Source organism: Pseudomonas palmensis (assembly GCF_017848315.1).
Classification (GTDB): Bacteria; Pseudomonadota; Gammaproteobacteria; order Pseudomonadales; family Pseudomonadaceae; genus Aquipseudomonas; species Aquipseudomonas palmensis.
Map to the genome: position 1 here is coordinate 1 of NZ_JAFKEC010000004.1, position 206,122 is coordinate 206,122.

Consider the following 206,122-nt stretch of genomic DNA (forward strand, 5'->3'; position numbering starts at 1 on the left):
TTTATGGTCCGGGTCGGCGGCGGGGCTTTGCTGGAGCCGGCCTTGCCGGCGAAGGGACGCGCTACGGTACATCTTCATACACTGTTTTCGACCATCCGCCTGACACCGCTGGGCGTATACCTGCATGACAGTTATAATCAGCCGATTTTCCCCTCCGCCAAGACACTGAGCCCATGACTGAGTCCGTTCTTGACTACATGACCCGCCTGGGTCGCGCCGCCCGTGAGGCCGCGCGCGTGATTGCCCGCGCCAGCACCGCGCAGAAGAACCGCGCCCTGCACGCTGCCGCCAATGCCCTGGACGCCGCCCGCGCCGAGCTGGGTGCCGCCAACGAACTGGACCTGGCTGCCGGTCGCGCCAATGGTCTGGAGCCGGCCATGCTCGAGCGCCTGGCGCTGACCCCGGCCCGCATCGACGGCATGATCGTCGGCCTGCGCCAGGTGGCCAGCCTGCCGGACCCGGTCGGTGCCATCCGCGACATGAGCTATCGCCCCTCCGGCATCCAGGTCGGCAAGATGCGCGTACCGCTGGGCGTCATCGGCATCATCTACGAGTCGCGCCCCAACGTGACCATCGACGCTGCCAGCCTGTGCCTGAAGTCGGGCAACGCCACCATCCTGCGTGGCGGCTCCGAAGCCATTCATTCCAACCGTGCCATTGCCGCCTGCATCCAGCGCGGCCTGGCCGAGGCCGACCTGCCCGCGGCGGTGGTGCAGGTGGTCGAGGTCACCGACCGCGAGGCGGTGGGCGCGCTGATCAGCATGCCCGAGTACGTCGACGTGATCGTGCCCCGTGGCGGCAAGGGCCTGATCGAACGGGTCAGCCGCGACGCACGGGTGCCGGTGATCAAGCACCTGGACGGCATCTGCCACGTGTACGTGGCCGAGCACGCCGAGCTGGACAAGGCCCAACGCATCGCCTTCAACGCCAAGACCTATCGCTACGGCATCTGCGGCGCCATGGAAACCCTGCTGGTCGACCAGTCGGTCGCCGCGGCGTTCCTGCCGGCGATGGCCAGCCAGTTTCGCGACAAGGGCGTGGAGCTGCGGGGCTGCGAGCGCACCCGGCAGATCATCGAGGCACTGCCGGCCAGCGAAGACGACTGGAGCACCGAGTACCTGGCGGCGATTCTGTCGATTCGCGTGGTCGATGGCCTGGATGCGGCCATCGAGCACATCAACCACTATGGTTCGCACCATACCGATTCGATCGTCACCGAACACCAGGGTCAGGCCCGGCGCTTTACCGCCGAGGTCGACTCCTCGTCGGTGATGATCAACACCCCGACCTGCTTTGCCGACGGCTTCGAGTACGGCCTGGGGGCCGAGATCGGCATTTCCACCGACAAGCTGCATGCACGCGGCCCGGTCGGCCTGGAAGGGCTGACCTGCGAGAAGTACGTGGTGATCGGTGACGGCCAGCTGCGCGGTCAGGAGTCGTTCTGACCTTGGCCGAGCACAGCCCGCTCGCCGTTGCTGCCACGCCGTCGCCCGCCCGGCGCATCGGCGTGCTCGGCGGCACGTTCGATCCGGTGCACATCGGTCACCTGCGCAGTGCGCTGGAGGTGGCCGAGGTGCTGACGCTGGACGAACTGCGCCTGATGCCCAATGCGCGCCCGCCGCACCGCGACATCCCGCAGGTGTCGGCGCAGGATCGCCTGGCCATGGTCGAGCGCGCGGTCGAGGGCGTGCCCCTGCTGAGCGTCGATGCGCGTGAGCTGGCCCGGGACAAGCCGTCCTACACCATCGATACGCTGGAGCTGATGCGCGCCGAAATGGCCGCTGACGACCAGTTGTTCCTGCTGCTGGGCTGGGACGCATTCTGCGGCCTGCCGAGCTGGCATCGCTGGGAAGAGTTGTTGCAACACTGTCATATCCTGGTGCTTCAGCGCCCGGATGCCGACGTCGAGTCGCCGGATGCCCTGCGCAACCTGCTGGCCGCACGTTCGGTGAGTGACCCGCAAGCCCTGCAGGGGCCGGCCGGGCACATAGCATTCGTCTGGCAGACACCCTTGTCGGTGTCGGCCACGCAGATCCGACAGCTGCTGGCCAGCGGCAAGTCGGTGCGGTTTCTGGTGCCGGACGCAGTACTGGCCTATATCGATGCGCACGGCCTGTACCGTGTGCCGAACTGAGTGCGCCAACGGCGCCTCATACCTACGAGTTGAATGAGTTTTATATGAGCAAGCAAGAAATGATTAAAGGCGAAGAGCTGGTCAAGGTCGCGGTAGCTGCCCTTGAAGACGTCAAGGCCCAGGACGTCCTGGTCATCGACGTTCGCGACAAGCAGAGCATCACCGACTACATGATCATCGCCACCGGTACCTCCAACCGCCAGATCAGCGCGATGCTGGACAAGGTCCGCCAGATGGTCAAGGAGAAGGGCGTTCGTCCGCTGGGCGAAGAAGGCAAGGGCGACAGCGACTGGGTGCTGCTGGACCTGGACGACGTCATCGTGCACATGATGACCGCCTCGGCCCGTCAGTTCTACGACCTGGAGCGCCTGTGGAAAGGTGCCGAGCAGAGCCGTGCCGCCGATGGCAAGCACCACAGCCCGGAGCACACCCACGAGCACTTCGCCAAGCTCAACAAAGACCAGGAATAAGGTAGCCCCGTGCGTCTGCGTCTGATCGCGGTCGGCTCGCGCATGCCCAAATGGGTCGAGGACGGCTGGCATGAATATGCCAAGCGCCTGCCGTCGGAGCTGTCCCTGGAGCTGGTGGAGATACCGCTCAACACGCGCGGCAAGAATGCCGACGTTGCCCGCCTGATCCGTCAGGAGGGCGAGGCCATGCTGGCCAAGGTCCAGCCGGGCGAGCGTATCGTCACCCTCGAGGTGCACGGCAAGCCGTGGAGCACCGAACAGCTGGCGGTCGAACTGGACCGCTGGCGCCTCGACTCGCGTACCGTCAACTTCATGGTCGGCGGCCCCGAAGGGCTGGCGCCGGAAGTCTGTGCGCGGGCCGAGCAGCGCTGGTCGCTGTCGCCGCTGACCTTGCCGCACCCGTTGGTAAGGATACTGATCGGCGAACAGCTGTACCGCGCCTGGACCGTGTTGTCCGGGCACCCTTACCACAAATAGTCGTAAGCCTTTTCAATGTCGCAGCCGATTCGCCTCAAGGACCACGAGAAAGACGCCCGCCTGGTGCGTAGCCGCGTCGTGGTCGGCGCAGTCGCGATCGTGCTGCTGATTTGCGTGCTGATCGCCCGGCTGTACTACCTGCAGGTCATTCAGTACGACTACCACTCCACGCTGTCGGAGAACAACCGGGTGCATGTGCAGCCGATCCCGCCGACACGCGGGCTGATCTTCGACCGCAACGGGGTGATCGTCGCCGACAACCGGCCAAGCTTCAGCCTGACCATGACCCGCGAGCGTTCCGGTGACTGGCAGCAGGTACTCGATTCCATTGTCGAGGTGCTGGAGCTGACCGAGGACGACCGGGCACTGTTCGAAAAACGCATGCGCCAGGGGCGTCGGCCCTTCGAGCCGGTACCGATCCTGTTCGAGCTGACCGAAGAGCAGATCGCCCGGATAGCGGTGAACCAGTTCCGTCTGCCGGGTGTGGAGGTGGCGGCGCAGCTGGTACGCCATTACCCGCAGGGTGCGCACTTTGCGCATTCGGTCGGCTATGTGGGGCGCATCAACGAAAAAGAGCTCAAGTCCCTCGACCCGGTCAACTACAGTGGCACCCACCATATCGGCAAGACCGGTATCGAGCGCTTCTACGAAGCCGAGCTGCATGGCCAGGTCGGCTACGAAGAGGTCGAGACCAACGCCCGTGGCCGGGTGCTGCGGGTGCTCAAGCGTACCGATCCGATCCCCGGCAAGGACATCGTCCTGAGCCTGGACATCAAGCTGCAGGAAGCTGCCGAAGCGGCGCTGGGCGGTCGTCGTGGCGCGATCGTGGCGCTCGACCCGAACACAGGTGAAGTGCTGGCGATGGTCAGTCAGCCGAGCTTCGACCCCAACCCCTTCGTCACCGGCATCAGCTTCAAGGCCTATGCCGAGCTGCGCGACTCGATCGACCGCCCGCTGTTCAACCGCGTACTGCGCGGCCTGTACCCGCCGGGGTCGACGATCAAGCCGGCAGTGGCCATCGTCGGCCTGGACACCGGCGCGGTCACGGCCACCTCGCGGGTGTTCGACCCGGGCTACTACCAACTGCCCAACTATGACCACAAGTACCGCAACTGGAACCGCACCGGCGATGGCTGGGTCGACCTCGACACGGCGATCATGCGTTCCAACGACACCTATTTCTACGACCTGGCGCACAAGGTCGGCATCGACCGGCTTTCGGCCTACATGAACCGCTTCGGCATCGGCCAGAAGGTCGCGCTGGACATGTTCGAGGAATCCTCCGGGCTGATGCCGTCGCGTGACTGGAAGCGCGCGACCCGGCGCCAGGCGTGGTTCCCCGGCGAGACACTGATCCTCGGCATCGGCCAGGGCTACATGCAGGCCACGCCGCTGCAACTGGCCCAGGCCACCGCGCTGATCGCCAGCAAGGGCAAGTGGAACCGCCCGCACCTGGCCAAGACCGTCGAGGGCGTGCGGCCGGTGGACGAGAACCCGATGGAAGACATCGTGCTGCGTGACAAGGCCGACTGGAACAGGGTCACCCACGGCATGGAGATGGTGATGCACGGTGCCCGTGGTACCGCGCGCAAGGCCGCCATCGGCGCGCAGTACCGCATCGCCGGCAAGAGTGGTACCGCGCAGGTGGTCGCGATCAAGCAGGGCGAGAAGTATGACCGCAACAAGGTGCAGGAGCGTCACCGCGACCACGCCCTGTTCGTGTCCTTCGCCCCGGCCGAAAACCCGAAGATCGTGGTGTCGGTGATGGTCGAGAACGGCGAGTCCGGCTCCGGCGTGGCCGCCCCCGTGGTGCGCCAGGTGATGGACGCCTGGCTGCTCGACCAGAACGGTCGCCTCAAGCCTGAATACGCCAACCCCGCGGGCGCCCCGACCAATGTGTCGGTGACCACCCCGGCCGCCCCGCCAGCCAACCCTACAACCGCGCAGGAAACGGCCCGTGAAGAGTAATTTCGATCGCATGCTCTCCAGCGAGGACGTGATGCGCCGCCGCGCCAGCTTCCTGCAGCGCATCCACGTCGACGGCCCGCTGCTGGTGCTGCTGCTGACCCTGGCCGCCGGCAGCCTGTTCGTGCTGTATTCGGCCAGCGGCAAGAACTGGGACATGCTGCTCAAGCAGGCGTCCTCGTTCGGCCTGGGCCTGGTGTCGATGTTCGTCATCGCCCAGCTGGAGCCACGCTTCATGGCGCGCTGGGTGCCACTGGCGTACGTCGGCGGGGTGATCCTGCTGGTGGTGGTGGACGTGATGGGCCACAACGCCATGGGCGCCACGCGCTGGATCAACATCCCCGGGGTGATCCGCTTCCAGCCGTCGGAGTTCATGAAGATCATCATGCCGGCGACCATCGCCTGGTACCTGGCCAAGCGCACCCTGCCGCCGCACCTCAAGCACGTGATGATCAGCCTGATCCTGATCGGTGTGCCGTTCATTCTCATCGTGCGCCAGCCCGACCTGGGCACCGCGTTGCTGATCCTGGCCTCGGGCGCGTTCGTGCTGTTCATGGGCGGGCTGCGCTGGCGCTGGATCCTCAGCGTGCTGGCGGCGGCAGTGCCGGTGGCGGTGGCGATGTGGTTCTTCGTCATGCACGACTACCAGAAGCAGCGCGTGCTGACCTTCCTCGACCCGGAAAGCGACCCGTTGGGCACCGGCTGGAACATCATCCAGTCCAAGGCGGCGATCGGCTCGGGTGGGGTATTCGGCAAGGGTTGGCTGCTCGGCACCCAGTCGCACCTGGACTTTCTGCCCGAGAGCCACACCGACTTCATCATCGCCGTGCTCGGCGAGGAATTCGGCCTGGTGGGCATCTGCGCGCTGCTGCTGATCTACCTGCTGCTGATCGGTCGCGGCCTGGTGATCACGGCCCAGGCGCAGACGCTGTACGGCAAGCTGCTGGCCGGCAGCCTGACCATGACCTTCTTCGTATACGTGTTCGTCAATATCGGTATGGTGAGCGGCCTGTTGCCCGTGGTGGGCGTGCCGCTGCCCTTCATCAGCTATGGCGGAACTTCGCTCGTGACGCTGCTGTCAGCGTTTGGGGTTTTGATGTCGATCCACACGCACCGCAAATGGATCGCGCAGGTTTGAATAAGGTGAACAATTCAATGCAAGCAATGCGTGGCTGGGTGGCTCGCTGTGCCCCCTGGGTCGGGCTGTTGGGGCTGCTGGCCCCAGGTCAGCAGGCGAGTGCCGCCGATTATGACGGCTCGCCCCAGGTGGCCGAGTTCGTCGGCGAGATGACCCGCGACTACGGCTTTGCCGGCGAGCAACTGATGGCGGTGTTTCGCGAGGCGCAGCGCAAGCAGTCGATCCTGGATGCGATCTCGCGCCCGGCCGAGCGGGTCAAGCCGTGGAAGGAATACCGGCCGATGTTCATCACCGACGCGCGTATCGCCCGCGGTGTGGACTTCTGGCGCCAGCACGAGGCCACCCTGGCGCGCGCCGAAAAGGAATACGGCGTGCCTGCCCAGGTGATCGTGGCGATCATCGGCGTGGAGACCTTCTTTGGCCGCAACACCGGCAATTACCGGGTGATCGACGCGCTGTCGACCCTGGGCTTCGATTACCCGCCGCGGGCCGAGTTCTTCCGCAAGGAGCTGCGCGAGTTCCTGCTGCTGGCCCGCGAAGAGCAGGTCGACCCGCTGACCCTCAAGGGCTCGTACGCCGGCGCCATGGGCCTGCCGCAGTTCATGCCCAGCAGCTTTCGCGCCTATGCCGTGGACTTCGACGGCGACGGCCACATCAATATCTGGACCAACCCGGACGATGCCATCGGCAGCGTGGCCAGCTACTTCAAGCGCCATGGCTGGGTGGCCGGCGAGGGCGTGGTCAGCCGCGCCCAGGTGCGTGGCGAACGTGTCGACGAGGGCCTGAGCCCGGGTATCGAGGCGGTCAAGACCGTCGCGCAGTTGCGGGCACTGGGCTGGTCGAGTCATGATGCGCTGCGCGATGATCTGCCGGTCACCGCCTTCCGGCTCGAAGGCGACAACGGCCCGGAATACTGGCTGGGCCTGAAGAATTTCTACGCGATCACTCGCTACAACCGCAGCGTGATGTACGCCATGGCGGTACATCAACTCTCGGATCAGCTGGTCCAGGCAAGGGGCGCCAGGTAATGCGCGTACTGTTTACTGACACATCTCTCAAACTGATCGGTTGCGCGGCCCTGGGCCTGTTGCTGGTCAGCTGCTCCTCCAGCCGCCCGACGCCGCAAGGTGGCAGCAACGTGGTTCGCGCCAAGCCGGGCCTGGACATCAACCGGGCCCACAAGGACGGCGCGCCGTGGTGGGACGTGGATGTCTCGAAGATCCCCGACGCCACCCCAACGGTGCACACCGGCAACTACAAGGCCAACCCCTACACGGTGCTGGGCAAGACCTACTTCCCGATCCAGGACTCGCGCAACTACCGCGCCGAGGGCACGGCGTCGTGGTACGGCACCAAGTTCCACGGGCAGAACACCGCCAATGGCGAGGTGTACGACCTGTACGGCATGAGTGCGGCGCACAAGACCCTGCCACTGCCGGCCTACGTCAAGGTGACCAACCTGGACAACCAGCGCAGCGTGATCCTGCGGGTCAACGACCGTGGTCCGTTCTATTCGGACCGCATCATCGACCTGTCCTACGCCGCGGCCAAGAAGCTCGGCTACGCCGAAACCGGTACCGCCCGGGTGCGCGTCGAGGGCATCGACCCGCAGCAATGGTGGGCCCAGCGTGGTCAGCAGGCGCCGATGGTGCTCAACCAGCCCCAGGTGGCCCAGACCCAGCCGCTGCCGGCCAGTACCGGCACCGTCGAGCAATGGACCCCGCCGCCGCAGCAGCACGCCGCGGCCGTGGTGCCGGTGCAGGTTGCCAACAACGGCAGCGGGCCGGCCAGCAATGGTCTTTACTTGCAGGTCGGCGCGTTCGCCAACCCGGATGCGGCCGAACTGCTGCGCTCCAAGCTCAGCGGCATGGTCAGCGCGCCGGTGTTCATCAGTTCCATCGTGCGCAACCAGCAGACCCTGCACCGCGTGCGCCTGGGGCCGATCAACAGCCAGGGCGAGGCCCAGCAGATGCAGGACAGCGTGCGCCTGGCCAACCTGGGGCAACCCAAAGTCGTCACGGCAGACTGATCGGGGGGACTGATCGGTTTGTCATGCAGTCGGGCAGAGCAGCCATGTACAATGGCCGTTTTGCTCGCCAGGCCCAGCGCCTGGAATACGTTTTGCCCGCGAGGGCATGAGCCCAATAGCCATTTCGAGAGACGGATGAACATAACCAGCTTTGCCAAACGCCTTTGCCTGCTTGTACCGCTGATGATCGCTCCTGCCGCTTTCGCGGCAGAGCAGATGATGCCGTCGCCGCCGCAACTGGCAGCCAAGTCCTACGTGCTCATGGAAGCCTCCAGCGGCAACATCCTGGTCGAGAACAATGGCGACCAGCGCCTGCCTCCGGCGAGCCTGACCAAGCTGATGACCGCCTACATCGCCACCCTGGACATCCGTCGCGGGCAGATCGGCGAGAACGATCCGGTCACCGTCAGCGAAAACGCCTGGCGTACCGGCGGCTCGCGCATGTTCATCAAGGTCGGCACCCAGGTCAGCGTCAGCGACCTGCTGCACGGCATCATCATCCAGTCCGGCAACGACGCCAGCGTCGCCCTGGCCGAGCACATCGCCGGCAGTGAGGACGCCTTCGCCGACATGATGAACAAGACTGCCACCGACCTGGGCATGAGCAACAGCCACTTCATGAACCCCACCGGCCTGCCGAACCCCGAGCACTACTCCTCGGCGCACGACATGGCGGTGCTGGCACGGGCGATCATCCACGAGGATCCGGCGCACTACGCGATCTACTCGCAGAAGGAATTCTTCTGGAACAACATCAAGCAGCCCAACCGCAACCTGCTGCTGTGGCGCGACAAGACCGTCGACGGCCTGAAGACCGGCCACACCGACGAGGCGGGCTACTGCATGGTGTCCTCGGCAGTACGTGACGGCATGCGCCTGATCGCCGTGGTGTTCGGTACCAACAGCGAGCAATCGCGCGCTGCCGAAACCCAGAAGCTGCTGACCTACGGTTTCCGCTTCTTCGAGACCCAGACCTTCTACCAGAAGGGCACCGAACTGGCCCAGGCGCCGGTGTGGAAGGGCAAGACAGCCCAGGTCAAGGCAGGTCTTGCCGAAGACCTGAGCATGACTTTGCCTAAAGGCCAATTGAAGAAGCTGGCTGCAAGCATGACCATGAACCCGCAACTGACCGCGCCCATCGCCAAAGGTGACGTGATCGGTAAAGTGGAAGTCAAACTGGATGACAATGTGGTACACAGCGCCGACCTGATCGCGCTGGACGACGTGGAGGAAGGTGGTTTCCTGCGTCGTGCGTGGGATAGCATTCGGCTATTCTTCTACGGGCTGTTCAACTGATATCGTGACCTGCCATGCCCCCGCACACTCACGCGGGGGCATTGTTGTTGCCACGGCTTACGAGGCCGTTACTGCCATGACCGAACCAGACGTCAAGTCGCACAAGATCGAATTCCCCTGCGCCGATTACCCGATCAAGATAATCGGCGACACCGTGGTCCATTTCAGGGACACGGTGATCGAGATTCTCAAGAAATACGCCGAGGTCGACCTCAAGACCCTGGCCGAGCGCCAGAGCAAGGAAGGCAAGTACACCACGGTGCAGCTGCACATCATTGCCACCAGTGAAGACCAGTTGCAGAACATCAACAGTGCCCTGCGCGCGACCGGAATCGTGAAAATGGTGCTCTGATGTCGGCCAGCCTCGGCTTTCGCGACCTCGGCCTGCTGCCTTACACGGCCGTGCTCGAGGCCATGCGTCGGTTCACCGACCAGCGTGGCCCGGGCACGGCCGATGAAGTGTGGCTGGTTGAACACCCGCCGGTGTTCACCCAGGGCCAGGCCGGCAAGGCCGAGCACCTGCTGCTGCCGGGAGATATCCCGGTGGTGCAGACCGACCGCGGTGGCCAGGTGACCTACCATGGACCGGGTCAGCTAGTGGCCTACCTGTTGCTCGATGTACGCCGCCTGGGCTTTGGCGTGCGTGACCTGGTCAGCCGCATGGAGCGCTGCCTGATCGAGCTGCTGGGCAGTTATGGCGTCGAGGCGGCGGCCAAGCCCGACGCGCCTGGCGTCTACGTCGACGGGGCGAAGATCGCCTCCCTCGGCTTGCGCATTCGCAATGGCTGTTCTTTTCATGGCCTTGCCTTGAACGTGGACATGGACCTTGCGCCATTCCGCCGGATTAACCCCTGCGGGTATGCGGGGCTGGCCATGACCCAGCTGCGCGATCAGGCAGGCCCGATCGAACTCACCGAGGTAAGGGCAAGGCTGCGCGGGCAGCTGGTCAAGCACCTCGACTATGCTGAGCAGACGACCCTTGCGGGCGGAATCGACTGAATATGAATACTGTTGTGCAAGAACCGCAGCAAACCCTTATTCCCACTCAGGACGTCAGCGCGCGCCCGGCCCCACGGCCCAAGGTCGAAGCTGGCGTCAAGCTGCGTGGCGCCGAAAAGGTTGCACGTATCCCGGTCAAGATCATCCCGACCGAGGAACTGCCGAAAAAACCTGACTGGATCCGCGTGCGCATCCCGGTGTCGCCGGAAGTCGACCGCATCAAGCAGCTGCTGCGCAAGCACAAGCTGCACAGCGTGTGCGAAGAGGCTTCCTGCCCGAACCTGGGCGAGTGCTTCTCGGGTGGCACCGCCACCTTCATGATCATGGGTGACATCTGCACCCGTCGCTGCCCGTTCTGCGACGTCGGCCACGGCCGGCCCAAAGCGCTGGATGTCGACGAGCCGATGAACCTGGCCGTGGCCATCGCCGACCTGCGCCTGAAGTATGTGGTGATCACCTCGGTGGACCGCGACGACCTGCGTGACGGCGGTGCCCAGCACTTTGCCGACTGCCTGCGCGAGATCCGCAAGCTGTCGCCGGGCGTGCAGCTGGAAACCCTGGTGCCGGACTACCGCGGACGCATGGACGTGGCACTGGCGATCACGGCGCAAGAGCCGCCGGATGTGTTCAACCACAACCTGGAAACCGTGCCGCGCCTGTACAAGGCCGCGCGTCCGGGTTCGGACTACCAGTGGTCGCTGACCCTGCTGCAGAAGTTCAAGGAGCTGGTGCCGCACGTACCGACCAAGTCCGGCCTGATGCTGGGCCTGGGCGAGACCGACGAGGAAGTGATCGAGGTTATGCATCGCATGCGCGAGCACAACATCGACATGCTGACCCTGGGCCAGTACCTGCAGCCATCGCGCAGCCACTTGCCGGTGCAGCGCTTCGTGCACCCGGACACCTTCGCCTGGTTCGCCGAGGAAGGCTACAAGATGGGCTTCAAGAACGTCGCCTCGGGCCCGCTGGTGCGTTCGTCGTACCATGCCGACCAACAGGCGCACGAGGCCAAGATCAAGCTGTGACCGGCGTGTGACTGGCTGAAAAAAGGCCCCCGTACCAGCGATGGTACGGGGGCCTTTTTGTTGATGGCTTCACTGGCTTCTTCGCCGGCAAGGCCGGCTCCTACAGGCTGTGGGAGCCGGCCCTGCCGTCGCGCTGTCAGCGCTTGCGCAGGCTTTCCAGCAACTTGTGCGTCGGGTAGCCATCGGCCGGCCAGCCCTGCGCCTGCTGCGCACTGCGGATGGCCTTGCGCGTGTTGGCGCCGATGATCCCGTCTGCGGTGCCCGCGTCATAATTGTTGGCGCTGAGCAGTTGCTGCAGCTCGATCCGCTCGCTGCGGCTCAGCGGCAGGTCATCCTTTGGCCACGACCCGCGAATGAAGCCCGAGTTGTCGAAGCGTTCCGCCAGCAGGCTTACGGCCAGCGCATAGGACGACGAGTTGTTGTACTTGAGGATCGCGCGGAAATTGTCCAGCACCAGGAATGCCGGGCCACGGGCGCCCGCCGGCAGCAGCAGGGCGGCCGACAGCTGTTCGGTACCAGCCGGGGCACGGGCACCGGCTGGCAGGGTCACACCCAGTTGCTGCCACTCCGCCACGCTCTTGCGCAGGCTGCCATCGGCCAGCCAGTAGTCGAAGCTGCCTGGCACCTGGACTTCGAAGCCCCAGGGCTCGCCACGTTTCCAGCCGGAGCTTTGCAGGTAGTGCGCGGTGGAGGCCAGCGCATCGGCCGAGCTCTTCCAGATGTCGCGGCGACCGTCGCCGTCGAAGTCCACGGCGTGGGTGTTGTAGGTGGTCGGGATGAACTGGGTCTGGCCCATTGCGCCGGCCCACGAACCCAGCATGGCCTCGGGCTGGATATCGCCGTTCTGCAGGATCTGCAGGGCCGCGATCAGCTGCGCCTGGGCAAATGCCGGGCGGCGTCCTTCATAGGCCAGGGTGGCCAGGGAGCGGATCACCGACTTGCTGCCCTGGAACTGGCCGAAGTTGCTCTCCATGCCCCATACCGACACCAGTACGCTGCGGTCCACGCCATAGCGTTGCTCCAGCTGGCTGAGCAGGACGGCATGCTGGTCGAGCAGCTTCTTGCCGTTGCGAACGCGCAGGGGCGACAGCGCGCCCTCGAGGTATTCCCACACCGGCCGGGTGAATTCGGGTTGGCTGCGGTCGGCCTTGATCACGTCCATGTCGGGGGTGATGCCGATGAACGCGCGGTCGAAGGTGGCCGGGGTGATGCCGGCCTGCAGGGCCTGCTGACGAAAGCCGGCTTGCCATTGGGCAAAGGTCTGCAGGGGCTGGATTTCCGGGCTGGCGTCGGTGTTCGGGGTGGGCAGGGTGACCACCGGGGCAGGTTGCGCGGGAGCCAGGGGCAGGGTGTCGGCGACGGTAGGTTGCTCGGCACAGGCGACGAGCAGGATAAGGCTGGAAGCTGCGGTCAGCTGGCGAAGTTGCCGGCGACGGGAGGGGCATAAGGGCATGCATGGGTCCAGGTATTTCAGGTCAGGTGACGACCATATCATGCCTGTGGGTTTCTTGCTTTCATGCGGCCAAAAAGTGAGAAGCCTCCCAATCTCTCGATTGGAAGGCTTCGCGGCGGTAGCTGCCTTTGCCTTTGCCGGCGGGTTCCTGACGGCTGCGGAACAAGGGCTGGGCGATGATCGATTTGGCCTTGTTGGGCCGGTGCTTTGCGGGCTTTTTGCTCATGGCAGAGGTCCTGCTCAGATGGGTGTGGGCGCAATATAGGCGCTGAACCCCTCGCAGGCAAGGGCAGAGCCGGCATTGCCGGCGATGGGCTGCGCAGCGGCCCCCCAGAAGCTTCGGCGGTGCTGACCGTCAGTTGGGGGTTACTCGGCAGGCAATGCCAGCCGCTGCCCCGCCATCAACAGCGACAGCCGCGACAGGCTCACCCAGGGCGAGCCCTGGGCCTGGCCCTTTATCTGCGCATCGATGCGCTGGGCATCCTGCAGCAGCTGCGCCCAGCGTTGCGCCGAGTAACGCTGCAGGGCCTTGCTCATCAACGGCTTGCGCTTGTCCCACACTGGCGGGCGAGCCTGGCTGAACGCCTTGTCCAGCGGCACGCCCTGGGCGAACTGCTGGGCCAGGCCGGCCAGTACACGCAGCTCGCGCGCCAGTGCCCAGAGGATCACCGGTGGCTCGACCCCTTCGCCGCGCAGCCCCTCGAGCATGCGCAGTGCATGCGCGGCCTCGCCGTTGAGGATCGCATCGACCAGGCCAAACACGTCGAAACGTGCACTGTCGGCCACTGCTGCCTGCACGGTTTCCACGGTGATCGTGTTGCCGTCGGCCAGCAGCTTGAGCTTTTCGATCTCCTGCGCTGCGGCCAGCAGGTTGCCTTCGACCCGTGCGGCGATCAGCTCTACCGCATCACGCTGGGCCGAGAGCCCGGCCTGGGCCAGGCGCTGGTTGATCCATTGCGGCAGCTGTTGGGTGTCGACCGGCCAGATCTGCACGAACTGCACCTGCTGGCCTTCGATCAGGGCCTTGCCCCACTTGGTCTTCTGCGCGCTGCCATCAAGTTTGGGCAGACTGACCAGCAGCAGGGTGTCGTCGGCCGGGCGCGCACAGTATTCGATCAGTGCCGCCGCGCCCTTGTCGCCGGGCTTGCCCGATGGCAGGCGCAGCTCCAGCACACGCTTTTGCGCGAACAGCGACAGGCTGGCACCGGCCTGCAGCAGGGTGCCCCAGTCGAAGTTGGCATCGGCGCTGAACACCTGGCGTTCGTCGAACCCTTGCTGGCGAGCCGCCAGGCGCACCGCATCGGCGGCTTCCTGGCACAGCAACGGGTCGTCGCCACTGATCACGTAGACCGGTGCGAGGTTGCCTTGCAGGTGTTTGGGCAGTTGGGCAGGTGTGAGCTTCATAGGGCAGATAGACGGGGCGCCGAAGCGCCCCGTTCAGGCTCAGTTGGCCGGCAGTTCCAGCGGCGATTGCTGGGGGGTTGCATCCTGGGCACGACGTGCAGCTTCAAGCGCCTGGGCTTCGGCCTTGGCCCGCTCATCGGCCTGCTGTTGCAGGCTTTCGAGCTGCTCGGGGGTCAGTTGCTGCAGGCGCAGCACCATGCGCTGTACCAGCTCGCGACGAATCTCGTCACGGATCTGGCCGGCTTCCTGATCGGAACCGGTCAGGTTGTTGCTGTCGTGCACGTAGACCTTCTGCACTTCGATCTTGTCGTTCAGCAGGCTCAGGTTGTCCAGGCCCTTGATTTCGTAGCTAAGCTCGGTGGTCAGCTCGTACTCCACCGAACGGCCGGCGCCGGCATAGCTGGCCGCGCGCTGGTTTTCCTGTTCGTTGGTCAGGATCAGCTTGTACGGCGCACCTGTGTGCACGTTGACGCCGCTGGTTTGCAGTACCTGGCGCAGCTGGGTCACGGTTTCGCCATAGGCGTTGCGCGCGCTCAGGTCGATTTCCTTGAGGCTCAGCTCGGTGACACCGGTGCCGCGCAGCTGGAAACCGCAGGCGCTGAGCAGGACCGCCAGGCCCATCACCAGCAGATTGCGTTTGATCATCTTGTTGCTCCCTTGAACCTTGTAGGCGGTGCGGGCGCCATCAAGGCGCCCGTTGCTCTCAGTTGGCGACGATATTGACCAGCTTGCCAGGTACCACGATGACCTTGCGGATGCTCAGGCCTTCGGTGAAACGCAGCACGTTCTCGTTGCTGCGCGCGGCGGCCTCGATTTCTTCACGGCTGGCGCCGGCCGGCATTTCGATGTGCCCGCGCAGCTTGCCGTTGACCTGGATGACCAGTTCGAGGGTGTCCTGCACCAGCGCGCTTTCGTCGACCGCCGGCCAGCCGGCATCGATGATGGCCTGGGTGTGGCCCAGGCGCTGCCACAACTCGTGGCTGATGTGCGGGGTGATCGGCGCCAGTATCAGGGCCACGGTCTCCAGGCCTTCCTGGATCAGTGCGCGGTCCAGGTCGGTGGCTTGCGAGGCCTTTTCCAGCACGTTCATCAGGGTCATCACCTGGGCGATGGCGGTGTTGAACTTGTTGTGCTGGCCCACGTCGATGCTGGCCTGGCGGATCGCCGAATGGGTGGCACGGCGTACCAGCTTCTGTGCGTCGTTCAGGTTGCCCAGCTCCAGCTTGCCCGGCAGGCCCTGGCCAACGTGGGCCTGGGCCAGGCGCCAGACGCGGCGCAGGAAGCGGTTGGCACCCTCGACGCCGGAGTCGGACCATTCCAGGCTCATGTCGGGCGGCGAAGCGAACATCATGAACAGGCGGCAGGTGTCGGCACCGTAGGCTTCGATCATCGATTGCGGGTCGACGCCGTTGTTCTTGGACTTGGACATCTTCTCGGTGCCACCGATGATCACCGGCAGGCCGTCGGTCTTCAGGCGCGCACTGATGGCCTTGCCCTTGGCATCCAGCTCGACTTCGACGTCGGCCGGGTTGAACCAGTCCTGGCCGCCGTTGCTGGCGACACGGTAGTAGGTGTCGGCCACGACCATGCCCTGGGTCAGCAGGTTCTTGAACGGCTCGTTGGAGGTGACCAGCCCTTCGTCGCGCATCAGCTTGTGGAAGAAGCGTGCGTACAGCAGGTGCAGGATCGCGTGCTCGATACCGCCGATGTATTGATCGACCGGCAGCCAGTGGTTGGCCGCCTTAGGGTCGACCAGGCCCTGGTCGTAGTTGGGCGAGGCATAACGGGCGAAGTACCAGGACGACTCGACGAAGGTGTCCATGGTGTCGGTTTCGCGCTTGGCCGGCTTACCGCATTTCGGGCAGCTGCATTCGTAGAATTCAGGCAGGCGCGCCAGCGGCGAGCCGGCGCCGTCCGGAACCACGTTCTCCGGCAGGATGACCGGCAGTTGGTCTTCCGGCACCGGTACGTCGCCACAGGCGTCGCAATGGATGATCGGGATCGGGCAGCCCCAGTAGCGCTGGCGGCTGATGCCCCAGTCGCGCAGGCGGAACTGGGTGCGCGATTGGCCCAGGCCCTTGGTGATCAGGGCGGCTTCGATGGCATCGAAGGCGCCGGGGAAGTCCAGGCCGTCGAACGCGCCGGAGTTGATCAGCTGGCCGTGCTCGTTGTAGGCGGCCTGCCATTCGCTGCCCACTTGATCGCCGGCACTGGTGCGCACCACGGTCTTGATCGGCAGCTTGTACTTGGTGGCGAACTCGAAGTCGCGTTCGTCGTGGGCCGGTACGGCCATGACTGCGCCGTCGCCGTAGTGCATCAGCACGTAGTTGGCGACCCACACCGGGAGCTTCTCGCCGGTCAGCGGGTGCTCGACCAGCAGCGAAGTGGCCAGGCCCTTCTTCTCCTGGGTGGCGACGTCGGCTTCGGCAACGCTGCCGCTCTTGCACTCGTCGATGAACGCCTGCAGCTCAGGGTTGCCCTTGGCTGCGAGGGTCGCCAGCGGGTGCTCTGCGGCCACTGCCACGTAGGTGGCGCCCATCAGGGTGTCGGGGCGGGTGGTGAAGACTTTCAGCGTGCCCGCTTCGCCGATGCTGGCCTGGTCGTAGGGGAACTGCACTTCCATGCCGCGCGACTTGCCGATCCAGTTGCGCTGCATGGTCTTGACCTGTTCAGGCCAGCCCGGCAGCTCGTCGAGGCTTTCCAGCAGCTCGTCGGCGTAGGCGGTGATCTTGAAGTAGTACATCGGGATTTCGCGCTTTTCGATCAGCGCGCCGGAACGCCAGCCACGGCCGTCGATGACCTGCTCGTTGGCCAGTACGGTCTGGTCGGCCGGGTCCCAGTTCACGGTGCCGTTCTTGCGGTAGATCACGCCCTTTTCGAACAGGCGGGTGAACAGCCACTGCTCCCAGCGGTAGTAGTCCGGCTTGCAGGTGGTGATCTCGCGGGTCCAGTCGATCGCCAGGCCCAGGCTCTTGAGCTGGGTCTTCATGTAATCGATGTTTTCGTAGGTCCACTTGGCCGGTGCCACGTTGTTCTTCATCGCGGCGTTTTCCGCCGGCATGCCGAAGGCGTCCCAGCCCATTGGCTGCAGGACGTTCTTGCCGAGCATGCGCTGGTAGCGCGCGATCACGTCGCCGATGGTGTAGTTGCGCACGTGCCCCATGTGTAGCTTGCCGCTTGGGTAAGGGAACATCGACAGGCAGTAGTAGGTGTCCTTGCCTGGCTGTTCACTGACGTCAAAAGAGTGGTGCTCGTTCCAGTAAGACTGGGCGGCGGCTTCGATTTCGCGGGGCTGATAGAGTTCGTGCATGGCTACTTTGCGCTGAGAAATGGGAGACCTTATCCAGGCTGGTTCAAAACCGTTGTGCCCGGCAATCCGGTGTCAAGAGTGAACGCCGTAGCATACATGACCCCCGTCCATCGTGGGAAACCCTGATTGCACCGGATCGGCCGGCGTTCCGTTGGTCGCGGCAACGGGCTGGTTTTGGGAGTGCCGCTAAGCTGACGTGTGGGGGGAGATGAATCTTATCTTCAATGAGGTGAACGGATGGGAGAGTCGCAGCTGGAACCACTGAAGCCGGAGATTTACGAGCGGTTGCTCGATCGCCTGGGGCTTGCCCTGGATGTCGCCCGTACGGCCGCTCGATTGCGTGATGAAATGCCTGCCGAACTGGAACTGCGTGGCCTGAGCCGCGCCGAATTCGACGTGATCAGGGCCTATCTGGCGTCGTTGCCGGAGGGTGCGCCGGGTCGTGCCGAAGCGATGCAGCAAGCGCAGCCGCCGTCCAGGGCCAAGGTCGTCTGGCTCAAGCAGGCGGCGCGTTCCACCCACACGGCAAAGCCCGGAAAGCTGCACTGCAAATAGATAGGCAGTTGCCGGGCACAATCAGGCGCAGGCGGAGTGCGCCACTGGCACCATGATTCCCATTGATCGGCGCCTGGCGGCATTGTTGCCAGGCGCCGTTTGTCTGTAGCCTTGGGCATCCATGGAGGTGCCTGATGCCATTTCGCTATTTCATCAAACAACTGATTCTGCCGCCCGGCGTGCTGCTGTTGCTGCTGCTGGCAGCGTGGTGGCTGCGCCGGTCCTGGCCGCGTACCTCGCTGTTGTGTTTCATCGCCGGCCTGGGCGGGCTGTGGCTGATGAGCCTGCCGGTGGTGGTGGAGTTCGCGGCGCGCCAGCTGGAGCGTGTGCCGCCGCTTGCGCCGCAGCATTGGCAGGCGCTGGCCGGCCAGGCCGACGCGATCGTGGTGCTGGGCGCCGGGCGCGAGCGCGGTGATCCGGCCTGGGGTGGCGCCGACCAGCCCACCGGCGTGGCACTGGAGCGCATGCGCTACGCGGCGCAACTGGCCAAGGCCAGCGGCCTGCCGCTGTTGACCAGCGGTGGGCTGCACTACGGTACGCCGCCGAGCGAGGCGCGATTGATGGCCGATTCGTTGCAGCGCGATTTCGACGTGCCGGTACGCTGGCTCGAAGAGCAGAGCCGTACCACCTGGGAGAACGCCCAGATGAGCGCCGCGCTGCTGTTGCCGCAGGGGGTGAAGCGTGTGGTGGTGGTCACCCAGGCCTGGCACATGCCGCGCTCAGTGTGGAGTTTCGAACAGGCGGGGTTCGACGTGGTGGCGGCGCCGGTTGGCTATCTGGGGCATGCCTATGCACGCCCGTTCGGCGGCTGGATGCCCGAGAGCCGCGCCATGTGGCAGAGCGGCCAACTGCTCAACGAAGCAGTCGGCCTGCTGGGTTATCGCCTGTTCTACTAGACCGTCTTGGCAATGCGGCTGGCCAGCAGGGCCCAGCCGAACAGGCCCAGGCACAGGAGGGTCAGCGGCCAGGAGCGCCAGTGCAGGTAGGGCGTGAGTTTCTGCATCGGCACCACTTCACCGTAGAGGATGCCGCGTTCGAACTGCGGAATCTGCGCGGTGATCTTGCCGAACGGGTCGATCAGGCCGGTGACGCCGTTGTTGGTGGCGCGGATCATCCAGCGCCCGGCTTCCAGCGCGCGCATCTGCGCCATCTGCAGGTGCTGGATGGGGCCGATCGACTTGCCGAACCAGGTGTCGTTGCTGATGGTCAGCAGGATGTCGCTCTTGGCGGCAAGGCTGGCGGCCAGTTCCGGGTAGACCACTTCGTAGCAGATCATCGGCGCCAGGTGGTAGCCCTTGGCCTGCAGCATTGCCTGGTCTTCGGGGCCGCGGGCGAAGTCCGACATCGGCAGGTCGAAGAAGGCGATCAGGCCACGCAGCATGTCCTGCAGGGGCACGTACTCGCCAAAGGGCACCAGCTTCTGCTTGAGGTAGGTGCCGTCACCCTCGCCGACCACGGTGATGCCGTTGTAGTAGCGTCGCTGCTGGTGCACCACCTCACGTACCGGCACACCCGTGATCAGCGCCGAATGCCGGTCAGTGGCGAAGCTGCCCATCATGTCCAGGTAGCCCTGGGCCTGCTCCTTGAGCACCGGCACTGCGGTTTCGGGCCACACGATCAGGTCCACGGGCCGGGAACTGAAGCTCATGTCGCGGTACAGCGCCAGTTGCCGGTTGAGCTGCTCGGGGTCCCACTTCAGTTCCTGCTCGATGTTGCCCTGGATTGCCGCGACCTTCAGCGGCTCGCCCGAAGGCACGGTCCAGGCATGGCCCTTGAGCGCCAGGCCGATGATCCACGGGGCGAACAGCAGCAGCGCGCCGATGGCCATGAAGCCCTTGCGCTCGCGCAGGCGATGCAGGTTGCACAGCAGGGCGGCGGTCAGGGCCACGGTGAAGGACACCAGCCACATGCCGCCCAGCGGGGCCAGGCCCGCCAGCGGACCGTCCAGCTGACTGTAGCCGGCATAGAGCCACGGGAAACCGGTGAGAAACCAGCCGCGGAACGCCTCCTGGCCCACCCACAGGGCGGCAAAGCACAGGGCGTCGGCCAGCGGTGCTTCAGGGCGGCGCAGCCAGCGCGCCCACAGCCAGGCCGGCAGGGCGAAAAACCACGCGATGGCGGCGAAGAACAGCAGCATCAGGCCGCCGGCCAGCAGCGCCGAGGCGCCGCCGTAGTCGTGGATGCTGACGTAGATCCACCAGGTGCCAGCACCGAACAGGCCGAAGCCGTAGCACCAGCCGCGCCACAGCGCCTGGCGCGGGCTCAGCTCGCGCAGGCCGAGGTAGAACAGCGCCAGCGACAGCAGCGACAGCGACCAGATGTCGAATGGGGCCAGGCTCAGCGGGGTGAGGGCGCCGGCCGCCACGGCCAGCAGGTTACCGGGCCAGCCGGGGCGGGTGATCCAGCGCATGGTTGTCCTTAACGGGTGATGGGGGTCAGGCGCAGCAGGTGAATCCGGCGGCTGTCGGCATTGAGGATGCGAAAGCGGTACGGGCCGATCTCGGTGGTTTCGTTGCGCTTGGGCAGGTGGCCGAAGGCGCTCATGACCAGGCCGCCGACGGTGTCGAACTCGTCGTCGGAGAACTCGCTGTCGAAGAACGCATTGAAGTTCTCGATCGGCGTCAGGGCCTTGATCAGGAAGTCGCCGCTGGGCAGCGGCTTGATGTAGCTGTCTTCCTCGACGTCATGCTCGTCCTCGATGTCGCCGACGATCTGCTCCAGCACGTCCTCGATGGTCACCAGGCCCGCCACGCCGCCGTATTCGTCGATGACGATGGCCATGTGGTTGTGGTTGGCGCGAAACTCGCGCAGCAGCACGTTCAGGCGCTTGGACTCGGGCACGAAGGTGGCCGGGCGCAGCAGGTCCTTGATATTGAAGCTGTCGCCGTTCTCCTTGAGGATCAGCGGCAACAGGTCCTTGGCCAGCAATACGCCAAGCACGTCGTCGTGGCTCTCGCCGACCACCGGGTAGCGCGAATGCGCGGCGTCGATCACTGCCGGCAGGAACTCGCGCGGGGTCTGCGACGCCTTGATGCTGATCATCTGCGAGCGCGGCACCATGATGTCGCGCACCTGCAGGTCGGCGACCTGGATCGCACCTTCGACGATGGTCAGGGCCTCGCTGTCGAGCAGCTTGTTCTGGTGCGCTTCGCGCAGCAGCTCGAGGAGCTCCTGGCGGTTTTTCGGCTCATGGGCAAAAGCCTGGGTCAGTTTGCCCAGCCAGGACTTTTGCCCGTTGCTCGATCGATCTTCGCTCATGGCGGTTACTCGTGATCCTTGCAGATATCAGTGTGGGGTGCGTCGTGTTCGTCGTCGGCGTACGGGTCGGGGTGACCCAGTTCGGCAAGCAACGTTCGTTCCAGTGCTTCCATTTCCTCGGCCTCATCGTCGTCGATGTGGTCGTAGCCCAGCAGGTGCAGGCAACCGTGGATGACCAGGTGGGCCCAGTGGGCTTCGAGGGCTTTGCCCTGCTCGGCGGCCTCGCGCTCCACCACCGCCACGCAGATCACCAGGTCGCCCAGCAGCGGGATGTCGAGCAGGTCGTCGGGCACATCGGCCGGGAAGGACAGCACGTTGGTGGCGTAGTCCTTGTGCCGCCAGGTGTGGTTCAGCTCGCGACCTTCGGCTTCGTCGACCAGGCGGATGGTCAGTTCAGAATCGGCACTGCGCTGGCGCAGGGCCAGGGCGCACCATTGGCGGAACTGTTCTTCACTCGGGGCGCTTGCCTGGGTGGCCAGTTGCAGATCGAGCTCAAGCATCGTGCGGTTTGCCTTCGGTCGGGCCCGCCTGTGCATTCTCGAAGCGCTCGTAGGCTTCGACGATGCGCTGGACCAACGGGTGGCGCACAACGTCCTTGGGCTGGAAATGGGTGAAGCTGATGCCCGGCACGTCCTTGAGCACGCTGATGACGTGGGCCAGGCCCGACTTGGTGCCGCGCGGCAGGTCGACCTGGGTGATGTCACCGGTGATCACGGCAGTGGAACCGAAGCCGATACGGGTGAGGAACATCTTCATCTGCTCGACGGTGGTGTTCTGGCTCTCGTCGAGGATGATGAAGCTGTTGTTCAGGGTGCGGCCGCGCATGTAGGCCAGCGGAGCGATCTCGATCACCTGGCGTTCGATCAGCTTGGCCACGTGTTCGAAGCCGAGCATCTCGTACAGGGCGTCGTACAGCGGGCGCAGGTACGGGTCGATCTTCTGGGCCAGGTCGCCGGGCAGGAAGCCGAGCTTCTCACCGGCCTCGACTGCCGGGCGTACCAGCAAGATGCGACGTACCTGTTCACGCTCCAGCGCGTCGACCGCGCAGGCCACGGCCAGGTAGGTCTTGCCGGTACCGGCAGGGCCGATACCGAAGTTGATGTCGTTGCCGAGGATTTCCTTCACGTAGCGCTGCTGGTTGAGCCCGCGTGGGCGAATCATGCCCTTGCGCGTGCGCAGCGAAACGCTGACTTCGTTGACTGCCGGGTTCTCCAGCGCTTCAACGGCCGATTCCTGCAGGAACAGGTGGACCATTTCCGGGGACAGCTCGGTGGCCTTGGTCTCGCGGTAGAGACGGCGCAGCAGCTGCTCGGCAGAGGAGGTCAGTTTGGGTTCGCCGATCAGTTCGAACTGATTGCCGCGGTTGCGGATCTCGATGGCCAGGCGCTGTTCGATCAGGCGCAGGTGCTCGTCGAACTGCCCGCACAGGTTGGCGAAGCGATGAGCCTCGAAGGGCTCGAGGATGAAGCGATGAGGTTCTATGGGTGCGTTCAAGGTCGTTTTTAGCCGCCCTACGGCAATTTGGATGAATTCAAGGATAACCCCACCCGCGCTACGGTGAAAGCGCTGAAACGATCAAGGGTCGCCGGGCCGCTCGTCGGGCCCGGCGCAGGCCCTTATTGCACCAGCGAACCGAACAGCGAATGTGGTCGTGCATCGTCGATATGGATGTCGACGAACTGGCCGATCAGCGTGGGATTGTCGCAGCGGAAGTTGACGATACGGTTATTCTCCGTGCGCCCCTGCAACTGCCCCGGGTCGCGTCGCGAATAGTCGGTTACCAGGATGCGCTGCAGGGTGCCGACCATCTGTCGGCTGATCTCGAAGCCCTGGTGGTCCAGGCGGTGCTGCAGTGCAGCCAGGCGTTCCTTCTTCAGCGCCTCGGGGGTGTCGTCCGGCAGGTCGGAGGCCGGAGTGCCCGGACGCGGGCTGTAGATGAACGAGTAGGAGAAGTCGAAGCCGACCTCGGCCACCAGCTTCATGGTGTTCTCGAAGTCTTTCTCGGTTTCGCCGGGGAAGCCGATGATGAAGTCGGAACTGATGCAGATGCCCGGTACCGCCGCCTTGAGCTTGCGCAGCTTGGACTTGTACTCCAGCACCGTGTGCCCGCGCTTCATCGCCGCCAGCACACGGTCCGAGCCCGACTGCACCGGCAGGTGCAGGTGCTTGACCAGCTCCGGCACCTCGGCGTGCGCCTGGATCAGGCTGTCGGAGAACTCCAGCGGGTGCGAGGTGGTGTAGCGGATGCGGTCGATGCCGTCGACGGCCGCCACCACCCGGATCAGCTCGGCGAGATCGGCCACGCGACCGTCGTGGGTCTGGCCCCGATAGCCGTTGACGTTCTGGCCCAGCAGGGTGACTTCACGCACGCCGTTCTCGGCCAGGTGGATGATCTCGGCCAGCACGTCGTCGAACGGGCGGCTGACCTCTTCGCCGCGGGTATAGGGCACCACGCAGAAGGTACAGTACTTGCTGCAGCCTTCCATCACCGACACGTAGGCGGTGGGGCCGTCGATACGCGGTTCGGGCAGGTGGTCGAACTTCTCGATCTCGGGGAACGACACGTCGACTTGCGGCAGGCGCGTGGTGCGCGCCGCGTCGATCATCTCGGGCAGGCGGTGCAGGGTCTGCGGGCCGAACACCACGTCGACATAGGGCGCGCGCTTGCGGATCGAATCACCTTCCTGGCTGGCCACGCAACCGCCCACGGCGATCACCATGTCGGGCTTGGCGTCCTTGAGCTCGCGCCAGCGGCCGAGCTGGGAGTAGACGCGGTCCTGGGCCCGTTCGCGGATCGAGCAGGTGTTGAGCAGGATGACGTCGGCGTCTTCGGCCCGCTCGGTCACCTCCAGCGCTTGATGTTCACCCAGCAGGTCGACCATGCGCGAGCTGTCATACTCGTTCATCTGGCAGCCATGGGTTTCGATATAGAGCTTCTTGGCCATGCGTGATCATCAGGTGATTCAAAGAACCGCGCATTATAGGGCGCGTGGTCGAGGGTTCCTAGCGCTGTCGTTCGGGCGGCTATGTTATAGTTTGCGGCTTATTTCCCCCTGTGACTGTTCCAGCCCCCAATGACCAAACGCGAAGCTCCCATCTACAAAGTCATCTTTCTCAACCAGGGCCAGGTGTTCGAGATGTACGCCAAACAGATCTACCAGAGTGACCTGTGGGGTTTTCTGGAGATCGAGGAATTCGTGTTTGGCGAGCGCACTCAGGTCGTGGTCGACCCGAGCGAGGAGAAGCTCAAGGCTCAGTTCGAGGGTGTGGTGCGCAGCTTCGTGCCCATGCATTCGATCGTGCGCATCGACGAGGTCGAGCGCCTGGGCACGCCGAAGGTCAGTGAAGCCCGTGGCGTCAGCAACGTGATGCCGTTCCCGATGCCGATGCCCGAGAAGTAACGGCTGCGTTACGGAAGGGGTGCGAAGGGGGTGCGACCGTCGACGGTCTGCAGCTCCAGCAGGTACTTGCGAAAGATCTGGCCGAGTACCTGTGTGGCCATCTCCAGTTCGTCGCGCTGCATTTTTGCCGACACTTCGTCGGCCATGTCCAGCGCGTCTTCAGCGCCGTTCACCGCGGCCATCTTCAGCACGATATAGGCCTGCACGTTGTTGGCAGCGACGCCTTCGCCGCGAAAGAACATGCTGCCCAGGCGATATTGCGCTTCGGCGTGGCCTTGCAGCGAGGCCTGCTCGAAATAGTTGAGTGCCTTGTTCAGGTCTTGCGGGGCGTTCTTGCCGTCGTAATAGAACTCGCCCAGCTCGTACTGCGCCTGTGCGTCGCCGGACTGCGCGGCCTGCTGGCAGCTGGCCAGGGCCTGTTGCAGTTCGTCGGCAGGCGTATTGAGGGTGCAGCGGCCTGCTGCCGGGATCAGCAACGAGTTACCGCCTGCGGTGGCCAGCAGGGGCTGAAGTAGCAACAGGCAGCCCAGTGCGAGGGCGCGGCCGGCGCGGTTCATGGTGATCGACTTACCTCTGCAAAGCTGCGGCCAATGTGTCTGGTGGCACATTATGGGATAAGCAGCGCCCACCTTACAAAGTCTTTACTCGATTTTCTGCCGAGGGAGGAAGGCGGGGAGGCTTGCGGTGGCTGTTCTGGCGTCTTTGCCGGCCAGGCCGGCCCGTGCAGTTTGCATGAGATTGCATGCAACCTGCAGGGGCCGGCCTGGCCGGCGAAGCGGTTTCACAGCTTGGCGAAGGCCCGCTCGGCGGCATCCAGGGTGATCTTCAGCTCGGTCTCGCCGTGGGCGATGGAGGTGAAGCCGGCTTCGAATGCGCTCGGCGCCAGGTACACGCCGCCTTCGAGCATCAGGTGGAAGAAGCGCTTGAAGCGCTCGGCATCGCTGGCCATCACGTCGTCGAAGGTGACGATGTCGTCGGCGCCGCTGAAGTACAGGCCGAACATGCCACCGGCCTGGGTGGTGACGAACGGCACGCTGGCCGCATCGGCGCGCTGCTGCAGGCCATCGAGCAGGCGGCTGGTGAAGGCGCTCAGCTCGTCATGGAAGCCCGGACGGCTGATCAGCTTGAGGGTGGTCAGGCCCGCGGCCATGGCCAGCGGGTTGCCCGACAGGGTGCCGGCCTGGTACACCGGGCCCAGCGGCGCGATCTGTTCCATGATGTGGCGCTTGCCGCCGAAGCAGCCCACCGGCATGCCGCCACCGACGATCTTGCCGAAGGTCGACAGGTCCGGGGTCACCCCGTAGTGCGCCTGGGCGCCGCCCAGGGCCACGCGGAAACCGGTCATCACTTCGTCGAAGATCAGCACCACGCCGTGCTGGTCGCACAGGCTGCGCAGGCCTTCGAGGAAGCCCGGCGCCGGTGGCACGCAGTTCATGTTGCCGGCCACCGGCTCGACGATGATGCACGCCACGTCCTGGCCGACTTCACCGAGCATCTTCGCTACCGCGTCGATATCGTTGAACGGCAGGGTCAGGGTGTGCTTGGCGAACGCCGCCGGCACGCCGGCCGAGCTTGGTACGCCCTGGGTCAGCAGCCCGGAGCCGGCCTTGACCAGCAGGCTGTCGGAGTGGCCGTGGTAGCAGCCTTCGAACTTGATGATGCTGTCGCGACCGGTGAAGCCACGGGCCAGGCGGATCGCGCTCATGGTCGCTTCGGTGCCGGAGCTGACCATGCGCACCATTTCCATCGACGGCACGATCGAGCAGACCAGGTCGGCCATCTCGGTTTCCATCGCGGTCGGGGCACCATAGGACAGGCCGTGGGCCAGTTGCTTGCGCACCGACTCCAGCACGTCCGGGTGGCTGTGGCCGAGAATCATCGGGCCCCACGAGCCGACGTAGTCGACATAACGCTTGTCGTCTTCGTCAGTGACATAGGCGCCTTCGGCGTGCTTGAAGAACAGCGGCGTGCCGCCCACGCTCTTGAACGCACGCACGGGCGAGTTCACGCCACCGGGGATGTGCTTCTGGGCATTGGCAAACAGGGTTTCGGAACGAGACATGTCGGGCTCTCTCAGGCAGATGCGAACAGGGCGTTGAAGGCGCGGGCGCGGCGAGTGACCTCGGCCGTGCTGTCGGCGCCGAACAGGCCGTGAATCACCGCCAGCAGGTCGGCGCCATGGGCGACCAGCGGTGCGGCGTTGTCCAGGGTGATGCCGCCGATCACGGCAATCGGCAATTTGATGCGGCCACGGGCGTCCTCCAGCAGCTGCACGTTGCAGGCCGGGGCGCCGGGTTTGGTGACCGAGTTGAAGAAGCGGCCGAAGGCGACATAGTCGGCGCCTTCGCGGGCCGCCTGCTCGGCCAGGTCCAGCTGGGCGTGACAGGTGGAGCCGATGATCGCGCTGCGCCCCAGCAGGGTGCGCGCCGGGGTCAGCGGGCCGTCGGTCTGGCCCAGGTGCACGCCGACGTCCAGGCGCGCGGCCAGCTCGGCATCGTCATTGATGATCAGGCGGGTGTTGTAGCGCTCGCACAGGGCCTTGAGCGCTTCGGCCTCGCCCAGGCGACGTGCGTGGTCCTGGCTCTTGTCGCGGTATTGCAGCAGGGTCACGCCACCTTCGAGGGCCGCTTCGACGTAGGCAAGAAAGCGGCCAGCCAACAGTTGGCTGTCGGTGATGGCATACAAACCACGTAACTTCATCGTGCAGGCCTCGGGGCGGTCGGTCAGGAACAGAAATCCAGGGGCAGGCGGCGTGGCACGTACTGGCCCTGGCCGAGTTTTTCGGCGTCACGCAGGGTGCGCCAGGTGTAGTCCAGCGCCGAGCGTACCGCGCTGTGCAACTGTTCGCCCAGGGCCAGGCGTCCGGCCAGGGCGCTGGCCAGGGTGCAGCCCGAGCCATGGTAGTCGCCCGGCAGGCGCTGGCAGGTCCAGGTGTGGTGCTCGCCGTCGCGGCTGTACAGGCGGTTGTGAATTTCGTGTTCGTCGCCGTGGCCGCCGGTGATCAGCAGGTGCTTGACGAATGGCAGCAGTTTTTCGGCGCATTCATCGGCACTGCCTTCGGGCAGCTCGGCCAGGATGCGGGCCTCGGGCAGGTTGGGCGTGGCAATCGTGGCCAGCGGCAGCAGCCGTTCGCGCATGGCGTAGCCGACCTCGTCCTTGCCCAGGCGACCACCGCCACCGGCGCGCAGCACCGGGTCGCACACCAGCGGCAGGTGCGGGTGGGCGCTGAGCAGTTCGACGATGGTGTCGACCATGGCCAGCGAGCCAAGCATGCCAAGCTTCACCGCCGCGACGGTCGAGTCGGTCAGCACGGCATTGGCCTGGGCCAGCACCCACTCGCGGTCGAGCACGCGGAAGTCACTGACATTGACGGTATTCTGCACGGTCAGGGCGGTGACGGCCGGGGCGGCGTGACAACCTTGAGCGATCAGGGCTTCGATATCTGCCTGCAAGCCGGCGCCGCCACTGGGGTCGTGGCCGGAGAGACAGAGGACAACGGGGCGGGAGCTGTAGGTATTCATGGTGCGCGAGCTTACCACCAAACGCTTTTGGCGGGTCTTCCAGGCAGGTGGTGTTTTTGATCGACAGGTCAGATTGCATCTCTGATATAGGCTGAAAGCCGCGAGATAGAGCCTCTGAATTGAATTGAAACAACACCGCTGGAAGCGCCGGGAACCTATGCTAGAGTGCTCGCCAATCGATAACAGGTACTGTCGGATTTCGTCGCCTCAAACGGACAGGAGGCCAACGCGACGCGACTGCACATGCCACGCCGGGGCTGTATGCGTAATTTGCTGACTTTCTTGCTGTGCTGTTTGCCACTGTTGGCCAGCGCTGCCGATTTCGACGACACCACCCGGCAGTTGCCGCTGGGCCGCCTGATGCAGGTGTATGAAGACCCCGATGGCAGCGCCAGCATCGCCCAGGTGAGCTCGCCGGACTTCGCCAGCCGGTTCGAGCCGCACCAGGCCGACGTGCTCAACGCCGGCTATTCGACCTCGGTCTTCTGGATCAGGCTCGACCTGCGCTACACCGCCACGGCCCAGGCCGCGCCACGTCACTGGTTGCTGGAACTGGCCTACCCGCCACTCGATTACCTGGAGCTCTACCTGCCCGATGCCGCCGGGCACTACTACCTGGCGCAGCGCACCGGGGATGCCTTGCCCTACGCCAGCCGCCAGATCCGCCAGAACAACTACCTGTTCAATCTGCCGTTCGCCCCCGGCCAGGCGACCACTTTGTACCTGCGCCTGCACAGCGAGGGTTCGGTACAGGCGCCGCTGACGTTGTGGTCGAGCGATGCGTACCTGGAGGCGCAGCCCACGCGGCTGTATGTGCTGGGGCTGATCTACGGCGTGCTGCTGGGGATGCTGGTGTACAACCTGTTCATCTTCATCAGTGTGCGCGACAGGAGCTACCTCTACTACATCCTCTACATCGCCTCGTTCGGCCTGTACCAGGTCTCGGTCAATGGCGCCGGGGTGGCGTACTTCTGGCCGGACCACCCGTGGTGGGCCAACGCCGCCACCCCGTTGTTCATCGGCGCCGCGGGCCTGTTCGGTTGCCAGTTCGCGCGCAGTTTCCTGCAGATGGCCAGCCACAGCCGCGCCTTCGACCGCTTCCTGCAGGGGCTGATGGCCTGTTCGGTGCTGGTGATGGTGATGTCGCTGGCGCAGGACTACGGGATCGCCCTGCGCCTGGCTACCGCGCTGGCGCTGCTGTTCACGGTGAGCATCTTCGCCGCCGGGCTGTTCGCCTGGTGGCGCGGCATGCGCGTGGCACGCTACTTCATCATCGCCTGGTCGGCCTTTTTGCTCGGCGGGCTGGTCAACACCCTGATGGTGCTGGGCTACCTGCCCAATGTGTTCCTGACCATGTATGCCAGCCAGATCGGTTCGGCGCTGGAGGTGGGGCTGCTGTCGCTGGCCCTGGCCGACCGCATCAACAGCATGCGCGAAGAACAGGCGCGCACGCTGCGCGAGGCCGGGCTGACCCTGGAGCAGGCCAACCTGCAGCTGGCGCGCAGCAATCGCCTCAAGGACGAGTTCCTGGCCACCGTCACCCATGAGCTGCGCACCCCCATGAACGGTGTGATCGGCTCGCTGGAACTGATGCAGATGGCCACCAGCGAGCAGGAGCGTACCCCCTACCAGCACACCGCCAACGCTGCCGCGCAGAACATGATGCGCATGGTCGACGACATCCTGATTCTCACCGAGCTCAAGGCCGGTCGCCTGCAGGTGCAGACCGAGCTGTTCAGCGTGCATGGGTTGCTTCACGAACTGCGCGTGCGCTTTCTGCCCAAGGCCCAGGAAAAGGGCCTGTTCTTCAACCTGGACCCGGGCATGGATCTGCCGGACGTGATCCACGGCGACCGGCGCAAGCTGGCCATGTGCCTGAGTTACCTGCTCGACAACGGGCTCAAGTTCACCCATCGCGGCGGCGTGCTGCTCAAGGTGCGGGCCACGCCCATGGGCGTCGATCAGACGAGCCTGACCTTCAGTGTGCGCGACAGCGGTATCGGCTTTCACTGCCTGGACGAGGCAGCGCCCTACCAGCGTTTCTTCCAGGTTGATGGGTCGATGACCCGCGAGTACGGCGGCCTGGGCATTGGCCTGTCGATCTGCCGCAAGCTGGCGCTGTTGATCGATGCACAGCTGAGCCATCAGTCGAGCCCGGGCGAGGGCAGTTGCTTCGAACTGACCCTGACGGCCCGGGTGCCCACCGGCTTTTCCGGGGCGCCCAGATCGGGGCAAATCGCGGCTGATTAGGCGTTTTTGTCACTTTGAGCCGGGGGCGGGGCGTGATTCACTGGGGTCACGTCCGGATCTGCCAGGAGCCCCCGATGAACCTGCACCAGTACGCCGAAACCCACGAAGTCACCAACCAGCCGCCCAGCCTCGACGGCGCCAATCTGTATCGCCTCGACCTGCCGCTGCAGCAATGGTCGCGCCATTACGGCGCGGGCTGGGCCGAGTCGCGCATCGATGCCTACGGCGCGCTGGCCGGTGGGCCGCTGATGGCCGCAGGCTTTCTGGCCAACCAGAACAAGCCGCAGTTCAGCAGCCATGACCGTTATGGGCATCGGATCGATCTGGTGGAGTTTCACCCGGCCTACCATGAGCTGATGCGGACTGCCATCGAGCATGGCCTGCCCTCGCTGCCTTGGGCCGAGCCGCGTGCCGGCGCGCATGTCGCCCGTGCCTCGATGACCTACCTGCACAGCCAGGCCGAAGCCGGTAGCGGCTGCCCGCTGACCATGACCTTTGCCGCGGTGCCGGCGCTCAGGCTGCAACCGGACCTGGCCGAGTACTGGGTACCCAAGGTGCTGGCCACCGCCTACGACCCGCGCAATGTCGGCGACCGGCACAAGGTGGGGGTTACGCTGGGCATGGCCATGACCGAGAAGCAGGGCGGTACCGATGTGCGTGCCAATACCACCCGGACCTACCCGGTGGGCGCGCCGGGGCCGGGCCAGGCCTACGAGCTGGTGGGCCACAAGTGGTTCTGTTCGGCACCGATGTGCGACGCGTTCCTGACCCTGGCACAGACCGACAAGGGCCTGAGCTGCTTTTTGCTGCCGCGCCATCGCCCGGACGACACGCGCAACCAGTTCTATATCCAGCGCCTGAAGAACAAGCTGGGCAACTGTTCGAACGCGTCCAGCGAGGTGGAGTTTCGCGGCGCCCTGGCCTGGATGATCGGCGAGGAAGGCCGTGGCGTGCCAACCATCATCGAGATGGTGGCCATGACCCGATTCGACTGCATGGTCGGCTCCAGCGCGCTTATGCGCCAGGCCCTGACCCAGGCCGCGCACCACTGCGCCCACCGCACGGTCGGGGGCCGGGTGCTGGCCGAGCAGCCATTGATGCAGAATGTGCTCGCCGACCTGGCCCTGGAAAGCGAGGCGGCGCTGGCCCTGAGCCTGCGCATGGGGCATGCGCTGGACCAGCCCGACGACCCGCACCAGGCGCGCTTTGCGCGGCTGATGACGGCGGTGGGCAAGTACTGGATCTGCAAGCGCGCGCCGGCCATGATCAACGAGGCCGCCGAATGCATGGGCGGCGCCGGTTACGTGGAAGAGAGCATCCTGCCCCGGCTGTACCGCGAGGCCCCGGTCAACTCGACCTGGGAAGGCTCGGGCAACGTGCAGTGCCTGGACGTGTTGCGTGCCCTTTCCAAGGAGCCCGGTGTACTGGACACGCTGTTCGCGGAGCTGGGCGATGGCCATGGCGACCCGCGTCTGGCCGCACACATCGGCAACCTCAAGTCGGCCTTCGCCGATACCGGCGACATCCAGTACCGCGCCCGCCAGCTCACCGAGGACATCGCCCTGGCGGTGCAGGCCAAGCTGTTGCTGGAGGCCGGCAACGCGGCGGTCAGTGACGCCTTCATCGGCAGCCGGCTGTCCGGCAGCGGCCGGGTCTACGGCACGTTGCCGCGCGGGGCGGACGTGGCGGCGCTGGTGCAGCGGGCCACACCGAACTGGCCGCTCTAACGTGCGTGCCTTTGCCGGCGGATATAGGCAAGATGGGCCCATGCATGTCAGACAGACAGGAAGTACATTGTGAGCCGTACCGATGAAACCTTCGTTGTCGTGGAAACCGCCGAGCAAGCCGTCGACCAGTTGGCCGCCTTGCACGAATCCGCCACCGCCGCACTGAGCCAGGCGCTCAAGCGCTACCTCAAGGACCGCACCGAGCCCAATGCGGCCGAGCGCGCACAGTTTCGTTACCCCGAACTGCGCCTGACCTACCAGTATCAGGGTGACGTACCGGTGATCACCCGGGCCTACGCCAAGGTTCAGTTGCCGGGCACCTACAGCATCACCGTGACTCAGCCGGCCGCGTTTCGCGGCTACCTGCTGGAGCAGCTCGGGCCCTTGATGCGCGACTTTACCGTGACGGTCGAAGTGGGCCTGAGCGAGCAGAACATTCCCTACCCCTATGTGGTCGAGCAGGGCGATGAACTGGCCGGCACCGGCATCACCGCTGCGGCGCTGGCGCGGGTGTTCCCCAGCACCGACCTGTCGGCGGCCACCGACGGCATCGCCGACGGGCTGTATGACTGGGCCAACGTCGACCCGCTGCCGCTGGCGCTGTTCGACGCGGCGCGGGTCGATTTCTCGCTGCGCCGGCTGGTGCATTACACCGGCAGCGACTGGCGGCATGTGCAGCCATGGATCCTGCTCACCAACTACCACCGCTATGTCGACCAGTTCATCACCCACGGCCTGGAGCAACTGCGCCAAGACCCGCGCTTCGTGCGCATGGTGCTGCCGGGCAACGTGGTGATCGAAAAGGCCATGGACAATGGCGAGGCCCAGGCGCTGGTGGCCGGGGTGGTGTGGCACCGCTACCAGATGCCGGCGTATCACCTGATTGCTGCCGACGGCCATGGCATCACCCTGGTCAATATCGGCGTGGGCCCGTCCAACGCCAAGAACATCACCGACCATCTGGCGGTGCTGCGCCCGCACTGCTGGCTGATGATCGGCCACTGCGGCGGCCTGCGCCAATCCCAGACCATCGGCGACTACGTGCTGGCCCACGCCTACATGCGCCGCGACGGTATCCTGGACCGTGTGCTGCCGCCCAATATCCCGATCCCGGCCCTGGCCGAGGTGCAGTTGGCGTTGCAGGAAGCGGCGGCGCAGGTGACCGGCGAACGTGGCGACGAGCTGAAAAAGCGCCTGCGCACCGGCACCGTGCTGACCTACGACGACCGCAACTGGGAGCTGCGCTGGGCCCAGGAGCGCCCGTTGATCAACCTGTCGCGGGCCGTGGCAGTGGACATGGAAAGCGGCACCATCGCCGCCCAGGGCTACCGCCTGCGCGTGCCCTACGGCACCTTGCTGTGCGTGTCCGACAAGCCGCTGCACAGCGAGATCAAGCTGCCGGGGGCGGCCAACGCCTTCTACAACCGGGCGGTCAGCCAGCACCTGAAGATAGGTATTGCGGCGCTCGACCTGCTGCGCACCGAACTGAACTCGCTGCACTCGCGTAAACTGCGCAGTTTCGACGAGCCGCCGTTCCGCTGAGGCCCCATGCCGTTACCCCCCCGTTCCAAGCCGCGGCCCGCCGCGGCCAAACCCGCCGGCCCGCGTCGCCAGGCCAAGGCGCCGCCGGCCGCGCCGCGCCTGCTCCTGTTCAACAAGCCCTTCGACGTGCTGACCCAGTTCAGCGACGGCGAGGGCCGCGCCACCCTCAAGGACTTCATCGATGTACCGGGCGTATACCCGGCCGGGCGTCTGGACCGCGACAGCGAAGGGTTGTTGCTGCTGACCAATGACGGCCAGTTGCAGGCGCGCATTGCCGACCCCAGGCACAAGTTGCCCAAGACGTACTGGGTACAGGTGGAGGGCGAGCCGACCGAGGAGCAGCTGCAGCGCTTGCGCGAGGGTGTGCAACTGAATGACGGCATGACCTTGCCGGCCCAGGCGCGTCATCTGGAAGAGCCGCAACTGTGGCCGCGCAACCCGCCGGTACGCTTTCGCAAGAGCGTGCCGACCGCCTGGCTGGAGTTGGTGATCAAGGAAGGGCGCAACCGCCAGGTGCGACGCATGACCGCGGCGGTAGGCTTGCCGACCCTGCGCCTGGTGCGCGTGCGGATCGGCGACTGGAGCCTGGATGGGCTGGACCAGGGCTGCTGGCGCGAGGTGCCGGCGCGGCGCTAGACGCCTTCGATGAAGCCGATGACCACGCTCTTGATGACGAAGGCGAGAATGCCCAGGCCCAGCACGAAAAACAGGATGAAGGTGCCGAACTTGCCAGCCTTGGATTTTTTCGCCAGGTCCCAGACGATGAAACCCATGAAACCAATCAGGATGGTGACCAGGATGGTCATCATCCATTCTTCGAACAACGCAGGATCCATCGATCTTCTCCGCCAGGTTGAAGCGCGCGATTATACGCCCGGCCCGCAGCGCTGACTAACGCAGGTGCGTAAGGGGCAGCTCGGTGCTGGCCAGCACCTGGTTGAGCACGAAGCTCGAACGCACGCTGGTGACGCCTTCGATGCGGGTCAGGTGGCCGAGCAGCAGCTTCTGGTAGTGGTCCATGTCTGGCACCACTACCTTGAGCTGGTAGTCGGCATCCATGCCGGTGACCAGGCTGCACTCCAGCACCTGGGGCAGGCTGCGGATGGCGGCCTCGAAGGTTTCGAAGCGCTCGGGGGTGTGTCGGTCCATGCCGATCAGCACGTAGGCGGTGAGGCTCAGGCCCAGCTTCTTGCGGTCGAGCAGGGCGACCTGGCGCGAGATGTAGCCATCGTCCTCCAGTTGCTTGACCCGCCGCGAGCAGGGCGAGGGCGACAGGCCGATCCGTTCGGCCAGTTCCTGGTTGGAGATGCGCGCATCGCGCTGCAGTTCGGCAAGAATGCTCAGGTCGTATCGGTCGAGCTTGCTCATGAATGAAGCCTTTTCTGTTTCGATTGCTGCGGATTATCAATCCTTAGTTAAAAATTGCGCAAGTAATGTTTTGTTGAGCAATTTTCGCAATCCTCTGTCGCAGCGCTTGCCTATGATGGTCAACAGAATCACTGCCCGGACACATGTCCACAGCGGCGGCCCCAATCAGGGGCGCTGCGGCCAGCAACCCCACCGGGTTGTGCTCGGCCCCCGGGCTGCACACTGTTCACAAGACAGCGTGAGGTGAGCCGGCGTCACAAGCGCCGAGCACGGACGAAAATCTCGAAGGGTGGCCTCAGGGTCACCCTTTTTTAATGTCCGCAATTTCATCTGGCGCCTGCTGGCGCGTGGCAGGCGGCCTGATAGAGTAGGCCATGAATGCCAGCGGGAGAGAAACAGCATGAAGTCGCGCATCTGGCAGTTGACAGGTGTTGGTCTGCTTTGCCTGAGCCTGGGCGCACAGGCCCAGGACGAGCGTCGCGGACCACAGCAGGACCCCAATGGCGGCGAGCGCCCGCCTGCGTCCTCGCCGCTCAACGCGCGCCCGGACGAGGTCCGCCAGACCCAGCCGCCACGCCAGGGGTACTATCAGGACGTGCCGCGGCGCAATGACGCCAATCAGCACTGGCAGGCCGGCGGGCCGGGGCAGCGCCCTGGCGAAGGGCACGGCAATGGCTGGGGCCCCGGGCCTCAGTATCGGCCGGGGCACACCATAGACCGCTTCCCGGAACCGTACCGGCGCGTGCCGTATCGTGGCAGTGACTACTACTATTCCGGTGGCTACTGGTATCGCCCGCAGGGGCCGCATTACGTGGTGGTGGCGCCGCCTTACGGGGTACGGGTGAACTACCTGCCCGACTATGCGCGGCAGGTGTGGGTGGGCAGTGCGCTGTTCTTTCTGGCTGCAGGCACCTATTACCAGTACCTGGACGACAGCCGCGACTATGTGGTGGTAAGCCCGCCGGTGGCTGCGGCGCCGGCGCAACCGGGCAATAGCTATGACGTGATTGCCTACCCGGCCAACGGGCAGTCGCCACAGCAGGTCGATCAGGACCGCTACCAGTGTCACCGCTGGGCGGTGCAGCAGACCGGGTTCGACCCGGCATCGGCGACCTACGCGCCTGCGGCGCAGGTGACGGACACCTATCGACGGGCGCTGGGGGCGTGTTTGAGCGGGCGCGGTTACAGCGTCAACTGAAGCGCAACAGCTTCGCCGGCAAGGCCGGCTCCTACACGCACAGCGTGAATCCCGTAGGCGCCGGCCTTGCCGGCGAAGGGGCTGCTGTGTCACTCCACCGGGTCGGCATGCACCAGCACTTCGGCCTTGGGGTACTCCCGGCGGATCGCCGCCGCTGCCGCATCGCACAGCACGTGGGCCTCGGTCAGCGTCAAGGTGCCCGGCAGCTCCAGGTCCACCTGCACGAACCAGCGGTTGCCCGACACCCGGGTGCGCAGGTCATGCGCGCCCTGCACGCCAGGCACCGCGCACACCAGTGTCATCATCTGCTCGCTCACCTCGCCGGGCAGCTCCTTGTCCATCAGGATGGCCGAGCTTTCACGGGCGATCTGCAAGGCACTCCATAGAATGTACAGCGCGATGCCCAGGCCAAAGTACGCATCCACCTGTGGCCAGCCGAACCGCGCCAGCACCAGCGCGACCAGGATGCTGGCATTGAGCAGCAGGTCGGAGCGGTAGTGCAGCGAGTCGGCGCGCACGGCGGTCGAGCCGGTGAGGCGCACCACCCTGGCCTGCACCATCAGCAAGGTGACGGTCAGCCCCAGCGACAGCAGCATCACGACAATGCCCACCGTGGCATCACCCAGCGGCGTGGGATTTTTCAGGCGTTCGACCGCCTGTACGCCGATCAGTACCGCACTCCCCCCGATGAACAGTGCCTGGGCCATGCCGGCCATTGCCTCGGCCTTGCCGTGCCCGTAGCGATGATCGTCATCGGCCGGGCGCAGGGCATAGCGCACCGCCAGCAGGTTGAGGAACGAGGCCACGCCGTCGAGCATCGAGTCGGTCAGGCCGGCCAGCAGGCTGACCGAGCCGCTGAGCCACCAGGCCACCGCCTTGCTCACGATCAGGATGCTGGCGACCCCGAGCGAGGCATTGGTCGCCAGGCGCAGCAGGCGGGCGTGTTCGGCGCTGGTGTTCATCGGTCGTCCTTGTGCGGGCGGTCAGGCGGCGGGCTTGAGGCCGTACATCGCTAGTTGTTCAACGCTGCCCTTGTGCTGGATCAGGCGCGGGTCGTTCAGCGGCAGGCGCTGGCCCAGCTCGCTCTCCAGGATGGCCTGCAGGCGCACCTTGTCGACCTTGCCATCGGCAGCGATGGCCTTGTTCAGCGTGTGCGGGTCGACCTGGGCGGTCTTGCCGCCGGGCAGGTAGATGGCACCGGTGGCAAAGTCGACGCCGAAGGCGATCAGCCCGGGGATCACGTAGAACAGGATACCGATGGCATCCAGCGCCACGATCACCGGGTCGACCTTGCCTTCGATCTGGCCGCGACGGTCGGGGAAGAACAGGGTGCCGCAAGCCGTCAGCTGGGTCAGCAGGGCAGCAACCACGGCACCGCCGATAAGGCGTGAAGGAATACGCATGTGAATCTCCGCAAAGTAGGCCGCACCGCTACCGGCGAAATGCCGGAGGGTGCAGCTAAGACCATGATAAGGCAGGCTCGGTTCGCCGTTATACTCGGCCGATTGTTCGAGGGCTACCATGAATTCATTACCGATCGATGCCGTGCTGCCGGCCTTGCGCACCGCTTTACAGCAGCGCCACGAAGCCGTGCTCGAGGCACCGCCGGGCGCCGGCAAGACCACCCGCGTGCCACTGGCCCTGCTCGATGAGCCGTGGCTGGCCGGCCAGCGCATCCTGATGCTCGAACCGCGCCGGCTGGCTGCCCGCGCGGCAGCCGAACGGCTGGCCAGCGAACTGGGCGAGGCGGTGGGCGAAACCGTCGGTTACCGCATTCGCCTGGACAGCAAGGTCGGCCCGCGTACCCGCATCGAAGTGGTCACCGAAGGCATCCTCACCCGGCGCCTGCAGGACGACCCGGCGCTGGACGGGGTGGGCCTGTTGATCTTCGACGAATTTCACGAGCGCAGCCTGGATGCCGACCTGGCCCTGGCCCTGAGCCTCAACGGCCGCGAGCTGCTGCGTGATGAGCCGCCGCTGAAGATCCTGCTGATGTCCGCCACGCTGGAAGGGCAGCGCCTGTCCGCGTTGCTCGACGACGCCCCGGTAATCAGCAGCGAGGGGCGCATGTACCCGGTGCAGATGCGCTGGGGGCGGCCGTTCCAGCCCGGCGAGTTCGTCGAGCCGCGGGTGGTCGACACGGTGTTGCAGGCGCTGGCCGACGAGCCGGGCAGCCTGCTGGTGTTCCTGCCTGGCCAGGCCGAGATCCGCCGTGTGCACCAGGCCTTGCAGGAGGCCCTGGGTGAGCGACGCGAGATCCTGCTGTGCCCGCTGCACGGTGAACTCGATCTCGCGGCCCAGCGCGCCGCCATCGAGGCGCCGGCCGCGGGCCTGCGCAAGGTGGTGCTGGCGACCAACATCGCCGAAACCAGCCTGACCATCGACGGCGTGCGGGTGGTGATCGACGCCGGGCTGGCGCGGGTGCCGCGTTTTGACCCCGGCAGCGGCATGACCCGCCTCGATACCCAGCGCATCTCGCGCGCCAGCGCCACCCAGCGGGCCGGGCGCGCCGGACGCCTGGAACCGGGCGTGTGCTATCGGCTGTGGTCCGAGGCCCAGCATGACCAACTGGCTGCCTACGGCAGCGCCGAGATCCTGCAGGCCGACCTTGCCGGGCTGGCCCTGCAATTGACCCGCTGGGGCGTGGCCCCGGCGCAGCTGTGCTGGCTCGACCTGCCACCGGCGGCGGCCTATGCCCAGGCCCAGGACCTGCTGGTGCGCCTGGGGGCGCTCAGGCCGGGGCAGTTGCTGGCGCTGACCGAGCATGGTCAGGCCATGGCCGAGTTGCCGGCACATCCGCGCATCGCACACCTGCTTTTGCGCGGCCAGGACCTTGGCCTGGCACAGATGGCCTGCGATGTGGCGGCACTGCTGGGCGAGCGCGACATTCTGCGCGGGGCGGGTGCCGACCTGCACAGCCGACTGGCCCTGCTCAGTGGCGAAACCCGTGCAGCCCGAGGAGGGCAGGGCGGGGTGCAGCGGGCGCGACAACTGTCCCGTCAGTACCGCAGCTACCTGCGCGGCAAGGCCGGCGCGGCCGTGGCCGACCCCGAACATTCCCGCTGGCTCGGTGCCCTGCTGGCGCTGGCCTATCCCGACCGGGTCGCTCAGCAGCGCCGTGCCGGCGGCGCCGAGTACCGGTTGGCCAACGGGCGTGCGGCGCTGTTCGGTGAGGCCGACGCGCTGATGAAGCAACCCTGGCTGGTGATCGCCGACCTCGGCAGCCGCCAGGGGCAGCGCGAAGAGCGCATCTACCTGGCGGCCGAATTCGACCCGGCGCTGTTCGACGACGTGCTCGCCGAGCAGGTGCGCCACGTGGATCAACTGGACTGGGACGAGCGTGAGAACGTGCTGCGTGCCGAGCGCCAGCGCAAGGTCGGCGAACTGGTGCTCAGCCGCGAGCCGCTGACCGGGCTGGGCGAGGATGCGCGTGCGCGGGCGCTGCTTGACCTGGTGCGGCGCAAGGGCCTGGAGCTGCTGCCCTGGACCCCGGAACTGCGCCAGTGGCAGGCGCGGGTGGCGCTGTTGCGCGGGCTGGATGTTGCGGCGGCAGGCCAGAGCGAATGGCCGGACCTGAGCGACGCGGCCTTGCTGGCCAGCCTTGAGCACTGGCTGCAACCCTACCTGGGCAAGGTCACCCGGCTCAGTCATTTTGCCCAGCTCGACCTGTCGTCCATCCTGCGCAACCTGCTGCCCTGGCCGCTGCCGCAGCGCCTGGACGAATGGGCTCCGGTGCACATCGGCGTGCCCTCGGGTTCCAACATCCGCCTGGACTACAGCGAGACGCCGCCGATTCTGGCGGTGCGCTTGCAGGAACTGTTCGGCCTGGCCGAAACCCCGCGCATCGCCCAGGGCCGCCAGCAGGTGTTGCTGCACCTGCTGTCACCGGCACGGCGCCCGGTGCAGGTGACCCAGGACCTGGCCAATTTCTGGCGCAGCACCTACGCCGAAGTGAAGAAGGACCTCAAGGGCCGCTACCCCAAGCACTACTGGCCGGACGACCCGCTGGTGGCCGAAGCCACCGCGCGGGCCAAACCGCGCAAGTAGCCGCTAGGGCGGCGTCGGCAACAGCAGGCGCGCGCTCAGCGGCAGGTGATCGGAAATCTGCAGGGTGTCCTGCTGCAGCACCCGGGCGCTCAGGCGCTGCAGCTTGGGGCTGTGGAACAGGTAGTCCAGGGTGCGGTCCGGGCCGTTCAGGCGCGGGTCGTTGGGGTAGTGGGTCAGCCAGGCGCTGCGCTCGGCGCCACCGGCTTCGGCGTTGCTGGGGATCATCGGATACTTGTCCCACAGCAAGTGCAGGTCGCTGTCGGCGCCATAGTGCTGGCGCTGCTCGGGGGTGAGCCGGCGGTACTGGCCCAGCGGCAGCAGGTTGAAGTCGCCACCGATCAGCCACGGCGTGCCCTGGCTTTCCAGCTTGTCGAGCAGCGCGCCGAGCTGGCGCACCTGCTGGCGCTGGATATCGCTGCCGGGAACGAAGGGCGCCAGGTGGGTGTTGAGCACCGCCAACGAGCCGCCATCACGCAGCGGCAGGTAGCTGGCCAGCACCGCGTGTTGCGGCTGCAGCAGGCGGCTCAGGGCGTTGTCGGGGGCCGATGGCAGGGCCAGGCGTTCGGCCTGCTGGATGGGGTAGCGGCTCAGGGTCGCCAGGCCGCGGCCGACGCTGCCGAACACATGCCGGTCGGGCACGAAGTCCGCCTTCCAGTCGTAGGCCTGCACCGCACAGGGGTAGAGGTCGGCCAGACGCTCGCGCAGCAGGGCCAGCTGGTCCTGGTAGGCGCTGGCCTTGGCGTTGGTGTCCAGTTCCTGCAACAGCACGATGTCGGGGTTGTCGGCGCGGATCACCCGCGCCACCTCGTCGAGGTTGAACGCCAGGTCCTGTTCGGTAGGGCGGGTGTCACTGCCCCGGCCTTCGTCATACCAGAACACGTAGCCCTTGCCGGCCAGGTACTGGATGTTCCAGCTCATGACCTTGAGCATCTGGCCCGGCACCAGCGGCGTGGCCGTGCCACGGCAGGCCACCGGCAGGGCCTCGCGCGGCTCGGGTTGCCAGCTCAGGTGACTGGCCAGCAGCCACAGCAGGGCAAGTATCAGCAGCAGGGTCAGCAGGGCATTGCGCAGTAGTCGGATCATCGGCTCGGCTTGGCGTCGCAGGTGAACCCGCAGCATACCCGAGCCGTTCGTCGCCTGCTTGGTTCAGCTCGGGTCGCGGGCCAGCGGCGGCTCGGTGACCAGCATGAACATGCGAAAGCTCACCAGGGTGCTGAACAGGGTGAGGAAGCCGTTGAAGCTGCCCACCAGCAGTTCCAGCCACAGCTCGGGCTCTTCGCCGATCAGGCTGCGGGTCAGCGCATCGATCAGCCATAACGGGATCATGGCCACGATCATGCACACCAGGATCTGCCAGAAGTGGCCCTTGCACAGCTCGAAGCTCTGACGCATGGCCGGCAGCGGTTGCAGGCCGCGCAGCACCAGCAGGTACTCGGCGAACACCAGGTTGACCATCACCCAGATGCCCGGAAGGATGAACAGCGCGCAGCCGGCCACGATCAGCAGCAGGCAGACGATCATCAGCAGCGCGAACGAGGGCCACAGGCGCAGCGACATGGCCAGCAGGTCGCGCTTGCGCGGCTCTTCACCTTGGCTGCGGGCGTCCAGGTAGAGGATCAGTGCGCCGCTGTAGAGCGGGTAGAACACCAGGCCCAGCAGCATGCCGTAGGCCAGGGTACGGGTCTGGCTGCCGAACTGTGCATAGATCGCCTGGGCCAGCAGCGTTTCGATGACGATCAGCGGCAGGCACAGCTTGGCGATGCTCAGCAGGTGGCGGCGGAAGAAATACAAGGAGTCTTGCAGAACGCTAAGCGGATTCATCAGTCGATATCGCAGTGACAGAGCAGGCCGCTACTTTAGCCCAGCGGTCGAACCTGAACAAAGTTTCATGCCGCGGGCCGATTGAATCGCCCATGCTGGAACCCCATCTAGTGCTCACCTGTAATCCCCCGGCTATCCAGTGAGGTCGCCCCATGAACCACGAAGAACAAACCTTGATCGACGGCCTGTTCGGCCGCCTCAAGCAAGCCGAGAGCGAAGGCGCACCGCGTGATGCCCAGGCCCAGGCGCGCATTGCCGAGCACCTGCAGCAACAGCCGTCGGCCCCTTACTACATGGCCCAGGCGATTCTGGTGCAGGAGGCCGCGCTCAAGCGCCTCGATGAACAGAACAGGCAATTGCAGGCCGATCTGAACCAGGCCCGCGCACAGGTGGCGGCCACTGCGCCGAGCAGCGGCGGCTTCCTGTCGAGCATCTTCGGCGGGGGGGCACGGCAACCCGAGCCGCAGCCGCAGCGCGCGGCCCAGCCGGCCCCGGCACCTGCCACCAGTGGTGGTGGCTGGCGTGAACCGGCCAGCGGCTTTGGCGGGCCCGGCGTGGCCCCCCAGCAGCAGGGTTCCAACGCCGCGCCCCAGGCCGCACCGGCCCGCGGCGGCGCCAGCAGCTTTCTGGGCGGTGCACTGCAGACCGCCGCCGGCGTGGCAGGTGGGGTGATGCTGGCGCAGGGCATCAGCAGCCTGTTCGGCCATCATTCGTCGCAGCCCCAGGAAGTCACCGAGATCATCAACGAAGCGCCGGCACCAGCCAGCGACAGCGGCTGGGGCGGTAACGACGAGCAGCGCCTGACCGCCGACAACGGTGGCTACGGCAATGATCAGGGCGGCTTCATGGACACCGACTACGGTGACGATGGCGGCGGCTTTTTTTCGGACGACGATTCCTTCGTCTGAGCCGCGCACATACCCGTACTGCCGTCAGGCTGGCATACTGGGCGCCGAAACGGCCCCGGTATGCGGGGCCGGCCCCTGGCGTGACGAGGAAGTGCGGTGAAGAAGATTGCGGTGTTCGCCGATGTCCAGAACCTCTACTACACCGTGCGCCAGGCCTATGGTTGTCATTTCAACTACGCCGCCTTCTGGGCGCACGTCAGCCAGGACGGCGAGATCGTCGAGGCGGTGGCCTATGCCATCGACCGCGGCGACAGCAAGCAGCAGCAGTTTCAGCAGATCCTGCGCAACCTCGGTTTCACGGTCAAACTCAAACCCTATATCCAGCGCAGCGACGGCTCGGCCAAGGGCGACTGGGACGTGGGCATCACCCTGGACGTGATCGACGCCGCCTCGCGGGTCGACGAAGTGGTGCTGGCCTCCGGCGATGGCGATTTCGACCTGCTGCTGGAACGGGTGATCAACCGTCATGGCGCCGAAGCGGTGGCCTATGGCGTACCGGGGCTCACCGCCAACTCGCTGATTCGCGCCGCCACCCGCTATGTGCCCATCGAAGGCGCACTCCTGCTCAAGCACTGAGAGCTACCCGAGGTTTTTGTGGAACGTATTGCGGTCATCGACTTTGAAACCACCGGCATCTCGCCGGGTGCCTACTGCCGCGCCACGGAAGTGGCGGTGGTGATGCTCGAACGCGGGCGCATCGTCGATCGCTACCAGAGCCTGATGAATGCCGGCGTGCCGGTACCGGCCTTTGTCGCCGGGTTGACCGGCATCACTACCGCCATGCTGCGCAGTGCGCCGGCCAATGCGCAGGTGATGAACGAGGTGGCCGAGTTCGTCGGCAGCACGCCCTTGCTGGCGCACAACGCCTCGTTCGACCAGAAGTTCTGGGACTACGAACTGAGCCTGATCGGACGCTCGCGGGTGCAGTCGTTCGCCTGTTCGATGCTGCTCTCGCGGCGCCTGCTGCCGGCTGCGCCGAACCACAAGCTCGGCACCCTGACGCGCTGGGCCGGGCTGCCCGACACCGGCACCGCTCACCGGGCCATGGCCGATGCCGAGATGGCCGCCAACCTGGCCCAGCACCTGGCCGGCGAACTGCGCCAGCGCCACGGTATCAGCGAGGTAACGCACCCGCTGTTCTGCAGCCTGCAGAAGGTTCCGGCAGCCAAGGTTGCCGAAACCCTCAAGCGCTACCGCTAGGCTTTCTTGCCGTTGCTGTCGAGCTGGCCGAGCGGCACCCGTCGCTCTACCGCGCTGGACAGGATGATCGAGGTCTTGCTGAACCCGAACTGCGCCACGTGGTTGATCAGCTCTTCGAGTTCCGGCATCGAGCCGACCGCCGCCTGCATGATCACGCACGGATCACCGGTGACCCGGTGGCACTCGGTGATCTGCGGGATACGCGCCAGGTCCTCATAGGTCTGCTGGTTGCCGTGGCTGGCCAGGCGCAGCTCGATCACGCACTGGATCGGCAAGCCGATCCGGCTCATGTCGACCTTGGCCTGGTAGCCGGTGATGACCCCGCTGGCCTCGAGCTTGGCCACTCGCTCGGCCACTGCCGGGGCCGACAGGTTGACCTTGCGCGCCAGTTCGGCGAAGGAGGCGCGGCCGTTGTCGAGCAAGGCGGCGAGGAGCATGCGATCGTACTTGTCCATGGGGCGTGGGTACCAGGTGTTGAAACGATGGCGAAACGGGCAAACATCCGTTTTTTCGAAAGTCTGGTGGCCGTATAAACAGGGTTTGTAACTTAAAATTACCCGTTTGGCTTTCTAAACTACAGCTCCAAAACCCTGATTTCGAGCCTCCCATGCCTGCCTCCCGTCGCTTTCCGCTGGTGCTGATCGGTGCCTTCCTGGCCTTGTACCTGGTGTGGGGGTCGACCTATCTGGTGATCCGCATCGGTATCGAGTCGTGGCCACCGCTGCTGATGGCCGGGGTGCGCTTTCTGATTGCCGGCAGCCTGCTGTATGGCTTTCTGCGCTGGCGCGGGGTGCCGGCGCCCAGCTGGGCGCAATGGAAGGCCGCCGGGGCCATCGGCATATTGCTGCTCAGTTGCGGCAACGGCGGCGTGACCCTGGCCGAACATGCGGGCGTGGCGTCCGGGGTCGCAGCCCTGGCGGTGGCGACCGTGCCGCTGTTCACCCTGGTGTTCGGGCGATTTTTCGGGCACCGCAACACGCGTCTGGAATGGGCCGGTATCGGCCTTGGCCTGGCCGGCATCGGCCTGCTCAACCTGGGCTCCAACCTGCAGGCCAGCCCGCTGGGCGCGGCGCTGATCCTGTTTGCTGCAGCGTCCTGGGCCTTCGGTTCGGTGTGGAGCAAGAGCCTGCCGCTGCCGGCCGGGCCGATGGCCAGTGCCGCCGAAATGCTGGTGGGCAGCGCGGCGCTGCTGCTGGGCAGCGCGCTCAGCGGTGAACGCATGACCCAGATGCCGACCGCTGCCGGCTGGGGGGCGTTGCTCTACCTGGTGTTCTTCGGTTCGATCCTGGCCTTCAGTGCCTACATGTACCTGCTCAAGCATGTGCGCCCGGCGGCGGCCACCAGCTATGCCTACGTCAACCCGGCGGTGGCGGTGCTGCTGGGCATCCTGTTCGCTGGCGAGCAGATCGGCGTGGAGGAGTGCGTGGCGATGGCGGTGATCATCGGCGCGGTGGTGTTGATCGGCGTTCCGCAATGGCGCAAGGTGCCGGCCAGCGTAGCCACCCCGGCTGACGCCTTGAGGGGTGAGTTGTCCAAGTGAAGCGTCGTATTGCCATGGCAGGCTTGTTGGTTGGGATGCTGTCCGGTTGTGATGAACAGGAAGTCGGCCTGGAGTTTCAGGTATCGGTTATCGACAATTACGCCCACGGCCATGCAGACCGGTATTACGCCGAAGCGGTCCGTAACCTGCTGGCCGAACAGCAGATCGACCTGGCCCGAGTGGAAATGTGGGCCGATGACGAGACTCCTTGGGTGGTGAACCTGCGCATGCCAGGCGACGTATTGACCCCGGCGCGGCGTGAGACTCTGCAGGCAACGGTCGACGCCGTGCTGGCTGCGCGCCAGGCAGTCACCGGCAACGTCACCCTGACCCTGGCGGATCAACCTGACCAGCCGATCGCGTTGCGGTTGGCCTTCCCCAACGATGTCGCGATCAAGAGCCATCCTACGCTCAGCGAAGCGATGCGCTCGCTGATCGAGAACACGGCGCGTGGCGAGGTCGATTGCCGGGTCCCGGTGAGGCTCAGGGCCAACCTGCCCTTCGAGGTGCTCGACTACAGTCAGGGCGTGATGACGCTGCGCACCCCGGACCAGAAGCTCAGGCGCACGCCGGTTCGCCTGGAATTCGCTGATGGCGGGTTGCGTAGTCAGGTAGCGCGCGGCCAGGTAGCCGTCAGCTTCAGCCGCGAGAAGGACCGCGACCACATGATCTTCGAACTGGGGTCGCTGGGCATGCACAGCTGGACGCCGATGTCGGCGCGCGATTCGAGCCTGAACGAGATCTACGGCCTGTGCCGTTCGCGCGCCAGCCAGCTGGGCAGGCCGCTGTCGCTGTTTGTCGGCAATGGCCTGGATCGCCTGACGTACGTGTACCTGCCGCCTGTGGATTGAAGCTCGGTGAACCCGCGCGAACAGGGTAAACTTGCGCCATTGCTGAATTCCCCAGACGGTATTGCCATGACATTCGCCAAACTTGGCCTGATTGAACCCTTGCTGCGCGCGCTCGAGCACCTCAAGTACACCACCCCGACACCGGTGCAGGCGGCGGCCATCCCGGCCGTGCTGGCCGGCCGCGACCTGATGGCGGCGGCGCAGACCGGCACCGGCAAGACTGCCGGCTTCGCCCTGCCACTGCTGCAGCGCCTGGTGATGGAAGGCGAGAAGGTCGCCAGCAACTCGGTACGAGCGCTGGTGCTGGTGCCGACCCGCGAGCTGGCCGAACAGGTGCACGCCAATATCGTCGAGTACGCCGAACACCTGCCGCTGCGCACCTACGCGGTGTACGGCGGGGTGAGCATCAACCCGCAGATGATGAAACTGCGCAAGGGCATCGACCTGCTGGTGGCCACGCCCGGGCGCCTGCTCGACCTGTTCCGCCAGAACGCGGTCAAGTTCAACCAGTTGCAGGCGCTGGTGCTCGATGAAGCCGACCGCATGCTCGACCTGGGCTTTGCCGAAGAGCTGCGCTCGATCTACGCGGCGTTGCCGGTCAAGCGCCAGACGCTGCTGTTTTCCGCAACCTTCTCCGACGAGATCCGCCTGATGGCCGGGCAGATGCTCGATGACCCGCTCAGCGTCGAGGTCAGCCCGCGCAACGTGGCGGCCAGCAGCGTCAAGCAGTGGGTCGTGCCTGTGGACAAGAAGCGCAAGCCCGAGCTGTTCATGCACCTGCTGCGCAAGCAGCGCTGGAAGCAGGTGCTGGTGTTCGCCAAGACCCGCAACGGTGTGGATGCGCTGGTTGAGCGCCTGCAGGCGCAGGGCGTGAACGCCGACGGCATCCATGGCGATCGCCCGCAGGCCACGCGCCAGCGTGCGCTGGACAGCTTCAAGGCGCGCGAGATCCAGATCCTGGTGGCCACCGATGTGGCGGCGCGCGGGCTGGATATCGACGACTTGCCGCTGGTGGTCAACTTCGATTTGCCGATCGTGGCCGAGGACTACATTCACCGTATCGGGCGTACCGGGCGTGCGGGCAATACCGGCGAAGCCATTTCGCTGGTGTGTGCCGACGAGGTGAACATGCTGTCGGCCATCGAGATGCTCACGCGCAAGACCTTGCCGCGCCATGAAGAGCCGGATTTCGTGCCGGAGCACCGGGTGCCGGAAACCGACGCCAGCGGGCAGGTGGTGAAGAAGCCGAAGAAACCGAAGAAGCCCAAGCAGGGCAGCGGCAAGGGCAGCCTGGGGCGCTGGACCGACAGCGGGGATACCCCCGCAGCCGCGCCGCAGGTCAAGCCGGTGCGCAAGGTGCCGACGTTCAATACCGGGCCGCGCAAGCGCAAGCCTTAATTGGGCACGGGCTGCGCTGCAGCCCTTTCGCCGGCAAGGCCGGCTCCTACAAGGGCTGTGCGTACCCTATAGGCGCCGGCCTCACCGGCGCAGCCACTCCAGCACCCCCAACCCCGCCCTTCGCCCACTGGCAAAGCACGCCGTCAGCAGGTAGCCGCCGGTCGGTGCCTCCCAGTCGAGCATCTCGCCCGCACAGAACACCCCCGGCAACCGGGTCAGCATCAGGTGCCGATCCATCGCCTCGAACTTCACGCCGCCGGCGCTGCTGATCGCCTCGTCCAGCGGGCGCGGTCGTACCAGCGTGATCGGCAACGCCTTGAGCGCTGCCGCCAGGCGCGCCGGGTCGGCAAACACCTCGGGCCCGGTCAGCTCGCGCAGCAGCGCCGCCTTCACCCCGTCCAGGCCCAGCTGACCGTGCAGGTGCCTGGCCATCGAGCGCGAACCACGGGGTTTGCGCAGCGCCGCCTCGATCTTGTCCACAGGCCGGTTCGGCAGCAGGTCGAGCAGCACCGTCGCGCTACCTTCGCGGTTGATCGCTTCACGAATCTGCGCCGACCAGGCATACACCAGGCTGCCCTCGACGCCGCCCTCGGTCAGCACGAACTCGCCCAGGCGCGGCGCCTGGCCGGCAAGGCTCAGGGCGATGTTCTTCAGCGGTGCACCGGCGAACCTGCCCTTGAGCACGTCGCTCCAACCCGTTACCTCGAAGCCGCTGTTGGCTGCCTGCAACGGCGAGATATCCACACCCCGCGCCTGCAGCCAGGGCAGCCAGGCAGCGTCCGAGCCCAGCCGCGCCCAGCTGCCGCCGCCCAGCGCCAGCACCACGGCATCGGCCTGCACGCTCACCTCGCCCTGTGGACAAGTGATCCGCAGGGCGTCGTCGGCATCCCAGCCGTGCCAGCGATGCCGGGTGTGGATAACTACCCCGGCATCGCGCAGGCGCTTGAGCCAGGCGCGCAGCAGCGGGGCGGCCTTCATGTCGCGCGGAAACACCCGGCCGGATGTCCCCACGAAGGTGTCGATGCCCAGGCCGTGGATCCATGCGCGCAGCGCGTCTGCATCGAAGCCGTCGAGCAGGCGCGCGATGTCGTGTTCGCGTTCTGCATAGCGCGAGATGAACGCGGGGTAGGCTTCGGAATGGGTGATGTTCATGCCGCCCACGCCCGCCAGCAGGAACTTGCGCCCCACCGAGGGCATGGCGTCGTACAGGTCTACCCGCACACCAGCCTGGCTGAGGACCTCGGCGGCCATCAGCCCGGCCGGCCCGCCTCCGATAATGGCAACGTGGGGGGCGGTGGTTGGGGGAGTATCGGTCATGGGCGGCTGCAGGCTGGGGATAAAAGAGCGGGCATTCTACCCGACACGGCCCCGCCCAGGCACTGTACAAAAAACGATCAGTACGGTGCAGGCCCCGTGCCACAAGGGCCGGATGGGCTTGCGCTCAGGTTATCCACAGGCAGCTCCACAGTCATTGTGGGTAATCGAGTACCCGTTGGGCGCTGTGGTGCAGGATGCCGTGGCGTCGGGCAAGGGCGTGGCGGTCCTTGCTGTAGCCGCCGCCGATCAGGCCGACCACCGGGATATCGCGCCCCAGGCAGTGGCGCAGCACGGCTTCGTCGCGGGCAGCGACGCCTGCGTCGGTCAGTTGCAGGTAGCCCAGCGCATCGTCCTTGTGCACGTCCACGCCGGCGTCGTACAGCACCAGGTCGGGTTGGTACAGCGGCAACAAGTAGTTCAGCGCGTCGTGCACCACCTTCAGGTAGTCGGCGTCGCCCATGCCGCGCGGCAACGGGATGTCCCAGTCGCTCTGGGCCTTGCGTGCCGGAAAGTTCTGTTCGCAGTGCAGCGACACGGTGATCGCGTCCGGGGTGTCGTGCAGGATGCGCGCGGTGCCATCGCCCTGGTGCACGTCGCAGTCGAAGATCAGCACCCGGTGCACGCGCCCGGCTTCGAGCAGGTAGCGGCTGATCACCGCCAGGTCGTTGAAGATGCAGAAGCCGGCCGGGTGATCGTAGTGGGCGTGGTGCGTGCCGCCGGCCAGGTGGCAGGCGATGCCATGCTGCAGGGCCTGTTCGGCGGCCAGCAGCGAGCCGCCGACCGCGCGCACGGTGCGCCGTGCCAGCGCTTCGCTCCAGGGCAGGCCCAGGCGACGCTGGTCTTCGCGGCTCAGGTCGCCATTCATGTAGCGCTCGATGTAGCCCCGCTCGTGGGCCAGGGCGAGGATGTCGCTGGGGCAGAGCTCGGGGCGCAGCAAGGCCGCATCGGTGGTCAGGCCGCTGTCGACCAGGTGGTCGCGCAACAGGCGGAACTTGTCCATCGGGAAGCGGTGCCCGGCAGGAAACTCCGGGCTGTAGTCGTCGTGGTAGATCAGGGGCAGGGGCATGGCAGCTTCTAACCGGGGCAGGCCTCGATCTTGCCAGTTGCTGTACAGCCAGCGCCAGCGATCTACACTGCGCGCAGGTTCTCGACAGGGGTGCACCCATGCTGGCTTCCTGGACGTTCTGGGCGATTCTGTCGGCGATATTCGCCGCCTTGACCGCCATATTTGCCAAGGTTGGCGTGACCGGCATCAATTCGGACTTCGCCACCCTGCTGCGCACGGTGGTGGTGCTGGTGAGCCTGGCGCTGATTCTGTTCGCCACCGGCCAGTACCAGTCACTGGGGTCGATCTCGCCGCGCAGCTACCTGTTCCTGCTGCTGTCGGGGCTGGCCACAGGCGCCTCGTGGATCTGCTACTTCCGCGCCCTGCAACTGGGGCAAGCCTCGCAGGTAGCGCCTGTGGACAAACTCAGCGTGGTGCTGGTGGCGGTGCTCGGCGTTACCCTGCTGGGCGAGCGGCTCGACCTGCGCCAGTGGGGCGGCATCAGCCTGATCACTCTGGGCGTAGTGATGCTGGCATGGCGTTAGCGCGCAGAGGTGTTGCCGGTAACTCCAGCGGTGCCTTCAGCGGTGCCTGCAGCGCGGTGCGGCCATAGAAGCACAGCGCGGTCGGCAGGCAGGTCAGCCAGACGAAGATCCCCGCCCAGAAGGTGTGCGACATGTAGTGCCAGCCCTGCATCACGCGGGTGGTGCCGTACACCATGCCCAGCAGCACGATGAACCCCAGCAGCTTGCGTGCGTGCGCCCAGCGCCAGCGGCGGGCCACGAAGTACAGCGCCATCAGGGTGAAGCCGCTGGAGGCATGCCCGCCGGGCCAGCAGCGCCCGTCACCGGCCTTGTGCAGCAGGTCGAACTGTTGGTACCACTCCAGGCGCGGATGGGCACCGCCGTAGAATGTGGTCTCTACCGGGCAGTACACCCCTGTGTGGCTCTTGAGGTAGTGAATGATGGCGGTGCACAGTGCGAATGCCACCACCACGAACAGCAGGTCGCGCCGGTGCCGGGTGGTGAAGCGCAGCACGCCGGCAATGCGGCTGCGTTGCAGCAGCCGGGTGGCGGCGGCCTGCGGATGGCGGGCGAAAAGCGGCCACACGAAGGACAGCAGGGCGCCGATCAGTGCGGCTTCGCCTGTCCAGTTGGGCAGGATGCGGGGCCACTTGTGGGTCACTTTCTCGAACCAGGCGTCGTGCAGCAGGGTGAACTGGCCGCTGGCCGGGTCGATGAACAACTGGCTGAACCAGCGGTCGAGGTCGGTGAGGTCGAAGGCCACGAACACGACCAGTGCCAGCAGCAGGGGCAGGCCCAGGTGGGTGAGGTAGAACGACTGGCGTGGCGACATGCTCATTGCTCCGCCCTGGCCAGCAGCTTGCGCCATTCGGGGGCGTTCATGCGGCCGAGGATTCTCGGTTTGCCGCTGGCGCCCACCGAGACGAATACGGCTTCGGCGTAGGCGCTGGAGCGTTCGCCACCGGGCACGTTCAACTGGCGTTCGAGCTGGTCTATGCAGCCGCTGTGGGTCACCAGCACCAGGTTGCGCTCGGCGGCCTTGCGCGCCAGGGCGTTGTCGGCGAAGCCCTTGTTGCATTGCTGCAGCCAGTCCTCACTGGCTGCCAGCTTGCCGAACATGAAGTGAGCGGTTTGCTGGGTGCGGGTCAGGGGGCTGGCCAGCATGTCGGCATGCTCCAGGCCCAGGCGCTGCAGCCCTTCGCCCACCTGCGCCGCAGCCTGGCTGCCCGCCTGGGTGATACCTTGCGGATCATCCAGGCACGGGTTGCGCGAGCGGTCGCAACGCTCGGCATGCCGCACCAGCACGATGACTTCACCTTTGGCCCAGTCGGCATACACACCGCTGTTGCGCATCTGTCTTTCGCTACCCAGGTCCACGATCGCCAACCCTCTGACCAGCCACAGGCTTGAAACGGCCAGTGCAAGCAAGGTGCACAGGCCCAGCAGGAACGTCGCCGAAGGCAGGCGTCGTCGTCGCCCCGGACGGGCTGGGGTCAAGGTCTGGTCGAGTACTGCATCATGCAACATGGGGCCGCTCCGGCTACCGCGAGAATGTCTGCACGGTAAGCAACGGCCTGTGGTGAATCGGTGAAGGCGATGTGAAAGCCTTGTGGGGCAAGGGGCAACAGCACGTTGCAGTTTCAATTCCATGAAGTAACAAGCCCAATCTCGGGCCTGGTGGCACTGGATGGCGACCAGCGTGTCACCGGCCTGGAGCTGGGCGCCACCGGACGCATCACCGATGCCTGGGCGGTGTGGGCCGGCTACACCTACCTGGATGCCGAAGTGGTGAAGGCCGGTGGCAACGGCGTCAACGACGGCACCAGCCCACGTTCATCGCGCCCGACAGCTTCAGCCTGTGGACCTCCTACAACATCGATGCACGCAGGGGCAGTCGGGGCTGGCGCCAACTACATGGGCCTGCCTACGCTGTACACTGCAAGGCAATGATCACGGAGCAGGCAATGACCCCGATACTTGAACTGGAGAGCGCGCGGCTGCGGCTGCGCCAGTGGCAGGACGACGACCTCGCCGAGTTCGCCGCCCTGTGTGCCGACCCACTGGTGATGCAGTACTTCCCGGCGCCGCTGAGCCGGGTCGAAAGCGCCGCACTGATTGGCCGCATCCGCGGCCATTTTGCCGAGTACGGGTTCGGCCTGTGGGCCCTGGAGCGCCAGGACAGCGGGGCGTTCATCGGCATGACCGGCTTGCTCAATGTGAGCTTCGATGCGCCGTTCACCCCGGCGGTGGAGATCGGCTGGCGCCTGGCGCGGCGCCACTGGGGCCAGGGCTTCGCCAGCGAGGCGGCCTGGACCTGCCTGCGCTGTGCGTTCGCCCAGCTGGGCCTGGACGAAGTGGTGTCGTTCACTACCCAGGGCAATCTGCCGTCGCAGAAGGTGATGCAGGCCATCGGCATGCAGCCCGATCCGCTGGGCGACTTCGAGCACCCGCGCCTCGAGCCCGGCCACCCCTTGCGCCCCCATGTGCTGTACCGGATCAACCGCGCCCAGTGGCAGGCCACCTTGCATGGCTGAATCGCAGAACATACAGGCCGCCAATGACAAACCCTGTATTATTTGCGCCCTGGGCCTTGCTTTGGAGAATCTCGAATGAGCCACGTGTTGGACGATCTGGTCGACCTGTTGAGTCTGGAGGCGATCGAGGAAAACCTGTTCCGCGGACGCAGCCAGGACCTGGGCTTTCGTCAGCTGTACGGGGGCCAGGTACTGGGCCAGTCGCTGTCGGCGGCCAGTCAGACGGTCGAAGAGGCGCGCCACGTGCATTCGTTGCACGGCTATTTTCTGCGTCCGGGCGATGCGTCGATGCCGGTGGTGTATTCGGTGGACCGCGTGCGTGACGGCGGCAGCTTCAGCACCCGCCGGGTGACGGCGATCCAGAAGGGCCAGCCGATCTTCACCTGCAGCGCCTCGTTCCAGTACGACGAGGAAGGCTTCGAGCACCAGGGCCAGATGCCCCAGGTGGTCGGCCCCGAGAACCTGCCGTCGGAAGTGGAACTGGCCGAGCGCATGGCCGATCAGTTGCCCGAGCATATTCGCGACAAGCTGCTGTGCGCCAAGCCCATCGAAGTGCGCCCGGTGACCGAGAAGGACCCCTTCAACCCCAAGCCCGGCGACCCGGTGAAGTACGCGTGGTTTCGTGCCGACGGCAACCTGCCCGACTCCCAGGCGCTGCACAAGTACATGCTGGCATACGCCTCGGACTTCGGCCTGCTGACCACTTCGCTGATGCCCCATGGCAAGTCGGTGTGGCACCGCGACATGCAGCTGGCCAGCCTCGACCATGCGCTGTGGTTTCACGGCAACCTGCGCGCCGATGACTGGCTGCTGTACGCCATGGACAGCCCGTGGGCGGGCAATGCGCGCGGCTTTGCCCGTGGCAGCATCTTCAATCGAGCCGGGCAGCTGGTGGCCTCGTCGTGCCAGGAAGGCCTGATTCGCCATCGCAAGGACTGGGCATGAGCCTGCGCTCGATTCGCCACTGGGTGTTCGACATGGACGGCACCCTGACCGTCGCCGTGCATGACTTTGCGGCCATTCGCGTGGCGCTGGACATCCCGGCGCAGGACGACATTCTTACCCATCTGGCGGCCCTGCCTGCGGCAGAGGCGGCGGCCAAGCATGCCTGGCTGCTGGAGCACGAGCGCGAACTGGCAGTGGCCTCGCAGGCGGCGCCGGGGGCGGTGGCGCTGGTGCGCGAGCTGGCGGCGCGGGGCTGCCGGCTGGGGATCCTGACGCGTAATGCGCGCGAGCTGGCGCATGTGACGCTGGAGGCGATCGGCCTGGCCGACTGCTTCCCGGTGCAGGACATCATCGGCCGCGACGAGGCTCCGCCCAAGCCGCACCCGGGCGGGCTGCTGCAACTGGCCCAGGCGTGGGACGTGGCACCGGCGCAGATGGTGATGGTCGGTGACTATCGCTTCGATCTGGACTGCGGGCGTGCGGCGGGTGCGCGCACGGTGCTGGTGAATGTGCCGCAGAACCCGTGGCCGCAGCTGGTGGATTGGCATGCGGCTGATTGTGGGGTGTTGCACGGGATGCTGGAGTAGGTCCGTGCTGGCCTCTTCGCCGGCCTTGCCGGCGAAGAAGCCCGGATCATCAACCCAGGCCTTCGATCAGAACGCCCAGCGCGTAGTCAGCATCAGGTTGCGCGCTTCGCCATAGTAGGTGGTGTCGAAGTTGCCCAGCCCGGCCAGGTAGCGCTTGTCGAACACGTTGTTGGCGTTGAGCGTGAAGCTCAGGTGGTCGTTGTACTGGTAGCGGCCCATCAGGTCGACCAGGGTGTAGCCACCCTGCTTGATGAAGGTGTAATCCTTCACCGTAGGGCTGTAGATCTGGCCGTAGAACGCGCTCTGCCAGTTCACCCCGCCACCCACCGTGACCTTGTCCAGCGCCCCCGGCAGGCGGTAGGTGGTGAACAGCCGCAGCAGTTGCTCAGGCTTGGTGGTGCTCATCGGCGAGCCGAAGATGCGCTGGTGGTCCTTGTCGCGAGAGCGCGCATAGGTATAGCCGGCCGACAGGTTCCAGCCCTCCTGCAGTTCGCCGGCAATCTCCAGCTCCACGCCCTCGGTGGTTGCGCCGCGGGTGGCCTTGTAGATCCCCTCGTTGGTGTTGGTGGTGCCGGTCTGCACCGCCACGTTGTCCTGCTCGATACGGAACAAGGCCAGGCTGGCATTGAGCCGCCCCTCGAAGTAGGCCGCCTTCAGCCCTGTCTCGTAGCTGTCGCCCTCCACCGGATCCAGCGGGGTGCGGTTTGCGTCCTTGTAGGTCTGTGGCTGGTAGATCGAGGTGTAGCTGGCATACACCGAGTAGGTGTCGTTGAGGTCATACACCACGCCGGCATACGGGGTCACCACGCCATGCTGCTTGTAGCCGGCCTGGTTGTCGCTGAAGTACACCGGGTTGAGGCCGTCGTAATCGTAGTTGTCGTTGTACTTGAAGGTGCTGACGCGGGTGCCGAGGATCAGCGACAGGTCGTCGGTGGGGCGCAGGCGGGTGGCGATGTACGCGCCGTTCTGGCGCTTGGTCTGCTCGTACTTGCCGTTTTTCGGGAAGTCCGGCACGCCGATCTTGCCGTTCCATTCGTAGATGTTGCCCGGTGTGCCGCCCAGGCTGGTGTCCCAGGTGGCGCCGGTCTGGCGCGAGTTGGCCGCGTTGAAACCCATCACCAGGTCGTGCTGGCGGCCCAGCAGGGTGAAGGGGCCGGACAGGTTGATGTCGGCGGTGTTCTGCACCCGGTGACCTTCCCAGCGGCCCCAGAACATGAACATGCCTTCGCCCGTGGCACGGTCGGGATTGCCGCCGCTGGCGGAGGCAAGGCGCGTGTCGTGGTCGCTCTGCAGCTGGTTGACGCTGAGCTTCAGGCTCCAGTCGTTGGCCAGCGCCTGCTCCAGCGAGGCGAAGTAGGTGCGGTTCTGGAAGTCGCGACGGCTCCAGTCGGCCCCCGGGTTGAACCGGCGCGAAAAGTCGGTGCGTCCGCCATCGGCGAAGTACACCGGGTTGCCGGTCCAGGAGGTGCCGCGCGGGGTGGTGGTCTGCTGGTCGATACCCACGGTCAGCAGGGTGTCGGGGGTGACGTCGACTTCGAGGATGCCGTAGTACACCTCTTTCTTCTGCTGGTAGTGGTCCTGGTAGCCCTTCCTGTCCTGCTGCGCGCCGACGAAGCGCCCGCGCACGCTGCCGCTGTCGTTCAGCGGGCCGGAAACATCGCCTTCGCCACGGTAGTCGTCCCAGCTGCCGGCGCTGCCCGACAGCGAGGCCTGGAACTGCGCGGTGGGTTTCTTGCGGATCAGGTTGACGGTGGCCGAAGGGTCGCCGGAGCCGGTCATCAGGCCGGTGGCCCCCTTGAGCACTTCGACGTGGTCGTAGATCGCCATGTCGACATGCGCGGTGCCTTCATCGTACACGCCGTCGTAGATGGTGTTGACGCCGTCGTACTGGAAGTTGGTGATGGCCAGGCCACGGCTGGAGAATTCGGTACGGTCGCTGTCGTAGGCCTGGGCGGAGACGCCGGGGGTGTTGCGCAGCACGTCGGTGATGCTCTGCGCGCCCTGGTCATCCATCTGCTGGCGGGTGACCACGGTGACCGATTGCGGGGTTTCGCGGATCGACAGCGGCAGCTTGGTGGCGGTGCGGGTGGCGGCGGTGGTGTAGGCGCCGGTGTTTTCGGTGGTCTCGCCAAGGGTATTGCTTTCGATGCTGGTGGCCCCCAGCTCGACGGCGCCGCCGTTGCCGGCTGGCACCAGCACGTAGCCGCCATTGGACTGGCGCTGGGCCTGCAGGCCGCTGCCCGCCAGCAGTCGCGCCAGGCCTTCATCGATGCTGTAGCTGCCCTGCAGGCCCGCCGATTGCAGGCCCTGGGTTTGCCGCGCATCGAACGACAGGGTGATGCTGGCGCGGGTGGCGAACAGGCTCAGCGCGGTGCCCAGCGGGCCTGCGGCGATCTGGAAGTGGGTGCTTGCGCTTTGTGCCAGGGCGTTTGACGGCAGCACCGCCAGCAACGGCAACGGTGCCAGCGGCAGGCTGAACAGGGCCAGGTGGACGGCGCGTAGCAGAGGGCGAGGCGCTCGCGGGCAAGGGGCGGACATGCAGGTTTTCCTTCGATTGGCTGGGCAGGGGCGCGGCTTTTTTTTCCGCTTTAACTGCGTAGCCGAATGAGAATGAAAATCGGCAACCCGGTTTTCGATGTTTTTTCAGACCGGCTCGACGCTCACCCAGTACCGCGTGAGGTAGCGCACCTTGACCGGCAGCGAGGTGCCCAGGTTCTGCAGGACGGTGTCGGTATCGTCAATGCGAAAGGCGCCGGACAGGCGCAGGTCGGCAATACGCTCATCGCAGCGCAGCAGGCCGGGACGGTAGCGGCGCAGCTCGCTGATGAAGTCGGCCAGGCGCCACTCGATCACGGTCAGCATGCCGTCGGTCCAGGCACCTGTGCCGGGGGCCGCGCTACCGACCGCTCCGAGCTGATGCGCGTCGAAGCTCACGCTTTGCCCGCTGTCCAGGCGCAGCACTTGCCCGGGCTGATCGGCGGGGCGGATCTCCACGGCGTGCTCCAGTACGCTGACCCGGCTCAGGCCGCCCTCGCTGTGCACGCTGAAACGGGTGCCCAGGGCGCGGATGCGGCCTTCCGGGGTTTGCACCAGGAAGGGCCGGCCAGCGGCGTCGGCGGCGGTTTGCACCATGATTTCGCCGCTGTACAGGCGCAGCAGGCGCTGCTGGCCGTCGAATTCGATATCCAGCGCGGTGTCGGTGTTGAGTTCCAGTTGACTGCCATCGGCCAGTGTCACGTGGCGGCGCTGGCCCTTGCCGGTACGCAGCCCGGCCATCAGCTCGCGGCCCGTGTCGCTTTCGCGCACGGCCCAGCCGGTGATGCCCACGCCCATCAGCAGGGCCAGGGTCTTGAGCACGGCGCGGCGTCGTGCGCGTACACCGGCCAGGGTCGGCAGGGCCACGTCGGCGGGCAGGCGGCCAAGCTGGCGCTGCAGTTTTTCCACCCGCGCCCAGGCCTGGGCATGGGCCTGGCTCTTGCCCAGCCAGTCCCGCCAGGCCTGCACCTGGGCCTCGCTGGGCGGCGCGGCATTGAGCTTGACGTACCAGCTGGCTGCCGCCTCCAGGGTTGAGTAGTCCAGGGGCTGGGCCATGTCAGTCGTCCGTCAGCAGCAGGCAGTGGGTCATGGCGCGGATCATGTGTTTTTTCACCGTGGTCACCGACACGCCCATGCGCTCGGCGGTGGCCACGTAGCTCAGGCCCTCGAGCTGCACCGCCAGGAAGATCTGCCGGGTGCGTTCGCCCATGCCGTCGAGCAGGGTATCGACGGCCACCAGGGTTTCGAGAATCAGCAGGCGCGTTTCGGGCGACTCGACGACGCGCTCCGGGCGGGTGGCCAGCTCGGCGAGGTAGGCCTGTTCCAGGGCCTTGCGGCGAAACTTGTCGACCATCAGCGCATGGGCGATGGCACCCAGGTAGCTGCGCGGTTCACGAATGGTCTGGGCATTGCGTGCGGTGAGCACCCGGATGAAGGTGTCCTGGGCAAGGTCTGCGGCATCGCTGGCGTTGCCCAGGCGCGCGCGCAGCCAGCTTTTCAACCAACCGTTGTGTTCGCTGTAGAGCGCGTGCAGGGCAGCGTGATCGGGTGCGGGCATGGCGCGGAGGATACTGAGTAATTGATAATTAGTCGCATTATTGTGGTTTGCCGGCGGATTGTGCAAGTGCTGGTGCTTGACCTGCGTCAGGCACGGGCGAAGACTGGTTGACCCTTTACAGACACGAGTGAGGCGCTTCCCATGAGCCACAAGGCCATTTACGTTCAACCCGGCGGCGGATATGACAAGGTGCAGGTGGGCACGTGCGAAGCGCCGGCGCCGCAGGCGGGCGAGATCACCGTGCGCCTGCGTGCCAACTCGCTCAACTACCACGACTTTGCCGTGGTCAGCGGCATGTGGGGGCCTGCCGAGCCGCGCATTCCGATGGCCGATGGTGCCGGTGAAGTGGTGGCCGTGGGCGCCGGGGTGAGCGAGTTCGCTGTCGGTGATGCGGTGGTCAGCACCTTCTTCCCCGACTGGCTGGATGGCGCGCCGCTGATCGAAGGCTTTGCCACGGTGCCGGGCGATGGCATCGACGGCTATGCCCGCGAGCAGGTGACGGCCCGTGCCACTTCGTTTACCCATGCGCCCAAAGGTTGGAGCCACGCCGAAGCGGCCACGCTGACCACTGCGGGCTTGACCGCCTGGCGTGCACTGATGGCCGACGACGCACTCAAGCCAGGTGACACGGTGCTGGTGCAGGGCACCGGCGGGGTGTCGATCTTCGCCTTGCAGTTCGCCAAGCTGGCGGGTGCCACGGTGATCGCCACCTCGTCCAGCGACGCCAAGCTCGAACGCCTCAAGGCCCTGGGCGCCGACCACCTGATCAACTACCGCACCACCCCGGCCTGGGGCGAGCAGGTGCGCAGCCTGACCCACAATCGTGGTGTGGACCATGTGATCGAGGTGGGCGGCCCGGCCACGCTGGAGCAATCGATGATTGCCGCGCGCATTGGCGGGCACATCTCGTTGATCGGCATCCTCACCGGCGTGGCGGGGCAGTTGCCGCTGGTGCAGGCGCTGGTGCGCCAGTTGCGTCTGCAGGGGGTACTGGTAGGTAGCCGTGCCCAGCAGCAGGCCATGGTGCGTGCCATCGACGCCAGCGGCCTTCGCCCGGTGATCGACAAGCACTTTGGCCTGGAGCAGATCGCCGATGCGTTCCGCTATCAGGAAACCAACCAGCATTTCGGCAAGATCGTGCTGGATATCTGAGGCACGCCCCGACACGACAAAGCCCGCTTCTGGCGGGCTTTGTCGTGTCTGATACGAGGAAATCAGGTAAGGCGGGTAGGCAGTTTCCTCAATTGGGATGAGAGGTGTCTTGACCACTGTGGGGCTGCTGTTCACAGCGGTTCATCTGGGGTTTCCTGGCGTGCCTGAGTGATCAACGGTAACGGAAGCCGAGTGAAGTTCGATAACGGGAATCCGCTGGCGATGATCAACCTGCATAAGCCACATCCCGGCAACGAGCTGAAGGCTTACATCAGATGCCAGGTTATTGAACACTTGAAAGCCGGAGGGTTGATTTGATGGGCACACTGTTGCATTACAGGGGGTATCACGGCTCCATTGAAGCCAGCCCAGAAGACAACTGTCTATACGGCAAGGTGCAGTTCATCCGGGCTCTGGTGAGCTATGAAGGAGAGACTGTGGCACAGTTGGACGCGGCATTTCGCGAGGCCGTGGATGACTATCTACACACATGTGCAACCTTGCATCAGGCTCCCGAAACCCCATGTAAAGGCTCATTCAATGTGAGGGTTGGCCATGACCTGCATTTGGCCGCCAGCGTGGTTGCCAACCGGCAGAGTATTTCGCTCAACGACCTGACGCGCCGGGCATTGACCGCCTACCTGAGTCACCATGAGTAGTACGATACGCTTGCAGCGCGCCTGAATACGCGCCACGACAAAGCCCGCTTCTGGCGGGCTTTGTCGTGTCTGGCGGTTGAGGTCAGAAGTCGTAGCGCACGTTGGCGGTGAAGGTGTCGGCATCGAAGCCGCTGCTGGTCAGGTAGTTGTACGACCCGCCCACGCTCCAGGCACCGACGCGGTAGGTTGCGCCCAGGCCCAGCTCGTAGCTGTCGCGGGCCGGGGTGGCGCCGCGGGTGGTGAATGGCGTGCCACCCAGCACGAAGGTGGAGGTGGTGCCGGCCTTGTCGCCGATGAAGTCATGCCAGGCCATCAGCTTGGCTTCCGGCTCCAGGCTGCCCACGCCCAGGTCGAAGGCGGCTGCCAGGCGTGCGCCCAGGCCCATCTCGCCGATTTCGTAACGCTGGCTGCCGACGTTGAGCGCCGCCGAGCTGCCTTTTTCACGGTACGAGTCGATCGAGACGTTGGCGTAGCGCGCGCCGATCTGCGGCTCGAGCACTACCTGCCGGTCGAGCTGGAAGGTGTAGCCGGCCAGCGCGTTGACGCCGAAGATCTCGCTGTCGTAGTCGGCCTTGGCGCGGCTGCCGGCGATGTAGCGTTTGGACTCGTTGTCGTTCCAGCCGTACATCACCGAAGCATCGACGAAGTAGTTGTCGTGGGTCCAGTTGCCGTACAGGGTCAGGGCATGGCCGCTGACATCGGTCTTGTTGCCCCGGTCGGATTTGACGTCGCTGGTCAGGTAGCTGTACGCCAGGCCCACGGTGGTATCGGGGTCGAGCTTGCCGTCGGCGCCCACGGCGATGCCGTTGGTGTTGGCATCGTAACCGTCGATACCGTGGCGACGATCCTGATCGGCATCGCTGGACAGTGCCTGCACCCATACGCCAGTGCCCGACAGGCCTTCACCGGACGACAGGCCGTTGCGGGCATTGCTGGAGCGGCGGGTGACGGCGTTGCCGACCAGGGTCTGGCTGCTGGTGGCGGCATTGATCACGCCGCGGCTGACATCCGGGGTCAGGGTTTCGGCGAGACTGGCCAGTTGCGCATCGCTGCTGGCGTTGGCGAAGGCCTGGAATACCGGATCGCTTTCGCTGAGCTGGCCCATCACGGTGTTCTTGAACGGTTGTATGGCATTGACTGCATTGCGCGAAGCACGGGCGCCGAGCAGGTTCTGCTCGATCGCTTCATCGCTGCGGGTTGCGACCAGCGCCTTCACATCCTGGCCCTCGATGCCGAAGTTTTTCACTTCGAGCAGCGCCGAGGACGAGACCACCGACAGGTTCTGCGCCTCTTCCCAGGTGCCGGAGTTCAGCAGGGTGTAGCGGGTGCCCTGGGCCGGGGTGCGGAAGTCGTCGGAGCGGGCTTGCAGCTCGATCTGGCTACCTGCGGAGAAGTAGGTGTTGCCGGTCACCTTGAGGATCGGTGAATCGGGCAGCGTCGTGTTATCCAGCAGCAGACGCAGGCGGGCGGTGTCGCTGTCGAGGTCGAGATCGCCGTCCAGCGTGGTGTGCGGCGCCAGCAGGGTCAGGGTGCCACCGTCGATGTCCACGTAGCCGGCACGGATGGTCGAACCGCCGAAAGCCACGTCGCCTTTGACCAGCACGCCACTCAGCCCCAGCAGATCGCCTTTTACCTGGCCGCCGGACCAGTAGAAGTACGACTGCGCGTTGCTGTCTTCGGCCAGAATCGCCGCAGTGCCGCCTTCGAGCAGGCCGGCGGTCTGGGTGATCGAAAACAGATTGCTGCCGCTCAGGTTGACCAGATGGATGCCGATGCCATCTGCCGAAATGGTGCCGCTGTTGTTGATGTTGCTTTTGTAGGGCGGGGTGATGGACCCGCTGAAGACGGCATTCTCGACTTCGATACCGGCCGAGTCGGCGCCACGCGCGGTGATGGTGCCGCTGTTGATGATGCTCGACTGGGTGGAGGTGATCATCATGCCGTTGGCGTTCTGGCCCGTCACGGCAATGCTGCCGCTGTTGATCACATCACCGGCAATCTTGGCCAGGTACAGGTCCAGGCCCATGGCGCCTTCGCCGGTCACGTTGATGCTGCCCTGGTTGACCAGGTTGCCGCCGATGCTGGAATCGAGGGTGAGGGAAATGGCCGAGGGAATATCGGTGGCACTCGCCGCGCTGAGGTTGATCGCGCCGCTGTTGGTCAGGTTGCCCAGCACAGTGACATCGATCAGCTCGACGCCGGCGTTCTGCGATGTGCCGCTGAAGGTAGCGCTGCTGAAGGTATCGCCGGTATTGCTGTAGGCACCGGAGCGGAGGTCGTGATTCAAGTCGATAGCGGGAGAGGCATTGGCCGTGGCTGTAGCAGCGGCAATGGAAAGCGCCAGCAGTGAGCGGCGCAGCGATGCAGTATTCAAGAGGGTGTCCCTTCCAGGGTCGGAAACCGACGCGGGACAACCAGCGCATGCTGCGTCTGTATCGGCCATCCCTGCCGGCTTGTCAGTGAGTGCTGAATCAAGCGCTGGGTACTGTACAGGATGGTTGTAGGACAATTCAGCAGCGAAAGCCGGTTAGGCTGCTTTTCACGAAAAAAATGTGAATCAGCCGGCATCTGTAGGAAAAACAGGCAGATTCGCGGGAATTTAATCGATCGTGTGGGGTCGACCGGTGTCGTCCTGGCGAAGGCCAGGACGTCTTGCAACCGCAATCAGGCGAAGCTGATGTTGATGCGCTGCTGGCCGTAAACGACTTTGGCGGCAGAGATCAGTTGGTGCGGGATCTCCACGAACGGAATGTCGGAGTTGGTCAGGGCGATGTCCACCAGTTGCACCATGATCGAGTTCTTGCGCACCAGGATCACGTCCGACCAGTCGGTGTTGGTCATGGCCAGCGGGATGAAGTCGGAGCGCTTCATGAAGCTGCTCAAGGCTTCGAGCACGCCCAGGTTCTGCTTGGTGCCATTGGGGCTGTGGCAGCAGTCGTTGAGCAGGATGAAGCCATCCGGGCCGACCAGTTCCTGGTAGTACATCAGGTCGCGCAGGATGAATTCGTACTGGTGGCTGGCATCGATGTACACCACGTCGAAGGTCTCGATGCCGGTACGCGGCTGGATCGCGTCGATGGCGCTGATGGTGTCGGCGCGGATGACGGTGACGTTGTCCTTGTCGGCGAAGCGGTCCAGGCATTGCTGGTAGAGGTTGTCGAAGGTGGCCTGCTCATGCATCGGGCCGCCGTAGTAGTAGGCGTATTTCTCTGGTGGCTCGACCCATGGCGGCAACTGGTCGAATGGGCTGTAGTCGTCATTGGAGGCAGGGCTCCAGCTGTCGATCAGCACCATCTTTTCCGGGGTCAGGGCCTGGTAGAGCTTCATCGCGTTTTCGCCGCGCAGCACTCCCAGTTCCGCTACCACCGGCTGCTTGCCATAGGCGGTAAACACCGCGTTGAGTACGTGATAGAAGGTTTCACGGTAGGTTGTGCAGACTTTCATCGGTGACCTGCTCTGCTGCTAGTTCGGTTGCCAAGCATATCGGCCTGGCATTGGATTTCGAGAGGGCAGGTTCGATGCAATTTGTGACGCGCCCGATCAGCGCGTCACTGTCGATTGCTCAAGCCTGGGCCAGGCGGCCGACGCGTAGCCAGCCAAGCACGACCGCGCCAATCAGCAGGAAGCCCAGGTAGCCGAACAGCGGGTAGACCTGCCCCACCAGGCTGACGAACCCGACCAGGCTGCCAACGAACGCAAGGGCGCCGGCGGCCGCCGAGCCGATGCGGAACGTGCGGGTGCCCGCTGGCAGCAATCGCGCCGAAAAGGAGTACAGGGTGCCAACGGCGGTGTTGAGGATCATCAGGAAAATGACCACGGCCATCACCAGGCCAAGCACCGGTGAAATCTCGGTGGCGATGGACAGCATGGGCATGGGCAGGTCGGCCACGCTGTCCAGGCGCGACAACAGCCCCAGGCTCATCACCAGCATCAGCACCCCCAGCAACGCGCCGCCGAAGATGCCACCCCAGATGGCGTGCTTCTCGGTCTTTGCGGTGCCGCCCATGATCGACAGAAAGGGCACCCCGGCCACGATGTTGTAGGACACGTACAACAGTGCCCCCAGCAGCCAATGGCTGGCGCCGGCGTCCTGCTGGCTGGCCAGTTGATCGAGCTCGCCGAAACTCAGGCCTCGGGTGGCCACACCATACAGGGCCACCGCTACTGCCGTGAGAATCAACAGCGGGGTGGCGGCGCCGATCATGCCAATCACCTTCTGCACATCCAGGCACACGATGGCGACCACGATCACGGTTACCGCCAGGCTGCCGAACAGGGCCGGGATGCCGAACTGCTGCTCCAGCAGGGCACCGCCACCGGCCAGCATGACCACGGTTACCGCAAACATGAAAAAGGTGATCATCAGGTCGACGAAGGCGCCCAGGTAGCGTCCGCACAGGGCGTTCACCACGTCTTTATGGGAGCTGGCCCGCAGGCGGCTGCCCATGCCTGCCAATGCCATGCCGAGAAAGATGAACAGTGAGGCGCTGACCACTGCCCCGAGCAATCCCCATACGCCGAAATCGACGAACATCAGCAGCAGTTCCCGACCGGAAGCGAACCCGGCGCCGACAATCACACCGACGAACGCGCCGGCTATTTTCAGGCTCTCTTTCATGACGATTTCCCTCGAATTATTGTTGTTAGGGCTTATGGGGCGGGCCACTTTCCGTGGCCATGCCGGGGCATCGCAGTGGCAGGCGGCAAGGGTGTGCTAGCGGGCGCCGACCCAGGCCTGGACTTCGATCTCTACGTCGACCCCCAGTGCCAGCTGGCTGCCGCCGACCGTGGAGCGCACCGGAAAACCATTGTCGAAGTAGCGCTTGTACACCTCGTTGAAACCGGCGAAATGTTGCATGTCGGTCAGCCAGACCGTGGCCTTGACCACCTGATCGAACCCCACACCGCACTCGGTCAGGGTTTCGCCGATACGGCTCATGACCGCCTCGGTTTGCTCGCGGATATCCCCGAGCACCACGTTGCCCTGTGGGTCCATTGGTACCTGCCCCGAGAGAAACAGGAAATCGCCGACACGGATGGCCTTGGAGAACGGGTAGGGCAGATGGCTGGGGTAACGCTGCAGTTGTTCGGACATGGCATTGAACCTCGTGGGTGATGAATGATTAACGCAAGCGGGCAGGTGCCAGGCGCTGTGGCTCGACACCTTGATGAAGCAGTGTTTGGGGCAGCGGCTGATCGAGCAACTGGGCGCAGGCCAGTTGCGACACGCCGGCCGCAGACTGGATGCCATAGCCGCCCTGTGCCGCGAGCCAGAAGAAGCCTTCGCGGTGATTGTCCCAGCCGACCACCAGGTCGCCATCGGCGACGAACGAGCGCAGGCCGGCCCAACTGTGACGCGGGCGGCGGATGGTCAGGGAGGTGGCGGCCTCGATGTGGTAGATGCCGGTGGCGATGTCCAGCTCTTCAGGCATCACGTCATGGGGCGGCACGGGGTCGGCGTTGGCCGGGGAGCCCAGCAACTGGCCGGCATCGGGCTTGAAGTAGAAGCTTTCGTCGATGCCGATCACCGTGGGCCAGCGCGAGAAATCCATGCCCTGGGGGCCGTCGAAGGTAAAGGCTGTGCGTCGGCAGGGCTGCAAGCCGATGGGCTTCACGCCGCACTGCTGCGCAACCTCATCAGCCCAGGCGCCTGCGGCATTGACCAGCGTGCGCGCGCGCAACTGGCGACCGTCGGCCAGGGTCAGGTGCCAGTGACCGCCTTCGCGCGTGGCGACGCTCAGTTGCGCATCGCATTGCAGCACACCACCGGCACGGCGCATGGCGCGCAAGAAGCCCTGGTGCAGTGCATGCACGTCCAGATCGCGGGCGTCGGTTTCGAGCATCGCGCCAACCATTGCTTCCGGGTTCAGGCACGGCACCAACGCGAGCGCATGCTCGGTATCGATCAACGACACATTGCCAGCCTGTGCTGCACCGACAGCGAAGGTCTGTTCCAGCAGGGGCTGTTGCCCCTGGCCTGCGACATACAGGCAACCGCGAGGCTCCAGCAGCGCATGCTCGGTGAAATCAGCGGGCGGTTGCTCATAGAAAGTGCGGCTGGCGCGGGTCAAGGCCTGGATCTGCGGTGTTCCGTAACTTTCCATGAACATGGCTGCGGAACGACCGGTGGCGTGATAGCCCGGCTGGCTCTCGCGCTCGAGCACCACGACCCTGGCTTGCCCAGCCAGGCGATAGGCCAGGGAGGCCCCCGCAATACCGCCGCCAATGATGGCGAAATCGAAACATTCGCTGTCGTGCATACCGAGGTGCCTCCTGTTCCGAGTGGGAGAAGCAATGTCTTCGCCGCTGTTCTTGTAATTCTCAGATACGAGAAATGTAAGATATGAGAATTTTCCAGTCAACCTATTACCTTGAGGTATTATTTTTGGCCCTTGCCCGGCTTGGCCCAAGGCATCGTTTCCGTATGGCAGAGAAGTTTGCATGAGCTCCGATCCAGTCTCGCGTTCCCCGGCCCACCCCTTGATAGATCGCGCCCAGGTGGGTGCCCGTCTTCGTGTCATACGCAAGAACCAGAAGCTCACGCTCAAGCAATTGTCCGAGCGTTCAGGCGTGGCGCTGTCTACCCTGTCGAAGATGGAGCTGGCGCAGGTATCGGTGAGTTACGAGAAGCTGGCGGCGGCAGCGCGGGCATTGGGTGTGGACATCGCCCAGCTGTTCAGCCCGGCCAAGGTGAGCGTGGGGGCGGTACAGCCCACGGTGGTGAGCACGGCCATCGATACGGCGGCGGGTTACAGCACGGGCAACTACGAGTACCACCCGATGGCGGGGGATTTTCCCGGGCGCAACATGACGCCGATGTATGCCCGCATCTGCGCGCGTGAGATGAGCCAGTTCGAAGACTACATTCGCCACCCCGGGCAGGAGTTTGCCGTGGTGCTTTCGGGCCGTGTGCGCATTCAGTTCGAAACGGGTGAATCCGTCAGCGTTGGTTGCCGGGAGACGGTGTATTTCAACAGCGCGATCGGGCACATCTACCTGGCTGAGGGCGAGGCGGGGAGTGACGCCGAGGTGATGGTGGTGATGACGGAGGTCTGACCTTGTGCTCGGCAGATTCCGAAAGCCATGGGGTGAGTGCCCCATGGCTGGCCGTTCAGGGGTTAGCGCGACGCCCAGGCGTTGAAGCGTTGCTCCAGTTGTTCGCCATGGTCGGCCCAGAACAGCGGGTCTACCGGCACCTGCTGGGAAAGGTTCGCTGGCGCGGTGGGCAGTTCGGCGATGCGGTCCTTGTCGAGCAGTTGCATGGCCTGCAGGTTGGCGGCGCCGTAGTCGATATGTTCGGCGAAGCTTTTCTGTTGCGCGGGGTCGAGTGTGAAGGCAATGAACTCGCGGGTTTTCTCCTGGCGCGAAGCGCCCCGCGGGATAGCCCAGGAATCGAACTCGTAGAGGCCGCCGGACCAGACGATGTCCAGGTCGTACTTTTTCTTCTGCTTGGCCGAGAGGCGGCCGTTGTACACCGAGCTCATCACCACATCCCCCGCGGCGAGATACTGAGGTGGCTGGGCGCCGGCTTCCCACCACTGGATATGCGGCTTGATCTCATCCAGCTTGGCGAAGGCGCGGTCCTGGCCTGCCTTGGTGGCCAGCAACGTATAGACGTCAGCGTGCGCTACCCCGTCGGCGATCAGGGCGAATTCCAGAGTCGATTTGGCCAGCTTGCGCAGGCCGCGCTTGCCCGGGAATTTCTCCACATCCCAGAAATCCTTCCAGCCGGTGGGGGCTTGCTTCAGCTTGCTGGTGTTGTAGGCCAGCACCGTCGAGTACACCAGGAACCCTATGCCGCAGGGCTGGATGGCGCCGGGAACGAAATGCTTGGTATCGAGGCCGATCTGAGCTGGGTCCAGCGTCTCGAACATGCCCTCTTCACAGCCCCGGGCAAGCTCGGCGGACTCCACCTCCACGGCATCCCAGGACACGCTGCGGGTATCGACCATGGCCTTGACCTTGGCCATTTCGCCGTTGTACTCGCCGGAAATGATCTTGCTGCCCCGGGCTTGTTGCCAGGGCTTGTAGAAGGCCTTTACCTGGGCCTCCTTGTTGGCGCCACCGAAGGAGACGATGGTGAGGTCGGCCGCGAGGCCGTGACTGGCAGTGACTATCCCCGTTGCGAGTGCTGCGAATTTCAGAGCTTTGATCATTATTGTTATCTCCTACTGTTCAAGGGTGATTGCACATCACTCGAGACACCGGGATCAATCGGTCCTCCCAGACGAGAGACATCCGGTTCTCGTTCCAGCGCTGCAGGGCAAACCGCACAGCCAACAGCAAGGCTCGCCACGCAGCGCAGTGTTCTCCTTAGGTGGTTTTGTGGTGCCCTAAGGTTTCATGGGGGTAAGGAGGGTAAAAGCTGACTTTTTCGATTCTTGGATTGGGGTTTACTAAACTATGAATGGATGAGAGGGGGCAGAGAAGAAGTCCGAGAACGTCTTTTCTGAGTTTGGTGGGCCGGGGTAAGTTGAATCTGCTCGGTAAGTTATTGATTTATAGAGTCAATATTGGTTCCAATTTTTGGTTGGAATACCAATTGGAATGCCGTGCGAAATTGCACTCCACTTGACCACCCGCTTGCATTCGATCTGACCACCGATTGCATCGGAGCACGCCTCGTCACCATGATTGGCAGTGAACTGCCCGAAGCGGACATCCCGGTGCATGCTTTGTGTGAGCTCCCTAGTCCAATGCACGCCAACTGATTGCGTCTGACTGTTCCCAGATTTGACCTTGCTCAAAGTGAAGGTAGGCGCGCCACCCTTCGATGCTGTTGAATGGTAGATCGAAATCGACCTCAGCCACTGTGACATGGGGGCCACAGTACTGAGCCATGTACGAATTGAGTTGGTCAAAAAAAATGTCCGGTAGCTTGGTGCTACAGGTCATATAACACGAGGTTCCATTTTCGAAAAAGTCGCACGGCCGCACGACCGACCATAATGTGGCAGGCTCTTGATCGGGGTTTTCCGTTATCCAGCTACGGGCTGCCTGATGGATCAACTTATGCCAATTACCGTCAGCATATGGGTCCTCAATACCCCACGTATCAACGACAAATAGCAGTGCAATTTTTTTCGGCCGACGGAGATTCGGAGTGAATTCAAGGGCGTCTGTCATTTAAAGTCCTTATTTATTGTGCGATGCTGATAAAATCGTGATGATGAGATTCCGATTACCGGCTATTTTCAGCCTGCATGGTTCCACTCTCACTCATACCCAGCCGCAGCATTCCTCAGCTTTTGCGCAATTTGCTCGCGTAGGTTCAGCGGCATTTCAACCACTAGCGCATCGCCCAGCGACAAGATCCACCACTGCAGTTGCCAGCTATCGCTGATCGTTGCTGTGACGCGATAGCCATCGCCATTGCCAAGGTCGGTTAGCGCCATATCTGCGCTCAGCGGCGTTTCTCGCAGCAGGCGAGCTTGCTTTTCACTTAGCCAAGCCTGGAAGGCGATTCTTTCTGTATTGCCGAACTGCAGCGCATCGCTATTCAAGTAGGCCTGTAGATTGAAATCCTTCAGTCCCTGCGTTGGGGACTCCAAGAGGGACAATTCGCGGAATCGATGGACTGCGTACTGGCGCACATCGGTGTAAGAGTCGGCGGTGCCGATCAGGTAAGTGATCAATCCACGTTGCACCAGGGCCAGCGGATTGAGTTTCAGTTGGCTGACTTTGTCAGAGTGTGCGGAGTAGTACTGACATTGCAACTGTTTCTCCTCCAGCAAGGCCTGTTGCAATGTCTCCAGAATTTCCTCTGGAATCTCCGGCGCTTGCAGGTTCAAGTGCGGGGCGCACGCTGGCTACTTTATCCAGCCAGCGTGCGGCTTGATTCTCCTCGCCCAATCACTTGAGTTTTTGTCGCGCGTGGTTGAAACGAGGCTCCAGCACTCTGAGCATGCTGTTAGGCAGCAGTGGGCGGATTGCGTCTTCGACTAGAGCCAGGCTCAACGCCTCGGTCAGGGTAACTCCCTGCAATTCGACGCTGACACCGGGTTGCCAGTACCAACCGTAAGGCGCGCTTGCGTCATTGCATTGCAGGGGGAACATCAGCGACAGATCGATCAGGTCGCGTTCAATCGTACGCCGGCTGATTTTATAACCCGATAAGTGTAGGCGCGTGGCGAGTTCGGCGGTGGTGATTCCGGGTGATCTGGATGGCAACTGGCGAAGCAATTCCCACTGACGGCTGACGGTGGATTGGGCTTTGGCAGAGGGCAAGACAGGCTTCCTTGTGTAGTGCTTAAGCTCGGTATGGCGACAAGGGTGATAGATGGCACTAAGCCAGTCAACACCCGTCCGAACGTCCGCTGTCAGTGTACAAACCCTATAGGTCTCTGCTTCCCGGCAGTTTTGAGGCGGGTTTCAGCGATGAGCGCGCAGGCCAACTCGTTCGCATTGGCGAAGGGTTTGAAGCGCGCTTGCCTGGCCACCGAGGCAAAGTCGCCTGGGGTCAATCGCTGTTCGCTTCTCAGCCGCAGGCTTGCCGTCTTGGTGGGGTCCTTGAGTTTAAGTGCCTGCAAGTGGGTGCTGAACAGTTGCTGTACCTGGGGTTGGTCCAGGTAACCAAAGTAGATTTTCATGTCGAAGCGGCGCAGCGATGCTTCGTCCAGATCACGGATCAAGTTCGTTGAGGCAATGAACAGGCCACGATAGCTTTCCATCTGGGTGAGCATTTCGTTTACCGCTGTCACTTCCCAGCTTTGCTTTGCCTTGCGTCGATCCTGCAAAAAGCTGTCGACTTCATCGAGGAGCAGTACCGCGCCGTCCTGAGTGGCTTGTGCAAAAGCTTCGGCAAGATTCTGTTCGGTCTGGCCCACATACGGGGAAACAAGATCAGATACCCGTTGCACCATCAGTGGCCTGTCCAGTTCCTGTGCTAACCAACAGCCGAAGGCGGTTTTGCCAGTGCCAGGAGGCCCGTAGAAACATAAGCGTGCTTCAGCGTGCTTGCGTAAACCTTCGACCAGACCATCGAGCGGTACATCGGTGTTGATCAGTTCAGGCGAGTAAAAGCTCGGCAATCGCTGGCCCTGTGCGCCCTCCAACTTGTCAAAACCTTGGGCTTTGAGTGTGCTGTCGACCAGGCACTCGCCCGTTGCATCAAGCTTTTTGCCGGCGCGGGGATTCAGGCTGCGGGCGATGCGAACCGCGCGAGTGATCACTGCCGGTGTTGCATGTTCATGATCGATAAGTTTCTCCACAAGCTCATTGCCCAGCTTGTCGGCGCTGCACTCCCTAATGATTTGCTCGCGCTGTGCCCGAGGCGGGTTTGGCAGGTTGATGACCAGATCAAAGCGGCGAATGTGCGCCGCATCCAGCGACTCGACACTGTTGCTCAGCCAAAAGCAGGGCAGGGCGTTTTCTTCGAGCATCCGATTGATCCAGCCTTTCTGTGCCTTGCTGCGGGCACCCATACCCATGGGTGTGGGGCTATCGAAAATGTCTTCGATTTCATCCAGGACCAGCAGCGATTTGTGCGAATGCAAGACGCTCATGGCCGAGCGCAATGCGCACAAGCGCTGGCTGGCACTGACCGGATCGCCGTCACTGTCGGTGCAGGCGATCTCATACAGATCGGTATTCAGTGTTTTGGCGAGCAGGCGGCTCAACTGTGTCTTACCCGTACCTGGCGGGCCATAAAGCAGAGTGTTTACCCCGCTTCGGCCTTCGACCAATCCCTTGGCCAGGTAGGCTTGGGCGATATCTACGTGCTGACGCAGGTGTTCGTATTTATCGAGCCCGAGCTCACCCGGCGGGCTAAGCCTGAACGCATACTTGAACAACTCGATGGGCTCGTCCTGATTGAAACGCATCAATCCCGGCAAATCAGAATTACCCACGCTCAAGCGGCTGCTCAGGGTGGTGACCGAGCAGGACAGGGTATTGACTTCAAGCAGACCCGACCGGACCAGTTGACCGTCGTTGCTCAGATACCGTGTCAGTTGCAGCTGTGGAATATCCAACAGGGTGCTGAGTACAGCGAGCATGCGGTTGAAACCGAGCATTCCCAGCTCGTCGGCAGCGTTGGTGAGCGTCGGATCGGTATGCATCAGGACACAAAAACCGAGAATGCGGAGTTCCGCCGCATCAAGTTCGAGCAACTCTCCCAGCGCCTCAAGATTTTCTTCCAGCATGTCGGGGTATCGTAGCTGGTGAACGTCTCATCAAACAGCTTGCGTTCGCCCTTCAAGCGCAAGAGCGCCTGGCGTGGGTGGAAATCCTCTTCATCGATCAGCGCTTGCAGGCCCAGTTCGATGGCCAGTTCGTCATCGTTAAAGCCATGCCGCTGGATAAGATTCCGATGCCCGCCAAGATCGAGCATCATCATGAACGACCACTTCAGGGTCAGGGCGCAGGTGTCCGCGTTATGGGGGCCGGAACTACGTACATTACTGCGATTCAGCGAACGCGGGATGGGCACGACGACTACTCCTGATACTGGCAAGACATGATCATGAGGCCAAGGTGCGTCGTAATGTGTCGCGCTCGGGTCAGGGGTGGAATGGCGATAGATGCCGTGTCGAAAGAGGCTGGCATTCTGATGCGCAGTCCTTGCTGGTGATGAATCAGAAGCAACGGGATGGACTCTCCTCACCTCGGGATCTTGAGTGTCAGACTGCAAGTGCGAACCTCAGTCAACAGTGAGAAGGGGGCCGGATTCCCGGCGTGGAAGTCCACGCCATCCACCACTTGAGCGTCAATCATTCATAAGCCAAGGCTTCAGTTCCTTGAGATTGGTCACCACGATTTGTTGCGCTTCAGGATTAGTGGTCAGGTTTCTGGGGTCGATCTGATAGCGTTGCAATACATACTTCACCAGCGCCCTGCGACTGGGCACAACTAGCTGGCCATCAACCATGCCGAAGTCGGTTTCGATGATTGACTTCTGCGCCGCGTTCAATCGCCCATCGGCGGCAAATATCACCGGTATTTCGGTGTTCCAGTCTTCATCCAGCTCACGAGTGTTTGGCGATTCGTCGAGCAAATCCGGCTGGCCCCGTAGACGGCTGAGCACAAAGTCGCGGTACTGGGCGTTCTTCTCGCAGTAAGCCCGCACATGCCAGCGCATACCGGTGTAGACCAACGTGTGAGGGGCGATGAGACGAATTTCCACGTTAGGGGTATTGAGCGACACGTACTCGGTTTCCAGGCGCAGGCCATCGCGACACGCTTTGAGCAGCGGGCGTAGTACCTCTGGGCGAATCGGGCGATCCGGGACCTCCAGCACCTTGGTGTGGGCGTAGGCTAGGGCGAGTCCATCGATGTGCGGGGCGCGTTCGTTGTTCTGATAAAGCAGGTGCAAATAGGCGCTGGCGCTGTCGTCGATGAACAGCGGGGTGAACGTCTTGCTGGGTACGTAACCCTTTATTTTTTTGTCATATGTAAGATTTTTGGGCGCATGTTCCGTGATGTAGGTGTTGATGTCCTTGGACGCCTGCTGACGGCTGATGCCGAAGCTCTGTATCAAGTGTCCCGTGGTCAACCGGCCCTCCCACCAGGCAACTGTCTCGATCAAGCGATAGCGAAGTGCCAGGTCCCAGCGGACCTGTTCGATGGATTGTTTGCGTTTCATACCCTCTCCATGTGCGTGAATACTTTACCTGTATAAGTCTACATTCTAGACCTGTCACTTAACACTACATATCTTGTGTCTGGCATTCGAAATGAATTGAAGTCACGGAAGGAAGTGGGCATGAGTATGTCGGAATTGGTTTCGACAGGGGCGTTGGTGATGATGGTGGCAATACTGCTGGTGTTACTGCATCAGTGGTTGAGGTTGCGTGACCTCTGGCAGATGGCTATGGATTGCCAAAAGAGTGCGCGCTGGGCACGGATTTGGGAGGCAGAGAACCGCGAGTTGCGTTCGGCACTGCGCGCTGAAAAAGCACACATCGAGCAGTTGCAAAGAAAGCTGGTGATTTTGCAGGAATTGATCCCGGCTGAGGGATAAGGGAATGGACATGAACAGACTTGAGCTGATCAAAGGTTGCCTGCTGGGTGGCGCTGTCGGTGATGCGCTTGGCGCCCCCGTGGAGTTTCTCGAGTGGCCGCTCATCGAGGCCAGGTTCGGTCCGCAGGGCATGATTGATTTTGCCCCGGCGTATGGCATCACCGGCTCCATCGGCGACAGCACGCAGATGATGCTGTTCACCGCAGAAGGCTTGCTGCGGGCATATGTGCTTGGGAGTTCACGGCAGCCTTGCCATGTCCCCAGCATTATTCATCACGCATTGCTACGTTGGCTGACGACCCAGGATTACCCCTCGCTGATACCGGTCGCCACAGATGGCTGGCTGATCAAGGATGTGGAGCTCTGGTCGAGGCGTGCCCCCGACTCAACTTGCCTGAGTGCACTCAAGGCCAGTGGGTGGCTTGGGGCGGTTGCCGAAAACCACAGCAAAGGCAACGGTGCCTTGGTCCGTGCTGCACCCTGTGCATTCTTTGCCAATGCATTCCACCACGCGGCCCAGTCCGGACGGCTGACGCACGGGCATCCGACATGCTATCTGGCGGCTGGGCTGTTTGCCGACATTCTTCAGCGTGTTGTCGATCGACGCGACAGCCTGGAACACGCAGTGACTCAAAGTCTGGCCAGGTATGGGCAAGTGCCTGGCATGGAAGAAACTCGCAACCTCATCGAGCGCGTGCTGTTGTACTTTTACGAGGGTTACTTGCCCACCCCGCAACGCATCGACGATTTTGGCGGTGGCTGGGTCGCAGAACAGGCGCTGGCCATCGGCCTGTGGTGCGCGCTGACCGCACGATCACTTGAAGAAGGGCTGGTCACGGCGGTCAATCACAGTGGTGACAGCAGCAGTACAGGGCTTGTCGTCGGGCACTTGTTGGGCGCGCAGTATGGCACCGCCACCGTTCCTGCTCGCTGGCTCGAGCGCCTGGAACTGCGTCAGGTGATTACGCAGGTAGCTGAAGATCTTGAACACGTTGCGCATGCGTACTGTGGGCTTGACGGCGAGTTTGATGAGCAGATTGAACTGGCGTATCCGGGGAGTTGAGCACGGTGAAGGCAGTGAACTTGCGCAGCGGAAAAGGAGCTTAAAATGCCGATCAAACCCAGACCCTTCACTTTTGAATGTGAAGGTTGTGGTTGGACGAAAACAGTGGCTCCGCAGAGTGATGCGTTGGCGCCCGGTGAGTGGATCGATCAGTGCCCGAAGTGTGGGAGCAAGGCGCTGAAGATGCGCCCTGCGGGGTGGTTTGCGGGGGCGGTGGCGGAGCTGTTGGCGCGGCGGCGATTTTGAGCGGGTGGCGGATGACCGTAGCACCTGCCTGATCGACTAACGTACAGGCCGGGGATGTGCATCCTGGCCTGTAAGGGCCTGCTATAGGGCAGACCCGGGTTCCCAAAAGTGCGCGTTCAGGCATTTAGCGGCGTATTCGAGTGCGCAGAAAGTCATCAGGCTCGGCAGAGGTTCTCGTGCGAACGAGTTCGCAAGCCTCCAAGGCTTTTCGAGCGGCCAGCTTGAGCTTTCGACGAAGGCCCTCGCATTCATCCACCAGTTTTTCCAGCCCGGAAGAATCGAACATTTGCTCAGATATGGGAAATGCTCGATCTATTCTGTCGAACAACACCGTTCCCCCTATTTCCAGCGCATCGAGCTTGAACCCGTTGAACTCGCCTTTGCGGCTCTCCAGCTGCGCTATATCGGTTTTGAGGGCCTGCTTGTAGGCATCGAACACTGCGTCGAGCTTGCTGGTAACTTTCCCGACCACATCCACTTTACGGTTGATAGAGCGCAGGAACTGGTCAAACGTCCGGCGGCTCGAGGGGTAGTCTTTCTTGCGTGTGGATGAATAGGCGCACATGCCCGCGTATTCGATACCAGCAAAGCTCAGGTCGTCGGCTACCTGATCCATGATCTGGCTAATGTCGTCTTGAGACTTCACATCTGCCTTGTTCAGCACGATGTACAGCGACTCTCCGCGAAACGGCGTGGATTCGATGAACTCGATATCGGACTGGTCGATGGTTCCGGCCGGGTCGAGTCCGATGACCCAGACCAGTGCCGATGCCTGATTGACCAGGGAAGCTGCAGTGCTGCGGTCGGAAGCCGCAGCCCCACCCGTATTACCAGGGTTGTAGCCGGGCGTATCGATGATGCACAGGTTGCCGAACAAGTCCGGATCCATGGGAACCTTGACGCTGATGAAGGGCAGGATGCGCCGTAGGTCGAAGCCGAAGGCCTGGACATATTCGTGGCACATGGATGCGTACAGGCTGGGCTCCAGGTCGATGGCCCCTCCGTTATACGAATAGCCCTTGATCCGGGTTTCTTCGGAACATACAACGTAGCTGGGTACCACGGTCACCGGGTTAATGCCAGTCGCCAGTTGCACGCTTGGGTTATGGATGAAGCTGTTGACGAACGCCGACTTGCCGCTACTGAAGCCGCCAGCAATGCTCAGGATGGTTTTGCCGGCAATGCTCGGGAAGTTGTTCAGCATCTGCATCTCGGCGAGAATCGCCTGCATATCGAGCATTGCCTGGGCTTCGCCGGCCAACGACGATTCGCGACTGGCGAACTCCATGTAGTCGTGGTTGATCAGGTCGGCGAATCTATCCAGCTGTTCATTGGTGGGTGGTTGCTGGGCCAGGACTTTGCTCACCAGGGAAAATTTTTCAGTGAGCGACAGGTGTTGCTTGTTGATGTCTGCGTAGTTGTTCTCCAGGTGCTGCTGAGAGGCCTTGAGTTGCTCGGTCAGGCTTTCCAGCAAGTCGACGTTCTGCTCCGTGGACAGTAACTGGTTTTTATGTTCCTCCAGATACGTCTCCAGTTCGGCTATTTGTGCCAGTGCCTGAGCCTTGCGTTCTTCCAGCTCCGCAGCATTGGCCCGTTCTGCCTCCAGCTGGGCAGTGAGCGCTTCATTGTTCGACTCCAGCGAGCCGATTTGCGCAGCCTGCCCGGCGCACTGTTCGGTCAACCGGTGTTGGGCGTCGTTCAATGCTTCGATCTGCTGGCGCGCGTCGGACAGCGTGTGTAGAAGTTCAGCGATACGCTGTTCTTTTTCGATCAGTTCTTGCTTGCGATCTGCCAGGTGCTCTTTAAGGGAGGCGATCTCGGCAAGCGCCTGAACCTTACGCTCTTCCTGCTCTGCCGCATTGACCCGTTCTGCCTGCAACTGGGTGGTGAGCACCTCATTACGCGATTCCAGCGTGCGGATCTGCTCTGCCTGCTCGGCGCACTGATCGGTCAACATCTGTTTGACGTTATTCAGTTCTTCGAGCTGCTGTCTAGTATTGGTCAGCGTGCGCTGAAGCTCTGTGATGCACTGTTCCTTGTCGACAAGCTGCTGCTTGTGATCGGCAAGGTGCTCTTCGAGCCCTGCGATCTGGGCCAAGGCCTGAGCCTGTCGCTCTTCCAGGTCCTTCGTGTAAACCTTGGCCTGGGTCAGCGCGAGCATGGCCTTCTGGAGCTTGCTCTTCTCCTGCGCAAGGGCTTCGGCGGTCGACGCCATGTTGGCTGTTTCAACCTGCAAAGCCTCGGTAAGCGAGTCGTTGCGCGACTTCAGAAAGCCGATTTCGTCGTTCTGGCCAGCGCACTGAGTGGTCAATTGCTGATTAGTGCTAAACAACGTGTCGAGTTGCCACTGGGCATCGTCCAGATGCCCCTTAAGTTCAGTTGCCAACTTCTTACGCTTGAACTGCCAGAACCGGGAGAGCGACTCCAGCGTCGATCGTGCCTGTTCATTGATACTTGGCGGGTTGCTCACAGGGTGACCTCTTCGGCCTTGCGCGCCAGACGTTCAAGCCGATCAATGGTTTGAGCCGCGTTGTCGACCTGATCCTTGAGCACATTGATCCTGCGTTGAATCTCGTCGACGAACGAATCGGAGATGGTGGAAGGCGCTTTGCGCTCAACATCGTTGATAAACGAACTGATCTTGCTTTTGACCTTGCTGCCCAACGAACCGATGAAGTCATCGGCTGCGTCCTTGAAGCGTTCAGCTTCGTAGCCCTTGAGCGTGCCGTTGCTTTTCAGGCTCTCGGGCAAAGGAATGCTCAGGTCAAAGTCATCATCTGGAATAGAATCAATGATTGAGTTAATCGCGAGCTTGATCATTTGCCCATTGGCATCTTGTTCAAGTACCTCACGGATCTTCGGGGTGAGGTTCCGGGCCAGTTCTTCGTTCAATCCACGGTGAGAGCTCTCCACCTTGGCACCCAGCTCATCTTGGATGTCGTTCATGAACTCGTTGATGGTGGAGATGACTTGGCTACTGATGATCTTGGCGCGGACGACCGTTTTTTCTGTAGTACCGCCACCCCATAGTTTGCGGGCAATCCAACTTCCAACCCCGTCGTTGTCGACTGTAATGGTTTCACTGAAAGAGCCTTCCGCGTCTTTAACAGTGGACTGTGTCTCACGGAGCAATTGCGCAGCTATCTTGCGCATGTCGTCACGCAACTTCTGGCGGTAGTCAGCCATGGTGTATTTGAAGCTGACATCCAGTTCCAGCGAGAGATCCAGTCGCTTCGACTCCAACGAAGCCAGCTGCTCGTCCAGCTGATCCACATTGGCGTTCTTGATCTGGATGACTTGGTTACGCGCCAAGTTGATGAGCAGCGCCTTGAATGCCTCAAGGTTCTTTTGTTTGCGAACCATTAGGTTGGCGATTTTTTCGCGTGTGATCTCAGCTTTCTTCTCACGCACCTGTGCAAGCATGGCGTTGATCGCGTCAATATTCGCCAGGCTGTCCAGGCTGCTCAACGACAGTTCCTGATTATCGCGGGTGAAGTAATCCGGGTAATCGGTGGACAGGTTGTCCCACGTCACCTGCTCGTTCGAGTCCCAGGTTTCTTGCGAGTTGAAGCGGCGGTTGAGGCTGTGGCACAAGCCTGAGCTATGCAGCAGGTTACGGTGCACCGAGCCGATCAGGTTGTCGAACACCGAGCCTACCTCCGGGCTGCTCAGCTTGAGGTCTGTCAGGGTGCTCTGCGCCCGCGCCGACAGTTGGGTGCGGATGGCTTCCACTGCATCGCTCAAGCGCGCGCGCTTTTCGCTGCCGTACAGCTGTGTGTCGATCTGGCTGGCAACCAGTACCAGTTCCTGAATGCCTTCCTTTTGGGTAATACGCCCCATCACCTCAAGGTCTTGCTCATTGAGGAACTGGCCGGCCGGGCTGACGATGAACACCACGTCGCAGGTTTTCAGCAGTTCGACCGTGCGCTCTTCGCGCGACTGGACCGGATCGTTCATGCCGGGGGTATCGATTATGCAGATATCGCGCAGCGCCTCGAGCGGCATGGCGACATGAACCGTCTTGGTGAACGGCATGTACGTGCCGTCGGCACCTACATAGTTGTGCAAACGAGCCGCCAGCTCTTTCGGGTTACCTGCCTGAATCTCGCTGTGCAAGTGCAGAGTGGCCGCATCGAGACCAGACCTCTTCATACGCTGGTACTGGTCGTATGCCGCGAACAAGCCTTCTTCGCGTTGCAGTTCACTCATGGCTTTTTTATCGGCCATGAGCGTCAGCTGCGCCATATCGAGGGGCGCGTCATTGGCCTGGGCGTTACGGCGCTTCACCAGCTCTTCCAGGCATTCGCGCTTGCGCGCGGCCAGCCGTTGCTCGAACTGGTCCGACTTGAAGCGGATCGCGGCGATATCCGTTTCGCTGTAGAACTCGACTTTGGCCTGGAACACTTCGCCCCAGGTGATGGTGGTCAACGCAGCAGTCATGGGCGTTGCGGCTTTGGGTAGGATCGGCTCGCCATCAAAGATCAACGCATTGAGCAGTGACGACTTTCCAGCTTTCACGCGACCGACAATACCGATGTTCATCAGCCGGTTCTGGTCTTGCAGAGTCTGGCATGCTTGCGCGAGCTGTTGCGGTTGGTCGATGCCGTTTAGCCGCTTGAATTGCTCGATTTCGCGCTCAAACAGGTCCTGGTTACTTGCGGCCAGTGTGTGCAAGTTTTCGCTAAAAGCGACGAGTGATTGGTAATCCATTAGGTCGTCCGCCTTACTTGTAGAGGTGTTCGTTTGCAGCGGCTTTTACTGCGTTAGCAAGGTTTTCCAGAACAGCGGTCTTTTCGCTGATCTGAGCTTCAAGCTGCAGGCTTTCTTGTGCGATTGAGTCGATTACGTGTTTTTGCTTGTTGATCTGCTCTTCGAAGCCGTCGCTGATCTTCTTCAGCATGGCGTTGAGCTGTTCGTCGATAATTGCCGGAATCTTTCCGCGCAGTTCCGCCTTGATGTTGGGGAATACTTCGCCGGTCAGTTTCTGGCGAAACGTCTCGCGCTCGTTACCGCCGCCTTTAAACATCTTGAGGATTTCGGGCAGGAAAATGATCACCAGCTCTACCAGTGGATTGACCACGGTGGTGGTGACGGCGAGCACGGTTGAAAGGCTGCGATAGAGCATGACGCCGCTTTTTTTGTCGTCCTCGGCCCGGTTGCTCAGGCGTGTAGACCAGTCGCTGAGCATTTCCGTGGTGCGTTCCAGCGAGAACTTGACCTTGTTGGAAAGCTCTTCGCTCCAGTTACCACTGATGTCCAGCACAGACATCTGGCTGCTGGTGGCACTCAGGTTACTGGCAATCCGGTCGACCATGCTGGTGGAGATGTCCTGCACTTCAGATTTGATCGTGCTGGCCAGGCTGCTGCGGATGATGTCGGAGAGGGCATTCGACAGGGCGCTCGAGTTCTTGCTGCTGCCCAGCGTGACCAGTTCGTCCAGGGAATCATTCAGCGCGTTGTCCAGACCGCGCAGGCTACGGTCGAGCATTTTCCCCGAGTAGCGATCCTTCAGGTCCGACTCCACATCCTTGCGTTGCTCCAGCAGCTTGACCAAGGCCTGTTCGAGTGCGCGCGCGGTTTGCTCGCTCTCGGTCTTGTCCTTTTTCAGCATGCTCAGCGCTAGGTTGATCTGCGCCAGCAATTCAAAGTTCTGATCCTTGAGGATGTCGATGAACAGACGCGAGAACAGCGCGTCGGGCTGCAAGGCGGTCAACGCACGCGTTAGTTCTTCGCCGCCCCGGTTGCCGAGCGTAATGCTGCGGCAATGCTCGCCGAAATACACCCCGAGCTGGTCGTCAATGTAAGCCTGCACGTCTTCCACTTGGTCGGCGGCGCGCAGATTACATTTACTTAGTAGGAACGTGAAGTCCGTGTTATAGGTTTTCAGCTCGTCGAGTTTGCGCAGCATCGATTGCGTAATGTTGCCGTCCTCGATGCTGGTCAGCACCACAAAATGCACACCGCGCGGCAGGTAGTAAGCAATCGCCTTGTTGTGGTTTTCCAGCGATGAGCCAAACCCGGGCATGTCGACCAGTACCAGAGGCGCAATGGCTTTCAACGCCTCGCTGTCGAGGTACAGGCGCAAATGTGAAAACTCGCTGGAGCGACGATTGATTGAGCTCAACGCTTCGACAGGCAAGCGTTCCTGCACACCATCGGGCTTGATCGCCAGCAGATAGGGCTCGGAGGAATAACGCAGTTCGGTCGCCAGTTCAGTTTCCGGCGCAATCCCAACCGGCAATATGTCCTTGCCCATCAGCGCGTTCAAAAGTGAGCTCTTACCGGCGCTGAAGGCCCCGATTACGGGAACTACAAGCTCGGTCTCCATTACTTTGGGGAGCAGTGACTGATCGAATGAAAACGCTTGGCCGTTGAGCAGCGCCTGCATTTTCTTCAAGTAGGTGGCGAACGCTTTCTGGCTGTCGAGCATGGTGATAATCCTTTAAGTGTTGAGGGGCTGCGCGAAGCCTCGGCATAGAGGGCACTGAGGCTTAAGCGTTGGGATATTCAGGGTACTGTTGGTTTTTAATTCGTCGTGCGAGAAGGGCTCCGGCCCGCCGTTCACCAGGTCAGCGCGTCACTGCTTAGCGTCGGTCCAAAAGCATTGAGTGCAATTGAAGGCGTGGGGCAAAGGCATGAACACGTCCTTGTTTATAGGGTATTGATCGCGCATGTCCTGTAACTGACGTCATATCGCTTCCCGGATGAGATGGCGTTGGGTAAATCCTATAGATCGGCGCGATGTGATTTGCCTGCATGATGGCACTTTGATTCGGTATCGTAAACTGTCAACAAAACGCCCATATTCCGACGATTTCTTCAGCGGAAAGACGCATTCTCAAGCCCTTGTGCGGAGGTGCATGCCTGAAAGTTTTACCTGTGTATTTAACCAGTATTTAGGCGTTATTCGTTTTACAGCTAGCGGGGTGGGGGAGAACGAAAGCAGGCCAAGTTTTTTGCTCGACAGTGAGCGTGTGGCGCTGCAATTATTTTTTTGGTGATGTCTTATTGATATTGTGCCGGTCGCGTTTTGGGTGGTGGGCCTCGCTTGGTTATCCCGCGAGCTGACAGGAGCAGCAATTAATTGTGGTTGTTATTGGTCTCGTCATCGCATTGATCGGCTTTGCGATAATGTCCCGTCCTTTCAAGATTGGTTTCGGCCTCTATTTGGCCTTCCTGGCTTACTACATCTACCTGTATGGCGGTAAAGGGGGGGTTGGAAGAGGCGTCCACTGCATTTTCACTCGTGTCTGGGGCGGTAGCCCTGCTAGTGCGCCAGTTGCAGGTGAGGAAGAGCTCGAGTACAGCGAGGCGTTTGCTGCGATGATTCTAGAGCAAGAGGAAAGTGGCTTTCAGAAAATGGATGCTGACGACTTGCTCGCGTTACTCGAGCGCAAGCTCAGCGAGACTAGGAGCGGGAGATAAGCTGCGCTCGCGGCAAGGGCGAGATCAGGTTCGATCTCCCGTGCCTGGCCAGCGGCATGGCTGGTCAGGCATTTTGCAGAGTGCTAACGCAGCCCTTCGTTGTTCAGTTGCAAGCGCGCATAGAACAGAATTGCGACCGCTGGAATCAACGCAGAGTAGCCGGGTTTGACCGCGCTTTTCAGGTTGGTGACTGCGGCCTTGATGCGTTCGGTCGAGATCAGCCCGGTCAGCGACGGAAGCATTGATATTGAGGCCAGTGCCAATCCATTGCTCTCGCTCGACAATGCCGAGCTGCTGTTTCGATACACAGGCGCCGGTGGCTCCGGAGTCGAGAAATAGGAGGTAATGGTCAGGCTGGCGGCCAGGCTATCGACCTGTTCGAAGTAGCCTTTCTCTGTCATGGCCGCCATATGCTCAGTAATCTCCTGTCGCGAAGCAAGCACATGAGCCTCACCGAACGAAGAGCGGAAACACGTGCTGATCAGTAGCGCTTCCATCTCCACCACCTGCGCACAGTTGTGTAACTCGCTCAGCAGATCGTAATGCTCCGCCAGCATCAACAGAATCTGCACATACTTCAGGCCCCGGCCGCGTGCCACGTTGACCAGGCAGTGCCCGCCCAGAAGTTGGAATTCCTTGCTCAGCAGGTAGAGCGAATGATCGGTTTCCAGCGTCGTCCAGCTGCTGCTACGCAAGTGCTTGGCGAATTGGCCGCGGATGCGGTCGCTGGTCAGTTCGAGCAGGTCGTACAGAAAGTGGTCGGTTACCACAGGATCGGGGTTCTTGATGATGGGGTGGGGCTGAAGAGAAACGGGTAGGCCACTTTGGTAACTGTGGAAACCTGATTCTCTCAGTACCTGCTCCAGTCGCGGCCAATAGTCCGTGTGGCCGAAAGATTCCATGCGCACATTTTTGCAGTTGGCAACTGGTTGGCGGCCGGCGCTGTTTTCCCCGATATTCAACCGCAGAATGTCATCATCTTTTGAGTAAGCGTTGTACAGCTTGCAGTTGGTGCGCTTGCGGATGGCACGCGCCTCATTGCCCGACAGTTCGGTAGCTGCGGCCATCAACAGCACGTCGCCGATTTCGAGGTCGTGATTGGCGGGCTTGTGCAGCATGTCGAGCAGCGCACTGACGACGACCCGTCCGCCAAGTGAATGCCCGACCAGGTTGATCTTCGACACGTAAGGATGAAATTCGAGGAGGTAGCGCTCGAGTTGTGACAGCAGTGTCTTGCCCATGGCGGTTGCGCGTTTGCGACTGCTGTTGAAGTGCACGGCGCGGTCGACCACTGCAGCCGCAGCGCCCGCTAAGACATTGACCCGGGTGATCGCCGACACTCCGCCGCTGGACAACGCATCGAACTGACTCCAGTGACCCGACGGCCAGAAAGCAAAGATGTTGACGCAGTTGTGCAGGGACGAAGGGATGCACTTTCGCAGCGCGCACCGGTCTTCCATGTCGTGGCCGGCGGAGTAGCCATGGATGAAGACGTTTGCGACCTCTCCTGAACGGTGAGGGAGGCTCAGGAATTTGAATGTATGGCTCACGTGACGGGGTATCCGAGACTGTAAGGTGCGACGTTGATCAAAAATAGCTCGCAATGCCGCTACGAGCATCCTCATCCTCGACGGTCGCCAGTTGGTAGGGGCTTTCTGGTATGAGCTCGGGGGTACTCTTTTAGCGCAAGCGCTGTCGTTTACACTGGATAACAAGCATCGCCGCGCTTATCGCTTGCCGATACCCAGGCCATTGGTAATCCGGCATTTCGTAGGCTCGAGACCACCCCAATGGTTGGACGGATAACGACCGGCGTTCACTACCGTACCTTCCGTCGTTTGGACTTCTAGCACGGCATTCCAAAGCGACACTCTGGGCGCTTCCAAGAAGGGGTCTAGACACAAAAAGTGAGTCACTATGGTTTTGGCCCGACCTTCCGGACCGTCAATCACCTGACTCTGATAGCCGACCACCAATAGCCAATGACCCTCGCCGCCTGGCCAGTCCACGCCGACAATCGTTGAGTACCCAGCGGTTACCGCTGCGACCAAATCAGTGACAAGTGAACGGGTAGTGCCGTTGAATTTCTTCAGGCTGAGCTGGTTACGAAAGCAATCCAGTAACCAATCCAGGTCGTACTCGTCGGTGCCGTTATTGATTAGCCCACCGAACTCAATCAACCGGTTATAAAATTTTCCCAATCGGGTTCGACCATCGTGCAACCCCATGTAACTCGCTTCAAAGCGGGTAACAATGCCATTGGCTACCAGTGCCATCATCAAGCTATAGGGGCCACAGGCCCCGTCGAGATCCCCCTGGCGGAAGTGCACCGCCTCGCCGGCTTCGTTCACCGGTCCAGATCGCGAAAGGGAAAGCTGGGGCATTACATTCATTACGTTCAAGGGGGAGCGTCCGATGCAAAGGCGAGCGGTAGAAGCGGTACCGCGACTCGCAAAAGGGAAAACGATAGCAGTTGATGATGGCTAATCGCCTTGCGTCTGTCGAGTATCAGTTATGATCAATTGCATTCCAAAAGGCTATCACCCTTGCTGCATTTTTACCCCAATCTAGGATGGTGCGCGAACCAATATGCCAACCATGTGGATGATTCGAGGTGACGGAGGCCGTCTTTACGACCATCCCTTTCAAGGTCCTTTCGTTTTGGCATCCTTGATGACCCTATCTGTTGAAACCCCGCCCGTTCCAATAAGCGCAAAGCTGGTAAAGTGCCACCCGCCAGATAGACGTGGTGGCGTCCTCGACGGACGTTATCACTGCTGAAAATGCATCGGCTCATGCCGCGACTGAGCGGTAATGAATTGATCAGCGGAGTGCCGATCTGTCTGGGTTTATTAGGCGATCGATTTATCTTAATGCAGTTTTCTGTGTACCTAGTGCCCTGACAAGGATTGCACCAATGCAACTGACCCAAGCCCCAGCCCCCGGTGCACGTGCAGTGATCCGCGATGAAGAGTGGATTATCCAGAATGCCGACCAATGCAATCTTGGTGGCTGGCAGCTCTCCTGCATAGGCGTGTCGGAAACCGTGCGCAATCGTCATGCGCTTTTCCTCACTGAACTCGAAGGCGTCACGCTGATTGACCCAGCAAAGACTGAGCTGGTGTACGACGAATCGCCCACATTTATTGCTTCGCGGCTGTTTATCGAGGCGCGTCTGCGTCAGTCGGCGCTGCAAAGCGAGTCGGTAGTGATTGGTCAGCATGGGGTCATGGATGCGCTGCCGTTTCAGTTGCAGCCCGCTCATCAGGTCTTGCAGCAGCTGCGCCCGCGCTTGCTCATTGCGGATACAGTAGGCCTAGGTAAAACCCTTGAGGCCGGCATCCTTACTGCTGAGTTGATGCGCAGAGGTAAAGCGCGCCGCATTTTGGTGGTCACTACCAAAAGTATGATGCGCCAGTTTCAGCAGGAGTTCTGGAACCGCTTTACCATCCCGCTCACCCGCCTGGACTCAGCCGGTATTCAGCGCATTCGTCGCGATATCCCTGCCAATCACAATCCCTTCAACTACTTCGACCGCACCATAATCTCGGTCGATACCTTGAAGCGCGACAGCGAGTACCGGCACTACCTGGAAAGCGCCTGGTGGGATCTGATCATCATCGACGAAGCCCACAACGTTTCCTACAAGGGCAATCGTACCCAAAGTAATCGCTTGGCTGAGTTACTCTCGCAACGCTCCGATGCACTGATCTTGCTCACCGCCACGCCGCACAACGGCAAAAAAGACAGCTTCGCCAGCCTCGTGCGCATGCTCGACCCCACGGTGCTACCAGCAGGGGCCGACTACACCCGTGAGGATGTCGATCACCTCTTTGTTCGCCGTTTCAAGAAAGACGTGCGCGAGCAGATGACGCAGGAGTTCCCAGAGCGAGAAGTGTTTCGTTTGGCCTGCGCCGCAAGCCCGGCGGAAAACCTCGCCTTCGATGCCCTAGCCGAGCTCAAACTTAATAGCGACGGGACCGGTGCGCGCGACGGTGCCATGTTGTTCCGCACCGTGCTGGAAAAGGCGCTGTTCTCCTCCCCGGCAGCCTGCCTACAAACGCTGAAAGATCGCATCCGAAAGCTCGAGGTAAAAGACGCACGCCATCCTGATCTTGAGGGGCTGCGTGATCTTCAAGTTCTGGTGCAGGCCATCAGTGCCGACAAATTCAGCAAATTCCAGCACCTCATCAGCCAGCTCAAACAAGGTCAGCACTGGCGTTGGGATGGCAAAGATCCAAGTGACCGCCTGGTGATCTTCACCGAGCGAGTGGAAACACTGAAATTCCTCCAGCTAGAGCTGCCCAAGGCCTTGGGGTTAAAAGACAACGCCGTAGCCATCCTGCACGGCCAATTGCCTGACCAGGACATCCAGCAGGCGGTCGAAGATTTCGGCAAAACCCATTCGCCCCTGCGCCTGCTGATTGCCTCGGATGTGGCCTCCGAAGGTCTTAACCTGCACTACCAAGCTCATCGGCTGATCCACTTCGATATTTCCTGGTCACTGATGGTGTTCCAGCAGCGCAATGGTCGTGTGGATCGATATGGTCAACTGCATGCCCCGAAAATCGGCTACCTGCTGACAGAACCTCGCCACGAGAGAATTCGCGGTGACTTGCGCTACCTGGAAATCCTGATTGCTAAGGACGTGCAGGCGGCGAAGAATATCGGCGATCCATCAGCCTTTATGGGGCTGTATGACGAGGAGCTGGAAGCCTTCGAAGTGGCCAAGGCCATTGAAGGCAACCGCACTGTCGAGGAATTCGCCGCGCTACTGGCTGGGGATGATATCGACCCTTTCGAAGCCCTGTGGGGCGCGAACGTACCCGGCACTGATAGCGTTGCGCCCGCCAGCACAGCAGTGCTCATGGTGCCCACTGCTGAACTCACCAGTCTGTTTAACGACAGCTACATTTACCTTCGCGATGCCTTGCGCTGGCTGGCGCAACAGTCGCCGCGCGAACATGCTGCAATCAAAACGGATGATGCCAGCCGCACGCTGAGCTTCCAGCCCAGTCGCGACCTTGCCCAGGTGCTCAAGCGTGATCTGGCCAGCGAAATGTGGCCGAACGATAATACCTTTGCCTTGAGCGCCGATAAGGCTGTGGTTGAAGAGGCCATCAAACAGGCGCGCGACACCAATGCCTGGCCGCAGCTGCACTACCTCTGGGCGCTCAACCCAATTGCCCAGTGGCTCGACTACAAACTTATGGCACTGTTTCGTCGCCAGCGTGCGCCGCTGCTGCGCGTTGCGAAGGGGCTGACCGCAGGCGAAGCCATCGTGCTGGTGCTCGCCCAGGTGCCCAATCGCCGGGGTCAAGCCGTGCTAGCCGAGTGGCTCGGTGTACAGCTCGATGCTGCTGGGCAGGTGGTAGGCGTACTCAGCCTGGCGGAAACACTACAGCGCACAGGACTCACCAGCACCGCGAAAGCCCAGGCCAACGATGGTCAGGCGCCCGACAGCCGTGCCCTGCAAAGTGCACTACCGGCGGTTATTCAGGCAGCTGAAAAACACATCAAACCGATCAAGCAGGCCTTCGATGCCAACTGCCGCCAACGTCTGGAGCGCGAGTTGGCCAAACTGCAAACCCTGCAGCTCAAACACAACGAACAGCTGGAAATCGATTTCGCCAAGGGTATAGAACAGGTCATCGCAGCCAAACGTAAGCAGAAAGAAAGCGCCACCGCAGACCTGTTCAGCAACTACCAACAATGGATTCGTGACACCCTGCAACTGGATGACCGCGCTCAGTTCACCGTTGTTGCCGCACTGATGGCTTAAGGAAGGAATACAGCATGAGTTTTGCCATCACCGGCCTCACCAATGCCAACGAGTTCTACAGCCAGCACTACCTGGACGAGATCCTCGAAAAAGACCTCAAGCCGCTGTTTGACCAATGGAAAGAGCAGGGCGCGCAAAGCCCCGTCGCTCGTCTGCGCACTGCTGCGGGCGCTAATGGTTACTTCCGTGCCCGCGAGCGCTTTCTGAATGAGCGCAAAACTAGCGAGCGCGCCAGCCTGTTTATTGACTTAGTGCAGCCTCTGCTCGCTGCCCTAGGTTACGAGCTAGTGCCTCAGAACCTTACGTTGGCCGAAGGCGAATTGCCGGTGCTCGCGGTGTACCGCGATGCCAAGCACCAGCCGCTGTTGGTTGTTGCGGCAGCTATTGCCAATGCGGAAGACGACGAGAACAGCCCACTGCAATTGCTTGCGCCGGCGGCCAGTGAACAAGGCAAAGGTAAATATGCCCACAGCGATTGGGAGGAAACCCTCAGCAAACGCCTGTTTGCCGACGACCACCCGCCACGCTGGGTATTGCTGCTGCACCATGAAGAGTGGCTGCTGATCGAGCGCAGCAAATGGGGGCGCAAGGCACTGCTGCGCTTCAACCTGCCGGAACTGTTCGGTCCGCGTGATGACAAGCAATTCCGCGCTATGGCCGCGCTGCTGGGCAGCCAGTCGGTGCTTCCGGTGGAAGGCGGCGTGGCGCTGCTCGACAGCCTGGACGACAGCTCGCACAAGCATGCCTTTGAGGTATCCACTGATCTCAAATACGCCCTACGTGAATGCATTGAGCTGATTGCCAATGAGGCTATATGGTACAAACGCACGGTGGCCAAAGAGAAGGTGTTTGAGCGTAACGATACCGACCTAGCCGACCAGCTCAGTCGTGAAAGCCTGCGCTACATGTACCGTCTGCTGTTTATGTTTTATATCGAGGCGCGGCCCGAGCTGGGGTATGCGCCCATCGATGCCGAGGCCTACCTCAAGGGCTACAGCATCGAGCACCTGCGCGAATTGGAACAAACCCCGCTGATCACCAGCGAAGCTCAGGAAGGTTTCTATTTTCACGACAGCCTCAGGCAGCTCTTTGGCTTGATCTGGCAAGGCTATCCGCACCGGGATGCCAGGGCGAGTCAGCTCGACTTGGGTGGCAGTCATGATAGCTTGCTCGACAACGGCTTCACCATCGCGCCGCTACAAGGACACCTGTTTGACCCTACGCGCACACCGCTACTGGGTAGCGTGAAGCTGCGTAACTCGGTGCTGCAGAAAGTGATCGAGCTAATGTCATTGTCCCGGGGCGGTGGCAAGAGCCGTCGTGGGCGTATCAGCTATGGCACCCTCGGTATCAACCAACTGGGTGCGGTGTACGAATCGCTGCTGTCCTTCCGTGGCTTTTTCGCCGAAGAAGATCTCTACGAGGTACGCCCTGACCCCAAGGGTAAGAAGGCAAGTACGGGCGACGAGAGCGAAGAAGACGATTCGAGCGAGAGTGATACGGACAGAGAGGAAGGCCTCGATACCCCCAGCGCCGCCGACAAGAAAAAAGATGCCGAGGTCAACCCGCTGGATGCGGCGTATTTTGTACCTGCTAGTAGCATCAGCCACTATACAGACGCTGAACGCTTGTTTGGTGGCAATACGAAGATTCATCCTAAGGGCAGTTTTATCTATCGCCTGGCCGGTCGTGCCCGCGAGAAATCGGCGAGCTATTACACCCCGGAAGTGCTGACCAAATGCCTGGTCGAGCATGCGCTGAAGGAGATTGTCCCCGGCAAGTCGGCAGATGAAATTCTGAAGCTCACCGTGTGCGAGCCGGCCATGGGTAGCGCTGCGTTCTTGAACGAGGCCGTCAGCCAATTAGCCGAAGCTTATCTGCAGGCCAAGCAGAAGGAGCTGGGCCGCACTATCCCGCACGAGCAGTACACCGAAGAAAAACAGCGGGTGAAGATGTTCATTGCCGACAGCAATGTCTTCGGTGTGGACCTCAACCCCATTGCGGTGGAGCTAGCCGAAGTCTCCTTGTGGCTCAACGCCATTTTCAAAGGCAGCCATGTGCCGTGGTTTGGCTTGCAGCTGTACAACGGTAACTCCCTGGTGGGCGCGCGACGCGAACTGTTTAGCACCGCCCAGCTCAGCCCGGGCAGGGGTGAAAACGGTCTGCCCGAACGCGACTGGCGCGCTGCCGCGCCGCGTGCTTTGCCACTCACACAAGTGCCCGCCGCTACCGATGTATACCACTTTTTGCTACCTGCTGAAGGCATGGGTATGGTCAGCGATAAGGTGATAAAGGCACTGAAGCCCGCGGCCTTCAACCAATTCAAACAATGGCGCAACGCCTTTACTGCGCCGCTGAGTAGCGATGAAATCAAACGGGTACAGGCGCTAAGTGTTGCCACCGAGCAGCTCTGGCAGCAACACGCCCAGGAGTTGGCCCGTGTGCGCGCCGCTACTTGCGATGAGCTTCATGTATGGCCCGACCCGGCCGCGAACCGCGCTCCGACTAGCACCGCGCAGAAAGATGCCGCCTACCAGCGGGAAATGCTTAGCGAAGCGCAGAAAAATGCCAGCCCATACCGTCGCCTCAAACTGGTGATGGATGCCTGGTGCGCCCTGTGGTTCTGGCCACTGGATAAAGCCAGCGAGTTGCCTAGCCGCGAACACTGGTGGTTTGTGCTGGAAACTGTACTGCTCGGCAATGCCAGCCTGAACAGTGTGTCGGCGGATGATCTATTCCCAGAAACCCACCCGCAGCAGGGGCTGGACTTTGCTCCCGAGCGTGACCGTTACGGCTATGTCGATATCGCCGCGCTGATCAACGCCTTGCCTCAACTGCAGGTGGCGCAGCAAGTGGCCGGCCAGCAGCACTTTATGCATTGGGCGCTGGAGTTTGCTGATGTCTTCAAGGATCGTGGCGGCTTTGATGTAGTGCTGGGTAACCCGCCTTGGATCAAGGTGGAGTGGAACGAGCAGGCGCTGCTCTCGGACTTTGATCCGCGTTTTGCCATTCGTAAGCTTAGCGCCAAGCAGACGGCGGATCAGCGTGAAGCGGTGTTTGCCGCCTTGCCGCACGCAAAGGCTGATTTTCTGGCTGAGTGCGTGGCTACAGAAGGTATGGGGCAGTTTCTCAACGCCGTACAGAACTATCCGCTACTCAAGGGTCAGCAGAACAATCTGTACAAATGCTTTCTGCCGCTGGTGTGGCAGATCGGTAGTGGCGTACAGGCGCTACTGCACCCCGAGGGGGTGTATGACGACCCCAAGGCGGGAGAGCTGCGCGCATCCCTATATCCTCGCTTGAAGGCGCATTACCAGTTCACCAATGTGAATCTGTTGTTTCAGGAAGTGATGATCTGGGTCCGATATTCCATCAACGTTTATGGGCGTGTTCAGAACGAGATTCGCTTCCGGACAATGGCCAACCTGTTCGCGACAGCGACGGTAGCGGCCAGCCTGGAACATACTGGCGGTGGCTCCGTTCCGGGTATTAAAAGGAATGAAGGTGGATGGAATACGGCCGGTCATGCCAGTCGAGTGATAGAAGTGGATGAAGCCTTGCTGGCTACCTTTGCTCAGCTCTATGACATTCCTGGGACTCCTGCATTGCAGGCCCGCTTGCCCGCGGTACATAGCCGTGAGCTGGTTGCAGTGCTGGAAAAATTTGCCTGCGTACCAAGAAGACTCGGAGATCTGCAGGGTAATTATGGCACCCTTGAAATGTGGCACGAAACTGGCGCGCAAAAGGACGGCACCATCTGCCGCCGTAACACCAGCGAAGACGGTTTTGTCTCTGATCCCGCCGAGTTTGTGCTGTCCGGCCCGCATTTCTTTGTCGGTAATCCGTTCTACAAGACACCTCGTATGGTTTGCACAACTCCACGTGCTTATGATCCGCTCGACCTTGAATTACTACCTGACGACTACCTGGCGCGTACTAACTACCTACCAGCCTGCGACGCACAGGAGTACGCCCGTCGTGTGCCAAGGGTGAGCTGGGTGGAAGAGGGCGAGCGCGAAGCGAGAGCGGCGACAAGGTATTATCGCATGGCTTTTCGCGGCATGCTGTCCCAGTCAGGTGAGCGTACTTTGATTGGCTCAATTGCAGCACCGGGACAGGCGCATATTAACGGCGTGCAAAGCACCGTATTCAAAAGCGTTGAGCACCTGCTGTATCAAGCGATCTTTTCGTCGTCTTTGACCGCAGATTTCTTTATCAAAACCACCGGACGAAGCAATCTGCACTTTATCTGGGAGCAGTTTCCTATGGTGGAAATGCAGGCTGCTGCTGCGTTGAGAACCTTGACACTTAACTGCCTCACCACTCACTACGCTGACCTCTGGCGCGACTGCTGGCAGCCCGCTTTTCAGCAGGATTGTTGGGCCAGTAACGACCCGCGCCTGACGCAGGACTTCTTCACTCAGCTCACCCCCGACTGGCAGCGCAACTGTGCCCTGCGCAGCGACTATGCTCGCCGTCAGGCGCTGGTGGAAATCGACGTGCTCGCTGCCCAGGCACTCGGACTCACGCTTGACGAACTGCTCACCATCTACCGCGTGCAGTTCCCGGTGATGCATCAGAACGAGCGTGACACATGGTACGACGCTCAGGGGCGCATCATCTTCACCGTGAACATTGGGCTTGCGGGCGTGGGCCTGCAGCGCAAGGCCAGCAAGCGCGACGCCAGCTGCACCGTGCGCCTGCCCGATGGCAGCACCAAAACCGGTCGTCTCGGTTGGGAAGATGTAAAACCCAAAAACGGCCAACCCCAAGTCCCCGACGGCACCGTCATCGAGTGCCCTATCCTTGACGACACCCAACCCGGCGGCCCAATACACCGCACCATCCAATACACCGCCCCTTTCACGCTGGCTGACCGCGAAGCTGACTATCACGTAGCCTGGGCGCATTTTGCCAAGGAGGCGAACCATTGCTAACCCTACTGGAGGACTCAGCAAGGCGGATATCGGACAGCTCAAAGTTCTGCTGACGGATTGTATGAGCAACAGATGTTGAAGCGTGATGGCGCGAGCCATCGTTATTTCGTGCGCTAGCCGCTAAAGCCTGGATACCAGCACACCGCTGAGCTACCACCAAAAGGAAACGGATTTTGGCTACCCAAACCATCGAGCAGTTCTTCACCGGCAAGACCCTGGAAATTCCCGCGTACCAGCGTGACTACGCCTGGACGACCAGCAATATCGACGACTTGTTTGAGGATATCGAGGAAGCGATGGAGCTGGGCGGTGGCCACTATCTGGGCACCTTTATCTTGTCGCAGACTGGAAAAATGGCACCGGTGCGAGTGGTGGATGGTCAGCAGCGGCTTACCACGCTGACCATGCTGCTCGATGCTTTGGTTGATGCAGTCGATGAGTTGCCCATCAAGGAGCATTACCGCAGTACCTACATCACGCATCCTGTATACGGCCCCAAGTTCACCGTTCTTGGCAGTAACAAGTCATTCTTTTCTGCACTACTGAATGATGAGATGCCAGAGCCTGATTCTGATGGCCAGCAGCGCTTACTGGTTGCCTACCAGTGGATTCGCCAACGCATCAGAGCCATCAAGGTGCACCAAGGACAGGAAGCCATCAAGAGCTGGTTGCTGAGCATCAGCCATCTTGAGGTGCTTGAGTTCACCGAGGCCAATGAGGGTAAAGCCATTCGCATGTTCCAGTCGGTCAACGACCGGGGGGTACCTTTGGCGAAGATGGATATCGTCAAGAGTTTGTTGATCTATTACTCCAATCGCTTTCTGGATGGCGAATTGGATTCGATGATCGCTGATAAGTTCGGTGAGGCCTTCCGCAGCTTTAGCAAACTCAAGAAGCTCGCGGCGGAGCCGGGTTATCAGATTCGTCTGATCAATCGTGATCCGTTCCGGGAAGACGACGTGCTGCGGTATCACTATTTCGCGTTTAACGGCGAGCAACACGATGTGGAGTCCGGGGCGGATTACAACGCAACCTCTGAAACAGTTCTGGAGTCTTTCCTCAAGCCGGCACTCAAAGCCATGCGCGGCGACAAGGAGCGCTTAGCCAGGTTTATCAGTGATTATGTCAGTGATTTGGAGGTGTTCTTTAAAGGTCTGCTCGGTTTGGCTGAGGGGGGGCGAACCAACCGAGGCCTTTATCTGCTGCTGGTTGTTCAGGATCTCTCGGCCACGCTTTACCCGCTGATCATCCGCCTGTTCACTTCGAAGATGCTGGAGGTGCAAGTACCTAGCTATCTGAATTATTCGATGCTTGAGTTGATTGAGCTCGCAGACCTTCGTGTGTTTAAACTGCAGGGTACGAATCCGCAAGCCGACATGGCTGCTCTCATGCGAGCGTTTAGTCATTTAACCACTGAGGAGATTGCTGAGCGGTTGATCAATTTTTGTCAGCGGTTTATGCCAAGCGCTAAGTTCGAGTCGCGTTTGGCTGGGGAGGAGATGTTCCGAAACCCTGGGCTTGCGCGAGTTTTGTTGGAATCTGAGAGCGCAGCCAGAGTCGCCGTGGGTTTGCCACAGCTCGATATAGGAGACCTGGTCGAGATCAGTACTGCAGGTCTGACCATCGAGCATATTCTTCCGCAGGAGCCTTCCTTTGGCGTCCGTCTGTATGGTTTCCGCACTGAAGACGCCTATCTCGAGCATATCCATCTGCTCGGTAATCTCGCACCGCTTGAGAAGCGCATCAACAGTGCCTGCAATAACTGCTCAGCGGAGAACAAGATGCGCGATCAGAAATTGTACCGGTCTTCGCAGTTCAGGTTAATCCAAGGGGTGGCGGCCAAGAACGCTAGTGCCAATCCAGCCTTTTCCAAGGATGCGATCCTTGCCCGTAGCATCGAGATTGCCAAGTTCTCAGTGAAAAAATGGCCCCTCACTGAAGCTGATCTTGCCGAGTAAAAAATATGCAGCCACTTATCGTTTCTCAGCAGGTCACTCAGGGCGTCGCAGACTTTCTGCGCACCGCATTCCCGTCCACTACTACTGGTTTTGAGGGCTTGCTGGAGCGCTTTTTGGCTGAGCGCAGCAATATCTTCAAAGGGCCATATCTGACATTGCCACTGCCATTTCGCAAGCAGCTTAATGGCGGGTTACCAGCTTTTCCTTGGTTACCCGCCAGCTTTGTGCCCCATGCACATCAGGCCAAGGCTTTTGCGCGGCTGGCGGGATCAGAGGCTCAATCCACGTTGGTGGCAACGGGTACGGGGTCGGGTAAGACCGAGTGCTTTCTATATCCGATCCTTGAGCATTGTCGAGTGGCGCGTGCCGAGGGGCGGCGTGGCATCAAGGCGATCATCCTCTATCCCATGAATGCCTTGGCCAGCGACCAATCTGGGCGTGTGGCCAAGGAAATCGTTAAGGCCGCTGGCCTTAGTGGGATTCGTGCAGGCTTGTATGTGGGCGATGCACCGGCTGTAGAGTCGCAAACGGTCGCCGAATTGAGTGGCGGCAGTTATTCGGTGATTACCGACCGCAATGCCCTGCGTGAAAATCCGCCGGATATTCTGCTGACCAACTACAAGATGTTGGACTTTCTTCTGCTGCGTGCAGCAGATGCCCCTTTGTGGGCGCATCAGCAGCCGGACACGCTGCGTTATTTGGTGGTGGATGAGCTGCATACCTTTGACGGTGCGCAGGGTACTGATCTGGCCTGTTTGATTCGCCGTCTCAAGGGACGTCTGAAGGCGCCGCCGGGCCAGTTGGTGTGCGTCGGTACTTCGGCAACGCTGGGCGATGATGGCGTTAGCGATTTGCTGGCCTTTGCCGGTGATGTGTTTGGTGAAGTGTTGAATGACAGTGCGGTTATCGCCGAGGACTGCGAGTCGGTTGGGGATTATCTCGCTGAAGCCCTAGTTGAGTTCACCCAAAGCCCGCAGCCCAGTGATCTGGATACCTTGGCACCCGATAACTTTGACGACCTGCATGCCTATCTGGCGGCCCAAGCGCCTTTGTGGTTCGGTGAGCCTTGCTCGGTCACGCAGGCAGAGGATTTTGCTTGGCGCTGTGGCTTGGGTAAGGACCTGAAGAGCCACTTTGCCTTCCAGAATCTTTTGCGTGATTTGGAGCGTCTTGGACCAAAGTCCGTGTTGCTGGATGACCTGTTGGTACTGCTCAAGCGCCGTTTGCCGAGCTGCGATGATGAGCGCTTTGCGCTGCTTTGGTTGTCTAGCCTGCTGTCGTTGGTGGCGCATGCACGCCAGGATGCACATCAGAACTTTTTCTTGCAGGTAAAGGTGGAAATCTGGCTACGTGAGCTGCGCCGCATGGCGGCTGTTCTGGATGCTGAACCGCAGCTTCGGCATCACGATGACTTACGTAAAGCCGATATGGAGCGGCTGCATCTGCCGGTGATCCATTGCCGCGAGTGCCACGCCACCGGCTGGGGTTCTACGCAGCAAAAGATCAGCCCCAATCAACTCACTCATGATTTGCAGGCGTTTTACAGCGCGTTCTTCGCCGAGGATGTGAGTACCCGTTTTATCTTTCCCTCCAGTGCGGGGGCGAACCCAGCAGTGTTCGAGCGCAAGCAGGTATGCCCTGCCTGCGGCTCCTTGCATCAGGCATCACAAACCGAATGCTCACACTGTGAGGATCAGCCTTTGCTGGCTATAGATATTGCCAGCAACCTGCGTGAAGGTACGCGCAATGGCGCGAAGTACACCAAGTCGCACCATGATTGTCCTTTTTGTGCCGGTTATAAAACGCTGACAATTGTTGGTTCGCAAGCGGCCAGTCTGGCGGCGGTGATGGTGGGACAGTTGTTTGCAACGCGCTTCAATCCGGACAAGAAGCTGATTGCTTTCTCGGACTCGGTACAGGATGCGGCGCATCGTGCAGGGTTCCTTGCCGCGAGAACCTGGCGAATGAACTTACGCCCGGCGTTGGCGCAGGTAATTGCTGATGCCTATGCAGCTGGGCGACCTGTGACACTAGAAAATTTGCCAACAGCATTCGCGCAACGTTGGCGCACGGCGCTAGGTGATGGTCATTACATTGCTAACTTCCTGCCGCCGCAAATGCAGTGGCTACGTGATTACGAGACCCTGATGGAAGAGGGGGCGCTGCCTGAAAGCAGCAACCTACCTAGCGAGTTGGCGAGGGTGTTGCCTTGGGTCCTCAATGCAGAGTTTGGCCAGGATGCTCATATTGGTCGCACTCTGGTAGCGACGGGAACTGCATGCGTAGTGCCACTTGCGGGCAAGTTAGACGAAGCCGCTCAATGGCTGTTGCCACGTCTACGTGACACGCTTGAACCGTTAGCCGCCGCGCAGCTGGAAGAAGTTGTTGTTTTACTGCGCGGGCTACTGGAAAACATGCAGCGCATCGGGGCTTGGCGTGATCAGGAGCTAGGGTTTTATGCGCGAATGGGTAGCAGCCCTTGGGGGTATAAGAAGAATCCAAGCCAGTTCAAGCTTCTAACCAGCCCGCGGCCTCCGAGGTTTTTGACACTGGCAGAGTTTGGTCGCTGTGTCAGTATAACTAAGAGCCATGCCCGTTTGTTTAGCGACTGGGCGTTCAAGGCATTGCCTGCTTTGCATGATCTGGCGCTGGGTACGGATGCCTTGATTGCGCCGCTTTATCGGCTTGCTCTTGAGGCATTGGAAAGCGTTGGCTTAGCAGGTTTTGAGGAGGCTACCGAGAAGCCGGATATCCGTGTATGGGGGCTGGAGCCCTCTGCTTTCCACGTTATCTTGGGTGGCAAGGTGTGGCGGTGTGCCATCTGCCACAGCACAACACTCTCTGGCCCAGAGGATGATTTTTCTGAGCAAGCGTGTCGCCGCGTCGATTGCCGGGGCGAGTTGCACGCACTAGATGTACCCGGTGATTTTTATCGCAAACTCTACCTGAATGCGGACATTCGGCGGGTAGTGGCGCACGAGCATACTGGTTTACTGCCGCGCGAAACGCGCGAGGCAGTAGAGCGCAACTTTAAATCCAACAGTGATCGCCCCGGGGGCATTAATGTGCTTTCCGCGACACCCACTCTTGAGATGGGTATCGATATTGGCGACTTGTCCAGCGTGCTGCAATGTTCGGTTCCTCCACAGCAGGCAAACTACATTCAGCGAGCCGGTCGGGCAGGGCGTAGCACTGGTAATGCGTTGCTGATGAGCATGGCGACCAGCAAGCCGCATGACCTGTATTTCTGGGATGACCCGAAAACCATGATTGCAGGTTCCGTGCAGGCACCTGGGGTTTTCCTTAACGCCTCGGCGGTACTTGAGCGTCAACTTACAGCGTTCACTCTAGATTGCTGGGTGCATGAGAACGGGCGGGCGGCGCAGATCCCTCAGGAAATTCGTGGGGTGTTCACTGCGATCAATAATCAGACCAACAGCAAGTTTCCTTACCCTTGGTTGAGTTATGTGGAGCAGCACCAAGCGTCGCTTCTTGAACGGTTCTTGCGCTTGTTCAATCAGGGAGATATGTGCCCTTTGAGCGACGGTACGTGCCAATGGCTGGCTAATTTCATTCAGGGCAGCAACGGTGATAGCAGCCCGTTGGCGTATAAGATCGTCAACCGTTTGCAGAGCATTGCTAGTGATGTTGAAAGCATCAAGCGCAAGCGTGAGGCCGCAGTGAAGGAGATCGATAAGCTGCAGGCATTGACGGTGCGTGGTGAGGATCAGGAGCTGGAGTTGGCACGACTGCTTCAGGATCGAACTGCGCTTTCGCGTTTGATTGGCAGCATTGAGGGTAAGGCTACGCTCAATGTGCTGACTGATGAGGGCTTGCTACCCAACTATGCGTTCCCGGAGCAAGGTGTGCTGTTGCGCTCGATCATTGTGCGCGATTCAAAGGCCGGGACATCCGCTCCTGATCCTCTGACCTTCGAATATGAGCGTCCTGGATCAACGGCCATCACTGAGTTGGCACCGAACAACACCTTTTATGCCGAAGGCAGGCGGGTGGTGATCAACCAGATCGACGTATCGAAGATCAAGCCGGAGCACTGGCGTTTCTGTAGGCAGTGCTCCTATACCGAGCCGCTATCCTCAGGTGATCAACACTCTAACTGCCCACGCTGTGGCGATACGCTGTGGCGCGACAGTGGCCGGGTGCACGAGATGTTGCGTTTGACCACGGTGTTTGCCCGAACGCTGGATCGCGATAGCCGTATTGCTGACGACTCAGACGAGCGTCAGCGCGGCTTTTATGTGCGCCAAGCTTTGGTGGATAGCCCGCCTGATGCGGTGCGTCAGGCCTTTGTGATTGACGAGCAAACATTTCCTTTCGGCTTCGAGTTTCTCGATCGGGTGACTTTTCGCGAGGTGAACTTTGGCGAGCAGTCAGCGGAAGGCATGCCGATGGAGATCGGCGGGAAGGAACTCAGCCGCCCTGGTTTTAGCATCTGCCCCGAGTGCGGCACCTTACAGCGCAAGCGCAAGGCCGAGGAGCTATATCGAAACCATTCGTCCTGGTGCGCGAAGCGCAAGAACCCCGAGGCGAGCACGCAGCAGTGCGTGTTCCTCTACCGCGAGTTCACTAGTGAGGGCATTCGTCTGTTTTTGCCCGAGGTGGGTTTTGCCGATACCAACGAGGCCCTGCTGAGCTTTGTGTCGGCTCTGGAGTTGGGGTTGGCGCGGCGGTTTAGGGGAGCAGTGGACCATCTGCGTATTGCTCTAGATATGCGTATGGCTGCGGGCTCAGATACGCCGCGTTGTTATCTGGTGATCTACGACAGCGTGCCAGGTGGCACCGGCTATCTCAAGGAATTGATGCGCGCGCCCGAACCGCTGTTGGAAGTATTCGACATTGCACTGCAAGCCCTCAATACCTGTACTTGCAACCAGAATGCGGACACCGATGGCTGTTATCGCTGTGTGTACCGCTATCACAACAGCCATGATCGTAAGTCTATCTCGCGACGTACAGCACAGAAATTGTTGGGTGAGGTGATGCAGTACAAGGGAGCACTGAAGCCAGTTACCCATCTGGCCGACGTCCAGCCAGCTAACCAGTTACTGGATAGCATGCTGGAGAGGCGGTTTGTCGAAGCGCTGCGCCGTGAGCATGAAGGTGAGAAGTTCAAGCTGAGTGAGCTATTGTTCAAGGGCAAGGCGGGCTATCAGATACAGGCTGGCTCGCGTCGTTGGCGGATGGAGTTGCAGGTCAATCTGGGAGCCAGCGAAGGTGTGTTGATTCCGTGCAAGCCTGACTTCGTATTCTGGCCAGACGATGCCGCCGACGACCTGCCCGTGGCGGTCTTTGTTGATGGTTGGCAGTACCACAAAGACATCATTACTACCGATATAGCCAAACGTATGGCGGTGGCCAGGAGCGGGAAGTTCTCAGTCTGGACGCTAACCTGGGATGATGTCGAATGCGCTTTGCAAAACCAGGTATTACCTACGCCATCGCCTTGGGCAACTTTGCTTAATGATGATCCACAGCAGGTAGTGCAGAAGCTGTGCGCGGCACAGGGCATCGCAACACTCTCCAATTTCAAATCGCTGCCGTCCTTTGGCCAGATGCATCAGCGTTTAGCCCATGGGCAACATCAAGCGCTCGGCAAATTGGCCGTCTGCCTGGCTGCGGGAATGTTGATGCCACCGGGTGACACTACTGCGCTTCAAGTCCTGCGCGAAGGGGCTTTCTGGCAGCGTTTGGATGAGCTGGGTCTGCTACCTGACCTGCAACTGCATAGGCTGAGCCTGCGTCAGCTCGGTACAGCCTGGATGCTGGCCATTGCCATGCACCCGGAGCATCTGAAGCAAGTGATGACGGGCAATGGCTCTGCAGACTCTGAGCCTGTTCTGGTTGGCGAGTGGAAAGAAGATGGCCTGCCCGAAAGCGAGCTGCAGTTACGCTGGCAGCAACTTTGGCAGGCACTTAACTTATTGTTGCCGCTGAGTCAGATTTGGGTTGGCAACGCTGAAATGCCAGGGTTACCTGCGCTGCAGGATTGTTCTGCGCTCAAAGCAAAATCCGGCGGACTGTCTGAAGCCTGGCAGGAAGCGCTGAGTCTAGCTGCACATGAAGTACAGTCTTGGGGCTTGGCTCTGGCTGGTCTGGACGTAACCGCCCCAGAAGTGGGCTATGAGTTGATGGATGAGAAAGGCCGCGTAATAGCAGAAGCCGAATTGGCTTGGCCAGATGTTCGTACCGCCGTACTACTGCCAGATTCTGGAGCAGTGGCTGCGCTTTTTGCTGGCCAAGGTTGGCATTCTTTTACCGCTGATGGCAGTGAGTTGCCTGATGAGCTGAGAACCCTTTTGATGGAGACACTGGCATGACGCTGGCACTCAAGATTGCAATGTCCGATGACTTTCTGAAGTCGTTTTCGGTAGTTCCACGTTCTCATCAGCAGGCGGTACTGACCTTCGTTGCAAAGTTTCGTCAGAACCCAATGGCGACCGGCATCAATTATGAGCGCATTCATGATGCCGCCGATCCGAACATGCGCTCGGTTCGGATCAACGACAATATGCGTGGAATCGTGCTTAAACCTGATGTGGGCAACGTTTACTGCCTGTTGTGGGTTGACCAACATGACGATGCCTATCAATGGGCACGTCGCCATCGAGTCGCGATCCATCCGGATGTTGGCAGCATCCAGGTTTATGCAGTGCAGGAGGTGGCTAACACGAAAGCATCTGACGCCTCGGCCGAGGTGCGTGCAGTGGGACTGTTCGATGCCCTCAAGGATCGTGAGATTCGCCGGCTGGGCGTACCCGATGATCGGCTGGAAGCGGTGCGTGCCGTAACTAATGAAGGCGAACTTGAGGCGCTGGAAGCGCAATTGCCCGATGAGGCATTCGAGGCGTTGTATCTATTTGCTGCCGGCGAGCTTTTCGAGAAGATCATCAGTGATCAGGCCGCGCCAGAGTCTGTCGACCCTGCAGACTTCGGGGCTGCGCTGGAGCGCGATAGCTCGCGTCGTCATTTCGTGGTACTGACTGATGACAGCGATCTGGAGGCCTTACTGGCTGCACCTCTAGAACGCTGGAGGGTCTTCCTGCACCCAACTCAGCGCAAGTTGGTGGAGCGTGACTGGAATGGTCCAGTGAAGGTGACCGGTGGTGCAGGTACTGGTAAAACTGTTGTCGCCATGCATCGCGCTGCAAGACTTGCTCGACAATATTCGAACTTGCCTGGTCGTCCGGTCTTGTTTACCACGTTCACCAAAACACTTGCCGAGGACATCCGCCAGCATTTGGCGCTGCTGTGCACCCCACAGGAATTGGAGAAAATTCAAGTAGTGAACCTGGATCAGTGGGCTTCCAGCCTTCTGCGTCGTTTTGGCTACCCACATAACCTGCTGTACAACGAAGGCGATCGTCGCCGTTTCTGGCAAGCAGCTCTGTCTGCGATGCCGACATCGGTTGATCTCAGCCTAACGTTCATGCGTGCGGAGTATGAGCGAGTGGTGCTGCCTCAAGCTTGTGAAACTGCTGAGGACTATATGCGTGCCAGTCGAGTCGGCCGTGGCGGTCAGCTCGGCCGTGCGATGCGTAAGTCTATTTGGCCGGTGTTTGCCGAATACCGTGCCCAGCTGCAAGCCGCCAATTTGCGCGAGCCTGAAGAGGCCTTCCGTGAAGCCTGTCAGTTGTTAAGGACAGAGCAGCCCGCACTCGGAATTCGGTCCATGGTGGTAGATGAAGCCCAGGACATCAGCAACGCAGGTTTTGAGCTTATTCGCACAGCCGTAGAGGAAGCTGAAAACGACCTGTTTATCGTTGGCGATGCTCACCAGCGTATCTACCGGCACAAAGTCGTACTGAGCCGGGTGGGCATTGAGGTTCGTGGCCGCAGCCGTAACCTTAAGGTGAACTACCGCACCACAGACGAAATCCGTCAATGGGCCTGTGCTCAGCTTGAAGGATGTGCTGTCGACGACCTGGACGGGAATGCGGATTCTCTGCGCGGTTACCGTTCGCTTACCCATGGTGATGTGCCGGATATCATTGAGTCGTCTTCCGTTAATGAGGATATTCCGCATATACAAACGATCCTTAAACAACTGCAGGACGATGGCATGGAGCCTCGACAGATTTGCATCACCGCACGTACTAACGAGGATCTGGAAAACATTGCTAGAGCTCTGCAGCAAGCCAATATTATTCACTTGAAACTAGATAACGCAACCTCGGACGATTCGGCACTATTGGGCGTCCGTCTAGCCACTATGCACCGCATCAAGGGGCTTGAATTTAGCGTAGTGATTGTTGCCGCCTACAAGGGAGCCACTACTTATGCAGGGCAATTTAGCCGTGATGAAGATGCCGGGGTAACCGAAGACACTGAAACTTCTGAAAGATGTCTGCTGCACGTTGCTGCTACTCGAGCAAAGAGAAATTTGTTTCTCCTAGTGCGGCCCTCTGTTGGCTGAAGTCTCAGACCTATACAGCTAAAAATTAGCTGTATAGGTCGGCCCAGCATTACTGGCTAACACTGCGACGCCCGGCCAGCTTAAGCTTTGCAAGCCTCCTAAGGCTTGGGCATAAACCTACGTTTTCGCGTCCGATCACCTTTTCAATCCAGTCGAATTGGCTGTCTCGGACTTGCATTCTGGCGTGTTTCAGCGCTTGAAGCGTTGCAACGGCTAAGGCTTTATCTCCGATTGAAATACGCACGGGCTCGTAAGCAAGAATATCGACTGTTGTAATGAGTCGCAGTGTTTCAAAACGTTGGGAGGAAATTTGAGTCGCTTTTTTTTCATCAATGACTGCGGTAAACCCGTTGCTATGTGCAAGCGCGAGTGTCGCGGCTTCTCCGTCTCCGAGCGAGGCAGCTGTGGATCCGGATACCAAGTCGAAGAAGTGCTCTAATGCAATGCCAGAAAGCTCTTCTGTCTTTAAAATTTGATTATGGATTAGCTCCAAAAGCTGTTTCGGCTCAGGCCGGCCGTTTACCGTTCCTAGCTCAATCTCCCGTATTACATTGTCAGTGACAACAATAGGAGTCGGAACTGCTTGCAGGATTGCGCTTGCATAGCCGGTCGCCAGCAAGTTTATGATGACACTGGCGTCGAGAACGAGAATGCTATCTCGATCAGTGAGACAGCTTGAAAAGGTCATCAACCTCATCCTCTTCTGCCTCATCAAGCAACTGGCGTACTTTCGCCCTATCTAGCTTAAGCAAATCCGACATTTGCCCTTCGCTGATTAGATCCTTTTTCCAGGCATCGATAGCTAACAAAAAAAGCCTAGTTGATTGCGCGCCTTCCATAGGCGTGGAATCTTGAGCTATCGTGCCTAGTACCTGCTGGGCTTGGTCGTCGGTTATACCACCATTATCCATGAACCAATCCCACGTTCCCTTTTTCGTCAGATCTAATTCTTCAAGCCTCATCACCATTGCCTGGCGTGAAATGCCAAAGAAACTAGCGAGCAGGATGATGTGCCGACGAGTGAGGTGGGTTGATCCAATGGTCACTTCCTTGAACTTTTCCATGACAGTGCGGGCAGGCGTCAGAAAAGCACTACCGAAAGCATTCGCGTAACGTTCTTCACGCGAGTTCTCATGCTTTTCGGCTTGATAGATCTCGGGCTGACGTCGCGTCGCTATAAAGTGCCCGAGCTCGTGGGCGCCAGTCTGGGTTTGACGATCCTTCCGATGTACTGCATTTATTAGCATACAGGCGCCAACGGCGTCGTCATAGGCAAATAGCCCAGACACTTTCGATTCAAGTCTCCGGCTATAGACACGAATTCCAAGTTGCATCTCTATGAGTGAAAACAGATCTTGGATGGGGCTCTCGCCGAGCCCTAGCCAGCTTCGGAGGCTATGAGCATCGTGCTCTGCTTGTTTGCGTACATCGCCTGGTAAGATGCTTTTTTCGGTCGGATAATTCGAGGTTTTCCGAACACCTAAAATGTTTTCAAGTTCTACTTCCGCCCTGACGAGATCATTCAACATCCGAGCAGCTTGGTCGATGCCTGCATCACCAGTGTCTGGGAGTGAGCGGAAGCGAGGAACAAGGTCCACATGGACCGCTTCTCGGCGTAGCAAAGAGTTAGCAGATACTCCATAACAGCGGCTAAGCATCTGGATCTCGTCAAGCTTTGCAGAGCGCTGTCCTTTTTCAATAGCCACAAGAGTGGTTCGAGCAAAGCCAACTGCTTTGGCCGCTGCGTCTTGGGTCATGGCCGCGGTTTCGCGCGCGACCTTTAGTCGTTCACCCAGTTCACCTGGGTTCAGTTCATAGTTTGGTTTGGTCATGATGCGCCATCTATCCACTTCCTCACGAACGACTCTGATCTCATATCGCTCGTGAACGCTGACCATTCCTTGGCATGTTGCTGCAAGAGCCTGTCAAGGTTCTGCGCCACGGCATGTGGCGACTCGGCCAGAGCTCGAGCCAGTTCGCTCGTTCTGCGGCGTTTGATCAGTTCGTACTGCGAAGATTCCCGAATCGAAGAAAGGTGCTCGAAATGAAGTACCCCTGCGATAGCGTATTGTTGCAAGGCTTCGGTAAAGCTGGTGAATTCTTTTGCTGCGCCTGACTTCCAGGTCGGACTATCTAGGGATTCCCACACATAATTCGTTGGTGGCTCTTCCAATCCTGCAGCGTGAACGCTAAGGCGGCGAAGCATACACGCGGCGCATATGCCGCACTGTCTTCTTGCGCCTGAAACGGCTACCTGCCGGGATTGCTGCCAGCACGACCTGGTCGTTATCCAATTCACGTTAGGGCCACAGGTTTCCACAAACTCGCGCAGGGTCTCGCCTTTCGTCATCCAAAGCCTGGGAAAGGTGTACTGGAATCGGTAACCAAGAAGTGCTTCGATAAAGCGCTCCATCAGCTTGGTGAAGACGGGGTGATTTCGATAGTCCTCATACCCATGTGCAACAGGAAGGAGCACAGGTGCAAGTGCACCTTGTCCGCTTTCGGGGATGATGGCCATTGGAGCATCAATTAGATACGCCGCAACTGCCGATATGATACTGAATTTGAATCCGCGGCTGCGTGCACTTCTCTCAGCGCTTCTTGCATCATCAAGCTTGACTGAATATGGGATGGCCGTGAATGGAATCCTTTGGCGTTCCTTTTTTGAAATGTCGTGTTGTTTGCTCCCTATTCGAAGACGAATCAGGCGTTTACCTAGGCGCTTGCTCTCAAGCTCAGAGACCGCACGTGAGTCCATTCCATCACTGAAGGCAATGACAGCCTCTGCATTGGAAGGAAAAGCTATTTGGCCTTGCGGCGGTCTCTGTGCAGCTTGTTTTCGAGGTCCAAAATTGAAATGCCAGTCGTCTCCGGTCAAAAGGTTCAGTGCGTTGACGAGCGCTCGGTTTACCTTGTTACTCGACCACCGCTCAACGTCGTGTACTGGAGCGTGAACGATGAATCGACGGCCCCAATTCATGGAACTGCGGACAAGGTAGCGATCACAGAACTCAACTGCAGCTGATATGAGTAGTGCGTCATACGTTACGGGCTCCCATTTGTCATGGGATGAGAAGGATGCGAGAGCCTCGAGGTCGAACTCGATGTTCTTCTCGATGTAACACGGGATTACGCCGTTTCTTTTGCGGGCGCCAGGTTCAAGTATATCTACAGCTATTTCCTTAGGCGGGAGGGTGTTCATCACAACCATACCCCGTCATCAAGACCTTCCATCTTCCTCGGTGGAGCGATTCGTACGGGCTCTGGGCCCAGAAGATCCAGACCGAGCTGGGTGGTCGATAGAGTAGAAATGGCATTCTGTAGTCTCTTACTCACGTGCTCTGCTCTTCGCTCGTTTGAGTCGCGAAGGTAGTGTTCTTCAATCGACCGTATGTTCGCGTGGCAGCGGTCTTTGGCGGCGAGGCCTACTGCCTCATGGAATGCTTCAATTCCAAATTTCCCTTCATGGATAAGGGCGATGCTCCATTCCACAAGATTCGTTCCAAAAACGGAGGCTGCTGCAAATGCTTTCGCATCTTCAAGTTGCGTAAGCGCGATTTCTCGAATTTCCAGAGAGTTATCACAACCGGTAAACACTGCTTTCAGGGCTTCCATCAGGAGCCACGAGACCTCCATTTTGAAGTCACTGGCAACTGCATGCTTCGTAGCCTCAGCTATCTGGGAGGCATCGTAGGTGTCTTTGTCCGCACGCTTTGCCAGTTCTTTCCATGGCTTTCGCAGCTTCAAGCTTCTATGTGGCCCATCGCTCATTTCGTCCAGCCCCCAGTGAATACCGGTTTTGACATTGTCAGATATTAGTACTAAAAATCTGACAATGTCAAAGGCACAATTGGAAACAAGGATGTGCCCGATGATTTCGGTTTCTCAATAGAGTAGAAGCTGATTTTCGTCAGCGCATAGGACATGCCATTTATGCGCGGGCGGTACGGATGAGTCGGTAGCCTTCAATGCAAAACCAGTCTGAGTCTCTGAGCCCTTCGTACAGGGAAGTTTTCCAAGAGTTGGTGTCACGGGCGTATCGCGAACGAAATTGACCATCAAGATGCTGGCGAACCCCATCGGGGCCTGAGCTAGCTCCGACCTCCTCAAGCGAATAAGAGATATCTGCCATTTCACTGGCAGCTTGTGCAGCGTAGAGCTCACCGAGGCCCATAACTCGAAAATGATGATGCACGCGTTTTGTGAGCACTTCCGTGTGTGTTAAATGCTGGCGCAGGGGGCTGAGAGTCACCGAATAGCGCCCGGCGCATCTCTTCTTCCGTCAATTCTGTATTCATAACATTTCTCAGAAGGGCGTTATGTACAACCATGCAGATTCTATCAGCGTGGTCGGACTCTGCATTATTCGTCGCTAGGTCAGACCTGAAGCGGTGCAGGGCCACCAGTCAACGTGGAGCGTCATCATCTGGCTGGCAGCTTCATTCGATGTATAGCTTATTGATACTGCATGCTTGTTTTATCACTGCTTCACATTTACGCTTTGTCCCGCCACGGTCAATCCCGTGGACGGGTGTCAGAACCTGAATTGTTCGAGGCGCATAGCGCCATAGCCAGCTATTAGGTGCTTACATAGGCTTAGCTGCTGCTTTTCTATGGCGGTCCGTGCGGGGCAGGCTTCGGCCTGGCCGGTTCCCTCGGACGCCGGTTTCTGACCCCCGTACGGTCCGCCACCCATTTCGTGTCAGAACGGCTGGGTGGACGGCTCCTTAACTGTCCGAGGAGATAAGGAAAATGACCTGTCCCCCTTTTAAGCTCGTGCGCCACCCCGGTCAAATGATTCAAGCTGCAAACCATCTCGGAGGATTCCGCGATGTTTGATCTTTCGCTTCTCATTGGCCTCCCCAAACCTAACAGCATCGATACTTCATCGCTTACCCCTGAAGATGCAGCGATTAAACTACGGCAGGCTGCAATACTTCGGCTTAATGGAGCACAGAGCGTCCTGCTTCATTTTCCACAGGATGTTGAGCTGGCGGTAGAGCTGTTGGACGACGCGGCTGTGTTGTTCGACAAGGCGTTTCGATGTTTGTCCGGTATCCCAGCTCAGCGCGTTCATCAACAGGTTGGTGAGTACGTCTCTGTCCCTTCAGCTGAAGGCTGTCCTGGTCTTCGAACACCATGGGGCAATGAATTCCGCCCGATGATTGAGGACGGCGTTCGGTGCGCTGAGACCTGGCTCGATGGTTCATCATTGCCGCTGTGGTGGGCACTGGCGCAAAATCGAAAGCATCATCGTCCAGGTGATCCCCAAGAAGCATTTGAAGCAGGTTTTCTGCTGCGGTTGCAGCAGACACTGATCATGCGACGTGAGGCCGTCACTTCTCAATCAACCCGCTTTGATGCCTGAGTCTGTAATTGACGTTTGAGATTTGCTTTTCCCGCCAAACCCTCCGATCAAGCGATCTTTGATCGCGCCGATCGGAGGGTTCACTCGCTTTTCTCGAAGCTGCGGCGTTCCACCCTCCCATTTTCAATTTGACGAACGCCACACTTGCTTTCCCACGTCAGTAATTCCCTGCAACCTTTATCAAGCGCAGCGCCATTTCAGTGTATGTGCGGATCTTTTCGTTGGGCATGGATGTAGGAGTGGCGACAGCGGCGACGCTGGCGACAACCCACGTAGAACGTGGCCTGGAGCATGGCGACAATACTGGCGACAGTCGCCACTTTCTGAGCACTTCGGCAGTGACGCTTGACCGCTTTTTCGAGTGAGTATAAAAATTGGCGCACGGATCGCTGTCGTTGACAGCACCTGCCCAGGTAGCCAGAACCTTTAAGGCTACGCCACTTGTGTGGTGGTTCTCCCGAAGTGCGATTAGCGTCCGGCGGCTCGCACGGTCACTCCACAAGAGTGATGGATGCCTACTCGACTGATCTGCCCACTGCGGCAGACGATGGACCTTCCTCGCTGCACTGCAGCAACCTCACCTCTCGACGCACCTCGCTGCGCCAGACTGCGCCCGTCTCTTTCTTCTGGAAAGAGACGGGCGCTCGTACCACTGCTGCAAGCCACGTCGTACAAGGCATTGCCGCAACTCTCCTCGTGACAATCGGCCTGACAAATCCGATTCGTCGCCATCCGCAACGACACAGGCACCGGTGCCGCAGCCTATGGAAAAGCTGCACCTGACTGACAGTCAGGCATGCCCCAGGCGTCGATGTTGTTGCCTTCTCCCACCCAGGATTTCCAGGTGCCGAACTCGTCAGTCGGCACAGCCTCCACCCGCCCGTATCTTCGGATGCGTCTAAGGAGGCCAGATTCATGGGGTTATGCCCTTGCTCCCGGTCGTAAGGAGCCGTCGTTCCGCGTCAGTGAACACCTCACAGGCCGCAGGGGCCTTGATCCCTGATAACACTCAACAGCCGTGGCGGGACTACGTGAGGACAACCAGTAATGAACGAGGAGAGTGCCCATGCAGCAGTTAGATCCAAAGCTTGAACTCCCACGGCCACCTCGACCGCTGATCGAGTCGAATCCCGTGGCCGAGCCTTATCCAGTCCAGGCATTGGGTGGAATTCTTGGACCTGCGGTGCAGCGCATGGCCGACGTCATCGGCGTGCCCCAGGCACTGGCCGCGCAATCAGTGTTGGCTGCCTCGGCGCTGGCCACTCAAGGTCATGCGGGCTTACAGCTCGACGGGAGAAATTATCCCCTGTCGCTGTACCTGATCACGGTGGCCGCGTCAGGTGATCGCAAGACCGCCGCAGACCGATGTGCATTGCTGCCGGCACGGCAATGGGAGCGTGAACAGTGGCAGCGCTATAGCGAACAACTTGCCCGGTACCGTGCCGCACAGCGACAGGCGGAGCGTATCAAGCCTGGCGATCCTGAGCCCGCAAACGGAATGTCGCTCGAAGCGGAGCCCTCAGCCCCTAGACTGATCACCACCGACCCGACTATCGAGGCCCTGATCAAGGGGCTCTGTCATGACCTGCCTAGCATGGGTCTGTTCTGTGATGAGGGTGGACAATTCCTCGGCAGCAGCACCATGAGTCGGGATAACCGTTTGAAAGCGGTCACGACCTTGTCGTCACTCTGGGATGGCAGCCCGATAGATCGCGCGCGTTCCATGGTTGGTGAAAGCTTGCGAGCCTATGACCGACGCTTGAGCCTGCACCTGATGCTGCAACCGTATTTGGCCATGCAGTTACTCTGTGATCCGTTGCTGCAGGGGCAAGGCATTCTAGGGCGCTGCTTGATGACCTGGCCCACCAGTCTAGCCGGGCAACGTAGCTACCAGGCTGTCGACTTGTCCAAAGACGCTGCCCTCAAGCGCTATCATCATCGCCTTTCGGCTCTGTTTTATCAGCCTTGGTCACTTTCCGCTGACGGAGCCTTGCAGCTGTCAAAGCTGAGCCTCAGTCCGCTGGCGCGTCGTCGCTGGATTGATTTGCATGATGCTATCGAAGCTCAGCTGGGGGAGTTTGGCGAGCTGGCCAGCGTACGGCCCAGCGGATCAAAGGCCGCCGATAACCTGCTGCGCGTCGCCGGCATTCTTGCAGTTGTGGAGGAGAGCAGCGTCGTGGAGGTCGACCATATCCAACGGGCCTCCGCTCTAGTCGGCTACTACCTCACCGAGATCCAGCGCCTGACTGAGCAGGAGCCAGTGTGTCGAGTAAAAGAGGAGGCAGACCGGCTGCTGCGATGGCTACAGGTCAAAGATTGGAAGCGTTTCAGTATTCGGGAGCTGAACCGCAACGGTCCCCGTTTTGCCCGTAAGAGCAGTCGTCATACCGCCAAACTGTTGGTCGAGTTGATTGATCATCAGTGGCTCATTACCGACGGCCACACCTTCGAGGTGCGCCATGTTCAATCTTGATGAAGCGCTGCGCAACCATCTGGCTCAGCGCCAAAAGGAGCCGAAAGCGCGATTTGTCGCCGCTACTGTCGCCACTTTGTCGCCACGCTCAAAGCCAGGCAGGGCAAGGGGTGTCGCCACTGTCGCCGCTGTCGCCACCACCCGCAAAACTGTCACCTCGACGACAGCCATCATTCAGTTGTTGAAAGAGGAGGGCGCGCATCTCTACGTCGCCGACAACACGCTGTGTTTTCGCCCGACTGATTGGGCTCAGTTCGCCATCGTGAGTGCGAACTGGCGAGCCCTTTTGCATGATCTCGCGGCAGTCGATCAGGAGCAGGAAAATGGCTCGGGTCGGTAAGCGAGCGGGGCGCAATTTCGGCTTCGGTCGCCAGCTTAGCTATGCTGGACCGCAAGCACTAAAAGACCTGTTTGGCGACGGTCATTTTGCTACCGTCAAAGCCCATAGTGATCGCTGGCAGGCATTCGTGAATTGGTGTCGATCCGAGGAAGGGCCGAGGCTGAATGATGCGCGACAGATCGACCGTGACATCCTCATGCGGTACGCCACTTATGTGAGGGAGCAGGTTGATCAGGGCAACATCGGCATTGCCACCGCGCAGAACCGCCTGTCCAGTGTGAACCGAACGATGGCCGCGCTGCGCGGTGATCAGTACGTCAAAATCCCGAGCCCGAGTAAGGCGCTTGGCTTGCAGCGCTCAAGCGTGCGTAGTGAGGCTCCGCAAGGCCAAGACCGTGCGCAGGTCGAGTTGATCGCGCGGGCGCTGTTAGATCGTCAGCAGGATAGGGTGAGTGCCATTGTGGTCCTCGCCCGGGATACTGGTATGCGCCTGCGTGAAGCGATCTTGGCGGACCTACCTCGGCTGCAACGAGAGGCAGAACGATTGGGCAAGATCAACATTCAGGATGGCACCAAAGGTGGTCGGTCAGGGGCATCTGCACCGCGCTGGATTACGGTAACGGATCAAGTTCGCGATGCCCTGGATTGGGCCCGCGCGACCTCACCCAATGGCAGCCGGAATTTGTTGGCGCCCGACGAAAGCTACAAAGACTTTATGCGGGCAGTTGTGCGACCGGCACGGGACATCTTGCATGAGCATGGATTGAAAGGCTTTCATGAGCTGCGGGCGGCTTACGCCTGTGAGCGCTATGAGCAGATGACCGGCTTTCCTGCACCTCTAAATGGCGTTCGTGTTCATCGTGAAGATCGAGAGCTTGATCTGCGGGCGCGACAGCAGATCAGCCACGAGTTGGGGCATAACCGCATCGATGTGGTGAGTGCCTACATCGGAGGTCGGCGATGACGTTTGAGTTCGACATAGCGTTGTTTCTGAGTCCAGTGCTCAAAGGTGCACATGCCACGCAGCAGCGGCACATCAGGCAAGCAGAAAGGATGCACGAGATGATTCGTGAACGCTGGGGTTGCGCGACTCCCTGGTCCTGGAGAGACAAGCACGTGAGATGGTTTCTGGAGCACTATTTGCGATGCTCAGCTCCAGCTACCATCTACTACTACGAGTTAACAGCAGGGTTGATCCGCCGTAGAAAGGCAAAAATCGCGGTTGTCTGATAGACCTTAAGCGTGAGCCCGTGAGGATGGAGTGCGCAGTATTCACTGGGTGTCGGGGTCGCTGTAATTAGCCCGGTATGGCACTTCGGACTTCATCTCTATCAACATGCGCCGCGCGACTTCGATTAGCTCCGGACGCTACCCACGCTCGTTCAGGATGGTGTTAGCCATGGAGCGGATGCCGTGACTGACCAAGAGGGGGCATATTTTTAAATAGGGGAACATCGTCCTTATCATCAGAATAGGGTAGGTGATTTCTAAGGGCAGTTATTCACCACAGGTTGATCGATATTTTCACCAGAAAGATTGAGCTCGCAGCGATCAATATGGCACCAAGAGTCCCATTTGCTGGGCGTAAGTGTGGGCGCAACCGGTTTTTAGCGAGCAGGAAAACTCCAGAGGCAACCGCTAAAACCAGTCCTTTGAGCAGGCTATAGCTTAGTGAATATAGTAATGCGATCGTCAAATGGGACCTGTTTTCCCCGAGTAGCAAGGGAAACAGAAGGGAGAAAAATACCAAGGTCTTGGGATTGAGCAATCCCGCAAAAAAAGCCTCTAGCCAAGAACCGTGGAAACGGTTTGCCGTGTCAAGGCTATAGGGGCTTGGCCAATATGCATGCCTCAAAATCCTTATGCCGATGATGAGAACGTAGCAGGCACCTGCTAACTGGATGCCTACGACGAGCAGGTTTGAAGCCGCAATCACTGCGCCCAGGCCATAAAGCAGAAGAGTGGCGGTGATCAATGTACCGCCGAGGTCGGCAAGCAGGCGTCGTACGGCAAACATCCAGCTGTAACGCAGACTGTTACGTACCACGAGGATCGTCGAGGGGCCGGGCGATAAAATTGGCAGCAGTGAAAGTCCGAGAAAATTGACCATGTCCATGGTGATTGCCTCTTTGGATATTCAACTTGCTGGCGTACTGTCGAAGATCATGTCGCGCATCAGTTCACTCGCACCGGCGGCTATAGTGCCGGCCATGGCATCTCGATATACGCGTGCCACCTCGGAGTTAAGTTGATAGCCCTGCGCACCATGCAGTTGCGCGCAAGCCTGCGCGGCGCTGAGAGCGAGTTCGGTGGCGCGCAGTTTGAGGATGCAGGCGGAGCGCGTGTCGAGTTGGCCTTTGCTGTGCTGCCATGCCACCTGATAGGCGTAGTTCCGTAGGATTTGTTGTTCGCCGACGAGGTCTGCCAGACGGTGCCGGACACTTTGTTTGTCGCTGAGTGGCCTGCCCTGGAGTTGATGTCGACGCACGCACCCGTCGAGTACACGGATGCTGTGGTGGGCCCCACCGAGGGCTAGAAGACCTGCGACCAGGCGTTCGAAATCCAGGCCCTGCATCAGGTAGAGCAGGCCCTTGCCGGATTTGCCGAGCACATTGCAGGCCGGCACCACCAGATGGGTGAAGTCGAGATCGCAGACGTCGGCGCTGCACCAGCCAAGCATGGGGTGCGGCGTGCGCACCAGCCCCGGGCTGTCGCCATCGATCAGCAACAGACTGCTGCTGCCCAGTGCGTGCTGGCCTTCGCCGCTGCGCACCAGGGTCACGATCAAGGAGGCGCGGGAACCATTAGCGATATAGCGTTTGCTGCCCTCAACGATAAAACCGTTAGCCGAGGGTAGCGCTCTGCATTGTATCTGGCTGAGATCGCTTCCGGCGTGTTCTTCGCTGATAGCCAAGGCGGTAATGATCCGTCCTTGGCGAATGCCAGGAAGGTAGCGCTGGATTTGTTCTTCGCTACCGAACAACTCCAGGTAGGCGCTGGCCATGTAGGCATGCACCCCAACCGACGCACGGATACCGGCGTACCCCAGCGCGCCCAGCTCTTCAAGGAACACAGCGCTTTCCAGAAAGCCTTCGCCACGCTGTGGCAAACCTAGCAGGCCGTGCTCGGCCAGGGTCTGCCAGGCGTTTTCGCACAGATGTCCACGTTCTTCGGCAGCGTCTGCTATTGGCAGAAGCTGGCTCTGCAGGATCTGGCGCACCTGTAGGGCGAAGTTGCGATGGCTGTCGCTCAGATAGGGGCTGGGCATAGTCGGTTCGCTTTTATTTCACCGAGATCACTTGGTGTGCCGAGATGATGTCTGTCAGACAGCCAGGAATTCTGAATACGGCGTTAGGGGTACCGGCTGCGGCCCAAATTTCGTCGAACGTCAGCAGGTCTTCATCGACGAACAGCTTCAGCTCTTGCTTATGTCCGAGAGGCGGAACGCCACCGATGGTGAAGCCGGTCACCTCTTTGACGAAGTCAGCATCTGCCTTGAAAATCTTGTCGCCGACCAGCCGCGAAATGGTCTTTTCGTTCACTCGGTTCGGCCCGCTTGCCAGTACCAGCACCGGGATATTGTCGCGGGTGCGAAAAATCAGCGACTTGACGATTTGGGCCTTTTCGCATCCCAGCGCTTGGGCGGCATCGTCGGCAGTGCGGGTCGAGTCCGGCAACTCCTGAACGGTCAGGTCGAGGCCGCGCTCGTGAAGGGTGTCCTGGAATTGCTGAGCGCGTTTACTGATTGTCATAAGCGGGTTCTCCCAATGGATGAAGCGTAGATAGCAGTCGCCGATGATCGATCTTGCCGGTGGCGGACAGCGGTAGGATTTCGCAGAGTTGGATGTGGCGTGGAACCATGTAGGCCGGCAGCTGCGTAGCCAGGCTAAGACGCAGTTGCTCCGGGCAACATGAGGGGTCGACGGCGATCACGAAGGCGACCAGCGACTTCTCGCCCTGCGGTGATTCAGTAACGGTAATGACGCTTTGTCGCACCTGCGGATGGCGGTTGAGATGGTAGGCAATTTCCCCCAGTTCGATTCGAAAGCCGTTGATCTTCACCTGGTCATCAGTACGTCCTTGAAACACTATGGCACCGTCTCCGCGGAAGTAGCCTCGGTCCCCGGTGCGATAGAGCCGTTCCTGGCGTTCGCCGATCAGGCATTCAAAGAAGCGCTCGCGGTTGACGTCTGGCAGTCCGAGGTAGCCTGGCGAAAGGCCGGGTCCGGCGAGACAAACCTCGCCGCTTTGACCCTGTTCGCAGAGGCGATCCTGGTCAATCAGGTAGACGCGGGTGTTCTGGATCGGGAAGCCGATGGGGAGGGCGGTATCCTCGTTGCGCAGCTCGCAGAGCGGATAGTACGTCGCGAATGTTGTGCTCTCTGTCGGGCCATAGACGCTGACGATCCGTCCCGGCCCGTATCGCTCCAGGGCTTTGGCCATATGCCGCAGAGAGTGTGCTTCTCCGCCGGTGAGGACGGTACCGACACTGTCCAACGCCTGTGGCATTTCGTCGATCAGGGTATTGAATAGGGCTGTGGTCAGAAACAGCACGCTGATCTTTTGCGTCTGCAGGATGTGCTGTAGCCGCGAAGCGCGAATGTACACGTCCGGGTAAAGCACACAGGTGCCGCCTAGCAGCAGGGCACCCCAGATTTCGAAGGTAGCCGCGTCGAAGGTCGCAGGCGCCATTTGCAGCAACCTGCTGTTCTCGTCCAGGCAGGCGTAGCGGGCGTTGTATACCAGGCGGGTAATGCCCCGGTGTGGGACAGGCACGCCTTTGGGCTTGCCTGTGGAGCCGGAGGTAAAGTTGATGTAGGCGATGGCGTCGGCTTCGATTATAAGCGGCGGGTCGCCTCGATTCTCAGTCGCTTCTGCAACAGCACTGGGTGCCAACACGTGGTAGCGGGAAAAGCGGGTGTCGTGCCTGGTGTTTTCGCTTCCTATCAGGTAGTCGCAGCATGCTTGGCCTAGCACTTCATGAATACGTTGCTCCGGCCAACCCGCATCGATGGGCAGGTAGCTCGCTCCAGCCTTCAGGATCGCCAAGAGCGCCACGATCAGTTCGGTGCTGCGCGGTAGGCTGACGGCTATTACATCGCCAGGTTGCACGCCCTTGGCGAGCAGGTACCACGCCAAGTGGTTGGCGTGGGTGTTCAACTGTTGATAGCTACACTCATGATCCTGATGCCATATGGCAATGGCGTTCGGGTGGCGCGCTGCGGTGCGGGAGAACAACTCGCCGACCGATAGGTGATCCGGATAAGGTACGTGGGTTTGGTTGACTTGTATGTGCAGCGCCAAGGCTGAAGGGGTTAGCTCAAGCGTTTGCATGCTGATTCCTCATTCGAGTGGTCAAGCTGTGCAGCAGTTGATGGCGATGGCTGTCGAGGAAAAAGTGATCGCCATTGATCTCGATCAGTTCAAATTCTTTCGAGGTATGCATGGACCAACCTGCCATGCTGGCTTGTCGGTCGATCGGGTCGTGGCGGCCGAAATAGGCGTGTATGGGAATCTCCAACGGTCGCTCATGCCAGTCTTCCCAAATTTCCGAGAGCCGCATGTCGCTGCGCAGCGCTGGGAGCATAAGGCGCATCAGAATCTCGCTCTGTAGTACCGCCAGCGGCGTCCCGCCCATGGTGTGTAGGGCTTGATGGAAATCCTCGGCGCAGAGTTGATGCAGATAAGGCTGCGCTTGTCGGCTGGCCGGGCTGCGGCAGCCGCTGACGAACAAACGGTGGGTCTGGCCGGGATGGCGATAGCGGATTTTCTGAGCCAGTTCGTAGGCCAGGCGTCCGCCGAAGCTGTGCCCATAGAGCGCATGGGGGGCATTAAGGTAGGGCGCCAGTACCTCGAGGCAGTCCTCGATCAGTGGCGACCATTCCTCATACGGCGTTTCCTTGATTCTGGAACCTCGGCCGGGCAGGCGTACGGCGAGCAGTTCCACGTCTGCGTCCAAACCATTTACCCAACTGCGAAATAGATCGGGGTTACCTCCCGCATAAGGGAAGCAGATCAGACGCAAGCGCGGACGAATCCGGGGGCGGGGCACCAGAAGCCAGCGCTCATCGTATGCTTGCCCGGACATATCCTCAGATCTCCGTCAGGGCGTTAAAGTGTTTTGCGTTACGTTGAATGCAGGTAGCAATGTCACTTACAAGGCTCTGTGCGAAGAGATCCTCGGGGGGCAAACTGTCCTCGCCAAAACGCTCCTCAGCCTTCGCAATCAGGCGGATGGCGCTGAGTGACGTGCCTCCTGCGGCGAAGAAGTCGCTGCTGGCATTTTCCACACGTAGCCCCAATTCGCGGCAGGTATTAATCAGCCAGAACTCGATTTTGCCGATTTCTCCTACGTTGCTCATGCTCTGTTCTCCTTCTTTATCTGGCTCAGCGCCGAGGGAATGGGAAGCCGTTGCAGGTGCGATCGACAAAACGGTTGTGAGGGAAACGATTATCCCCGGACACCAATACGCAACCGAACTTGTCCAGGCTGGCCTGGCCGCCGAATTCCTCGAGAGTGTTCGAGTACGGATAGACTTGCACTGAGGTCGGCAGATAACGGGCGGCGAAGCCCAGGCGCATCTGGTCGGTCAGGCCGTTGTGCGGGTGCGAGGCATGCATAAGGGTCGACCAGAAAATGATGAACTGGCCTTGGCGCATGACCATGGATTTGGCCTGGGACTCGTCGGGCTTCCAGTTCGGGTCTTTCTGCAGTTGTCGATAGTCATAACCGAAGAAGCCCCGACGGACGCCGTCCTTTTCCATCTTATTGATGGCGTCGGATTGGTAATCCATGGTCTTCGATTCGTCGTAGTTCATGGTCCGGTGAGTACCGGGAATGAACTGCAGACAACCATTTTCAATGGTGGCATCGGTGAATGCGGCCCAGACGGTGATGGTGCCGCCGAACTGGGCGTCTTCCGGCCAGACTATTTGAGGATGCTTGGAGCCGGCAACGTTAGAAAAATTATCGGCTTGGTGCCAGTCGGTGCCTTCGTCGCCGGGGTACTTGGGAAAGAACTCGGTGCGCCAGCAAAGTGTGTCACGCCCAAGGATGCTCGACACCCGATCGACTATTTCTGGACGGGTAATGTGCTCTGCGAGGAAGTCGACGTCCAAGTGACGGTCATAGTTGGACAGGTTCGTTATCCCTGACACCGCCTTGTCCTGGCTATAGATCGCTTTCTTGGTGTTGAGCAGTTTGGGCCGTAGAGCTTGTAAGCTGCGCTCCATTTCGTCCTTGTGATAAAGGTCGAAAGGCCCTATGTAACCGTCACGGTGGAACTTCTCCAATTCATTCTGGCTGAGACTAAAATCTAGGTCAGGGGAACGTACCTGTTCTTCCATTTGACACCTCACGGGTTTGTGGATCGTGCTTTAACTGGTCATCTGTTTTTCCAGATAGTTTTTGAATGTGTCGCAAGCCCGCTGTAGGTGCTGGCGCAACACAGAGGCCGCCTCTTCGGGGGCTCTGGCTTCAGCAAGCGACACTAATGCCTTGTGGTCGTCCTGTGCCATTTCTCCCAGCCCCATAGCCGAGAGGTGAAGTCGCAAGAAGCGCTCCTCTTCCTGCAATTCAATGTCGATCAGACGCAGCAGCTTCTTGTTGGGCGTGCGTCGATATAGAGACATGTGAAATAGCCTGTTGAGGCGTCCAAGGCTCTCCAAATCTGTTTCACTTTCCATAGCAACAATGTGTTCCCTAGATTGTTTGAAATCCTCCTTACACAGATTGGGAATTGATTGGCGTAACGCCTCCGGCTCAAGCAACAGGCGTATGGCATATGTTTCGACGGCATCGTCAACATTCATCTGAAGTACGATGGCGCCTTTGTTGGGTACATTTCGTACCAGTCCTTGAGCCTCAAGTTTCAACAGCGCCTCGCGGACAGGCATACGGCTAACGCCGAACATGCGGGCTAGCTCCTCCTGCCGTAAGGCTGTACCGCCCGCCAGGCGGCCGTTCAAAATCCCATCCCTTAACGTTTCCTCCACAAGATTTCTTGATAGCGGGACCTGAGCATTTATTTCAGGGAAAGCATTTTTAAGGTCTGCTGTTGATTTCAATGTGTTCTCATTTTTCTCATTGGATCCTGGAGCCAATTTATAATGCAGCTTTCCAATTGCGTCAATATCTCAGGACGTTCGTGCGTACGAGGGATCACGGAGGTCCTAACAGCATAATTTCTTGCTATCCAAGCGTGTCTCACGCTGTGGCCCACGTAAACAGAGGATTAGCAGGTCTGAGGCGATGGCTATTCGCCTTTCGGGTGAAGCGTGTTCATTGGGTGGTGGGATGATGTGGCTCGTGGAGCCAGGTAATTTCCAGCAGCCAATGACTAGTAATTATTTATAAGAACAGATCGGATTTTCAGTGCTGTTCAGTGGGTAAAGGCAAGCAGTGAGTCAATTACTACTAGACCGATCCGCATTCTTCACCAATGAGCCCCTAAACATGGGAGTGCGGAGCCTTCCCATGTTTAGGGGCTTAGCATGAGCAGCACAGGCAAGGAAAGGATTCGGCGCCAGCCGCGAGCTGCATTATAATCACGTGAGCCTTCAGCGTATCGGGAGAACATTGCGGTCCCGGGTTTGGTTAATGGCAGATACCGATAGGCTGCCCATGGCCGCCTTCTGGATATGTTCACTCCACCAGGCCATCATCGGACGCCGGCGTTCTATGTAATCCGCCCGGTTGTAGGCGCTCCGTACTTCGTCTTTATCGACATGCGCAAGTGCGACTTCGATTAGCTCCGGATCCCATCCATGCTCGTTCAGGATGGTGCTGGCCATGGAGCGCATGCCGTGGCTGACCAAGCGGTCCTGAAAGCCCATTCGTTTCAACGCCATGTTGGCTGTCTGGCTATTCGCGTGGGTGCGCGGGTTTCTATCTGACGGGAACACATAATCCCTGTGGCCGCTATGGGGCTTAAGCGTCTCCAATAACGAGAGTGCATGTTCGGTCAGCGGGATCGTGTGGGGGCGACGCTTTTTCATTCGCTCCGCAGGGATGGTCCAGATGCGTTTGTCGAAGTCGATATCTGCCCATCGAGTGGTAGCCGCTTCGGCAGGACGGGTCATAGTGTGTAGCTGCCATTCGATCAAGCAGCGGGTCGTCCGCTTGATGCTGGCGTTCGCAATTTCCATCATGAGCTCCGGAAGCTCATCTGGTGGTAGCGCTGCCATGTTCTCTTTCTTTGGTTTCTTAAACACCGCTCGAATGCCGCTGAGAGGGTTGGCAAAGATCATTCCTGAATTGACCCCGTAGGTCATGATCTCGTTAAGGCGCTGGCTAACTCGCTTAACTGTTTCGAGGCTGCCTTTGGCCTCAATCGGACGAAGGAGCTTGATGACCATTGGGGCGCTGACTTCCGAGAGAGGCGTTGATTTCATGCTCGGAAAAACATGCAGTGTGAGGGAGCGCCAAATGTCTTCGGCATACGCCGGCGTGACGGAATCCTTCTTTAGCTCGAACCAGGCGGTGGCCACGTTCTCGAAGGTGTGTTCCGTTTCCGCCCGTTTGGCTTCCTGAAGCTCATTGCGCTGAGCTTTTGGGTCGATGCCCTGTGCAAGCAGTTCTCTAGCCGCAACGGTTTTCTTCCTCGCTTGCGCGAGAGAAACCTCGGGATAAGAGCCGAGTGCCATGTTGATCCGATTCTTGGTGACGGGATGTCGGTAATTGAAATTCCACTGCATCGAGCGATTGACCCTGACTCGCAGTTGGAGCCCGTCGCCATCGGTGAGGACGTAATCCTTGTCTTTCGGTTTGACCGCCTTGAGCTGGCGGTCGGAGAGGCGGGTGGTTTGAGCGCACATGAGAAGTACTCCATGACACCTTTTGGTATTCCCAAGATTAGCGCCGGTTAGCCGGGAATACCATTGGGAATACCAAATCGGCTGGAACTCAAAAAACCTAGAAAGCCGTCCATAGCCCTGAAGCCCGCGTATTTACTGGATTTAAGGCACAAAAAAAGACGTCCGTGGACGTCTTTAGATGACGAAGTGGTGGAGCCGGGGGGATTTGAACCCCCGTCCGCCAGTACTCCGCTGTCGGTACTACATGCTTAGCCGTGTCTATTGAGTTAATCCGCAGCCGCCCGACGGGCAGGGTGCTTTGGACGAGTTGGGTAAGTTTTAGTCGCTTTGCCCCCAACGTGCTACACGACGATCCTGTTCTGTATGACAATCACTTCGGGTTTACAGGCATCCCCTAGTGATTGCTGGAGCCGAAGCTACCAGGAGAGCGGGCTCGGCTGCTTACGCAGCGAGAGCGTAACCCTCGTAGTTTTCGTCATTGGCAACTATAGAAAGTTGCAACAGTGGATTTACGAGTTCTGTTACCAACTCGGCATGCACCTAGAGTTTCATCACCGGCGTCGAATCCTAATCGGCCCCATTTTTTACTGCTCTAGCGCTAGCACCGTTTCGGGTGCATGTGATGGAGTATACGCCATCGGTCGGGCGACGTCGACTACCGGTCCGGTCGCCCACCGAGGTTACTGACCGTTGCCGCCCTTGTCGGTCTTCTCGAGGCGCGACAGCACCTTGGCGCTGATGGTGATGCAATCCTTGTCGTTGCCCGCCGCCTGCGCGGCCTTGGCGTCAGCCACATGCTGCTTCAGCGCAGCGTCCAGCCCTTCGGAGGTCGCGCCCATGGTTGCCATCTGGTCGTCGATCTTCTGCAGGTTGCTGGTACACAGGTCTTTATCCGCCGCGAACACAGGCGAGGCTAGCAGTGCGGCGCTGAGGAACAGTCCGGTAATCGCAGTACGCTTCATGTGAATCTCCTTGGCTGGGAAGGCCTCAGGATAAGGGGCCTATTTGCATGGACTGCGGCCAATGCCAGGGGTTCAGACGGATGTTGTGGCAGATGGCCTGTTCGCCGGCAAGGCCAGCTCCTGCCGGTGTGCAGGAGCCGCCTTGGCTCACAGCGCCCTGGCTCTGGTCACCCGGTCCACCAGGTACACCAGGCCGTGATAGTCGATGCCGCCATGCTCGCTCAAGCCGATTTCACAGGTGCGGCTGGTGGAGATGCCTTCGCTGCAGTACTGCACGGCGTCCTTTAGGCTACGCAGTGAATGTGCGTTCAGTTCGGGGGTGGTGAAGCCCTTGTCGCCAGCGAACCCGCAGCAGTGGATGCCCTCGGGTATCACCACCTCTTTGCTGCAACGCCGCGCCAGGTCGATCAGGGCCTGGCTCTCGCCCAGGTGCTGGGTGCTGCAGGTCACGTGCACGGCAATCGGTGCGTCCTGCGGGGTGAACTCCAGCTTGTCCACCAGGTGGGTGCGGATGAAGCGCACCGGGTCATACAGGTCCAGGCGCGAGTCCTTGAGGTCTTGCACCAGGCGCAAGGTGCACGGGCTGGTGTCGCAGTAGATCGGGTCGAGCCCGCCGCGGCTGGCATGCAGCAGCGCGCCAATCAGTTCCTGGCGCTTGTGCTCGGCCTGTTCGGCATAGCCCTTGGAGGCGAACGGCTGACCGCAGCACAGGCTGTCCTGGTTCTCGGGGAACACCACCTGGTAGCCGGCCTTTTCCAGCAGGCCGCGGGTCTTGTCCAGCAGCGAGGTCTGTTCGCGATCGCCAGCGGCCGGGCCCATGACGCGCGATACGCAGGCCGCCAGGTACACCACGCGGGGCCGCGCATCGTTGCTCGCCGGGCTGAACTGGATGGGCTGCAGGGGCTGCGGCATGGCCGGCGTCCAGAGCGGCAGGCGGCCGTTGCTGGCTTTGCTCAGCGATTGGCTGATGCGGGCCAGACGTGGCGCGCCCAACAGGCGGCGGGCACCGTTGGCTGCGCGCAGGGTGAGGCGGGCGCCGCTTAGCGCGGTGTGGAAATGCTCCGCCAGCCAGTCGGCTGTCTTCACGTGGCTGGCAGCCTGGGCGCGCAGTTTCTTCACCAGTTCGCCGGTGTTGATGCCTACCGGGCAGCGCTGGGCGCACAAGCCGGTGGCGGCGCAGGTGTCGATGCCCTGGTACTGGTAGTCGCGTTCAAGCGCGGTGGTATCGACCCCGGCGCGCTTCTTGGCCTGGATGTCGCGCCACATCACGATGCGCTGGCGCGGGCTCAGGGTCAGCCCCTTGGACGGGCACACCGGTTCGCAGAAGCCGCACTCGATGCACTTGTCGACGATCTCGTCGGCGGCCGGCAACGGCTTGAGGTTTTTAAGGTGAATCTGCGGGTCGTTGCTGAGCACCACATCCGGGTTGAGGATACCGTTGGGGTCGAGCAGGCGCTTGAGCGTCCACATCAGCTGGTAGGCATCGTGGCCCCATTCCAGTTCGACGAACGGCGCCATGTTGCGCCCGGTGCCATGTTCGGCCTTGAGCGAACCGCCGAATTCGACCGCCACCAGGTGTGCCACGTCGTCCATGAACGCCTGGTAGCGGGCGACCTCTTCGGCACTGTTGAAACCCTGGGTGAACACGAAGTGCAGGTTGCCCTCCAGCGCATGGCCGAACAGGATGGCTTCGTCATAGTGGTGCCGCTCGAACAGCTCGATCAGGCGGTTGACGCCGATGGCCAGTTGCTCGACCGGGAAGGTCACGTCTTCGATGATGACCGTGGTGCCGGTCTTGCGCACGGCGCCGACGGCCGGGAAGGTGTCCTTGCGGATGGCCCAGAGCTTGGCGTTTTCCTTGGCGTCTTCGGTGAAGTCGACCTGTTTCTCGACCGGAAATTGTGCCAGCGAGGCCATGATCAGGCCCAGTTGCTCGTGCAGCAGTGTCTGGGTGGCAGCGCGGGACTCGATCAGCAGGGCGCACGCACCCTCGGACAGCTGCTGCACGAAGGCCGGCATGCCGGGCTTGTCCTGCACCGAGCGCAGGCTGCGCCGGTCGAGCAGTTCCACGGCCGATACCGGCTGGCTTTTCAGCACGGTGACGGCGGTGCAACAGGTTTCCACGTCCGGGAACACGATCAGCGCCGACGCCTTGTGCGGGTGATCGATCACGGTGTCGTAGGTAACCGCGCTGATGAAGCCCAGGGTGCCCTCGGAGCCCACCAGCAGGTGGTTGAGGATGTCCAGTGGCTGGTCGTAGTCGACCAGCGCGTTGAGCGACAGGCCGGTGGTGTTCTTGAGCCGGTATTTGTGGCGGATTTTCGCGGCCAGTTCGGTGTTGGCGCGGGTCTCGCGACCCAGGCGCGCGAGCGATTCGAGCAGGTCGGCATGGCTGCTCTGGAAGGCCGCGACGCTGGCCGGGTCTTCGCTGTCCAGGCGGGTACCGTCGGCCAGCACCAGGCGCAGGCCGGCCAGGGTGTGGTAGGTGTTCTGGGCGGTGCCGCAGCACATGCCACTGGCGTTGTTGGCAACGATGCCGCCGATCTTGCAGGCGTTGATGGACGCCGGGTCGGGGCCGATCTTGCGTCCGAACGGCGCCAGCCAGGCGTTGGCCTGGGCGCCGATCACGCCAGGTTGCAGGCGGATCTGCCGGCCTTGCTCGCGAATCTCGCGACCGTTCCAGTTGTCGCCCAGCACGATCAGCACCGAGTCGCTGATGGCCTGGCCCGACAGGCTGGTGCCGGCGGCGCGGAAGGTCACCGGCACGCGGTCGCGCTGGGCCAGCTGGAGCAGGCCCACCACTTCGTCTTCGCTTTCCACGCGCACCACCAGCTTGGGGATCAGCCGGTAGAAGCTGGCGTCGGTACCGAAGGCCAGGGTAGACGTGGGGTCGTCGAAGCGGCGCTCACGGGGGATCAGGCGTTCAACCGAGTCGAGAAACGCGGTGGGCAGGCTCATGCAAACTCCTCGCGGGGCCACGGCGTCTATCGCGCCGCGTGCCCCGGACAATCAGGCGGTGATGGGGCAGGCGGTCAGGCGCCGAATTCGCGTACCAGCGAATCGCGAGTGATCTCGCTGATGGACTTGGCGCCGGTCAGCACCATGGCCACGCGCATTTCCTTTTCGAACAGGTCGAGCAGGTTCTTCACGCCGGCTTCGCCTGCGGTGGCGAGGGCATAGAGGAAGGCACGGCCGATCAGTACCGTGTCTGCGCCCAGGGCGATCATGCGCACCACGTCCAGGCCGCTGCGGATACCGGAATCGGCGAGGATCTTCAGGTCGCCCTTGACCGCATCGGCGATGGCCGGCAGGGCACGGGCGCTGGACAGCACGCCGTCAAGCTGGCGACCGCCGTGGTTGGACACCACGATGCCGTCGGCACCGAATTTCACGGCGTCGCGCGCGTCGTCCGGGTCGAGAATACCCTTGATCACCATCGGGCCATCCCAGAACTCGCGGATCCATTCCAGGTCCTTCCAGGAAATCGACGGGTCGAAGTTGGCGCCCAGCCAGCCGATGTAGTCGGCCAGGCCGGTGGGGCTACCGCGGTATTTGGAGATGTTGCCCAGGTCGTGGGGCTTGCCCAGCAGGCCTACATCCAGCGCCCACTGGGGGTGGGTCATGGCCTGCCACATGCGCCGCAGCGGTGCGTTAGGGCCGCTCATGCCAGAGTGGGCGTCACGGTAGCGTGCGCCGGGTACGGGCATGTCCACGGTGAACACCAGGGTGGTCACGCCGGCGGCCTTGGCACGCTCCAGGGCATTGCGCATGAAGCCGCGGTCCTTGAGCACATAGAGCTGGAACCACATGGGCCGGTCGATGGCCGGGGCCACTTCCTCGATCGGGCACACGGACACGGTCGACAGGGTGAAGGGGATGCCCTTGGCCGCCGCGGCACGTGCCGCCTGCACCTCGCCGCGCCGGGCGTACATGCCGGTCAGGCCGACCGGTGCCAGGGCCACGGGCATGCTCAGGGTTTCATCGAACAGGCGGGTCTCGAGGCTGAGCTCGGACATGTTCTTCAGAACGCGCTGGCGCAGGGCGATGCTGGCCAGGTCTTCGACGTTGTGGCGCAGGGTGTACTCGGCGTAGGCGCCGCCGTCGGCGTAGTGGAACAGGAAGGGCGGCAGCTTGCGTTGGGCTGCGGCGCGGTAGTCGGTAGAGGCTGAAATGATCATGGTGTCTCGCAGCGTCGGTTGAAAGGGGCAGCTGCCGGGCGCCCTTGGGGCGCCCGGCCTCTTTCACTTTAGTGAACCAGCATGCCGGTCAGCCAGTACGCCTGGATCAAGGTGATCAGGCCGACGATGGTGGCGAAGAACAAGCTGTGCTTGAGGGTGAAGCGGAACAGGTCCGACTCCTTGCCGACCAGCCCGGTGGCCGCGCATGCCACGGCGATGGACTGTGGCGAGATCATCTTGCCGGTAACGCCGCCGCTGGTGTTCGCGGCCACCAGCAGGGTGTCGTTGACCCCGATCTGGTGCGCGGTGGTGGCCTGCAGCGAACTGAACAGCGCGTTGGACGAAGTGTCCGAACCGGTCAGGAACACGCCCAGCCAGCCAAGGAACGGCGAGAAGAACGGGAACGCTGCGCCGGTGCCGGCCAGTACCAGGGCCATGGTCGACGACATGCCCGAGTAGTTGGTGACGAAGGCAAAGGCCAGCACCATGCCGATCGACAGGATCGGCCAGCGCAGTTCGAAGAAGGTTTCCTTCAGCGTGGTCAGGCCAGTCTTGAAGTTGATCTTCAGCACCAGCATCGACAGCAGCGCGGAGAAGAAGATCGCGGTACCGGTGGCCGAGATCGGGTCGAGCTTGAACACCGCCGGCATGGCGGTCGGGGCGGCGACGATCGGCGCGGTCTTGATCACCAGCTGGTCAAGGTGCGGGATGGCGAAGTTGAACACCCAGCTGTACATCGAACCACCGGCGGCAAAGGCTGCCTTGAATGGCTTGAGGGTCCAGATGGTGACCAGCACGGTGAGGATCAGGAACGGCGACCAGGCCTTGAAGATCTCGCCAAAGCTGTAAGGCGAAGGCTGGCTACCGCCACCGTTGACCACGGCTGCACCAACGCTGCCGGTGGCGGTGGTCATCGAGCGCTTGGGCTGCCAGACCTTGAGGAACAGGGTCAGGGAGATCAGGCTGGCCAGTGCCGAGGTGATGTCCGGCAGTTCCGGGCCGATGAAGTTGGAGGTGAAGTACTGGGTGACGGCGAAGCTCAGGCCGGCCACCAGGGCTGCAGGCCAGGTCTCCTTGACGCCGCGCAGGCCGTCCATCATGAACACCAGCCAGAACGGCACGAACAGCGACAGCAGCGGCAACTGACGACCGGTCATGGCGCCGATCTTGAAGGCGTCGATACCGGTGACCTGGCCGGCCACGATGATCGGGATACCCAGGGCGCCGAAGGCCACCGGGGCGGTGTTGGCGATCAGGCACAGGCCGGCGGCGTACAGCGGGTTGAAACCCAGGCCCACCAGCAGTGCAGCGGTAATGGCCACGGGTGCGCCGAAGCCTGCCGCGCCTTCCAGGAAGGCGCCGAAGCAGAAGCCGATCAGCAGAACCTGCAGACGCTGGTCGTCGGTGATCGACAGCACCGAGCTGCGGATCACTTCGAACTGGCCGCTCTTGACCGTCAGTTTGTACAGGAACACCGCCGCGACGATGATCCAGGCGATGGGCCACAGGCCATAGGCAAAACCGTACCCGGCAGCAGCCAGGGCCATGTCGGCGGGCATCTGGAAGGCGAAGATGGCGACCAGGATCGACAGCGCCAGCGTGATGCTGCCTGCCACATGACCCTTGAGGCGGAACACGGCCAGCGCCAGGAAGAAGAACACGATAGGGATGACTGCCGCCAGGGCGGACAGGCCGAGACTACCAAGCGGACTATAGAGTTGTTGCCAGGTTTGCATATGGGGTGGCCCCTAATTGTTGTTGGTCATGCAGTGGCATTGGCTAATTGGTCATACCAATTTACAATGTCGAGCCACTAGGTTAAGAGCCCTGTGGTGGGTGTGTCAATTTGCCCCGCTAAAACTTTCGTCGGACGGTTGAAAAAAGGTCTGCTGAGCGGCTTCGAAATTCGCCAACTGGTGGGTGTGGCGTGGGCACCGATAGGCCAAAATAGGCGGCCCCGAACGAACTCGGGATTGTGGAGAGCATGTGATGGTTTTCAACCAGGTCCGCCAACGCCGTTTGTCCGACGATATCGTCGAGCGGCTTGAGGGGATGATTCTTGAAGGCACCTTGACCGCCGGTGAGCGGTTGCCGGCCGAGCGGCAACTGGCCGAGCAGTTCGGGGTGTCACGCCCGTCGTTGCGCGAGGCGATCCAGAAGCTGGTAGCCAAGGGCATGCTGGTGAGCCGACAGGGCGGCGGCAATTATGTTGCCCAGTCGATGGGTTCGACGTTCAGCGACCCCTTGTTGCAATTGCTGGAGAACAATCCGGAGGTTGAACGCGACCTGCTGGAGTTTCGTCATACGCTGGAGGCGTCGTGTGCCTATTACGCCGCATTGCGTGCCACCGCGGTGGATCGCGAGCGGTTGAAGGTGGCGTTCGATGCGCTGCAGGACTGTTATGCGCGTGCCGATGAGGTGAGCCGAGCCGAGGAAGGGGCGGCGGATGCGTCGTTCCACCTGGCGATTGCCGAGGCCAGCCATAACGCGGTGCTGCTGCATACCATTCGCGGGTTGTTCGACCTGCTCAAGCGCAACGTGGTGACCAACATCGGCGGTATGTACAAGCAGCGCAGCGAGACCCGCGACATGCTGATTGCGCAGCACCGGGACCTGTACCTGGCGATTGTCGAAGGGCGTGCGCAGGATGCACGGGAGGTGTCGAGCCAGCACATTCTGTATGTGCAGGAGGTGCTCGAAGAGGTGCGTCAGGAAGTGCAGCGGGTCGCGCGGGCAGAGCGGCGCAACGGGCGCTAGACAAGTGTTGCGGCTTTCGCCGGCAAGGCCGGCTCCTACAGGGTTTCGCTTGGCCTGTAGGAGCCGGCTTTGCTGGCAAAGTGGCTAGAGCAGGCGTGCCTACTCGTCGCGGCCCTTGCTGCGCACGGCGCGCTGCAACTCGCGATCGGAATCACGCTCGCGCTGGGTATCGCGCTTGTCGTATTCCTTCTTGCCCTTGCCCAGGGCAATCTCGCACTTGATCAAGTGCTTGCTCCAGTACATCGACAATGCCACGCAGGTATAGCCCTTCTGCTGTACGCCCACGAACAGGCGCTCCAGCTCGCGGCGATTGAGCAGCAGTTTACGGGTACGGGTCGGGTCGGCGATCACGTGGGTGCTGGCCGCGGTCAGGGGGGTGATATGGCAGCCCATCAGCCATGCTTCACCGTCCTTGAGCAGCACGTAGCTGTCCACAAGATGCGCCTTGCCGGCACGCAGACTTTTTACTTCCCAACCGGACAGGACCAATCCGGCCTCGAACTTGTGCTCGATGAAGTAATCGTGACGCGCCTTTTTATTCTGCGCGATGGTCCCTGTCGGATGCTTCTTTTGTTTAGCCATAGGGGCGGCATTATAGGCAGTCGTCGCGCTGTCGGCTACGGGGTAGCGGTACGCTTGAGCCGTTGGAGTGAATCCCGGACAATACGCGCTGTTTTTCCTCTTGATGCGCTATGTGGCGCCCCTCGGCATTCGCATCGTGTTTACCGCTCAGCTTTGGAAGTGACGCCTGGATGACTACCCATATTCAACGTTCGGCACTGTTGCCGTACCCCGCTCAGGCGCTGTATGACCTGGTGAATGACGTCGCCCGCTATTCGGAATTTCTGCCGTGGTGTTCCTCCAGCACGGTGCTGGAGCAGAGCGAGACCCTGATGCGTGCGCGAGTCGAGGCGGCCAAGGGCGGCATGAGCCAGAGTTTTGTAACGCGAAATGAGTTGGTGCCAGGGCAGTCCATCGAGATGAACCTTGAGGAGGGGCCGTTCAATCAGCTGCACGGGCTGTGGACGTTCAAGGCACTCGGCGACAAGGCCTGCAAGATCAGCCTGGACCTGTCGTTCGATTACGCCGGGCCGCTGGTGCGCGCCACCCTGGGGCCGATCTTCAACCAGGCGGCCAACACCCTGGTGGATGCGTTCTGCCAGCGGGCCAAGCAACTCAATGGCTGAGCCGATGCTGCCCATCGAAGTGGTCTACGCCACCGCCGAGCAGCAGCTGTTGCTGGCGCTGGAGGTGCCAGCGGGTACGTCGGTGAGCGAGGCGGTTCGCTTGTCGGGCATCGCCGGGCAGTTGCCGGGCGTGTCGATCGGGGATTGCCCGATGGGTATCTTTGGCAAGGTGGTTGCGTCGCAGCATCCGGTCGAGGCGGGTGATCGGATCGAGCTGTATCGGCCGCTGCTGATCGACCCCAAGGAGGTGCGCAAACAGCGCGCGGCCAAGGTAGCCAGGGTGTTCAAGAAGGCCAAGCGGTGAAACGCCGCGCATGAAAAAGCCCGGAATGATCCGGGCTTTTTATTGCCTGCGCCTTGCTTACTGCGGCGAGGTGTCCAGCGGTTCCGGCACTGGAACCGGGATGACTTCGATGGTATCGACGTCGCGCTGGATGGTGTCTTCCAGCGAGCCAGGCTTGGCGGGGGCTTCCTGCTTGGCAGGTGTCTCGCCTTCGGCAGGGCTGACAGTGGTGCCCGCTGCGCCGCCAAGGATTTCCTGATCGCGGCTCACACCCGGCATGAAGTCACCCGACAGGCTGGCGAGCTGGTCGTTCTCGTTGAAGAACACGCTCATCCGTTCCTGCTGGCGCTCGCCCCCACCTGGTTGCAGACTGTACAGGTAGTCCCAACGGTTGGTGTGGAAGGTGTCCTGGATCAGAGGGTTGCCCATGATAAACCGTACTTGCCGGCGGGTCATTCCCGGCCGCAATTGGTCTATCATGTCCTGCGTGACGACATTGCCCTGCTGGATGTCGATTTTGTAAACCCCGGGGAACGAGCAACCGGCGAGTGCGAGCAGTCCCACAAAGGTGAGGCTGGTTAGCAAGAGCTTGGTGTTTTGCATCGGTGGGCGACTTCCACTATCTTGGCTGGACAACGTAAACCCCGATCATACCCGTATTCAGAGAAGCTGCGAAGCAGCATCGGCGAGAAAGCTGACCATGGTTGAAAATAGCGAATTACGCAAAGCCGGTCTCAAGGTGACCCTGCCTCGAGTCAAGATTCTACAGATGCTCGACTCCACCGAGCAGCGCCACATGAGTGCTGAAGACGTCTACAAGGCGTTGATGGAGGCAGGCGAGGACGTCGGTCTGGCCACGGTTTACCGTGTTCTGACCCAGTTCGAGGCGGCAGGTCTTGTCGTTCGTCACAACTTCGACGGCGGTCATGCAGTGTTTGAACTGGCCGACGGCGGCCACCACGACCATATGGTCAACGTGGAGTCTGGCGAAGTCATCGAGTTCTTCGATGCCGAAATCGAAAAGCGTCAGAAGGAAATCGTGCTGGAGCACGGCTACGAGTTGGTAGATCACAATCTCGTGCTGTACGTGCGCAAGAAAAAGTAAGCACTTTGCTTTGAATTGCACGGCATTGAAGGCGACCTTGGGGTCGCCTTCGTGCTTTGTGGGGGCTGTAACGTTGTACGCCGGCAAGGCCGGCTCCTGCGGGGGCAGTCAGGCTTTGCTGGTGACGACCATCTTTCTGGCATGCGCCAGCGATTCCTTGGTCAGGTCGATGCCGCCCAGCATGCGCGCCACTTCTTCGACCCGCTCGCGTTTGCCCAGGCTCGCCACCGCCGTATGGGTCGCATCGCTGTTGCGCACCTTGTGCACGAACAGGTGATGGTGGCCCTGCGCGGCAACCTGCGGCAGGTGGGTGACCGTCAATACCTGCCCACGCTCGCCCAGGCGACGCAACAGCTGCCCCACAATTTCCGCAGTCGGCCCGCCGATACCCACGTCGACTTCGTCGAACACCAGGGTCGGAATGCGCGAGGTCTGAGCGGTAATGACCTGGATCGCCAGGCTGATCCGTGACAATTCACCCCCGGAAGCCACCTTGGCCAGTGCCTTGAGCGGCTGGCCGGGGTTGGCGCTGACCAGCAGTTCGACCTGCTCCAGGCCCTGGGGCAACAAGTCTTCGCCACTGTTGGGGCGAAGTTCGATGCTGAAGCGTCCGCCAGGCATGCCCAGGCGCTGAATCTCAAGCTCCACCGCGCCAGCCAGCTGGGTCGCGGCCTGCTGGCGCAGGCGGCTCAGCTCCGAGGCCTTTTCCTGGTAGTGGCGGGCATAGGCGGCAAGTTCGTCACCCAGTCGGGCAATGGACTCGTCGTTGGCGTTGAGGCCTTCGAGCTCCTCCATCAGTCGTTGCTGCAGGTCGGCCAGCTCGCTGGGGTGCACGCGGTGTTTGCGCGCCAGGGTGTACAGGGCGTCGAGACGTTCTTCCAGCTGCTGCAGCCGCGCGGGGTCGGCGTCGAAATGGTCGAGAAAGCGGTTGAGCTCGCCCACTGCTTCTTCCACCTGAATCTGCGCACTGGCGATCATGTTGGCCGCCTCGGCCAGCGCCTTGGGGGCATTCTGTACGGCGGTCAGGCGATTGAGGCTGACGGTCAGCGCACTGAGCACATTGCCCGAGTCGCTCTCGCTGCAATGGTCGATGACCTGGCGGCAGATACCGAACAGGGCCTCTGCATTGGTCAGGTTCTTGTGTTCCTGTTCCAGCAGCTCAAGTTCGTTTTCGCCCAGGTTGAGGTTTTCCAGCTCTTCGAGCTGATAGCTGAGCAACTGGTGCTGCGCGCGCTGTTCGTCCCCGGAGTTGCTCAGCCGCTCGAGCTCCTGGCGGGTCTGCCGCCAGCGCTGCGCCGCCAGCTGCACCTGGCGTGCAAGGTCAGTGGCGCCGGCGTACTCGTCGAGCAGGCGGCGATGGGTGTCGGTCTTCAGCAGCGACTGGTGTTCGTGCTGGCTGTGGATATCGATCAGCAGCTCGCCCAGGGCCTTGAGGTCGCCCAGCGGGCAAGGCGTGCCGTTTATATAGCCGCGGCTGCGGCCTTCGGCGGTGATCACCCGGCGCAGTATGCACGGGCCGTCGGTGTCCAGGTCGCGCTCGGCCAGCCAGGTGCGGGCCTCGGGAATGTCGCTCAGGTCGAAGGTGGCCAGGATGTCGGCCTTGTCTGCCCCGGGGCGCACCACGCCGCTGTCGGCGCGATCACCCAGGGTGAGGCCGAGGGCATCGAGCATGATCGATTTGCCGGCCCCGGTTTCACCGGTGATGACGCTCATCCCGCGGGCGAGTTCGAGGTCCAGGTGTTCGACGATGGCGTAGTTGTGTACGGAAAGATGCACCAGCATTGGGGCGGCTCCCAGGCGTAAAGTCTGGTTATTTATACAGTGTTTTGAAATCGCCTGACAATGCTTGTGCTTAGTTTGATTCGGTTGCTCGGTAAGGGTTTTGATCGCAAGGGGTTATGAGGGTAATGCTGCTGACTGTTCATCAGCCCTTGAAGCTGCATTTTCAGACCCCATATAGCCGGCAGACGTGCGAGTAAGTTCGCTGACGAAATTGCAAAGGAGAGATTTTATGGCTGACGAACAGACGCTGGATGAACAGAATCTGAACGCCGAGGCGGCCGGCGATGAGCTGAGCACGCGCGTGCAGGTGCTCGAAGAGCAACTGGCGGCGGCCCAGGATCAATCCCTGCGCACCGCCGCAGACCTTCAGAACGTGCGCCGTCGCGCCGAGCAGGATGTCGAGAAGGCGCACAAGTTCGCCCTTGAGAAATTCGCTGGTGACCTGTTGCCGGTGATCGACAGCCTTGAGCGCGGCCTGGAGCTGTCCAGCGCCGAAGACGAGAGCATCCGCCCGATGCGTGAAGGCATCGAGCTGACCCTGAAGATGTTCCACGACACCCTCAAGCGCTACAACCTCGAGGCGATCGACCCGCACGGCGAACCGTTCAACGCCGAACTGCACCAGGCCATGGCCATGCAGGAGAGTGCGGACGTCGAGCCCAACAGCGTGCTCAAGGTGTTCCAGAAGGGCTACCAGCTCAATGGGCGTCTGCTGCGCCCGGCCATGGTCGTGGTCAGCAAGGCTCCGGCTCCGGTTTCGCCCTCGATTGACGAGAAGGCTTGAAATTAGCCTGGCGGCCCCCATTTAAGTGTCAAGCGTTTAAGTGCTACCGCAGTTGGCAACCACCGCTGCGGCAACCAAATCCAAAGTTTCGGGAGAGTTAACATGGGCAAAATTATCGGTATCGACCTGGGGACCACCAACTCCTGTGTCTCCATTCTGGAAAACGGCAACGTCAAGGTCATCGAGAACGCCGAAGGCGCTCGTACCACCCCTTCGATCATTGCCTACGCCAATGACGGCGAGATCCTGGTCGGCCAGTCGGCCAAGCGTCAGGCGGTGACCAACCCGCACAACACCCTGTACGCGGTAAAGCGTCTGATCGGCCGTCGTTTTGACGAAGAAGTCGTTCAGAAAGACATCCAGATGGTCCCTTACAAGATCGTCAAGGCTGACAACAACGACGCCTGGGTGGAAGTGAACGGCCAGAAGATGGCTCCGCCTCAGATCTCGGCTGAAATTCTGAAAAAGATGAAGAAAACCGCCGAAGACTATCTCGGCGAGGCAGTGACCGAAGCGGTCATCACCGTACCTGCCTACTTCAACGACAGCCAGCGTCAGGCTACCAAGGACGCCGGTCGCATTGCCGGTCTGGACGTCAAGCGCATCATCAACGAACCGACCGCAGCCGCACTGGCCTACGGTATGGACAAGGCCAAGGGTGATCACACCGTGATCGTCTACGACCTGGGTGGCGGTACCTTCGACGTGTCGGTGATCGAGATCGCTGAAGTCGACGGCGAGCACCAGTTCGAAGTACTGGCTACCAACGGCGACACCTTCCTGGGTGGTGAAGACTTCGACATTCGTCTGATCGACTACCTCGTCGACGAATTCAAGAAAGAAAGCGGCATGAACCTCAAGGGTGACCCGCTGGCCATGCAGCGCCTGAAAGAAGCTGCCGAAAAAGCCAAGATCGAGCTGTCCTCGAGCCAGCAGACCGACGTGAACCTGCCGTACATCACTGCAGACGCCACCGGTCCTAAGCACCTGAACGTGAAGATTTCCCGCGCCAAGCTGGAATCGCTGGTCGAAGACCTGGTTCAGCGCACCATCGAGCCATGCCGCATCGCGCTGAAAGACGCCGGTATCGACGTGAGCAAGATCAACGACGTGATCCTGGTCGGCGGTCAGACCCGCATGCCACTGGTGCAGAAGCTGGTGACCGACTTCTTCGGCAAGGAAGCACGCAAGGACGTGAACCCTGACGAAGCTGTCGCCATGGGTGCTGCCATTCAGGGCGCCGTACTGGCTGGTGACGTGAAAGACGTGCTGCTGCTGGACGTCAGCCCGCTGACCCTGGGTATCGAAACCATGGGTGGCGTGATGACTGCGCTGATCGAGAAGAACACCACCATCCCGACCAAGAAGTCGCAGGTGTTCTCGACGGCCGACGACAACCAGGGCGCCGTGACCATTCACGTGCTGCAGGGCGAGCGCAAGCAAGCCGCGCAGAACAAGTCGCTGGGTAAATTCGACCTGGCCGAGATTCCGCCAGCGCCACGTGGCGTACCGCAAATCGAAGTGACCTTCGATATCGACGCCAACGGCATCCTGCACGTAGGTGCCAAGGACAAGGCGACCGGCAAGCAGCAGTCGATCGTGATCAAGGCCAACTCGGGTCTGTCCGAGGAAGAGATTCAGCAGATGGTGCGTGACGCTGAAGTCAACGCCGAGGAAGACCGCAAGTTCGAAGAACTGGCCGCTGCCCGCAACCAGGGTGACGCGCTGGTTCACTCGACCCGCAAGATGGTCGCCGACGCCGGTGACAAGGTAACCGCGGACGAGAAGGCTGCTATCGAAGCTGCCGTTGTCGCCCTGGAAGCCGCTGTCAAAGGCGACGACAAGGCTGCCATCGAAGCCAAGGTCGAAGAGCTGTCGAAGGTCTCCGCGCCAGTGGCTCAGAAGATGTACGCCGAGCAGGCCGAACAGCCTCAGGGCGGTGCTCAGCCAGAAGCTGAAGAGCCCAAGCACGACGACGTGGTCGACGCTGAGTTCGAAGAAGTAAAAGACAACAAGTAATAGCTACAGGTTGTCGCCCGGTTGACTGCTGTTCGGCAGTGACTGGTAGGATGTCGCCGCGCGGGGGCTTGCTCCCGCGTTGGCGTGTCTGGAATACCCGAATTTTTACAGCATTCGAGCGCGCTTGAATGCTGGCGGCACAGCGCGGTATGCGCCGAGGTATGCCGAACGTCCTCAAGAGTGCAAAGAATTATGGCAAAGCGTGATTATTACGAGGTTCTGGGAGTCGAGCGCGGCTCGAGCGAGGCCGACCTGAAGAAGGCCTATCGTCGCCTGGCGATGAAGCACCACCCGGACCGTAATCCTGATGACAAGGCCTCGGAAGAGCTGTTCAAGGAAGCCAACGAGGCTTACGAAGTGCTCTCCGATGCCAGCAAGCGTGCTGCGTATGATCAGTATGGCCATGCCGGTGTCGACCCGAGCATGGGTGGCGGCGGTGCCGGTTTCGGTGGCGCCAACTTCTCCGACATCTTCGGTGATGTGTTCAGCGACTTCTTCGGCGGTGGCCGGGGCGGTGGCCGCGGTGGCGCTCAGCGTGGCAGCGACCTGCGCTACACCCTCGAGCTGAACCTGGAAGAGGCCGTGCGCGGCACCACGGTCAACATCCGTGTGCCGACGCTGGTCAACTGTGCGCCGTGCGATGGCTCGGGTGCCAAGAAGGGCTCGTCGCCTTCGACCTGCCCGACCTGTGGCGGTATTGGCCAGGTGCGCATGCAGCAGGGCTTCTTCTCGGTGCAGCAGACCTGCCCGCGCTGTCACGGCCAGGGCAAGATCATCACCGACCCGTGCGATTCGTGCCATGGCGAAGGTCGTGTCGAAGAGTACAAGACCCTCTCGGTCAAGGTGCCGGCCGGCGTCGATACCGGTGACCGCATTCGCCTGTCGGGCGAAGGCGAGGCAGGTTCCCAGGGTGGCCCGACCGGCGACCTGTACGTGGTGATCAATGTGCGCGAGCACCCGATCTTCCAGCGCGACGGCAAGCACCTGTACTGCGAAGTGCCGATCAGCTACACCGATGCGGCGCTGGGTGGCGAGCTTGAAGTGCCGACCCTCGATGGCCGGGTCAAGCTGAAGATCCCCGAGGGGACCCAGACCGGCAAGCAGTTCCGTCTGCGCGGCAAGGGCGTTGCGCCGGTGCGTGGCGGTGGCGCGGGCGACCTGATGTGCCGGGTGGCGGTAGAAACGCCGGTCAACCTGAGCCGTCGTCAGCGTGAGCTGCTCGAAGAGTTGCGTGTTTCGCTGGATGGCGACAGCTGCCATTCTCCCAAGGCCAATGGCTGGTTCGAAGGCGTAAAGCGCTTCTTCGGCGATCTGTAAGAAGGAACAGGGCATGCGACGTATAGCGGTAATGGGCGCGGCAGGGCGGATGGGCAAGACCCTGATCGAGGCAGTGCAGCAGACGCCGGGGGCGGGCCTGACCGCCGCCGTGCATCGTCCGGACAGTACGCTGGTCGGGGCCGACGCCGGTGAGCTGGCGGCGCTGGGGCGTATTGGTGTGCCGCTGTCGGGTGATCTGGATCGGGTGGTCGACGAGTTCGATGTGCTGATCGACTTCACCCATCCTTCGGTGACTTTGAAGAACCTGGCGTTCTGCCGCAAGGCGGGCAAGGCGATGGTCATCGGCACCACCGGTTTCAGTGTTGAAGAGAAGCAACTGCTGGCCGAGGCGGGCAAGGACATCCCTATCGTGTTTGCCGCCAACTTCAGCGTTGGCGTCAACCTCAGCCTGAAGCTGCTGGACATGGCGGCGCGCGTGCTGGGCGACGATGTGGACATCGAGATCATCGAGGCCCATCACCGTCACAAGGTGGATGCGCCGTCGGGTACCGCGCTGCGCATGGGCGAGGTGGTGGCCAATGCACTTGGTCGTGACCTGCAGGAAGTGGCCGTGTATGGCCGGGAAGGCCAGACCGGCGCGCGGGACCGCAAGACCATCGGCTTTGCCACCGTGCGTGCCGGCGACGTGGTGGGTGACCATACCGTGCTGTTCGCCGCTGACGGCGAGCGCCTGGAGATCACCCACAAGGCCTCCAGCCGCATGACCTTCGCCAAGGGTGCGGTACGTGCCGCTCTGTGGCTGGATGGGCGTGCGCCGGGCCTGTACGACATGCAGGACGTGCTAGACCTGCGTTGATCGCTGCATCAGGGGCTGCCATGCGGCCCCTTCGCCGGCCTCCCTGGCCAAGCGTTTGAAACAAGCGACTTTCTGTCGCATTCCCATGCCTTTCAGGCACATCAGTGGTAGACCGAAAAAGCCTTTTTCTGTAAGCTACAGCTTTAGTGTGTCCACTAAAAGCGCGCAGATAATTCGACGAAGAAAGCGGGGTGACGTGTCTATACGTCATTCCGCTTTTTTGCAACCTGCGATCGCCCCTTCAGGCTTTATTTTTGGGAGGTCTTCTTGACTAAGCCAGCCATACTCGCCCTTGCCGATGGCAGCATTTTTCGCGGTGAGGCCATTGGAGCCGACGGTCAGACCGTTGGTGAGGTGGTGTTCAACACCGCAATGACCGGCTATCAGGAAATCCTGACTGACCCTTCTTACTCGCAGCAGATCGTTACCCTGACCTACCCGCACATCGGCAACACCGGCACCACGCCGGAAGACGCCGAGTCCGATCGGGTCTGGTCGGCCGGCCTGGTCATCCGTGACCTGCCGCTGATCGCCAGCAACTGGCGCAACACGATGTCGCTGTCCGATTACCTCAAGGCCAACAATGTGGTGGCCATTGCCGGTATCGACACCCGTCGCCTGACCCGCATCCTGCGTGAGAAGGGCGCGCAGAACGGCTGCATCCTGGCTGGCGACAACATTTCTGAAGAGGCGGCCATCGCAGCCGCGCGCGGCTTCCCAGGCCTGAAGGGCATGGACCTGGCCAAGGTCGTCAGCACCAAGAGCCGCTACGAGTGGCGCTCCAGCGTGTGGAACCTGAAGACCGACAGCCACCCGACCATCGACGCCGCCGAGCTGCCGTACCACGTCGTGGCCTACGACTATGGCGTCAAGCTGAACATCCTGCGCATGCTGGTAGAGCGCGGCTGCCGCGTCACCGTGGTGCCGGCGCAAACCCCGGCCAGCGAAGTGCTCGCGCTCAACCCCGATGGCGTGTTCCTGTCCAACGGCCCGGGCGACCCCGAGCCTTGCGACTACGCGATCCAGGCGATCCGCGAAATCCTCGAAACCGAAGTGCCGGTGTTCGGTATCTGCCTGGGCCACCAGCTGCTGGCCCTGGCCTCCGGTGCCAAGACCGTCAAGATGGGTCATGGTCACCACGGTGCCAACCACCCGGTCCAGGACCTGGACACCGGCGTGGTGATGATCACCAGCCAGAACCACGGTTTCGCGGTAGATGAAGCGACCCTGCCAGGCAACGTGCGCGCCATCCACAAGTCGCTGTTCGACGGTACCCTGCAGGGCATCGAACGCACCGACAAGAGCGCCTTCAGCTTCCAGGGTCACCCTGAGGCGAGCCCGGGCCCGACCGACGTCGCGCCACTGTTTGATCGTTTCATCGATGCCATGGCCAAGCGCCGCTGAGCACCCCCGGAGGCAGCCCTGAACCGGCACAGGCCGCGTTCAGGCGCTCCTCGAGTGGATTGTTCGACACAGCTTGCCCACTGACCCGCGGATTTGAGTGACAACCCATGCCAAAACGTACAGACATCAAAAGCATCCTGATTCTCGGCGCCGGCCCGATCGTGATCGGCCAGGCCTGCGAATTCGACTACTCCGGCGCCCAGGCCTGCAAGGCCCTGCGCGAGGAGGGTTTTCGCGTCATCCTGGTGAACTCCAACCCGGCCACCATCATGACCGACCCGGCCATGGCCGACGCCACCTACATCGAGCCGATCAAGTGGCAGTCGGTGGCCAAGATCATCGAGAAGGAGCGCCCTGACGCGCTGCTGCCGACCATGGGCGGCCAGACCGCGCTGAACTGCGCACTGGACCTGGAGCGCGAAGGCGTCCTGGAAAAATTCGGCGTGGAAATGATCGGTGCCAACGCCGACACCATCGACAAGGCCGAAGACCGCTCGCGTTTCGACAAGGCCATGAAGGCCATCGGCCTGGAATGCCCGCGCTCGGGTATCGCCCACAGCATGGAAGAGGCCAATGCGGTGCTCGAGAAGCTGGGCTTCCCGTGCATCATCCGTCCGTCCTTCACCATGGGCGGCACCGGTGGCGGCATCGCCTACAACCGTGAAGAATTCGAAGAAATCTGCGCCCGTGGTCTGGACCTGTCGCCAACCAAGGAACTGCTGATCGACGAATCGCTGATCGGCTGGAAAGAGTACGAGATGGAAGTGGTCCGCGACAAAAAGGACAACTGCATCATCGTCTGCTCCATCGAGAACTTCGACCCGATGGGCGTGCACACCGGTGACTCGATCACCGTCGCACCGGCACAGACCCTGACCGACAAGGAATACCAGATCATGCGCAACGCCTCGCTGGCGGTGCTGCGTGAAATCGGTGTCGAAACCGGCGGCTCCAACGTGCAGTTCGGTATCTGCCCGGACACTGGCCGCATGGTCGTGATCGAGATGAACCCGCGGGTTTCGCGTTCCTCGGCCCTGGCCTCGAAAGCCACCGGCTTCCCGATCGCCAAGATCGCCGCCAAGCTGGCTGTTGGCTACACCCTCGACGAACTGCAGAACGACATCACTGGTGGTCGCACGCCGGCCTCGTTCGAACCTTCGATCGACTACGTCGTCACCAAGCTGCCACGCTTTGCCTTCGAAAAATTCCCGAAAGCCGATGCCCGCCTGACCACCCAGATGAAATCCGTGGGTGAAGTCATGGCCATCGGCCGCACCTTCCAGGAGTCGCTGCAGAAGGCCCTGCGCGGCCTGGAAGTCGGCGTATGCGGGCTGGACCCGAAAGTCGACCTGGCCAGCCCAGAAGCTGTCAGCATCCTCAAGCGCGAGCTGACCGTGCCGGGCGCCGAGCGTATCTGGTATGTGGCCGACGCCATGCGTTCGGGCATGAGCGTGGATGAAATCTTCGCCCTGACCATGATCGACCGCTGGTTCCTGGTGCAGATGGAAGACCTGATCAAGGAAGAAGAGAAGGTCAAGACCCTGGGCCTGGCCGATATCGACAAGGCACTGATGCTGCGCCTCAAGCGCAAGGGCTTCTCTGACCAGCGCCTGGCCAAGCTGCTGGGCATCACCGACAAGAACCTGCGTCGTCACCGCCACAAGCTCGAGATCTTCCCGGTCTACAAGCGCGTCGATACCTGCGCTGCCGAGTTCGCCACCGACACCGCCTATCTGTACTCCACCTACGAGGAAGAGTGCGAGGCCAACCCGTCGACCCGCGACAAGATCATGATCCTGGGTGGCGGCCCCAACCGTATCGGCCAGGGCATCGAGTTCGACTACTGCTGCGTCCATGCGGCACTGGCCCTGCGTGAAGACGGCTACGAGACCATCATGGTCAACTGCAACCCGGAGACCGTCTCCACCGACTACGATACCTCCGACCGCCTGTACTTCGAGCCGCTGACCCTGGAAGACGTGCTGGAAGTGGTGCGTGTCGAGAAGCCGAAGGGTGTCATCGTGCACTACGGCGGCCAGACTCCGCTGAAACTGGCCCGTGCCCTGGAAGAAGCCGGCGTACCGATCATCGGTACCAGCCCGGACTCCATCGACCGCGCCGAAGACCGTGAGCGCTTCCAGCAGATGGTTCAGCGCCTGAACCTGCTGCAGCCGCCAAACGCCACCGTGCGCAGCGAAGACGAAGCAATTCGTGCCGCCGGCGTCATCGGTTACCCGCTGGTGGTGCGCCCGTCCTACGTACTGGGCGGCCGTGCGATGGAGATTGTCTACGAACTGGACGAACTCAAGCGCTACCTGCGTGAAGCGGTGCAGGTGTCCAACGACAGCCCTGTGCTGCTGGACCACTTCCTCAACTGCGCCATCGAGATGGACGTGGATGCGGTCTGCGACGGCACCGACGTGGTGATCGGCGCGATCATGCAGCACATCGAGCAGGCCGGTGTTCACTCCGGTGACTCGGCATGCTCGCTGCCGCCGTACTCGCTGCCTGCCCACGTGCAGGACGAAGTGCGCGACCAGGTCAAGAAGATGGCCCTGGAGCTGGGCGTTGTCGGCCTGATGAACGTGCAACTGGCGCTGCAGGGCGACAAGATCTACGTGATCGAGGTCAACCCGCGTGCTTCGCGTACCGTGCCGTTCGTGTCCAAGTGCATCGGCACCTCGCTGGCGATGATTGCGGCTCGCGTCATGGCCGGCAAGACCCTGAAAGAGATCGGTTTCACCCAGGAAATCATTCCGAACTTCTACAGCGTGAAGGAAGCGGTGTTCCCGTTCGCGAAGTTCCCGGGCGTCGATCCGATCCTCGGCCCTGAAATGAAGTCCACCGGTGAGGTCATGGGTGTCGGCGACACCTTCGGCGAAGCCTTCGCCAAGGCCCAGATGGGCGCCAGCGAAGTGCTGCCGACCGGCGGCACCGCGTTCATCAGCGTGCGTGACGACGACAAGCCGCAGGTGGCTGGCGTTGCCCGCGACCTGATCAACCTGGGCTTCGAAGTGGTTGCCACGGCCGGTACCGCCAAGATCATCGAGGCGGCAGGCCTGAAAGTACGTCGCGTGAACAAGGTGACCGAAGGTCGTCCGCACGTGGTCGACATGATCAAGAACGACGAAGTGTCGCTGATCATCAACACCACCGAAGGTCGCCAGTCGATTGCCGACTCCTACTCGATTCGTCGCAATGCGTTGCAGCACAAGATCTACTGCACCACGACCATTGCGGCCGGTGAAGCCATCTGCGAAGCGCTGAAGTTCGGTCCGGAAAAAACCGTACGTCGCTTGCAGGATCTGCATGCAGGACTCAAAGCATGAGTATTACCAAATACCCGATGACCGTTCAGGGCGCTCGCGCCCTGGAGGAAGAGCATCTCTTCCTGAGCAAGACCGAACGCCCGCGCCTGAGCCAGGCGATTGGCGAAGCCCGTGAGCTGGGCGATCTCAAGGAAAACGCCGAGTACCACGCTGCCCGTGAAGAGCAGGGCATGGTCGAGGCGCGTATCCGCGATATCGAAGGCCGCCTGCAGAATGCGGTAGTGATCGACGTTACCACCATTGCCCACACGGGCAAGGTGATCTTCGGCACCACCGTGGACCTTGAAAACACCGAAACCGGCGATCAGGTGACCTACCAGATCGTTGGTGAGGACGAGGCGGACGTCAAGAACGGCAAGCTCTCGGTCGGTGCTCCGATCGCCCGCGCCATCATCGGCAAGGAAGAGGGTGACACTGTGGTGATCAAGACGCCGAGCGGCACAGTCGAGTACGAGATTGTCGAAGTCCGTCACATTTGATCGCCCGCGCGGCTTTGCCGCGTCGGCAGTGATCTGGCAGCTGGCCCAGGTGCTCTGGGTCGGCGGCGTGTGGATGCTGCATTTTGCGGTACTGCCGGTGCTGGGCCAGATTGGTCTGGCGCCGCTGTTGATCGAGGATTTTGGCGTGCTGGCCGCGTCGCTGCTGGTCGCCTTTGCGGCGGTGGGCTGCAGCGTGCAGGTGCTGGTGCTGATTCAGGCCGAAGGGATGGCCAGCCTGTGGCGAGACATGCGTGGGCAACTGCTGCTGATGGCAGTGGCGGCGTGCGTGATGTATTTCGTCTTGCGGGTTGGCGGGGCGGGGCAGTTGCGTTGGCAGCTGTTCTGCTACCTGGTGCTGGGCCTCAGCGGTTTGCTGCTGGTGCTGCAGCCGCCGCCGGGCAGGGCGCGCAAGGCGCGCCACTGAACGGCGCGAACATCACTTGTAGCGGTGGATGTTCGACAGTTGCTTGTTGGGCTGCGGGTTGCGGCGATAGATCAGTGCCTTCTTGCCGATGGTCTGCACCAGTTCGGCGCGGCCGGCCTTGCACAGTGCGGCAATGGCGGCGGCACGTTCTTCGCGGTCTTCCGAGCGGATCTCTACCTTGATCAGTTCGTGATCGGCCAGGGCGCGCTCGAGTTCGGCGATAACCCCTTCAGTCAGGCCGTTGCCTGCCACAATCAGAACTGGTTTCAGATCGTGGCCAATGGATTTGTACTGTTTCTTCTGCTCGTTATTGAGCGGCATAATCTGACCCTTTGTCTAGATTCTGTAAAAATGGCGGCCATTTTACCCGAGGGCCCGTGGATCCGCCCAGTTAATCACGACCCTTATCATCGAGGTGCCCAGTGGCGCGTTCCAAGACAAGCCTTGGCTGGCTGAAAGAACACTTCAACGATCCTTACGTCAAAAAGGCGCAAAAGGACGGATATCGCTCGCGCGCGAGCTACAAATTGCTCGAAATCCAGGAAAAGTACCGTTTGATCCGCCCGGGCATGAGTGTGATCGATCTGGGCGCGGCGCCCGGTGGCTGGTCGCAGGTGACCAGTCGTCTGATTGGCGGTCAGGGGCGTCTGATCGCCTCCGACATCCTCGAAATGGACAGTATTCCCGACGTTACCTTCATCCAGGGCGACTTTACCCAGGATGAAGTGCTCGCGCAGATTCTCGAGGCGGTCGGTAATTCGCACGTAGACCTTGTGATTTCCGATATGGCCCCCAATATGAGTGGTACGCCCGCTGTGGATATGCCCAAGGCCATGTTCCTGTGCGAGCTGGCCCTTGATCTGGCGACCCGGGTACTCAAGCCGGGTGGCGATTTTCTGATCAAGATCTTTCAGGGCGAGGGGTTTGACGTCTACCTCAAGGACGCCCGCAAGAAATTCGACAAGGTGCAGATGCTCAAGCCCGATTCTTCACGCGATCGCTCCCGCGAGCAGTACATGCTGGGGCGTGGCTACAAGGGCGAGTAGGGCTTCAGGCCGGCAGCTTCCAGGGTATCCGATAGCTATTTCCAATCGGATGTCCTGCCTGACCTGGATGAACATCGTGTAGTCTAGGTTTCACAAAGGGTTACAGACGGCGCCTGCAGACATGTAGGTAATGTAGTAAGTTAAGCCGGTGATTATCATGCGAGGCACGGCTGCGCCTAAGGCCTGCCTCAGAGGGTAGCTAATTGAACGACATGGCAAAGAATCTGATCCTGTGGTTGATCATCGCCGCGGTCCTGGTGACCGTGATGAACAACTTCTCCAGCCCGAACGAGCCGCAGACCCTCAACTATTCCGACTTCATTCAGCAGGTCAAGGATGGCAAGGTCGAGCGTGTGACGGTCGACGGTGCAGTCATCATTGGTAAGCGTACCGACGGCGACAGCTTCAAGACCGTGCGTCCCGCGATCGCCGACAACGGCCTGATCGGCGACCTGGTCGACAACCACGTCGTGGTCGAAGGCAAGCAGCCGGAACAACAAAGCATCTGGACCCAGTTGCTGGTCGCCAGCTTCCCGATTCTGGTCATCATCGCCGTGTTCATGTTCTTCATGCGCCAGATGCAGGGCGGTGCCGGTGGCAAGGGTGGGCCGATGAGTTTCGGCAAGAGCAAGGCGCGCCTGCTCTCCGAAGACCAGGTCAAGACCACCCTGGCCGACGTCGCAGGTTGCGACGAAGCCAAGGAAGAGGTTGGCGAGCTGGTCGAGTTCCTGCGTGATCCAGGCAAGTTCCAGCGCCTGGGTGGTCGTATTCCGCGCGGCGTGCTGATGGTCGGCCCGCCCGGTACCGGTAAGACCCTGCTGGCCAAGGCCATTGCGGGTGAGGCCAAGGTGCCGTTCTTCACCATTTCCGGTTCCGACTTCGTTGAAATGTTCGTGGGTGTCGGTGCCAGCCGTGTACGTGACATGTTCGAGCAGGCCAAGAAGCACGCACCGTGCATCATCTTCATCGACGAAATCGACGCCGTCGGTCGCCACCGTGGCGCCGGCATGGGCGGTGGTCATGACGAGCGCGAGCAGACCCTCAACCAGTTGCTGGTGGAGATGGACGGCTTCGAAATGAACGACGGCATCATCGTGATCGCCGCTACCAACCGTCCGGACGTGCTTGACCCTGCGTTGCTGCGTCCAGGCCGTTTCGACCGCCAAGTGGTCGTGGGCCTGCCCGACATCCGTGGTCGCGAGCAGATTCTCAAGGTGCACATGCGCAAGACGCCGATCGGCGACAACGTGAACCCTGCCGTGATCGCCCGTGGTACGCCCGGCTTCTCCGGTGCCGACCTGGCCAACCTGGTCAACGAGGCGTCGCTGTTCGCTGCGCGCGGCGGCAAGCGTGTGGTCGAGATGAAGGAGTTCGAGCTGGCCAAGGACAAGATCATGATGGGCGCCGAGCGCAAGTCGATGGTTATGTCCGAGAAAGAGAAGCAGAACACCGCTTACCACGAGGCGGGTCACGCCATCGTGGGTCGCGTGGTGCCCGAGCACGACCCGGTGTACAAGGTCTCGATCATTCCGCGCGGTCGCGCCCTGGGCGTCACGATGTTCCTGCCGGAAGAGGACCGCTACAGCCTGTCCAAGCGTGCGCTGATCAGTCAGATCTGCTCGTTGTACGGTGGTCGTATCGCTGAGGAAATGACCCTTGGCTTCGATGGCGTTACCACGGGTGCCTCCAACGACATCATGCGAGCCAGCCAGATCGCTCGCAACATGGTCACCAAGTGGGGCTTGTCGGAAAAACTCGGTCCGCTGATGTACGCCGAAGAAGAAGGCGAGGTGTTCCTGGGCCGCAGTGCCGGTTCCCAGCACGCCAGCGTTTCGGGCGAGACGGCCAAGTTGATCGACTCCGAGGTGCGCAGCATCATCGACCAGTGCTATGCCACTGCCAAGCAGATCCTCACCGAAAACCGTGACAAGCTCGATGCCATGGCCGATGCGCTGATGAAGTACGAGACCATCGATGCCGACCAGATCGACGACATCATGGCCGGTCGCGAGCCGCGTGAGCCCCGTGACTGGGAAGGTGGTTCGGGCACTTCGGGCACCTCTGCAACGCAAGGTGATCGCCCCGAGTCCCCGATCGGTGGTCCGGCGGCGCAGCTCTAAGGGTTGACATGACTTCACAGCAGTACCCAACCCGGTTGCCTTGCGGCAACCGGGTTCTCGACCTTTCCCGTACCCATGTGATGGGTATCCTCAACATAACCCCTGATTCCTTCTCGGACGGCGGTCGCTTCACCCAGCGTGATGCGGCCTTGCGCCATGCCGAAGCGATGGTGGCGGCCGGTGCTACGCTTGTCGATGTCGGTGGGGAGTCCACCCGGCCAGGTGCACGCGTGGTCACTGCTCTCGAAGAGCTCGAGCGGGTTGCACCCATTGTCGAAGCGATCAGTCGCGAGCTGGATGTCATCATCTCGGTCGATACCTCGACGCCGGCGGTGATCCGCGAGACTGCCCGCCTGGGCGCGGGGCTGATCAACGATGTGCGCTCGCTTACCCGCGATGGCGCGCTGGATGCCGCTGCAGCCACCGGTTTGCCGGTCTGCCTTATGCACATGCGCGGCGAGCCCGGCGACATGCAGAACAACCCGCACTACGACGATGTGACCGTCGAGGTGGCGATGTTTCTCGAGCAGCGCATGGCAGCCTGTGCTTCGGTGGGTATCGGCGCCGAAAAGATTGTGCTCGATCCGGGCTTTGGTTTTGCCAAGACGCTTGCGCACAACCTCAGCCTGTTCAAGCATATGCAGGATCTTTATCGCCTGGGCCGCCCCCTCCTGGTGGGCGTTTCGCGCAAGAGCATGATCGGCCTGGCGCTGGAGCGTCCGGTCGGTGAGCGGCTTTATGGCAGCCTGGCGCTTGCTGCGCTGGCGATGACCCGGGGTGCCAGCATCCTGCGGGTTCACGATGTTGCCGAGACCGTCGACGTGGTACGGATGATTGCAGCGGTTGAAGCCGCCGAATAAGAGTGACGGAGCATTTCACGATGAGCAGAAAATATTTTGGTACCGACGGCATTCGTGGCCGTGTCGGCGAATACCCGATCACGCCGGATTTCATGCTCAAGCTCGGTTGGGCCGCAGGCATGGCCTTTCGCAAGCTCGGCGCCTGCCGGGTGCTCGTAGGCAAGGACACGCGTATCTCCGGCTACATGTTCGAGTCGGCCCTTGAGGCCGGTCTGTCGGCGGCGGGCGCAGATGTGCTGCTGCTCGGCCCGATGCCGACGCCGGCCATCGCCTACCTGACCCGCACCTTTCATGCCGAAGCCGGGATCGTCATCAGTGCGTCGCACAATCCGCATGACGACAACGGCATCAAGTTCTTCTCCGGTCAGGGCACCAAGCTGCCCGACGATGTGGAGCAGATGATCGAGGAGTTGCTCGACAAGCCCATGACCGTGGTCGAGTCGAGCAAGCTGGGCAAGGTGTCGCGCATCAACGACGCGGCCGGCCGCTACATCGAGTTCTGCAAGAGCAGCGTGCCGACCAGTACCGATTTCGCCGGCCTCAAGCTGGTGGTCGACTGCGCCCATGGCGCCACGTACAAGGTGGCCCCCAGCGTGTTTCGCGAGCTCGGCGCCGATGTCACGGTGCTGGCTGCGCAGCCGGATGGCCTCAACATCAACGAGAACTGCGGTTCGACCCATATCGAGTCGCTTCAGGCGGCGGTGCTGGTAGGGCATGCCGACCTGGGGATCGCGTTCGACGGTGACGGTGACCGGGTGCTGATGGTCGACCATACCGGCGCGATCGTCGATGGTGACGAATTGCTGTTCATCATTGCCCGTGACCTCCAGGAGCGTGGCAAGCTCAATGGTGGCGTTGTGGGTACGCTGATGAGCAACCTGGGCCTCGAACTGGCCTTGCAGGAGCTCTCGATACCGTTTGTGCGTGCCAAGGTGGGTGACCGCTATGTGATGGCCGAACTGCTGGAGCGCGACTGGAACATCGGCGGCGAGAATTCCGGGCACGTGGTGTGCTTCAGTCATACCACCACAGGGGATGCGATCATCGCTGCCCTGCAGGTGCTGATGGCGCTCAAGCGTCGCGGTGAAACCCTGGCTCAGGCCCGTCAGGCGCTGCGCAAATGCCCGCAGGTGCTGATCAATGTTCGCTTTGGCGAGAGCAAGGTAGACCCTGTCGAGCACCCGGCGGTCAAGCAGGCCTGCGAGCGGGTCACCGAGGCCATGGCGGGTCGTGGTCGCGTGCTGCTGCGCAAGTCCGGCACAGAGCCACTGGTGCGTGTGATGGTCGAAGGTGATGACGAAAGTCAGGTGCGCGGCTATGCCGAGGAACTGGCAAAGCTGGTAACTGAAGTTTGCGCCTGATTAGCGCTTGCCAGTGGTGATCGGGTTGGGTAACATCTGCGCCCACTTTGACCGACGAGGTACAGCATGCGTCGCCCTATGGTAGCTGGTAACTGGAAGATGCACGGTACCCGCGCCAGCGTCGCTGAGCTGATCAAGGGCTTGAGCAATCTAGCCCTGCCGAGCGGTGTTGAAGTCGCGGTGTTCCCGCCCTGCCTGTACATCAATCAAGCGATTGAAGGGTTGCAGGGCAAGTCGATAGCCGTGGGTGCTCAGGATTCTGCGGTAGAGCCCCAGCAAGGCGCGCTGACCGGTGAGGTTGCTCCGAGTCAGCTGGTCGATGCGGGATGTGAGCTGGTGCTGATCGGGCACTCGGAGCGTCGCCAGATACTGGGCGAAAGCGACGAAGTGCTGAATCGCAAGTTCGCTGCGGCTCAGGCTTGCGGGTTGAAGCCTGTGCTCTGTGTAGGGGAAACCCTGGAGGAGCGCGAAGCTGGCAAGACGCTTGAGGTTGTAGGGCGTCAGTTGAGCAGCATCATCGACGCATTCGGTGTTGAGGCCTTCGCCAGTGCAATCATTGCCTATGAGCCTGTATGGGCCATCGGCACCGGCCTCACGGCCAGCCCGCAACAGGCTCAGGATGTGCACAAGGCCATTCGTGAGCAACTGGCGGCAAAGAATTCAGAGGTCGCGATGAATGTGCGGCTTCTATACGGCGGCAGCGTGAAGGCGGCCAATGCGGCTGAGCTGTTCGGCATGCCGGATATCGATGGGGGGCTCATAGGTGGAGCTTCCCTGAACGCAGACGAATTCGGTGCAATTTGTCGCGCCGCAGGAAACTGAAAAATGCTGGAAACAGTCGTAGTAGTTTTTCATCTGTTGGGCGCACTGGGTTTGGTAGTGCTGGTGTTGCTGCAACAGGGTAAAGGTGCGGAAGCAGGTGCATCTTTCGGCGCAGGGGCTTCAAATACTGTGTTCGGAAGCCAAGGTTCTGCTACCTTTCTTAGTAAGTTTACTGCTATACTTGCCGCCAGTTTCTTCATAACCGCCCTAGGGTTAGGTTACTTTGCTAAAGAGAAAGCTCATCAGCTGACTCAGGTAGGGCTTCCAGATCCAGCGGTACTTGAAGTGAAGCAGCAAAAACCGGCAACAGATGATGTACCGGTGCTCCAGGAGCAACAGGCACCCGCCAGCAACACCGGCGATGTACCTCCAGCTCAAGAGCAGAAGTAACGGGTTTCAAAGTAGTATTGCCGAGGTGGTGGAATTGGTAGACACGCAACCTTGAGGTGGTTGTGCCCATAGGGTGTAGGGGTTCGAGTCCCCTTCTCGGTACCAATTGAAACAAGACAGCCCGCTACAGCGGGCTTTCTTGTAGGTGGAGGTTAGATTGACCCCTCGCGGGGTTCGGTCGTATACTTTCGCCCCAGCTTTGACGCGGGGTGGAGCAGTCTGGTAGCTCGTCGGGCTCATAACCCGAAGGTCGTTGGTTCAAATCCAGCCCCCGCAACCAGTTTCAGCAGAGCCCCTTTTCAGGGGCTTTTTGTTAGCTGATCAGTTCTCAGCGCCGGTATTCACCCGGCGTATCAGGGATGGGCGCTTCGCCCATTTTTTATTTGCATAGCATGCACAAGGGGGTTCAGGTGTCGAGCAAGCTAGAAGAGTTGCAGGCCTTGTTGGCCCCGGTGGTCGTGGCCCTAGGCTATGAATGCTGGGGTATCGAGTTTTCGGCTCAAGGCCGCCACTCAATGTTGCGCGTTTATATCGACAAAGAAGGCGGTGTGCTGGTGGATGACTGCGCCATCGTCAGCCGTCAGATCAGCGGCATTCTGGATGTCGAAGATCCCATTTCCGTTGAATACACCCTTGAAGTTTCCTCTCCTGGCATGGAACGCCCGCTGTTCACACTTGAACAGTTTGCAAAGTATGTCGGTGAGCAGGTGAAGATTAAACTGCGCTCGCCTTTCGAAGGTCGACGTAATTTTCAGGGCCTTCTGCGCGGTGTGGAAGAGCAGGATGTCGTGGTGCAGGTAGATGACCACGAATTCCTTCTGCCGATCGACATGATCGACAAGGCCAACATTATTCCCAGTTTTGACTGAGACATGCCGGGTCCGATAGTTCGTGCGGACCCAATGGCTTGCGAAAGGCGAGGCGTACGATGAGCAAAGAAGTACTGCTGGTTGTTGAGTCGGTATCCAATGAAAAGGGTGTACCGGCAGACGTGATTTTCGAAGCATTGGAAGTGGCCCTGGCCACTGCTACCAAGAAGCGCTTCGAAGATGAAGTCGACCTGCGTGTGGAGATCAACCGCCACACCGGTAACTACGAGACCTTCCGTCGCTGGACGGTGGTCGAGGAAGAGGATCTTGACGATCCTGCGATCGAAACCTGGCCAAGCAAGATTCAGGAAACCCATCCTGAAGCCAAGGTTGGCGATGTCATCGAAGAGAAGATCGAGTCCATCGAGTTCGGCCGCATCGCTGCACAGACCGCCAAGCAGGTCATAGTGCAGAAGGTCCGCGAAGCCGAGCGCGCACAGGTGGTCGATGCCTATCGCGAGCGTCTGGGCGAAATCATCTCGGGTACCGTCAAGAAGGTTACCCGTGACAACGTGATCGTCGACCTGGGCAACAACGCCGAAGCGCTGCTGGCCCGTGAAGACATCATCTCCCGCGAGACTTTCCGTGTCGGTGTGCGTGTACGTGCACTGCTCAAGGAAATCCGCACCGAAAACCGCGGCCCGCAGCTGATCCTGTCGCGTACCGCGCCCCAGATGCTGATCGAACTGTTCCGCATCGAAGTGCCGGAAATCGCCGAGGGCCTTATCGAGGTCATGGCGGCTTCCCGTGACCCGGGTTCTCGCGCCAAGATCGCTGTCCGCTCCAAGGACAAGCGCATCGACCCGCAAGGCGCCTGCATCGGTATGCGCGGTTCGCGCGTACAGGCAGTGTCTGGCGAGTTGGGCGGCGAGCGAGTGGATATCGTCCTGTGGGACGACAACCCGGCCCAGTTTGTCATCAACGCCATGTCGCCGGCAGAAGTCGCGGCGATCATCGTTGATGAAGATGCCCACGCGATGGACATCGCTGTAGCCGCGGACAACCTGGCGCAAGCCATTGGCCGTGGTGGTCAGAACGTACGTCTGGCCAGCCAGTTGACCGGCTGGACCCTGAACGTGATGACCGAGTCGGACATCCAGGCCAAGCAACAAGCTGAAACCGGCGACATTCTGCGTAACTTCATCGAAGAGCTGGAAGTCGACGAAGAGCTGGCGCAGGTTCTCGTTGACGAAGGTTTCACCAGCCTGGAAGAAATTGCCTACGTACCGCTGGAAGAAATGCTCAACATCGATGGCTTCGACGAGGAGATCGTCAACGAACTCCGCGCGCGTGCCAAGGACCGCCTGTTGACCAAAGCCATCGCTACTGAGGAAAAACTGGCAGACGCCCATCCGGCCGAAGACCTGCTCTCGCTTGAGGGTATGGACAAGGATCTGGCGGCGGAACTGGCGGTGCGCGGCGTGGTTACCCGCGAAGACCTGGCCGAGCAGTCGATTGATGACCTGCTCGACATCGACGGCATCGACGAAGAACGTGCCGGCAAGTTGATCATGGCCGCCCGAGCCCACTGGTTCGAGTAAGTAGGCTGGCCTGAGGAGAGAAGTGCATGACGCAAGTCACGGTGAAAGAATTGGCCCAAGAGGTCGCTGCACCGGTAGAGCGCCTGCTGCAGCAGATGCGTGAGGCAGGTCTGCCGCACACCGACGCCGGTCAGGTAGTGACCGACAGTGAGAAGCAGGCTCTGCTGACCCACTTGAAAAGCAGCCACAAGGCGAAGGTGGAAGAGCCGCGCAAGATTACCTTGCAGCGCAAGACCACCAGCACCCTGCGTGTTGCTGGTAGCAAGAGCATCAGCGTAGAAGTACGCAAGAAGAAAGTTTTCGTACAGCGCAGCCCCGAAGAAATCCAGGCTGAGCAGAATCGCGAGCTGGAAGAACGTCGTGCCGCTGAAAACGCAGCACGCGACAAGTCTGAAGCTGAAGCGCGTAAACGTGCCGAAGAATCCGCCAGCCGTCAGCCGGCCAGCGCACCTGCGCCAGCCGCTGCAGCACCGGCCGTGACAGCTGCGCCTGCAGCTGCCGAGCCGGTTGCAGCTCCGGCCCCGGGTGTCGAGCGCAAGAAAGCCGAAGACGCCCGTCGCAACGACAAGTCGCGTGACGACGACCGCCGTGGTGGCGAGCGCCGCAACGAGGCCCCGCGCGTATCGGTCAAGGTCAAGGAAAAGGAAAAGGCGCCAGCTCCACGTGCCGCCCCACGTACCACCGAAGAGGAAAGCGACAGCTTCCGCCGTGGTGGCCGTGGCAAGGGCAAGATGAAGAAGCGCAATGCCCACGGCTTCCAGAGCCCGACCGGTCCGGTTATCCGCGACGTGGCCATTGGCGAGACCATCACTGTTTCCGAGCTGGCACAGCAGATGTCGGTCAAGGCCGCTGAAGTCGTCAAGTTCATGTTCAAGATGGGTACTCCGGTCACCATCAACCAGGTGCTCGATCAGGAAACTGCTCAGCTGATCGCCGAAGAGCTGGGCCACAAGGTCACGCTGGTCAGCGACAACGCGCTGGAAGATTCCCTGGCCGAGTCCCTGAAGTTCGAAGGCGAGTCGTTCTCCCGTGCGCCGGTCGTGACCGTAATGGGCCACGTTGACCACGGTAAGACTTCCCTGCTCGACTACATCCGTCGTGCCAAGGTAGCTGCCGGCGAAGCCGGTGGTATCACCCAGCACATCGGTGCGTACCACGTGGAAACCGACCGTGGCATGGTCACCTTCCTCGACACCCCGGGTCACGCCGCGTTTACCGCAATGCGTGCCCGTGGTGCCAAGGCGACCGACATCGTGATCCTGGTGGTCGCGGCGGACGACGGCGTAATGCCGCAAACCCGTGAAGCGGTACAGCACGCCAAGGCGGCAGGTGTTCCACTGGTCGTTGCAGTGAACAAGATCGACAAGCCAGGTGCAGACCTGGACCGCATCCGCAACGAACTGGCCGTCGAAGGCGTGACCTCCGAGGACTGGGGTGGCGACACGCCATTCGTCAAGGTTTCGGCCAAGATGGGTACCGGCGTCGACGAACTGCTCGAAGCCGTTCTGCTGCAAGCCGAGATCCTCGAGCTCAAGGCCACCCCATCGGCCCCTGGCCGTGGTGTCGTGGTCGAGTCGCGCCTGGACAAGGGCCGTGGCCCGGTGGCTACCGTGCTGGTTCAGGACGGTACCCTGCGTCAGGGCGACATGGTGCTGTGCGGTTCGAACTACGGCCGTGTACGGGCCATGCTCGACGAGAACGGCAAGCCTGTTAAGGAAGCCGGCCCGTCGATCCCGGTCGAGATTCTCGGCCTGGATGGCACCCCGGATGCCGGTGACGAACTGAGCGTGGTTGCCGACGAGAAGAAAGCCCGTGAAGTGGCTCTGTTCCGTCAAGGCAAGTTCCGCGAAGTCAAACTGGCACGTGCCCACGCTGGCAAGCTCGAGAACATCTTCGAGAACATGGGCCAGGAAGAGAAGAAAACCCTCAACATCGTACTCAAGTCCGATGTGCGTGGTTCTCTGGAGGCCCTGCAGGGCTCCCTCAGCGGTCTTGGCAACGACGAAGTACAGGTTCGCGTGATCGGCGGCGGTGTCGGTGGTATCACCGAGAGCGACGCCAACCTGGCCCTGGCTTCCAATGCAGTACTGTTCGGCTTCAACGTGCGTGCCGATGCCGGCGCGCGCAAGATCGTCGAGCAGGAAGGTCTGGATATGCGTTACTACAACGTGATCTACGACATCATTGAAGACGTCAAGAAAGCCCTGACCGGCATGCTCGGCAGCGATGTTCGCGAGAACATCCTGGGTATCGCCGAAGTGCGTGACGTGTTCCGTTCGCCGAAGTTCGGCGCAATCGCCGGCTGCATGGTCACCGAGGGTGTGGTTTACCGCAACCGTCCGATTCGCGTACTGCGCGACGACGTGGTGATCTTCGAAGGCGAACTGGAGTCGCTGCGTCGCTTCAAGGACGATGCGTCCGAAGTACGTGCCGGCATGGAGTGCGGTATTGGCGTCAAGAGCTACAACGACGTCAAGGTCGGCGACAAGATCGAAGTCTTCGAGAAAGTCCAAGTGGCTCGCACGCTCTAAGCCGCGAGCTTGGGAGCCGCAGATCGCCCGCCGCAAGGCGCAGGTCGGCGGCTCTGAACGCAACGCCCGGTCAGGCCCAAGCCTGGCCGGGCGTTTGCCGCTTTAGTTACAGGTAGCAAAACATGGCAAAAGAATACAGCCGTACCCAACGTATCGGCGATCAGATGCAGCGCGAACTGGCGCAACTGATCCGTCGCGAAGTCAAAGATCCGCGCGTCGGCCTGGTGACCATCACCGCCGTCGACGTCAGCCGCGATGTCGGCCACGCCAAGGTGTTCATCACCGTGATGGGCGAGGACAGCGCAGAAGACATCAAGCAAAGCCTCAAGGTGCTCAACAGCGCCGCCGGTTTCCTGCGCATGCAACTGGGCAAGGAAATGAAGCTGCGCAGCGTGCCGCAACTGCACTTCCACTACGACGAGAGCGTGACCCGCGGTGCCCATCTGTCGGCACTGATCGAGCGCGCGGTCGCCGAGGACAGCCAGCACAAGTCCGACGATACCCCCCTGGACACCAAGGAGTAAGCGGTGGCTCAGGTCAAGCGTATCCGTCGTAACGTCAGCGGCATCATCCTGCTCGACAAGCCGTTGGGGTTCACCTCCAATGCTGCCCTGCAGAAGGTGCGCTGGCTGCTCAACGCCGAGAAGGCCGGACATACCGGCAGCCTCGACCCGCTGGCCAGTGGCGTGCTGCCGCTGTGCTTCGGCGAGGCGACCAAGTTCTCGCAATACCTGCTCGAGTCCGACAAGGGCTACGAGACGGTGATGCAACTGGGGCAGACCACCAACACGGGCGACGCCGAAGGCGAAATTCTGCAAACCCGCGAAGTGACCGTTGGTCGCAGCGACGTTGAAGCCGTACTGCCACAGTTTCGTGGTCCAATCAGCCAGATACCGCCGATGTACTCGGCGCTCAAGCGCGATGGCCAGCCGCTGTACAAGCTGGCACGTGCAGGCGAAGTAGTGGAGCGTGAAGCGCGTTCTGTTACTATTAACCGCTTGGAGCTGCTCGAGTGCGAAGGCACCCGGGTACGCCTCTCGGTAGGCTGCAGCAAGGGCACCTACATCCGTACGCTGGTAGAGGACATCGGTGAGCAGCTGGGCTGCGGCGCCTATGTTGCAGAACTGCGCCGCACGCATGCAGGCCCCTTCGAACTGGCCCAGACCGTCACCCTCGAAGAGCTCGAGCAGGTGCACGCCGAAGGTGGCAACGAAGCGGTCGACCGCTTCCTGATGCCATCGGACAGCGGGTTGCAGGACTGGCCGTTGCTGCACTTCTCCGAGCACAGCGCGTTCTACTGGCTGCATGGTCAGCCGGTGCGTGCACCGGATGCGCCGAAGTTCGGCATGGTCCGCGTGCAGGATCACAACGGTCGTTTCATCGGTATCGGTGAAGTGAGCGAAGACGGGCGCATTGCGCCACGTCGACTGATTCGGTCGGAATGATCGAAACCTTCAGTGTCGGGTTCAGGCCCGGCACTGGCGGGCAAGAGGATGGCTGTCAATAGGCACGGTCACGCCTCACTTTTAAATACAGGGATCTGTCCCTGGCCTATTGGAAACCGTGTGTACGGTTTCCCTTGATATTGGAGAAGCCAGATGGCACTCAGCGTTGAAGAAAAAGCAAAGATCGTTGGCGAATACCAGCAAGCAGCCGGTGACACCGGTAGCCCGGAAGTGCAGGTTGCCCTGCTGACCGCCAACATCAACAAGCTGCAAGGCCACTTCAAGGCCAACGGTAAAGACCACCACTCCCGTCGTGGTCTGATCCGCATGGTAAACCAGCGTCGCAAGCTGCTGGACTACCTGAAAGGTAAAGACACCACTCGTTACAGCGCCCTGATCGGTCGTCTGGGCCTGCGTCGCTAATAGCGGCCTGGTCAGTGGTGTGCACGGCGTGCTGCTGTCATCCGCCGAGGGCTTCGGCCCCCGCGCGGGTGAGCACGCCGCGCGTATCTATGAGGTTGGCTGTCTGCCTCGCCCGCGCGGTTTACCGCAAGGGCAGGGCAGGCTCCCAACCTCTAGTTTTATCTGGACTGCCAACAGGGCCGATTCCCTGTGCTGCCCAAGAATTCGCAAGAACCAGTTCCCCCAGAGCCACTGAAGAAGGTAGGAAACCGTGAACCCGGTAATCAAGAAATTCCAGTTCGGTCAATCGACCGTTACCCTCGAGACGGGCCGTATTGCTCGTCAAGCGTCCGGCGCCGTATTGGTCACCGTCGACAACGATGTCACCGTGCTGGTGACCGTGGTCGGTGCCAAACAGGCCGATCCAGGCAAAGGCTTCTTCCCCCTGTCCGTTCACTATCAGGAAAAGACCTACGCCGCCGGCAAGATCCCTGGTGGTTTCTTCAAGCGTGAAGGCCGTCCTTCCGAGAAAGAGACCCTGACCTCGCGTCTGATCGACCGTCCGATCCGTCCGCTGTTCCCTGAAGGCTTCATGAACGAAGTGCAGGTTGTCTGCACCGTCGTTTCCACCAGCAAGAAAACCGATCCGGACATCGCTGCCATGATCGGTACCTCGGCTGCGCTGGCCATCTCCGGCATTCCGTTCGAAGGCCCTATCGGCGCCGCCCGTGTCGCTTTCCACGAAAGCACCGGCTACCTGCTGAACCCGACCTACGAGCAACTGGCTGCCTCGAGCCTGGACATGGTCGTTGCCGGTACCTCCGACGCCGTGCTGATGGTCGAATCGGAAGCCAAGGAGCTGACCGAAGACCAGATGCTGGGCGCCGTGCTGTTCGCCCACGACGAATTCCAGGCCGTGATCCAGGCCGTCAAGGAGCTGGCTGCCGAAGCCGCCAAGCCTACCTGGGACTGGACTGCCAAGGCCGAGAACACCCCGCTGCTGAGCGCCATTCGTGGCGAATTCGGTGCCGCGGTGTCCGATGCCTACACCATCACCGTCAAGGCCGACCGTTATGCTCGCCTGGGCGAGCTGCGCGAGCAGGTCATCGCCAAGTTCTCCGGCGAAGAAGGCCAGCCGACTGCCGCTGAAGTCAAAGAGATCTTCGGTGAAATCGAATACCGCACCGTTCGCGAAAACATCGTCAACGGCAAGCCACGTATCGATGGTCGCGACACCAAGACCGTGCGCCCGCTGAACATCGAAGTCGGCGTGCTGCCGAAAACCCACGGTTCGGCCCTGTTCACCCGTGGCGAAACCCAGGCCCTGGTCGTTGCGACCCTGGGTACTGCACGTGACGCACAGCTGCTGGACACCCTGGAAGGCGAGCGCAAAGACCCCTTCATGCTGCACTACAACTTCCCGCCGTTCTCGGTGGGCGAGTGTGGCCGCATGGGCGGTGCTGGTCGTCGCGAAATCGGTCACGGCCGTCTGGCCCGTCGTTCGGTCCAGGCCATGCTGCCGGCCGCCGACGTGTTCCCGTACACCATCCGCGTGGTGTCGGAGATCACCGAATCCAACGGTTCGAGCTCGATGGCTTCGGTCTGTGGCGCTTCCCTGGCCCTGATGGACGCTGGTGTACCGATGAAGGCGCCGGTAGCCGGTATCGCCATGGGTCTGGTCAAAGAGGGCGAGAAGTTCGCCATCCTGACCGACATCCTGGGTGATGAAGACCACCTGGGCGACATGGACTTCAAGGTAGCCGGTACCGCCAAGGGTGTGACCGCGCTGCAGATGGACATCAAGATCAACGGCATCACCGAAGAGATCATGGAAATCGCCCTGGGCCAGGCCCTGGAAGCGCGCCTGAACATCCTCGGCCAGATGAACCAGATCATTGGCCAGTCGCGTACCGAGCTGTCGGAAAACGCACCGACCATGATCGCGATGAAGATCGACACCGACAAGATTCGCGACGTTATCGGCAAGGGCGGCGCAACCATCCGTGCCATCTGCGAAGAAACCAAGGCGTCGATCGATATCGAAGACGACGGTTCGATCAAGATCTTCGGCGAAACCAAGGATGCTGCAGAAGCTGCGCGCCAGCGCGTTCTGAGCATCACTGCCGAAGCCGAGATCGGCAAGATCTACGTCGGCAAGGTCGAGCGCATCGTCGACTTCGGTGCATTCGTCAACATCCTGCCGGGCAAGGACGGTCTGGTTCACATCTCCATGCTGAGCGATGCTCGCGTCGAGAAAGTGACCGACATCCTGAAAGAAGGCCAGGAAGTCGAAGTACTGGTACTGGACGTGGACAACCGCGGCCGTATCAAGCTGTCGATCAAGGACGTTGCCGCCGCCAAGGCGTCGGGCGTCTGATGATGCAGCAGGGCAGGTAACTGCCCGGTAGTGCCAATGCCCCGTATCGCAGGATACGGGGCATTTTTTTTGCTTTCAGCCGGCAGCGCCGGCAAAGCGCCTGCGCCCCAGGTTGGTGATGATCAGGCTCAGCGAGTCGGCGTTGGCCAGGATCAGGTCGGTGCGTACCTGCGGATCGCTGTAGAACGCAGTGCGTGCAGCTGCCAGGGTGTTTGTCTTGCTTAGCCGAAAGATCGCGGGCAGGGCTCGTCCATCCTTTTTCCTGATATCTCTCCAGATCTTGCTCGAGGTGTCGAAGGTTCTGAACAGCGCCTGGGCGGGGGTGTTGATCGAGAGCCCGTTCTGTTTGTAGCCAAGGATCGTCTGATAGGCGATACGCCCGCCCCGCGTGTGCTGGCTGATCTGGTCCGGGAAGGGGGCCGCGGCTTCCACGTAGGCGATATCCACGGTTCGAAGTACCTGGTGTGACAGCTCGTGTATCAGCGTCGTTGCTTGCTGGTGGGCGAGCAGCTCGATGGCCGGTGGCGTTGCGTAAATCGAAACGTCCCATGGCAGGGTGAACACGCGCTCGGTGAGAAAGATCCGCTTGCCGGGGTCGTTGTGGTAGGTGAAACCGTAGGTATCGCGCTGATCGGGCATGTTCATGCCCACCACGAGGCGTTTGGAGGTGACCGTGTCCATCGAGGCCGACAACAGCTCGTCCAGTATCCGCTGGGTATAGTCACGCAGCAGGCGTACTGTCTGGTCTGAGGGAGGGTGGTCGAACACGTTTTGCAAGATGCTCAGTGTTTCGGGCGGCAGGGGCGCCTGGGGCGAAGACAGGTTGAGGTTCTTCAGGCAGGTGTCCAGATAGTGGCGGCTCAAGGCATGGGCACGCAGTAGCATCTGGTACTTGGTCGGCTGGAGCGCGGCAATGTTCTTCATCCCCGAAGCCAGCGTGGTGTAGCGCAGGGATATGTCTTCGTCGGCCAGGGCCGTTTCGAAACTGCTGTAGGCCGCACCGCCGCCACGCAAGCCTTCCTGCAGATCAACCTGCCACTGATTTCCCGTTCTTTGCAGCGTGGGCCCGAGTCGGCCCTGCTTGATGATCTGCCACTGCTGTGCTGGCTTGGCCACTTCATAGACGTGGCCCGCGATCACGCAATAGAAACGCTCGGTACCCGGGGCGAAATAAAGCCCCAGGGTGGTGTTGCGGACCATGTCCTTGAGTTGCACGTTCTGCGCCTGCAGGTCACTCAGCCGGTTGGGTACCAGGGGGTTGAGCAGTACCTCGTTCCAGGCAGGGTCCAGTTCCAGTGCAGGCGTGACGGGTGAAGGCTCGTTAGGTGTCTTCCTGCTTATGCTCGAGCCACCTGGGCGCATCATGACCAGGCCACTCAGGGCGGTGACGAACTCCGCAAGCGATTCGCCCCAGTTGTGCTGCAAAGCGGCGTTACCGGATGCCTGCAACCACTGGACACTTTGTAGCGAGCTGAGCATGGCTGCCAGCTTTCCAGGCAGGAAAAACGAACTCTGCTCGATGGCAAGGCCCATTACATAGCGCAGCACATTCCAGTATTCCTCGGCGGTAGTTACCGTGCGTGCCTTGGTCAGTGCCCGCAGGAATGCCACGTTCTCGGTGAACAGGTAGTCAAGGGCATTGCCTTCGATCTCGCTGCGCACCAGTTGAACCGCACCGGGGGTGGGCGAGAAATCGAACAGGTCCGATGAGGACCAGAACAAATGGGGGTGAAGAAAGCCGTTGTGGTCGTATCGCGACTGCACCGTGTCGGGAAGCCGGTTCAGAATATCTCGTTGCAGCTCTGGGTCCGAGAGGATGGCACTGCGCAGTGCGCCCTGGTCCTTGAACTCGAGCAACATCTTGTGTGGCCGGTAGGCGCAGTACAACACCAGGGGCCCGTCCTGTTCGCCCTGCGGGCCGATCACATACATGCCCCTCACGGTATCGGGGGCGAACCCTTGCTCGGCCCGTAGCTGCAATTGGCACAGGGTGATCTTCCTGCCCTCGACCAGGTCGCGGGCGAGGGCATCCGGCTTGGCCAGCACATGGGAAAAGTAGTAAAGCGCCTTGGCCGATAGTTTGTTGTCCAGAAAATGCTGATACCCCTCTTCCATCAGGTAGGCGGTGGATACCAGCGTGTAGCGATGACGGCGTTCGAGGTAGTCGGGATCCTGCGGGGTTAACTTCTTCTCGAGCAGGGCACGGTATGCACTGGCCACGTCGAGGCGGTCGATCATGTTGCGGATGGTGGCTGCTTCCAGCGCTTCAGGTGCCATGCCTGGTCGCGTGACGCTGACCTTCATGCTTGTCGCTGTGCCGGTCAACCGGCTGTGGGTCAGGGCGTACTCGCTCAGTGTCTTGGTGGTGGTGGCCAGGTCCGAGGAAATCGGCGAGGGCGTCTGGCCGGGCATCACCGGGTTGGGGGTGAAGTGCGTGAAGGTGACGGTAATCAGGTCGGGATCGTCCGGTGCGCTCGGGTAATCCTGGGCGAGCCCTGCCTTGAGCTGCTGGTTGGCGAAGTCGTTGAGCGTTGGGATCGAGAACAGGTAGTTGAACTTGGGGTTGCTGACACGGGCGCAGGCCTGCACCAGTTGCGCGTAGTTTTTCATTTGCTGCGGTGTCGCGTTGCATAGCCATGCCGGTAGAAGGGTGCGCAAATACTGAACCTCGAGGCTGTCGCGTACCCGCTGCAAGGCCCCTTCGAACGGGTGCCTGGCGGCCTGGTTATCGATGAAGCGTTGCAGCAATGAGGTGCCGAGCCTGCTGCGCAGGGCATAGCCCAGGTAGTAACGCCGGGTTGCAGCACGAAAGCGTGCCGCACTGTGTTCAACAAACGCGAACAGCTCGCTTTGTTCGATGAGGCGTACGCTGGGCTGACTGGCACCTGGAAGCTGCGCCAGGGTGTGCCAGTTGCGCAGGTCTTCGGCGTTCACCAGGCTCAGCCACTGATGAAGCTTCTCCGGGTCGTCGAATGCGCCGGTCATTTCAGAGCGCAAGGCTGCTTCGCTGCTGAATTGACTCAGTGGCTCCAGCGGTGACCAGAGCAACAGGCTGTCATTGTCGGCCGTTGCCCGCTGCAGCACGAATGCATCGGCCAGTGGCAGCAGCCCGGCCTTGCCGGGTACCGACAAGCTCAGGCTGTGCAGGCGAATGGCACTGTGCCCCGGCCGGTCCAATGCTTGCTGCAGCAGGTCGAGCAGCGCGTCATCGATCACGCCGTTCTCGCGGGCTTGCTCCAGTTCGATGCGCAGCAGCGCTTCGTACAAGCTGCGCATGCTCGTGAGCGGGGACACCACACTGTCCTTCAGGCGCAACCGACCCGTGTCGAACGCCTCGAGTTGTTCAAGGTAGGTCGAGGCAAAGCCCGCTTTAAGGGTGTCGATCTGTTGCCGGATCACGGGTGCCGACGGCCACGACAGTGGCAAGCCTTGCCGGTCCTGCACCTGCACCTGATCCTGCGGCGCGTGCTGGTTGCCTGTTTCGCCCAGCTGTTCGAGAAACCTGTCGACCACCGTGCCAGTCTTTTCTGCCCATTTGAGCTGGATGTCCAAGGGGTGCAACTGGCCGTCGCTGATGGCGTCGAGGCTGGGGGCAAGCATGTCCAGAACACAGGACTGCACCTTCGGCTGGGCGGTGGCCAGGGATTGAAACAGCTGATGCAGTGCCCTGGCACGGGTGAGGCGCTCCACCAGCGTAACGCTCTGGCTGGGTGGCACGGGCAGCCTCATGGCGACTGCTGGCTGTGCATCGGGCAGCCATCGACCGTTGACCCCCAGGTGGGTCAGGCGCCTGTCCACCAGCGCGCGCATGTCCAGTGCATCTTCGACCCCGGCCATGGCCGTGCTGCTCTGGGCACCGGGGAAGCGTAGTGCGTGGGCAAGACGCCGGTTGACCAGTGCGATCAGCGCATCAGCAAGTGCGAGGAACATCGGTTGGCCGACCTCGACCAGCCTGACCACAGGCGTCGCGCTGGTTTGCAACTGCTCCCAGTCATCGCGGCTGATCGAGGCGGGGCAAGCAGGTTGTGTGAGCAGGGCCTGGCAATGCCGTTCAAGGGCGGCCTGATCGGCGAAGTGTTGGAACCCGGTTCGTGTGCTGAACAGGAACACCCCCTTGCTGGTATCGGTCGGTTGCTGCAGGGCCAGGCTGTCGGCCAGCAGCACCGTCCTACCCATGTCCTGAGCCGCTGGCACCAACGCCAGGCTACACACCCGCAAGGCGCCCAGGTCGGGGATCAGCGCTTCACGCAGCCATTGCAGCTGAGGGGTGTCGATGCGTTGTTCATTGGCCGCTCGCAACAGCGTACGACAGTAGTTGTCGGCAAGGCCAAGAGCCAGGGCTTCGCGGTTATCGCTGCCCACGTCGTTGTCGACACTGCTCCAATAGCTTCGCAGGGCCTGTGCAAAGGCCCCCGGAACGGCCTTGGCAGTGCTGGCAAGGGCCTGCTCGCAGGCGAGTGGGTCGGGCGTGTCGTGCGTTGCGGTGCCATCGCGTACGAAGCGGCGCTTCAGGTCGATGCCCAGTGGCTGGCCGCTGAACGCGTCCAGTGCAACATCGGCCAGGGCCTGCGTGTGCACCACGCTGGCGTTACTGGCAATGACCTGGACCCGTTGTTGCGCGATGTCGTCGACGCCCTCCAGCAGCGTCGAGAAGGCTGTGCTCAAGCAACTGTCGAGAACACCGGTCAGGGTGGGCAGTTTGGCCAGCCCGCCGGATTGCCCCCGCAGCAGATCGATTTGCTGTTGCATCAGGTGGTGTGACCACCGCGTGAACACGGCATCGCTCAGGTTCACGAACTGCAGCGGTTCGCTCGGCACGCCCAGGTGAGTCAGCTGTGCCTGCAGGGCACTTTCAAGCTGTTGCAGCGTGTTGAAGCCCTGTACGCCATGCAATGGGCTGTACAGGTAGGTCGCCTCAAGCAGCGGGTCGCGCTGATGAATGACCAGGCAATTGGCAGACAGTGGCTGCAGGTTGCCTGTCACCTCCACCCGCATGCTCGCCGGCAGGATCGTTTGATCGGCCAGGCGACGCAGCCACCGCGCTTCGATGATGCTCAGGCTCAGGTCGCGCTGTGCGGTCTCCAGCGCGGTGATGAAGCCTGCGCTCAAGGTGCCGGGCTCAAAGTAGGGCATCACGATCATGGCGTTTCCTGCAGCGGGGGACCCGGTTCATCCGGCTCACGACGCCTGCCACGTTAGAGGGTGCCCTGTTGCAGGCAGTGGTACATATTGCAACGCCCGTTGGATTCCCGGGCATGGGTGCGGCGGTATTTTGTGAACATGCAACTTGCACGCGCATCCATCGCAAAGCATGCAATGTGCACGATGGGATATTTTTTGGTGATTTTTAAGCTGTTGATTTTTAAAGGTTTTATTTTTTATTCGGGTTGGCACAGCTTCTGCACTATCCCTGTTACCTGCTGCCAGGAATGACGGCGCAGACCTTTCGAAAAACAGGAGTGTCTCGTATGAAGAAGTTCGCTATTGCTGCTGCTACTGCCACCGCGCTGACCCTGACCATGGCTAACGCCGCCTTTGCAGCCCAACCTGCATCGCAAGCACCGATGATGCTGGCTGCTGGTGAAATGACCAAGGCCAAAGAAGAAACTTCCGATACCTGGATCACCACCAAGGTCAAAGCCGACCTGGTCACCGAGAAAGGCATCCCGGGTACCGACATCAAGGTCGAAACCAACAAAGGTGTGGTTTCCCTGTCCTCGACCACCGCGATCACCGAAGCGCAGAAAACCACTGCGGTGAACATCGCCAAGAAAATCAAGGGCGTGAAAGCCGTTTCGGCTGATGGCCTGAAAGCCGAGTAAGCGTTTCGCTCGCTGATCCTGACGGTTCATGCGAAAGGCCACACGGAGGTGGCCAACCCTAAAGCCCCGGCGCAGTCAGCCGGGGCTTTTCTTTGTGCGCTGGAACACTGGCCTGGCGTCAGTGCTCCCCGCCAGCCCTACTCGGCGTCCAGGTGCAGGGGCGAGATCACCCGGCCATCCGCTTCGGCCTGGCCCAGCGTGGCGTCGATGAAGTACACCCGGTCGTCTTGCAACTGACCCTTGTCGACCAGGTAGTCCTTGATGCTGCTGGCGCGTGCCTGACCGAGCTGACGCAGCAGCACGGTGCTCTCGGCCCATGACTTGATCACCGCTTCCTGCAGCTTGGCAGTGCGCTGTGCACGGTCCAGCTGCTCCCACTCGGCCGGTGGCTGCTGCTTGAGACGGGTGCGGTAGATACCCTCGAGCATGGCCGGCTTGTCGCCATCGGGCACCTGCAGTTGCGAGGCCTGTGCCGGCACCTTGTCGCCGCGACGCTGAAGGATCTTGTAGTAGGTGCTCTGGTACTCACGATCCAGACGCTGTGCGGCAATCAGTGGCCCGTCGCTGCTCTGGGCGCTGGTGCCTTCGATTTCCAGGCGCAGGGCAGGGCGTTCCTTGAGTGCTGCCGCCAGCTTGTCCAGCGAGCCCTGGGCATCGCTGCTCAGCTCGCTTGAGCCGGGGGCGAAGGACACGGTGCCCAGGTCTTCGGAACCGCCACCACTGACCAGCCCGCCGATGAACTTGAACGGCGCCTGGGCGGCGCGCAGCACCAGGTTGCGCAGGGTCTGCCACACGATCGGCATTACGCTGAACTGCGGGTTGTTGAGGTCGCCCGACACCGGCAACTCGATGGAGATCTTGCCCTCGGTGTCCTTGAGCAGCGCGATCGCCAGGCGAATCGGCAGGTTGACGGCGTCGGGGCTGTCGACCTTCTCACCCAGTTGCAACTGCTCGACCACCACCTTGTTCTCGGCCTTGAGCTGGCCCTTGGTGATCAGGTAATGCAGGTCCAGGTTCAGGCGGCCCTTGCGAATCCGGTAGCCGGCGAACTTGCCCGAGTACGGCGTCAGGGTCGTCAGCTCGACACGCTTGAAGCTGGTGGCGATGTCCAGGCTGGCCATCGGGTCGAACGGGTTGAGCGCGCCCTTGATGGTGACGGGCGCATAACGGTCCACCTTGCCCTTGATATCGACCTTGGCCGGGTGTGGCTGGCGGTTGTCGATGGTGCCGATCTGGCCGTTCAGCTGCTGGATGGCGGTGGCGAAGTTGGGCGTCAGGCTGAAGTCGGCGAAGTTGGCCGAGCCATCGTTGATGTCGATGCCACCGATACGGATACCCAAGGGCTTTTCATTGCTGGCCGTGCGCTTGCCCTGGGGCTTGGCGGCGCCGTTGGCCGGCTGCGGAATCAGCAGGTCATCCACGCTGGTGGTGCGGTCTTCGTTGATCATGAAGCGGGCATAGGGCTGCTGCAGGGTCACCTTGGCAATGCTCAGCGCATCGCCGTGGCGATAGTCCAGGCCGTCCACGTTCAGTTGCTGCCATTTGACGAAGTCACGGCCCTTGATGGTGTCCAGAGTATGCAACTGATTGACCTGCGCCTTGCCGGTGACGCTGAACGCCAGCGGGGCGGTGTTCTTCAGGTCCACGTTCAGGTCGCTGCCGAGCATGCCGCTGCGCAGCTCCAGGCGAATGAACGGGCTGATGTAGGCCTGGGCTACCCGCAGGTCGATGTCCTGTGTGCTGACCTTGAGCCGGGCGCTGACCGGTGCCAGGTTGACCTCACCCGATGCCTGCAGCTTGCCCTGGCGGCCGACGCCGCTGTCGAGCTTGAGGGTGAAGGGGCTCTTGTTGAGGCTGTCGAAGTTCTGCAGGTCGAGGTTGAGCGGTCCGACATCCAGCGCCACCGCTTCTTTCTGCGAGCGATCGGCCAGATGAACCTGGTAGTTGCGCAGTTGCACGTCGCGCAGCAGCACCTGCCACGGCTTGCCGGGCGCGGCCTTGGCGCTGGCTTCCTGCGGCGCGGGCCCGGCAGTGGCCGGCTCGGCCTTTTCCTTGGGGGTGGCCTTGGCAGGCTGGCTGGCGAAGAGTTTTTGCCAGTCGAGCTGGCCGTCGGCTTCCAGGGCAGCCCAGGTTTCCAGCTTTTCACTGCGGATCTTGCCGACCGTGACCAGCTGTTTGGCCAGGTCGACCGTGGTTTCACTCACGTCCAGTCGGGCCAGGCGGGCCAACGGGCGACCGTCCGGGGCCTTGATCGCGAAGGGGGCGATGCTGAGCGAGGCGTTGTCCAGCAGCAGCTCGGTTTCCTTCGACAGGTTGAGCTTGTAATGGGTGTCCAGGTTGAGCACGCCGTCTTCAAGCACCAGCGGCAGGGCGTCGCGCACGTACGGCCACCACACCTTCATCTTGCCGTCGGTGACCTTGAGGGTGCCTTCGGAGGCGATCGGTACCAGGCTGATGGTGCCGGCCCAGTCGATGCGCCCGCCCTCTGGCCCGGCGGCCACCAGGGTCATGTCGGCGTTGTCGTCGGGCAGGGTGCTGAGGTTCTTCAGCTCCAGGTTCATCGAGTCGTAGAGGAATTCGATCGGCTCGCTCGGGCGCAGGTCCTGGAAGTGCAGGTAGCCCTCGCTCAGCTTGATGCTGCCGATGCGCAGCGGGAACGGTTCGCTTGCCGGTGTCTCGGCCTTGGGCTCGCTGGGCGGCAGCTTGAACAGCTGGGTCAGGTTCAGGCTGCCGTCCTTGGCGAACAGCAGCTCGGTGCGCGGCTTGTCCAGCTCGACGGCTGCCAAGTGCAGGGCACCGGACCACAGGCTGTCGAGCTGCAGGTTGGCGTAGAGGCGTTCGAAGCCGACCTGCTCCTTGCCGGTCTCGCCGATCTGCAAGCCCCATAGCGTCAGCTCGAGGCTGAACGGATTGAGCTCGATACGCTGGATGTGCGCCGGCACGGTGGCGTAACTGGCCAACTGCTGATTGGCGATGCGCAAGGCTACGCCAGGCAGGATCAGGAAACCGAGGAGGCTGTACAGGGCCAGGCCGGCCAACAAGGCGCCGAGGGCGCGTTTCAATCCTTTGGGCATGTGCGGCGTCGTCTGTCTAGAGCGGGAGTGCTTGGAGTATGGCACGTTAATTCGGTTCCGAAGGTAGTCCGAAATACCGGACCACCTGCGGTGTTTTCCACTTACAGCTGCAGGATCAAGCACTTCAGGGGCGGCTGTCCGTCCAGTGACGGGAAGTCGTCTGCCGGCTTGAGCACCTGCCATTCCCGCACCGGGCGGCCGATCTTCTGTGCGCAACGCAGTACTTGCTCGCGCCAGTCGTCGAGGCCGACCTTGGCCAGGTTGTTGCAGCAGATCAGCACGCCGCCTTCGGCCGTGCTCAGCAGGGCGGGCTTGAGCAGGCTCTGGTAATCACGCAGCAGGTCGACGGTGCCGAACGCGCTCTTGGCCCAGGCAGGCGGGTCGAGCAGTACCAGGTCGAACTCGCGCGGCTCCAGGCGCGGGTAGGCCGGCAGCTTGTGCCCGCGACGCTGGCTGACCGGCAGGCCTGCCAACTGGCGAATGGCCGGGAAGTAGTCGGACTGGATGAACTCCATGGGCGCCAGTTGCGGGTTGAGTGCGCCGTTCTCGCGGCCAACGGCCAGGTTGCCTTCGGCGAAATCCAGGTTGCACACCGCGCTGGCACCACCGGCCGCAGCGCTCAGGCCTACCCCGCAGGTATAGGCGAACAGGTTGAGCACGCGTTTGCCGGCACTGTGTTGCTTGACCCAGCCACGGGCATTGCGCAGGTCCAGAAACAACAGCGGGTCCTGACCGGCATGGCGACCGCGCGCGCGGTAGTTCAGGCCCCACTCGTGACCGACCAGGTCGGCCAGCGCGGCCTCGCTGGGCTGGTAGACCGGGTCGCGCCGGTCGATGCGGCTGTTGCCCTGGGAGCGGTCGTTGTACACCAGCAGCAGTGGCAGGCCCAGTTCGCGCTCGATGTGCCCATGCAGGTCCAGCAGGGCATCGCGCTCGAGGGTGTGGTGAAAGCTCTGTACCAGCAACTGCGGGCCATAGCGGTCGACGGTCAGTCCGCCCGCGCCTTCCTGGCTGCCGTGGAACAGCCGGTAACAGTCGGTGCCCTGGGCGTGCAGCTCACTTAGAAGCTGCTGGCGGGCGTCGAGGGCGGCGCGCAGCGCCTGATTCAAGGAGGACATGCACGTAGCCTTGGTTTGCGGGCGTGCAGTTTAACAGCAGGCGGGTGCCTTGCACCTGTTCAGGCGCAGCCCACTCGCCGCCTGGCCCGGTGCAGCGAACTGTCGCGCATGGCCCAGCGCAGCACCGGCGCCGTGCTGTCGATGCCCAGGCCTACCAGCCGCCGCTTGAGCGGGTGCGGCGTGCGCTCGAGCAGTTCGCCGGCCCAATCGGGCAGCAGGTTGATCCCAGCCTGCATCATCAGGTTGGCCACCGGTTTGGCCAGGCGGCTCGGCGCCGGGGCCTCCAGCAACACACGCACCACTTCGCGGCTGCGCTCGTCGCATACCAGTTGCGGGCGCATGGCTTGCAGGTAGTGCGCCACCGCCTGGCGCGAACGCGGCACGTTGCGAGCCCCCAGGCGTTCGGCCACCAGGGCGATCTCGGCGTAGTAGGCGTCCTGGTCGGCCAGCGAGAGGTGCGGGTTGCGGTAGCGCAGGTGCGCGGCCATGAAGCTGCTGACTTCGGCCACGTGCACCCAGGTCAGCAGGTCCGGGTCACTGGCGGCATACGGGCGGCCATCGGCCGCGGTCCCCACCACCTGCAGGTGAATGGTGCGTACCTTGTCGATCAGCCATTCGGCGTCGCGGGTGGAGCCGAAGGTGGTGCCGGAGATGAACTGGCTGGTGCGGCGCAGGCGGCCGATGATGTCCTGGCGAAAGCTGGAATGGTCCCACACCCCGGCCAGGGCCAGCGGGTGCAGCACCTGCAGCAGCAAGGCGCTGATACCGCCGATGAGCATGCTGGGGAAATCCCCGTGCACCTGCCAGCTGATGCTGCGCGGACCGAACAGCCCGGGGTCGCCCTTGGGCTGTTCGAGGTCGAGTTGGCCCAGGGCCAGGCCCGTAAGGCTCAGCAACTGTGTTTCGATACGGCGGCGTAGCGCTTCCATGGATACCTTGAGGCACCGTCGCCGCGGTGCCGTTCATTGATTCAGGCGTTTGTCGATCAGGCCTTGGACCACGCTCGGGTCGGCCAGGGTCGAGGTGTCGCCCAGGTTGTCCAGCTCGTTGCAGGCGATCTTGCGCAGGATGCGGCGCATGATCTTGCCCGAGCGGGTCTTGGGCAATGCTGGCGCCCACTGGATCAGCTCGGGTTTGGCAAAGCTGCCGATCTCCTTGCTGACCAGCGCCAGCAGCGCCTGCTTGAGGTGGTCGTCCGGGGTCACGCCGTTCATGGGCGTGACGAAGGCATAGATGCCCTGGCCCTTCAGGTCGTGAGGGTACCCGACCACGGCGGCTTCGGCGATGCTGTCGTGCAGCACCAGGGCACTTTCCACCTCGGCAGTGCCGATGCGGTGCCCGGACACGTTGATCACGTCGTCGATGCGCCCGGTTATCCACAGGTCGCCATCGGCATCGCGGCGCGCGCCGTCGCCGGTGAAGTAGTAGCCCGGCAGGGGTTTGAAGTAGGTGTCGATCATGCGCTGATGATCGCCGTATACGCTGCGGATCTGCCCCGGCCAACTGGCCTTGATCGCCAGCAGCCCGCTGCCGGGGCCCTCGATCAGCGCGCCCTTGTCGTCCAGCAGCACTGGCTGCACGCCGAACAGCGGACGGGTGGCGCAACCGGGCTTGATGTGGCGGGCGCTGACCAGCGGGCTGAGCATGATGCCGCCGGTCTCGGTCTGCCACCAGGTGTCGACGATCGGGCAGCGCTTCTCACCGACCTTCTCGAAGTACCATTCCCAGGCTTCCGGGTTGATCGGCTCGCCCACGCTGCCCAGCAGGCGCAGGCTCTTGCGCGAGGTACCGTCGAGCGGCGCCGAACCTTCGCGCATCAGTGCCCGCAGAGCGGTGGGGGCGGTATAGAAGATGTTTACCTGGTGCTTGTCGACCACCTGCCAGAAGCGCGAGGCATCGGGGTAGTTGGGCACGCCTTCGAACATCAGGGTGGTGGCGCCGTTGGCGAGCGGGCCGTAGACGATGTAGCTGTGGCCGGTTACCCAGCCGACATCGGCGGTGCACCAGAACACCTCGCCGTCGCGGTAGTCGAACACCACCTTGAAGGTCAGGGCGGCCTGCAGCAGGTAGCCGGCGGTGGTGTGCAGCACGCCCTTGGGCTTGCCGGTGCTGCCGGAGGTGTAGAGGATGAACAGCGGGTCTTCCGCATCCATCGGCTCGGGCGGGCAGTCGTCGCCCACCTGGCTGATTGCCTCGTGGTACCAGAGGTCGCGGGCTTCGTTCCAGTCCACCGGGCCGCCGGTGCGGCGTACCACCACCACGCTGCTGACGTCCGGGCAGCTTTGCAGGGCCTTGTCGACGTTGTTCTTCAGGCCAATGCTCCTGGCGCCGCGCACGCCTTCGTCGGCGGTAATCACCGTGCGGCAGTCGGCGTCGAGGATGCGGTCGCGCAGGGCGTCGGGGGAAAAGCCGCCGAACACCACCGAGTGAATCGCGCCGATGCGGGTACAGGCCAGCATGGCGAAGGCAGCTTCGGGAATCATCGGCATGTAGATGCACACCCGGTCGCCCTTGTTCACCCCGCGCTGCTTGAGCACGTTGGCCAGGCGGCACACCTGCTGATGAACCTGGCGGTAGGTGAGGGTGGTGGACTGCTGCGGGTCGTCGCCTTCCCAGATGATCGCCGGCTGGTCGCCGCGCTGAGCCAGGTGGCGGTCCAGGCAGTTGTAGCTGACGTTGAGTTTGGCATCCTTGAACCAGGTTGCCTGGCCCGTGCGCAGATCGCTCTGCTGAACAGCCGACCAGGGGCTGATCCAGTCCAGGCGCCTGGCTTGTTCGGCCCAGAAGGTGTCGGGATCGTCTACGGACTGGCGATACAGGCGCTGGTAGTCGGCCTGGGAGAGTTGTGCCGCCTTGCTGACGGCATCGGCTTCGGGGTAGTCGCTGATATCGAACATTGGGGGGCCCTTTCCTGTTGGATAGGTGTCGCTCCCATCGCGGGCCAAGCCCGCTCCCACGCGGTGTGCATCGTACCTGTGGGAGCGGGCTTGGCCCGCGATGGGGATAACAACATCCCGACAGTGTAGCCCTTAGCCCCGGTGACGCCCGCGGAAGTAGTTGATCAGGCCCTGGGTCGAGGCATCTTCGGCCGGCTCTTCGATACCGCCGGTCAGGCGCTGGTACACGCCCTTGCCCAGTTCCTTGCCAAGCTCCACTCCCCACTGGTCGAAGGCATTGATGCCCCACACCACGCTCTGCACGAACACCTTGTGCTCGTACATCGCCACCAGCGCGCCCAGGCGCCGCGGGCTGATGCGCTCGACCACCAGGGTGTTGCTCGGACGGTTGCCCGGGATCACCTTGTGCGGCGCCAGGCGCTGTACCTCGGCTTCGGCCATGCCCTTGTCGCGCAGCTCGGCCTCGGCCTCGGCGCGGGTCTTGCCGAGCATCAACGCCTGGCTCTGGGACAGGCAGTTGGCGTACAGCCACTGGTGGTGGTCGGCCACCGGGTTGAAGCTCACCACCGGCACGATGAAGTCGGCCGGGATCAGCTGGGTGCCCTGGTGCAGCAACTGGTGATAGGCATGCTGGCCGTTGCAGCCCACGCCGCCCCAGATCACCGGCCCGGTGTCGTGGTCGACCGGAGTGCCGTCCTGGCGCACGCTCTTGCCGTTGGACTCCATGTCCAGTTGCTGCAGGTGCTTGGTGATGTTGCGCAGGTAATGGTCGTACGGCAGGATCGCGTGGCTCTGGGCGCCCCAGAAGTTGCCATACCACACGCCCAGCAAGGCCAGCAGCACCGGCATGTTCTGCTCGAACGGTGCGGTCTGGAAGTGCTGGTCCATGGTGTAGGCACCCGACAGCAGCTCCTTGAAGTTGGCGGTGCCGATGGCCAGGGCGATCGGCAGGCCGATGGCCGACCACAGCGAATAGCGTCCGCCTACCCAGTCCCACATCGGGAAGATGTTCTCTTCACGGATACCGAAGGCCACCGCAGCGGCCTTGTTGCTCGATACGGCGATGAAGTGCTTGTACAGCTCGGCTTCCGAACCACCCTGGGCCAGGTACCAGACCCGAGCCGCCTGGGCGTTCTTCAGGGTTTCCAGGGTATTGAAGGATTTGGACGACACGATGAACAGCGTGGTCTCGGCACGCAGCTTGGCCGACAGCTCGTGGAATTCGCTGCCGTCGATATTGGCCAGGTAGTGGCAGCGCACGCCGCGCTGGGCGTAGGGCAGCAGGGCCTCGGAGACCAGCTCCGGGCCGAGGAACGAGCCGCCGATGCCGATGTTGACCACGTCGGTGATCGGCTTTTCGCTGTAGCCGCGCCACAGGCCGTCGTGGATGCGCCCCACCAGCTCGGTGACCTGATTCAGCACCTTGTGCACGTCGGGCATGATGTTCACGCCATTGACGCTCAGTTTGTCGCCCACCGGGCGCCGCAGCGCGGTATGCAGGGCCGGGCGGCCTTCGGAGGCGTTGACGATTTCGCCGGCGAACAGCGACTTGATCGCGTCCTGCAGGCCCACTTCGTTGGCCAGCCCCACCAGCAGGTCGCGGGTCTGGCGGTCGATGAGGTTCTTCGAATAGTCCAGAAACAGCCCGCAGCTGCTCAGGCTGAACTGCTCGAAGCGCTGCGGGTTGGCGTTGAACGCTTCGCGCATGCTGAAGCCCTGCATGGCGCTGCGGTGTTGCTGGAGCGCCTGCCAGGCGGGCAGCGTAGTGACATCGTGGGGGGTGCGGTAGTACGCCATCGCTGCAGGTTTCCTTGGTACGTGAACTGCCTTTGACACTGGAAAGACGGGCCCGTTTCCAGTGTGGCAGGTTAATTGCCCGGCAGCCCGGCCGGGTGCGTTATCACTGTTCGTCGAGGTTCAGGTGCAGGTTGTCGATCAGGCGCGTGGCGCCCAGTACCGCTGCCACCAGAATCACCAGGTCGCGGTCGTTCGCCCCTGCCGGGCGCAGGTTCAGCGCCTGACGGATTTCCAGGTAGTCGGGCTTGAAGCCGGCCTCCACCAGTTGTTGCCGACCTTCGGCGATCAGCACCTCGAAGTCACGGCGGCCCTGGCCGATTGCCTGGGCGATCCGGCTCAGGGTGCGGTAGATCGTGGGCGCAGTGGCACGTTGTGCGTCGGTCAGGTAACCGTTGCGCGACGACAGGGCCAGGCCGTCCTCGGCGCGCACGGTCGGCTCGCCGATGATCTGGATGGGCAGGTTGAGGTCGCGCACCAGCGCGCGGATCACCGCCAGTTGCTGGAAGTCCTTCTGGCCGAACACGGCCAGGTCGGGCTGGACCATGTTGAACAGCTTGCTGACCACCGTGGCAACACCCTCGAAGTGCCCGGGACGGCTGGCGCCACACAGCCCTTCGGACAGGTGCGGCACGCTGACCAGGGTCTGGGCCGCCATGCCGTCGGGGTACATTTCTTCGACGTTGGGGGTGAACAGCAGGTGGCAGCCGGCCTGCAGGAGTTTTTCCTGGTCGGCGGCGAGGGTGCGCGGGTACTTGTCGAGGTCTTCGTTGGCGCCGAACTGCAGCGGGTTGACGAAGATGCTCGCCACCACGAAATCGGCCCGCTGCGCGGCCTTGGTCACCAGCGCGGCATGCCCGCTGTGCAGGTTGCCCATGGTGGGCACGAAGCCGATGCGCTTGCCCTCGCTGCGTGCGCGGGCGACCGCAGCGCGCAGTTCAAGGATGGTCTTGACGGTATTCATGCGCTGAACCCATGTTCGGTGCCGGGGAAGGTCACGCCCTTGACGGCTTGCACGTAGGCACCGAAAGCACCGGCAATGTCGGGCTGGCCGAGCATGAAGTTCTTCACGAACTTGGGCACGCGGCCGCTGAGCGACAGGCCGAGCATGTCGTGCATCACCAGTACCTGGCCATCGGTGGCGCTGCCGGCACCGATGCCGATGACCGGAATGGTCACGGCCTGGGTGATTTCCGCCGCCAGCTCGCTGGGCACACATTCGAGCAGCAGCATGGCTGCGCCGGCCTGCTCCAGGGCGATGGCGTCGGCGCGCATCTGCCGTGCCTGGTTCTCCTGGCGGCCCTGGACCTTGTAGCCGCCCAGGATGTTCACGGTCTGCGGCGTGAGGCCCATGTGCGCACACACCGGCACGCCGCGTTCGGCCAGCAGGCGAATGGTCTCGGCCAGCCAGGCGGCGCCCTCGACCTTGACCATGTGCGCGCCGGCCTGCATCAGTGCGCCGGCATTGGCGAAGGCCTGCTCGGTGGTGGCGCAGGCCATGAAGGGCAGGTCGGCCAGAATCAGCGCACCCTGGTTGCCGCGCTTGACGCAGGCGGTGTGGTAGGCCATTTCGGCGTTGGTCACCGGCAAGGTGCTGTCATGGCCCTGCAGGACCATGCCCAGGGAGTCACCCACCAGCAATATTTCCACGCCGGCCTGACTCGCCACCTTGGCAAAGGTCGCGTCATAGCAGGTCAGCATGGTTATTTTCTCGCCCTTGGCCTTGAGGCCTTGCAGGGTGGTCAGGGTTACTTCTGGCATGAAAGGAATCCTCGTTCAGGCGCTGTGAAAAACGACTGCGTACAACGCGTGTATTCATCTACTGGAACAGCACATCATCGATTGTGGTGTTTGGAGTACAACCCTGTTCCAGGCCTATATACGCCTTATGCGGCGCCGGGGCGCTGCGGGACGCCTATAGTCGTGAGCACGAAGACTGAAGTCAATTACCCTGTTACCGCATTGTTACGAAGGCGCTGTTACGGGCGTTACCGCGTGGGGGAGCGCCCGGTTACAGGCGCTCGAGGCCAACGAACGGGCATTCTGCCAGCAATCGCGCGAGGGGGCGCTGGTCGGGCAGGCAGAAGTTGCCGGGCACCAGCTCTGCCAGGGGGTACAGCACGAACGGGCGTGCGTGCATGTGGTAGTGGGGAACCTTCAGGCGCGGCTCGTCGATCACCTGATCGGCATACAGCAGGATATCCAGGTCCAGGGTGCGAGGCCCCCAGCGTTCCTTGCGTTCGCGGCCCTGGTCGGCCTCGATGGCCTGCAGGGCATCGAGCAGCGCCAGCGGCGCCAGCGAGGTATCGAGCGCCGCAACCGCGTTGGTGTAGCGCGGCTGGCCAGGCGACAGCGAGTCGCTGGCGTAGAACGACGACACACCGGCCAGTTGCGAACCCGGCAACCGGCCCAGCGCCTCGAGGGCGCTGCGCAGTTGCTGTTGCGGGTCGGCCAGGTTGCTGCCCAGGCCGATGTAGGTACGCACCATGCGGCGTTACTCGCCTGCGCCGTCGGCGCGCTTGCGCTTGCTCGGGCTGCGCTTGCGTTTGCGCGGGCCCGCGCCGGCGCCGTCGTCGCGGCTGCCCAGGTCACGGATCATGTCGCGGCGCTCGCTGTCGTTGCAGTCCTGGTAGTCGGTCCACCATTGGCCCAGGCCGTCGGTTTCCTCGCCCGCGCTTTCGCGCAGCAGCAGGAAGTCGTAGCCGGCGCGAAAACGCGGGTTGTCCAGCAGCAGGTCGGCACGTTTGCCGCTGCGCCGTGGCAGGCGCTCCTGCATGTCCCAGATCTCGCGGATCGGCATCGTGAAGCGCTTGGGGATCGCAATGCGCTGGCACTGTTCGGCGATCAGCTCGTGGGCGGCTTCCTGCAGGGCCGGGATCGGCGGCATGCCGCGGCTCTGCAGGCGCAGGGCACGCCCTGGCAGCGCCGGCCAGAGCATGGCGGCGAACAGGAAGGCCGGGGTGACCGGCTTGCCTTGCTTGATGCGCAGGTCGGTGTTGATCAGCGCCTGACTGATCAGGGTGTGGGTGTAGGTCGGCTGGTCTTCCAGCGCCTGGGCACTGGCCGGGAACAGCGGGTCGAACAGTTGCAGGTCGACCAGCATCTCGAAGGTGTCGGCCGCATAGCCGGACAGGAACAGCTTCAGGGTTTCTTCGAACAGGCGTGCGGCAGGGATTTCGCGCAGCATCGGGGCCAGCTCGCGGATCGGTTGCACGGTGTGCTTTTCGATACCGAAGTTGAGCTTGGCCGCGAAGCGCACGGCCCGCAGCATGCGTACCGGGTCTTCTTGGTAGCGCTGCACAGGGTCGCCGATCAGGCGGATCAGACGGTTGCGGATATCGTGCACGCCGTTGGCGTAATCGAGAATGCGCTCGCTGACCGGATCGTAGTACAGGGCATTGATGGTGAAGTCGCGGCGCTGCGCGTCTTCTTCCAGGGTGCCGTATACATTGTCACGCAGGATGCGCCCGCTCTCGTTGCGTGAAGAGGTGTGGCTGTTCTCTTCCTCGACCTCGGGATGGTTGGCGCGGAAGGTGGCGACTTCGATGATTTCGCGACCGAAATGGATATGCACCAGCTTGAACCGCCGGCCGATGATCCGGGCGTTGCGAAACTCTGCACGGACCTGTTCGGGGGTGGCACTGGTGGCGACGTCGAAGTCCTTGGGGGTAATGCCCAGGAGTTGATCGCGAACGCAACCGCCGACCAGGTAGGCCTGGTAGCCTGCGTTCTGCAGGCGCTCGACGATGTTCACCGCGTGGCGGCTGAACTGGCCACGTTGCAGTGAATGCTGGCCGCTATTGATCACTTCGGGCGTGGTGCGAATGTGGTGCTGGCCACGCACGGTAGGACGGAATGACTGGAACAACTTCTTCAGCATGGGATGCACTGTTTGAAGGAATGTTCGGCCAAAAACGAAGAATGGCCGCATGATGGGCGGGGATTCTAGCATTTACTCGAAGGATGGTGTAGGCGGGTGCATCGGGCGGGCTGAAAGCCGGAAACTACAAGGGGAGCCGAAGCTCCCCAAGAAGTAGTTGCATGCTCTTATTGTTCTTTTGCCGGGCTTCTTGTTTTTGTTGAGTGCCCTACCCACAAAACCGCAAGGCTTGTGGGTGTTCTCCCTAACCGGGAGTCAAGAGCAAACGGATTGCTTTGGTCGCTGAGGTTGCAGTGATCATGCGATCCAACCAGTTCAGGCCCTGCTTGAGTGCAGTTTTTGTTGTTCTCTGCCTGGTTGTGGGGCAAGCCCCAAATACAACTCCTCTCCAAAAGAATCAGTTAGCTGCGCCTCCGCCGTCTTGTTCTTATTGTGCGTGAGCCGATTCGTCTTATTTTTATTGTCTTTTGCAGTGCTTGTTATTGTTCTTGTACCGAACATATAGCAGGTGCCGTGCCAACTTTTGCAAACCCCAGTAAAACAAGGGGTTAGGCGGTTTTGGGGGCGTCTGGCGGGCATAAAAAAACCGGGGATTCGTTACCGTATGCCCCGGTTTCTGTTACGTGATCAGCGTGAGGTAACATTTTTTTCACACGCCCTGGTGTTACCTGCCGGTAACACCGGTGCGCGTGCTGGCTCAGCTTTCGCTGGTGGCCCCGCTCTTGCGCCGCGGGATACCCAGGCGCTGACGACGTTCCCACAGGCATTTGCGGCTGACACCGAGCTTGCGGGCCAGCTCGGTCTCGGTCATGTGGTCCTGGTGTTCGAGTACAAAGTGCTGGAAGTAGTCTTCCAGTGACAGGTCTTCGGTCGGTTCGTGGCTGGTGTTGCTGGCGGCACCACCGGCAGACGGCAGGCCGGCGAACACGTCATCGTCTTCCAGGTCGGCCAGCTCGATGTCGATGCCCAGCAGGTCGGCAGAGATTTCCGGGCTTTCGCACAGGATCACCGCGCGCTCCACGGCGTTTTCCAGCTCTCGCACGTTGCCCGGCCAGGAGTAATGACGAATGGCCTGTTCGGCGTCATGGGCGAACTTCAGGTCGTTGCGCCCGATGCGTGCGCTCTGGCGGGCGAGGAACGCATTGGCGATCTCGTTGACGTCGGCGCCACGCTCGCGCAGGGCGGGCAGCTTGAGGGCGATCACGTGCAGGCGATAGTAAAGGTCTTCGCGGAACTGGCCGACCTTGGCCAGGTTCTTCAGGTCGCGGTGGGTGGCGGCAATCAGGCGCACATCGACCTTTTGCGATTGCACCGAGCCCACCCGTCGGATCTCGCCTTCCTGCAGTACGCGCAGCAGGCGGGCCTGGGCTTCGAGCGGCAGTTCGCCGATCTCGTCGAGAAACAGCGTGCCCCCGTCGGCCGCTTCGACCAGGCCGGCACGGCCGGCGCTGGCGCCGGTGAACGCGCCCTTTTCGTGACCGAACAGCTCGGACTCGATCAGGCTTTCGGGAATCGCCGCGCAGTTGACCGAAATCATCGGCGCCTTGGCCCGGCGTGACAGGTTGTGCAGCGCGCGCGCCACCAGCTCCTTGCCGGTACCCGATTCACCCTGGATCAGTACATTGGAGTCGGTGGGCGCGACCTTGCGGATCTTGCCGTACAGGTCCTGCATCGGCGGGCACGAGCCGATGATGCCGATTTCGCCATTGGCATTGCCCGGCTTGTCCGCCGGGGCCGCCTTGGCGCCGGCGCTGCTGCGCTCGGCAGGGGCGGCGGGGGCGTTCTGGCGGTCGCGCAGGATGCGGGCGACGGCCTGGAGCATCTCGTCGTGATCGAAGGGCTTGGCGATGTAGTCCACTGCGCCCATCTTCATCGAGTCGACGGCCGAGCGCAGGCTGGCGTAGCTGGTCATGATCAGCACCGGCTTGCCTTCGCCCAGCTTGATCAGCTCGGTACCCGGTGCGCCGGGCAGGCGCAGGTCGCTGACAATCAGGTCGAAGCTCGGAATGCTGAAGCGTTCCTGGGCCTCCTGTACCGAGCCGGCTTCGCTGACCTGGTACTGGTTGCGTTCGAGCAGGCGACGCAAGGCCGAGCGGATGATGGTTTCGTCTTCGACGATCAGAATATGCGGCATTGATTCAATTCTCTCGACGGTCTCAGTTCACAGCGGACGTCGCTACGACATGACGCGGCAGGGTCACACGGATCCGGGTGCCACGCTGGCTTTGAGTATCGGCCGGGCTGTCGATGGTGATTTGTCCATAATGCTCTTCCACGATGGAATAGACCAGAGCGAGCCCCAGCCCGGTGCCTTCGCCCGGATCCTTGGTGGTGAAGAAGGGTTCGAACAGCCGGTCCATGATGCTCTTCGGAATGCCGCTGCCTTCGTCCTCGACGATCAGGTCGACGGTGTGCTCGCTGGCTTCGCTCTTGACCCGTACCGCCGTGCCGGCCGGCGATGCATCGCGGGCGTTGGACAGCAGGTTGATGAGTACCTGCGCCAGGCGCTGCGGATCGCCGTCGACCCAGTGCTCGGGGTCGCACAGGTTGAAGAACTGTACTTCGAAATTGCGCCGGTTCAAGGCCAGCAGACCGATGGCATCCTGCGCCACTTCGGCCAGGCACACCGGTTCGTCACTGTGCTGGTGGCTGCCGGCGTGGGCGAAGCTCATCAGCGACTGGACGATGCGCGAGATGCGCTTGGTCTGCTCCAGGATCTGGCTGCTCAGCTCGGTGATCTCGCCGTCGTCCTCGCGCTCTTCACGCAGGTTCTGCGCCAGGCAGGCGATGCCGGTGACCGGGTTGCCGATTTCGTGGGCGACCCCGGCGGCCAGGCGGCCGATGCTGGCCAGGCGCTCGGAGTGCACCAGCTTGTCTTCGAGCATCTGGGTTTCGGTGAGGTCTTCCACCAACAGCACCAGGCCGCTGTTGCCAGGTGCCAGGGGCTCGTCGATGGCCGCCTTGTGCAGGTTGAGCCAGCGGGTCTGCCCGTCCAGGCCCAGGCGCTGCTTGTGCAGGTGCTCGTCGGGCACGTTGATGAACCCCAGCAACAGGCCGCGCCAGGGTTCGCCGATGGTGGTCAGGCGCGAGCCGACCACACGCTTGGCGGGGATGCCGGTCAGCTCTTCCATGGCCCTGTTCCACATCAGGATCTCCTGATCCTTGGCCAGCGAGCAGACGCCCATGGGCAGCTCCTGCAGGGTCTGGCGGTGGTAGCGGCGCAGGGCATCGAGCTCGGCGGCCAGGCCGGTGAGGCGCGAGTGATAGTCTTCCAGGCGGCTCTCGATGAAATGGATGTCTTCGGTCACGTAGTTCTCGCTGCCCGACTTGTACGGCAGGAAGGTCTCGACCATGTCCTGTGCCACGCTGGGGCCCATCAGGCCCGACAGGTTGGCCTCGATGCGGTCGCGCAGACGTCGCAGGGCGTACGGGCGGCGTTCGTCGAAGGGCAGGTACAGGTCGCGCAGGGCTTGCTCGACTTCTTTCTGCGCGGCCTTGGCGCCCAGCGGCTTGGCCAGCTGGGTGGCGAATTCCTGCGGCGAGGCGGCGTGCAGTTCGCGCCGTTGCGGACGGCGCACGTTATCCACGGCGCAGGCCTCGGCGGCGGCGACTTCCTCGGCGCTGGCGTTGCTGAACAGCGAGATCAGGGTGAACAGCAGCACGTTGGCCGCCAGCGAGGCGATCGCCGCCATGTGCCAGCTGGTGTCGTCGAGCACATAGATCATGTTCAGCAGCGGAATGTAGAAGCCCTGCAGGTTGCCCACCAGCGGCAGCAGCATGGTCACCATCCACACCAGGATCCCCGCCAGCAGGCCGGCGATGAAGCCGCGTCGGTTGGCGGTGGGCCAGTACAGCACCGACAGCACGCCGGGCAGGAACTGCAGGGTGGCAACGAAGGCGACGATGCCCAGGTTGGCCAGGTCCTGCTGGGCGCCGAGCAGCAGATAGAAGCCGAAACCAGCGGCGATGATCGCCACGATCAGCGCGCGGCGCGTCCATTTCAGCCAGCGATAGATGTTGCCTTCGGCCGGCGGCTGGTACAGCGGCAGCACCAGGTGGTTCAGCGCCATGCCCGACAGCGCCAGCGTAGTGACGATGATCAGCCCGCTGGCAGCGGATAGCCCGCCGATGTAGGCCAGTAGCGCCAGGGCCTGATTGTTGGCGGCGATGCCCAGGCCCAGGGTGAAGTATTCCGGGCTGGTGCTGGCGCCCAGCTTGAGCCCGGCCCACAGGATCAGCGGTACCGCCAGGCTCATCAACAGCAGGAACAGCGGCAGGCCCCAGCTGGCGCTGACCAGCGAGCGCGGGTTGAGGTTCTCGGTAAAGGCCATGTGGTACATGTGCGGCATCACGATGGCCGAGGCGAAGAACACCAGCAGCAGGGTGCGCCACGGGCCTTCCTGCAAGGGTGTGTGCAGCGCGGCGAGGGCGGTCTGGTTCTGCAGCAGCCACACCTCCAGCTCGTGCGGGCCGCCGAACACCCCGTACAGCGCATACAGGCCGATGCCGCCCAACGCCAGCAGCTTGACCACCGACTCGAAGGCGATGGCGAACACCAGCCCCTCGTGTTTCTCGCGGGTGGCGATATGGCGTGAGCCAAAGAAGATGGTGAACAGCGTGATCATGGCGCAGAAGGCCAGGGCCACGCGACTCTTGACCGGCTCGCCGGTGAGGATGCTGATGGAGTCGGCCACGGCCTGGATCTGCAGGGCCAGCAGCGGCAGCACGCCGATCAGCATGAAGATCGTGGTGAGGGCGCCGGCCCAGGTACTGCGAAAGCGAAACGCGATGAGGTCGGCCAGCGACGAGAGCTGGTAGGTGCGGGTGATCTTCAGGATCGGATAGAGCAGCACCGGGGCGAGCAGGAATGCACCGGACACTCCCAGGTAGCAGGCCAGGAAACCGTAGCCGTACTGGTAGGCCAGGCCGACTGTACCGTAGAAGGCCCATGCGCTGGCGTACACGCCCAGCGACAGGGTGTAGGTCAGTGGGTGGCGAATGATCGAGCGCGGGATCATGCCGCGCTCGCTGATCCAGGCCACGCCGAACAGCACCAGCAGGTAGGCGGCGCTGATCAGGATCATCTGGGTCAGGCTAAAGCTCATCGGCATCACGTTGGCTCTGCAGGATAAAGGTCACGACGATCAGGATCAGCCACAGCAGGTAGGGGCGATACCAGGCGCCGGTGGGTTCGATCCACCAGTCCATGATGGCCGGGGAGAACAGGTAGATCCCCACTACCAGAAGCAGGACCAAGCGATAGATGTACATGCGGGCCTCGTTGGCTGTGGACGCTGCGTGCCTGGGCTTATTATTGGCGCAAATCGGCGTCGATGGTAACGGAAGGGCCGGTGCCTGCAAACGACCTTCGCCAGAATGCCCAACGAATTGAATTTGTTGGGCTTTGTGCAAGCTGTTCCGGCCTCTTCGCTGCCCAGGTTGTGCATTGGCCTCGAGGGCAACGGTGCACCGATGGGCGCTGGCCTGCCAGCGAAGGGCTCAGCGCCTGTGTCAGCAGTGAGCAACGATCAATGAAGGTCGGCTTCCGGCACGCTCAGGCGCCGGGGCAGGGCGTCGGTATTCCAGTGCTGGGCGGCGTGCGCGAGTACCTCGCTCGGCGTACCCAGCGCCATGCCCGCCTCGACCGGTTGGCCGAGCGCACGCAAGGCCCGCAACAGCAAGGGTGTGGCCTGGTCCGCTGGCAACGGTGCCGAGCGATACGACTTGCCCAGCTTGTGCCCGTCGGGCTGAGTGATCAGCGGCACATGCAGGTAGCGCGGCTGCGACAGGCCCAGCAGCTCCTGCAGGTACAGCTGGCGCGGGGTGTTGTCGAGCAGGTCGGCGCCGCGCACGATATCGGTCACGCCTTGCCAGGCATCGTCCAGCACCACTGCCAGCTGGTAAGCGTACAGGCCATCGCGGCGCCGGATCACGAAGTCGCCCACCTCGCGTCCCAGGTGCTGCTCGAAGCGGCCCTGCAGACGGTCGGTGAAGTGATAGCTCAGCTCCGGCACGCGCAGGCGAATGGCCGCGTCCTCCTGGGCGTGGCCCAGGTTGCGGCACAGGCCCGGATAGATACCGTTGTACCCTTCCAGCTGCTTGCGCGAACAGGTACAGGCGTACGCCAGGCCCTGCTGGAACAGGCGCTGCACCACGGCGGCATAGGCGTCGTGACGCTGGCTCTGGTACACCACTGCGCCGTCCCAGTGCAGGCCGTAGTTTTCCAGAGTGTGCAGGATGGCGGCCTGGGCGCCGGGGGCTTCGCGCGGCGGGTCGATGTCTTCCATGCGCAGCAGCCATTGCCCGCCCACCGCGCGTGCGTCCAGCCACGAGGCGAGGGCGGCGACCAGCGAGCCGAAATGCAGAAAACCACTGGGGGTGGGGGCGAAGCGCCCGATGTAGCGCGGGGTGTTCATCACAGGCGGGTAGATCCGACAGCCATAAATGAAACGGGGCGCCTTGAGCGCCCCGTTCTGTTCAGGTCAGGCCTTGCCGACCTGTTTTTCCTTGATTTCCGCAAGGTTCTTGCAGTCGAAGCACTTGTCGGCGGTAGGGCGGGCCTCCAGGCGGCGCACACCGATTTCAACACCGCAGTCTTCGCACCAGCCGTAGTCCTTGTCCTGGATCAGTTGCAGCGTCTTGTCGATCTTCTTGATCAACTTGCGCTCGCGGTCACGATTGCGCAGTTCCAGCGCAAATTCTTCTTCCTGGCTGGCACGGTCTGCCGGGTCGGCAAAGTTGGCTGCCTCTTCCTTCATGTGGTCTACAGTCCGATCCACTTCCTTCATCAGGTCCTGCTTCCACTTGTTCAGGATGGAGACAAAGTGGGCCCGCATGTCATCGCTCATGTACTCCTCACCCTTACCAGCTTCATAGGGGGTGAAGTCGCCAACGGCTTGAACGGTTTGTTTCTTTTCTTGGGTGGACATGAATAGACCGCCTCTCACTCTTCTAATCCATTGCGCAGGCTTCTCCATCTCCGGCGCCCGCCGGCCCTGCGACTGCGAGCCGCCGAACTTACCAGATCGAATCGGGGCGCGCTACTCCCGGTTGTCTCCCCGGTTGACCACGGCTTTACCCACACGTTCGTTCCCATGCATGGGTAGAATCATCATTTTAGACCCATTTGAGAGAAGGCCATGGCCCAGCCCTACAGTGCGCGCAGTCGCGCCATCGAACCCTTTCATGTCATGGCGCTGCTGGCGCGGGCCAACGAACTGCAGGCAGCCGGGCATGACGTGATCCACCTGGAGATCGGCGAGCCGGACTTCACCACTGCCGCGCCCATCGTCGAAGCCGGCCAGGCTGCCCTGGCCGCAGGCCACACGCGCTACACCGCGGCACGTGGCCTGCCTGCGCTGCGCGAGGCGATTGCCGGGTTCTATGCCCAGCGTTACGGGGTGAACATCGACCCGCAGCGCATCCTGATCACCCCGGGCGGCTCGGGCGCATTGCTGCTGGCGGCCAGCCTGTTGGTCGACCCAGGCAAGCACTGGCTGCTGGCCGACCCGGGCTACCCGTGCAACCGGCACTTTCTGCGCCTGGTCGAGGGCGGTGCGCAACTGGTGCCGGTCGGCCCCGAGGCCAACTACCAGCTCAATGCCGACCTGGTCGAGCGTTACTGGGACAACGAGACCGTCGGTGCACTGGTGGCCTCGCCCGCCAACCCCACCGGCACGGTGCTCGACCGCGAGCAACTGGCCAGCCTGTCGCAGGCCACCCGTGCGCACAATGGCCACCTGGTGGTCGACGAGATCTACCACGGCCTGACCTACGGCATCGACGCCCCCAGCGTGCTGGAAGTCGATGACGACGCCTTCGTGCTGAATAGTTTCTCAAAATATTTCGGCATGACCGGCTGGCGCCTCGGCTGGCTGGTAGCGCCGCCTGCAGCGGTCGCCGACCTGGAGAAGCTGGCGCAAAACCTCTACATCAGTGCGCCGAGCATGGCCCAACATGCTGCGCTGGCCTGTTTCGAACCGCGCACGCTGGCGATTTTCGAGGAGCGTCGCGCCGAGTTCGCGCGGCGTCGCGACTTCCTGTTGCCGGCCCTGCGCGAGCTGGGCTTCGGTATCGCGGTGGAACCGCAAGGGGCGTTCTACCTGTACGCCGATATCAGCGCGTTCGGCGGTGATGCCTTCGCGTTCTGCCAGCACTTCCTCGAAACCGAGCACGTAGCCTTCACCCCGGGCCTGGACTTCGGTCGTCACCAGGCCGGGCACCATGTGCGGTTTGCCTACACCCAGAGCCTGCCGCGCCTGCAGCAGGCGGTCGAGCGGATCGCCCGCGGTTTGCGGAGTTGGCAAGGCTGATGCGTTTTTTCCCCGAACTTGAGCAGGCGCGCCTGCTGCGTCGCTACAAACGTTTTCTGGCCGACATCGAACTGGCCAACGGCGAACAGATGACCATCCACTGCCCCAACACCGGGTCGATGCTCAACTGCATGCTGGAGGGCGGCAAGGTCTGGTTCAGTCGGTCCAGCGACCCCAAGCGCAAATTGCCGGGCACCTGGGAAATCGCCGAGACCCCGCAAGGCCGGCTGGCCTGTGTGAACACCGGGCGGGCCAATGCCATCGTCGAAGAGGCGCTGCACGCCGGGCGCATCACCGAGCTGGCCGGCTTCACGGCGCTCCGGCGGGAGGTGGCCTATGGCGAGGAACGCAGCCGCATCGATTTTCGCCTGGAGTACCCCACAGGGCCGGCCTATGTCGAGGTCAAGAGCGTGACCCTGGGCTTCGACGGCTCGCGGATAGCGGCGTTTCCCGACGCGGTGACCCAACGTGGCGCCAAGCACCTGCGCGAACTGTCGGCACTGGTGCGCCAGGGTGTGCGGGCGGTGCAACTGTATTGCGTGAACCTGAGCGGCATCGATGCGGTGCGCCCGGCCGAGGAAATCGACAGCGCCTATGCCGCGGCCTTGCGTGCAGCGGCAGCCGAAGGTGTCGAGGTGCTGGCCTACGGCGTGCACCTGGACGGCGAGCAGATCAGCATCGACCGCGCATTGCCGGTGATGCTCACGTAATGAGCCAGATGCCCTGGCTGTCTTCCCGGCAGTCCAGGGCCTGCAATGCATCCCCGGTACAGGGGCCGGCCACGCATTCACCGGACTCCGGCACGAACAGTGCGCCGTGATGAACGCAGGCGATCAGTTGGGCGCTGGGGTCCAGGAATTGGTCTGCCTCCCAGTTCAGGCCGATGCCACGATGAGGGCAGCGGTTGCGGTACAGGTAGACGCGGCCCTGGCGACGTACGCCGAACAGGTCGATGCCTGCGGCCTTGAAGCCACGGCTCTGGCCCTCGCCCAGATCGGACGGGCGGCAAAGAAGGTGCATGGGTAGGTTCACTTGAAGAAACGAGAGTCGGCTTGACGTCCAAATGCAAATAATTATCAAATTGCCCGCAATGGCCGTGCCCGGCGTCTTTATACCGCGAGTACGGGCACTGCCCAACCGTTATCCACCTGGACAACGGTCCGCCTTCATCTAAGGAAGCCTTGCTATGCGCCGACGTGCCAGCCTGATCGCCCTGTGTATCGGGCTTGTTTTCAACTCGGCGGCCCAGGCCGAACCCCTGGCCGCCCGCTGGGTCAGTGCCGGCGGTGCGCTGAGCGAGTGGGTGGTGGCGCTGGGCGGCGAGTCGCGGCTGGTGGGCGTCGACACCACCAGCCAGCACCCGGCGAGCCTCAAGGCGCTGCCCAGCATCGGCTACCAGCGTCAGCTGTCGGCCGAAGGGGTGCTCAGCTTGCGCCCGGACCTGCTGGTTGGCACCGAGGAGATGGGCCCGCCAGAGGTGCTCAAGCAGCTCCGGGGGGCCGGGGTGAAGGTGGAGCTGTTTTCGAGCACGCCCGAGCTGCAGGCCGTGCATGGCAACCTCCGGCAACTGGGCCGCCTGGTGGGCGACGAGGCACAGGCAGAGCGCCTGTTCGGCGAGTACCGGCAGCAGCTTGACGGGCTGGCGGCACGAATCAAGGCAGTGCAGGGCAGTCAGGCGGCCCCTGGCGTGATTCTGCTGGTGGGGCATGGCGGTGCCAAGCCGATGATCGCGGGCAAGGGGACCGCAGGCGACTGGATGATTCGCCAGGCCGGCGGGCGCAACCTGGCCGACAATGACGGCTACAAGAACTTCTCGGTCGAGGCGCTGGCGGCGCTGAACCCCCAGGTGCTGGTGTTTGCCGATCGCAGCCTGTCGGGCGAGGCGGCGCTGCAGGCCCTGCTCAAGGAAAACCCGGCGCTGGCGGCCTCTCGCGCAGCACGGGACAAGCGTCTGGTCGAACTTGACCCGACCTTGCTGGTGGGCGGCCTCGGGCCGCGTCAGCCGGCCAGCCTGCAAGCGCTGGCGCAAGCCTTCTACCCGGCGGCCAAGGCGCAACTGGCCCCATGAATCGACTGGTACCACCGCGTGCTCTGTTCGTCGGCCTGAGCCTGCTGTGCCTGTTGGCGGTGTGGCTGTCATTGGCACTGGGGCCGGTCAGCCTGCCGTTGCTCGACACCCTGCGAGCCGGGCTGCGCCTGATAGGCGTGCCGATTCAGGCCCAGGGGCTGGAGCAGGCCGAACTGATCCTGGGCCAGATTCGTCTGCCGCGCACCTTGCTCGGGCTGGTGGTCGGCGCGGTGCTGGCGATTTCCGGGGTGGCGATGCAGGGCCTGTTTCGCAACCCGCTGGCCGACCCCGGCCTGGTCGGGGTGTCCAGCGGTGCTGCACTCGGGGCGGCGGTGGCGATTGTGGGCGGCAACTGGCTGGGGGGCGTGCCCGAGGTGTTCGCGCCCTATCTGTTGTCGATCTTCGCCTTTCTCGGCGGGCTGGGCGTGACGGCGCTGGTCTACCGGTTGGGCCGGCGGGACGGTCAGACCAGTGTCGCCACCATGCTGCTGGCGGGCATCGCCCTGACCGCCCTGGCCGCCTCGGTGGTGGGGCTGTTCACTTATCTTGCCGATGACGCCACGCTGCGTACGCTGACGTTCTGGAACCTGGGCAGTCTCAATGGCGCAAGCTACCCGCGCCTGTGGCCGCTGTTGCTGGTGGCGGTGGTGGTGACCTGGTGGCTGCCACGCCGGGCCGAGGCGCTCAATGCCCTGCTGCTGGGTGAGTCGGAGGCGCGCCACCTGGGTATCGAGGTCGAAACACTCAAGCGCGAACTGGTGTTCTGCACCGCGCTGGGCGTGGGGGCGGCGGTAGCGGCGGCGGGGTTGATCGGTTTTGTCGGGCTGGTGGTGCCGCACATGGTGCGACTGTTGTCCGGCCCCGACCATCGCGTGTTGCTGCCGGCGTCGCTGCTGGCCGGAGCGTCGCTGCTGCTGTTCGCCGACCTGATCGCGCGGCTGGCACTGGCGCCGGCAGAACTGCCGATTGGCATCGTCACTGCATTTATCGGCGCCCCCTTCTTCCTTTTTCTGCTGCTACGGGGGCGTGCCTGATGCTACGGGTGGAGAACCTGCAGGTGGTGCGCGGGCAGACCCGGGTGCTCGATGGCATCACCCTGGGCATCGAGCCGGGGCAGGTGCTGGGTGTGCTGGGCCCCAATGGAGCTGGCAAGAGCACCTTGCTCGCAGCGTTGTGCGGCGAATTGCCTGCCCATCATGGCCGTGTGCTGCTGGATGAGCGTGCTTTGGGCGACTGGAGCGGGAATGAGCGGGCACAACGCCTGGCGGTGTTGCCGCAGACTTCAAGCCTGGGCTTTGCGTTTCGTGTCGAGGAGGTGGTGGCCATGGGGCGACTGCCCCACCGCACTGGTCAGGTGCGCGACCAGGCAATCGTGGTCGAGGCACTGGAGGCGGCGGATGCCGGGCACCTGGTGGGGCGCAGCTACCTGGCGCTGTCGGGGGGCGAGCGTCAGCGAGTGCACCTGGCGCGGGTGCTGGCGCAGCTCTGGCCAGGGGGCGACGGCTGCACGCTGTTGCTCGACGAGCCGACGTCCATGCTCGACCCCTTGCATCAGCACACCACGTTGCAGGCGGTCAGAGCCTTTGCCGACCGTGGTGCGGCGGTACTGGTGATCCTGCATGACCTGAACCTGGCGGCGCGCTATTGTGACCGCATCCTGCTGCTCGAGCGTGGCTGCCCGCATGCGCTGGATACCCCTGAACAGGTGCTTCGGCCCGAAGCGCTGCGCGCCGTGTTCGGCCTTGAAGTACTGGTTCAACCTCACCCCGAGCGGGGGCACCCGCTCATCATCGCCCGCTAGGAGCTCGCCCATGCCTCGCACGTTGCTGTTTGGCACCCTGTTGCTGCTGGCGTTGGGACTGAGCGCTTGCCAGTCCGGCGCAACGTTGGCGCCACTGCCGCAGTGGCAAGGCCCGCAGGGGCGCGAGCATGCCGAGCTGGGGCAGATCCGCGAGTTGAGCACAGGCCGGTTACTGACACCGGAGCAACTGGTCCGGCGCCTGGCTGCGGCACCGCGGGTGCTGGTGGGGGAGCAGCACGACAACCCCGATCACCATGCCTTGCAGTTGTGGTTGTTACGCGCGCTGGAGCAGCAACGGCCGCAGGGCAGCCTGCTGTTGGAGATGCTGGAGCCGGCGCAGCAGGCGCGGGTGGATGCACTCAAGCAGCAGCCCACGCTACCGGTCGACCTGGTGTCGGCGCTGCACTGGCAATCAGGTTGGGATTGGGCCCTGTATGGCCCGATCGTGCGCCATGCGCTGGGGCAGCCCTATCCGTTGCTGGCGGCGAACCTTGATCGCGCCGAGGTGCGGGATATCTACCGCCAGGTACCGAAGTTGGAGGGGCAGCACGCTACGACCGCTGCGGTTACCCAGGCCTTGCTCGACCAGATACGTGAAGGGCATTGCGGGCTGCTGCCTGAATCGCAGATGCCGGCCATGCTGGCGGTACAGCAGCAGCGTGACCGGCGAATTGCCCAGCGCCTGATGCAGGCGCCGACGCCGGCCCTGCTGTTGGCGGGGGCCTATCACGTGCGCAACGACCTGGGCGTGCCCTTGCATCTGCTGGACTTGGGGGTAGAGCAGGGCACCAACGTGCTGATGCTGGCGCAGGTGGGGGAAAAGGTGGACGCAGGCATGGCCGATTACGTGTGGTTTACCGCTGGCGTGGCCGAGCAGGATTACTGCGCGAGCCTGCGCAAGGGCGGGTGATACAGGCTGTGAATGTGTGGTGGCCCTTTTCGTGGGCTTGCCAGTGCATAGGCCATGACAGGCAACTCAAATCCCAGGCAAAAAAAAGACCCGGCAAAGTGCCGGGTCAATAACCGTGATTAGCCTGATGAGGAGATAATCTGAGAGTCCGAACCAAGGTCTTTCAGAATATCCAACCAGTCTCGCGACCAGTTGTGATAATCATAACGATTCTCATTTCGAAGTCAATCCTTTCATTCTGCTTATTTCAATTATTTTTGCAGGGCGCCTTGGCATCCAGCTGTTTGTTCAGCGCATCCTTGCGTTCAACGGGGATGTCGTTCCAGTGCACATCCAGCAGCGCGCCTTCTATCGCGTAGAGCAGCACCTTCGAGGCACGAAAGCCGCGGCTGCGTACCGCGTGGTAGGCGTTCACCGCGCCCAGCCGACGAAGGTCCGAGAGACTGTGGATGCCCACCGCATGCAGCCACTGCGCCGACGTCTTGCCAAGATTTTTCAGATGCTGAAGTTCATCGTTCATCAAGCCTCCTTGCGACGGCTGAACGGGTCCTGGAGATTGATTCGTGGGCAGGTCAAGAAGGAGTGTAGCGGCAGTTGGAAAATACGCGGCGTTTTGCCATGGGCGGTGCACGGCGGGGCCTGCAGCCACCGCCGGCATTGCTAGGCGGTGGCTGTCGGCAGATGCTTTCAGCGGGTGCGGTAACGCAGGCGGGTGCCGAAATTGACCGACATCAGAATCTCGTCGGCACTCAGTTCTGCGGGGAAGTAGGTGCCGGAGATCTGCGCATGGGCCAGGCTGGCACCTTCGAGGCAGTTCTCGCGCAGGTCCAGCCCACGCAGGTCGGAGGCGCGAAAGTAGGCGCCACTGAAATCGATGCCCTCGGTGTCCAGCTTGCGCAGGTCCAGCCCTCGAAAGTCACCGTCCTTGAAGTCGACAATGGCGTTCCTGGGCTTCTCACGATTGAATTCCGCGATGTGTTCCTTGTGCACCAGAGCGTATAGCGCGCTGTCGAGCTGGCGTGGCTGGTTCATGAGGGCGCCTCCTTGTGTGGCCTGATGATGGCATTATAGTGCCACTGTGCGGAGGCGCCCGAGATAGAGGCGTGAAGTGTGGACTGCTTCACGCCCTCGCCGTTTTAAAGGCCGGGCAGGCGCTGGCGAATCTGCTTGACCAGTTCATCCAGGCTGCCGCTTTCGTTGGTTTCCACGCGCTTGGCCTTGAGCAGCTCTTCGCCTGTCAGCGGGTCGCGACTGGCTTGCTGGGCGGCGACCACTTCCAGAGTGGCGTCGGACGGGTCGTTCTGGTCGGCCTGGCGCTGTGCCAGCCAGCTGGCGATCACGGCGTCCGGTGCATTGCAGTCGAGGATCAGGAAGGGAACGCCGGTTTCGCTGGCAACGTCGGCGGCGGCCTGGCGCTGTGCCTGCTTGAGGTAGGTGGCATCGATCACCACCGGGAACCCCGCGCGCAGGATTGTCCCGGCCAGCTGATGCAGGTGCTGGTAGGTCTTCTGGCTGGCGTCATCGGCGTAGATGCCTTGTTGCAGCTGACCGGCGGCCTGCTCGGCCTGCTCGCCGAACAGGCGCTTGCGTTCAACGTCCGAGCGCAGGCGAATGGCACCCAGTGCTTCGACCATGCGCATGGCGACATGGCTTTTGCCAACGGCCGACACACCGTGGGTGATGGCCAGCAGGCGCGACGGGATAGCGCTGTAGCTTTCGGCCAGGTTGGCGTAGTTGCGGTACTGACGCAGGGTGGTGGCCCGTTGTACGCCATCGGCGTCGGCCGGCATGCTGAACAGCGCGACCTTGGCCCGCACCAGAGCACGGTAGGCCTTGTAGAAGTTCAGCAGTTCGAGGCCGGCGTAATCGCCGGTGATTTCCAGGTACTGGCTGATGAAGCGCCGCGCCAGCGACTTGAGGCCGCGGTCTTCCAGGTCCATGGCCAGGAACGCCGTATCGGCGTACACATCGGTCAGGCGGAAGGGTTCGTTGAATTCGATGCAGTCGAAAATCACCACCTTGCCGTCGATCAGTGTGGCGTTGCCCAGGTGGATATCGCCATGGCACTCGCGTATGAAACCTTCGGCCTTGCGCGTTTCGAACAGGCCGTGCAGTCGATCGAAGCTGCTGCGCGCCCAGGCCTGCAGCGCATCGAGCTGCACCAGGTCGGCCTTGTCGCTGAGGAACGGGCGAATCTGTTCGAAGTTCTGTTCAACCGGAGCCATCACGCTGTCGGGCGTGCCCAGCGGGTGTTCGACAGCCACTTTCGGTGCGGCCAGGTGGAACTGGGCGATCTGGCGGGCCATCTGGTCGATATGCGCAGCGGTCAGTTCGCCATTGGCCTGCAGCGTGCTAAGCATCTGGTTCTGGGGGAACTGGCGCATTTTCAGCGCGTACTCGATCGGCGCGCCGTCACCTCCCAGCTGCGGGGCCTCGACGCTGCCGGTGATGGGCAGTACTTCCAGGTACAGGTCGTCGGTCAGGCGCTGGTTGAGGCGCAGTTCTTCGGCGCAGAAATGCGCGCGACCCGACAGCTCGGTGAAGTCCAGGAAGCCGAAGTTCATCGGTTTCTTGATCTTGTAGGCGTATTCGCCCGTGAGCAGCACCCAGGAAATGTGCGTCTCGATGACCTGGAATTCCTTTACAGGGTGCGCAAACAGGGCCGGGTTTTGCAGGGCGGCGATCAAGGCTTGGCTCACGGTCGATCCTTCTGGGTCGTGGGAGATTCGAATCGACCATTATGGCGGCAAGCGGGGCCGCTGCAAACCGCCGGAGGGCGTCTGTCGACAAGCCATAAAGTGCGTATAATCCGCCGCCATGACTCGTACCCGATCTTCCCGTACCTCTAAAAAACGCCCTTCTGGCCGCGCGCGCACCTGGTTGGGCTGGGCCCTCAAGCTCAGCCTGGTCGGCCTTGTGGTGCTGGCCGGCTTTGCGGTTTATCTCGATGCCGTGGTCCAGGAGAAATTCTCCGGCAAACGCTGGACCATCCCGGCCAAGGTCTACGCGCGCCCGCTCGAGCTGTTCGTCGGGCAGAAGCTGAGCAAGAACGACTTCCTGATCGAGCTCGACGCTCTGGGTTATCGCCGCGAAAGCGTGGCCAACGGCCCGGGCGCAGCCTCGGTCAATGGCAACACCATCGACCTCAATACCCGCGGCTTCCAGTTCTATGAAGGCATGGAAAAAGCCCAGGGCGTGCGCGTGCGCTTCTCTGGCGACTACGTTGCCGGCCTGAGCGGTACCAATGGCTCGAAGCTCGACGTGGTGCGCCTGGAGCCGCTGCTGATCGGCGGCATCTACCCGAAGAACCTTGAAGACCGTATCCTGATCAAGCTCGATCAGGCGCCGCCCTATCTGCTCGAAACCCTGGTGGCGGTGGAAGACCGTGACTTCTACCACCACTTCGGAGTGTCGCCCAAGTCGATTGCGCGGGCCATCTGGGTCAACACCTCGTCCGGCGCCATGCGCCAGGGCGGCAGTACCCTGACCCAGCAGTTGGTCAAGAACTTCTACCTGACCAACGAGCGCAGCCTCAGCCGCAAGCTCAACGAAGCGATGATGGCGCTGCTGCTCGAAGCCCACTACAGCAAGCGCGACATCCTCGAGGCGTACCTCAACGAGGTGTTCGTGGGCCAGGATGGCCAGCGTGCGGTGCACGGTTTCGGCCTGGCCAGCCAGTTCTTCTTCAGCCAGCCGCTGTCCGAGCTCAAGCTGCACCAGGTGGCGCTGCTGGTGGGCATGGTCAAGGGGCCGTCCTACTACAACCCGCGTCGTTCCCCGGAACGCGCGCTGACGCGTCGCAACCTGGTGCTCGACCTGCTGGCCGAGCAGGGCGTGGCGACCCCCGAAGCGGTCGAGGCCGCGAAGAAAATGCCACTGGGTGTGACCAAGCGCGGCAGCCTGGCGGACAGCTCGTTCCCCGGCTTCCTCGATCTGGTCAAGCGCCAGTTGCGCCAGGACTACCGTGACGAAGACTTGACCGAGGAGGGGCTGCGTATCTTCACCAGCTTCGACCCGATCCTGCAGATGAAGTCCGAAGCGGCGATGAACGAAACCTTCAAGCGCCTCAGCGGGCGCAAGGGGGCGGACGAAGTCGAGGCGGCGATGGTGGTGACCAACCCGGAAACCGGGGAGGTGCAGGCACTGATCGGCAGCCGCCAGGCCGGGTTTGCCGGATTCAACCGTGCCATCGACGCCGTGCGTCCCATCGGCTCGCTGGTCAAGCCGGCGGTGTACCTGACCGCGCTGGAAAAACCGAGCCAGTTCACCCTCACCAGCTGGGTGCAGGATGAACCCTTCTCGGTGAAGGGCGCCGACGGCCAGGTGTGGAAGCCGCAGAACTACGACCGGCGCGCTCATGGCACGATCTTCCTGTACCAGGGGCTGGCCAATTCCTACAACCTGTCGACCGCCAAGCTTGGCCTGGAAGTGGGCGTGCCCAACGTGCTCAAGACCATTGGCCGCCTGGGTGTCAACGTCGACTGGCCGGCCTTCCCGTCGATGCTGCTGGGTGCCGGGGGCATGTCGCCGGTGCAGGTTGCGACCATGTACCAGACCCTGGCCAATGGCGGCTTCAACACGCCGATGCGAGGCATCCGCAGCGTGCTGACCGCCGAGGGCGAGCCGCTCAAGCGCTACCCGTTCCAGATCCAGCAGACCTTCGACCCGGGCTCCATCTATCTGGTGCAGAACGCCATGCAGCGGGTGATGCGTGAAGGTACCGGGCGCTCGGTTTACAGTGTATTGCCCAGTTCGTTGAACCTGGCCGGCAAGACCGGTACCAGCAACGATTCGCGTGACAGCTGGTTCGCAGGGTTCAGCCAGGACCTGCTGGCAGTGGTGTGGCTGGGTCGCGATGACAACGGCAAGACACCGTTCACCGGCGCCACCGGCGCGTTGCAGGTCTGGACCAGCTTCATGCGCAAGGCCGACCCGCTGCCGCTGGACATGCCACAGCCTGACAACGTGGTGCAGGCCTGGGTCGATCCGCATACCGGCCAAGGTTCCGATGCCAGCTGCCCGGGCGCGGTACAGATGCCGTATATTCGCGGCAGTGAGCCAGTGGCCGGCGCCGCCTGTGGCGGCGAGCAGGCACCTGCCGAGTCCGTGATGGACTGGGTCAAGGGCTGGATGAATTAAGCCAAAGCACAGCAAAGAGGGTGTGACGTGAACAAGTGGTTGTTTCCTGCCTTGACGGCACTGGCTTTGCTTACAGGTTGCGCCAGCGTGCAGCGTGGCTCGATCCCCGTAGTGGATTCAGGGACGCGGGTTTCCAACAGCGAGCGAGTGTCGGCCAACCGTGCCGGCGCTGCCGTGAACACCGGTACTCGCCAGGCGCAGGCGATGCCGCAGGATTCCGGGGTGACGGTGATGGTGCCCCAGGGCGCCGGCTCCGAGCCGATCCAGACCTTTGCGGCGCCTACCGGGCCAGCGTCGATCGACACCGGGCCGATTACCCCAGGCCCGCAGAATTCGGCGCCGTTCCCGAGCACCAGCAGCGGTGGCTACAGCGCACCGAGCGCACCCACCGGCATCCCCAGTTCGAACACCGGCAGCGGCGGCCTCTCGGCTGACGAACAGCTCGATGGCCCGGTGCTGGCGCTGTTGACCACGGCGCAGACGCAGCAGACCGGCGGCGATCTCAACGGCGCCTCGTCCAGCCTTGAGCGTGCCCAGCGCATTGCCCCGCGTGAACCGCAGGTACTCTACCGTCTGGCCCAGGTGCGACTGGCCCAGGGCGATGCGGCGCAGTCCGAACAGCTGGCGCGCCGTGCCCTGACCTACGCCAACGGTCGCCCCGATCTGCAGGCCGGCCTGTGGGACATCATCGCCCAGGCGCGCGACAAGCAGGGTGACGCCGCCGGCGCCGCGCTGGCTCGCCAGAAAGCCAAGGTCAGCCTGTAATGGAGGCGCGCATTCTGGCGATTGCAGACCACCTGCTGCTGATAGAGCACGAGCTGCACAGGCAGGGCTGGTGGTCCGCCGAGGCGCCCAGTGCGCAAGCCCTGGCCAGCACCACGCCGTTCGCCGTCGACGCCATGAACTTCGATCAGTGGCTGCAGTGGATCTTTCTGCCGAAGATGAAACAGATACTCGAAAGCGGTGCGCCGCTGCCCAGTGCCTCGGGCATCCTGGTGATGGCTGAAACGGTGTACGTGGATCGGCCGCAAGAAAGTCGCGAGTTGCGTCGTCTATTAGCAGAGTTTGACCAATTGATCAGTGCTTCTGCCTGAATTTCCCTATTTTCACCCTAAGAGCCGCAGATTGTGGCTCTTTTTGTTTCTGAAGTTTGTTTTTCTGCTGCTGTCTTTGTAATTCGTGGTGGCTGCGGATCGTCATTTGGAAAAATTGGCAATAATTTTTCTTGACTTGCAGGCGCAGAATCAGAAGAATCCAGTTTCCGCTGTAGAGGGACTGCCAGAAGCAGACCCGCTAAGCAGATCATGAGGCGCACACCCGCGCCGACCTGTTACACCCCGCAACGCGTTACCTCGCGCTGGGTGGGAAAACCCCGCAACACTTTGGGGCGCTCCCAATACTTGCTCAGTCAGTGCTGACGTAGTCGGCGATTTCGTCGCTCATGCTCTGCTTGGCAGTAAACCTATTAAGACCCGTCCTGCCTGGACGGTATTCTGGCGTTTTAGAGGTGAACAACGTGGAGCTTTTATCTGGCGCTGAAATGGTCGTCCGCTTTTTGCGTGACGAAGGCGTTAAGCACATCTACGGGTACCCTGGCGGTGCTCTCCTGCATGTATACGATGCCCTGTTCAAGGAACCGGAAGTAAGCCACATCCTGGTTCGCCACGAGCAGGCGGCAACCCACATGGCCGACGGCTATGCCCGTGCCACCGGCAAGGCCGGCGTGGTACTGGTGACTTCCGGTCCGGGTGCCACCAATGCCATCACCGGTATTGCCACGGCGTACATGGACTCCATCCCGATGGTCATCCTCTCCGGTCAGGTGCCCAGCACCATGGTCGGTACCGATGCCTTCCAGGAAACCGACATGATCGGTATCTCGCGGCCGATCGTGAAGCACAGCTTCATGATCAAACATGCCTCGGAAATTCCTGAAATCCTGAAAAAAGCGTTCTACCTGGCTGAATCCGGTCGTCCTGGCCCGGTTGTCGTCGATATTCCGAAAGACATGACCAACCCGGCCGAGAAGTTCGAGTACGTCTACCCGAAAAAGGTCAAGCTGCGCTCCTACAGCCCGGCCGTTCGCGGGCACTCGGGTCAGATCCGCAAGGCCGCCGAGATGCTGCTGGCCGCCAAGCGTCCGATCGTCTACTCCGGCGGTGGCGTGATCCTCGGTGGTGGCTCGGCTGCGTTGACCGAGGTCGCGCAACTGCTCAACCTGCCGGTCACCAATACCCTCATGGGGCTGGGTGGCTATCCGGGCACCGACCGTCAGTTCCTGGGCATGCTCGGCATGCACGGCAGCTACACGGCCAACCTGGCGATGCACCATGCCGACGTGATCCTGGCCGTCGGTGCGCGTTTCGACGACCGTGTGGTCAACGGCCCGGCGCGGTTCTGCCCGAATGCCAAGGTCATCCACATCGACATCGACCCGGCATCGATCTCCAAGACCATCAAGGCCGATGTGCCTATCGTCGGTCCGGTCGAGAGCGTGTTGAGCGAAATGCTCGCCACCTTGCGCGAAATCGGCGAGAAGCCTGATCAGGCGGCGATGGATGCCTGGTGGAAGCAGATTGCCGAATGGCGTGGCGACGGCATCATGTTCCCGTACAACAAGGGCGATGGCAGTGTCATCAAGCCGCAGACCGTGATCGAAACCCTGTGCGAAGTCACCAAGGGGGATGCGTTCGTCACCTCCGACGTGGGTCAGCACCAGATGTTCGCGGCGCAGTACTACCGCTTCAACAAGCCGAACCGCTGGATCAACTCCGGTGGCCTGGGCACCATGGGCTTCGGTTTCCCGGCGGCCATGGGCGTCAAGCTGAACTTCCCGGACCAGGACGTTGCCTGTGTCACCGGCGAGGGCAGCATCCAGATGAACATTCAGGAGCTCTCTACCTGCCTGCAGTACGACCTGCCGGTAAAGATCGTCAACCTGAACAATGGCGTGTTGGGCATGGTTCGCCAATGGCAGGACATGGCCTACAACAGCCGTCACTCGCACTCCTACATGGAATCGCTGCCTGACTTCGTCAAGCTGGCCGAAGCCTATGGTCACGTGGGTATCCGCATCACCGACCTGAAGGACCTCAAGCCCAAGCTCGAGGAAGCCTTCGCCATGAAAGACCGGTTGGTGTTCATCGATATCCAGGTCGACAACAGCGAGCACGTCTACCCGATGCAGATCAAAGACGGCTCGATGCGCGATATGTGGCTGAGCAAGACGGAGCGGACCTAATCATGCGGCACATTATTTCCCTGCTGTTGGAAAACGAACCAGGTGCCTTGTCCCGTGTGGTCGGCCTGTTCTCGCAGCGCAACTACAACATCGAAAGCCTGACCGTCGCCCCGACCGAAGACCCGACCCTGTCGCGCCTGACGTTGACCACGGTTGGTCATGACGAGGTGATCGAGCAGATCACCAAGAACCTGAACAAGCTGGTTGAAGTGGTCAAGCTGGTCGACCTGTCGGAAAGCGCGCACATCGAGCGTGAACTGATGCTGGTCAAGATCAAGGCCACGGGTGCGCAGCGTGCCGAGATCAAGCGCACCACCGATATCTATCGTGGGCAGATCGTCGACGTCAGCAGCACGGTCTATACCGTGCAGCTGTCGGGCACCAGCGACAAGCTGGACAGCTTCATCCAGTCGATTGGTACCGCGTCCATTCTCGAAACAGTACGCAGTGGTGTCACCGGCATTGCCCGTGGCGACAAAGTGCTCAGCATCTAACTCAAAAAATTAGCGAATGGCCTGAAAGGGCCGAGATAACCAGGGGTATTTTCATGAAAGTTTTCTACGACAAAGACTGCGACCTTTCGATCATCCAGGGCAAGAAAGTTGCCATCATCGGTTACGGTTCCCAGGGCCACGCTCAAGCGTGCAACCTGAAAGACTCCGGTGTGGATGTCACTGTCGGTCTGCGTAAAGGTTCGGCCACCGTTGCCAAAGCCGAAGCCCACGGCCTGAAAGTGGCTGACGTGGCAAGCGCTGTTGCCGGTGCCGACCTGGTCATGATCCTGACCCCGGACGAGTTCCAGTCGCAGCTGTACAAGAACGAAGTCGAGCCGAACATCAAGAAGGGCGCCACCCTGGCCTTCTCCCACGGTTTCGCTATCCACTACAACCAGGTCGTTCCACGTGCTGACCTGGACGTGATCATGATCGCGCCAAAAGCGCCTGGTCACACCGTGCGTTCCGAGTTCGTGAAAGGCGGCGGTATCCCTGACCTGATCGCTATCTACCAGGACGCTTCCGGCAATGCCAAGAACGTTGCCCTGTCCTACGCCGCAGGCGTTGGTGGCGGCCGTACCGGCATCATCGAAACCACCTTCAAGGACGAGACCGAAACCGACCTGTTCGGCGAGCAGGCCGTTCTGTGCGGCGGTACCGTCGAGCTGGTCAAGGCCGGCTTCGAAACCCTGGTTGAAGCGGGCTACGCGCCAGAAATGGCCTACTTCGAGTGCCTGCACGAACTGAAGCTGATCGTTGACCTCATGTACGAAGGCGGTATCGCCAACATGAACTACTCGATCTCCAACAACGCCGAATACGGCGAGTACGTGACCGGCCCTGAAGTCATCAACGCCGAATCCCGTCAGGCCATGCGCAATGCCCTGAAACGCATTCAGGACGGCGAATACGCCAAGATGTTCATCAGCGAAGGCGCTACCGGCTATCCTTCGATGACCGCCAAGCGTCGCAACAACGCTGCCCACGGTATCGAAGTCATCGGCGAGCAACTGCGCTCGATGATGCCTTGGATCGCAGCGAACAAAATCGTCGACAAGGCCAAGAACTGATCTTGATCTGATGCGATGAAAACGCGGCTTCGGCCGCGTTTTTTCGTTTAGGCAGTCAGCTTCTGGTATAAAGCTTCATCGTTTGCCGGCGAACCCTCGTCGCAGACGTCTGTCGAAACTTTCCAAACCGTTGCAAGGTAATGTCCATGAGCGAACGTCCCGAAGAGCCGAACAAGGCCTCTGACGCCGAAAGCCTGCTACCGATCGATGAGCATGTTGAAGAAGGGCATGACGCCGAAGGACGCAAGGTACGGCATCGCGGCATCTATCTGCTGCCCAACCTGTTCACCACTGCGAACCTGTTCGCCGGTTTCTATTCGATCATCAACTCCATGAGTGCGCAGAGCGCCCTGAGTGCCGGTGATCCGCGCGAAGCGAGCAAGTACTTCGCTTTCGCTGCCATCGCGATCTTCGTCGCCATGGTGCTCGATGGTCTGGACGGGCGTGTTGCCCGCATGACCAACACCCAGAGCGCCTTCGGCGCCGAGTACGACTCGTTGTCCGACATGGTCGCCTTTGGCGTGGCCCCGGCGTTGCTGGCCTTCGGCTGGGCACTGGGTGACATGGGCAAGGTCGGCTGGATGGTTGCCTTCATCTATGTGGCGGGTGCGGCATTGCGCCTGGCACGCTTCAATACCCAGGTCGGCAAGGCCGACAAGCGCTACTTCATCGGCCTGGCCAGCCCGGCGGCAGCCGGCGTGGTTGCGGGTACGGTCTGGGCGTTCAGCGACTATGGCATCCAGGGTTCCAAGCTCTCGTTCCTGGTGGCGCTGCTGGTGGCGGCTGCCGGCATGCTGATGGTCAGCAACATCAAGTACAACAGCTTCAAGGAGCTGGACCTCAAGGGGCGGGTGCCGTTTGTGGCGATCCTTGTGGTGGTGCTGGTGTTCGCGGTGGTGTTCAGCGATCCGCCACGCATTCTGCTGCTGATTTTCCTCGCGTATGCCGCGTCGGGTCCTATCCAGTACCTGTTGCGTTCGCGTCGCAAGAAAACCACCGAGCAGTGATGTAATTTCCCCAAGGCTCCGTAGTCTACTGGTGCATCAGCTCACCGGTTCTACGGAGTCTTTATGCTTATCAAGCTGTCCCGGCCTTCCGACTGCAAAGAATCGGAAATCACGCCTGAGTCCCTCTATCTCTCCCGACGCGCTCTGCTGGGTGGCACTGCGGCTGCATTGGCGGTCGGCAGCTTGCCGCGCTGGGCCGCTGCCGCCGAGGTTTCGCAGTATGCGGACGTCGACGCCGGTGCTGCCCCCAACTGGTTTGCCGAAAAACTGCCGGGCACCCAATGGCAGGCGGTAACGGTCAAGGGTGAAGCGATCACGCCGTTCAAGGATGCCACGCACTACAACAACTTCTACGAGTTCGGAACCGACAAGGGCGACCCTGCTGCCAATGCGGGTGCGCTGCCGACTTCGCCATGGACGGTGGTGGTGGATGGCGAGGTCGGTAAGCCGGGCCGCTATGCGCTCGAAGACTTCATGAAGCCTTATCAGTTGCAAGAGCGCATCTACCGGCTGCGTTGTGTGGAGGCCTGGTCGATGGTGATCCCCTGGTTGGGGTTTCCGATTTCGGCATTGCTCAAGCAGGTGGAGCCGACCTCCAAGGCCCGGTACATCCGCTTCGAAACCCTGCAGGATCCAAAGCACATGCCCGGGCAGCGTTCGGGCTTCGCCTTGATCGACTGGCCCTATGTGGAAGGGCTGCGACTGGATGAGGCGATGAACCCGCTGGCCATCCTGGCGGTGGGCATGTATGGCCGCGAACTGCCCAACCAGAACGGTGCGCCGCTGCGCCTTGTGGTGCCGTGGAAGTATGGGTTCAAGAGCATCAAGTCCATCGTGCGTATCAGCCTGGTCGAGCAGCAGCCGCGCACCACCTGGCAGAACATCGCGCCTGAAGAGTACGGGTTCTATGCCAACGTGAACCCCACGGTGGACCACCCGCGCTGGACCCAGGCCCGTGAGCGCAGGCTGCCCAGCGGCCTGTTCAGCCCCAACGTTCGCGATACGCAGATGTTCAACGGCTATGCGGACGAAGTGGCTTCTTTATATAGCGGCCTGGACCTGCGGAAGAACTACTGATGCGCTATCCACTGTTTCGTTTCGCGGCCTTTCTGTTGGCTTGTGTCTGGCCGCTGTACTGGCTGGCCCAGGCTGTGCTCGATGCGCTGGGCCCCGATCCGGGCAAGGTGCTGGTGGACAGGATGGGGCAGGGTGCTCTGGTCATGCTGCTGGTAACGCTTTGCATGACGCCGTTGCAGAAGCTGACAGGCTGGTCTGGCTGGATCGTGGTGCGCCGGCAGCTCGGCCTGTGGTGCTTTGCCTATGTGCTGATGCACTTGTGTGCCTACCTGTTCTTTATCCTCGGGTTGGACTGGGGGCAGTTGGGCGTCGAGTTGCGCAAGCGGCCTTACATCATTGTTGGGAGTTTGGCGCTTGTCGGGCTGCTGGCACTGGCGGTGACCTCCAACCGCTACAGCCAGCGCCGCTTGGGCGCGCGGTGGAAGAAGCTGCACCGGCTTGTTTACGTGATCCTGGGTCTGGGGCTGCTGCATTTTCTGTGGATAGTGCGGGCAGACCTCAAGGAATGGACGGTGTACGCGGTCATCGGTGGGTTGTTGATGCTGCTGAGAGTGCCTTCTATAGAGAGGCGCATTCCCCGTCTGGGAGGGCGCAAGCGTGTATCGGTGACGAAAGTTTCAAATTAGCCCTTGACGCACGATTTAATCTCTCTATAATTCGCCGCACTTCCGGCGCAGTCTGAACGAAAAACTCCTTGAATATCAACGAGTTGGACGTTTCAGGTCAGGCTGGAGGTGCTTCGATCGAAAGATCGGCGGCGGTGAAAAAGGTGGTTGACAGCAGGTTGTAACGCTGTAGAATTCGCCTCCCGCTACGAGAGATCGAAGCGAGTCAAGTGTTTGAAGTGAAACGAAAAACTTCAAAATAAACGCTTGACAGACTCT

The 206,122-nt window shown here is 61.7% G+C and carries 172 protein-coding genes, 2 tRNA genes, 1 other RNA gene and 2 pseudogenes; 92 read left to right on the top strand and 85 right to left on the bottom strand.

The features are described 5' to 3' along the window. The first annotated feature begins 173 nt into the window (after positions 1–173). The 12 genes from JZZ72_RS03605 (at position 174) to lipA (ending at position 11,533) form a co-directional block, all read left to right on the top strand. Entirely contained in the window at positions 174–1,445 is a 1,272-nt protein-coding gene (locus JZZ72_RS03605) for a glutamate-5-semialdehyde dehydrogenase (protein ID WP_043863907.1), read from the top strand. A gap of 2 nt (positions 1,446–1,447) precedes the next feature. Next, entirely contained in the window at positions 1,448–2,134 is a 687-nt protein-coding gene (gene nadD, locus JZZ72_RS03610; RefSeq protein ID WP_210014046.1) for a nicotinate-nucleotide adenylyltransferase, read from the top strand. Positions 2,135–2,178: 44 nt separating this feature from the next. Beyond that, positions 2,179–2,604: a ribosome silencing factor gene (gene rsfS / locus JZZ72_RS03615; RefSeq protein ID WP_088514344.1), complete on the top strand. Its 426-nt coding sequence runs from the start codon at positions 2,179–2,181 to the stop codon at positions 2,602–2,604. A gap of 9 nt (positions 2,605–2,613) precedes the next feature. Beyond that, on the top strand, positions 2,614–3,081 hold the full coding sequence (gene rlmH, locus JZZ72_RS03620; RefSeq protein ID WP_010222895.1) for a 23S rRNA (pseudouridine(1915)-N(3))-methyltransferase RlmH: 468 nt from the start codon (positions 2,614–2,616) through the stop codon (positions 3,079–3,081). Positions 3,082–3,096: 15 nt separating this feature from the next. Then, the gene (gene mrdA / locus JZZ72_RS03625; protein ID WP_054916341.1) at positions 3,097–5,049 is read left to right on the top strand and encodes a penicillin-binding protein 2; all 1,953 of its coding nucleotides are present in this window, start codon (positions 3,097–3,099) and stop codon (positions 5,047–5,049) included. Positions 5,050–5,080: 31 nt separating this feature from the next. Continuing rightward, a complete protein-coding gene (gene rodA / locus JZZ72_RS03630; protein WP_043863944.1) occupies positions 5,081–6,184 on the top strand; it encodes a rod shape-determining protein RodA in 1,104 nt (367 codons plus the stop codon). 17 nt (positions 6,185–6,201) lie between these two features. Continuing rightward, positions 6,202–7,212 carry a lytic murein transglycosylase B gene (gene mltB / locus JZZ72_RS03635; protein WP_043863903.1) on the top strand — a complete coding sequence of 337 codons (1,011 nt, stop codon included), beginning with the start codon at positions 6,202–6,204 and terminating at the stop codon, positions 7,210–7,212. Next, the gene (locus JZZ72_RS03640) at positions 7,212–8,213 is read left to right on the top strand and encodes a septal ring lytic transglycosylase RlpA family protein (RefSeq protein ID WP_043863902.1); all 1,002 of its coding nucleotides are present in this window, start codon (positions 7,212–7,214) and stop codon (positions 8,211–8,213) included. The genes mltB and JZZ72_RS03640 overlap by 1 nt, the downstream gene beginning before the upstream one ends. 135 nt (positions 8,214–8,348) lie before the next feature. Continuing rightward, a complete protein-coding gene (locus tag JZZ72_RS03645) occupies positions 8,349–9,509 on the top strand; it encodes a D-alanyl-D-alanine carboxypeptidase family protein (protein WP_043863901.1) in 1,161 nt (386 codons plus the stop codon). A gap of 76 nt (positions 9,510–9,585) precedes the next feature. Further along, entirely contained in the window at positions 9,586–9,861 is a 276-nt protein-coding gene (locus JZZ72_RS03650) for a DUF493 domain-containing protein (RefSeq protein ID WP_043863900.1), read from the top strand. Beyond that, on the top strand, positions 9,861–10,508 hold the full coding sequence (gene lipB, locus JZZ72_RS03655; RefSeq protein ID WP_043863899.1) for a lipoyl(octanoyl) transferase LipB: 648 nt from the start codon (positions 9,861–9,863) through the stop codon (positions 10,506–10,508). The genes JZZ72_RS03650 and lipB overlap by 1 nt, the downstream gene beginning before the upstream one ends. Before the next feature lie 2 nt (positions 10,509–10,510). Next, positions 10,511–11,533 (top strand): lipoyl synthase, encoded by a 1,023-nt coding sequence (lipA, locus tag JZZ72_RS03660; protein WP_043863898.1) that lies wholly within the window; start codon positions 10,511–10,513, stop codon positions 11,531–11,533. 136 nt (positions 11,534–11,669) lie between these two features. Here lipA and JZZ72_RS03665 read toward each other — a convergent pair whose 3' ends face one another. The 5 genes from JZZ72_RS03665 to leuS all read right to left on the bottom strand — a co-directional run bounded on the left by JZZ72_RS03665 (position 11,670) and on the right by leuS (position 17,700). After that, positions 11,670–12,986, bottom strand: coding sequence for a lytic murein transglycosylase (locus JZZ72_RS03665; RefSeq protein ID WP_043863897.1), 1,317 nt, complete (start codon positions 12,984–12,986; stop codon positions 11,670–11,672). 61 nt (positions 12,987–13,047) lie between these two features. Further along, positions 13,048–13,212, bottom strand: a complete 165-nt coding sequence (gene arfA, locus JZZ72_RS03670; protein WP_054916343.1) for an alternative ribosome rescue factor ArfA — start codon at positions 13,210–13,212, stop codon at positions 13,048–13,050. Positions 13,213–13,352: 140 nt separating this feature from the next. Beyond that, positions 13,353–14,390: a DNA polymerase III subunit delta gene (gene holA / locus JZZ72_RS03675; protein ID WP_058540594.1), complete on the bottom strand. Its 1,038-nt coding sequence runs from the start codon at positions 14,388–14,390 to the stop codon at positions 13,353–13,355. Between the two features lie 39 nt (positions 14,391–14,429). Further along, positions 14,430–15,035, bottom strand: a complete 606-nt coding sequence (locus JZZ72_RS03680; protein WP_104571896.1) for an LPS-assembly lipoprotein LptE — start codon at positions 15,033–15,035, stop codon at positions 14,430–14,432. A gap of 58 nt (positions 15,036–15,093) precedes the next feature. Then, positions 15,094–17,700, bottom strand: coding sequence for a leucine--tRNA ligase (leuS, locus tag JZZ72_RS03685; RefSeq protein WP_210014047.1), 2,607 nt, complete (start codon positions 17,698–17,700; stop codon positions 15,094–15,096). A gap of 237 nt (positions 17,701–17,937) precedes the next feature. Between leuS and JZZ72_RS03690 the strand changes: the two genes are divergently transcribed. Both JZZ72_RS03690 and JZZ72_RS03695 read left to right on the top strand, forming a co-directional pair. Beyond that, a complete protein-coding gene (locus JZZ72_RS03690) occupies positions 17,938–18,255 on the top strand; it encodes a hypothetical protein (RefSeq protein ID WP_043863893.1) in 318 nt (105 codons plus the stop codon). A 134-nt stretch (positions 18,256–18,389) separates the two neighbouring features. After that, the gene (locus JZZ72_RS03695; protein ID WP_210014048.1) at positions 18,390–19,151 is read left to right on the top strand and encodes a YdcF family protein; all 762 of its coding nucleotides are present in this window, start codon (positions 18,390–18,392) and stop codon (positions 19,149–19,151) included. Here the strand turns inward: JZZ72_RS03695 and lnt are convergent. The 5 genes from lnt to miaB form a co-directional block, all read right to left on the bottom strand. Next, positions 19,148–20,665 carry an apolipoprotein N-acyltransferase gene (gene lnt / locus JZZ72_RS03700; protein WP_210014049.1) on the bottom strand — a complete coding sequence of 506 codons (1,518 nt, stop codon included), beginning with the start codon at positions 20,663–20,665 and terminating at the stop codon, positions 19,148–19,150. The genes JZZ72_RS03695 and lnt overlap by 4 nt on opposite strands. Before the next feature lie 8 nt (positions 20,666–20,673). Then, a complete protein-coding gene (locus JZZ72_RS03705) occupies positions 20,674–21,513 on the bottom strand; it encodes an HlyC/CorC family transporter (RefSeq protein ID WP_043863890.1) in 840 nt (279 codons plus the stop codon). Positions 21,514–21,518: 5 nt separating this feature from the next. Further along, positions 21,519–22,013: an rRNA maturation RNase YbeY gene (gene ybeY, locus JZZ72_RS03710; RefSeq protein ID WP_043863889.1), complete on the bottom strand. Its 495-nt coding sequence runs from the start codon at positions 22,011–22,013 to the stop codon at positions 21,519–21,521. Further along, positions 22,006–23,007, bottom strand: a complete 1,002-nt coding sequence (locus JZZ72_RS03715) for a PhoH family protein (protein ID WP_043863888.1) — start codon at positions 23,005–23,007, stop codon at positions 22,006–22,008. Before JZZ72_RS03715 ends, ybeY begins: the two co-directional genes overlap by 8 nt. A 122-nt stretch (positions 23,008–23,129) precedes the next feature. Next, positions 23,130–24,458, bottom strand: coding sequence for a tRNA (N6-isopentenyl adenosine(37)-C2)-methylthiotransferase MiaB (gene miaB, locus JZZ72_RS03720; protein WP_043863887.1), 1,329 nt, complete (start codon positions 24,456–24,458; stop codon positions 23,130–23,132). A 129-nt stretch (positions 24,459–24,587) separates the two neighbouring features. On the opposite strand from miaB, the gene JZZ72_RS03725 reads away from it, so the two are divergent. Then, a complete protein-coding gene (locus JZZ72_RS03725) occupies positions 24,588–24,914 on the top strand; it encodes a DUF1820 family protein (protein WP_043863886.1) in 327 nt (108 codons plus the stop codon). Positions 24,915–24,922: 8 nt separating this feature from the next. On the opposite strand, the gene JZZ72_RS03730 is transcribed toward JZZ72_RS03725, so the two are convergent. The 4 genes from JZZ72_RS03730 to JZZ72_RS03745 all read right to left on the bottom strand — a co-directional run bounded on the left by JZZ72_RS03730 (position 24,923) and on the right by JZZ72_RS03745 (position 28,435). Beyond that, a complete protein-coding gene (locus tag JZZ72_RS03730) occupies positions 24,923–25,471 on the bottom strand; it encodes a tetratricopeptide repeat protein (RefSeq protein WP_043863885.1) in 549 nt (182 codons plus the stop codon). Between the two features lie 224 nt (positions 25,472–25,695). Next, positions 25,696–26,976: a glutamate-1-semialdehyde 2,1-aminomutase gene (gene hemL, locus JZZ72_RS03735; RefSeq protein WP_054916347.1), complete on the bottom strand. Its 1,281-nt coding sequence runs from the start codon at positions 26,974–26,976 to the stop codon at positions 25,696–25,698. Positions 26,977–26,987: 11 nt separating this feature from the next. Continuing rightward, entirely contained in the window at positions 26,988–27,614 is a 627-nt protein-coding gene (gene thiE / locus JZZ72_RS03740) for a thiamine phosphate synthase (RefSeq protein WP_210014050.1), read from the bottom strand. A gap of 23 nt (positions 27,615–27,637) precedes the next feature. After that, positions 27,638–28,435: a hydroxymethylpyrimidine/phosphomethylpyrimidine kinase gene (locus JZZ72_RS03745; protein WP_054916370.1), complete on the bottom strand. Its 798-nt coding sequence runs from the start codon at positions 28,433–28,435 to the stop codon at positions 27,638–27,640. A gap of 261 nt (positions 28,436–28,696) precedes the next feature. Here JZZ72_RS03745 and JZZ72_RS03750 point away from each other — a divergent pair, with 261 nt between their 5' ends. The 4 genes from JZZ72_RS03750 to JZZ72_RS03765 all read left to right on the top strand — a co-directional run bounded on the left by JZZ72_RS03750 (position 28,697) and on the right by JZZ72_RS03765 (position 34,590). After that, the gene (locus JZZ72_RS03750; RefSeq protein ID WP_210014051.1) at positions 28,697–30,685 is read left to right on the top strand and encodes a sensor histidine kinase; all 1,989 of its coding nucleotides are present in this window, start codon (positions 28,697–28,699) and stop codon (positions 30,683–30,685) included. Positions 30,686–30,759: 74 nt separating this feature from the next. Next, the gene (locus tag JZZ72_RS03755) at positions 30,760–32,412 is read left to right on the top strand and encodes an acyl-CoA dehydrogenase family protein (protein WP_210014052.1); all 1,653 of its coding nucleotides are present in this window, start codon (positions 30,760–30,762) and stop codon (positions 32,410–32,412) included. Between the two features lie 69 nt (positions 32,413–32,481). Continuing rightward, positions 32,482–33,954 carry an AMP nucleosidase gene (amn, locus tag JZZ72_RS03760; protein ID WP_043863881.1) on the top strand — a complete coding sequence of 491 codons (1,473 nt, stop codon included), beginning with the start codon at positions 32,482–32,484 and terminating at the stop codon, positions 33,952–33,954. A gap of 6 nt (positions 33,955–33,960) precedes the next feature. Beyond that, positions 33,961–34,590, top strand: coding sequence for a pseudouridine synthase (locus JZZ72_RS03765; RefSeq protein ID WP_043863880.1), 630 nt, complete (start codon positions 33,961–33,963; stop codon positions 34,588–34,590). Here the strand turns inward: JZZ72_RS03765 and JZZ72_RS03770 are convergent. Both JZZ72_RS03770 and JZZ72_RS03775 read right to left on the bottom strand, forming a co-directional pair. Next, entirely contained in the window at positions 34,587–34,790 is a 204-nt protein-coding gene (locus JZZ72_RS03770) for a DUF2788 domain-containing protein (protein ID WP_043863879.1), read from the bottom strand. The genes JZZ72_RS03765 and JZZ72_RS03770 overlap by 4 nt on opposite strands. Positions 34,791–34,845: 55 nt before the next feature. Then, on the bottom strand, positions 34,846–35,322 hold the full coding sequence (locus tag JZZ72_RS03775; protein WP_043863878.1) for an Lrp/AsnC family transcriptional regulator: 477 nt from the start codon (positions 35,320–35,322) through the stop codon (positions 34,846–34,848). A 400-nt stretch (positions 35,323–35,722) separates the two neighbouring features. Between JZZ72_RS03775 and JZZ72_RS03780 the strand changes: the two genes are divergently transcribed. Continuing rightward, positions 35,723–36,520, top strand: a complete 798-nt coding sequence (locus JZZ72_RS03780; RefSeq protein WP_210014053.1) for a DUF6515 family protein — start codon at positions 35,723–35,725, stop codon at positions 36,518–36,520. Between the two features lie 89 nt (positions 36,521–36,609). On the opposite strand, the gene JZZ72_RS03785 is transcribed toward JZZ72_RS03780, so the two are convergent. After that, positions 36,610–37,482 (bottom strand): cation diffusion facilitator family transporter, encoded by an 873-nt coding sequence (locus JZZ72_RS03785; protein WP_210014054.1) that lies wholly within the window; start codon positions 37,480–37,482, stop codon positions 36,610–36,612. 21 nt (positions 37,483–37,503) lie between these two features. Further along, complete coding sequence (locus JZZ72_RS03790; RefSeq protein ID WP_043863875.1) at positions 37,504–37,923, bottom strand: hypothetical protein; 420 nt, start codon at positions 37,921–37,923, stop codon at positions 37,504–37,506. 118 nt (positions 37,924–38,041) lie between these two features. Between JZZ72_RS03790 and hrpB the strand changes: the two genes are divergently transcribed. Continuing rightward, positions 38,042–40,567: an ATP-dependent helicase HrpB gene (hrpB, locus tag JZZ72_RS03795; RefSeq protein WP_210014055.1), complete on the top strand. Its 2,526-nt coding sequence runs from the start codon at positions 38,042–38,044 to the stop codon at positions 40,565–40,567. 3 nt (positions 40,568–40,570) lie between these two features. Here the strand turns inward: hrpB and JZZ72_RS03800 are convergent, their stop codons facing one another. Both JZZ72_RS03800 and JZZ72_RS03805 read right to left on the bottom strand, forming a co-directional pair. Then, positions 40,571–41,650: an endonuclease/exonuclease/phosphatase family protein gene (locus tag JZZ72_RS03800; RefSeq protein ID WP_210014056.1), complete on the bottom strand. Its 1,080-nt coding sequence runs from the start codon at positions 41,648–41,650 to the stop codon at positions 40,571–40,573. A 63-nt stretch (positions 41,651–41,713) separates the two neighbouring features. Beyond that, on the bottom strand, positions 41,714–42,388 hold the full coding sequence (locus JZZ72_RS03805) for a hypothetical protein (protein WP_043863873.1): 675 nt from the start codon (positions 42,386–42,388) through the stop codon (positions 41,714–41,716). A 152-nt stretch (positions 42,389–42,540) separates the two neighbouring features. On the opposite strand from JZZ72_RS03805, the gene JZZ72_RS03810 reads away from it, so the two are divergent. From JZZ72_RS03810 to JZZ72_RS03820, 3 genes are all read left to right on the top strand, one after another. After that, positions 42,541–43,296, top strand: a complete 756-nt coding sequence (locus JZZ72_RS03810) for a DUF2076 domain-containing protein (protein ID WP_210014057.1) — start codon at positions 42,541–42,543, stop codon at positions 43,294–43,296. Positions 43,297–43,392: 96 nt separating this feature from the next. Further along, positions 43,393–43,872: a LabA-like NYN domain-containing protein gene (locus JZZ72_RS03815; protein ID WP_043863871.1), complete on the top strand. Its 480-nt coding sequence runs from the start codon at positions 43,393–43,395 to the stop codon at positions 43,870–43,872. Between the two features lie 18 nt (positions 43,873–43,890). After that, positions 43,891–44,496, top strand: a complete 606-nt coding sequence (locus tag JZZ72_RS03820; protein WP_088513874.1) for a 3'-5' exonuclease — start codon at positions 43,891–43,893, stop codon at positions 44,494–44,496. Here JZZ72_RS03820 and JZZ72_RS03825 read toward each other — a convergent pair. Beyond that, the gene (locus JZZ72_RS03825; protein ID WP_043863869.1) at positions 44,493–44,951 is read right to left on the bottom strand and encodes an Lrp/AsnC family transcriptional regulator; all 459 of its coding nucleotides are present in this window, start codon (positions 44,949–44,951) and stop codon (positions 44,493–44,495) included. The two genes, JZZ72_RS03820 and JZZ72_RS03825, sit on opposite strands and share 4 nt — an antisense overlap. Before the next feature lie 152 nt (positions 44,952–45,103). Here JZZ72_RS03825 and yedA point away from each other — a divergent pair, with 152 nt between their 5' ends. The 3 genes from yedA to JZZ72_RS03840 all read left to right on the top strand — a co-directional run bounded on the left by yedA (position 45,104) and on the right by JZZ72_RS03840 (position 48,285). Continuing rightward, positions 45,104–46,036, top strand: a complete 933-nt coding sequence (gene yedA, locus JZZ72_RS03830) for a drug/metabolite exporter YedA (RefSeq protein WP_210014058.1) — start codon at positions 45,104–45,106, stop codon at positions 46,034–46,036. Continuing rightward, positions 46,033–46,887, top strand: a complete 855-nt coding sequence (locus tag JZZ72_RS03835; RefSeq protein WP_210014059.1) for a hypothetical protein — start codon at positions 46,033–46,035, stop codon at positions 46,885–46,887. The genes yedA and JZZ72_RS03835 overlap by 4 nt, the downstream gene beginning before the upstream one ends. A 66-nt stretch (positions 46,888–46,953) precedes the next feature. After that, positions 46,954–48,285: a DEAD/DEAH box helicase gene (locus JZZ72_RS03840; RefSeq protein ID WP_054916356.1), complete on the top strand. Its 1,332-nt coding sequence runs from the start codon at positions 46,954–46,956 to the stop codon at positions 48,283–48,285. Between the two features lie 81 nt (positions 48,286–48,366). Here the strand turns inward: JZZ72_RS03840 and JZZ72_RS03845 are convergent, their stop codons facing one another. Both JZZ72_RS03845 and JZZ72_RS03850 read right to left on the bottom strand, forming a co-directional pair. After that, positions 48,367–49,602: a TIGR03862 family flavoprotein gene (locus JZZ72_RS03845; RefSeq protein WP_210014060.1), complete on the bottom strand. Its 1,236-nt coding sequence runs from the start codon at positions 49,600–49,602 to the stop codon at positions 48,367–48,369. A 151-nt stretch (positions 49,603–49,753) separates the two neighbouring features. After that, positions 49,754–50,668 carry a histone deacetylase family protein gene (locus tag JZZ72_RS03850; protein ID WP_054916358.1) on the bottom strand — a complete coding sequence of 305 codons (915 nt, stop codon included), beginning with the start codon at positions 50,666–50,668 and terminating at the stop codon, positions 49,754–49,756. A gap of 98 nt (positions 50,669–50,766) precedes the next feature. On the opposite strand from JZZ72_RS03850, the gene JZZ72_RS03855 reads away from it, so the two are divergent. Beyond that, positions 50,767–51,192: an EamA family transporter gene (locus JZZ72_RS03855; protein ID WP_043863863.1), complete on the top strand. Its 426-nt coding sequence runs from the start codon at positions 50,767–50,769 to the stop codon at positions 51,190–51,192. On the opposite strand, the gene JZZ72_RS03860 is transcribed toward JZZ72_RS03855, so the two are convergent. Then, complete coding sequence (locus tag JZZ72_RS03860) at positions 51,158–52,003, bottom strand: phosphatase PAP2 family protein (protein ID WP_210014061.1); 846 nt, start codon at positions 52,001–52,003, stop codon at positions 51,158–51,160. The genes JZZ72_RS03855 and JZZ72_RS03860 overlap by 35 nt on opposite strands. Positions 52,004–52,005: 2 nt before the next feature. Further along, positions 52,006–52,698: a lipopolysaccharide core heptose(II)-phosphate phosphatase PmrG gene (gene pmrG, locus JZZ72_RS03865; protein ID WP_210014062.1), complete on the bottom strand. Its 693-nt coding sequence runs from the start codon at positions 52,696–52,698 to the stop codon at positions 52,006–52,008. Between the two features lie 105 nt (positions 52,699–52,803). Between pmrG and JZZ72_RS03870 the strand changes: the two genes are divergently transcribed. From JZZ72_RS03870 to JZZ72_RS03885, 4 genes are all read left to right on the top strand, one after another. After that, entirely contained in the window at positions 52,804–53,121 is a 318-nt protein-coding gene (locus JZZ72_RS03870) for a TonB-dependent receptor (protein ID WP_210014063.1), read from the top strand. A gap of 14 nt (positions 53,122–53,135) precedes the next feature. Then, positions 53,136–53,705: a GNAT family N-acetyltransferase gene (locus tag JZZ72_RS03875; protein ID WP_043863860.1), complete on the top strand. Its 570-nt coding sequence runs from the start codon at positions 53,136–53,138 to the stop codon at positions 53,703–53,705. A gap of 75 nt (positions 53,706–53,780) precedes the next feature. Beyond that, positions 53,781–54,650, top strand: a complete 870-nt coding sequence (tesB, locus tag JZZ72_RS03880) for an acyl-CoA thioesterase II (RefSeq protein WP_043863859.1) — start codon at positions 53,781–53,783, stop codon at positions 54,648–54,650. Next, positions 54,647–55,237, top strand: a complete 591-nt coding sequence (locus JZZ72_RS03885; protein WP_054916361.1) for an HAD family hydrolase — start codon at positions 54,647–54,649, stop codon at positions 55,235–55,237. Before tesB ends, JZZ72_RS03885 begins: the two co-directional genes overlap by 4 nt. 66 nt (positions 55,238–55,303) lie before the next feature. Here the strand turns inward: JZZ72_RS03885 and JZZ72_RS03890 are convergent, their stop codons facing one another. The 3 genes from JZZ72_RS03890 to JZZ72_RS03900 form a co-directional block, all read right to left on the bottom strand. Continuing rightward, positions 55,304–57,775 (bottom strand): TonB-dependent siderophore receptor, encoded by a 2,472-nt coding sequence (locus JZZ72_RS03890; protein ID WP_210014064.1) that lies wholly within the window; start codon positions 57,773–57,775, stop codon positions 55,304–55,306. A gap of 105 nt (positions 57,776–57,880) precedes the next feature. Next, a complete protein-coding gene (locus JZZ72_RS03895) occupies positions 57,881–58,828 on the bottom strand; it encodes a FecR domain-containing protein (RefSeq protein WP_100634092.1) in 948 nt (315 codons plus the stop codon). A gap of 1 nt (position 58,829) precedes the next feature. Next, positions 58,830–59,330, bottom strand: coding sequence for a sigma-70 family RNA polymerase sigma factor (locus tag JZZ72_RS03900; protein WP_043863856.1), 501 nt, complete (start codon positions 59,328–59,330; stop codon positions 58,830–58,832). 141 nt (positions 59,331–59,471) lie between these two features. On the opposite strand from JZZ72_RS03900, the gene JZZ72_RS03905 reads away from it, so the two are divergent. The 3 genes and pseudogenes from JZZ72_RS03905 to JZZ72_RS03915 all read left to right on the top strand — a co-directional run bounded on the left by JZZ72_RS03905 (position 59,472) and on the right by JZZ72_RS03915 (position 61,141). Beyond that, a complete protein-coding gene (locus JZZ72_RS03905) occupies positions 59,472–60,482 on the top strand; it encodes a zinc-dependent alcohol dehydrogenase family protein (protein ID WP_210014065.1) in 1,011 nt (336 codons plus the stop codon). A 171-nt stretch (positions 60,483–60,653) separates the two neighbouring features. Next, positions 60,654–60,800: pseudogene (locus tag JZZ72_RS03910) on the top strand (type II toxin-antitoxin system HicA family toxin); the annotation flags it as partial. Next, positions 60,800–61,141, top strand: a complete 342-nt coding sequence (locus tag JZZ72_RS03915; RefSeq protein ID WP_043863853.1) for a type II toxin-antitoxin system HicB family antitoxin — start codon at positions 60,800–60,802, stop codon at positions 61,139–61,141. The pseudogene JZZ72_RS03910 and the gene JZZ72_RS03915, both read left to right, overlap by 1 nt. Positions 61,142–61,223: 82 nt before the next feature. On the opposite strand, the gene JZZ72_RS03920 is transcribed toward JZZ72_RS03915, so the two are convergent. From JZZ72_RS03920 to JZZ72_RS03940, 5 genes are all read right to left on the bottom strand, one after another. Then, positions 61,224–63,515, bottom strand: a complete 2,292-nt coding sequence (locus JZZ72_RS03920) for an autotransporter family protein (protein ID WP_210014066.1) — start codon at positions 63,513–63,515, stop codon at positions 61,224–61,226. Between the two features lie 290 nt (positions 63,516–63,805). Then, complete coding sequence (locus JZZ72_RS03925) at positions 63,806–64,585, bottom strand: class I SAM-dependent methyltransferase (RefSeq protein WP_043863851.1); 780 nt, start codon at positions 64,583–64,585, stop codon at positions 63,806–63,808. Positions 64,586–64,703: 118 nt separating this feature from the next. Further along, positions 64,704–65,759 (bottom strand): YkvI family membrane protein, encoded by a 1,056-nt coding sequence (locus tag JZZ72_RS03930; RefSeq protein ID WP_043863850.1) that lies wholly within the window; start codon positions 65,757–65,759, stop codon positions 64,704–64,706. A 96-nt stretch (positions 65,760–65,855) separates the two neighbouring features. Continuing rightward, the gene (locus tag JZZ72_RS03935; protein WP_058540570.1) at positions 65,856–66,236 is read right to left on the bottom strand and encodes a RidA family protein; all 381 of its coding nucleotides are present in this window, start codon (positions 66,234–66,236) and stop codon (positions 65,856–65,858) included. Positions 66,237–66,264: 28 nt separating this feature from the next. Beyond that, positions 66,265–67,401 carry an NAD(P)/FAD-dependent oxidoreductase gene (locus tag JZZ72_RS03940; protein ID WP_210014067.1) on the bottom strand — a complete coding sequence of 379 codons (1,137 nt, stop codon included), beginning with the start codon at positions 67,399–67,401 and terminating at the stop codon, positions 66,265–66,267. A 181-nt stretch (positions 67,402–67,582) separates the two neighbouring features. On the opposite strand from JZZ72_RS03940, the gene JZZ72_RS03945 reads away from it, so the two are divergent. After that, positions 67,583–68,197, top strand: coding sequence for a helix-turn-helix domain-containing protein (locus tag JZZ72_RS03945; RefSeq protein WP_054916367.1), 615 nt, complete (start codon positions 67,583–67,585; stop codon positions 68,195–68,197). A gap of 62 nt (positions 68,198–68,259) precedes the next feature. On the opposite strand, the gene JZZ72_RS03950 is transcribed toward JZZ72_RS03945, so the two are convergent. The 6 genes and pseudogenes from JZZ72_RS03950 to JZZ72_RS03970 all read right to left on the bottom strand — a co-directional run bounded on the left by JZZ72_RS03950 (position 68,260) and on the right by JZZ72_RS03970 (position 74,723). Continuing rightward, on the bottom strand, positions 68,260–69,297 hold the full coding sequence (locus JZZ72_RS03950; protein ID WP_043863846.1) for an ABC transporter substrate-binding protein: 1,038 nt from the start codon (positions 69,295–69,297) through the stop codon (positions 68,260–68,262). Positions 69,298–69,829: 532 nt separating this feature from the next. After that, positions 69,830–70,267 (bottom strand): hypothetical protein, encoded by a 438-nt coding sequence (locus JZZ72_RS03955; RefSeq protein WP_210014068.1) that lies wholly within the window; start codon positions 70,265–70,267, stop codon positions 69,830–69,832. A gap of 89 nt (positions 70,268–70,356) precedes the next feature. Continuing rightward, positions 70,357–71,368 (bottom strand): annotated as a pseudogene (locus JZZ72_RS03960) (helix-turn-helix transcriptional regulator). A 92-nt stretch (positions 71,369–71,460) separates the two neighbouring features. Beyond that, complete coding sequence (locus tag JZZ72_RS03965; RefSeq protein ID WP_328825112.1) at positions 71,461–73,284, bottom strand: AAA family ATPase; 1,824 nt, start codon at positions 73,282–73,284, stop codon at positions 71,461–71,463. Continuing rightward, entirely contained in the window at positions 73,200–73,571 is a 372-nt protein-coding gene (locus tag JZZ72_RS28055) for a hypothetical protein (protein WP_328825113.1), read from the bottom strand. The genes JZZ72_RS03965 and JZZ72_RS28055 overlap by 85 nt, the downstream gene beginning before the upstream one ends. Before the next feature lie 276 nt (positions 73,572–73,847). Next, positions 73,848–74,723: a WYL domain-containing protein gene (locus tag JZZ72_RS03970; RefSeq protein WP_057711074.1), complete on the bottom strand. Its 876-nt coding sequence runs from the start codon at positions 74,721–74,723 to the stop codon at positions 73,848–73,850. A 120-nt stretch (positions 74,724–74,843) separates the two neighbouring features. Here JZZ72_RS03970 and JZZ72_RS03975 point away from each other — a divergent pair, with 120 nt between their 5' ends. Beyond that, positions 74,844–75,101: a hypothetical protein gene (locus JZZ72_RS03975; RefSeq protein WP_015093398.1), complete on the top strand. Its 258-nt coding sequence runs from the start codon at positions 74,844–74,846 to the stop codon at positions 75,099–75,101. Between the two features lie 10 nt (positions 75,102–75,111). After that, positions 75,112–76,164 (top strand): ADP-ribosylglycohydrolase family protein, encoded by a 1,053-nt coding sequence (locus JZZ72_RS03980; protein WP_057711138.1) that lies wholly within the window; start codon positions 75,112–75,114, stop codon positions 76,162–76,164. Positions 76,165–76,534: 370 nt separating this feature from the next. Here the strand turns inward: JZZ72_RS03980 and JZZ72_RS03985 are convergent, their stop codons facing one another. The 3 genes from JZZ72_RS03985 to JZZ72_RS03995 are packed head-to-tail and all read right to left on the bottom strand — an operon-like array spanning position 76,535 to position 82,840. Beyond that, positions 76,535–78,880: a dynamin family protein gene (locus JZZ72_RS03985; RefSeq protein ID WP_205519820.1), complete on the bottom strand. Its 2,346-nt coding sequence runs from the start codon at positions 78,878–78,880 to the stop codon at positions 76,535–76,537. Further along, positions 78,877–81,120: a dynamin family protein gene (locus JZZ72_RS03990; RefSeq protein WP_057711077.1), complete on the bottom strand. Its 2,244-nt coding sequence runs from the start codon at positions 81,118–81,120 to the stop codon at positions 78,877–78,879. Before JZZ72_RS03990 ends, JZZ72_RS03985 begins: the two co-directional genes overlap by 4 nt. Before the next feature lie 13 nt (positions 81,121–81,133). Then, positions 81,134–82,840 carry a dynamin family protein gene (locus JZZ72_RS03995; RefSeq protein WP_205489179.1) on the bottom strand — a complete coding sequence of 569 codons (1,707 nt, stop codon included), beginning with the start codon at positions 82,838–82,840 and terminating at the stop codon, positions 81,134–81,136. A 656-nt stretch (positions 82,841–83,496) separates the two neighbouring features. On the opposite strand from JZZ72_RS03995, the gene JZZ72_RS27675 reads away from it, so the two are divergent. Continuing rightward, positions 83,497–83,835: a hypothetical protein gene (locus JZZ72_RS27675; RefSeq protein WP_186354989.1), complete on the top strand. Its 339-nt coding sequence runs from the start codon at positions 83,497–83,499 to the stop codon at positions 83,833–83,835. A gap of 83 nt (positions 83,836–83,918) precedes the next feature. Here JZZ72_RS27675 and JZZ72_RS04005 read toward each other — a convergent pair whose 3' ends face one another. Then, complete coding sequence (locus tag JZZ72_RS04005; RefSeq protein WP_205489178.1) at positions 83,919–85,385, bottom strand: DUF726 domain-containing protein; 1,467 nt, start codon at positions 85,383–85,385, stop codon at positions 83,919–83,921. Between the two features lie 177 nt (positions 85,386–85,562). Further along, on the bottom strand, positions 85,563–86,219 hold the full coding sequence (locus JZZ72_RS04010; RefSeq protein ID WP_057711080.1) for a hypothetical protein: 657 nt from the start codon (positions 86,217–86,219) through the stop codon (positions 85,563–85,565). Positions 86,220–86,752: 533 nt separating this feature from the next. Between JZZ72_RS04010 and JZZ72_RS04015 the strand changes: the two genes are divergently transcribed. From JZZ72_RS04015 to JZZ72_RS04035, 5 genes are all read left to right on the top strand, one after another. Further along, positions 86,753–89,617: a DEAD/DEAH box helicase gene (locus JZZ72_RS04015; protein ID WP_210014069.1), complete on the top strand. Its 2,865-nt coding sequence runs from the start codon at positions 86,753–86,755 to the stop codon at positions 89,615–89,617. 14 nt (positions 89,618–89,631) lie between these two features. Further along, positions 89,632–94,554 (top strand): Eco57I restriction-modification methylase domain-containing protein, encoded by a 4,923-nt coding sequence (locus tag JZZ72_RS04020; protein ID WP_210014070.1) that lies wholly within the window; start codon positions 89,632–89,634, stop codon positions 94,552–94,554. 173 nt (positions 94,555–94,727) lie between these two features. After that, the gene (locus tag JZZ72_RS04025; protein ID WP_057711083.1) at positions 94,728–96,512 is read left to right on the top strand and encodes a DUF262 domain-containing protein; all 1,785 of its coding nucleotides are present in this window, start codon (positions 94,728–94,730) and stop codon (positions 96,510–96,512) included. Positions 96,513–96,517: 5 nt separating this feature from the next. Next, positions 96,518–102,850, top strand: a complete 6,333-nt coding sequence (locus JZZ72_RS04030; RefSeq protein WP_210014071.1) for a DEAD/DEAH box helicase — start codon at positions 96,518–96,520, stop codon at positions 102,848–102,850. Then, complete coding sequence (locus tag JZZ72_RS04035) at positions 102,847–104,946, top strand: UvrD-helicase domain-containing protein (protein WP_210014072.1); 2,100 nt, start codon at positions 102,847–102,849, stop codon at positions 104,944–104,946. The genes JZZ72_RS04030 and JZZ72_RS04035 overlap by 4 nt, the downstream gene beginning before the upstream one ends. A 49-nt stretch (positions 104,947–104,995) precedes the next feature. Here the strand turns inward: JZZ72_RS04035 and JZZ72_RS04040 are convergent, their stop codons facing one another. The 4 genes from JZZ72_RS04040 to JZZ72_RS04055 are packed head-to-tail and all read right to left on the bottom strand — an operon-like array spanning position 104,996 to position 108,693. Further along, on the bottom strand, positions 104,996–105,634 hold the full coding sequence (locus JZZ72_RS04040; RefSeq protein WP_057711086.1) for a hypothetical protein: 639 nt from the start codon (positions 105,632–105,634) through the stop codon (positions 104,996–104,998). Next, positions 105,609–106,778, bottom strand: a complete 1,170-nt coding sequence (locus JZZ72_RS04045; protein WP_210014073.1) for an XRE family transcriptional regulator — start codon at positions 106,776–106,778, stop codon at positions 105,609–105,611. Before JZZ72_RS04045 ends, JZZ72_RS04040 begins: the two co-directional genes overlap by 26 nt. Further along, positions 106,775–108,148 carry a 7-cyano-7-deazaguanine synthase gene (locus JZZ72_RS04050; RefSeq protein ID WP_210014074.1) on the bottom strand — a complete coding sequence of 458 codons (1,374 nt, stop codon included), beginning with the start codon at positions 108,146–108,148 and terminating at the stop codon, positions 106,775–106,777. Before JZZ72_RS04050 ends, JZZ72_RS04045 begins: the two co-directional genes overlap by 4 nt. Further along, positions 108,148–108,693, bottom strand: a complete 546-nt coding sequence (locus tag JZZ72_RS04055; RefSeq protein WP_210014075.1) for a hypothetical protein — start codon at positions 108,691–108,693, stop codon at positions 108,148–108,150. Before JZZ72_RS04055 ends, JZZ72_RS04050 begins: the two co-directional genes overlap by 1 nt. Positions 108,694–109,777: 1,084 nt before the next feature. Here JZZ72_RS04055 and JZZ72_RS04060 point away from each other — a divergent pair. From JZZ72_RS04060 to JZZ72_RS27730, 5 genes are all read left to right on the top strand, one after another. Continuing rightward, the gene (locus tag JZZ72_RS04060) at positions 109,778–110,314 is read left to right on the top strand and encodes a LasR-specific antiactivator QslA (RefSeq protein ID WP_057711090.1); all 537 of its coding nucleotides are present in this window, start codon (positions 109,778–109,780) and stop codon (positions 110,312–110,314) included. 1,066 nt (positions 110,315–111,380) lie between these two features. Further along, positions 111,381–112,787 (top strand): YfjI family protein, encoded by a 1,407-nt coding sequence (locus tag JZZ72_RS04065; RefSeq protein ID WP_057711091.1) that lies wholly within the window; start codon positions 111,381–111,383, stop codon positions 112,785–112,787. Further along, entirely contained in the window at positions 112,774–113,127 is a 354-nt protein-coding gene (locus JZZ72_RS04070; RefSeq protein ID WP_210014076.1) for a hypothetical protein, read from the top strand. Before JZZ72_RS04065 ends, JZZ72_RS04070 begins: the two co-directional genes overlap by 14 nt. Then, positions 113,111–114,091, top strand: a complete 981-nt coding sequence (locus JZZ72_RS04075; protein ID WP_057711093.1) for an integrase domain-containing protein — start codon at positions 113,111–113,113, stop codon at positions 114,089–114,091. The genes JZZ72_RS04070 and JZZ72_RS04075 overlap by 17 nt, the downstream gene beginning before the upstream one ends. Next, positions 114,088–114,357: a hypothetical protein gene (locus tag JZZ72_RS27730; RefSeq protein ID WP_236066224.1), complete on the top strand. Its 270-nt coding sequence runs from the start codon at positions 114,088–114,090 to the stop codon at positions 114,355–114,357. The genes JZZ72_RS04075 and JZZ72_RS27730 overlap by 4 nt, the downstream gene beginning before the upstream one ends. A 271-nt stretch (positions 114,358–114,628) precedes the next feature. Here JZZ72_RS27730 and JZZ72_RS04080 read toward each other — a convergent pair whose 3' ends face one another. From JZZ72_RS04080 to JZZ72_RS04145, 14 genes are all read right to left on the bottom strand, one after another. Next, entirely contained in the window at positions 114,629–115,243 is a 615-nt protein-coding gene (locus JZZ72_RS04080) for a LysE family translocator (protein ID WP_210014077.1), read from the bottom strand. A 21-nt stretch (positions 115,244–115,264) separates the two neighbouring features. Next, positions 115,265–116,395 carry an acyl-CoA dehydrogenase family protein gene (locus tag JZZ72_RS04085; RefSeq protein ID WP_154974235.1) on the bottom strand — a complete coding sequence of 377 codons (1,131 nt, stop codon included), beginning with the start codon at positions 116,393–116,395 and terminating at the stop codon, positions 115,265–115,267. 13 nt (positions 116,396–116,408) lie between these two features. Continuing rightward, positions 116,409–116,879 (bottom strand): YbaK/EbsC family protein, encoded by a 471-nt coding sequence (locus JZZ72_RS04090; protein ID WP_057711097.1) that lies wholly within the window; start codon positions 116,877–116,879, stop codon positions 116,409–116,411. Continuing rightward, positions 116,866–118,461, bottom strand: a complete 1,596-nt coding sequence (locus tag JZZ72_RS04095; protein ID WP_210014078.1) for an amino acid adenylation domain-containing protein — start codon at positions 118,459–118,461, stop codon at positions 116,866–116,868. Before JZZ72_RS04095 ends, JZZ72_RS04090 begins: the two co-directional genes overlap by 14 nt. Beyond that, positions 118,448–119,215: a thioesterase II family protein gene (locus JZZ72_RS04100; RefSeq protein ID WP_210014079.1), complete on the bottom strand. Its 768-nt coding sequence runs from the start codon at positions 119,213–119,215 to the stop codon at positions 118,448–118,450. The genes JZZ72_RS04095 and JZZ72_RS04100 overlap by 14 nt, the downstream gene beginning before the upstream one ends. 4 nt (positions 119,216–119,219) lie before the next feature. After that, on the bottom strand, positions 119,220–119,489 hold the full coding sequence (locus tag JZZ72_RS04105) for a phosphopantetheine-binding protein (RefSeq protein ID WP_210014080.1): 270 nt from the start codon (positions 119,487–119,489) through the stop codon (positions 119,220–119,222). 25 nt (positions 119,490–119,514) lie between these two features. Then, on the bottom strand, positions 119,515–120,474 hold the full coding sequence (locus JZZ72_RS04110; protein WP_179029043.1) for a chlorinating enzyme: 960 nt from the start codon (positions 120,472–120,474) through the stop codon (positions 119,515–119,517). A 30-nt stretch (positions 120,475–120,504) separates the two neighbouring features. Then, positions 120,505–121,194 carry a GntR family transcriptional regulator gene (locus JZZ72_RS04115; RefSeq protein ID WP_210014081.1) on the bottom strand — a complete coding sequence of 230 codons (690 nt, stop codon included), beginning with the start codon at positions 121,192–121,194 and terminating at the stop codon, positions 120,505–120,507. Between the two features lie 492 nt (positions 121,195–121,686). Next, positions 121,687–122,943, bottom strand: coding sequence for an integrase domain-containing protein (locus JZZ72_RS04120; RefSeq protein ID WP_210014082.1), 1,257 nt, complete (start codon positions 122,941–122,943; stop codon positions 121,687–121,689). 187 nt (positions 122,944–123,130) lie between these two features. After that, positions 123,131–123,522: a transfer-messenger RNA gene (ssrA, locus tag JZZ72_RS04125) on the bottom strand. A 101-nt stretch (positions 123,523–123,623) separates the two neighbouring features. Next, positions 123,624–123,905, bottom strand: coding sequence for a hypothetical protein (locus JZZ72_RS04130; protein ID WP_210014083.1), 282 nt, complete (start codon positions 123,903–123,905; stop codon positions 123,624–123,626). A gap of 147 nt (positions 123,906–124,052) precedes the next feature. Beyond that, entirely contained in the window at positions 124,053–126,863 is a 2,811-nt protein-coding gene (locus JZZ72_RS04135; RefSeq protein WP_043863843.1) for an FAD-binding and (Fe-S)-binding domain-containing protein, read from the bottom strand. Between the two features lie 74 nt (positions 126,864–126,937). Beyond that, positions 126,938–128,083 (bottom strand): FMN-dependent L-lactate dehydrogenase LldD, encoded by a 1,146-nt coding sequence (gene lldD / locus JZZ72_RS04140; protein WP_043863842.1) that lies wholly within the window; start codon positions 128,081–128,083, stop codon positions 126,938–126,940. A 68-nt stretch (positions 128,084–128,151) separates the two neighbouring features. After that, on the bottom strand, positions 128,152–129,819 hold the full coding sequence (locus JZZ72_RS04145; RefSeq protein WP_043863841.1) for a lactate permease LctP family transporter: 1,668 nt from the start codon (positions 129,817–129,819) through the stop codon (positions 128,152–128,154). Positions 129,820–130,072: 253 nt separating this feature from the next. On the opposite strand from JZZ72_RS04145, the gene JZZ72_RS04150 reads away from it, so the two are divergent. Next, the gene (locus JZZ72_RS04150; protein ID WP_043863840.1) at positions 130,073–130,840 is read left to right on the top strand and encodes a GntR family transcriptional regulator; all 768 of its coding nucleotides are present in this window, start codon (positions 130,073–130,075) and stop codon (positions 130,838–130,840) included. A 99-nt stretch (positions 130,841–130,939) separates the two neighbouring features. On the opposite strand, the gene smpB is transcribed toward JZZ72_RS04150, so the two are convergent. Continuing rightward, positions 130,940–131,422, bottom strand: a complete 483-nt coding sequence (gene smpB / locus JZZ72_RS04155; protein ID WP_043863839.1) for an SsrA-binding protein SmpB — start codon at positions 131,420–131,422, stop codon at positions 130,940–130,942. 170 nt (positions 131,423–131,592) lie between these two features. Here smpB and JZZ72_RS04160 point away from each other — a divergent pair, with 170 nt between their 5' ends. Beyond that, positions 131,593–132,027: a type II toxin-antitoxin system RatA family toxin gene (locus JZZ72_RS04160; protein WP_043863838.1), complete on the top strand. Its 435-nt coding sequence runs from the start codon at positions 131,593–131,595 to the stop codon at positions 132,025–132,027. Beyond that, on the top strand, positions 132,020–132,331 hold the full coding sequence (locus tag JZZ72_RS04165) for an RnfH family protein (RefSeq protein ID WP_078481341.1): 312 nt from the start codon (positions 132,020–132,022) through the stop codon (positions 132,329–132,331). Before JZZ72_RS04160 ends, JZZ72_RS04165 begins: the two co-directional genes overlap by 8 nt. Before the next feature lie 57 nt (positions 132,332–132,388). On the opposite strand, the gene JZZ72_RS04170 is transcribed toward JZZ72_RS04165, so the two are convergent. Then, positions 132,389–132,913: an outer membrane protein assembly factor BamE gene (locus JZZ72_RS04170; protein ID WP_043863836.1), complete on the bottom strand. Its 525-nt coding sequence runs from the start codon at positions 132,911–132,913 to the stop codon at positions 132,389–132,391. 97 nt (positions 132,914–133,010) lie between these two features. On the opposite strand from JZZ72_RS04170, the gene fur reads away from it, so the two are divergent. Then, a complete protein-coding gene (gene fur / locus JZZ72_RS04175) occupies positions 133,011–133,415 on the top strand; it encodes a ferric iron uptake transcriptional regulator (RefSeq protein WP_043863835.1) in 405 nt (134 codons plus the stop codon). A 108-nt stretch (positions 133,416–133,523) separates the two neighbouring features. Here fur and recN read toward each other — a convergent pair whose 3' ends face one another. Further along, positions 133,524–135,197 (bottom strand): DNA repair protein RecN, encoded by a 1,674-nt coding sequence (gene recN / locus JZZ72_RS04180; RefSeq protein ID WP_210014084.1) that lies wholly within the window; start codon positions 135,195–135,197, stop codon positions 133,524–133,526. Between the two features lie 229 nt (positions 135,198–135,426). Here recN and grpE point away from each other — a divergent pair, with 229 nt between their 5' ends. The 8 genes from grpE (at position 135,427) to JZZ72_RS04220 (ending at position 145,770) form a co-directional block, all read left to right on the top strand. Then, positions 135,427–135,981, top strand: coding sequence for a nucleotide exchange factor GrpE (gene grpE / locus JZZ72_RS04185; RefSeq protein ID WP_043863833.1), 555 nt, complete (start codon positions 135,427–135,429; stop codon positions 135,979–135,981). A 102-nt stretch (positions 135,982–136,083) separates the two neighbouring features. After that, positions 136,084–138,000: a molecular chaperone DnaK gene (gene dnaK, locus JZZ72_RS04190; RefSeq protein WP_043863832.1), complete on the top strand. Its 1,917-nt coding sequence runs from the start codon at positions 136,084–136,086 to the stop codon at positions 137,998–138,000. A gap of 192 nt (positions 138,001–138,192) precedes the next feature. After that, the gene (gene dnaJ / locus JZZ72_RS04195) at positions 138,193–139,317 is read left to right on the top strand and encodes a molecular chaperone DnaJ (RefSeq protein ID WP_043863831.1); all 1,125 of its coding nucleotides are present in this window, start codon (positions 138,193–138,195) and stop codon (positions 139,315–139,317) included. A gap of 13 nt (positions 139,318–139,330) precedes the next feature. Continuing rightward, a complete protein-coding gene (gene dapB / locus JZZ72_RS04200) occupies positions 139,331–140,134 on the top strand; it encodes a 4-hydroxy-tetrahydrodipicolinate reductase (RefSeq protein WP_058540555.1) in 804 nt (267 codons plus the stop codon). A gap of 267 nt (positions 140,135–140,401) precedes the next feature. Further along, positions 140,402–141,538 (top strand): glutamine-hydrolyzing carbamoyl-phosphate synthase small subunit, encoded by a 1,137-nt coding sequence (gene carA, locus JZZ72_RS04205; RefSeq protein WP_043863829.1) that lies wholly within the window; start codon positions 140,402–140,404, stop codon positions 141,536–141,538. Between the two features lie 107 nt (positions 141,539–141,645). Beyond that, positions 141,646–144,867: a carbamoyl-phosphate synthase large subunit gene (carB, locus tag JZZ72_RS04210; protein WP_210014085.1), complete on the top strand. Its 3,222-nt coding sequence runs from the start codon at positions 141,646–141,648 to the stop codon at positions 144,865–144,867. Further along, entirely contained in the window at positions 144,864–145,346 is a 483-nt protein-coding gene (gene greA / locus JZZ72_RS04215) for a transcription elongation factor GreA (protein WP_185061966.1), read from the top strand. Before carB ends, greA begins: the two co-directional genes overlap by 4 nt. 28 nt (positions 145,347–145,374) lie before the next feature. Then, entirely contained in the window at positions 145,375–145,770 is a 396-nt protein-coding gene (locus JZZ72_RS04220) for an MFS transporter (protein WP_210014094.1), read from the top strand. A gap of 12 nt (positions 145,771–145,782) precedes the next feature. Here JZZ72_RS04220 and yhbY read toward each other — a convergent pair whose 3' ends face one another. Beyond that, a complete protein-coding gene (gene yhbY / locus JZZ72_RS04225; protein WP_038606752.1) occupies positions 145,783–146,091 on the bottom strand; it encodes a ribosome assembly RNA-binding protein YhbY in 309 nt (102 codons plus the stop codon). A gap of 101 nt (positions 146,092–146,192) precedes the next feature. On the opposite strand from yhbY, the gene rlmE reads away from it, so the two are divergent. The 15 genes from rlmE (at position 146,193) to pnp (ending at position 161,534) form a co-directional block, all read left to right on the top strand. Then, positions 146,193–146,816: a 23S rRNA (uridine(2552)-2'-O)-methyltransferase RlmE gene (rlmE, locus tag JZZ72_RS04230; protein WP_043863826.1), complete on the top strand. Its 624-nt coding sequence runs from the start codon at positions 146,193–146,195 to the stop codon at positions 146,814–146,816. A 212-nt stretch (positions 146,817–147,028) separates the two neighbouring features. Further along, positions 147,029–148,936, top strand: coding sequence for an ATP-dependent zinc metalloprotease FtsH (gene ftsH / locus JZZ72_RS04235; protein ID WP_043863825.1), 1,908 nt, complete (start codon positions 147,029–147,031; stop codon positions 148,934–148,936). Between the two features lie 8 nt (positions 148,937–148,944). Then, positions 148,945–149,796 (top strand): dihydropteroate synthase, encoded by an 852-nt coding sequence (gene folP / locus JZZ72_RS04240; protein ID WP_043863824.1) that lies wholly within the window; start codon positions 148,945–148,947, stop codon positions 149,794–149,796. Positions 149,797–149,816: 20 nt separating this feature from the next. Further along, a complete protein-coding gene (glmM, locus tag JZZ72_RS04245; RefSeq protein ID WP_054916542.1) occupies positions 149,817–151,157 on the top strand; it encodes a phosphoglucosamine mutase in 1,341 nt (446 codons plus the stop codon). Positions 151,158–151,223: 66 nt separating this feature from the next. Continuing rightward, positions 151,224–151,979, top strand: a complete 756-nt coding sequence (gene tpiA, locus JZZ72_RS04250) for a triose-phosphate isomerase (protein WP_043863822.1) — start codon at positions 151,224–151,226, stop codon at positions 151,977–151,979. Between the two features lie 3 nt (positions 151,980–151,982). Then, the gene (gene secG, locus JZZ72_RS04255) at positions 151,983–152,369 is read left to right on the top strand and encodes a preprotein translocase subunit SecG (protein WP_078481335.1); all 387 of its coding nucleotides are present in this window, start codon (positions 151,983–151,985) and stop codon (positions 152,367–152,369) included. A gap of 19 nt (positions 152,370–152,388) precedes the next feature. Then, positions 152,389–152,474, top strand: a tRNA-Leu gene (locus tag JZZ72_RS04260). Positions 152,475–152,572: 98 nt separating this feature from the next. Continuing rightward, positions 152,573–152,649: transfer RNA gene (locus tag JZZ72_RS04265), tRNA-Met, on the top strand. Between the two features lie 130 nt (positions 152,650–152,779). Then, positions 152,780–153,238, top strand: coding sequence for a ribosome maturation factor RimP (rimP, locus tag JZZ72_RS04270; RefSeq protein WP_043863937.1), 459 nt, complete (start codon positions 152,780–152,782; stop codon positions 153,236–153,238). A gap of 59 nt (positions 153,239–153,297) precedes the next feature. Beyond that, the gene (gene nusA, locus JZZ72_RS04275) at positions 153,298–154,779 is read left to right on the top strand and encodes a transcription termination factor NusA (protein ID WP_043863821.1); all 1,482 of its coding nucleotides are present in this window, start codon (positions 153,298–153,300) and stop codon (positions 154,777–154,779) included. 26 nt (positions 154,780–154,805) lie between these two features. Continuing rightward, entirely contained in the window at positions 154,806–157,310 is a 2,505-nt protein-coding gene (gene infB, locus JZZ72_RS04280; protein ID WP_043863820.1) for a translation initiation factor IF-2, read from the top strand. 122 nt (positions 157,311–157,432) lie between these two features. Continuing rightward, positions 157,433–157,834 carry a 30S ribosome-binding factor RbfA gene (gene rbfA, locus JZZ72_RS04285; protein WP_043863819.1) on the top strand — a complete coding sequence of 134 codons (402 nt, stop codon included), beginning with the start codon at positions 157,433–157,435 and terminating at the stop codon, positions 157,832–157,834. Between the two features lie 3 nt (positions 157,835–157,837). Continuing rightward, positions 157,838–158,755 (top strand): tRNA pseudouridine(55) synthase TruB, encoded by a 918-nt coding sequence (truB, locus tag JZZ72_RS04290; protein WP_043863818.1) that lies wholly within the window; start codon positions 157,838–157,840, stop codon positions 158,753–158,755. A 153-nt stretch (positions 158,756–158,908) separates the two neighbouring features. Further along, positions 158,909–159,178: a 30S ribosomal protein S15 gene (gene rpsO / locus JZZ72_RS04295; protein ID WP_010222985.1), complete on the top strand. Its 270-nt coding sequence runs from the start codon at positions 158,909–158,911 to the stop codon at positions 159,176–159,178. 250 nt (positions 159,179–159,428) lie between these two features. Continuing rightward, positions 159,429–161,534: a polyribonucleotide nucleotidyltransferase gene (gene pnp, locus JZZ72_RS04300; RefSeq protein WP_043863817.1), complete on the top strand. Its 2,106-nt coding sequence runs from the start codon at positions 159,429–159,431 to the stop codon at positions 161,532–161,534. A gap of 75 nt (positions 161,535–161,609) precedes the next feature. Here pnp and JZZ72_RS04305 read toward each other — a convergent pair whose 3' ends face one another. After that, on the bottom strand, positions 161,610–166,676 hold the full coding sequence (locus JZZ72_RS04305; RefSeq protein WP_210014086.1) for a hypothetical protein: 5,067 nt from the start codon (positions 166,674–166,676) through the stop codon (positions 161,610–161,612). A 326-nt stretch (positions 166,677–167,002) separates the two neighbouring features. On the opposite strand from JZZ72_RS04305, the gene JZZ72_RS04310 reads away from it, so the two are divergent. Next, the gene (locus tag JZZ72_RS04310; RefSeq protein WP_043863815.1) at positions 167,003–167,356 is read left to right on the top strand and encodes a BON domain-containing protein; all 354 of its coding nucleotides are present in this window, start codon (positions 167,003–167,005) and stop codon (positions 167,354–167,356) included. A gap of 137 nt (positions 167,357–167,493) precedes the next feature. On the opposite strand, the gene JZZ72_RS04315 is transcribed toward JZZ72_RS04310, so the two are convergent. The 14 genes from JZZ72_RS04315 to dksA form a co-directional block, all read right to left on the bottom strand. Beyond that, positions 167,494–170,475 carry a DUF748 domain-containing protein gene (locus JZZ72_RS04315; RefSeq protein ID WP_446443921.1) on the bottom strand — a complete coding sequence of 994 codons (2,982 nt, stop codon included), beginning with the start codon at positions 170,473–170,475 and terminating at the stop codon, positions 167,494–167,496. Positions 170,476–170,531: 56 nt separating this feature from the next. Further along, positions 170,532–171,548 carry a class I SAM-dependent rRNA methyltransferase gene (locus JZZ72_RS04320; protein WP_100634056.1) on the bottom strand — a complete coding sequence of 339 codons (1,017 nt, stop codon included), beginning with the start codon at positions 171,546–171,548 and terminating at the stop codon, positions 170,532–170,534. A 59-nt stretch (positions 171,549–171,607) separates the two neighbouring features. Continuing rightward, a complete protein-coding gene (locus JZZ72_RS04325; RefSeq protein WP_058540550.1) occupies positions 171,608–172,477 on the bottom strand; it encodes an oxygenase MpaB family protein in 870 nt (289 codons plus the stop codon). 33 nt (positions 172,478–172,510) lie between these two features. After that, positions 172,511–174,445: an acetate--CoA ligase gene (gene acs, locus JZZ72_RS04330; protein WP_210014088.1), complete on the bottom strand. Its 1,935-nt coding sequence runs from the start codon at positions 174,443–174,445 to the stop codon at positions 172,511–172,513. Between the two features lie 132 nt (positions 174,446–174,577). Beyond that, positions 174,578–176,242, bottom strand: coding sequence for a glucose-6-phosphate isomerase (pgi, locus tag JZZ72_RS04335; protein WP_078481326.1), 1,665 nt, complete (start codon positions 176,240–176,242; stop codon positions 174,578–174,580). 103 nt (positions 176,243–176,345) lie between these two features. Beyond that, positions 176,346–177,203, bottom strand: coding sequence for a pantoate--beta-alanine ligase (panC, locus tag JZZ72_RS04340; protein ID WP_210014089.1), 858 nt, complete (start codon positions 177,201–177,203; stop codon positions 176,346–176,348). Next, entirely contained in the window at positions 177,200–178,000 is an 801-nt protein-coding gene (gene panB, locus JZZ72_RS04345; protein ID WP_043863808.1) for a 3-methyl-2-oxobutanoate hydroxymethyltransferase, read from the bottom strand. The genes panC and panB overlap by 4 nt, the downstream gene beginning before the upstream one ends. Positions 178,001–178,250: 250 nt before the next feature. Continuing rightward, complete coding sequence (folK, locus tag JZZ72_RS04350; RefSeq protein ID WP_100634048.1) at positions 178,251–178,727, bottom strand: 2-amino-4-hydroxy-6-hydroxymethyldihydropteridine diphosphokinase; 477 nt, start codon at positions 178,725–178,727, stop codon at positions 178,251–178,253. Between the two features lie 6 nt (positions 178,728–178,733). Then, complete coding sequence (locus JZZ72_RS04355) at positions 178,734–180,119, bottom strand: polynucleotide adenylyltransferase PcnB (protein WP_043863806.1); 1,386 nt, start codon at positions 180,117–180,119, stop codon at positions 178,734–178,736. Positions 180,120–180,816: 697 nt separating this feature from the next. After that, entirely contained in the window at positions 180,817–182,253 is a 1,437-nt protein-coding gene (locus JZZ72_RS04360; protein ID WP_043863805.1) for a sigma-54-dependent transcriptional regulator, read from the bottom strand. Between the two features lie 22 nt (positions 182,254–182,275). Next, positions 182,276–185,230, bottom strand: coding sequence for a sensor histidine kinase (locus JZZ72_RS04365; RefSeq protein ID WP_162484883.1), 2,955 nt, complete (start codon positions 185,228–185,230; stop codon positions 182,276–182,278). Next, positions 185,214–185,390, bottom strand: a complete 177-nt coding sequence (locus JZZ72_RS04370) for a hypothetical protein (RefSeq protein ID WP_003250005.1) — start codon at positions 185,388–185,390, stop codon at positions 185,214–185,216. Before JZZ72_RS04370 ends, JZZ72_RS04365 begins: the two co-directional genes overlap by 17 nt. Positions 185,391–185,647: 257 nt before the next feature. Continuing rightward, complete coding sequence (gluQRS, locus tag JZZ72_RS04375; protein ID WP_043863803.1) at positions 185,648–186,535, bottom strand: tRNA glutamyl-Q(34) synthetase GluQRS; 888 nt, start codon at positions 186,533–186,535, stop codon at positions 185,648–185,650. A 66-nt stretch (positions 186,536–186,601) separates the two neighbouring features. After that, positions 186,602–187,048, bottom strand: a complete 447-nt coding sequence (dksA, locus tag JZZ72_RS04380; protein ID WP_043863802.1) for an RNA polymerase-binding protein DksA — start codon at positions 187,046–187,048, stop codon at positions 186,602–186,604. Positions 187,049–187,258: 210 nt separating this feature from the next. On the opposite strand from dksA, the gene JZZ72_RS04385 reads away from it, so the two are divergent. Together JZZ72_RS04385 and sfsA are read left to right on the top strand one after the other, a co-directional pair. Then, positions 187,259–188,431: a pyridoxal phosphate-dependent aminotransferase gene (locus JZZ72_RS04385; protein ID WP_043863801.1), complete on the top strand. Its 1,173-nt coding sequence runs from the start codon at positions 187,259–187,261 to the stop codon at positions 188,429–188,431. Next, positions 188,431–189,141 (top strand): DNA/RNA nuclease SfsA, encoded by a 711-nt coding sequence (gene sfsA, locus JZZ72_RS04390; protein ID WP_043863800.1) that lies wholly within the window; start codon positions 188,431–188,433, stop codon positions 189,139–189,141. Before JZZ72_RS04385 ends, sfsA begins: the two co-directional genes overlap by 1 nt. Here the strand turns inward: sfsA and JZZ72_RS04395 are convergent. Beyond that, entirely contained in the window at positions 189,134–189,451 is a 318-nt protein-coding gene (locus tag JZZ72_RS04395) for a Rieske (2Fe-2S) protein (RefSeq protein ID WP_058540543.1), read from the bottom strand. The two genes, sfsA and JZZ72_RS04395, sit on opposite strands and share 8 nt — an antisense overlap. Positions 189,452–189,617: 166 nt before the next feature. Between JZZ72_RS04395 and JZZ72_RS04400 the strand changes: the two genes are divergently transcribed. The 4 genes from JZZ72_RS04400 to JZZ72_RS04415 are packed head-to-tail and all read left to right on the top strand — an operon-like array spanning position 189,618 to position 193,210. Further along, positions 189,618–190,499: a heme/hemin ABC transporter substrate-binding protein gene (locus JZZ72_RS04400; protein ID WP_210014090.1), complete on the top strand. Its 882-nt coding sequence runs from the start codon at positions 189,618–189,620 to the stop codon at positions 190,497–190,499. A gap of 50 nt (positions 190,500–190,549) precedes the next feature. Beyond that, complete coding sequence (locus JZZ72_RS04405) at positions 190,550–191,533, top strand: FecCD family ABC transporter permease (protein ID WP_177333020.1); 984 nt, start codon at positions 190,550–190,552, stop codon at positions 191,531–191,533. Further along, positions 191,533–192,300, top strand: a complete 768-nt coding sequence (locus JZZ72_RS04410; protein WP_210014091.1) for a heme ABC transporter ATP-binding protein — start codon at positions 191,533–191,535, stop codon at positions 192,298–192,300. The genes JZZ72_RS04405 and JZZ72_RS04410 overlap by 1 nt, the downstream gene beginning before the upstream one ends. A gap of 10 nt (positions 192,301–192,310) precedes the next feature. Then, positions 192,311–193,210, top strand: a complete 900-nt coding sequence (locus JZZ72_RS04415; RefSeq protein WP_210014092.1) for a ChaN family lipoprotein — start codon at positions 192,311–192,313, stop codon at positions 193,208–193,210. Between the two features lie 247 nt (positions 193,211–193,457). Here the strand turns inward: JZZ72_RS04415 and JZZ72_RS04420 are convergent, their stop codons facing one another. The 3 genes from JZZ72_RS04420 to JZZ72_RS04430 form a co-directional block, all read right to left on the bottom strand. Continuing rightward, a complete protein-coding gene (locus tag JZZ72_RS04420; RefSeq protein WP_043863794.1) occupies positions 193,458–193,730 on the bottom strand; it encodes a TfoX/Sxy family protein in 273 nt (90 codons plus the stop codon). A gap of 167 nt (positions 193,731–193,897) precedes the next feature. Beyond that, positions 193,898–194,242, bottom strand: a complete 345-nt coding sequence (locus tag JZZ72_RS04425; RefSeq protein WP_043863793.1) for a pentapeptide repeat-containing protein — start codon at positions 194,240–194,242, stop codon at positions 193,898–193,900. Positions 194,243–194,346: 104 nt separating this feature from the next. Then, entirely contained in the window at positions 194,347–195,909 is a 1,563-nt protein-coding gene (locus tag JZZ72_RS04430) for a bifunctional aminoglycoside phosphotransferase/ATP-binding protein (protein ID WP_043863792.1), read from the bottom strand. A gap of 118 nt (positions 195,910–196,027) precedes the next feature. Between JZZ72_RS04430 and mrcB the strand changes: the two genes are divergently transcribed. From mrcB to msrQ, 9 genes are all read left to right on the top strand, one after another. Next, positions 196,028–198,349, top strand: coding sequence for a penicillin-binding protein 1B (gene mrcB, locus JZZ72_RS04435; RefSeq protein ID WP_043863791.1), 2,322 nt, complete (start codon positions 196,028–196,030; stop codon positions 198,347–198,349). 27 nt (positions 198,350–198,376) lie between these two features. Then, on the top strand, positions 198,377–199,114 hold the full coding sequence (locus JZZ72_RS04440; RefSeq protein ID WP_054916524.1) for a hypothetical protein: 738 nt from the start codon (positions 198,377–198,379) through the stop codon (positions 199,112–199,114). Continuing rightward, positions 199,114–199,443 carry a YqcC family protein gene (locus JZZ72_RS04445; RefSeq protein ID WP_054916523.1) on the top strand — a complete coding sequence of 110 codons (330 nt, stop codon included), beginning with the start codon at positions 199,114–199,116 and terminating at the stop codon, positions 199,441–199,443. The genes JZZ72_RS04440 and JZZ72_RS04445 overlap by 1 nt, the downstream gene beginning before the upstream one ends. Positions 199,444–199,865: 422 nt before the next feature. After that, positions 199,866–201,590 (top strand): acetolactate synthase 3 large subunit, encoded by a 1,725-nt coding sequence (locus JZZ72_RS04450; RefSeq protein ID WP_043863936.1) that lies wholly within the window; start codon positions 199,866–199,868, stop codon positions 201,588–201,590. Between the two features lie 2 nt (positions 201,591–201,592). Further along, positions 201,593–202,084 carry an acetolactate synthase small subunit gene (gene ilvN, locus JZZ72_RS04455; protein WP_043863788.1) on the top strand — a complete coding sequence of 164 codons (492 nt, stop codon included), beginning with the start codon at positions 201,593–201,595 and terminating at the stop codon, positions 202,082–202,084. Between the two features lie 53 nt (positions 202,085–202,137). Next, positions 202,138–203,154 carry a ketol-acid reductoisomerase gene (gene ilvC, locus JZZ72_RS04460; RefSeq protein WP_043863787.1) on the top strand — a complete coding sequence of 339 codons (1,017 nt, stop codon included), beginning with the start codon at positions 202,138–202,140 and terminating at the stop codon, positions 203,152–203,154. A 146-nt stretch (positions 203,155–203,300) separates the two neighbouring features. Further along, positions 203,301–204,161 (top strand): CDP-diacylglycerol--serine O-phosphatidyltransferase, encoded by an 861-nt coding sequence (gene pssA / locus JZZ72_RS04465; protein ID WP_043863786.1) that lies wholly within the window; start codon positions 203,301–203,303, stop codon positions 204,159–204,161. Between the two features lie 63 nt (positions 204,162–204,224). Beyond that, entirely contained in the window at positions 204,225–205,238 is a 1,014-nt protein-coding gene (gene msrP / locus JZZ72_RS04470) for a protein-methionine-sulfoxide reductase catalytic subunit MsrP (protein WP_078481314.1), read from the top strand. Then, complete coding sequence (gene msrQ, locus JZZ72_RS04475; RefSeq protein ID WP_210014093.1) at positions 205,238–205,864, top strand: protein-methionine-sulfoxide reductase heme-binding subunit MsrQ; 627 nt, start codon at positions 205,238–205,240, stop codon at positions 205,862–205,864. Before msrP ends, msrQ begins: the two co-directional genes overlap by 1 nt. The last annotated feature ends 258 nt before the right edge of the window (positions 205,865–206,122 follow it).

Coding starts and splice junctions, on each gene's coding strand:
- JZZ72_RS03605 (WP_043863907.1), top strand. CDS start 174: ATGACTGAGTCCGTTCTTGACTACATGACCCGCCTGGGTCGCGCCGCC.
- rsfS (WP_088514344.1), top strand. CDS start 2,179: ATGAGCAAGCAAGAAATGATTAAAGGCGAAGAGCTGGTCAAGGTCGCG.
- mrdA (WP_054916341.1), top strand. CDS start 3,097: ATGTCGCAGCCGATTCGCCTCAAGGACCACGAGAAAGACGCCCGCCTG.
- rodA (WP_043863944.1), top strand. CDS start 5,081: ATGCGCCGCCGCGCCAGCTTCCTGCAGCGCATCCACGTCGACGGCCCG.
- mltB (WP_043863903.1), top strand. CDS start 6,202: ATGCAAGCAATGCGTGGCTGGGTGGCTCGCTGTGCCCCCTGGGTCGGG.
- JZZ72_RS03640 (WP_043863902.1), top strand. CDS start 7,212: ATGCGCGTACTGTTTACTGACACATCTCTCAAACTGATCGGTTGCGCG.
- JZZ72_RS03645 (WP_043863901.1), top strand. CDS start 8,349: ATGAACATAACCAGCTTTGCCAAACGCCTTTGCCTGCTTGTACCGCTG.
- JZZ72_RS03650 (WP_043863900.1), top strand. CDS start 9,586: ATGACCGAACCAGACGTCAAGTCGCACAAGATCGAATTCCCCTGCGCC.
- lipB (WP_043863899.1), top strand. CDS start 9,861: ATGTCGGCCAGCCTCGGCTTTCGCGACCTCGGCCTGCTGCCTTACACG.
- lipA (WP_043863898.1), top strand. CDS start 10,511: ATGAATACTGTTGTGCAAGAACCGCAGCAAACCCTTATTCCCACTCAG.
- JZZ72_RS03665 (WP_043863897.1), bottom strand. CDS start 12,986: ATGCCCTTATGCCCCTCCCGTCGCCGGCAACTTCGCCAGCTGACCGCA.
- arfA (WP_054916343.1), bottom strand. CDS start 13,212: ATGAGCAAAAAGCCCGCAAAGCACCGGCCCAACAAGGCCAAATCGATC.
- holA (WP_058540594.1), bottom strand. CDS start 14,390: ATGAAGCTCACACCTGCCCAACTGCCCAAACACCTGCAAGGCAACCTC.
- JZZ72_RS03680 (WP_104571896.1), bottom strand. CDS start 15,035: ATGATCAAACGCAATCTGCTGGTGATGGGCCTGGCGGTCCTGCTCAGC.
- leuS (WP_210014047.1), bottom strand. CDS start 17,700: ATGCACGAACTCTATCAGCCCCGCGAAATCGAAGCCGCCGCCCAGTCT.
- JZZ72_RS03690 (WP_043863893.1), top strand. CDS start 17,938: ATGGGAGAGTCGCAGCTGGAACCACTGAAGCCGGAGATTTACGAGCGG.
- JZZ72_RS03695 (WP_210014048.1), top strand. CDS start 18,390: ATGCCATTTCGCTATTTCATCAAACAACTGATTCTGCCGCCCGGCGTG.
- lnt (WP_210014049.1), bottom strand. CDS start 20,665: ATGCGCTGGATCACCCGCCCCGGCTGGCCCGGTAACCTGCTGGCCGTG.
- JZZ72_RS03705 (WP_043863890.1), bottom strand. CDS start 21,513: ATGAGCGAAGATCGATCGAGCAACGGGCAAAAGTCCTGGCTGGGCAAA.
- ybeY (WP_043863889.1), bottom strand. CDS start 22,013: ATGCTTGAGCTCGATCTGCAACTGGCCACCCAGGCAAGCGCCCCGAGT.
- miaB (WP_043863887.1), bottom strand. CDS start 24,458: ATGGCCAAGAAGCTCTATATCGAAACCCATGGCTGCCAGATGAACGAG.
- JZZ72_RS03725 (WP_043863886.1), top strand. CDS start 24,588: ATGACCAAACGCGAAGCTCCCATCTACAAAGTCATCTTTCTCAACCAG.
- JZZ72_RS03730 (WP_043863885.1), bottom strand. CDS start 25,471: ATGAACCGCGCCGGCCGCGCCCTCGCACTGGGCTGCCTGTTGCTACTT.
- hemL (WP_054916347.1), bottom strand. CDS start 26,976: ATGTCTCGTTCCGAAACCCTGTTTGCCAATGCCCAGAAGCACATCCCC.
- thiE (WP_210014050.1), bottom strand. CDS start 27,614: ATGAAGTTACGTGGTTTGTATGCCATCACCGACAGCCAACTGTTGGCT.
- JZZ72_RS03745 (WP_054916370.1), bottom strand. CDS start 28,435: ATGAATACCTACAGCTCCCGCCCCGTTGTCCTCTGTCTCTCCGGCCAC.
- JZZ72_RS03750 (WP_210014051.1), top strand. CDS start 28,697: ATGCGTAATTTGCTGACTTTCTTGCTGTGCTGTTTGCCACTGTTGGCC.
- JZZ72_RS03755 (WP_210014052.1), top strand. CDS start 30,760: ATGAACCTGCACCAGTACGCCGAAACCCACGAAGTCACCAACCAGCCG.
- JZZ72_RS03765 (WP_043863880.1), top strand. CDS start 33,961: ATGCCGTTACCCCCCCGTTCCAAGCCGCGGCCCGCCGCGGCCAAACCC.
- JZZ72_RS03770 (WP_043863879.1), bottom strand. CDS start 34,790: ATGGATCCTGCGTTGTTCGAAGAATGGATGATGACCATCCTGGTCACC.
- JZZ72_RS03775 (WP_043863878.1), bottom strand. CDS start 35,322: ATGAGCAAGCTCGACCGATACGACCTGAGCATTCTTGCCGAACTGCAG.
- JZZ72_RS03780 (WP_210014053.1), top strand. CDS start 35,723: ATGAAGTCGCGCATCTGGCAGTTGACAGGTGTTGGTCTGCTTTGCCTG.
- JZZ72_RS03785 (WP_210014054.1), bottom strand. CDS start 37,482: ATGAACACCAGCGCCGAACACGCCCGCCTGCTGCGCCTGGCGACCAAT.
- JZZ72_RS03790 (WP_043863875.1), bottom strand. CDS start 37,923: ATGCGTATTCCTTCACGCCTTATCGGCGGTGCCGTGGTTGCTGCCCTG.
- hrpB (WP_210014055.1), top strand. CDS start 38,042: ATGAATTCATTACCGATCGATGCCGTGCTGCCGGCCTTGCGCACCGCT.
- JZZ72_RS03800 (WP_210014056.1), bottom strand. CDS start 41,650: ATGATCCGACTACTGCGCAATGCCCTGCTGACCCTGCTGCTGATACTT.
- JZZ72_RS03805 (WP_043863873.1), bottom strand. CDS start 42,388: ATGAATCCGCTTAGCGTTCTGCAAGACTCCTTGTATTTCTTCCGCCGC.
- JZZ72_RS03810 (WP_210014057.1), top strand. CDS start 42,541: ATGAACCACGAAGAACAAACCTTGATCGACGGCCTGTTCGGCCGCCTC.
- JZZ72_RS03825 (WP_043863869.1), bottom strand. CDS start 44,951: ATGGACAAGTACGATCGCATGCTCCTCGCCGCCTTGCTCGACAACGGC.
- yedA (WP_210014058.1), top strand. CDS start 45,104: ATGCCTGCCTCCCGTCGCTTTCCGCTGGTGCTGATCGGTGCCTTCCTG.
- JZZ72_RS03840 (WP_054916356.1), top strand. CDS start 46,954: ATGACATTCGCCAAACTTGGCCTGATTGAACCCTTGCTGCGCGCGCTC.
- JZZ72_RS03845 (WP_210014060.1), bottom strand. CDS start 49,602: ATGACCGATACTCCCCCAACCACCGCCCCCCACGTTGCCATTATCGGA.
- JZZ72_RS03850 (WP_054916358.1), bottom strand. CDS start 50,668: ATGCCCCTGCCCCTGATCTACCACGACGACTACAGCCCGGAGTTTCCT.
- JZZ72_RS03855 (WP_043863863.1), top strand. CDS start 50,767: ATGCTGGCTTCCTGGACGTTCTGGGCGATTCTGTCGGCGATATTCGCC.
- JZZ72_RS03860 (WP_210014061.1), bottom strand. CDS start 52,003: ATGTCGCCACGCCAGTCGTTCTACCTCACCCACCTGGGCCTGCCCCTG.
- pmrG (WP_210014062.1), bottom strand. CDS start 52,698: ATGTTGCATGATGCAGTACTCGACCAGACCTTGACCCCAGCCCGTCCG.
- JZZ72_RS03875 (WP_043863860.1), top strand. CDS start 53,136: ATGACCCCGATACTTGAACTGGAGAGCGCGCGGCTGCGGCTGCGCCAG.
- tesB (WP_043863859.1), top strand. CDS start 53,781: ATGAGCCACGTGTTGGACGATCTGGTCGACCTGTTGAGTCTGGAGGCG.
- JZZ72_RS03885 (WP_054916361.1), top strand. CDS start 54,647: ATGAGCCTGCGCTCGATTCGCCACTGGGTGTTCGACATGGACGGCACC.
- JZZ72_RS03890 (WP_210014064.1), bottom strand. CDS start 57,775: ATGTCCGCCCCTTGCCCGCGAGCGCCTCGCCCTCTGCTACGCGCCGTC.
- JZZ72_RS03895 (WP_100634092.1), bottom strand. CDS start 58,828: ATGGCCCAGCCCCTGGACTACTCAACCCTGGAGGCGGCAGCCAGCTGG.
- JZZ72_RS03900 (WP_043863856.1), bottom strand. CDS start 59,330: ATGCCCGCACCCGATCACGCTGCCCTGCACGCGCTCTACAGCGAACAC.
- JZZ72_RS03905 (WP_210014065.1), top strand. CDS start 59,472: ATGAGCCACAAGGCCATTTACGTTCAACCCGGCGGCGGATATGACAAG.
- JZZ72_RS03915 (WP_043863853.1), top strand. CDS start 60,800: ATGGGCACACTGTTGCATTACAGGGGGTATCACGGCTCCATTGAAGCC.
- JZZ72_RS03925 (WP_043863851.1), bottom strand. CDS start 64,585: ATGAAAGTCTGCACAACCTACCGTGAAACCTTCTATCACGTACTCAAC.
- JZZ72_RS03930 (WP_043863850.1), bottom strand. CDS start 65,759: ATGAAAGAGAGCCTGAAAATAGCCGGCGCGTTCGTCGGTGTGATTGTC.
- JZZ72_RS03935 (WP_058540570.1), bottom strand. CDS start 66,236: ATGTCCGAACAACTGCAGCGTTACCCCAGCCATCTGCCCTACCCGTTC.
- JZZ72_RS03940 (WP_210014067.1), bottom strand. CDS start 67,401: ATGCACGACAGCGAATGTTTCGATTTCGCCATCATTGGCGGCGGTATT.
- JZZ72_RS03945 (WP_054916367.1), top strand. CDS start 67,583: ATGAGCTCCGATCCAGTCTCGCGTTCCCCGGCCCACCCCTTGATAGAT.
- JZZ72_RS03950 (WP_043863846.1), bottom strand. CDS start 69,297: ATGATCAAAGCTCTGAAATTCGCAGCACTCGCAACGGGGATAGTCACT.
- JZZ72_RS03955 (WP_210014068.1), bottom strand. CDS start 70,267: ATGACAGACGCCCTTGAATTCACTCCGAATCTCCGTCGGCCGAAAAAA.
- JZZ72_RS03965 (WP_328825112.1), bottom strand. CDS start 73,284: ATGCTGGAAGAAAATCTTGAGGCGCTGGGAGAGTTGCTCGAACTTGAT.
- JZZ72_RS03970 (WP_057711074.1), bottom strand. CDS start 74,723: ATGAAACGCAAACAATCCATCGAACAGGTCCGCTGGGACCTGGCACTT.
- JZZ72_RS03975 (WP_015093398.1), top strand. CDS start 74,844: ATGAGTATGTCGGAATTGGTTTCGACAGGGGCGTTGGTGATGATGGTG.
- JZZ72_RS03980 (WP_057711138.1), top strand. CDS start 75,112: ATGAACAGACTTGAGCTGATCAAAGGTTGCCTGCTGGGTGGCGCTGTC.
- JZZ72_RS03990 (WP_057711077.1), bottom strand. CDS start 81,120: ATGGATTACCAATCACTCGTCGCTTTTAGCGAAAACTTGCACACACTG.
- JZZ72_RS03995 (WP_205489179.1), bottom strand. CDS start 82,840: ATGCTCGACAGCCAGAAAGCGTTCGCCACCTACTTGAAGAAAATGCAG.
- JZZ72_RS04010 (WP_057711080.1), bottom strand. CDS start 86,219: ATGCCCCAGCTTTCCCTTTCGCGATCTGGACCGGTGAACGAAGCCGGC.
- JZZ72_RS04015 (WP_210014069.1), top strand. CDS start 86,753: ATGCAACTGACCCAAGCCCCAGCCCCCGGTGCACGTGCAGTGATCCGC.
- JZZ72_RS04020 (WP_210014070.1), top strand. CDS start 89,632: ATGAGTTTTGCCATCACCGGCCTCACCAATGCCAACGAGTTCTACAGC.
- JZZ72_RS04030 (WP_210014071.1), top strand. CDS start 96,518: ATGCAGCCACTTATCGTTTCTCAGCAGGTCACTCAGGGCGTCGCAGAC.
- JZZ72_RS04035 (WP_210014072.1), top strand. CDS start 102,847: ATGACGCTGGCACTCAAGATTGCAATGTCCGATGACTTTCTGAAGTCG.
- JZZ72_RS04040 (WP_057711086.1), bottom strand. CDS start 105,634: ATGACCTTTTCAAGCTGTCTCACTGATCGAGATAGCATTCTCGTTCTC.
- JZZ72_RS04045 (WP_210014073.1), bottom strand. CDS start 106,778: ATGACCAAACCAAACTATGAACTGAACCCAGGTGAACTGGGTGAACGA.
- JZZ72_RS04050 (WP_210014074.1), bottom strand. CDS start 108,148: ATGAACACCCTCCCGCCTAAGGAAATAGCTGTAGATATACTTGAACCT.
- JZZ72_RS04060 (WP_057711090.1), top strand. CDS start 109,778: ATGTTTGATCTTTCGCTTCTCATTGGCCTCCCCAAACCTAACAGCATC.
- JZZ72_RS04065 (WP_057711091.1), top strand. CDS start 111,381: ATGCAGCAGTTAGATCCAAAGCTTGAACTCCCACGGCCACCTCGACCG.
- JZZ72_RS04070 (WP_210014076.1), top strand. CDS start 112,774: ATGTTCAATCTTGATGAAGCGCTGCGCAACCATCTGGCTCAGCGCCAA.
- JZZ72_RS04075 (WP_057711093.1), top strand. CDS start 113,111: ATGGCTCGGGTCGGTAAGCGAGCGGGGCGCAATTTCGGCTTCGGTCGC.
- JZZ72_RS27730 (WP_236066224.1), top strand. CDS start 114,088: ATGACGTTTGAGTTCGACATAGCGTTGTTTCTGAGTCCAGTGCTCAAA.
- JZZ72_RS04080 (WP_210014077.1), bottom strand. CDS start 115,243: ATGGACATGGTCAATTTTCTCGGACTTTCACTGCTGCCAATTTTATCG.
- JZZ72_RS04085 (WP_154974235.1), bottom strand. CDS start 116,395: ATGCCCAGCCCCTATCTGAGCGACAGCCATCGCAACTTCGCCCTACAG.
- JZZ72_RS04090 (WP_057711097.1), bottom strand. CDS start 116,879: ATGACAATCAGTAAACGCGCTCAGCAATTCCAGGACACCCTTCACGAG.
- JZZ72_RS04095 (WP_210014078.1), bottom strand. CDS start 118,461: ATGCAAACGCTTGAGCTAACCCCTTCAGCCTTGGCGCTGCACATACAA.
- JZZ72_RS04100 (WP_210014079.1), bottom strand. CDS start 119,215: ATGTCCGGGCAAGCATACGATGAGCGCTGGCTTCTGGTGCCCCGCCCC.
- JZZ72_RS04105 (WP_210014080.1), bottom strand. CDS start 119,489: ATGAGCAACGTAGGAGAAATCGGCAAAATCGAGTTCTGGCTGATTAAT.
- JZZ72_RS04110 (WP_179029043.1), bottom strand. CDS start 120,474: ATGGAAGAACAGGTACGTTCCCCTGACCTAGATTTTAGTCTCAGCCAG.
- JZZ72_RS04120 (WP_210014082.1), bottom strand. CDS start 122,943: ATGTGCGCTCAAACCACCCGCCTCTCCGACCGCCAGCTCAAGGCGGTC.
- JZZ72_RS04130 (WP_210014083.1), bottom strand. CDS start 123,905: ATGAAGCGTACTGCGATTACCGGACTGTTCCTCAGCGCCGCACTGCTA.
- JZZ72_RS04135 (WP_043863843.1), bottom strand. CDS start 126,863: ATGAGCCTGCCCACCGCGTTTCTCGACTCGGTTGAACGCCTGATCCCC.
- lldD (WP_043863842.1), bottom strand. CDS start 128,083: ATGATCATTTCAGCCTCTACCGACTACCGCGCCGCAGCCCAACGCAAG.
- JZZ72_RS04145 (WP_043863841.1), bottom strand. CDS start 129,819: ATGCAAACCTGGCAACAACTCTATAGTCCGCTTGGTAGTCTCGGCCTG.
- JZZ72_RS04150 (WP_043863840.1), top strand. CDS start 130,073: ATGGTTTTCAACCAGGTCCGCCAACGCCGTTTGTCCGACGATATCGTC.
- smpB (WP_043863839.1), bottom strand. CDS start 131,422: ATGGCTAAACAAAAGAAGCATCCGACAGGGACCATCGCGCAGAATAAA.
- JZZ72_RS04160 (WP_043863838.1), top strand. CDS start 131,593: ATGACTACCCATATTCAACGTTCGGCACTGTTGCCGTACCCCGCTCAG.
- JZZ72_RS04165 (WP_078481341.1), top strand. CDS start 132,020: ATGGCTGAGCCGATGCTGCCCATCGAAGTGGTCTACGCCACCGCCGAG.
- JZZ72_RS04170 (WP_043863836.1), bottom strand. CDS start 132,913: ATGCAAAACACCAAGCTCTTGCTAACCAGCCTCACCTTTGTGGGACTG.
- fur (WP_043863835.1), top strand. CDS start 133,011: ATGGTTGAAAATAGCGAATTACGCAAAGCCGGTCTCAAGGTGACCCTG.
- recN (WP_210014084.1), bottom strand. CDS start 135,197: ATGCTGGTGCATCTTTCCGTACACAACTACGCCATCGTCGAACACCTG.
- grpE (WP_043863833.1), top strand. CDS start 135,427: ATGGCTGACGAACAGACGCTGGATGAACAGAATCTGAACGCCGAGGCG.
- dnaK (WP_043863832.1), top strand. CDS start 136,084: ATGGGCAAAATTATCGGTATCGACCTGGGGACCACCAACTCCTGTGTC.
- dnaJ (WP_043863831.1), top strand. CDS start 138,193: ATGGCAAAGCGTGATTATTACGAGGTTCTGGGAGTCGAGCGCGGCTCG.
- dapB (WP_058540555.1), top strand. CDS start 139,331: ATGCGACGTATAGCGGTAATGGGCGCGGCAGGGCGGATGGGCAAGACC.
- carB (WP_210014085.1), top strand. CDS start 141,646: ATGCCAAAACGTACAGACATCAAAAGCATCCTGATTCTCGGCGCCGGC.
- greA (WP_185061966.1), top strand. CDS start 144,864: ATGAGTATTACCAAATACCCGATGACCGTTCAGGGCGCTCGCGCCCTG.
- yhbY (WP_038606752.1), bottom strand. CDS start 146,091: ATGCCGCTCAATAACGAGCAGAAGAAACAGTACAAATCCATTGGCCAC.
- ftsH (WP_043863825.1), top strand. CDS start 147,029: ATGGCAAAGAATCTGATCCTGTGGTTGATCATCGCCGCGGTCCTGGTG.
- folP (WP_043863824.1), top strand. CDS start 148,945: ATGACTTCACAGCAGTACCCAACCCGGTTGCCTTGCGGCAACCGGGTT.
- glmM (WP_054916542.1), top strand. CDS start 149,817: ATGAGCAGAAAATATTTTGGTACCGACGGCATTCGTGGCCGTGTCGGC.
- tpiA (WP_043863822.1), top strand. CDS start 151,224: ATGCGTCGCCCTATGGTAGCTGGTAACTGGAAGATGCACGGTACCCGC.
- secG (WP_078481335.1), top strand. CDS start 151,983: ATGCTGGAAACAGTCGTAGTAGTTTTTCATCTGTTGGGCGCACTGGGT.
- nusA (WP_043863821.1), top strand. CDS start 153,298: ATGAGCAAAGAAGTACTGCTGGTTGTTGAGTCGGTATCCAATGAAAAG.
- infB (WP_043863820.1), top strand. CDS start 154,806: ATGACGCAAGTCACGGTGAAAGAATTGGCCCAAGAGGTCGCTGCACCG.
- rbfA (WP_043863819.1), top strand. CDS start 157,433: ATGGCAAAAGAATACAGCCGTACCCAACGTATCGGCGATCAGATGCAG.
- rpsO (WP_010222985.1), top strand. CDS start 158,909: ATGGCACTCAGCGTTGAAGAAAAAGCAAAGATCGTTGGCGAATACCAG.
- JZZ72_RS04305 (WP_210014086.1), bottom strand. CDS start 166,676: ATGATCGTGATGCCCTACTTTGAGCCCGGCACCTTGAGCGCAGGCTTC.
- JZZ72_RS04310 (WP_043863815.1), top strand. CDS start 167,003: ATGAAGAAGTTCGCTATTGCTGCTGCTACTGCCACCGCGCTGACCCTG.
- JZZ72_RS04320 (WP_100634056.1), bottom strand. CDS start 171,548: ATGTCCTCCTTGAATCAGGCGCTGCGCGCCGCCCTCGACGCCCGCCAG.
- JZZ72_RS04325 (WP_058540550.1), bottom strand. CDS start 172,477: ATGGAAGCGCTACGCCGCCGTATCGAAACACAGTTGCTGAGCCTTACG.
- acs (WP_210014088.1), bottom strand. CDS start 174,445: ATGTTCGATATCAGCGACTACCCCGAAGCCGATGCCGTCAGCAAGGCG.
- pgi (WP_078481326.1), bottom strand. CDS start 176,242: ATGGCGTACTACCGCACCCCCCACGATGTCACTACGCTGCCCGCCTGG.
- panC (WP_210014089.1), bottom strand. CDS start 177,203: ATGAATACCGTCAAGACCATCCTTGAACTGCGCGCTGCGGTCGCCCGC.
- panB (WP_043863808.1), bottom strand. CDS start 178,000: ATGCCAGAAGTAACCCTGACCACCCTGCAAGGCCTCAAGGCCAAGGGC.
- folK (WP_100634048.1), bottom strand. CDS start 178,727: ATGGTGCGTACCTACATCGGCCTGGGCAGCAACCTGGCCGACCCGCAA.
- JZZ72_RS04355 (WP_043863806.1), bottom strand. CDS start 180,119: ATGCTGAAGAAGTTGTTCCAGTCATTCCGTCCTACCGTGCGTGGCCAG.
- JZZ72_RS04360 (WP_043863805.1), bottom strand. CDS start 182,253: ATGCCGCATATTCTGATCGTCGAAGACGAAACCATCATCCGCTCGGCC.
- JZZ72_RS04365 (WP_162484883.1), bottom strand. CDS start 185,230: ATGCCGATGAGCTTTAGCCTGACCCAGATGATCCTGATCAGCGCCGCC.
- JZZ72_RS04370 (WP_003250005.1), bottom strand. CDS start 185,390: ATGTACATCTATCGCTTGGTCCTGCTTCTGGTAGTGGGGATCTACCTG.
- gluQRS (WP_043863803.1), bottom strand. CDS start 186,535: ATGAACACCCCGCGCTACATCGGGCGCTTCGCCCCCACCCCCAGTGGT.
- dksA (WP_043863802.1), bottom strand. CDS start 187,048: ATGTCCACCCAAGAAAAGAAACAAACCGTTCAAGCCGTTGGCGACTTC.
- JZZ72_RS04385 (WP_043863801.1), top strand. CDS start 187,259: ATGGCCCAGCCCTACAGTGCGCGCAGTCGCGCCATCGAACCCTTTCAT.
- sfsA (WP_043863800.1), top strand. CDS start 188,431: ATGCGTTTTTTCCCCGAACTTGAGCAGGCGCGCCTGCTGCGTCGCTAC.
- JZZ72_RS04395 (WP_058540543.1), bottom strand. CDS start 189,451: ATGCACCTTCTTTGCCGCCCGTCCGATCTGGGCGAGGGCCAGAGCCGT.
- JZZ72_RS04400 (WP_210014090.1), top strand. CDS start 189,618: ATGCGCCGACGTGCCAGCCTGATCGCCCTGTGTATCGGGCTTGTTTTC.
- JZZ72_RS04410 (WP_210014091.1), top strand. CDS start 191,533: ATGCTACGGGTGGAGAACCTGCAGGTGGTGCGCGGGCAGACCCGGGTG.
- JZZ72_RS04415 (WP_210014092.1), top strand. CDS start 192,311: ATGCCTCGCACGTTGCTGTTTGGCACCCTGTTGCTGCTGGCGTTGGGA.
- JZZ72_RS04420 (WP_043863794.1), bottom strand. CDS start 193,730: ATGAACGATGAACTTCAGCATCTGAAAAATCTTGGCAAGACGTCGGCG.
- JZZ72_RS04425 (WP_043863793.1), bottom strand. CDS start 194,242: ATGAACCAGCCACGCCAGCTCGACAGCGCGCTATACGCTCTGGTGCAC.
- mrcB (WP_043863791.1), top strand. CDS start 196,028: ATGACTCGTACCCGATCTTCCCGTACCTCTAAAAAACGCCCTTCTGGC.
- JZZ72_RS04445 (WP_054916523.1), top strand. CDS start 199,114: ATGGAGGCGCGCATTCTGGCGATTGCAGACCACCTGCTGCTGATAGAG.
- ilvN (WP_043863788.1), top strand. CDS start 201,593: ATGCGGCACATTATTTCCCTGCTGTTGGAAAACGAACCAGGTGCCTTG.
- ilvC (WP_043863787.1), top strand. CDS start 202,138: ATGAAAGTTTTCTACGACAAAGACTGCGACCTTTCGATCATCCAGGGC.
- pssA (WP_043863786.1), top strand. CDS start 203,301: ATGAGCGAACGTCCCGAAGAGCCGAACAAGGCCTCTGACGCCGAAAGC.
- msrP (WP_078481314.1), top strand. CDS start 204,225: ATGCTTATCAAGCTGTCCCGGCCTTCCGACTGCAAAGAATCGGAAATC.
- msrQ (WP_210014093.1), top strand. CDS start 205,238: ATGCGCTATCCACTGTTTCGTTTCGCGGCCTTTCTGTTGGCTTGTGTC.